General features: G+C 62.3%; 217 protein-coding genes and 2 riboswitches (2 of these 219 running past the window's edge). Of the genes, 117 read left to right on the top strand and 100 right to left on the bottom strand.

Annotation, left to right across the window (positions count from 1 at the left end; all coding sequences use genetic code 11):
- From petA to ACGYK2_RS10825, 3 genes are all read right to left on the bottom strand, one after another.
- A protein-coding gene (gene petA / locus ACGYK2_RS10835) for a ubiquinol-cytochrome c reductase iron-sulfur subunit (RefSeq protein WP_271688723.1) crosses the window boundary here: on the bottom strand, positions 1–254 show its 5' end (the start). Its footprint begins 307 nt before the window's first position; only the first 254 of its 561 coding nucleotides appear in the window; it begins with the start codon at positions 252–254; its stop codon lies off the left edge, out of view.
- A gap of 190 nt (positions 255–444) precedes the next feature.
- Positions 445–1,053, bottom strand: a complete 609-nt coding sequence (locus ACGYK2_RS10830; protein ID WP_271688722.1) for a glutathione S-transferase — start codon at positions 1,051–1,053, stop codon at positions 445–447.
- Between the two features lie 60 nt (positions 1,054–1,113).
- On the bottom strand, positions 1,114–1,728 hold the full coding sequence (locus ACGYK2_RS10825) for an FMN-binding negative transcriptional regulator (RefSeq protein ID WP_271688721.1): 615 nt from the start codon (positions 1,726–1,728) through the stop codon (positions 1,114–1,116).
- Positions 1,729–1,786: 58 nt separating this feature from the next.
- A riboswitch (FMN riboswitch) is annotated at positions 1,787–1,926 on the top strand.
- A gap of 77 nt (positions 1,927–2,003) precedes the next feature.
- Here ACGYK2_RS10825 and ACGYK2_RS10820 point away from each other — a divergent pair.
- The gene (locus tag ACGYK2_RS10820; protein ID WP_271688720.1) at positions 2,004–2,486 is read left to right on the top strand and encodes a 6,7-dimethyl-8-ribityllumazine synthase; all 483 of its coding nucleotides are present in this window, start codon (positions 2,004–2,006) and stop codon (positions 2,484–2,486) included.
- Here the strand turns inward: ACGYK2_RS10820 and ACGYK2_RS10815 are convergent.
- From ACGYK2_RS10815 to thiB, 3 genes are read right to left on the bottom strand one after another with little or no spacing between them, the layout of a single operon-like run.
- Positions 2,483–3,175, bottom strand: coding sequence for an ATP-binding cassette domain-containing protein (locus tag ACGYK2_RS10815; RefSeq protein ID WP_271688719.1), 693 nt, complete (start codon positions 3,173–3,175; stop codon positions 2,483–2,485). The genes ACGYK2_RS10820 and ACGYK2_RS10815 overlap by 4 nt on opposite strands.
- Positions 3,162–4,718, bottom strand: a complete 1,557-nt coding sequence (locus ACGYK2_RS10810; protein ID WP_276154361.1) for a thiamine/thiamine pyrophosphate ABC transporter permease ThiP — start codon at positions 4,716–4,718, stop codon at positions 3,162–3,164. The genes ACGYK2_RS10815 and ACGYK2_RS10810 overlap by 14 nt, the downstream gene beginning before the upstream one ends.
- Positions 4,694–5,671 (bottom strand): thiamine ABC transporter substrate binding subunit, encoded by a 978-nt coding sequence (gene thiB, locus ACGYK2_RS10805; protein ID WP_271688717.1) that lies wholly within the window; start codon positions 5,669–5,671, stop codon positions 4,694–4,696. The genes ACGYK2_RS10810 and thiB overlap by 25 nt, the downstream gene beginning before the upstream one ends.
- Positions 5,672–5,705: 34 nt before the next feature.
- Positions 5,706–5,807, bottom strand: a riboswitch (TPP riboswitch).
- Positions 5,808–5,899: 92 nt separating this feature from the next.
- On the opposite strand from thiB, the gene aroC reads away from it, so the two are divergent.
- The 3 genes from aroC to cobO all read left to right on the top strand — a co-directional run bounded on the left by aroC (position 5,900) and on the right by cobO (position 8,634).
- Positions 5,900–7,009 (top strand): chorismate synthase, encoded by a 1,110-nt coding sequence (gene aroC, locus ACGYK2_RS10800; RefSeq protein WP_271688716.1) that lies wholly within the window; start codon positions 5,900–5,902, stop codon positions 7,007–7,009.
- A gap of 10 nt (positions 7,010–7,019) precedes the next feature.
- Positions 7,020–7,958, top strand: coding sequence for a DMT family transporter (locus tag ACGYK2_RS10795; RefSeq protein WP_067265788.1), 939 nt, complete (start codon positions 7,020–7,022; stop codon positions 7,956–7,958).
- A gap of 70 nt (positions 7,959–8,028) precedes the next feature.
- Positions 8,029–8,634: a cob(I)yrinic acid a,c-diamide adenosyltransferase gene (cobO, locus tag ACGYK2_RS10790; protein WP_067265789.1), complete on the top strand. Its 606-nt coding sequence runs from the start codon at positions 8,029–8,031 to the stop codon at positions 8,632–8,634.
- 57 nt (positions 8,635–8,691) lie between these two features.
- On the opposite strand, the gene ACGYK2_RS10785 is transcribed toward cobO, so the two are convergent.
- Entirely contained in the window at positions 8,692–10,239 is a 1,548-nt protein-coding gene (locus ACGYK2_RS10785) for an alkaline phosphatase (RefSeq protein WP_271688714.1), read from the bottom strand.
- Positions 10,240–10,445: 206 nt separating this feature from the next.
- Here ACGYK2_RS10785 and pcaF point away from each other — a divergent pair, with 206 nt between their 5' ends.
- The 15 genes from pcaF to ACGYK2_RS10710 all read left to right on the top strand — a co-directional run bounded on the left by pcaF (position 10,446) and on the right by ACGYK2_RS10710 (position 23,079).
- On the top strand, positions 10,446–11,651 hold the full coding sequence (pcaF, locus tag ACGYK2_RS10780; RefSeq protein WP_271688713.1) for a 3-oxoadipyl-CoA thiolase: 1,206 nt from the start codon (positions 10,446–10,448) through the stop codon (positions 11,649–11,651).
- A gap of 28 nt (positions 11,652–11,679) precedes the next feature.
- Complete coding sequence (gene paaA / locus ACGYK2_RS10775; protein WP_271688712.1) at positions 11,680–12,672, top strand: 1,2-phenylacetyl-CoA epoxidase subunit PaaA; 993 nt, start codon at positions 11,680–11,682, stop codon at positions 12,670–12,672.
- Between the two features lie 5 nt (positions 12,673–12,677).
- Entirely contained in the window at positions 12,678–13,022 is a 345-nt protein-coding gene (gene paaB / locus ACGYK2_RS10770; protein WP_231886377.1) for a 1,2-phenylacetyl-CoA epoxidase subunit PaaB, read from the top strand.
- A gap of 32 nt (positions 13,023–13,054) precedes the next feature.
- Entirely contained in the window at positions 13,055–13,777 is a 723-nt protein-coding gene (paaC, locus tag ACGYK2_RS10765) for a 1,2-phenylacetyl-CoA epoxidase subunit PaaC (protein ID WP_331619011.1), read from the top strand.
- Positions 13,771–14,319, top strand: a complete 549-nt coding sequence (gene paaD, locus ACGYK2_RS10760) for a 1,2-phenylacetyl-CoA epoxidase subunit PaaD (protein WP_271688710.1) — start codon at positions 13,771–13,773, stop codon at positions 14,317–14,319. The genes paaC and paaD overlap by 7 nt, the downstream gene beginning before the upstream one ends.
- A gap of 7 nt (positions 14,320–14,326) precedes the next feature.
- The gene (locus ACGYK2_RS10755) at positions 14,327–15,391 is read left to right on the top strand and encodes a 2Fe-2S iron-sulfur cluster-binding protein (RefSeq protein WP_271688709.1); all 1,065 of its coding nucleotides are present in this window, start codon (positions 14,327–14,329) and stop codon (positions 15,389–15,391) included.
- Between the two features lie 10 nt (positions 15,392–15,401).
- Positions 15,402–17,426, top strand: a complete 2,025-nt coding sequence (gene paaZ / locus ACGYK2_RS10750) for a phenylacetic acid degradation bifunctional protein PaaZ (protein ID WP_271688708.1) — start codon at positions 15,402–15,404, stop codon at positions 17,424–17,426.
- Positions 17,416–18,195 (top strand): PaaX family transcriptional regulator C-terminal domain-containing protein, encoded by a 780-nt coding sequence (locus ACGYK2_RS10745; protein ID WP_271688707.1) that lies wholly within the window; start codon positions 17,416–17,418, stop codon positions 18,193–18,195. Before paaZ ends, ACGYK2_RS10745 begins: the two co-directional genes overlap by 11 nt.
- Positions 18,196–18,249: 54 nt before the next feature.
- Positions 18,250–18,864, top strand: a complete 615-nt coding sequence (locus ACGYK2_RS10740; protein WP_271688705.1) for a ribonuclease D — start codon at positions 18,250–18,252, stop codon at positions 18,862–18,864.
- Positions 18,861–19,829 carry an SIS domain-containing protein gene (locus ACGYK2_RS10735; protein WP_271688704.1) on the top strand — a complete coding sequence of 323 codons (969 nt, stop codon included), beginning with the start codon at positions 18,861–18,863 and terminating at the stop codon, positions 19,827–19,829. The genes ACGYK2_RS10740 and ACGYK2_RS10735 overlap by 4 nt, the downstream gene beginning before the upstream one ends.
- Positions 19,830–19,835: 6 nt before the next feature.
- Complete coding sequence (gene lptC / locus ACGYK2_RS10730; protein ID WP_271688703.1) at positions 19,836–20,444, top strand: LPS export ABC transporter periplasmic protein LptC; 609 nt, start codon at positions 19,836–19,838, stop codon at positions 20,442–20,444.
- 26 nt (positions 20,445–20,470) lie between these two features.
- A complete protein-coding gene (gene lptA, locus ACGYK2_RS10725; RefSeq protein ID WP_394374296.1) occupies positions 20,471–20,944 on the top strand; it encodes a lipopolysaccharide transport periplasmic protein LptA in 474 nt (157 codons plus the stop codon).
- Complete coding sequence (lptB, locus tag ACGYK2_RS10720; RefSeq protein WP_136720275.1) at positions 20,941–21,699, top strand: LPS export ABC transporter ATP-binding protein; 759 nt, start codon at positions 20,941–20,943, stop codon at positions 21,697–21,699. Before lptA ends, lptB begins: the two co-directional genes overlap by 4 nt.
- Before the next feature lie 308 nt (positions 21,700–22,007).
- Positions 22,008–22,574 (top strand): ribosome hibernation-promoting factor, HPF/YfiA family, encoded by a 567-nt coding sequence (gene hpf, locus ACGYK2_RS10715; RefSeq protein ID WP_067267651.1) that lies wholly within the window; start codon positions 22,008–22,010, stop codon positions 22,572–22,574.
- A 40-nt stretch (positions 22,575–22,614) separates the two neighbouring features.
- Positions 22,615–23,079 carry a PTS sugar transporter subunit IIA gene (locus tag ACGYK2_RS10710; RefSeq protein WP_067630567.1) on the top strand — a complete coding sequence of 155 codons (465 nt, stop codon included), beginning with the start codon at positions 22,615–22,617 and terminating at the stop codon, positions 23,077–23,079.
- A 37-nt stretch (positions 23,080–23,116) separates the two neighbouring features.
- Here the strand turns inward: ACGYK2_RS10710 and ACGYK2_RS10705 are convergent, their stop codons facing one another.
- The 7 genes from ACGYK2_RS10705 to ACGYK2_RS10675 all read right to left on the bottom strand — a co-directional run bounded on the left by ACGYK2_RS10705 (position 23,117) and on the right by ACGYK2_RS10675 (position 32,034).
- Positions 23,117–26,248 carry an efflux RND transporter permease subunit gene (locus ACGYK2_RS10705; RefSeq protein WP_209273844.1) on the bottom strand — a complete coding sequence of 1,044 codons (3,132 nt, stop codon included), beginning with the start codon at positions 26,246–26,248 and terminating at the stop codon, positions 23,117–23,119.
- Complete coding sequence (locus ACGYK2_RS10700) at positions 26,245–27,486, bottom strand: efflux RND transporter periplasmic adaptor subunit (protein ID WP_271688702.1); 1,242 nt, start codon at positions 27,484–27,486, stop codon at positions 26,245–26,247. Before ACGYK2_RS10700 ends, ACGYK2_RS10705 begins: the two co-directional genes overlap by 4 nt.
- A 42-nt stretch (positions 27,487–27,528) precedes the next feature.
- Positions 27,529–28,002, bottom strand: coding sequence for a GbsR/MarR family transcriptional regulator (locus ACGYK2_RS10695; protein ID WP_271688701.1), 474 nt, complete (start codon positions 28,000–28,002; stop codon positions 27,529–27,531).
- Between the two features lie 120 nt (positions 28,003–28,122).
- The gene (locus ACGYK2_RS10690; RefSeq protein WP_271688700.1) at positions 28,123–28,689 is read right to left on the bottom strand and encodes a membrane integrity-associated transporter subunit PqiC; all 567 of its coding nucleotides are present in this window, start codon (positions 28,687–28,689) and stop codon (positions 28,123–28,125) included.
- Between the two features lie 3 nt (positions 28,690–28,692).
- The gene (locus ACGYK2_RS10685; protein WP_271688699.1) at positions 28,693–30,777 is read right to left on the bottom strand and encodes an MlaD family protein; all 2,085 of its coding nucleotides are present in this window, start codon (positions 30,775–30,777) and stop codon (positions 28,693–28,695) included.
- On the bottom strand, positions 30,770–31,429 hold the full coding sequence (locus ACGYK2_RS10680; protein ID WP_271690018.1) for a paraquat-inducible protein A: 660 nt from the start codon (positions 31,427–31,429) through the stop codon (positions 30,770–30,772). The genes ACGYK2_RS10685 and ACGYK2_RS10680 overlap by 8 nt, the downstream gene beginning before the upstream one ends.
- Entirely contained in the window at positions 31,387–32,034 is a 648-nt protein-coding gene (locus ACGYK2_RS10675) for a paraquat-inducible protein A (RefSeq protein WP_067268191.1), read from the bottom strand. Before ACGYK2_RS10675 ends, ACGYK2_RS10680 begins: the two co-directional genes overlap by 43 nt.
- Positions 32,035–32,191: 157 nt before the next feature.
- Between ACGYK2_RS10675 and ACGYK2_RS10670 the strand changes: the two genes are divergently transcribed.
- A complete protein-coding gene (locus tag ACGYK2_RS10670) occupies positions 32,192–32,752 on the top strand; it encodes a type 1 glutamine amidotransferase domain-containing protein (RefSeq protein ID WP_067268192.1) in 561 nt (186 codons plus the stop codon).
- A 50-nt stretch (positions 32,753–32,802) separates the two neighbouring features.
- Here ACGYK2_RS10670 and ACGYK2_RS10665 read toward each other — a convergent pair whose 3' ends face one another.
- From ACGYK2_RS10665 to ACGYK2_RS10615, 11 genes are all read right to left on the bottom strand, one after another.
- Complete coding sequence (locus ACGYK2_RS10665; protein WP_271688698.1) at positions 32,803–33,906, bottom strand: CaiB/BaiF CoA-transferase family protein; 1,104 nt, start codon at positions 33,904–33,906, stop codon at positions 32,803–32,805.
- The gene (locus ACGYK2_RS10660; protein WP_271688697.1) at positions 33,903–34,874 is read right to left on the bottom strand and encodes a C45 family autoproteolytic acyltransferase/hydolase; all 972 of its coding nucleotides are present in this window, start codon (positions 34,872–34,874) and stop codon (positions 33,903–33,905) included. The genes ACGYK2_RS10665 and ACGYK2_RS10660 overlap by 4 nt, the downstream gene beginning before the upstream one ends.
- Positions 34,875–34,891: 17 nt before the next feature.
- Positions 34,892–36,349, bottom strand: a complete 1,458-nt coding sequence (locus tag ACGYK2_RS10655; protein WP_271688696.1) for a biotin carboxylase — start codon at positions 36,347–36,349, stop codon at positions 34,892–34,894.
- Between the two features lie 17 nt (positions 36,350–36,366).
- The gene (locus tag ACGYK2_RS10650; RefSeq protein ID WP_209216967.1) at positions 36,367–39,102 is read right to left on the bottom strand and encodes an aminotransferase class I/II-fold pyridoxal phosphate-dependent enzyme; all 2,736 of its coding nucleotides are present in this window, start codon (positions 39,100–39,102) and stop codon (positions 36,367–36,369) included.
- A gap of 66 nt (positions 39,103–39,168) precedes the next feature.
- Entirely contained in the window at positions 39,169–40,251 is a 1,083-nt protein-coding gene (locus ACGYK2_RS10645) for a carbon-nitrogen hydrolase family protein (RefSeq protein ID WP_136720276.1), read from the bottom strand.
- Between the two features lie 67 nt (positions 40,252–40,318).
- A complete protein-coding gene (locus ACGYK2_RS10640) occupies positions 40,319–40,750 on the bottom strand; it encodes a universal stress protein (RefSeq protein WP_067268202.1) in 432 nt (143 codons plus the stop codon).
- A gap of 12 nt (positions 40,751–40,762) precedes the next feature.
- Complete coding sequence (locus tag ACGYK2_RS10635; RefSeq protein WP_271688695.1) at positions 40,763–43,516, bottom strand: TRAP transporter permease; 2,754 nt, start codon at positions 43,514–43,516, stop codon at positions 40,763–40,765.
- 101 nt (positions 43,517–43,617) lie between these two features.
- Entirely contained in the window at positions 43,618–44,577 is a 960-nt protein-coding gene (locus ACGYK2_RS10630) for a TAXI family TRAP transporter solute-binding subunit (protein WP_271688694.1), read from the bottom strand.
- A gap of 222 nt (positions 44,578–44,799) precedes the next feature.
- Positions 44,800–46,401, bottom strand: a complete 1,602-nt coding sequence (locus tag ACGYK2_RS10625) for an ABC transporter ATP-binding protein (RefSeq protein ID WP_271688693.1) — start codon at positions 46,399–46,401, stop codon at positions 44,800–44,802.
- Positions 46,398–47,213, bottom strand: a complete 816-nt coding sequence (locus ACGYK2_RS10620; RefSeq protein WP_271688692.1) for an ABC transporter permease — start codon at positions 47,211–47,213, stop codon at positions 46,398–46,400. The genes ACGYK2_RS10625 and ACGYK2_RS10620 overlap by 4 nt, the downstream gene beginning before the upstream one ends.
- Positions 47,210–48,157, bottom strand: coding sequence for an ABC transporter permease (locus ACGYK2_RS10615; RefSeq protein ID WP_271690017.1), 948 nt, complete (start codon positions 48,155–48,157; stop codon positions 47,210–47,212). Before ACGYK2_RS10615 ends, ACGYK2_RS10620 begins: the two co-directional genes overlap by 4 nt.
- A 250-nt stretch (positions 48,158–48,407) precedes the next feature.
- Between ACGYK2_RS10615 and ACGYK2_RS10610 the strand changes: the two genes are divergently transcribed.
- Positions 48,408–48,845, top strand: a complete 438-nt coding sequence (locus ACGYK2_RS10610; RefSeq protein WP_271688691.1) for an HdeA/HdeB family chaperone — start codon at positions 48,408–48,410, stop codon at positions 48,843–48,845.
- 77 nt (positions 48,846–48,922) lie between these two features.
- Here ACGYK2_RS10610 and ACGYK2_RS10605 read toward each other — a convergent pair whose 3' ends face one another.
- Positions 48,923–50,407, bottom strand: a complete 1,485-nt coding sequence (locus ACGYK2_RS10605) for an ABC transporter substrate-binding protein (RefSeq protein WP_067268209.1) — start codon at positions 50,405–50,407, stop codon at positions 48,923–48,925.
- 159 nt (positions 50,408–50,566) lie between these two features.
- Here ACGYK2_RS10605 and ACGYK2_RS10600 point away from each other — a divergent pair, with 159 nt between their 5' ends.
- From ACGYK2_RS10600 to ACGYK2_RS10590, 3 genes are all read left to right on the top strand, one after another.
- Positions 50,567–51,829 carry an Hsp70 family protein gene (locus ACGYK2_RS10600; protein WP_271688690.1) on the top strand — a complete coding sequence of 421 codons (1,263 nt, stop codon included), beginning with the start codon at positions 50,567–50,569 and terminating at the stop codon, positions 51,827–51,829.
- 164 nt (positions 51,830–51,993) lie between these two features.
- Positions 51,994–52,839 (top strand): formate/nitrite transporter family protein, encoded by an 846-nt coding sequence (locus tag ACGYK2_RS10595; protein WP_271688689.1) that lies wholly within the window; start codon positions 51,994–51,996, stop codon positions 52,837–52,839.
- A 42-nt stretch (positions 52,840–52,881) separates the two neighbouring features.
- Positions 52,882–53,817, top strand: a complete 936-nt coding sequence (locus tag ACGYK2_RS10590) for a YihY/virulence factor BrkB family protein (RefSeq protein WP_394374293.1) — start codon at positions 52,882–52,884, stop codon at positions 53,815–53,817.
- A gap of 3 nt (positions 53,818–53,820) precedes the next feature.
- On the opposite strand, the gene ACGYK2_RS10585 is transcribed toward ACGYK2_RS10590, so the two are convergent.
- On the bottom strand, positions 53,821–54,549 hold the full coding sequence (locus ACGYK2_RS10585) for a Crp/Fnr family transcriptional regulator (RefSeq protein ID WP_271688688.1): 729 nt from the start codon (positions 54,547–54,549) through the stop codon (positions 53,821–53,823).
- A gap of 90 nt (positions 54,550–54,639) precedes the next feature.
- Here ACGYK2_RS10585 and ACGYK2_RS10580 point away from each other — a divergent pair, with 90 nt between their 5' ends.
- A complete protein-coding gene (locus ACGYK2_RS10580) occupies positions 54,640–55,011 on the top strand; it encodes a hypothetical protein (protein ID WP_271688687.1) in 372 nt (123 codons plus the stop codon).
- On the opposite strand, the gene ACGYK2_RS10575 is transcribed toward ACGYK2_RS10580, so the two are convergent.
- The 3 genes from ACGYK2_RS10575 to ACGYK2_RS10565 all read right to left on the bottom strand — a co-directional run bounded on the left by ACGYK2_RS10575 (position 54,962) and on the right by ACGYK2_RS10565 (position 56,534).
- Positions 54,962–55,312, bottom strand: coding sequence for a phage holin family protein (locus tag ACGYK2_RS10575; RefSeq protein WP_271688686.1), 351 nt, complete (start codon positions 55,310–55,312; stop codon positions 54,962–54,964). The two genes, ACGYK2_RS10580 and ACGYK2_RS10575, sit on opposite strands and share 50 nt — an antisense overlap.
- A complete protein-coding gene (locus ACGYK2_RS10570) occupies positions 55,313–55,618 on the bottom strand; it encodes a YqjD family protein (RefSeq protein WP_271688685.1) in 306 nt (101 codons plus the stop codon).
- A 106-nt stretch (positions 55,619–55,724) separates the two neighbouring features.
- Positions 55,725–56,534, bottom strand: a complete 810-nt coding sequence (locus tag ACGYK2_RS10565; protein WP_067264155.1) for a response regulator — start codon at positions 56,532–56,534, stop codon at positions 55,725–55,727.
- Positions 56,535–56,627: 93 nt separating this feature from the next.
- Between ACGYK2_RS10565 and ACGYK2_RS10560 the strand changes: the two genes are divergently transcribed.
- The 4 genes from ACGYK2_RS10560 (at position 56,628) to ACGYK2_RS10545 (ending at position 59,389) form a co-directional block, all read left to right on the top strand.
- Positions 56,628–56,798 (top strand): NepR family anti-sigma factor, encoded by a 171-nt coding sequence (locus tag ACGYK2_RS10560; protein ID WP_197470876.1) that lies wholly within the window; start codon positions 56,628–56,630, stop codon positions 56,796–56,798.
- Entirely contained in the window at positions 56,798–57,355 is a 558-nt protein-coding gene (locus tag ACGYK2_RS10555) for an RNA polymerase sigma factor (protein ID WP_067264157.1), read from the top strand. Before ACGYK2_RS10560 ends, ACGYK2_RS10555 begins: the two co-directional genes overlap by 1 nt.
- Before the next feature lie 2 nt (positions 57,356–57,357).
- Positions 57,358–59,082 (top strand): sensor histidine kinase, encoded by a 1,725-nt coding sequence (locus ACGYK2_RS10550; RefSeq protein ID WP_271688684.1) that lies wholly within the window; start codon positions 57,358–57,360, stop codon positions 59,080–59,082.
- Between the two features lie 139 nt (positions 59,083–59,221).
- Complete coding sequence (locus ACGYK2_RS10545; RefSeq protein ID WP_271688683.1) at positions 59,222–59,389, top strand: hypothetical protein; 168 nt, start codon at positions 59,222–59,224, stop codon at positions 59,387–59,389.
- Positions 59,390–59,459: 70 nt separating this feature from the next.
- Here the strand turns inward: ACGYK2_RS10545 and ACGYK2_RS10540 are convergent, their stop codons facing one another.
- Positions 59,460–60,011, bottom strand: a complete 552-nt coding sequence (locus ACGYK2_RS10540) for a cupin domain-containing protein (RefSeq protein ID WP_209216952.1) — start codon at positions 60,009–60,011, stop codon at positions 59,460–59,462.
- A 180-nt stretch (positions 60,012–60,191) separates the two neighbouring features.
- Here ACGYK2_RS10540 and gabT point away from each other — a divergent pair, with 180 nt between their 5' ends.
- The 4 genes from gabT (at position 60,192) to ACGYK2_RS10520 (ending at position 64,980) form a co-directional block, all read left to right on the top strand.
- Positions 60,192–61,592 (top strand): 4-aminobutyrate--2-oxoglutarate transaminase, encoded by a 1,401-nt coding sequence (gene gabT / locus ACGYK2_RS10535; protein WP_271688682.1) that lies wholly within the window; start codon positions 60,192–60,194, stop codon positions 61,590–61,592.
- Positions 61,593–61,824: 232 nt separating this feature from the next.
- Positions 61,825–62,814, top strand: a complete 990-nt coding sequence (locus ACGYK2_RS10530; RefSeq protein WP_271690014.1) for a P1 family peptidase — start codon at positions 61,825–61,827, stop codon at positions 62,812–62,814.
- The gene (locus ACGYK2_RS10525) at positions 62,807–63,616 is read left to right on the top strand and encodes an alpha/beta fold hydrolase (protein WP_271688681.1); all 810 of its coding nucleotides are present in this window, start codon (positions 62,807–62,809) and stop codon (positions 63,614–63,616) included. The genes ACGYK2_RS10530 and ACGYK2_RS10525 overlap by 8 nt, the downstream gene beginning before the upstream one ends.
- Positions 63,613–64,980 (top strand): tetratricopeptide repeat protein, encoded by a 1,368-nt coding sequence (locus ACGYK2_RS10520; RefSeq protein WP_271688680.1) that lies wholly within the window; start codon positions 63,613–63,615, stop codon positions 64,978–64,980. Before ACGYK2_RS10525 ends, ACGYK2_RS10520 begins: the two co-directional genes overlap by 4 nt.
- Positions 64,981–64,995: 15 nt before the next feature.
- Here ACGYK2_RS10520 and ACGYK2_RS10515 read toward each other — a convergent pair whose 3' ends face one another.
- The 5 genes from ACGYK2_RS10515 to hemC all read right to left on the bottom strand — a co-directional run bounded on the left by ACGYK2_RS10515 (position 64,996) and on the right by hemC (position 71,512).
- Positions 64,996–65,685: a fumarylacetoacetate hydrolase family protein gene (locus ACGYK2_RS10515; protein ID WP_067262780.1), complete on the bottom strand. Its 690-nt coding sequence runs from the start codon at positions 65,683–65,685 to the stop codon at positions 64,996–64,998.
- Positions 65,686–65,783: 98 nt separating this feature from the next.
- A complete protein-coding gene (locus ACGYK2_RS10510) occupies positions 65,784–67,493 on the bottom strand; it encodes a hydantoinase B/oxoprolinase family protein (protein ID WP_271688679.1) in 1,710 nt (569 codons plus the stop codon).
- Between the two features lie 4 nt (positions 67,494–67,497).
- Complete coding sequence (locus tag ACGYK2_RS10505) at positions 67,498–69,573, bottom strand: hydantoinase/oxoprolinase family protein (RefSeq protein WP_271688678.1); 2,076 nt, start codon at positions 69,571–69,573, stop codon at positions 67,498–67,500.
- Between the two features lie 62 nt (positions 69,574–69,635).
- Positions 69,636–70,568, bottom strand: coding sequence for a LysR family transcriptional regulator (locus tag ACGYK2_RS10500; RefSeq protein WP_271688677.1), 933 nt, complete (start codon positions 70,566–70,568; stop codon positions 69,636–69,638).
- Entirely contained in the window at positions 70,565–71,512 is a 948-nt protein-coding gene (hemC, locus tag ACGYK2_RS10495; protein ID WP_271688676.1) for a hydroxymethylbilane synthase, read from the bottom strand. Before hemC ends, ACGYK2_RS10500 begins: the two co-directional genes overlap by 4 nt.
- Before the next feature lie 84 nt (positions 71,513–71,596).
- Here hemC and hemE point away from each other — a divergent pair, with 84 nt between their 5' ends.
- Positions 71,597–72,637, top strand: coding sequence for a uroporphyrinogen decarboxylase (gene hemE, locus ACGYK2_RS10490; RefSeq protein ID WP_271688675.1), 1,041 nt, complete (start codon positions 71,597–71,599; stop codon positions 72,635–72,637).
- Positions 72,638–72,877: 240 nt separating this feature from the next.
- Here hemE and hemF read toward each other — a convergent pair whose 3' ends face one another.
- Positions 72,878–73,759: an oxygen-dependent coproporphyrinogen oxidase gene (hemF, locus tag ACGYK2_RS10485; protein ID WP_209216943.1), complete on the bottom strand. Its 882-nt coding sequence runs from the start codon at positions 73,757–73,759 to the stop codon at positions 72,878–72,880.
- 18 nt (positions 73,760–73,777) lie between these two features.
- Positions 73,778–74,308: an isopentenyl-diphosphate Delta-isomerase gene (idi, locus tag ACGYK2_RS10480; protein WP_271688674.1), complete on the bottom strand. Its 531-nt coding sequence runs from the start codon at positions 74,306–74,308 to the stop codon at positions 73,778–73,780.
- Between the two features lie 195 nt (positions 74,309–74,503).
- Here idi and ACGYK2_RS10475 point away from each other — a divergent pair, with 195 nt between their 5' ends.
- Positions 74,504–74,974 carry a cytochrome c family protein gene (locus tag ACGYK2_RS10475; RefSeq protein ID WP_271688673.1) on the top strand — a complete coding sequence of 157 codons (471 nt, stop codon included), beginning with the start codon at positions 74,504–74,506 and terminating at the stop codon, positions 74,972–74,974.
- 57 nt (positions 74,975–75,031) lie between these two features.
- Here the strand turns inward: ACGYK2_RS10475 and ACGYK2_RS10470 are convergent, their stop codons facing one another.
- From ACGYK2_RS10470 to ACGYK2_RS10440, 7 genes are read right to left on the bottom strand one after another with little or no spacing between them, the layout of a single operon-like run.
- Positions 75,032–76,177, bottom strand: a complete 1,146-nt coding sequence (locus ACGYK2_RS10470; RefSeq protein ID WP_271688672.1) for an iron-containing alcohol dehydrogenase — start codon at positions 76,175–76,177, stop codon at positions 75,032–75,034.
- Between the two features lie 3 nt (positions 76,178–76,180).
- Positions 76,181–77,554 (bottom strand): aldehyde dehydrogenase family protein, encoded by a 1,374-nt coding sequence (locus ACGYK2_RS10465; RefSeq protein WP_271688671.1) that lies wholly within the window; start codon positions 77,552–77,554, stop codon positions 76,181–76,183.
- A gap of 2 nt (positions 77,555–77,556) precedes the next feature.
- A complete protein-coding gene (locus ACGYK2_RS10460) occupies positions 77,557–78,921 on the bottom strand; it encodes a glutamine synthetase family protein (protein WP_271688670.1) in 1,365 nt (454 codons plus the stop codon).
- A gap of 59 nt (positions 78,922–78,980) precedes the next feature.
- Positions 78,981–80,018 (bottom strand): TRAP transporter substrate-binding protein, encoded by a 1,038-nt coding sequence (locus tag ACGYK2_RS10455; protein ID WP_136720278.1) that lies wholly within the window; start codon positions 80,016–80,018, stop codon positions 78,981–78,983.
- Between the two features lie 50 nt (positions 80,019–80,068).
- A complete protein-coding gene (locus ACGYK2_RS10450; protein WP_067268276.1) occupies positions 80,069–81,394 on the bottom strand; it encodes a TRAP transporter large permease subunit in 1,326 nt (441 codons plus the stop codon).
- A complete protein-coding gene (locus ACGYK2_RS10445; protein WP_271688669.1) occupies positions 81,394–81,960 on the bottom strand; it encodes a TRAP transporter small permease subunit in 567 nt (188 codons plus the stop codon). Before ACGYK2_RS10445 ends, ACGYK2_RS10450 begins: the two co-directional genes overlap by 1 nt.
- A complete protein-coding gene (locus ACGYK2_RS10440; RefSeq protein ID WP_271688668.1) occupies positions 81,957–82,724 on the bottom strand; it encodes an N-formylglutamate amidohydrolase in 768 nt (255 codons plus the stop codon). Before ACGYK2_RS10440 ends, ACGYK2_RS10445 begins: the two co-directional genes overlap by 4 nt.
- A 120-nt stretch (positions 82,725–82,844) precedes the next feature.
- On the opposite strand from ACGYK2_RS10440, the gene ACGYK2_RS10435 reads away from it, so the two are divergent.
- The 5 genes from ACGYK2_RS10435 to ACGYK2_RS10415 all read left to right on the top strand — a co-directional run bounded on the left by ACGYK2_RS10435 (position 82,845) and on the right by ACGYK2_RS10415 (position 87,814).
- Positions 82,845–83,717 carry a MurR/RpiR family transcriptional regulator gene (locus tag ACGYK2_RS10435; protein ID WP_067268280.1) on the top strand — a complete coding sequence of 291 codons (873 nt, stop codon included), beginning with the start codon at positions 82,845–82,847 and terminating at the stop codon, positions 83,715–83,717.
- Between the two features lie 134 nt (positions 83,718–83,851).
- Positions 83,852–84,904: a quinolinate synthase NadA gene (nadA, locus tag ACGYK2_RS10430; protein ID WP_271688667.1), complete on the top strand. Its 1,053-nt coding sequence runs from the start codon at positions 83,852–83,854 to the stop codon at positions 84,902–84,904.
- Positions 84,905–84,915: 11 nt separating this feature from the next.
- Entirely contained in the window at positions 84,916–86,472 is a 1,557-nt protein-coding gene (locus ACGYK2_RS10425) for an L-aspartate oxidase (protein ID WP_271688666.1), read from the top strand.
- 2 nt (positions 86,473–86,474) lie between these two features.
- On the top strand, positions 86,475–87,320 hold the full coding sequence (nadC, locus tag ACGYK2_RS10420) for a carboxylating nicotinate-nucleotide diphosphorylase (protein ID WP_271688665.1): 846 nt from the start codon (positions 86,475–86,477) through the stop codon (positions 87,318–87,320).
- A gap of 44 nt (positions 87,321–87,364) precedes the next feature.
- Entirely contained in the window at positions 87,365–87,814 is a 450-nt protein-coding gene (locus ACGYK2_RS10415; RefSeq protein ID WP_067268284.1) for a GNAT family N-acetyltransferase, read from the top strand.
- On the opposite strand, the gene ACGYK2_RS10410 is transcribed toward ACGYK2_RS10415, so the two are convergent.
- Together ACGYK2_RS10410 and ACGYK2_RS10405 are read right to left on the bottom strand one after the other, a co-directional pair.
- Positions 87,804–89,309: a heme biosynthesis protein HemY gene (locus ACGYK2_RS10410; protein ID WP_271688664.1), complete on the bottom strand. Its 1,506-nt coding sequence runs from the start codon at positions 89,307–89,309 to the stop codon at positions 87,804–87,806. The two genes, ACGYK2_RS10415 and ACGYK2_RS10410, sit on opposite strands and share 11 nt — an antisense overlap.
- A gap of 10 nt (positions 89,310–89,319) precedes the next feature.
- Positions 89,320–90,264, bottom strand: a complete 945-nt coding sequence (locus ACGYK2_RS10405; protein ID WP_276154357.1) for a hypothetical protein — start codon at positions 90,262–90,264, stop codon at positions 89,320–89,322.
- On the opposite strand from ACGYK2_RS10405, the gene ACGYK2_RS10400 reads away from it, so the two are divergent.
- Positions 90,233–90,796 carry a hypothetical protein gene (locus ACGYK2_RS10400; RefSeq protein WP_276154356.1) on the top strand — a complete coding sequence of 188 codons (564 nt, stop codon included), beginning with the start codon at positions 90,233–90,235 and terminating at the stop codon, positions 90,794–90,796. The two genes, ACGYK2_RS10405 and ACGYK2_RS10400, sit on opposite strands and share 32 nt — an antisense overlap.
- Before the next feature lie 127 nt (positions 90,797–90,923).
- On the opposite strand, the gene ACGYK2_RS10395 is transcribed toward ACGYK2_RS10400, so the two are convergent.
- Positions 90,924–91,622: a uroporphyrinogen-III synthase gene (locus ACGYK2_RS10395; protein ID WP_271688662.1), complete on the bottom strand. Its 699-nt coding sequence runs from the start codon at positions 91,620–91,622 to the stop codon at positions 90,924–90,926.
- Positions 91,623–91,697: 75 nt separating this feature from the next.
- On the opposite strand from ACGYK2_RS10395, the gene tsaD reads away from it, so the two are divergent.
- Genes tsaD through ACGYK2_RS10375 form a run of 4 tightly spaced genes read left to right on the top strand, consistent with a single transcriptional unit; the run spans position 91,698 to position 94,444 of the window.
- A complete protein-coding gene (gene tsaD, locus ACGYK2_RS10390) occupies positions 91,698–92,801 on the top strand; it encodes a tRNA (adenosine(37)-N6)-threonylcarbamoyltransferase complex transferase subunit TsaD (RefSeq protein ID WP_271688661.1) in 1,104 nt (367 codons plus the stop codon).
- Positions 92,798–93,751, top strand: coding sequence for an NAD(P)H-dependent glycerol-3-phosphate dehydrogenase (locus ACGYK2_RS10385; protein WP_271688660.1), 954 nt, complete (start codon positions 92,798–92,800; stop codon positions 93,749–93,751). Before tsaD ends, ACGYK2_RS10385 begins: the two co-directional genes overlap by 4 nt.
- A gap of 1 nt (position 93,752) precedes the next feature.
- On the top strand, positions 93,753–94,025 hold the full coding sequence (locus ACGYK2_RS10380) for a YciI family protein (RefSeq protein ID WP_271688659.1): 273 nt from the start codon (positions 93,753–93,755) through the stop codon (positions 94,023–94,025).
- Entirely contained in the window at positions 94,025–94,444 is a 420-nt protein-coding gene (locus tag ACGYK2_RS10375) for an EVE domain-containing protein (RefSeq protein ID WP_271688658.1), read from the top strand. Before ACGYK2_RS10380 ends, ACGYK2_RS10375 begins: the two co-directional genes overlap by 1 nt.
- Positions 94,445–94,695: 251 nt before the next feature.
- Here the strand turns inward: ACGYK2_RS10375 and ACGYK2_RS10370 are convergent, their stop codons facing one another.
- The 4 genes from ACGYK2_RS10370 to ACGYK2_RS10355 all read right to left on the bottom strand — a co-directional run bounded on the left by ACGYK2_RS10370 (position 94,696) and on the right by ACGYK2_RS10355 (position 98,106).
- On the bottom strand, positions 94,696–95,037 hold the full coding sequence (locus ACGYK2_RS10370; protein ID WP_209216928.1) for a DUF2853 family protein: 342 nt from the start codon (positions 95,035–95,037) through the stop codon (positions 94,696–94,698).
- A gap of 172 nt (positions 95,038–95,209) precedes the next feature.
- Positions 95,210–96,121 (bottom strand): PRC-barrel domain-containing protein, encoded by a 912-nt coding sequence (locus tag ACGYK2_RS10365; protein WP_276154355.1) that lies wholly within the window; start codon positions 96,119–96,121, stop codon positions 95,210–95,212.
- A gap of 206 nt (positions 96,122–96,327) precedes the next feature.
- A complete protein-coding gene (gene ahcY, locus ACGYK2_RS10360; protein ID WP_271688656.1) occupies positions 96,328–97,719 on the bottom strand; it encodes an adenosylhomocysteinase in 1,392 nt (463 codons plus the stop codon).
- 84 nt (positions 97,720–97,803) lie between these two features.
- The gene (locus ACGYK2_RS10355) at positions 97,804–98,106 is read right to left on the bottom strand and encodes an S-adenosyl-L-homocysteine hydrolase (RefSeq protein ID WP_271688655.1); all 303 of its coding nucleotides are present in this window, start codon (positions 98,104–98,106) and stop codon (positions 97,804–97,806) included.
- Between the two features lie 75 nt (positions 98,107–98,181).
- Here ACGYK2_RS10355 and ACGYK2_RS10350 point away from each other — a divergent pair, with 75 nt between their 5' ends.
- Both ACGYK2_RS10350 and ACGYK2_RS10345 read left to right on the top strand, forming a co-directional pair.
- Positions 98,182–98,778, top strand: coding sequence for an HD family hydrolase (locus ACGYK2_RS10350; protein ID WP_271688654.1), 597 nt, complete (start codon positions 98,182–98,184; stop codon positions 98,776–98,778).
- Complete coding sequence (locus ACGYK2_RS10345) at positions 98,775–99,254, top strand: GNAT family N-acetyltransferase (RefSeq protein ID WP_271688653.1); 480 nt, start codon at positions 98,775–98,777, stop codon at positions 99,252–99,254. The genes ACGYK2_RS10350 and ACGYK2_RS10345 overlap by 4 nt, the downstream gene beginning before the upstream one ends.
- Here ACGYK2_RS10345 and ACGYK2_RS10340 read toward each other — a convergent pair.
- Both ACGYK2_RS10340 and ACGYK2_RS10335 read right to left on the bottom strand, forming a co-directional pair.
- Positions 99,251–99,805 carry an ActR/PrrA/RegA family redox response regulator transcription factor gene (locus ACGYK2_RS10340; RefSeq protein WP_067268317.1) on the bottom strand — a complete coding sequence of 185 codons (555 nt, stop codon included), beginning with the start codon at positions 99,803–99,805 and terminating at the stop codon, positions 99,251–99,253. The two genes, ACGYK2_RS10345 and ACGYK2_RS10340, sit on opposite strands and share 4 nt — an antisense overlap.
- A gap of 46 nt (positions 99,806–99,851) precedes the next feature.
- Entirely contained in the window at positions 99,852–100,466 is a 615-nt protein-coding gene (locus ACGYK2_RS10335) for an SCO family protein (protein WP_271688652.1), read from the bottom strand.
- 99 nt (positions 100,467–100,565) lie between these two features.
- Here ACGYK2_RS10335 and regB point away from each other — a divergent pair, with 99 nt between their 5' ends.
- The 11 genes from regB (at position 100,566) to ACGYK2_RS10280 (ending at position 115,762) form a co-directional block, all read left to right on the top strand.
- On the top strand, positions 100,566–101,957 hold the full coding sequence (gene regB / locus ACGYK2_RS10330) for a sensor histidine kinase RegB (RefSeq protein ID WP_271688651.1): 1,392 nt from the start codon (positions 100,566–100,568) through the stop codon (positions 101,955–101,957).
- Positions 101,958–102,042: 85 nt separating this feature from the next.
- Positions 102,043–103,569, top strand: coding sequence for a PAS-domain containing protein (locus tag ACGYK2_RS10325; RefSeq protein ID WP_271688650.1), 1,527 nt, complete (start codon positions 102,043–102,045; stop codon positions 103,567–103,569).
- Positions 103,570–103,625: 56 nt separating this feature from the next.
- A complete protein-coding gene (gene tsaE, locus ACGYK2_RS10320; protein WP_271688649.1) occupies positions 103,626–104,099 on the top strand; it encodes a tRNA (adenosine(37)-N6)-threonylcarbamoyltransferase complex ATPase subunit type 1 TsaE in 474 nt (157 codons plus the stop codon).
- The gene (locus tag ACGYK2_RS10315; protein WP_271688648.1) at positions 104,096–105,109 is read left to right on the top strand and encodes an aminoglycoside phosphotransferase family protein; all 1,014 of its coding nucleotides are present in this window, start codon (positions 104,096–104,098) and stop codon (positions 105,107–105,109) included. Before tsaE ends, ACGYK2_RS10315 begins: the two co-directional genes overlap by 4 nt.
- Positions 105,082–105,774 (top strand): nucleotidyltransferase family protein, encoded by a 693-nt coding sequence (locus tag ACGYK2_RS10310; RefSeq protein WP_271688647.1) that lies wholly within the window; start codon positions 105,082–105,084, stop codon positions 105,772–105,774. The genes ACGYK2_RS10315 and ACGYK2_RS10310 overlap by 28 nt, the downstream gene beginning before the upstream one ends.
- A complete protein-coding gene (addB, locus tag ACGYK2_RS10305) occupies positions 105,767–108,724 on the top strand; it encodes a double-strand break repair protein AddB (RefSeq protein ID WP_271690013.1) in 2,958 nt (985 codons plus the stop codon). Before ACGYK2_RS10310 ends, addB begins: the two co-directional genes overlap by 8 nt.
- Positions 108,721–112,092 carry a double-strand break repair helicase AddA gene (gene addA / locus ACGYK2_RS10300; RefSeq protein ID WP_271688646.1) on the top strand — a complete coding sequence of 1,124 codons (3,372 nt, stop codon included), beginning with the start codon at positions 108,721–108,723 and terminating at the stop codon, positions 112,090–112,092. Before addB ends, addA begins: the two co-directional genes overlap by 4 nt.
- 36 nt (positions 112,093–112,128) lie before the next feature.
- Positions 112,129–112,449 carry a thioredoxin gene (gene trxA, locus ACGYK2_RS10295; RefSeq protein ID WP_007118424.1) on the top strand — a complete coding sequence of 107 codons (321 nt, stop codon included), beginning with the start codon at positions 112,129–112,131 and terminating at the stop codon, positions 112,447–112,449.
- Between the two features lie 198 nt (positions 112,450–112,647).
- A complete protein-coding gene (gene hslV / locus ACGYK2_RS10290; RefSeq protein ID WP_067623712.1) occupies positions 112,648–113,208 on the top strand; it encodes an ATP-dependent protease subunit HslV in 561 nt (186 codons plus the stop codon).
- Positions 113,205–114,506 carry an ATP-dependent protease ATPase subunit HslU gene (gene hslU / locus ACGYK2_RS10285; protein WP_271688645.1) on the top strand — a complete coding sequence of 434 codons (1,302 nt, stop codon included), beginning with the start codon at positions 113,205–113,207 and terminating at the stop codon, positions 114,504–114,506. The genes hslV and hslU overlap by 4 nt, the downstream gene beginning before the upstream one ends.
- Positions 114,507–114,544: 38 nt before the next feature.
- Positions 114,545–115,762, top strand: coding sequence for an MFS transporter (locus ACGYK2_RS10280; RefSeq protein WP_271688644.1), 1,218 nt, complete (start codon positions 114,545–114,547; stop codon positions 115,760–115,762).
- Here the strand turns inward: ACGYK2_RS10280 and ACGYK2_RS10275 are convergent.
- The 3 genes from ACGYK2_RS10275 to ACGYK2_RS10265 are packed head-to-tail and all read right to left on the bottom strand — an operon-like array spanning position 115,759 to position 118,033.
- Entirely contained in the window at positions 115,759–116,343 is a 585-nt protein-coding gene (locus ACGYK2_RS10275) for a Smr/MutS family protein (protein WP_271688643.1), read from the bottom strand. The two genes, ACGYK2_RS10280 and ACGYK2_RS10275, sit on opposite strands and share 4 nt — an antisense overlap.
- Positions 116,340–117,332: a murein transglycosylase A gene (locus tag ACGYK2_RS10270; RefSeq protein WP_271688642.1), complete on the bottom strand. Its 993-nt coding sequence runs from the start codon at positions 117,330–117,332 to the stop codon at positions 116,340–116,342. Before ACGYK2_RS10270 ends, ACGYK2_RS10275 begins: the two co-directional genes overlap by 4 nt.
- Before the next feature lie 41 nt (positions 117,333–117,373).
- Entirely contained in the window at positions 117,374–118,033 is a 660-nt protein-coding gene (locus ACGYK2_RS10265; RefSeq protein ID WP_271688641.1) for a Tim44/TimA family putative adaptor protein, read from the bottom strand.
- A gap of 104 nt (positions 118,034–118,137) precedes the next feature.
- Between ACGYK2_RS10265 and ACGYK2_RS10260 the strand changes: the two genes are divergently transcribed.
- Both ACGYK2_RS10260 and secB read left to right on the top strand, forming a co-directional pair.
- The gene (locus ACGYK2_RS10260) at positions 118,138–118,635 is read left to right on the top strand and encodes an FxsA family protein (RefSeq protein ID WP_271688640.1); all 498 of its coding nucleotides are present in this window, start codon (positions 118,138–118,140) and stop codon (positions 118,633–118,635) included.
- A 65-nt stretch (positions 118,636–118,700) separates the two neighbouring features.
- Positions 118,701–119,183 (top strand): protein-export chaperone SecB, encoded by a 483-nt coding sequence (gene secB, locus ACGYK2_RS10255; protein WP_067267736.1) that lies wholly within the window; start codon positions 118,701–118,703, stop codon positions 119,181–119,183.
- 3 nt (positions 119,184–119,186) lie between these two features.
- On the opposite strand, the gene dnaQ is transcribed toward secB, so the two are convergent.
- Genes dnaQ through ACGYK2_RS10235 form a run of 4 tightly spaced genes read right to left on the bottom strand, consistent with a single transcriptional unit; the run spans position 119,187 to position 121,888 of the window.
- A complete protein-coding gene (gene dnaQ, locus ACGYK2_RS10250; protein ID WP_271688639.1) occupies positions 119,187–119,876 on the bottom strand; it encodes a DNA polymerase III subunit epsilon in 690 nt (229 codons plus the stop codon).
- The gene (gene coaE / locus ACGYK2_RS10245; protein WP_271690012.1) at positions 119,869–120,462 is read right to left on the bottom strand and encodes a dephospho-CoA kinase; all 594 of its coding nucleotides are present in this window, start codon (positions 120,460–120,462) and stop codon (positions 119,869–119,871) included. The genes dnaQ and coaE overlap by 8 nt, the downstream gene beginning before the upstream one ends.
- Positions 120,459–121,292, bottom strand: coding sequence for a shikimate dehydrogenase (locus tag ACGYK2_RS10240; protein WP_271688638.1), 834 nt, complete (start codon positions 121,290–121,292; stop codon positions 120,459–120,461). The genes coaE and ACGYK2_RS10240 overlap by 4 nt, the downstream gene beginning before the upstream one ends.
- The gene (locus ACGYK2_RS10235; RefSeq protein ID WP_271688637.1) at positions 121,289–121,888 is read right to left on the bottom strand and encodes a nucleoside triphosphate pyrophosphatase; all 600 of its coding nucleotides are present in this window, start codon (positions 121,886–121,888) and stop codon (positions 121,289–121,291) included. Before ACGYK2_RS10235 ends, ACGYK2_RS10240 begins: the two co-directional genes overlap by 4 nt.
- A gap of 406 nt (positions 121,889–122,294) precedes the next feature.
- Between ACGYK2_RS10235 and ACGYK2_RS10230 the strand changes: the two genes are divergently transcribed.
- From ACGYK2_RS10230 to ACGYK2_RS10200, 7 genes are all read left to right on the top strand, one after another.
- Complete coding sequence (locus tag ACGYK2_RS10230) at positions 122,295–122,744, top strand: CopD family protein (RefSeq protein WP_067267858.1); 450 nt, start codon at positions 122,295–122,297, stop codon at positions 122,742–122,744.
- Positions 122,745–122,868: 124 nt separating this feature from the next.
- Positions 122,869–124,140, top strand: a complete 1,272-nt coding sequence (rho, locus tag ACGYK2_RS10225; RefSeq protein WP_067267859.1) for a transcription termination factor Rho — start codon at positions 122,869–122,871, stop codon at positions 124,138–124,140.
- A 32-nt stretch (positions 124,141–124,172) separates the two neighbouring features.
- Positions 124,173–125,459, top strand: coding sequence for a tRNA uridine-5-carboxymethylaminomethyl(34) synthesis GTPase MnmE (gene mnmE / locus ACGYK2_RS10220; protein ID WP_271688636.1), 1,287 nt, complete (start codon positions 124,173–124,175; stop codon positions 125,457–125,459).
- 13 nt (positions 125,460–125,472) lie between these two features.
- Positions 125,473–127,335 carry a tRNA uridine-5-carboxymethylaminomethyl(34) synthesis enzyme MnmG gene (gene mnmG / locus ACGYK2_RS10215; protein ID WP_271688635.1) on the top strand — a complete coding sequence of 621 codons (1,863 nt, stop codon included), beginning with the start codon at positions 125,473–125,475 and terminating at the stop codon, positions 127,333–127,335.
- Positions 127,332–127,937, top strand: a complete 606-nt coding sequence (gene rsmG / locus ACGYK2_RS10210; RefSeq protein ID WP_271688634.1) for a 16S rRNA (guanine(527)-N(7))-methyltransferase RsmG — start codon at positions 127,332–127,334, stop codon at positions 127,935–127,937. Before mnmG ends, rsmG begins: the two co-directional genes overlap by 4 nt.
- The gene (locus tag ACGYK2_RS10205; RefSeq protein ID WP_271688633.1) at positions 127,930–128,727 is read left to right on the top strand and encodes a ParA family protein; all 798 of its coding nucleotides are present in this window, start codon (positions 127,930–127,932) and stop codon (positions 128,725–128,727) included. Before rsmG ends, ACGYK2_RS10205 begins: the two co-directional genes overlap by 8 nt.
- Positions 128,728–128,739: 12 nt before the next feature.
- Positions 128,740–129,639 carry a ParB/RepB/Spo0J family partition protein gene (locus ACGYK2_RS10200; protein WP_067267864.1) on the top strand — a complete coding sequence of 300 codons (900 nt, stop codon included), beginning with the start codon at positions 128,740–128,742 and terminating at the stop codon, positions 129,637–129,639.
- On the opposite strand, the gene hemW is transcribed toward ACGYK2_RS10200, so the two are convergent.
- From hemW to rph, 3 genes are read right to left on the bottom strand one after another with little or no spacing between them, the layout of a single operon-like run.
- Positions 129,636–130,790 (bottom strand): radical SAM family heme chaperone HemW, encoded by a 1,155-nt coding sequence (gene hemW / locus ACGYK2_RS10195; protein WP_271688632.1) that lies wholly within the window; start codon positions 130,788–130,790, stop codon positions 129,636–129,638. The two genes, ACGYK2_RS10200 and hemW, sit on opposite strands and share 4 nt — an antisense overlap.
- Positions 130,783–131,394, bottom strand: coding sequence for an RdgB/HAM1 family non-canonical purine NTP pyrophosphatase (gene rdgB, locus ACGYK2_RS10190; protein ID WP_271688631.1), 612 nt, complete (start codon positions 131,392–131,394; stop codon positions 130,783–130,785). The genes hemW and rdgB overlap by 8 nt, the downstream gene beginning before the upstream one ends.
- Positions 131,391–132,104 (bottom strand): ribonuclease PH, encoded by a 714-nt coding sequence (rph, locus tag ACGYK2_RS10185; RefSeq protein ID WP_271688630.1) that lies wholly within the window; start codon positions 132,102–132,104, stop codon positions 131,391–131,393. The genes rdgB and rph overlap by 4 nt, the downstream gene beginning before the upstream one ends.
- A 110-nt stretch (positions 132,105–132,214) precedes the next feature.
- Between rph and hrcA the strand changes: the two genes are divergently transcribed.
- Together hrcA and ACGYK2_RS10175 are read left to right on the top strand one after the other, a co-directional pair.
- Positions 132,215–133,279 (top strand): heat-inducible transcriptional repressor HrcA, encoded by a 1,065-nt coding sequence (hrcA, locus tag ACGYK2_RS10180; RefSeq protein WP_271688629.1) that lies wholly within the window; start codon positions 132,215–132,217, stop codon positions 133,277–133,279.
- A 9-nt stretch (positions 133,280–133,288) separates the two neighbouring features.
- A complete protein-coding gene (locus tag ACGYK2_RS10175) occupies positions 133,289–133,852 on the top strand; it encodes a nucleotide exchange factor GrpE (RefSeq protein ID WP_067267873.1) in 564 nt (187 codons plus the stop codon).
- Between the two features lie 31 nt (positions 133,853–133,883).
- Here ACGYK2_RS10175 and mutS read toward each other — a convergent pair whose 3' ends face one another.
- Positions 133,884–136,505 carry a DNA mismatch repair protein MutS gene (gene mutS / locus ACGYK2_RS10170; RefSeq protein WP_394374295.1) on the bottom strand — a complete coding sequence of 874 codons (2,622 nt, stop codon included), beginning with the start codon at positions 136,503–136,505 and terminating at the stop codon, positions 133,884–133,886.
- 192 nt (positions 136,506–136,697) lie between these two features.
- Here mutS and ACGYK2_RS10165 point away from each other — a divergent pair, with 192 nt between their 5' ends.
- The gene (locus tag ACGYK2_RS10165) at positions 136,698–138,956 is read left to right on the top strand and encodes an NADP-dependent malic enzyme (RefSeq protein ID WP_271688628.1); all 2,259 of its coding nucleotides are present in this window, start codon (positions 136,698–136,700) and stop codon (positions 138,954–138,956) included.
- Complete coding sequence (locus tag ACGYK2_RS10160; protein ID WP_271688627.1) at positions 138,956–139,831, top strand: ribokinase; 876 nt, start codon at positions 138,956–138,958, stop codon at positions 139,829–139,831. The genes ACGYK2_RS10165 and ACGYK2_RS10160 overlap by 1 nt, the downstream gene beginning before the upstream one ends.
- A gap of 15 nt (positions 139,832–139,846) precedes the next feature.
- Here the strand turns inward: ACGYK2_RS10160 and msrA are convergent, their stop codons facing one another.
- Positions 139,847–140,512, bottom strand: a complete 666-nt coding sequence (gene msrA / locus ACGYK2_RS10155; RefSeq protein ID WP_271688626.1) for a peptide-methionine (S)-S-oxide reductase MsrA — start codon at positions 140,510–140,512, stop codon at positions 139,847–139,849.
- A 155-nt stretch (positions 140,513–140,667) separates the two neighbouring features.
- Here msrA and ACGYK2_RS10150 point away from each other — a divergent pair, with 155 nt between their 5' ends.
- Both ACGYK2_RS10150 and ACGYK2_RS10145 read left to right on the top strand, forming a co-directional pair.
- The gene (locus ACGYK2_RS10150; RefSeq protein ID WP_271688625.1) at positions 140,668–141,366 is read left to right on the top strand and encodes an HAD family hydrolase; all 699 of its coding nucleotides are present in this window, start codon (positions 140,668–140,670) and stop codon (positions 141,364–141,366) included.
- Between the two features lie 66 nt (positions 141,367–141,432).
- Positions 141,433–141,846, top strand: coding sequence for a hypothetical protein (locus ACGYK2_RS10145; protein WP_067267884.1), 414 nt, complete (start codon positions 141,433–141,435; stop codon positions 141,844–141,846).
- A gap of 141 nt (positions 141,847–141,987) precedes the next feature.
- Here the strand turns inward: ACGYK2_RS10145 and ACGYK2_RS10140 are convergent, their stop codons facing one another.
- On the bottom strand, positions 141,988–143,214 hold the full coding sequence (locus tag ACGYK2_RS10140) for an argininosuccinate synthase (RefSeq protein ID WP_067267886.1): 1,227 nt from the start codon (positions 143,212–143,214) through the stop codon (positions 141,988–141,990).
- 124 nt (positions 143,215–143,338) lie between these two features.
- On the opposite strand from ACGYK2_RS10140, the gene ilvA reads away from it, so the two are divergent.
- Positions 143,339–144,571: a threonine ammonia-lyase IlvA gene (gene ilvA / locus ACGYK2_RS10135; protein WP_197471019.1), complete on the top strand. Its 1,233-nt coding sequence runs from the start codon at positions 143,339–143,341 to the stop codon at positions 144,569–144,571.
- A 78-nt stretch (positions 144,572–144,649) separates the two neighbouring features.
- The gene (locus ACGYK2_RS10130; protein ID WP_271688624.1) at positions 144,650–145,903 is read left to right on the top strand and encodes a response regulator; all 1,254 of its coding nucleotides are present in this window, start codon (positions 144,650–144,652) and stop codon (positions 145,901–145,903) included.
- On the opposite strand, the gene ACGYK2_RS10125 is transcribed toward ACGYK2_RS10130, so the two are convergent.
- Positions 145,900–146,337 (bottom strand): NUDIX domain-containing protein, encoded by a 438-nt coding sequence (locus ACGYK2_RS10125; protein ID WP_271688622.1) that lies wholly within the window; start codon positions 146,335–146,337, stop codon positions 145,900–145,902. The two genes, ACGYK2_RS10130 and ACGYK2_RS10125, sit on opposite strands and share 4 nt — an antisense overlap.
- A 76-nt stretch (positions 146,338–146,413) precedes the next feature.
- Here ACGYK2_RS10125 and ACGYK2_RS10120 point away from each other — a divergent pair, with 76 nt between their 5' ends.
- From ACGYK2_RS10120 to ACGYK2_RS10090, 7 genes are all read left to right on the top strand, one after another.
- Positions 146,414–147,388: an Hsp33 family molecular chaperone HslO gene (locus tag ACGYK2_RS10120; protein ID WP_276154350.1), complete on the top strand. Its 975-nt coding sequence runs from the start codon at positions 146,414–146,416 to the stop codon at positions 147,386–147,388.
- Between the two features lies 1 nt (position 147,389).
- The gene (locus ACGYK2_RS10115; protein WP_271688620.1) at positions 147,390–147,986 is read left to right on the top strand and encodes a CoA pyrophosphatase; all 597 of its coding nucleotides are present in this window, start codon (positions 147,390–147,392) and stop codon (positions 147,984–147,986) included.
- On the top strand, positions 147,983–149,143 hold the full coding sequence (locus tag ACGYK2_RS10110) for a CCA tRNA nucleotidyltransferase (protein WP_271688619.1): 1,161 nt from the start codon (positions 147,983–147,985) through the stop codon (positions 149,141–149,143). Before ACGYK2_RS10115 ends, ACGYK2_RS10110 begins: the two co-directional genes overlap by 4 nt.
- Before the next feature lie 166 nt (positions 149,144–149,309).
- The gene (locus ACGYK2_RS10105) at positions 149,310–151,148 is read left to right on the top strand and encodes an ABC transporter ATP-binding protein (RefSeq protein WP_271688618.1); all 1,839 of its coding nucleotides are present in this window, start codon (positions 149,310–149,312) and stop codon (positions 151,146–151,148) included.
- A complete protein-coding gene (locus ACGYK2_RS10100) occupies positions 151,145–152,977 on the top strand; it encodes an ABC transporter ATP-binding protein (protein WP_271688617.1) in 1,833 nt (610 codons plus the stop codon). The genes ACGYK2_RS10105 and ACGYK2_RS10100 overlap by 4 nt, the downstream gene beginning before the upstream one ends.
- A gap of 37 nt (positions 152,978–153,014) precedes the next feature.
- On the top strand, positions 153,015–154,238 hold the full coding sequence (locus ACGYK2_RS10095) for a class I SAM-dependent RNA methyltransferase (protein WP_271688616.1): 1,224 nt from the start codon (positions 153,015–153,017) through the stop codon (positions 154,236–154,238).
- Positions 154,239–154,349: 111 nt separating this feature from the next.
- Entirely contained in the window at positions 154,350–154,847 is a 498-nt protein-coding gene (locus ACGYK2_RS10090; RefSeq protein ID WP_168612924.1) for a murein L,D-transpeptidase family protein, read from the top strand.
- A gap of 62 nt (positions 154,848–154,909) precedes the next feature.
- On the opposite strand, the gene ACGYK2_RS10085 is transcribed toward ACGYK2_RS10090, so the two are convergent.
- Positions 154,910–155,407 (bottom strand): CAP domain-containing protein, encoded by a 498-nt coding sequence (locus ACGYK2_RS10085; protein WP_271688615.1) that lies wholly within the window; start codon positions 155,405–155,407, stop codon positions 154,910–154,912.
- A 168-nt stretch (positions 155,408–155,575) separates the two neighbouring features.
- Between ACGYK2_RS10085 and ACGYK2_RS10080 the strand changes: the two genes are divergently transcribed.
- Both ACGYK2_RS10080 and ACGYK2_RS10075 read left to right on the top strand, forming a co-directional pair.
- Positions 155,576–156,187, top strand: coding sequence for a L,D-transpeptidase (locus ACGYK2_RS10080; protein WP_067261126.1), 612 nt, complete (start codon positions 155,576–155,578; stop codon positions 156,185–156,187).
- 141 nt (positions 156,188–156,328) lie between these two features.
- Entirely contained in the window at positions 156,329–156,511 is a 183-nt protein-coding gene (locus tag ACGYK2_RS10075; protein WP_067261136.1) for a hypothetical protein, read from the top strand.
- Positions 156,512–156,615: 104 nt separating this feature from the next.
- Here the strand turns inward: ACGYK2_RS10075 and hemH are convergent, their stop codons facing one another.
- The gene (gene hemH / locus ACGYK2_RS10070; RefSeq protein ID WP_271688614.1) at positions 156,616–157,692 is read right to left on the bottom strand and encodes a ferrochelatase; all 1,077 of its coding nucleotides are present in this window, start codon (positions 157,690–157,692) and stop codon (positions 156,616–156,618) included.
- 54 nt (positions 157,693–157,746) lie between these two features.
- The gene (locus ACGYK2_RS10065) at positions 157,747–158,565 is read right to left on the bottom strand and encodes a methyltransferase domain-containing protein (protein ID WP_271688613.1); all 819 of its coding nucleotides are present in this window, start codon (positions 158,563–158,565) and stop codon (positions 157,747–157,749) included.
- Between the two features lie 14 nt (positions 158,566–158,579).
- Here ACGYK2_RS10065 and ACGYK2_RS10060 point away from each other — a divergent pair, with 14 nt between their 5' ends.
- From ACGYK2_RS10060 to ACGYK2_RS10045, 4 genes are read left to right on the top strand one after another with little or no spacing between them, the layout of a single operon-like run.
- Positions 158,580–159,311 carry a ComF family protein gene (locus tag ACGYK2_RS10060; RefSeq protein WP_271688612.1) on the top strand — a complete coding sequence of 244 codons (732 nt, stop codon included), beginning with the start codon at positions 158,580–158,582 and terminating at the stop codon, positions 159,309–159,311.
- A gap of 37 nt (positions 159,312–159,348) precedes the next feature.
- Positions 159,349–159,609, top strand: coding sequence for a glutaredoxin 3 (gene grxC, locus ACGYK2_RS10055; protein ID WP_271688611.1), 261 nt, complete (start codon positions 159,349–159,351; stop codon positions 159,607–159,609).
- The gene (locus ACGYK2_RS10050; protein ID WP_271688610.1) at positions 159,606–160,436 is read left to right on the top strand and encodes a carbon-nitrogen hydrolase family protein; all 831 of its coding nucleotides are present in this window, start codon (positions 159,606–159,608) and stop codon (positions 160,434–160,436) included. Before grxC ends, ACGYK2_RS10050 begins: the two co-directional genes overlap by 4 nt.
- Positions 160,437–160,447: 11 nt before the next feature.
- The gene (locus tag ACGYK2_RS10045; protein ID WP_067265366.1) at positions 160,448–160,888 is read left to right on the top strand and encodes a MarR family winged helix-turn-helix transcriptional regulator; all 441 of its coding nucleotides are present in this window, start codon (positions 160,448–160,450) and stop codon (positions 160,886–160,888) included.
- Here ACGYK2_RS10045 and ubiG read toward each other — a convergent pair.
- Positions 160,863–161,633: a bifunctional 2-polyprenyl-6-hydroxyphenol methylase/3-demethylubiquinol 3-O-methyltransferase UbiG gene (ubiG, locus tag ACGYK2_RS10040; protein ID WP_271688609.1), complete on the bottom strand. Its 771-nt coding sequence runs from the start codon at positions 161,631–161,633 to the stop codon at positions 160,863–160,865. The two genes, ACGYK2_RS10045 and ubiG, sit on opposite strands and share 26 nt — an antisense overlap.
- Before the next feature lie 48 nt (positions 161,634–161,681).
- On the opposite strand from ubiG, the gene pip reads away from it, so the two are divergent.
- The 6 genes from pip (at position 161,682) to infB (ending at position 168,975) form a co-directional block, all read left to right on the top strand.
- Positions 161,682–162,653 (top strand): prolyl aminopeptidase, encoded by a 972-nt coding sequence (gene pip / locus ACGYK2_RS10035; protein ID WP_271688608.1) that lies wholly within the window; start codon positions 161,682–161,684, stop codon positions 162,651–162,653.
- Positions 162,650–163,513, top strand: coding sequence for an ABC transporter substrate-binding protein (locus ACGYK2_RS10030; protein ID WP_271688607.1), 864 nt, complete (start codon positions 162,650–162,652; stop codon positions 163,511–163,513). Before pip ends, ACGYK2_RS10030 begins: the two co-directional genes overlap by 4 nt.
- A 136-nt stretch (positions 163,514–163,649) precedes the next feature.
- Positions 163,650–164,228, top strand: coding sequence for a ribosome maturation factor RimP (gene rimP, locus ACGYK2_RS10025; protein WP_271688606.1), 579 nt, complete (start codon positions 163,650–163,652; stop codon positions 164,226–164,228).
- Complete coding sequence (gene nusA, locus ACGYK2_RS10020) at positions 164,228–165,856, top strand: transcription termination factor NusA (RefSeq protein WP_271688605.1); 1,629 nt, start codon at positions 164,228–164,230, stop codon at positions 165,854–165,856. Before rimP ends, nusA begins: the two co-directional genes overlap by 1 nt.
- A 20-nt stretch (positions 165,857–165,876) precedes the next feature.
- A complete protein-coding gene (locus ACGYK2_RS10015) occupies positions 165,877–166,497 on the top strand; it encodes an RNA-binding protein (protein ID WP_271688604.1) in 621 nt (206 codons plus the stop codon).
- Positions 166,498–166,506: 9 nt separating this feature from the next.
- Positions 166,507–168,975 (top strand): translation initiation factor IF-2, encoded by a 2,469-nt coding sequence (gene infB / locus ACGYK2_RS10010; RefSeq protein ID WP_271688603.1) that lies wholly within the window; start codon positions 166,507–166,509, stop codon positions 168,973–168,975.
- A gap of 9 nt (positions 168,976–168,984) precedes the next feature.
- On the opposite strand, the gene ACGYK2_RS10005 is transcribed toward infB, so the two are convergent.
- The 6 genes from ACGYK2_RS10005 to ACGYK2_RS09980 all read right to left on the bottom strand — a co-directional run bounded on the left by ACGYK2_RS10005 (position 168,985) and on the right by ACGYK2_RS09980 (position 173,508).
- On the bottom strand, positions 168,985–169,791 hold the full coding sequence (locus ACGYK2_RS10005; protein ID WP_271688602.1) for a metallophosphoesterase: 807 nt from the start codon (positions 169,789–169,791) through the stop codon (positions 168,985–168,987).
- A complete protein-coding gene (locus ACGYK2_RS10000; protein WP_271688601.1) occupies positions 169,788–170,705 on the bottom strand; it encodes a diacylglycerol kinase family protein in 918 nt (305 codons plus the stop codon). The genes ACGYK2_RS10005 and ACGYK2_RS10000 overlap by 4 nt, the downstream gene beginning before the upstream one ends.
- An 81-nt stretch (positions 170,706–170,786) precedes the next feature.
- Positions 170,787–170,909 carry a hypothetical protein gene (locus ACGYK2_RS09995; protein ID WP_271688600.1) on the bottom strand — a complete coding sequence of 41 codons (123 nt, stop codon included), beginning with the start codon at positions 170,907–170,909 and terminating at the stop codon, positions 170,787–170,789.
- A 117-nt stretch (positions 170,910–171,026) separates the two neighbouring features.
- Entirely contained in the window at positions 171,027–171,425 is a 399-nt protein-coding gene (gene mutT / locus ACGYK2_RS09990) for an 8-oxo-dGTP diphosphatase MutT (protein WP_067264286.1), read from the bottom strand.
- Positions 171,426–171,429: 4 nt separating this feature from the next.
- The gene (argJ, locus tag ACGYK2_RS09985; protein WP_271688599.1) at positions 171,430–172,656 is read right to left on the bottom strand and encodes a bifunctional glutamate N-acetyltransferase/amino-acid acetyltransferase ArgJ; all 1,227 of its coding nucleotides are present in this window, start codon (positions 172,654–172,656) and stop codon (positions 171,430–171,432) included.
- A 3-nt stretch (positions 172,657–172,659) separates the two neighbouring features.
- Positions 172,660–173,508 carry a peptidylprolyl isomerase gene (locus tag ACGYK2_RS09980; protein WP_271688598.1) on the bottom strand — a complete coding sequence of 283 codons (849 nt, stop codon included), beginning with the start codon at positions 173,506–173,508 and terminating at the stop codon, positions 172,660–172,662.
- Positions 173,509–173,681: 173 nt separating this feature from the next.
- Between ACGYK2_RS09980 and secA the strand changes: the two genes are divergently transcribed.
- The 3 genes from secA to ACGYK2_RS09965 all read left to right on the top strand — a co-directional run bounded on the left by secA (position 173,682) and on the right by ACGYK2_RS09965 (position 179,037).
- A complete protein-coding gene (gene secA, locus ACGYK2_RS09975) occupies positions 173,682–176,384 on the top strand; it encodes a preprotein translocase subunit SecA (RefSeq protein WP_271688597.1) in 2,703 nt (900 codons plus the stop codon).
- 102 nt (positions 176,385–176,486) lie between these two features.
- Positions 176,487–177,458 (top strand): hypothetical protein, encoded by a 972-nt coding sequence (locus ACGYK2_RS09970; protein WP_271688596.1) that lies wholly within the window; start codon positions 176,487–176,489, stop codon positions 177,456–177,458.
- Between the two features lie 19 nt (positions 177,459–177,477).
- Positions 177,478–179,037, top strand: a complete 1,560-nt coding sequence (locus tag ACGYK2_RS09965) for a phosphate ABC transporter substrate-binding/OmpA family protein (protein ID WP_271688595.1) — start codon at positions 177,478–177,480, stop codon at positions 179,035–179,037.
- Positions 179,038–179,047: 10 nt separating this feature from the next.
- Here the strand turns inward: ACGYK2_RS09965 and radC are convergent, their stop codons facing one another.
- From radC to dnaK, 3 genes are all read right to left on the bottom strand, one after another.
- Positions 179,048–179,809, bottom strand: a complete 762-nt coding sequence (gene radC, locus ACGYK2_RS09960; RefSeq protein ID WP_271688594.1) for a DNA repair protein RadC — start codon at positions 179,807–179,809, stop codon at positions 179,048–179,050.
- Positions 179,810–179,917: 108 nt separating this feature from the next.
- The gene (gene dnaJ / locus ACGYK2_RS09955) at positions 179,918–181,066 is read right to left on the bottom strand and encodes a molecular chaperone DnaJ (protein WP_067264268.1); all 1,149 of its coding nucleotides are present in this window, start codon (positions 181,064–181,066) and stop codon (positions 179,918–179,920) included.
- Positions 181,067–181,148: 82 nt separating this feature from the next.
- Positions 181,149–183,071, bottom strand: a complete 1,923-nt coding sequence (gene dnaK, locus ACGYK2_RS09950; protein ID WP_271688593.1) for a molecular chaperone DnaK — start codon at positions 183,069–183,071, stop codon at positions 181,149–181,151.
- 207 nt (positions 183,072–183,278) lie between these two features.
- Here dnaK and ACGYK2_RS09945 point away from each other — a divergent pair, with 207 nt between their 5' ends.
- Positions 183,279–183,881, top strand: a complete 603-nt coding sequence (locus ACGYK2_RS09945; RefSeq protein ID WP_271688592.1) for an alpha-ketoglutarate-dependent dioxygenase AlkB — start codon at positions 183,279–183,281, stop codon at positions 183,879–183,881.
- Positions 183,882–183,932: 51 nt separating this feature from the next.
- Here ACGYK2_RS09945 and ACGYK2_RS09940 read toward each other — a convergent pair whose 3' ends face one another.
- Together ACGYK2_RS09940 and ACGYK2_RS09935 are read right to left on the bottom strand one after the other, a co-directional pair.
- The gene (locus ACGYK2_RS09940; RefSeq protein WP_271688591.1) at positions 183,933–184,541 is read right to left on the bottom strand and encodes a COG3650 family protein; all 609 of its coding nucleotides are present in this window, start codon (positions 184,539–184,541) and stop codon (positions 183,933–183,935) included.
- The gene (locus tag ACGYK2_RS09935; protein WP_271688590.1) at positions 184,538–185,362 is read right to left on the bottom strand and encodes an ABC transporter permease; all 825 of its coding nucleotides are present in this window, start codon (positions 185,360–185,362) and stop codon (positions 184,538–184,540) included. The genes ACGYK2_RS09940 and ACGYK2_RS09935 overlap by 4 nt, the downstream gene beginning before the upstream one ends.
- A 116-nt stretch (positions 185,363–185,478) precedes the next feature.
- On the opposite strand from ACGYK2_RS09935, the gene cysQ reads away from it, so the two are divergent.
- From cysQ to ACGYK2_RS09885, 10 genes are all read left to right on the top strand, one after another.
- On the top strand, positions 185,479–186,276 hold the full coding sequence (gene cysQ, locus ACGYK2_RS09930; protein WP_394374292.1) for a 3'(2'),5'-bisphosphate nucleotidase CysQ: 798 nt from the start codon (positions 185,479–185,481) through the stop codon (positions 186,274–186,276).
- Positions 186,276–187,076, top strand: a complete 801-nt coding sequence (locus ACGYK2_RS09925) for a 3-deoxy-manno-octulosonate cytidylyltransferase (RefSeq protein ID WP_271688588.1) — start codon at positions 186,276–186,278, stop codon at positions 187,074–187,076. The genes cysQ and ACGYK2_RS09925 overlap by 1 nt, the downstream gene beginning before the upstream one ends.
- Positions 187,073–188,350, top strand: coding sequence for a glycosyltransferase family 2 protein (locus ACGYK2_RS09920; RefSeq protein WP_271688587.1), 1,278 nt, complete (start codon positions 187,073–187,075; stop codon positions 188,348–188,350). Before ACGYK2_RS09925 ends, ACGYK2_RS09920 begins: the two co-directional genes overlap by 4 nt.
- A 61-nt stretch (positions 188,351–188,411) precedes the next feature.
- Positions 188,412–189,305, top strand: coding sequence for a UTP--glucose-1-phosphate uridylyltransferase GalU (galU, locus tag ACGYK2_RS09915; protein ID WP_209216861.1), 894 nt, complete (start codon positions 188,412–188,414; stop codon positions 189,303–189,305).
- A 98-nt stretch (positions 189,306–189,403) separates the two neighbouring features.
- Positions 189,404–190,528, top strand: a complete 1,125-nt coding sequence (locus ACGYK2_RS09910) for a glycosyltransferase family 4 protein (protein WP_394374291.1) — start codon at positions 189,404–189,406, stop codon at positions 190,526–190,528.
- A 68-nt stretch (positions 190,529–190,596) separates the two neighbouring features.
- Entirely contained in the window at positions 190,597–191,583 is a 987-nt protein-coding gene (locus tag ACGYK2_RS09905; RefSeq protein WP_271688585.1) for a glycosyltransferase family 2 protein, read from the top strand.
- Complete coding sequence (locus ACGYK2_RS09900) at positions 191,580–193,277, top strand: beta-1,6-N-acetylglucosaminyltransferase (RefSeq protein WP_271688584.1); 1,698 nt, start codon at positions 191,580–191,582, stop codon at positions 193,275–193,277. Before ACGYK2_RS09905 ends, ACGYK2_RS09900 begins: the two co-directional genes overlap by 4 nt.
- A 3-nt stretch (positions 193,278–193,280) precedes the next feature.
- On the top strand, positions 193,281–194,708 hold the full coding sequence (locus tag ACGYK2_RS09895; protein ID WP_271688583.1) for a nodulation protein NodH: 1,428 nt from the start codon (positions 193,281–193,283) through the stop codon (positions 194,706–194,708).
- Positions 194,709–194,792: 84 nt separating this feature from the next.
- Positions 194,793–195,449 carry a YitT family protein gene (locus tag ACGYK2_RS09890; RefSeq protein ID WP_271688582.1) on the top strand — a complete coding sequence of 219 codons (657 nt, stop codon included), beginning with the start codon at positions 194,793–194,795 and terminating at the stop codon, positions 195,447–195,449.
- Positions 195,450–195,587: 138 nt separating this feature from the next.
- A complete protein-coding gene (locus tag ACGYK2_RS09885; RefSeq protein ID WP_271688581.1) occupies positions 195,588–197,777 on the top strand; it encodes an NADP-dependent isocitrate dehydrogenase in 2,190 nt (729 codons plus the stop codon).
- Positions 197,778–197,885: 108 nt separating this feature from the next.
- Here the strand turns inward: ACGYK2_RS09885 and gyrB are convergent, their stop codons facing one another.
- The 8 genes from gyrB to mutM form a co-directional block, all read right to left on the bottom strand.
- Positions 197,886–200,300: a DNA topoisomerase (ATP-hydrolyzing) subunit B gene (gene gyrB, locus ACGYK2_RS09880; protein WP_271688580.1), complete on the bottom strand. Its 2,415-nt coding sequence runs from the start codon at positions 200,298–200,300 to the stop codon at positions 197,886–197,888.
- A gap of 79 nt (positions 200,301–200,379) precedes the next feature.
- Positions 200,380–201,000 (bottom strand): LysE family translocator, encoded by a 621-nt coding sequence (locus ACGYK2_RS09875; RefSeq protein WP_271688579.1) that lies wholly within the window; start codon positions 200,998–201,000, stop codon positions 200,380–200,382.
- Positions 200,997–202,094, bottom strand: a complete 1,098-nt coding sequence (gene recF, locus ACGYK2_RS09870; RefSeq protein ID WP_271688578.1) for a DNA replication/repair protein RecF — start codon at positions 202,092–202,094, stop codon at positions 200,997–200,999. The genes ACGYK2_RS09875 and recF overlap by 4 nt, the downstream gene beginning before the upstream one ends.
- A gap of 59 nt (positions 202,095–202,153) precedes the next feature.
- A complete protein-coding gene (gene dnaN, locus ACGYK2_RS09865) occupies positions 202,154–203,272 on the bottom strand; it encodes a DNA polymerase III subunit beta (RefSeq protein ID WP_209216850.1) in 1,119 nt (372 codons plus the stop codon).
- 162 nt (positions 203,273–203,434) lie between these two features.
- Positions 203,435–204,796 carry a chromosomal replication initiator protein DnaA gene (dnaA, locus tag ACGYK2_RS09860; protein WP_136720544.1) on the bottom strand — a complete coding sequence of 454 codons (1,362 nt, stop codon included), beginning with the start codon at positions 204,794–204,796 and terminating at the stop codon, positions 203,435–203,437.
- A gap of 521 nt (positions 204,797–205,317) precedes the next feature.
- Complete coding sequence (gene rpsT, locus ACGYK2_RS09855) at positions 205,318–205,581, bottom strand: 30S ribosomal protein S20 (RefSeq protein ID WP_067261164.1); 264 nt, start codon at positions 205,579–205,581, stop codon at positions 205,318–205,320.
- A 175-nt stretch (positions 205,582–205,756) separates the two neighbouring features.
- The gene (locus ACGYK2_RS09850) at positions 205,757–206,533 is read right to left on the bottom strand and encodes an enoyl-CoA hydratase (RefSeq protein WP_067261165.1); all 777 of its coding nucleotides are present in this window, start codon (positions 206,531–206,533) and stop codon (positions 205,757–205,759) included.
- Between the two features lie 64 nt (positions 206,534–206,597).
- Positions 206,598–207,449 (bottom strand): bifunctional DNA-formamidopyrimidine glycosylase/DNA-(apurinic or apyrimidinic site) lyase, encoded by an 852-nt coding sequence (gene mutM, locus ACGYK2_RS09845; RefSeq protein WP_271688577.1) that lies wholly within the window; start codon positions 207,447–207,449, stop codon positions 206,598–206,600.
- Positions 207,450–207,549: 100 nt separating this feature from the next.
- On the opposite strand from mutM, the gene ubiE reads away from it, so the two are divergent.
- Both ubiE and ubiB read left to right on the top strand, forming a co-directional pair.
- The gene (ubiE, locus tag ACGYK2_RS09840; RefSeq protein ID WP_271688576.1) at positions 207,550–208,302 is read left to right on the top strand and encodes a bifunctional demethylmenaquinone methyltransferase/2-methoxy-6-polyprenyl-1,4-benzoquinol methylase UbiE; all 753 of its coding nucleotides are present in this window, start codon (positions 207,550–207,552) and stop codon (positions 208,300–208,302) included.
- Entirely contained in the window at positions 208,302–209,834 is a 1,533-nt protein-coding gene (gene ubiB / locus ACGYK2_RS09835) for a 2-polyprenylphenol 6-hydroxylase (RefSeq protein WP_271688575.1), read from the top strand. The genes ubiE and ubiB overlap by 1 nt, the downstream gene beginning before the upstream one ends.
- A gap of 28 nt (positions 209,835–209,862) precedes the next feature.
- On the opposite strand, the gene ACGYK2_RS09830 is transcribed toward ubiB, so the two are convergent.
- Positions 209,863–211,044 (bottom strand): acetyl-CoA C-acyltransferase family protein, encoded by a 1,182-nt coding sequence (locus tag ACGYK2_RS09830; protein ID WP_271688574.1) that lies wholly within the window; start codon positions 211,042–211,044, stop codon positions 209,863–209,865.
- Positions 211,045–211,159: 115 nt separating this feature from the next.
- On the opposite strand from ACGYK2_RS09830, the gene ACGYK2_RS09825 reads away from it, so the two are divergent.
- The 3 genes from ACGYK2_RS09825 to tdh all read left to right on the top strand — a co-directional run bounded on the left by ACGYK2_RS09825 (position 211,160) and on the right by tdh (position 214,045).
- Positions 211,160–211,726, top strand: a complete 567-nt coding sequence (locus ACGYK2_RS09825) for a helix-turn-helix domain-containing protein (RefSeq protein ID WP_067261174.1) — start codon at positions 211,160–211,162, stop codon at positions 211,724–211,726.
- Positions 211,727–211,820: 94 nt separating this feature from the next.
- Positions 211,821–213,005 carry a glycine C-acetyltransferase gene (locus tag ACGYK2_RS09820; RefSeq protein ID WP_271688573.1) on the top strand — a complete coding sequence of 395 codons (1,185 nt, stop codon included), beginning with the start codon at positions 211,821–211,823 and terminating at the stop codon, positions 213,003–213,005.
- Entirely contained in the window at positions 213,005–214,045 is a 1,041-nt protein-coding gene (gene tdh / locus ACGYK2_RS09815; protein WP_394374290.1) for an L-threonine 3-dehydrogenase, read from the top strand. The genes ACGYK2_RS09820 and tdh overlap by 1 nt, the downstream gene beginning before the upstream one ends.
- Before the next feature lie 5 nt (positions 214,046–214,050).
- Here the strand turns inward: tdh and ACGYK2_RS09810 are convergent, their stop codons facing one another.
- The 3 genes from ACGYK2_RS09810 to ACGYK2_RS09800 all read right to left on the bottom strand — a co-directional run bounded on the left by ACGYK2_RS09810 (position 214,051) and on the right by ACGYK2_RS09800 (position 217,770).
- Complete coding sequence (locus ACGYK2_RS09810; protein WP_271688571.1) at positions 214,051–214,779, bottom strand: metallophosphoesterase family protein; 729 nt, start codon at positions 214,777–214,779, stop codon at positions 214,051–214,053.
- A gap of 136 nt (positions 214,780–214,915) precedes the next feature.
- Positions 214,916–216,511, bottom strand: coding sequence for a phosphoglycerate dehydrogenase (serA, locus tag ACGYK2_RS09805; RefSeq protein WP_067263789.1), 1,596 nt, complete (start codon positions 216,509–216,511; stop codon positions 214,916–214,918).
- A 95-nt stretch (positions 216,512–216,606) separates the two neighbouring features.
- Complete coding sequence (locus ACGYK2_RS09800) at positions 216,607–217,770, bottom strand: phosphoserine transaminase (protein WP_271688570.1); 1,164 nt, start codon at positions 217,768–217,770, stop codon at positions 216,607–216,609.
- Between the two features lie 154 nt (positions 217,771–217,924).
- Here ACGYK2_RS09800 and serB point away from each other — a divergent pair, with 154 nt between their 5' ends.
- Positions 217,925–218,800, top strand: coding sequence for a phosphoserine phosphatase SerB (serB, locus tag ACGYK2_RS09795; RefSeq protein WP_271688569.1), 876 nt, complete (start codon positions 217,925–217,927; stop codon positions 218,798–218,800).
- Between the two features lie 54 nt (positions 218,801–218,854).
- Here the strand turns inward: serB and ACGYK2_RS09790 are convergent, their stop codons facing one another.
- The gene (locus ACGYK2_RS09790; protein WP_271688568.1) at positions 218,855–219,835 is read right to left on the bottom strand and encodes an asparaginase; all 981 of its coding nucleotides are present in this window, start codon (positions 219,833–219,835) and stop codon (positions 218,855–218,857) included.
- A 189-nt stretch (positions 219,836–220,024) separates the two neighbouring features.
- Between ACGYK2_RS09790 and ACGYK2_RS09785 the strand changes: the two genes are divergently transcribed.
- On the top strand, positions 220,025–220,546 hold the full coding sequence (locus ACGYK2_RS09785; protein ID WP_231886279.1) for an invasion associated locus B family protein: 522 nt from the start codon (positions 220,025–220,027) through the stop codon (positions 220,544–220,546).
- A 346-nt stretch (positions 220,547–220,892) separates the two neighbouring features.
- On the opposite strand, the gene ACGYK2_RS09780 is transcribed toward ACGYK2_RS09785, so the two are convergent.
- Genes ACGYK2_RS09780 through ectA form a run of 4 tightly spaced genes read right to left on the bottom strand, consistent with a single transcriptional unit; the run spans position 220,893 to position 224,611 of the window.
- Positions 220,893–222,329 carry an aspartate kinase gene (locus ACGYK2_RS09780; RefSeq protein WP_067261587.1) on the bottom strand — a complete coding sequence of 479 codons (1,437 nt, stop codon included), beginning with the start codon at positions 222,327–222,329 and terminating at the stop codon, positions 220,893–220,895.
- A gap of 5 nt (positions 222,330–222,334) precedes the next feature.
- Positions 222,335–222,727, bottom strand: coding sequence for an ectoine synthase (locus tag ACGYK2_RS09775; protein ID WP_067261585.1), 393 nt, complete (start codon positions 222,725–222,727; stop codon positions 222,335–222,337).
- A 5-nt stretch (positions 222,728–222,732) separates the two neighbouring features.
- Complete coding sequence (ectB, locus tag ACGYK2_RS09770; protein ID WP_276154347.1) at positions 222,733–224,025, bottom strand: diaminobutyrate--2-oxoglutarate transaminase; 1,293 nt, start codon at positions 224,023–224,025, stop codon at positions 222,733–222,735.
- A 52-nt stretch (positions 224,026–224,077) separates the two neighbouring features.
- Positions 224,078–224,611 carry a diaminobutyrate acetyltransferase gene (ectA, locus tag ACGYK2_RS09765; protein ID WP_067261582.1) on the bottom strand — a complete coding sequence of 178 codons (534 nt, stop codon included), beginning with the start codon at positions 224,609–224,611 and terminating at the stop codon, positions 224,078–224,080.
- A gap of 234 nt (positions 224,612–224,845) precedes the next feature.
- On the opposite strand from ectA, the gene ACGYK2_RS09760 reads away from it, so the two are divergent.
- Positions 224,846–225,346 carry a MarR family winged helix-turn-helix transcriptional regulator gene (locus ACGYK2_RS09760; RefSeq protein ID WP_271688566.1) on the top strand — a complete coding sequence of 167 codons (501 nt, stop codon included), beginning with the start codon at positions 224,846–224,848 and terminating at the stop codon, positions 225,344–225,346.
- Between the two features lie 90 nt (positions 225,347–225,436).
- Positions 225,437–225,670, top strand: partial view of a 23S rRNA (adenine(2503)-C(2))-methyltransferase RlmN gene (rlmN, locus tag ACGYK2_RS09755; RefSeq protein WP_271688565.1) — the beginning only. The gene runs 948 nt beyond the window's last position; the window shows 234 of its 1,182 coding nt (coding positions 1–234); its start codon is at positions 225,437–225,439; the stop codon falls past the right edge of the window.

Here is a 225,670-nt window from a genome sequence, read left to right as displayed (position 1 = left end):
GCCTCTTCGATCTCGGCCTCGGTGCGGCGGCGAATGAACACCGGCTTGCCCAGCCATTTCACGGTCAGCTGCGTCCCGACTTCGACGCCGGACACATCCACACGAATGGACGACAGCGCCTTTACGTCGGCAGAGGGGTTCATCTGGTTGACCAGCGGCCAGACGGCGGCACCAACGGCGACGGCACCTGTACCGGCTGTCGCGTAATACAGGAAATCCCTCCGGGTGCCTGCGTGTTCTTCTGCTTGGGACACGGGTTTACTCCAATTCTTGGCCGACTTTGGCCGACAGACATAGGGGTGGCGTCACCTTGCCACCTGACTTCTCGCCGCTATCTACCGGGATGGACCGCGCCCGTCCAGATGTCAAAGCCGCGCATCTTGGATCAACCGCGCCACAACGCGGCAAAAATACCGCGATTGTGGCAATATCATTACGGCACGCTTACTGCGGCGGCGCGGTATGGGTCATCGCGGGGCGCGAATCAAAGGCATCGAACCATGCCGCCAGATCGGGGTTTCCAGCCCGCCAATCCCGCGCAGCATGGCGGAAATCGATATATCCCAAGGCACAGCCAAGCGCGATTTGCCCCATGTCCAAGGGCCCAGCCAAATGTGCAGCCCATTGATTGTTAAGCGTCTTACAGGCCCGGTCGACCTTGCCCCACTGGCCTTCGACCCATTCCGACATGCGTTTATCTTCGGGGCGCAGCTTGCCCTCATAGACCATGGCGAGCGCAGCATCGAGCATGCCATCCGCCGTGGCCTCCAGCGTCAAAGTGTCCCACCTGCTTGTGCCTTGGGGGTAAAGCCCCGCCCCGGCGCGGTCATCCAAATAGGCGCAGATCACCCGGCTGTCGTAAAGCGTGCAGCCGTCCGGCCGCTCCAGCGCAGGCACTTTGGTCAGTGGATTGCGTGCGGCAAAGCCTTCGGCAGGGGCCAGCGGCGTGCCCGAAGTCGGCTCTAGCGCGACATCATCAAGCTGACCCGTTTCATGCAGCAACACCATGACCTTGCGGACATAGGGTGAGGTTGGAGAATAAAATAGTTTCACGTGAAGTCCCCCCTTGGTTGCCCGCACTATTCAACGGGGCCGCGCCAGACGCAACGGGGATCACACCCCGCGCATCAGGGCCGCCATCACCGCCGGATCCGTACCGAACCCATGCGCCGCCATCTGCTCCGCCGCCGCGAGACGCACGGCCGCATCCTTGTTCTGTCCCAGCTTCCACGTGCCGTCGACCCCGGTGACGCGGAGCTGGCAAGGCACGATCATCCGCAGCATCTTGTCCCGCGCCTCGGGGGTCATCTTGTCCATCTTCCACGGGGTCTTTGGGGCCAGCCGCGCCTCATAGATCGCCGATTGCCGGGCCAACAGATCGGGCAGTTCCTCTGCAGGGCGAAGCTCTAGCCTGCCGGTCAGATGCACGGCCACATAGTTCCATGTCGGCACCTGATCCTCGATCCCGTACCAATCGGGCGAGACATAGCTGTCGGCCCCCGTTACGGCCAAACGCACCGGCTGCGGGGTTTTCAGCGCCCGCGCGATGGGGTTGGGGCGCACCAGATGCAACTCGGCCAAATCCCCGGCGTCGTTCAGGATGAAAGGCACATGCGCCATCAACGGCCCCTCTGCCCCGTTGATCGCCAGAACGCCAAAGCCGGTGTCACGAGCAAAGACAAGGTTCCGGTCGCGGCCCTCTTTGCGGTAGATCGGATTGGGGTGCATGGTGCCTCCTATGCGTTTCTTTTGGTATTGCAGAGCCTTGCGCAACTTGGCAACCTGACATCATTCTCAGGGCGGGGCGGAATTCCCCACCGGCGGTAAGCGGTCCCCGCAAGCCCGCGAGCGGCCTTTTCGAAGGTGTCAGCAGATCTGGTGCGACTCCAGAGCCGACGGTCACAGTCCGGATGAAAGAGAATGCGAACAAAGACGGGGGCGAAGCCTCGGTCGTTGCGCGTGATCGCCTTGGGTGGACGTGTCTGAACCTAAAGGAGATCACCATGACACAAGAACGTTCCGCCCGTTTCGCCTTTGTGCGTGCAAGCTGGCATGCGGATATCGTCGACCGCGCCTATGACGGGTTTACCGAAGTTATTGACGCCGCGCAGGTGGACAGCTTTGCCGTTCCCGGTGCCTTTGAACTGCCGCTCATGGCGCAGCGTCTGGCCAAGACGGGCCGCTACGACGCCGTGATCTGCGCGGCCTTCGTGGTGGATGGCGGCATTTACCGGCATGACTTCGTAGCGCAGACGGTGATCGATGGGCTGATGCGCGTGGGGCTGGACTGCGACCTGCCGGTGCTGTCGGTCTCGCTCACGCCGCACCACTATCAGGAAACGGATCATCACAACGCGATCTACCGCGATCATTTCGTCACCAAGGGGCGCGAGGCTGCGCAGGCCGCCCTTGGCATGACCCAAGCGCTGGAGACGTTTTCTTCAAAAGAAAACGGCGCGGAAATTTCAAAAATTTCCGCCGCCTAGCCGAGATAGGCGCGCAGGGCCGGGGGCGGGTTGTCGAGCAATTCCGCCGCCGGTCCCGGCGCATGGGCGCGCCCGCCTTCGACAAAGATCACCTCATCCGCAATGCGGCGCACGTCATCGGGGGCATGGGTCACCATGATCAGCCCCGCGCCGGTCTCACGGGCGAGGTCTTGGACCAGATCCAGCATCTCGACCCGCAGCGCCGGGCCGAGCGCGGCGAAGGGTTCGTCCAACAGCACCCAAGGCCGCGCCTGCACCAGCACCCGCGCCAGCGCCACGCGGCTTTGCTGCCCGCCCGACAGCGCGCCCGGGCGTTTGGCGGCATGGGTGGCAAGCCCCACCCGCGCGAGGGCGGCATCGACCGCCTCCCGATCCGCTGCTTTCAGCCGCAAATCGGGGCGCAGGCCAAGGCCGACGTTCTGCCGCACGGTGAGATGCGGGAATAGGTTGTTGTCCTGAAACAGCATCGTCATGCCGCGCTGGCCGGGATGTTGATCCGTGATCTCCTCCCCCTCCCGCAACAACCGCCCCGCCGCCACCGGCACGAACCCACAGATTGCCGCCAGCAGGGTCGACTTGCCCGACCCGGAGGGGCCGATCACCGCGTAGTTGCGCCCCTGCGCCAGTGTCATATCGGCCGCGAGGGAGAACTCGCCCCGCTCAATGCGCATATCTTCAAGCGTCAGCATGCCAGCGCCCCCATTTGTCGCAGATGAAAAACACCGCCAGCGCCAAGACCAGCAAAAGCAGCGCTGCGCCCGCCGCGGCCTCCATCCGGTAGGCGCCCATCAGACGGTACATCTGCAAAGGCAGCGTCGCACGTTCCTGATCGGCGAAAAGCGCGATCACGCCGAGATCCCCCACCGAGAGCGCCCCCGTCAGCCCGGCGGCAAAACCAAGTTGCGGGCGCAGACGCGGCAGGACCAGCAGCCGCCACAGCGCCCAGCCTTTCATGCCGAGGGTCTGGGTCAGGGGGCCATAATCCTTCAAGGTCTCGCGCAGGCGCGGCACCAGAATGCGCAGCACGAAAGGCAGCGCCATCAGCGCGTTGACCAAGGCGGTGACCGGCAAGCTCAGCCGTGCCGGGTCCAGCACAGGGTTGATCAAGATGAACCACCCCGTGCCAATCATCAGCGGAGAGGCCGCAAGCCCCATCAGGCCAATCGCCTCCACCCCGCCGCGTCGCCGGGTGGCGATCCAGCCTGCCATCGGCAGCGCCAGCAGGGCCAGCACCGCCACGCTCAACCCCGCCACCAGAATGCTATTCCCGGAGGCCTGCCAGACCGAGGCAGGCAGTTGCGCGACCCCCGCCAGCCCGCGCAGCACCACGGCCCCCAGCGGCAGCAGCAAGAACAGCGCGGCGAGCGCGATCACCAGCCCGTCCAACGCTCGCTGCACGCCGCCCCGCGCATCCCAGCGGCGCAGGGGGCGGTCCAACCCGCCGCCCAAGCTGATCGGCGGGATCAGCCAAAGCGCTGCCACCGCCGCTGCGCCAGCCAGAACAAGCTGCACCACGGACAGAAGCGCGGCGCGCCCCAGATCAAAGTCAAACCGAAAGGCCTGATAGATCGCCAATTCAACCGTCGTCGCCCGCGGCCCACCGCCTAGCGTCAGCGCCACGGCGAAACTGGTCAGGCAAATCACAAAAATTAGCGCCGCCACACCGGGCAGCACCTGCCGCAGCATCGGCCATTCCAGCGCCAGAAACAGCGCCCGCGGCGTCATCTGGAGCTGCCCCGCGAGCCGAAACCGCTCGGACGGGATGCTCTGCCAGCCTTGCAGCAAAAGCCGCGTCGCAAGCGGCAGGTTGAAGAAGACATGCGCCAGAACCACGCCATGCAGCCCGTAGATTGACACCGGCGGCAGGCCAAGAGCCGCGCCAAACTGGTTCAGCACGCCCGAGCGGCCAAAGACGGTCAGCAGCCCCAGCACCGCCACGATCACCGGCAGAATGAAAGGCGCGCCCAGCAGCGTGATCAGCGCCCCACGCCCCCAGAACCGCCGCCGCGCCAAGGCCCGCGCCACCGGCACGGCCAGCAGCACCGAAAGCACCGCCGACCAGACCGCCTGCGTCGCGGTAAACCGCACCGCCGCCCAATCCGCCGGGCCAAGCCCTGCGCCCACATCGGCTGCCGCGAAAACGGCGACCAAAGCGGCAAGGATCAGCCCCGCCACCAGCGCGGCGGCGAAAAGCCCCGTCTTGCCGCTTAACGCGACAGCGCGGTCAGCCATTCGTCCAAAGCCTCCTCACGGAGCGCGGGGACCTCGCCGTTCGGTACCAACAGCGCCTTGCCGGGCTGGATCATGCCCTCGAACCCTGCGGGCAGACCGCCTTCGGGCGTCACGGCGGGATACATCCAGTTGGTCGTCGGCAGCACCGATTGCGCGGCATCAGAGACGAGGTATTGCAAGAACCGATCCGCCAGTTCCGGCTGATCCGACCCGGCGAGCTTCCCCGCCACTTCGATCTGCATGTAATGGCCCTCGTCGAACAGCGCCGCGGTCTTGCTGTCGTCCTCCTCCGCGATCAGGTGATAGGCCGGAGAGGTGGTGTAGCTCAGCACCATATCGGCTTCGCCTTCGAGGAAGAGTCCGTAGGCTTCGGACCACCCTTTGGTCACGGTCACGACGTTATCCGCCAGTCCTGCCCAAACCTCAGGTGCGTCGTCGCCGTATGCCGCTTTGACCCACATCAGCAGGCCCAAACCGGGCGTTGAGGAGCGCGGGTCTTGGATCACGATTTTCAGATCGCTTTCGGCCAGCGCTTTGAAATTACCGGGCGCGCCCAGATCGGTGCCGTGGACAAAGGCGAAGTAGCCCCAGTCATAGGGCACGAAGACCTCGTCTTCCCAAGTGATCGGCAGGTCATAGTCGGCCTGCAACCCGCTCGGCGCAAACAGATCGGTCTCTTTCGCGGCGGCGACAAGGCTGGTGTCCAGCCCCAGCACGATATCCGCGTCGGACCGTGCGCCTTCAAGCTTGAGCCGCGCCAGCAAGGCCGCACCGTCGCCCATGCCGACGAATTTCAGATCGCAGCCGCAGTGGGCCTCGAACCCCTCTTCGATGGCCGGGCCCGGCCCCCATTCGGTGACGAAACTGTCGTAGGTATAGACCGTCAGTTCAGGCGTCTCGGCCCATGCGGCCGATGCGCCCATGACGCCCGCAGCAAGTGTAAGATACTTCATCGCATCCTCCTTTTGCGGCGAAAGGTAAAAGGTGGATGTCTGTCCTGACCTTCCCTCCGCCGGTGTTAACCGGTTCAGGTTCAACGGGTCCGCACAGCATGCACATCTCAGCCCAAAGGCCCCCCGAGGTAGCGTCAGGGGTAGATCGGACCTGCACAATTGGCAAGGCAAATCCCCTTGAGGCAGGGCGCTGGCCCGGCTAAGGGTTTGACAACAGGAGGTCCGCCCATGTCGATCAACAGCTTTGGCCATCTTTACCGGGTCACTACATGGGGCGAGAGCCACGGGCCCGCCCTTGGGGCGACCATCGACGGCTGCCCCCCCGACGTGCCGATTGACGAGGGCATGATTCAACATTGGCTCGACAAGCGCAAACCGGGCCAGAACAAATACACCACTCAGCGGCGCGAAGCGGATGAAGTGCGGATCCTGTCGGGCACCTTCGAAGGGGTCACCACCGGCACGCCGATCCAGTTGATGATCGAGAACACCGATCAGCGTTCCAAAGACTACGGCGACATCAAGGACAAGTTCCGCCCCGGTCACGCCGACATCACCTATTTCCAAAAATACGGCATCCGCGACTATCGCGGGGGTGGCCGTTCCTCGGCCCGGGAAACCGCCGCGCGGGTGGCGGCGGGCGGTCTGGCGCGTGAGGCGATCAAGGCGCTGGCGCCGGAGCTTCAGATCACCGGCTACATGGTGCAGATGGGGCCGCATAAGATCGACCGCGATGCCTTTGACTGGGACCAGATCGACCAAAACCCCTTTTGGGTGCCGGATGCCAAAGCAGCGGCGGACTGGGCCGACTACCTCGACGGGCTGCGCAAATCGGGCAGCAGCGTCGGCGCGATCATCGAAGTGACGGCGCGCGGCGTGCCTGCGGGCCTCGGCGCGCCGGTCTATGGCAAGCTCGACACCGATCTGGCCGCCGCGATGATGAGCATCAATGCCGTCAAGGGCGTGGAGATCGGCGAGGGCATGTCGGCGGCGATGCTGACCGGCGAATTGAATGCCGATGAGATCACCATGGGACCCGATGGGCCGGAATATTCCTCGAACCACGCCGGCGGCATCTTGGGCGGGATCAGCACCGGGCAGGATGTGGTGCTGCGTTTCGCGGTGAAGCCGACCTCCAGCATCCTGACCACGCGGCGCACGATCACGAAACAGGGCGAAGAGACCGAGATCATCACCAAGGGCCGTCACGATCCCTGCGTCGGCATCCGCGCGGTGCCGGTGGGCGAGGCGATGATGGCCTGCGTGCTGCTGGATCACCTGCTGCTGCATCGCGGACAGATTGGCCAGAACCGCGGCATAATTGGCCCCGAGGCGTGAGGATCAAAGCATGAAAGTCGATGATTTCTCCGCCCGCCCCGCCCTTGGTGTCGGACTGAAAATCACGGCGATCCTGCTTTTCACCTGCATGTCCGCGATCATCAAATCGCTGGCCGACGAGGTTCCCGCCGGGGAGTCTGTCTTCTTCCGCTCCTTCTTTGCCATTCCAGTGATCCTGATCTGGCTGGCACAGCGCGGCAAATTGAAGAGCGGGCTAAAGACGCAAAACCCGATGGGCCATGTCTGGCGCGGGCTGTTCGGCACCACGGCGATGGGGCTGACCTTTACCGGCCTCGGCCTGCTGCCCCTGCCCGAGGTCACGGCCATCGGTTTTGCCACACCGATTTTCACCGTCATCCTCGCCGCCGTGTTGCTGGGCGAGAAAATCCGCCTGATCCGCGTGAGTGCTGTGGCGATCGGGTTGGTGGGGGTGATGATCATCCTCTGGCCGCGTTTCACCAGCATCGGCACGATGGAGCAGACAGCCACCATCGGCGCGTTGCTGATCCTGATGGCGACGATGGTGCGCAGCCTCGTGCAGATCCACATTCGCCAATTGGTACAGAACGAAGACACCGCCGCAATCGTCTTTTACTTCTCCTGCACTGCCTCCCTGCTGGCGCTTTGCACCCTGCCCTTCGGCTGGGTCATCCCCGATCTGCAAACCTTTGGCCTGCTGGTCCTCGCCGGGTTGATCGGCGGGGTGGCGCAAATCCTGATTACCTCGGCCTATCGCTTCGGCTCGGCCTCGATGCTGGCGCCCTATGACTACACCTCGATGCTTTTCGCCATTTTGCTGGGCTATGTCTTCTTTGCCGAACTGCCCACGATGATGATGCTGGCGGGCGCGGCGTTGGTGATCAGCGCGGGCGCGCTGGTGATCTGGCGCGAGCGGCAGTTGGGGATGGAGCGTGGCAAGGCGCGATCTGTCACCGATCCCAAAGCGTGATCGAATGCGGGCTTTCGCCCGGCCCGGCCTCTCCCTATGGTGCCCCGAAACCGGATAGAGGAGATGACCGATGAGCGACGCGGATCCGAAAGATCACAAGGAAAAGATGCAGCAGCGTCAGGCCGAACAGCGCGCCAAGGTGGCCGAGTTGCAAGACCCGGACAAGGGTCTGGTGCTGGTCCATACCGGCCCGGGCAAGGGCAAATCCTCTTCCGCCTTCGGCGTCGTGGTACGCGCGCTTGGCTGGAAGCAGCGCGTCGGCGTGGTGCAGTTCATCAAGGGCAAATGGAAAACCGGCGAACGATTGTTCTTTGAACGGTTGGACGAGGTGACATGGCACACGATGGGCGAAGGCTTCACTTGGGACACCCAAGACCGCAACCGCGACATCGCCGCCGCCGAGGCCGCATTCGGCAAGGCGCGCGAGATGATGGAGAGCGGCGACTATGACCTTGTGGTGATGGATGAGATCAACATCGCCATCCGCTACGAATACCTCAAAATCGAAGACGTGATCGCCGGGCTTGACGCCCGCGACAAGCGCACCGCCGTGGTGCTGACAGGCCGCGACGCCCGGCCCGAGCTTTGCGACTATGCCGATCTGGTAACTGAAATGTCCGAGGTTAAACACCCGTTCAAAGCGGGCATCAAAGCACAGCGCGGCGTCGACTACTGAAACGAAAAGGATCGCCCGCTTCCGGGCGATCCTCTGGCTGTGCCATGCAGAGGGCGCTTAGATCGCCGCGCCCTTGGGGTCGAGCGTAACCGAGTAGAGCTCGGTATCGGCGCGGTCCATCAGGCGCACTTTCATCTGCTGGGTCTTGGCGTCGATATCGACCAAGCCAAAGAATTGCAGACCGGCGGAGGGCGGCAGGTTCACCTGCCCTTCTTCGGGCGCTTTGACGTATTTCAACTCGGGGCCAAAGGTGCCGTCCAATTCGTTCGGGCCGAAGGTGCCGGCGTGCAGCGGGCCCGAGACAAACTCCCAGAACGGGTCAAAGTCCTGAAACTGCGCTTTGTCGGGGTTGTAGTAATGCGCGGCGGTGTAATGCACATCCGCCGTGAACCAGACCACGTTGTCGACCTGCGCGGTCTTGATGAAACGCAGCAGCCCCGCGATCTCTTGCTCGCGGCCCTTGGCGGCACCATTGTCGCCATTGGCGACCGCCTCGGCCCCGCCGCCGACGACCAGACCGATGGGCATGTCGCAGGCGATGATCTTCCATGTGGCCGCCGAATTGGTCAGCTCGCGCTTGAGCCATGCCATCTGCTCGGCCCCGAGGATATCGGTGGCCTGCGACATCTCGGTCTGCATGTTCTCGCTGTTCGGCCCCCGGTAGCTGCGCAGGTCGAGGAAGAAGACATCCAGCATCGGACCGTAGTTGATCTTGCGGTAGACCCGGCCCGGCTCGGCGGGGGTGATGCGCAGCGGGGTCATCTCATGGAAGGCCTGCGAAGCGCGGGCGGCGAGGACATGGATCGACTTCTCGCTATAGCGGTCGTCTTCCATCAGGCTGCGCGAGGAGGACCAGTTGTTCACGACTTCATGGTCGTCCCACTGCATGAAGGTCGGCACATGGGCGTTCATCTCGCGCACATGGGCGTCCATCAGGTTGTATTTCCACTGACCGCGGTATTCGTCCAGCGTCTCAGCCACCTTGCGTTTCTCGTCGATGATGGTGGTGTTCTTCCACATCGTGCCATCGTCAAGCTGGACCTCATCCTCAAGCGGGCCATCGGCATAGATGGTGTCACCGGAATGCAGGAAGAAGTCGGGGCGGTGTTTGGCCATGGTCGCATAGGTGCGCATGCCCTCATCGTCGATGCCCCAGCCCTGACCGGCGGTGTCACCGGACCAAGCAAAGCGCACGTCGCGGCGCGCGGTGGGCGCGGTGCGGAACTGGCCGATGATCGGCTCGGAGGTGGCGTTGATGTCGCTCAGATCGGCGGCGGTGAAGCGGTAAAAGATATCCTGATCCGAGGGCAGCCCTTCGACCAGACGTTTCACCGCCAGATCGTGGTTCGGCAGGGCGTTCATCGGCGCAAGCTGGCGCGCGTTGGCAAAGCTTTCGGTGGTGGAGATTTCGACCTTCACCCGCGCCGGGCGGTCGGTCCGGGTCCAGATCATGCCGGACTGCGTGTCGACATCGCCCGATTGCACCCCATGGGTAAACATCGGGCGCGAGGCCGCACGGCTAAGGCTGGGCATGGCAAGGCTTGCGGCAAAGGCGGTGGAGCCCGCCAGCACAGCGCGACGGGTCGGGCGGATCAGTTTGGTCATCGTGAGCTTCCTCTGAGGGTGGCGATGGCGGCACAGAACCCCCGATGCGTGACAGATGGCCGACAGCTGCGTGACTCTTTGGCAAAGCTTTGGTGACAGCGCGATGACGTGTTACCAAAATCCGTACCCTATTTTCTTTCCGTAACATTTTGATTGAACCGAATCGCCCCGATGTGTAGATTGCGGTGCAACAACAGGAGACCCCCATGCAGGCATTCATCTGCGACGCGCAGCGCACCCCCATTGGCCGTTACGGCGGCGCCCTCTCTTCGGTTCGCGCCGATGACTTGGCCGCCGTGCCGTTGAAGGCGCTGATGGAGCGGAACCCTTCCGTCGACTGGGCGCGGGTCGATGACGTGATCATGGGCTGCGCCAATCAGGCGGGCGAGGACAACCGCAACGTGGCACGCATGGCGTCGCTATTGGCCGGTCTGCCGGTCGATGTACCGGGTGCCACGATCAACCGTCTCTGCGCCAGCGGCATGGACGCCGTGGGCGCCGCCGCCCGGGCGATCCGCGCGGGCGATATGGACCTCGCCATCGCCGGCGGGATCGAAAGCATGTCGCGCGCGCCATTCGTGATGCCCAAGGCCGAAACCGCCTTTTCGCGCAGCAACGCCGTCTATGACACCACCATCGGCTGGCGCTTCGTAAACCCGAAGATGAAGGCGCAGTTCGGCGTGGATTCCATGCCCGAGACCGCCGACAACGTCGCCGCCGATTATGACGTGTCGCGTGAAGATCAGGACGCCTTCGCCGCGCGCAGCCAGGAACGCTATGCCGCCGCCGCCGAGAAAGGCATTTTTGCTGAGGAGATCGCCCCGGTCACCATTCCACAGCGCAAGGGCGAGGATATCGTCGTCGACAGCGACGAACACCCCCGCCCCGGCACCACGCTGGAAAAACTCGGCAAGCTGCGCGGCATCAACGGCGCGGATCTCACCGTTACTGCCGGCAATGCCTCGGGCGTGAACGACGGTGCTGCGGCAATGCTGCTGGCCTCTGAGGCGGGCGTGAAGGACCACGGTCTTGCCCCCATCGCCCGCGTCGTCGCCATGTCCGCGGCGGGCGTCGAGCCACGCGTTATGGGCATCGGCCCGATCCCTGCGGTGCGCAAGGTGCTGGACCGCGCGGGCCTCACGATCGAGCAGATGGATGTGATCGAGCTTAACGAAGCCTTCGCGAGCCAAGGCCTCGCCACGCTGCGCGCCCTTGGCGTGCCGGACGACGCACCCCATGTGAACGCCAACGGCGGCGCCATCGCAATCGGCCACCCCCTTGGCATGTCCGGCGCGCGTCTGGTGATGACGGCGGCGCTGCAGCTCAAGCGGACGGGCGGCAAATACGCGCTATGTACCATGTGTGTGGGCGTGGGTCAGGGCGTTGCCCTGATCCTCGAAAACGCAGGCTGACACTTCTTTCCTCGAAAGGAACGGACCGATGTATGCACAGATGATCAAATCCACTGGCAAGGGCGTCAAATCCCTCGACGAGATGGACCCCGACGAGCGCGCCTTTCAGGAACGCATCGACGCGGGCGGCAAGATCGAGCCCAAGGACTGGATGCCCGACGGCTATCGCAAGAACCTGATCCGCCAGATCGGACAGCATGCGCATTCCGAGATCGTGGGCCAGTTGCCGGAAGGCAACTGGATCACCCGCGCGCCGACGTTGGAGCGCAAGGCGATCCTTCTGGCCAAGGTGCAGGACGAGGCCGGCCACGGTCTCTACCTCTACTGCGCGGCGGAAACGCTGGGCGTGACCCGCGACCAGATGACCCGCGACCTCCTTTCCGGGAAGATGAAGTATTCCTCGATCTTCAACTATCCCACGCTGACATGGGCCGACATGGGCGCCGTGGGCTGGCTCGTCGATGGTGCCGCGATCATGAATCAGGTGCCGCTGCAGCGCACCTCCTACGGGCCCTACGCCCGTGCCATGGTCCGCATCTGCAAGGAAGAAAGCTTCCACCAGCGCCAAGGCTTCGACATCATGATGAAGATGGCCAATGGCACGCCCGCCCAGCGCAAGATGGCGCAGGACGCGCTCAACCGCTTCTGGTTCCCGGCGCTGATGATGTTCGGCCCCTCGGATAAGGATTCGGTCCATTCCGCGCAGTCAATGGCGTGGAAGATTAAGATGAACACCAATGACGAGCTGCGCCAAAAGTTCGTCGACGAGACGGTGCCGCAGGCCGAATACCTCGGCCTCACGATCCCCGACGAGACGCTTAAGTTCAACGAAGAGACCGGCCACTACGATTTTGCCGAACCGGACTGGGAAGAGTTCTTCCAGGTGCTCAAGGGCAACGGCCCCTGCAACACCGAACGGCTGGCGGCGCGCAACAAGGCTTGGGACGAGGGCCGCTGGGTGCGCGAGGGGCTTCTGGCCCACGCCGAGAAGAAGCGCAGCAGACAAATGGCAGCGGAGTAAGCGACATGAGCAGCCCTGAATCCAGCGAATACAAAGGCACCGAAGCCGCCCCCCACGGCGACGCACGGCCCACCGAATGGCCCCTATGGGAAATCTTCATCCGCGGCCAGCACGGGCTGAGCCACCGCCATGTCGGCAGCCTGCATGCGGCGGATGCGGAAATGGCGATCAAGAACGCCCGCGACGTCTATACCCGCCGCAACGAGGGCGTGAGCATCTGGGCGGTCGAAGCCAGCGCCATCGCCGCCTCCTCGCCCGAGGAGAAGGGCGCGCTCTATGAGCCGGCGAACGACAAGGTCTACCGCCACCCGACCTTCTACGACATTCCCGACGAAGTGGGGGCGATGTGAGCACCGATCCCAAGTTCGAATTCCTCTGCCGCATGGGTGACAACGCGCTGGTGCTCGGGCACCGCGTCTCGGAATGGTGCGGCGTGGCGCCGGTGCTGGAAGAGGACATCGCGCTGGCGAACGTAGCGCTCGACCTGATTGGCCAGACCCAGCTTTGGCTGGGACTCTCGGGCGAGGTCGAGGGCGCAGGCCGCGACGCCGACAAGCTCGCCTTTCACCGCGATGTCTGGGACTTTCGCAATGTCCTGCTGGTGGAACAGCCCAACGGCGATTTCGGCCAGACCATGATGCGGCAGTTCCTGTTCGACGCATGGCATTTGGCGCAGTTGACCGCGCTGATCGACTCTAGCGACAAAGAGATCGCCGCCATCGCCGAAAAATCGGCGAAAGAGGTGACCTATCATTTGGAGCGGTCCTCCGACACGGTGATCGGCCTTGGTGACGGGACCGAGGAAAGCCACCGCCGGATGCAGGCGGCTCTCGACCTGCTTTGGCCCTATGTGGGTGAGATGTTCATCAGCGATGATGTTGACGCCGCCATGGCCGAAGCCGGTATCGCCCCCGATCCGGCGAGCATGCGCAAAAGCTACGACCAACTGGTCGGCGACACGCTGGCGGCGGCGACCCTCAGTAAGCCCGAGGACGACTTTGCCCATAGGGGCGGGAAAAGCGGCGCGCGGCACAGCGAACATCTGGGCCATATGCTGACCCAGATGCAGTGGCTGCAACGCGCCTACCCGGACGCCACATGGTGAAACCCGCCCCCCACAGCCGGCCCGCCCCCGCGCCGGTGCCGGGGGTGGTGCGCGGGTCCCCCTCGCGCGGCCCCGCCCGCGGCGAGAAGCCGTCGGTCAAGACGGTCTGGGCGTGGCTCTCCGCGATCCCGGACCCCGAGATCCCGGCGATTTCGCTCACCGATCTGGGCATCATCCGCGATGTGGCATGGCAGGGCGACACGCTGGTCGTCACCATCACACCGACCTATTCGGGCTGCCCGGCTACCAGCATCATCAACCTCGACATCGAGACGGCGCTGCACGGCCACGGGATCGAAAAGCTGGAGTTGAAACGCCAGCTCTCCCCGCCTTGGACCACCGAATGGATGAGTGACACCGGCCGCGCCAAGCTTGAAGCCTACGGCATCGCGCCGCCCCGCCCCGCCGGCGGGCCGCAGCACTGCCCGCACTGCCAATCGAAAGCGGTGGAGCGGATCAGCCAGTTCGGCTCGACCCCCTGCAAGGCGCAATGGCGGTGCTTGGACTGCCTTGAACCCTTTGACTATTTCAAATGTATCTGAGGCCCCGATGAGCCAGTTCCACCCCCTCACCGTCACCGACATTCATCACACCATCCGCGATGCCGTGGTGCTGACGCTGAAGCCGGAAGACCCCGAAGCCTTCGCCTTCACCCAAGGCCAGTACCTGACCTTCAAGCAGGATTTCGACGGCACCGAGTTGCGCCGCAACTATTCGATCTGCGCCGGTCTCGACGACGGCGAGCTGAAGGTCGGCATCAAGCGCGTCGATGGCGGGGCCTTCTCGACCTATGCCAATACCGAGCTTAAGGTCGGCGACGTGCTGCACGCCATGCCGCCGCAGGGCAAGTTCTACACCCCGATCGAGCCGGAGGTGGCGAAGAACTACCTCGGTTTCGCGGGGGGCTCGGGCATTACCCCGGTGCTGTCGATCCTGAAAACCGTGCTGATACGCGAGCCGCAGTCGACCTTCACGCTGGTCTATGCCAACCGCGCGGTGAACACGATCATGTTCCGCGAGGAACTCGAAGACCTTAAGAACCGCTACATGGGCCGCCTGACGGTGATCCACATCCTCGAATCCGGGCAGGACATGGAGCTTTTCGAGGGCCGCGTTGACCAGGACAAATGCGATGCGCTGTTTAAGCATTGGATTCAGATCGACAACATCGACACCTCCTTCATCTGCGGGCCGGAACCGATGATGCTGGCCATCGCCGAGGCGCTGAAGACCAATGGGCTGACCGACGAGCAGATCAAGTTCGAACTCTTCAGCGAAAGCCAGCAGGGCCGTCTGGCGAAACAGGAAATGGCCAAGCGCAGCGAGGGCCAGAAGGGCACCGAGATCACCGTCATCATCGACGGCGCGCGGCGTAGCTTCACCATGCAGAAGGGGCAATCGGTGCTCGAAGCCGCGCTGGAGAACGGGCAGGAGGCGCCGTTTTCCTGCAAGGCCGGGGTCTGTTCGACCTGCATGGGCAAGGTGCTGGAAGGCGAGGTCGAGATGATCTCGAACCACGCGCTGGAGGATTACGAAGTCGAACGCGGCTACGTGCTGACCTGCCAGTCCTACCCGCTGAGCGACACGCTCGTCATCGACTACGACACCCACTGAAGGAGCCGACATGCGCGATATTCACAGTTACGCCGCCGGCGAATGGCTGGCCCCCGGGGCCGGCGCCCGCAGTATCGCCAGCGCCATCACCGGCGAGGTGATCGCGCAGGCCGGCAACGACGCGCTCGACGCGGGTGCCATGCTGGGCTTTGCCCGCGAACACGGCGGTCCCGCCCTGCGGGCCATGACCTTCCATGACCGCGCACGGATGCTGAAGGCGCTGGCGCTGCATCTGATGGAGCACAAGCAAGCGCTCTATGACCTGAGCTACGACACCGGGGCCACGCTCTCGGACCACAAGATCGACGTGGATGGCGGCATTGGCACGATGCTGGTCTTCGCCTCCAAGGGCCGGCGCGAGATGCCGGACGCCCATGTCTACCTCGACGGCGCGCCCGAACAACTGGGCCGCGAGGGGCAGTTCATGGGGCGGCATATCTGCACCCCGCTGCAGGGCGTGGCCGTGCATATCAACGCCTTCAACTTCCCGGTCTGGGGCATGTTGGAGAAACTGGCGCCGACGCTGCTCGCCGGCGTGCCGGCAATCGTGAAACCGGCCACCGCCACCTGCTATGTCACCGAGCATTGCGTGCGTCTGATGCTGGACAGCGGGCTGCTGCCGAAGGGTGCTTTGCAATTCGTGAGCGGCGGCTTGGGCGACATGCTCGATTTGCTCGGCTGTCAGGATGCCGTGGCCTTCACCGGCTCCGCCGACACCGCGCTGAAGCTGCGTGGCAATCCGAAGCTCATGGAAAACTCCGTGCGCTTCACCTCTGAACAAGACAGCCTGAATGCTTCCGTCCTCGGCCCCGATGCCGTGCCGGGGACGCCCGAATTCGACCTTTTCGTCAAGGAAGTGCAGCGCGAGATGACCGCCAAGGCGGGGCAGAAATGCACCGCCATCCGCCGTATCATGGTGCCGCAGGCGCAGGTCGACGTGGTGATCTCAGCCCTGTCCGAGCGCCTTGCAAAGACCACCATCGGCGATCCGCGGGCCGAGGACACGCGCATGGGCGCGCTGGTCTCGGGCAGTCAGAAACGCGATGTGTTGGAGAAGGTCGGGCTGCTGAGCGCCGAGGCCGAGCGCGTTTTCGGCGACCCCGACAACTTCACCGTGAAGGGCGCCGACCGCGACAAGGGCGCCTTCCTGCCGCCGATGCTGTTCCACTGCGCCGACCCCGACGCCGCCGAGCGCGTGCATGACACCGAGGCTTTCGGCCCGGTTTCCACCCTCATGCCCTACCGCGATCTCGCCCATGCGAGCGCGCTTCTGAACCGCGGCCAAGGCTCGCTCGTTGCCTCCCTCATCACCAACGACGGCGAAGTCGCGCGCGAGTTGACGATGGGCTCCGCGGCCTTCCACGGACGGCTCTACTTCAACAACCGCAAATCTATGGGCGAGGCCACCGGCCATGGCTCCCCGTTGCCGCATATGGTGCATGGCGGCCCGGGCCGCGCGGGCGGCGGCGAGGAGTTGGGCGGCGTGCGCGGCGTGATGCATTACATGCAGCGCACCGCCGTGCAGGGCAGCCCCGACATCCTCACCGCCATCGGCAAGCAATGGGTGCCCGGCGCGGAAGAGATCACCGACCGCGCACATCCCTTCACCCGTCGCTTCACCGAGCTTGATCTGGGCGAGACTTTCCATTCGCCCACCCGCGAGGTCACGCTCGAGGATATCGAGACCTTCGCCCATTTCACCGGCGATACCTTCTATGCCCACATGGATGACGAGGCCGCCGCCGCGAACCCCTTCTTCCCGGGGCGCGTGGCGCATGGCTATCTGCTGCTGAGTTTCGCCGCGGGGCTTTTCGTGCAGCCCGACCCCGGCCCCGTGCTGGCCAATACCGGCCTCGACAACCTACGCTTTCTTGAGCCTGTCTCGGCCGGGGACAGCATCAAGGTGCGGCTCTCGGTCAAGCACAAGACACCGCGCAACGAAGAATACGGCGAGGTGCGCTGGCATGTGACCCTCACCAACCAGCGTGAGGAAGCGGTCGCCGAATACGACCTGCTGACGATGAATGCCGTCTGACCACGCCCCCTCGGTCGTCGCGGCACTCGCTGGCCTTGGCGGTCAGCGGGTTTGGTCGCTGATGGTCAGCCTTTTCGGCGATCTGGCGCAGGGACAGGGTAATGCGATCGACGGACCGGTGCTGTCGCAGATCATGTCCGCGCTCGACGTGCGGCCCGAGGCGAGCCGCGTGGCGCTGCACCGGCTGCGCAATGACGGCTGGCTGCAGTCGCACAAGGTGGGGCGGATCAGCCAACACAGTCTGACCGCCCAAGGCCGCGCGGAAAGCGCCGCCGCCAGCCCGCGCATCTACGCCGCAGCGCCGGACCTGACCGAGCCTTGGCAAATGGTATTGACCGAAGAGAACGGACGCGAGACCGACAGTGCCCTGCGCGGCGCGGGTTTCATCGCCGCCCTGCCCCGCGCCTATGTCGGACGGGCCGAGAGCGTCGCGCCCGAAGGCTGCCTTGCCCTGCCCGGCGCGCCGCCGCCCGATTGGCTGCGGCGCGCGGTGGAACCCGCCGAGCTTGAAGCCGACTATGCCGCGCTTTTGGTCGCCCTTACCGGCTTGGATGCCGAACTTCCCGACCCAGAGCAATTCACAGCCCTAGACGTCGCCGTGCTGCGCTGTTTGATCGTACACAATTGGCGGCGATTGGTGCTGAAGCACCCCGCCCTGCCCGGTGGGCTGATCCGCCCCGAGTGGCCCGGCTACCAGTGTCATCTACTCGTCGACCGCCTGCTACATCGCTACCCGCGCCCCGCATTGCGGGATCTGGCCGCCGCCTGACGCAGCGCAAAGCCCTGCTTTCCCATGCCGGACAAGCAGGATATAGACGTGCTCATGACAAATTTCCTCTATCAGAACGACCTGCCGAATGACCTCGACCTTGGGCCGATGGTCGCGATTGATTGCGAAACGATGGGGCTGCATCCGCATCGCGACCGGCTCTGTGTCGTGCAGCTTTCGGGCGGCGATGGTCACGCGCATCTGGTGCAGGTCGCCAAGGGCCAGACCGAGGCGCCGAACCTCTGCGCGCTGCTGGAGAACCCTCATGTGCTGAAGCTGTTCCACTATGGCCGCTTCGACATTGCCGCAATGCTCAACACCTTTGGCGCCACCGCGACGCCGGTCTATTGCACCAAGATCGCCAGCCGACTGGTGCGCACCTATACCGACCGGCACGGGCTGGCGAAGCTTTGCCAAGAACTTCTGAGCGTCGATATTTCGAAACAGCAGCAATCCAGCGATTGGGGGGCCGAAGATCTGACCCAAGCGCAGATCGACTATGCCGCCTCTGACGTGCTTTACCTGCACCGGCTGCGCGATGAACTTAACAAACGCCTGATACGCGAAGGCCGGATGGACATGGCGCAGGCCTGTTTCGATTTCCTGCCCATGCGCGCCCGGCTGGATCTGGAGGGATGGCCGGACACGGACATCTTCGCACACGCATGAACACACCTTTCCTCGACACCGCCCGCCGGGTGATCCGCTGCGAAGCCGACGCGCTGACGCTCTTGGCCGACAACCTCGATGACCGCTTTCGCGCCGCGGTTGACCTGATGCGCACCTGCAAGGGCCGCGTGATCGTCACCGGCATCGGCAAATCGGGCCATATCGGCAATAAGATCGCGGCGACGCTGGCCTCCACCGGCACGCCCGCGCAATTCGTCCACCCGGCCGAAGCGAGCCACGGCGATCTAGGCATGATCACCGCCGCCGATGTGGTGCTGGCAATCTCCAACTCCGGCGAAGCGCCCGAGCTTGCGAACCTCATCGCCTATTCGCGCCGCTACGAGATCCCGCTTATTGGCCTCACCAGCCGCCCCGAAAGCAGCCTTGGCCGCCATAGCGACGTGGTGCTTGAACTGCCCCGCACGGCAGAGGCCTGCGGCACCGGCGTGGTGCCCACCACCTCGACCACGCTGACGCTGGCGATGGGCGATGCCGTGGCCGTGGCGTTGATGGAAAACCGCGCCTTCACCGCCGAGCATTTCCGCGACTTCCACCCCGGCGGCAAGCTGGGCGCAAGGCTGAGCCGCGTGGCCGATCTGATGCATGTGGGCGATAAGCTGCCGCTGGTCACCGCCGACGCCCCGATGCCCGAGGCGCTGAGCGAGATCAGCCGCAAGGGCTTTGGCGTGGTCTGCGTCACCGATGCGGAAGGCGCGCTGGCCGGGATCATCACCATGGGTGACCTCGCCCGGCATTTGGATGGCTTGATGACCATGACCGCCCGCGATGTCATGACCCCCTCGCCCGTGACCATCACCCCCGACGAATTGGCCGAAAAGGCCGTGGGCGTGATGAACAGCCGCAAAATCACCTGTCTTATCGTGACCGACCCCGCGCAGAACGACGGCAAATCGCCCATCGGCCTGCTGCATATCCACGACTGCCTGCGCGTCGGGCTGGGGTGACGCCGGATGAAGGGGGATCGCCACTCTCGTGTCGTGTCGTGGCTGAAAGTGCTCTTTCCGCTAATCGCGCTGGCGCTGCTATCGACCCTGTTCCTGCTGTCGCGGGCGATTGAACCGCAGGCCGTGATCCCTTTCGCGGACAAAGAGGTTCAGGAACGGCTGCGCGACCAGCAGATCACCGGCCCTTTCTATTCCGGCACCACCGCGGATGGCGATCTAATCTCTTTCTCTGCCGAAAAGCTGACCACCCCCGGCGGGGAGACCGGCACCAATGAGGCCGAAGACATCAAGGCGACGCTGGACCTAGAAGGCGGCTCCAAAATCACGCTGCACTCCAACAGCGGGCGGTTCGACACCGGCGCAGAGGCGGCGGAACTGGCGGGCAATGTGCGGGTTAGCACCTCAACCGGCTACGAAATCCTGTCCGAGCGGATGATCTCGAACCTCACCACGCTGGACCTGCAATCGCCCGGCCCGGTGCGCGCCACCAGCCCCGCGGGTGAGATCACCGCCGGCAGCATGGCCATCACCAACCGGCAGAACAGCGCCGGATCGCAATTGCTTTTCACAAAGGGTGTGAAACTGATATACACCCCGCAAGCAACGAAAGAGTAACTGCCTTGAGACACTTGTTTATTTTGATGCTGCCGCTGTTTTTCGCGCTGCAGGCCGCCCCTGTCTCTGCACAATCTGCCAATGTCGCCTTCGGCGCGCTTGAGCAAGACACCAGCCAACCCGTCGAAGTGACCGCCGATAACCTGTCGGTCGACAATGCCACGGGCACCGCCGTCTTCACGGGCAATGTATTGATTTCTCAAGGCGAAATGACCCTTTCTGCCGGTAAGGTTGAGGTCGTCTATCGCGCCTCGGATCAGGGCATTGCCAAGCTGGAGGCCACCGGCGGCGTGGTCTTGGTCGCGGGGGAGGACGCCGCTGAATCGCAGCGCGCCGATTACGACATCGACGCCGGCACCTTGGTGATGCGCGGCGATGTGCTGATGACCCAAGGCCCCAGTGCGCTGAGCGCGCAGGAAATGACGGTGAACCTGAACGACGGCACGGCGCAGATGTCGGGCGGCGTGAAGACCATTTTGCAGCCCGGCAGCGACAACTGATGCCGCCCGAGCTGAAAGTCGCCGGGGGCGATTCCGGCCTGCGCATTCAACATCTGCGCAAGTCTTACCGCAAGAAAGCGGTGATCCGCGACTTTTCGATGGCGCTTGACCGGGGGGAGGTCGTGGCGCTTTTGGGGCCGAACGGCTCAGGCAAGACGACGACATTCTACGCGGTGGCCGGTCTGGTCACGCCCGAGGGCGGGCGCGTCACGGTGGACGGCAAAGACGTGACCACCCTGCCGATGTACCGCCGCGCGCAGCTTGGCATCGGCTATCTGCCGCAGGAGATGAGCATTTTTCGCGGGCTGTCGGTGCAAGACAACATCAGCGCAATCCTCGATATCCGGGTCAAACACCGCCACCAGCGCCGCGAGCGGCTGGAAGAGTTGCTGACCGAATTTTCCATCGAACACCTGCGCCGCGCACCTGCCCTGGCGCTATCGGGCGGGGAACGACGCCGGGTGGAAATCGCCCGCTGTCTGGCCGCCAACCCGAACTATCTGCTGCTTGATGAACCCTTTGCCGGGGTCGATCCAATCTCGGTCGGGGACATCCGGCAACTGGTTGCCGACCTCAAGAAACGCGGCATCGGGGTGCTGATCACCGACCACAACGTGCGCGAAACCCTAGAGATCGTGGACCGCGCCTATATTCTGCATGAGGGCAAAGTTCTGATGTCCGGAACGCCCGAAGAAGTTGTGCAAAACGAGAATGTCCGCCGCGTCTACCTTGGCGATAATTTCCGTATTTCCTAAGACTTAGCGCGTTTTTCCGGGCCTGCCAGCCCTCGGCGAAGCCTTGCTCGCATGATGCGGAAAACCGCTCTGATTGTAGCGATAAAAGGATGGCGCGCGCATCGGCGCCATTGACTTTCAAACCGAAACGCGGCCTCATTGAGCTATGGTGACATCGCGTTCCTGTTTGATCCTGCATCGCCCTTCCCGCGAAGGAACGGTCAAAATCATCCTGGTCGCAGCGCCATTCCTCCATATCTGAAAGTTGTCGCGCTCCACGCATGTGGACCGTTTGGCAATGTTCGGAACAAGAAAGACAAGGAGACGATATGCGGTATCAGATCAGTGGCAAACAGATCGACATTGGCGACGCGCTTCGGACACATGTCCGGACCGAACTGGACGAGGCGGTCAGCAAATATGCCGAACGCCCGACAGATGCGATGGTGGTGTTTTCCAAAACGGGCCACGAATTTGCCTGCGAGGCGACCGTGCATCTTTCCACCGGTCTCAATGCGTCGGCCAAGGCCAAGGCGACAGAGATCTACGCCGCCTTCGACAGCTGCTGCGAAAAGATGGAGAAGCAGCTGCGCCGCTACAAGCGCCGCCTGAAGGACCATCACAAAGAACGTGCCGAACCGGTTGAACTTCTGGGGGCGTCCTCCTATATCCTCGCGTCAGACAGCGATTCAGATGCGCAGGAACCTGATACCCTCCAACCCATGATCATTGCAGAGATGCAGACGAAGGTGCCAACTTTGTCTGTCGGCGAAGCGGTGATGCAGATGGAATTGTCGGGCGATCCGGTGCTATTGTTTCGCAAGGAAGGCCAGGAAGGGATGAATGTCGTGTACCGCCGCGAAGACGGCAACATCGGCTGGATCGACCCTTCGTAACCCACGGCGGTAACTTCCGCCACAGAGCAGGGCGAGCGGAATGGATTTCGGCAAACTCCTCAAGCCAGAGGCCGTGAAGGTTTTGACTTCGGCTTCGAGCAAGAAGCGTCTGATGCAGGATATCGGCGAACTCGCCCAGCAAGCCTATGGGCTGCCGGCCGGCCAAGTGGTGGACGCGCTGATGACGCGCGAAACCCTCGGGCCGACCGGTGTCGGCCATGGCGTTGCCCTGCCCCACGCGCGGATGGACGGGATCGACAAGGTCGTCGGTGCCTTCGTCTTGCTGGACAAGCCGATTGATTTCTCCTCGGTCGACCGGCAACCGGTCGACGTGGCCTTTGCCCTCTTCGCCCCCGAAGATGCGGGGGTGGAGCACCTCAAAGCATTGGCACTGGTGGCCCGCACGCTGCGCGACACCAGCATCTGCACCAAGTTGCGGTCGAACCCCGACCCGGCCACGCTTTACACCATCCTGACCGAAGACAAGGCCGATAAGGCGGCTTGATTTTGGGGCGCATGATCTTGGGCCGCCTGACCTTACGCTAGACGGCGACCGGTTCCGGCTCTGGCGGGGTCGGCTTTGCGCGTTTCGCTTTCTTCTCTCCCAGCATCAACATCGCCGGGGTCACCACCAGCGTCAGCACCGTGGCAACCACCAGACCGCCCGCAATGGCCGAGCTTAGTTCGGTCCACCATTGGGTGGAAGGCGCGCCATAGACGATCTCGCGCGTGAAGAAGTTGATGTTGAGGCCGATCACCATGGGCATCAGACCAAGCGCCGTGGTGACCGACGTCAGCACCACGGGCCGCAAACGCTGCGCCCCGGTGCGCAGCGCAGCCTCTAGCGGCGACAGCCCCAGTTTCTTGAGATCGTTATAGGTATCAATCAGAACGATATTGTTGTTCACCACGATCCCCGCCAGCGCGATGACCCCGATGCCCCCCATGACCACCCCGAAGGGCCGTCCGGTAATCAGCAGGCCAAAGAGCACGCCGGCGATCGAAAAGACGATGGCCGACATGACGACGAAGGCTTGGTAAAAGCTGTTGAATTGGATCACGAGGATCACGAACATCAGGAAAATCGCGGTGATGAAGGCGCCGACGAGGAAGATCATCGATTCCTGCTGGTCCTCCGCCTCCCCGGCGAAAGAGGCTTCGACACCCGGCGGCAAGTCCATCGCGTCAATCGCGCTGCGCAGCGCGACGGTCTGGTCGTTCACCAAGACGCCCGGCGCGACATTGGCCTCGATCGTGACCACCCGCTCTTGATCCACCCGCGTGATCGTGCCGGTCCGCGGACTAGGCTCGAAAGTCACGAAGTTCGAGATCGGCACCAGCCCTGCGGAGGTCGGCACGCGCAGCGATTGCAACTCTTCCAGCGTACGCTCATCGGAGGGGAAGCGCACATTGATGTCGATGGAACCCTCGGCATCGTCAGGCCGGTAATCCGCCACGGTGATGCCCCGCGTCAGCAGTTGCACCGCTTGCCCCAGGGTCGAAATATCGGCCCCGAACCGCGCGGCCTCGGACCTGTTCACCGCGATGCGCCATTCCACCCCCGGCAGGGGGCGCGAGTCGGTCACATCGGTGAAACCGCCGATATCGGCCATCTTCTCGCGAATCTGATCCACCACCTGCTGCTGCACCTGCGGGTCATGCGCCTCGATCCGCAAGTTGACGGGTTTGCCCGCCGAGGGGCCGTTCGATGCGGTCTGCACCTGCACGTCGATCCCCGGAATGGCCGCCATCTCGGTCCGGATTTCCTCGCCAATGATGGCGGCGGGGCGGCGTTCGTCCCATTCGGTGAACTCAACCTGAATGGTGCCGATCAGATCGGCACTGTCGCGGTTGCTGCTGCCGGTGCGGGCATAGACGCTCGCGATCTCGTCATAGGCAAAGAGGCGCTGTTCGACCTGCCGCACCAGCGCATCTTGTTCGTAGATCGAGAAGTTGTCCCGCGCGCGCACCTGCACCTGCGCAAAATCAGGCTCTACATCGGGGAAAAAGGTGATCCCATTGCCGAATTGCGCATAGGCCGTAAAGCCGCCCATCAGCATGGAGATGGCAAGGATCAGGGTCATCCACGGGCGCAGGATGGCGAATTGCAGCAGTTTGACATAGCCGCCGGTAAAGCCCTTCAGGTCACGCGGGTCGCCCTGTTCGGCGGCATGGAGCGTCGCCTTATCCTTGGCCGATTGCGGGGGGCGCTTGCCGATAATCCCGCCGACGACGGGGATAAAGACCAGCGCCATGAAAAGCGATGCGGTCAGGGTCAGGATCACCGTGATGGGCAGGAATTTCATGAACTCCCCCACCGTGCCGGTCCAGAACAGCAGCGGGAAAAACACGCTGAGTGTTGTCGCCGTCGAGGCGATGATAGGCCATGCCATGCGCTTGGCGGCGTGGGCATAGGCGGCGCGGGGCGAATGCCCCTCTTGCAGGCGGCGGTCGGCCAGTTCGGTGGTCACGATAGCCCCGTCCACCAGCATCCCCACCACAAGGATCAGTGAAAACAGCACCACGAGGTTCATCGTGTAGCCCATAACCCAAAGCGCCGTGACCCCGGCCAAGAAGGCCCCCGGAATGGCCAAGCCCACCAGCAGGGCCGAGCGGACGCCCAAGGCCCAGACGATCACGATCATCACAAGGATCACCGCCGCGATAACATTGGCCTCAAGATCGCTGAGCATGTCTTGGACCTGCTCGGATTCGTCTTGGGTGTATTTGACGGTGATGCTGTCGGGCCATTCCGCGCGCATCTCGTCAATCAATTCGCGCACCGCCGCGACTGTCTCGATAATATTCGCGCCCGAGCGTTTCTTGATCTCAAGCGCCAGCGCGGGCTGGCCGTCGATACGGGCGAAGCCAGTCGGGTCTTTGAAGGTTCGACGGATCGTGGCGACATCGGCAAAGGTCACCACCGTATCGCCGCGCACCTTGATCGGCAGCGACATGACATCTTCGACATTCTCGATCAGCCCCGGCACCTTGAGCACCAGCCGCCCCGCGCCGCTTTCAATCGCCCCCGCCGCGATCAGGCGGTTGTTGCGGTTGATCTGGCTGATCAGCTCTTCGAAAGAGATGTTGTAGGTCTCAAAGACCGTGGGGTCGATCAGCACCTCCAAAAGCTCGGTCCGCTCCCCCCCGACATCGACTTCAAGCACGCCGGACAGCCCTTCGATCGCGTCCTTCAGCTCTTCGGAAATGGAGTTGAGCGTCCGTTCCGGCACCGGGCCAGAGAGGATCGCGGTCAGGATCGGGAAGAGCGCCGTGTTGATCTCGGTCACGACCGGATCGGTGGCGTCCTCGGGCAGGTCCGACTTGGCCCGGTCCACGCCCTCGCGCACCTTGTCGAGCGCCTCATCGGAATCGAACCCCGGCTCGAACTCCAATTGCACCGAGGCATGGCCCTCGGCCCCGTTCGAGGTGATCTGTTTCAACCCGGTGATGGCGCTGAGTTCGGTTTCAAGCGGCTCAACGAGCAGCCGCTCGCTGTCCTCGGGCGAGATGCCTTCGAGAGAGGTCGAGACATAGAGCGTCGGGATCGGAATCTCGGGCGAGCTTTCCTTGGGGATGCCGACATAGGCATAGGCCCCGACCGCCAAGATCATCACCAAGCTCAGGATCACCACGCGGGCGCGGCTGAAAGCGGCGTCGATCAGCGTGTTCATTCCACTTGCTCCGGCTGGGCGGCTTCGGCGCTGCCGGTGATCTGGCCATCGCCGCTCGGCTGGTCTTCCAACTCGTCAATCTCGGGCACACCCGCCGTGGGCTGTGCTTCCCCTTCGTTGTCGCCACCGGTTTCGGGCTGCGGATTGACCGTCTCCCCGTCGTTGACGAAACCCTGCCCGATGGTGATGATCTGGGCCTGATCCGGCAGGCCCGCGATCCAGATGCCATCGGTCTGCGCGCGCACGATGGCGATCTTGTTAAAGACAACCTTATCGTCATCGTTCACCGTTTTGACGCCCAAGGTGCCATTGGTGTCCAAGGATAGGATCGCCGGAGAGACGAAATGCGCGCGGGTCTCGCCCGTGGGGATGCGCACGCGGGCCGAAATGCCCGCGGGGATCGCACCATCAGCGTTTTCGACCCTGACTTCGGCGGTAAAGGTCCGGGTTTCGGCGCTGGCACTGCTTGAAACGAACTGCACCTTGCCCTGCGCCTCTGCCCCGGTGATGAAGACGACCTCGGCCGTTTGACCCTCTTTAATGTCTTTAAGCGACTGCTGGGGCACCTGCACTTGGATCGTCAGCGGCGTGTTGTCGACCAGACGCGCGATTTCCTCACCGGTCGACACGAACTCTCCCGCTGAAATATCGAGCATCTCTAGCCGGCCGGGAAAGGGGGCGCGGATTTCGGTGTTGTTCAGCGCCTCTTCGGCGGCGGTGACCGAGGCTTGGGCGGCGGCCAACGTCGCGCGCGCTTGGCTCACGCGGTCCACGGTCGACACGCCGCGGTCCAGCAGCGCTTGGGCGTTGTCGTATTCGCGCTGTGCGCGGCTCAACTCCTCACGCGCGCGGGCCAAATCGGAATCGCGCGCCGTGGTGCTGAGCCGCGCGATCAACGCGCCCGCTTCGACCGCATCGCCCTTGGCGACCAAAACCTCGGCGATCTCCCCACCCGCTTCGGCGCGGACCATCGTATCGCGGTCCGGCAGGGCCTGCCCTTCAGCTACGAAGACCTGCGTCACGCTGTCCGCCTGAGAGCCGCGCACGGCCACCGTCACCGCTTCGGGAGCAATGGGCGCAGGCGCGGCTTCCTCGGTCTCTTCGGAGGGGATGATATAGCCGCTGCCCATCCAAAGAGCGATCAACAGCGCGATCCCACCGGCGATGAACTTCGACCGTTTCGAGCCGGCATCGCTGTCGAATGAAAGCGTCTGGCGCTCTTGAGATGTGTCACTCATTGATCGAACTCCATCACCGCGACCCCGTGATCGGGCCGCGCGTCAATTCTTGGGCTTGCTCACCCGGGTTGCTACGTCATCAAGCGCGGCGCTGATCGTGTCATAGAAGGCCGCGAAAGTATCGAGCCTTTGGCGCACCCCTTCGGCCTCTTCGGGCAGCTTGCGGATCGTATCGTTAATCTCGGATTTGGCGTGGCGGGTCCCTGCCAGCGCGTATTTCGTCATGGCGGCATAGGCGTCATCGGCGAGTTGGAAGTAGTCCTGCCGGTCGCCGGTCTTGTTCACACGCCGGATCAACCCCCGCTCTTCGAGCAGACGGATAGAGGTGCTGATCGTGGCGCGGCTCACGGAAAGGCGGCGCGACAGCGCGCCGAAGGCAATCGGCTCGCCCTCGAAAACCAGCATTGCAAAGACCTGCCCCGCCATGCGCGGCAACCCTTCGCCCATGGCAACGACGCCCATGCGGGTGATGAAGTCATCGCGGACTTGGTCGATTTGGTCAGTGCTATCCATCATTCCCCGTCCACGGCAGGCGCGTTGACGGTAGATAGACAAGGCGGGGCACAAATCAAGACTATTCAGAATTTTCCGAACAGACGGAACAACGCGCGTCGCCGGTAGCCCCGGCGCTCGACCCTACTTCAACCCGTTCCGGGCGATATAGCGAGCCAGATCAAGGACGAGTTGCCCCCGCGCCGCGGCGATGGCGTTTGCGCCACCTTCGGGATTGAACGGCACGCTGAGGTCAAACAGGCCCGACCGCTCCCGCCGGTCATCGCGGACGGCCACGAAATACTGACCGGAGGCGCGGAACTCCCCCGATTCGGTGGCCACCAGTTCGGCAAAGCGCACTTCGAGGCTGGCATCGGGGAAGGCCTCGAACGGCCAAGGCTCAGACGCGATGCGCCGCCCCGTCATCCGCGCAAGGTTCTGGCTAAGCTCCAGCGCCACGGCCCGTTCGGGCGCATCGGCCCAAAGCACATCGGTCGAGCTGACCAGACGGCCATCGGCCAATTGCACCGAAATCTCTTCGGCGGCGGCGTAGGTCGGCAAAGACACGTCGCGCACTTCGACAGAGCTGAAGGCGATGGAGGTCTTCTCTGTCACCGCCGGGGCGCGGACGGGGAAACGTTCAGCCGTGCCGCCACAGGCCGCCAAGGCTGCCAGCAGGCCGAGGGTGATCAAGGGTCTTGCAAATGTCATGCGTTACCGTCCCAGCAATAGAGAATTGGGGTTACGTTCGATGGTCCGCGCCAAAGATGCAAGGGCATCGGCGGCTTTCTGGATGTCGCGCAGGGTGCGCTCGGCGCTGCGGCTGAGCTGTTCACCTTGGTTATAGCCTTCGATGGTGCGGCTGGCTTGGGCAAAAAGCGCGGTCAAACGCTCGACCACCTGCGGCAGGTCTTGGGCCGAGAGGGCGATATTGTCCGCGGCGTTGCGGGCCGAGGCCAAGGTGCGGTTCACATTCTCAACCGCGCCGCCTTCGCGCAGCTCTTCCAATGTGGCGTTCAATTCGTCCAAGGCGCGTTTCAATGCGCCCGGCAGGGCCACCGCATCTTCGGTACCGATCACCGCATCGGCGGATTCGGTGAGGTCGGTGAGTGCGACGACCAGTTCTTCGACCTCAAGCGTTTCGGCCTTGGCCGCCACCGCCTGAATGCGCGCCACCAACTCAGGCACGCCTTCGACCGAGGAGGACACCGCATTGGCCGCATCCGAAGCGCCCTCAAGCGCGTCGGAAAGCCGTTCGGCAATCCGCTCTTCCTCAAGCTGGGCCACCAATTCTTCGATCCGCACCAGCGTGCCGTTCAGGGCGACAGGCACGTTCTTGACCTCTTCGGAAGAGACCAGCCCGGTCAATTCACCCAAAAGGGTGCGCACGTCCTGCGGGGTTTCGCGCAGGTCTTCGTCCGACACGAAAGCCTCTGCCGAATTGAGGAAGGTGATCGCGCTGTTGAGCAATTCTTCGATCGGCAGGCTGTTGATGCGGGTAAAGACCCCTTCGACCGTGGCCGCGGCATCAGAGACATCGCTTTCCGTGGTCGGCATCAGCGCAAGGCCATTCTCCGTCTCGTTCAAGGATGCCTCGGGTGCGTCTTCGACGGCCACGAACTCAACCTTCAAACCACCCGTCAACAGGCTGGCCGAGGCCAGCCGCGCGCGCAGCCCGTCTTCCACACGTTCCTTCAGGAAGGCCAAAGCCGCTTCGGCGGTCACATCATCCTGCATCCCCAGATGCGCCGGTTGGATCGACAAGATGGCGTTCAGCCGGACGCGGCTGTCGCCGAACCGTTCGAAATCCACCAGCCCCGAGAGGGTCTCGACCTCGCCGATCTCCAGCCCGCTCATCTCAACCGGGGCGCCGACAATTAGACCCGAAATATTGTCGTCGAACACGACGCTCAGTTTCAGCGGATCGACTTCGGAGGCGTTAAAGACAGAGTTCCGCGCGGTTTCCTTGTCGGGGTAAATTTCAAACACCGTGCCGTCAGACACCTGCGCCCCGCCCGAGACGAAAGTGTCAAAGGTGATGCCGCCGCCGACGAGGGTCGCCAACGACGAAAAGTCGATCTCGGCCCCCGCGGGGCCAATGTTGACGCTAAAGCCCGATGCATCCCAAAAGCGGGTGGATTCATTGATCAACTGGCGGTGCTCTTCGAAAATCAGTGCCTCGACAATGGCGTAGTTGCCGCGCGGGGCGATCTTGGCATAGCCGACGCGGCCCACTTCGATGCCCTTGTAAAGGATCGGCGCATTGTCGGTCAGATGCCCGTTCGCGGTGGAGCGGAAGGCAATCTCAAGCCCGCCTTGGCCGCCGCGGATCAACGGCTCGGTCGACGATCCCTGAAAGCGCTCTGCCGCGGGGCCGACCTGTTGGTCCCACGACCCTTCGATATAGACACCGCTCAGCACCGTGCTGAGACCGGTGATGCCCTGTGCGGTGACTTCGGGCTGCACGACCCAGAAGACCGCGCCATTGTCGATATAAGGCGCCACGTCCTTGTCGACGCGAATATGCGCCGTCACTCGATCCAAACCCGAGGTGAAGCCGACCTTCTCGACCACCCCGACCGTCACATCGCGAAAGCGCAATTCGGTCTCTCCGGCAGAGATACCCGCGCCCTCTTCAAATTCCACGACGATCACCGGGCCGCGTTCGCTGTAAGAGCGATAGGCCACGAAAAGCGCCACGATCAAGGCGAGGATCGGGATGATCCAGATCACCGAGGCCCCGCTGAGAAACATCTTGCGAGTCGGGGAAATCGGTACGTCGGGAGGCGTCTTAGTCATTGGTTTTCAGGCCCTCGTCCTTGGTCTGAGCGTCCCAGATCATGCGGGTATCGAACGCTTGTGCCGCCAGCATGGTAAAGATCACGGAGAGGGCAAAAAAGATGCTCGCGGTACCGGGATTGATGGCGGCCAGTGTCTTGAGTTGCACCAGAGACGACAAAATCGCAACCACAAAGATATCGATCATCGACCAGCGTCCGATGTACTCAACCACTTCGTAAAGGTAATGCCGCTGGCGCTGCGAGGTGACCGAGCGCCGCTTGACGCTGATGGCAAGAAAGGCCACTGCCATGAATTTGGCCAACGGAATGGCGACAGAGGCGAAGAGGATGATCAGGGCGATCCCCCAGTTGCCATATTGCGCCAGTTCCACCGCGCCGCCGATGATCGTGCTTTCCTCGACCTGAAACAGCGTGCGGGTTTTAAGCATCGGATAGGTATTCGCGGGGATGTAGCACATCAGCCCCACCGTCCAGAATGCCCAGACACGCTGAAGGCTCATCCGATCGCGCGAGACCAGCTTGCTGCCACAACGGCTGCAAAGCTCCGTGCCCATCGGCGCGGGCTTGTTACAGCGGGTGCAGGCCACGATGCCCAACTCCCGTGCGCTCACGATGTCTTGGGATGTTCCAGAGAGTTCCATACGGACCATTTGCATAAGAATCTGTCCTGCGCGATGACGAGGATCACCAACGCGCCGAACATGTAAAACGCGGGGCCAAAGCCCACATCGGCCAGATCGGCCACTTTGACCAGCGCCACGGCACAGCCGATGGCAAAAACCTCGGCCATCGACCAAGGGCGCAGTTCCTCCGACAGGCGAAAGGCGGCGACGGCATGGCGCGCGGGCGGGCGATCCAGCACCACGGGGATCAGCACATAGAGCGTCAGCAGCACCCGCAAGAGCGGGATGAAAAAGATCAGCGCCGCCGTGGCCAGCGACAAGAGGATCATCGGCCCGCCGGAAAAGGCAAGTGCTGCATCCAGCACCGATACCGCGTTGCTGGCCCCCGCCGCGTCGATGGTGAGAAAAGGAAAGACCGCCGCCCCGATAATCAAGACCATGACCGCCACCGCCACGGCGATGATCTGCAACCCGGCGTTTCTGCGGGGCGTGATCAGGGCGGTATGGCACCGCTCACAACTCGCCCGCTCCCCGTGGGCGGGGCGGCGCAGCCGATAGACGGCGTCGCATTGCGGACAGACGATCAATTCGTCCATGGGCAATTCGGCAAGGGGGGTGTCGGGGCGATCCATTCTGAACGCATATATGATGCCGCCCTTTGGCGTATCAACAAATATTCACCGCCCTGTGGCGCATCTGCACCGGCGGATCATCGCCCTCGCGCGAATGTGAGGGGAACAGGCGGCCATGCAGACCGTTGGTCTAGCAGAAATGACAAAGGAGAAAGCAATGACCGATATCACCAATGCAAAGATCCTGATCCTCGCCACCAATGGCTTTGAGCAGTCCGAACTGGAAAAACCCCTGAACGATCTGCGCGACCGCGGCGCCACCGTCCATGTGGCCACTCCCGACGGCAATGAGATCAAGGGTTGGGATGAAGATGACTGGGGCAACACCGTGCCCGCAGACCTCGCCCTTCGGGACGTGAATGTCGACGACTACCAAGGCATCGTGCTGCCCGGTGGCCAGATAAACCCCGACCTGCTGCGCGCCAACGAAGACGCGGTGGCTCTGATCCGCAAGTTCCACGACAGCGGCAAAACCGTCGCCGCCATCTGCCACGCCCCGTGGCTGCTGATCGAGGCGGGCATCATCAAGGGCCGCAAGGCGACCTCCTTCTCCTCCATCGCGACGGATGTGAAGAATGCCGGTGCGCATTACGAAGACAGCGAAGTGGTGGCCGACCAAGGCATCGTGACCAGCCGCTCGCCCGAGGATCTCGACGCTTTCGTCGCCAAGATCGTCGAGGAAATCGAAGAGGGCAAACACGACCGAAAAGCGGCCTGAGCCTTGCCTCTGTGACGAGATTTACCCCCGGTCCTTTGACCGGGGGTTTTTCATGCGCGGTCGCGCGGCAGACCAAGCTCCGCCAGCACAGCATCGGTATCCGCGCCGATGGCCCGTGGGGGGCTGGGCATCTGTGGCGCGGCACCGTCAAACCGCGGCGCTTGGCCTGATTGCAACACGCCATCGACCCTCACCACATTGCCCCGCGCCGCCATCTGCGGATGATCCGGCGCTTCGGAAAAGCTGAGCACCGGGGCCACGCAGGCATCCGAGCCATCGAAATGCGCCGCCCAGTCGTCCCGGGCGCGGGTGGCAAAAATCGCGGTGAAATCGGCGATACGCGCCTCCCATGTCGTCCTGTCGTTCTGGCTCTCGGCAAGCGCCGCAGGCAGGCCCAACTTCTCTAACAAGATCGCGTAGAACTGCGGCTCCAATGCCCCGACCGAGATGAATTTCCCATCCGCACAGGTGTAGCAACGGTAAAACGGCGCGGCCCCGTCGAGCCAATTGGCGGCACGCTTTTCGGTCCACGCGCCTTGGGCCAGCATGCCATGGATCAGCCCCATCATCGCAGGCACCCCATCGACCATCGCGGCGTCGACGACTTGGCCCCTGCCGGTCACCCCGCGTTCGATGACGGCAGCAAGGATGCCGAACAGCAAGAACATCGTTCCGCCGCCGTAATCCGCCACCATGTTCAGGGGCGGCACCGGGGGCGCGTCGGCGTGGCCCATGGCATGAAGTGCCCCTGTTAGAGCCAGATAATTGATGTCATGCCCCGCCGTCTGCGCCCATGGGCCGGTCTGGCCCCAGCCGGTCATGCGGCCATAGATCAGAGCCTCAGGGCAGGCGTCAGGGCCAAGGCCCAAACGTTCCATCACGCCGGGGCGAAACCCTTCGATCAGCACATCGGCAGAAGCGATCAGCGCCTTTGCCGCGGCGATGCCTTCGGCGGTTTTCAGGTTCAACACCACCGACCGCTTGCCGCGCCGGTTGATGTCCGACGGGTCCGCCGGGGCGGCTTTGCGGTCAACCGTAATGACATCCGCACCCAGATCGGCCAGCAGTTGCCCCGCCAGCGGCGCGGGGCCAAGACCGGAAAACTCCACCACCCTAAGCGAGGACAGCGGCCCTTTGCGCGCCGCCCCGCTCATGCTGCCCCCGGCACCAAGACCTGCCGCGCCCCTTCGGTGAAATCCGACAGCGACAGCGCCCATGTCGTGCCGGGCCAGCGCAACTCCATCTCGCGTTTGCGCGGGCGGTAGACAGCGGTGTAAAGCGTGCCAAACCCGGCGTTGAAGGCCGTGGAATAAAGCGGCGGTTTGAGGAAGGCGCCGATGAACTTCTCCTCCGGATCGCGGTGCAGGCGCAGACGTTGTAACAGATAACGCTCCCGTTCGACCGTGGCGGTAAAGCGGGCGTGGCTGATCCACTCAACATTCTCTTGATGATTGGTGGCCACTGCGGCGCGGGTGATCACAGCCGGGCGATCAGGAGCCATCATCGCGGTCAGATAGCGCCGCTTCCGGTCGAGCACGGTGACGTTGTAGCTCATATGTGTGGGCACCCGCGCCAGCACCTCGCCCGCCTCCTGCGCGGTTTCGCAGGTCTGCAAGACATAGCGCAGGATCAGCGGCACGCCGAAGCCTTCGCCCACCACACGTCGCCCGCCAAAGGTCAGCGAGATCGACAGCCCCGCGTCATTCACCCCATCGACCAGCCCCCAGAGCCCGTCGGAAGTGCCCATCACCTGCCGCCCCTGCCAGTTCGTGCGCAGCACCATCGCGTCAAAGGCATTGGGGTTGTAGTCATAGTTGCGCACCATGACCGGCTCTTTCCCCGCCCAGATCGCCTGGGAACAGGCCGAGAGATAAGGCGGTGGGCAGTAAAAACTAAGGAAGCGCGCCGCGTGATCGCCGCCGCCTGCTAGACTGCAAAGCTGGTCATATAGCGGCAGCATCTCGGGCATATGCTGGGCCAGCGCACGGCGGCATTGGGCATAGGTCGGACGCGCGGCCTCCCCCTCCTTCAGCCACCATGCGTGATAATCAGGCCAATAGGCCGCGAAGAGTCCAGCCCATTTCGGGCCGGGCTGGTCTTCGGACAATGCGCGCCAGTACATCGCGGCCTTTCGTCTTGCTACAGGATCTTGAACGCCGGATCAGAAAGCTCTGGACCGGCCGAGGCGGTGGGCAAGGGTTTGCCATCCACGCTGCGTTTGATCCCATGAATCCACTTTTTCGCGCGTTCGTTCAACTGGAAAGACTTGGTCATCGACCGGCCCCGCGTCACGAGGATGCCGATATCCGCGCCCTCGTAGCGGTAATCGCCCGGTTGCAGGATGCGCAGAAAGAAGGCCTCGTTCTCGCTCTCGACCGCGCGGCGGTGATAGTCGAACCGGTCGAAATCGACACTGCCGTCTTCCCGCAGCTTGTAGATCCCGGTCTCGGGCGCTTCGGTGCAGATGTCGACACTGTCTTCGGTGTGTTTGATGACCATCTGGCTCCAGCCGTCGATATTGTCCGGATCGGCCCAGCGGGCGTTCAGCTCATCCACGTCGAGGGTGAACTTCTTGCGGCTGAACTCCAGCAAGTGGAACAAGAACAGCGGCGCGTCGGCATGGGCGAAGGCCGCGTGGTTGGTCATGGAACTCGCGCCGGTGATCCGCGGGTTCAACTCGCCCAGCCACAAGTCGCCGGTCTTCTTGTCGATCAGGAAGTCGAGCTCGAAATAGCCGCGATAGCCCTCTTTCCGCAACTGCTCGCCGAACTTGAAGGTCAGATCGCGGGCCTTCTCCCGCACCTTGGGCGGGAAGGCGGTGGCGAGGATCTCGTTGCCGCACCAGCCACCGCGGTAGGGGGTCAATTCCTTGAAGCCGACCAGTTCGGTCATCAGCGGGCCGACGATGGTGCCCTCCTTGGTGGCGCAAGCCTCGATCGCGGCACCGCGACAGTCGATCCGCTTCATGATCTTGATCTCGCCCTCGCCCACGATCTCGCTCTCGTGGCGGCGGAAATCGGCCTCGGTCTTGATGAAAAAGGTGGTATGCCCGCTGTCGCCATAGGCCGATTGCAGCACGAGGTCATGGCCCAGATCGGCCTTCTCGCAGATCTCGCGGAGGTGGTCGTAGCTTTTCACCTCGCTCAGCGTGTTGGGCACCGAAGGCACGCCGGCCTTGTTGCCGATGCGCACCGTCTCGATCTTGTTGTCCATCGATTGGCGCAGCTTGGCCTTGGGGAACCAGACCTCGGCCCCGAGCTCTTTGCTCAGGCGCTCGGTCTCTTCGTCGAACATCAGGAAGACGAACTTGGGCTTGCCCCCGCGGCGCTTGATGAAGTCGATGACCTCCTTGTGCTGCAGCAGGTAGTTGTTGATGTCCTCGATGCTCTGGAACTCCGCATGGGGCTGTTCCGAGGGGCAGAAGACGTTGGGATGCTTGCCGCCGTAGCAGTCGATGTAGCAGATGTATTTGAAGTTTTTCACCCATTCATCGAGGCCCAAAAGGTTAAAATTGGTGGCCGAGATGAAATAAACCGGATCTTCGTTTCGGTGAAAGAACCGGCGGATTTCGGAGATATTCTTAAGAATTTTTACCATGTCGTAGGTCCTTTTGGTCAAACGGGTGAAGAAGAAAGGTCTTTGCGGCGCACGCGTTTCAGCGCCTCCGCAGTAAAGACGCGCAGGCCCAGATCGGGCCGGTATCCGTGGATCTCGCTCACGTCGAGCGCGCGCATGAAGTCGAGAATTTCCTGACTGACGACCTGTCCGGGTACGAGGATCGGAAAGCCGGGCGGATAGGGGATGATGAAGCTGGCCGAGACCACCGTGTCGCCCGCGTCCATGACCTCTTGCAAGGATCCGTTCAGATCGAGGTAGTCACAGTTCTTCTCATCATAGGCGAGGAAGAAGGGCGTGCGAATGTCGCCTTCGGGCGTGTCTGCGGCGCGGAAGGCTTCGTGGAAGCAACTGAAATCCGGCAGCGGCGGGTAGTTCTCCATCAGATTGGTGACGCGCCGGTCGAATGACAGCCGCTCCATCCGGCTGGCATCGTCCAAAAGATCATCGAGAGATTTGGCAATCTCCACCAGCACTTCGATCAGATAGGCGACCGAAGAGCGCGTGGTGCCGATGTTGGTCATGAACAGCACGGTATTGCGCGAGGTCTTGTTGATCTGGATGCCGTATTTGTCCATCAGGATCTGGGTCTTGAAAGTATCGCCATCCCAGCCCGTGCCGCCGACGGCGAGGGTCACGCGGGTCGCGTCGAGCACGAATTCATCCTGCTCCCAGCAATCCCACATGTCGGTCCAGCCCTGCTCAACGTCATAGTAGCTGGTGACGCCGCTTTCGCGGTGCTGTTCGGGGATCATGTCCCCGGCGGAGAGCACTTTGAAATACTTGCGTAAGAGGGGGTGTTCGCTGATCGCGCGACGCATCGACATCGCCGCTTCGACCTGTCGCTGGACAAACTCGAACCCTTCGAGTTCGACCTGACGCCGCCCCACGTCGAGCGAGGCGATGATCTGATAGTTCGGCGAGGTCGAAGTGTGGGTCATATAGGCTTCGTGAAAACTCTGCTCGACCTCGCCTTTGAAGTCCTGATCGTTGACATGGATCATCGAGCCCTGCCGCAGTGAGGTCAGCGTCTTGTGGGTCGATTGCGTGGCATAGGCCCGCACCCGCGCCTGCGGCGGGGGGATCAGCCGGGTGTTGAGCAGGGTCTCATCATCCGCGTCCTTCAGGGTCTTTTGCTGCGCCTCATAGGCGGCGGCATGGGCCTCTGACTTGAACTTCGCCCGCAAGGTATTGGCCGCGTTCATCGCGGTGCGCTGGCGATATGTAGGACTAAACCGGGCAAAAGCGAACCATGCCTCGTCCCAAAGGAAGATGAGGTCGGGCTTGATCGCCAGACATTCCTCCATCACGCGCTCGACGTTATAGACCAGCCCATCGAAGGTGCAGTTCGTCAGCAGCAGCATCCGCACCCGGTCGAGTTTGCCCGCCGCCTTCAACTCCAAGAGCCGTTCCTTGATCTCGCGCAGCGGCACCGCGCCGTACATTGAGTATTCGTTGAGCGGATAGCTGTCGAGGTAGCTGACCTGCGCGCCCGCGAGCACCATGCCGTAGTGGTGGCTCTTGTGGCAGTCGCGGTCGACCAACACGATGTCGCCGGGCCGCACCAACGCCTGCACCACGATCTTGTTGCAGGTCGACGTGCCATTGGTGGCGAAAAACGTCTGTTTAGAGCCGAAGGCGCGGCTTGCCAGTTCCTGCGCCTCTTTGATCGGCCCATGCGGCTCTAGCAGGCTGTCGAGGCCGCCCGATGTCGCCGAGGTCTCTGCAAGGAAGATATTCGGGCCGTAAAACGCCCCCATGTCCTGAATCCAGTGGCTGCGGGTGATCGACTTGCCGCGGCTGATTGGCATGGCGTGGAAGACGCCGGTGGGCTGTTTGGAGTATTCCACCAGCGCGGTGAAGAAGGGCGACTTGTTGCGCGCCTGCACCCCGCGCAGGATGTTGAGGTGCAGCTCCATGAAGTCTTCCTGATTGTAGAAGACCCGCCGACAAATCCCCAGATCGAGCCCGGCGATATCCTCGACCGAGCGTTCGGTGACCAGATAGGCATCAAGCTCGGGCCGGACCTTGGCGATCATGCGGCAGAGCTCTGGGCCATAGCTCTCGGGCTGAAGTGCGTCGATCTCATCCTGCCCGCCCGCGCGAGCGAGGTAGCGGGTCAGGATCTGTTGATCGACTTTCGATTTCAGCGTGAGCCCGGGGCGGACGACGATGGCTTGGATATTGTGGTTGAACATCACCGCGATCAGCGCGTCTTCAAGGCTGGGCACCACGACGGCTTCGTAGATGAACGGGTCTTCGGTCCGGCGCATGCGGGTGACATTGCTGCGCAGCCAGCGTTCCTGCTGTTCATTCACATTGTCGACGATCAGCACTTCGAAATAGGGTTTCGCCAGCGCCCGCGCCTCGGGCGGCAACATCGCCTCGTCGTCATGCTCGTCTTGATCCAGACTGTCGCGTTCCAACGGGATGGTGCGGCGGCGATAGGCGCCGGTGGTTAGCGCCCGCGTCACCCGGTTCACGGCAAAGGCCAGATCTTCGAAATTGCCGTGGGCGAACTGGCGACGCATGTGGTCAAAAGCGGACATGCCCGGAAAGGCCCAATAGGGCTCGATCAGGGCCAGTGACTCAAACAGCGCCTCGATTTCCTTGCGCCCCTGTGCCGCGCTCTTGCCTTTCGGATCGCGCGACATGGCGGCGGCAGCGGCGCGCAGGGCGCTCCACCGATCCGACCGTAGTTGAATGGCCGAGGAATAGTCGTTCATAGAATGCATCAGTCGTCCTCTGCTGGAGGGCCGACCGATGCGTCAGGTAGCGCTTTGCGCGAACCTAACCCCGGCCTAGCCGCTGGTATTGTCGTTCTGCCCGGGCGTGTCGGGCGTTGTCTGTGGGTCGGGCGTGCCCGCAGCCGGGGCCACGGGCGCCGGTGTCTGGGCCACCTCGGGCGCCGTCCCGGCGGTGGGGCTGGCAAGCGGCTCAGGCGGGAAACCGTTCTTGCCCTTATAGGTCGGGATCTCTGCAGGCACCTGCTGGGCGGGCACATCGACATGCAGCCCCGCGCGGCTGCCCTGTTGCGGGATTTCAAGCGGGCCAAGGGTGTGCAGGAAGGCATCCGCGCCGCTGTCACGGTCATAGACCGGGAAGTCTGTCGGGCGGTCGCGGAAGGATTTGAGCAGTTGGCCCAAGCCCTTCATCCCCGTCTCACGCTGGCGGCGCACCATGTTGAGGTCGATCTCAATCGGGAACATGTCCTCTTGCCCTGCCGATTGGTGCAGCACCATCGAAGTCGGGTCGACCACGCAGGAACGGCCCACGCCACCGGCGCCAAGGCCGTTCACGTCGAAGATATAGCACTGGAACTGCGCCGCCGTGGCGCGCGCGATGGCAAGTTCCGCATCGCGGTCGGTGGTGCCGGTCAGCACCGGGTGCAGCAGCACCTCAACCCCTTGCGAGGTCAACTGCCGCGTCGTTTCGGGGAACCACATGTCATAGCAGATCGACAGGCCAAAGCGGCCCACATCCGGCACATCGAAAATACAGAATTCATTGCCCGCCGCGATCCCGGCCTCATAGGGCCGGAAGGGGAACATCTTGGCATAGCGGCGCACCACTTCGCCTTCGGGGTTGATGACGACCGAGGTGTTATACACACGGCCATCTTCGGGGTGTTTGAGGAACATCGAACCGGGGATTAGCCAGACCCGGTGCCGCCGCGCGGCGGCCTGAAACTGTTCGATCGTCTCATTCTCGGGCGGCAGGGCAAACCGGTCGAGCGGGCCGAAAGGCGCCAGTTCGGAGAACAGCACCATCTGCGTCCAAGGGAAACGCGCCATCAGAATGTCGAGCCGCTGGATCATGCCCTCGACATTGGGCTGCAAGGCATTGACGTACATCTGCACGCCGGCAATCGCGAAAGGGGTCATGCGTGAATACTCCGAACACCGCGGCGCAATGGACCATTTCCTTGCCTATCTCCGCGAAGCACCTGTCTTACGCCCTCACGACCAGAACGGAAACAGGGGAACGACGCACAATGCGGTCGGCGTTGGAACCGACGAGGAATTCGCGCAGGCTGTCGGGGTGCTCGGACCCCATGACCACCAGATCGGCGTTTGATTTCTTTATCGTTTTCAGCGCCTCGCGGTGAATCTTGCCGAATTTCAGGTGCTGCTTCACCTTTACGTCATCAGGCACCTCACGCTCGACCAACTGTTCAAGCGCCTTGGCCGCGCGGCCCGTGGCCTGTTTCTCGTAATCCGCGGGGAAGAACCCTTCGACCAGCGGCGTGCCCATATCCGGCACGACCGAGAGGATATGCAACGTGCCCTTGGAGAGGCGGATCATATCAATCGCCTGCGGCAGCGCCTTTTCCCATGATTTCGGGTCGCTCAGATCAACGGTCAGCAGAATGTTATCGAACATGATGCGCCCTCCTCAGGCTGTCGCGGGCTTACGGGGGGCCTGCGCGGCACGGCCCCGTTGCAAGAAGACCACCAGCGCCAGAAGTAGCAGGGCGGGGATGAACATCCAGTACTTGCTGGGTTGTGGCATCGGTTTCAGCACCCGCAGCACCTCTTGATCCCAATCGAGACCCGCGCCCTGCGCCGGGCTGTCATAGAGGACATCGTCGATGATCATCTTGTCGCCATCCTCGCGGAACATGAGACCCGCGGCCTCCAGCTTCTCGGCCCCAGTCTCACCTTCGCCGATGGGCAGCAGCGCCACGAACTCCAGCGGATCGCCCAGATCGTTCACGCCCGAGATGCGCAACCGCAGCCGTTCGCCCGCAGGGGTTTCTTCGGCGGCCTGAACGATCTCGGTCGGGGCTTCCTCGCTATAGGGGGGATAGATCATGTCCATCCAAAAGCCCGGGCGGAACAGGGTAAAGGCGATGAGCAGCAGCGCGATGGTTTCGTAGAAACGGTTGCGGGTCAGAAAGAAGCCTTGGGTCGCCGCCGCGAAAAGCAGCATGGCCACGGTGGCCACCACAAAGATGAACAGCCCCTGCCCCCATGTGACCCCGATCAGCAGCAATTCCGTGTTGAAGATAAACAGGAACGGCAACGCCGCGGTGCGCAGGGAGTAGAAGAAGGCGACCAGCCCGGTTCGGATCGGATCACCGCCCGAAACGGCGGCGGCAGCAAAACTCGCCAATCCCACCGGCGGGGTCACATCGGCCATGATGCCGAAGTAGAAGACGAAGAGATGCACCGCGATCAGCGGCACGATCAGCCCGTTCTGCTGGCCCAGCGTCACAATCACCGGCGCCAGCAGCGCCGAGACGACGATGTAGTTCGCCGTGGTGGGCAGGCCCATGCCAAGGATCAGCGACAGCACCGCCGTCAGGAACAGGATGGCAAGGATATTGCCGCCCGAGAGCACTTCGACCACATCCGCGAGCGCCGAGCCGACACCGGTTTGGCTGACCGCGCCGACGATGATGCCCGCTGTCGCCGTGGCGATGCCGATGCCGATCATGTTGCGCGCGCCGGTGACCAGACCGTCGATCAGGTCAAGGAACCCGGCTTTGAGATCGTTCAGGAACCGGCTTTCGCCCCGGAACATCGCCATGAGCGGGCGCTGCGTCAGCAGGATGAAGATCATATAGGCAGCCGCCCAAAAGGCCGACAGGCCGGGCGACAGGCGGTCGACCATCAGCGCCCAGACCAGCACCACAACCGGCAGGATGAAATGCAGACCGGACCGCGCAGTCGGCCCCGGCATCGGCAGGGTCGTCACCTCGGCGTTAGGGTCTTCCATTTCAAGCGGTTCTTCCTTGCTCGCCACATAAAGCAGGCCGACATAGACCGCCGTGAGGAAGACAAAGATGATATAGCCCGCCGTTTCGGGGAAGGCCGGGCGGATCCAGCCCATCAGGTAGTAAACCGCAAAGGACAGCGCGCAGATCGCGATGATCGCAAAGGCGATGCCGATAAGCTGCTGCACCAGCGGCTTGGGCGTATAGGCCCGCGGCAGGCCCTGCATCCCGGCCTTCATCGCCTCAAGATGCACGATGTAGACCAGCGCGATGTAAGAGATCACCGCAGGCAGGAAGGCGTGTTTGACCACGTCGAAATAGGGAATGCCGACATATTCGACCATCAGGAAGGCCGCAGCCCCCATGACGGGCGGCATGATCTGGCCGTTAACCGACGAAGCCACCTCGACCGCGCCTGCTTTTTCGGAGTTGAAGCCCACTTTCTTCATCAGCGGGATGGTGAAGGTGCCCGTGGTCACCACGTTGGCGATAGATGACCCCGAGATCAGGCCGGTCATCGCCGAGGCCACGACCGCCGCCTTGGCAGGGCCGCCGCGCATGTGGCCCATGAGGCTGAAGGCGACTTGAATGAAGTAGTTACCCGCCCCCGCACGGTCCAACAGCGAGCCGAAAAGCACGAAGAGGAAGACGAAGGAGGTCGACACGCCAAGCGCGATGCCAAAGACGCCTTCGGTCGTGATCCACTGGTGGTTCACGATCTCCGAAAGGCTGTTGCCCTTATGCGCGATGATGCTGGGCATATAGGGGCCGAGCACGGTGTAGAAGAGAAAAACGCTCGCCACGATCATCAGCGCAGGCCCAAGGGCGCGGCGGGTGGCTTCGAGCAGGATTAACAGGCCGGTCACCCCCGCGATATAATCCGGCAGGATCGGCGCGCCGACGCGGTTGGCGATGTCACGGTAAAAGATAAAGAGATACAGCGCACAAAAGGTGCCGACGATGGCCAAGGCCCATTCCCAGATCGGAATGCGGTTCTTGGGCGAGCCGAGGAGCACCGTGGCGACCACAAAGGCCGCCGGGATCGGGATCCACCAGACCGCGGTGGAATCCTTCGTACTGACCATAAAGAGGGCGGCAAGAACGATGGGAACGATGACGCCAAGCGCCACCTGAAAACTGGTGCGCGTGGCCGGAAACACCATGATGCCAAGGAATACAGCAAAGCCCAAGTGAATGGAGCGGGCCAGCGTATCGTTGAAAAGGCCGATGGGCGAGGCGATGTAGAGTTGGAACAGGGACCAAGCCAAGGCCACCAGCAGCAGCAAGGTGCCCATCAAACCGCTGACAGAACGCCCACCCGTATCAGAAGAAGCGACAAGTTCGTCCAGTTCCGCCTGGCTCAATCCGCCCCGGTCACCGGTCGCGGCGGTTTCAACAGCCGCCGCCTTTTGCTGGTCCTTCTCAGACATATCGTCCCCCTGTCGGCTCCACCTTGGGGCGGATGCGCATATTGTTTTTCGGGTCTCTGACGGCAGCGTACCGCCGCCAGAGCTATCATGTCACGGATAGATTACTCGAGCCAACCTTGCTCTTTGTAATACTTCTCGGCGCCGGGGTGCAGCGGCGCGGAAAGACCGCCCGAGATCATTTCCTCTTGGGTCAGGTTCTCAAAGGCAGGGTGCAGACGCTTGAAACGGTCGAAGTTGTCGAAAACCGCTTTGACCACCTGATAGACGACTTCGTCGTCAACATCGGCGGAGGTCACGAAGGTGGCTTTCACGCCGAAGGTTTTCACGTCTTCGTCGGTGCCCTTATACATGCCGCCCGGCACGGTGGCCTCGGCATAATAGGGGTTGTCGTCGATCAGACCTTGGATCGCATCACCGTCCACGGGGATCAGCTTGGCGTCGACGGTCGACACGGCTTCTTGGATCGAACCGTTGGGGTGACCCACGGTGTAGATGATCGCATCCACCTTGTTGTCGCCCAGAGCGGCGGCTTGCTCAGCCGGTTTCAGCTCGGACGCCAGTGCGAAATCGTCCAGCGTCCAGCCTTTGGCGTCCATCACGACTTCCATGGTGGCGCGCTGACCGGAACCGGGGTTGCCGATGTTGACGCGCTTGCCTTTGAGATCGTCGAAGGACTCGATGCCGCTGTCGGCACGGGCGATGACGTTGAAGGGCTCACCATGCACGGAGAAGACCGCGCGCAGCTTGTCGAACTTGTCACCCTCGAACTGGGAGGAGCCGTTGTAGGCGTGAAACTGCCAGTCGGACTGGGCCACACCCATGTCCATGTCGCCCGCTTTGATCGCGTTGATGTTGGCGATCGACCCACCGGTGGAGGGGGCGGTGCATTTCAGGTTGTGATCCGCGGTGCCGCGGTTCACCAGACGGCAGATCGACTGACCGACGACAAAGTAAACGCCCGTCTGACCACCGGTGCCGATGGTGATGAATTTTTCCTGCGCCATAGCCGCAGTGCCGGCCACCATGGCACCGGTCATCGCGAGCATTTTGAACATTTTCATAAGATGTCTCCCATTGTTATAATTGGCGGACCACCCTTTAGGCGGACACCATTGCATGCACAAGTAGAGCGCCGCAGCCTTCAGGCAATTGACTGGGCTAGGAAATTCTTCACACGCCATTCAGACCGCGAGCAGACATGCCCCTGTGGCGGGAATCCCCGATTTCACGTTAGGTCGGTTTTTCATCGCAATCAATGCGGCTGACACGAAGGGCCGCAAAGCCTACCCGACGGGCTGGGGCAAGTCGGGCAGAACCGGCGCGGCAGCGATCAGCGATTTGGTATAGGCGTGCTGCGGCGCGTCAAAGACCTGCGCGGTCTCTCCGGCCTCGACGATCTTGCCGGACTGCATCACCAGCACCCGGTCCGTCACCGTGCGCACCACCGAAAGGTCATGCGAGATGAAGAGATAGGTCAGGTCATAATGGCTGCAAAGATCGGCCAGCAGGTCGAGGATCTGCGCCCGGACCGAGACATCCAGCGCGCTGACGGCCTCATCGAACAGGATCAACTCGGGCCGGATGATCAGCGCCCGGGCAATGGCGATCCGCTGGCGCTGCCCGCCGGAGAATTCGTGAATGTATTTCCGTGCATCCGCCGGGCGCAGTCCCACGGCGGTCAGCGCTTCGTCAATCGCGCGGGAACGCTCGGCCCCCTGTGGCGGGTTGTCGAGCAGGTGAAACGGCTCGGTCACCAACCGATCAACGCGGTGGCGCGGATTGAAGCTGCCGAAAGGGTCTTGAAACACCACCTGCATCTTGCGGCGCACGGCGAGGTTCGGCTGCGTCCCGGTAAAGACCGGCTGGCCATCGACAGTGATACTGCCCTCTTGCACCGGCTCCAGCCCCAAAATCGCCCGGGTCAGGGTCGATTTCCCGCAACCGGATTCCCCGACCAGCCCCAAACGCTCCCCCCGGTTTAGGGTAAAGCTGAGGTTGTCCACCGCGCGGAACGTGCCGGGCGCGCCAAAGAGTGTCTTGCGCGGCAGATGGTAATCGCGGCATACGCCTTTGACCTCTAACAGAGGCTTAGGCGCGGGCGGCGCGGGCAGGTTCACCTCATGGCGTGAGGCGTCGAAAAGCATTTTGGTATAGGGGTGCTGCATGTTGTGCAGGAGGGCCCGCGTCTCCCCCTGTTCGACGATCTGCCCCTTGCGCATGACGATGATCCGGTCGGCCATATCCGCCACGACGGCAAGGTCGTGGGTGATCATCAACAGCCCCATGCCGTCTTCGCGCGCCAATCGGGTCAGCAGGGCGAGGATCTGCGCCTGTGTGGTGACATCCAGCGCGGTGGTCGGCTCGTCCGCGATCAGCAGACGGGGGCGCAGGGCGATGGCGATGGCGATCACCACCCGCTGGCGCTGCCCGCCGCTTAGCTCATGCGGATAGCGCGATAGGGGAAAGCGGTCTTGGGGCAAGCCCACGCGGGTCAGCGTATCGGCGGCTCGGGCCTCAGCCTCGGCCCGGGAGACGCTGGGTTCGTGCACCCGGATGGTCTCAGCCACTTGGCGACCGATGCTTTGCACCGGGTTGAGCGCGGTCATCGGCTCTTGGAACACCATGCCGATGTCATTGCCGCGCATATCGCAAAGCGCTGCCTCGTCCATCTGGGTCAGATCGTCCTCGCCCAGCATGATATGCCCGGTCGTCGTCGCGCCCTTGGGCAGCAGCTGCATCGCCGCCAGCGCGGTCATCGACTTGCCCGAGCCGCTTTCCCCGGTCACGGCCACGATCTCTCCCGGTGCGACGGAAAAGGTCACCCCGTCGAGGATGCGCAGCCCGTGGATAGAGAGCGAAAGGTTGGAGACAGAAAGAAGCGTCATGTGCGTGCCACCCTCAGGCGGGGATCAAGCAGGTCGCGCAGCCCGTCACCCATCAGGTTCAGCCCCAACACCGTCAGGATGATCGCGAACCCCGGCATCAGGGCCATATGCGGCGCGATGCTGACCATGGTCTGCGCATCGGCCAGCATCCGGCCCCAAGACGGCACCGGCGGCTGCGCGCCGAGGCCGACATAGCTCAGCCCCGCCTCGGCAAGGATGCCGAGAGAAAACTGGATGGTCCCCTGCACGATCAGCAGGTTGGCGACATTGGGCAGGATATGCTCGAACGAGATACGCGCCGCGGATTTGCCTGCCACCCGTGCCGCCATGATGAACTCCCGCTGCCACAGCGACAGCGCCGCGCCGCGGGTAATGCGGGCGAAAACGGGAATGTTGAAGATACCGATGGCAATGATCGCGTTGATCGCCCCGGCCCCGAAGACCGCCGTGATCAGAATGGCGATGACAATGGCCGGGAAGGCAAAGACCAGATCATTGCCGCGCATGATGACCTCATCCACAAGGCTGCCGCGCCGCGCCGCAGCCCAAAGCCCCAACGGCACACCCACGCCCATGCCAATGCCCACCGCCACCAGCGCCACGGCGATGGAGGTGCGCGCACCGACCATGATCATGCTCAGAATGTCGCGACCAAAGTGATCCGTCCCCATGGGATGCACCAACGACGGGCTGCGCAGCTTGTTCGCGATATCAAGCCCGGCATAGTCATAGGGCGTCCAGACAAAGGAAATCACCGCAGCCAGCAGAAAGACCGAAGTCAGCACGGCCCCAAGGATCAGGTTGCGGTTCATGTGCGGGCCCTCAACCGGGGATCGACGGCGGCATAGGCCACATCGACAAGGAAGTTCACCAAGATCACCGAAAAGACCAAGAGCATCACCACCGACTCGACCACGATCAAATCCCGCGCCGAGATCGACTGAAACACCAACCGCCCGAGCCCCGGCAGGTAAAAGACCTGCTCAATAATGATCGACCCGGCCAGCAGGAAAGAGAACTGCAAGCCGATGATGGTCAGCACCGGGATCAGCGCATTGCGCAGCCCGTGCCGCCAAAGCGCCTGCCGCGCCGTCAGCCCCTTGGCCCGCGCGGTGCGCATGAAATCTTCGCCCAGCACATCCAGCAGGGCCGAGCGCATGACCCGCGCAAGGATCGCCGCCTGCGGCAAGGCCAGCGCGATGGCGGGCAGGGTCAGCGCGTGCAGCCCGGCGAAAAGCCCCTTGTCCCAACCGACGAAACCGCCTGCCGAAAACCAGCGCAGATTGATCGAAAAGATCAGCACGAGGATCATGGCGAACCAGAAGTTCGGCACCGCCACGCCCAATTGCGTCGCCCCCATCACGCCCACATCCCCCGCCCGACCGCGGCGCGAGGCAGCATAGATGCCCGCCGGAAAGGCCACGATGACAGAGAGGAAAAGCGCATAAAGCGCCAAAGGCACAGAGACCCAAAGCCGGTCGCCAATCATCTCGGTCACCGGGGTGCGATAGGTGTAGGAGGTGCCGAAATCCCCCTGCAACATGCCACCGACCCATTCCAGATAACGCTCTGGCCGGGACTGATCGAGCCCCAGTTCACTGCGCAGCGCGGCCAGTGTTTCGGGCTGGGCATTCAAGCCCAGCATAAAGGACGCCGGATCGCCGGGGGCGACCTCGATCACTATGAAAATCACCAGCGACGCAACCGCGAGACTGATGAGCAAGGAGAGAAATCTTTTCAACGCATAGCGCAACATAGCGCGGAGGTTAGGCGGCACGCTCGGGAGGGTCCAGAGCCCGCGTGCAGTTTCCCCCGCAAGAAAGAAAAAAATGATCATTTTTTGGATGTTCGGCCAGCTGCGCCCCGAATGATCGCCGAAAGAATCCAGTCAAGGCATGCCCTTAGCCGCTTTGGGCGCGGTTTCGCGGGACTTATTGCTATGCGCTGGAACCATATCCGTTATGCGGTGTTGTCTTCGGGAGAACAGACAAAACTGGAGAATGGAAATGAAAACGACTTTGAAAACACTTGCGATCGCCGGCCTTCTGGGCACCGTTTCCGCACCCGCCTTCGCCGCTGCGCACATGGATATGGCAACCATGACCTGCGCGCAGTACCAAGAACTCAGCGATGACGACAAAATGAAAGTCGCTTCCATGGCAATCGCCGAGTTGGAAGATGGCGGCCACGGTGGCTCCATGATCACCGAAACCAAGAGCGACGGTTCCGAGCCGAGCGACATCTCCGCTGAAGAAGCGACAGATTCCGAAGAGACTGAAGATTCCCTGATCGACAACACCAAAGCTGTTGAAGATTCCGAAGAAGCTGACGAAATGGCAGACACGGACATGCAGCAGGAAATGGAAGACTTCATGGTCGTCTGCAACCAGAACCCCGATGCACTGGTAAGCGAAGCCGCTGCTGGCATGCGTGGCAAAGACTAATAGGTCTTCGCCTCTAATTACAAAGGGCGCGCCTCACGGCGCGCCCTTTTTTAGTGTCTCAACATGATCCTTTCAGATCACTCCGCCCAGCTGACACCAGTCAGATCGGTCGCCTGTGTCGGTGCGTTCACCCAAAGCCCCTCGACACCGGCCTTGGCAATCGTCGGGAAGGCGAGCTGGAACAGGTAACCGTTCACATAGTCTTCGGCGATGATGCGCTGCGCCTTGGCCAGCATCTCGCTCCGCGCGGCGGGGTCGGCCGTCTTGTTGAACTCGGTCATCAGAGACTGGAACTCGGCATTGTCATACTGGAAGTAATAGTCCGGGTTGGCATAGATGTTGATGTCCATCGGCTCTGTATGACTGACGATCGACAGGCCGAAATCTTTGCCTTTGAACACGGTTTCCAGCCACTGCGCCCATTCGACATTGGTGATCTGCGCCTTGATGCCAACCTCGGCCAACTGCGCGGCGATGATCTCACCCCCGCGGCGGGCGTAGGAGGGGGGCGGCAGGTGCAATGTCGTCTCGAACCCATCGGGGAAACCGGCCTCGGCCAGCAGCGCCTTCGATTTCTCGGGATCGTAGCTGCTCATCTCCGTCAGGTCGACGTAGTCTGGGTTATGCGGTGCGAAATGGGTGCCGATGGGCGTGCCATAGCCAAACATCGCGCCGTCGATGATCGCCTGCCGGTCGATGGCATGGGCAACGGCCTCACGCACTTTAACGTTATCGAAAGGTTCGCGCTGATTGTTGATCGACAGGATCGTTTCCCCCTCGGTCGAACCGATCAGAACCTGAAACCGCGGGTCGGCTTCGAACTGGGGGATATTCTCAGGCGCGGGGAAGCCAGTGAAAACATCGACATCCTCGGCCATGACGGAGGCGAAAGCCGCTGTCGGGTCCGAGATGAATTTGAACGTCGCGCTGGCCAGGGCGGGCGCTTCGCCCCAATAGTCTTCATTCCGGGTCAGGGTGATCTTGTCGCCTTGGTTCCAGTTCTCAAATTTGAAAGCGCCGGTGCCGATTGGGGTCTGTTTGATCGTCTCGACAGACTCTGGCGCCACGATCACCGCATCGCCCCAAGCGAGGTTGAACAGCATGTTGCCGTTCGGCTCGCTCAGTTTGACCTCAACGGTCTGCGGGTCGATGACATTCACCTCGGAAATCGCGGAATAAAGTGCCTTTTGCGCGTTGGCGCTGTCTTCGGCATTGATCCGGTCGAGGGTGAATTTCACATCCTCGGCATCCATCGTGGTGCCATCGTGAAAGGTAACCCCCTCACGCAGCTTGAAGGTATAGGTCAGCCCGTCTTCGGAAATCTCCCAAGATTCTGCCAGCCCCGGCACCACAGAGCCGTCGCCCATGAAGCGGGTCAGCCCTTCGAAAACATTGGTATATAGCACCGAGTCGATGGCGCCCGCAGCGGCGGAGGTCGGATCGAGGTGCGGCGGCTCAAGTTGCATGGCGACGGTGATGTCGTCCTTGGCAAGGGCCGTCGTGGCGGCAGCGACCAATGCGGCGCTGGCCACACCGGTCATCAAACGGTTCAAACGGTTCATGAAAGTCTCCCATATTGGTGTATTTTTTTGCGAGGCTAGCCAAAAGCCACGCGGCACGCCAGCCTTCGTTGCCAAGCGCGCGCGAGAAGGGTATCGCGGGTGCTTTGCACGGGCGCGCCGCGCATCGGGGCGACCGTGAAAAGGCATCAGGAGAACATCATGGCCACGCTGGGGATTGATTTCGGAACCTCCAACACCGCGGCGGGCATCGCCATCGGCGGCACCCCGCGACTGATCTCGCTGGAGGCCGAGGCACAGACCCTTCCGACGGCGGTCTTCTTTGATTTCGAGGCGCGGGAAATGCGGATCGGTGCCGCGGCATCCGACGCGCTGCTGGCCGGGGCCGAGGGCCGCTATATGCGCGGCTTGAAAAGCCTGCTTGGCACCCGGCTAATGCGCGAACGAAGGGTGCTCTTGGGCGAAAGACTCGACTTTATCGACATTGTTGCGCGGTTTCTGGCGCGGGTCAAAACGCAGGCCGAGGCCGCCACAGGACTGCACTTCGACAGGGCGCTCTCGGGGCGCCCCGTGCGCTTTCATTCCGCCGATGACGCCCGCGATGCCCAAGCCCTGACAGACCTGCGCGAGGCCTATGGCCGGGCGGGTATCGATCATGTGGACTTCATGAACGAACCCGAAGCCGCCGCGATTGCCAATCGCGCGGCCTTGCGTCCGGGGGATCTGGGGCTGGTTATCGATATCGGCGGCGGCACCTCGGATTTCACGCTTTTCCGCCAGCGCGGGAATGATGAGATCGACATTTTGGAAAGCCACGGCATTCGGCTGGGCGGGACCGATTTCGACCGGTCCCTGTCGATCGGGCGGGTGATGCCGCAGCTTGGCATGGGCAGCGAAATTCGCCACGCTTTCGGGGGTGACACCCATATCGCGCCCAATGCGATCTTTAACGATCTGGCCACTTGGGCGAAAATTCCGTTTCTCTATGGGCCGGAGACCCGTAAGGCGGCGGCGGAACTGCATAAGTTCGCCGAACATCCCAAACGTCTGGCTCGCTTGGTCAAAGTGCTTGATGAAGAGCTTGGTCATGACCTCGCCTTTGCTGTCGAAGCGGGGAAAATCCGTGCCAACGGGGCGGGCGACGCGGGGGATGCTGAACCGGTGATCGACGTGTCGATGCTCAAACCCCGCGCGACCTTGCCCCTACCCCGCGATTGGATGCGCAAGCGGCTGTCGAAGCTCGCCGTCCAAATGGGGGACGCGGCAGAGGCGACGGCGCAGAAGGCAGGCCTCGCGCCCGAGGCAGTGGACCGGCTGATCTTTGTCGGCGGGTCGAGCCTGATGGCGGTGGTCGAAGAGGAGATGCGGGCGCGGTTTCCACGGGCGGAACTGCATCGGGGGGCGGCGCTGACGGCGATTGTTGAGGGGTTGGCCTTGCGGGCCGGTGGGGATGAAGGCGGCTGATCCGGCTGGTTGAGAGTGCGGGATCGGTATTTGAGAAAGGATGAAGGTGAAGGGGGGCTCGAAAGGGCCGCTGGTGGTGCGGCGTGAGGCTGCGGTCTTTTTACTGTGCAGGAGGCCGCGGCGGGCTATGTTCATCATGTCCGTAGTTTTTAGGAAGAACGCGCATGGCCCCACTGATCCAGAAGAAACCCCCGACCTCTGCTGTGCAGGAGGAGGCGGAAGAACGCTCTGTCAGTGATGCGGCGGCGCTGTCGCCCAAGCTGATCTATGAGGTGATCCGCCGCGAGGGGCGCGATGAGTTGAACCGCACCAACCGTTCGCTGATCTGGTCGGGGATTTCCGCGGGGATGCTGATCAGTCTTTCGGTCTTGGGCGAGGCGATTTTCCGGACCTATCTGCCGGATGCGGAGTGGCGGTTTTTGCTAGAGAACCTTGGCTATTCCTTGGGTTTCATCGCTGTCATCATGGGCCGGATGCAGTTGTTTACCGAGAACACCATTACCACCGTCTTGCCGCTGATGCAGGAGCGCAGCTTGGGTGTTTTGTGCAGTCTGCTGCGGCTTTGGGGTGTTGTATTGGGGGCGAATGTCGTCGGGGCCTTTGCGGCGGCGGCGCTGTTTGTCTATACACCTGCTATTCCGGAAAACATTCTGCCCGCCATTATCAGCCTTTCGGAACATGCCACCGGGATGGGGGTGTCGGAGGCGTTCTGGCGGGGCATTCCGGCGGGCGTGATCGTGGCGCTGATCGTTTGGATGCTTCCGCAGGCGGATGAGACCGCTTTTTTCCTGATCCTGACCTTCACTTGGCTGATTGCGGCGGGGGATTTCACGCATATCGTCGCGGGTTCGGTCGAGATGGCCGCGCTGATCCTGCATGGCGGCTTGGGGGTCGGTCAGGCGATCTTTGGCTTCTTCCTGCCGGTGCTTGTGGGCAACATCATCGGCGGCACGGTGGTCTTCACCCTTGTTGCTTGGGGCCAGGTCCGCGACGATGTGGAGGACAGTTGAGGCAAAGCGGTCCCGATCAAGGTCGGGGCCGAATTGAGAGGAATGGCATTGGTGTTGCGCAGACCCCCGACCCGACCGGCGATCTATTGGGATGCTTTCAAAGCAAGCCTGAAACAGGCGGCGGAGGACAACCTTGCGCTGATCTCGGCCGGGGTGGCGTTTTTCGCTATGTTGTCGCTGTTTCCGGCGCTGGCCGCATTGATCGCGCTTTTGGGGCTGATTTCGGACCCTGTCGTCGTCGTCGCCCAATTGGAGGAAGTGCGCGGGCTGCTGCCGGATGATGTCTATGACATCATCAATACGCAGGTGACCGGCTTGGTCACCGCGCGGGCCGATACGCTGGGTTGGGCCGGTATCGTGTCATTGCTGGTGGCGCTTTGGTCCGCCCGGGCCGGGGTGGGGGCGATGGTGATCGGGTTGAACGCCGTTTACAATGAGCGCAACCGCAATGCCGCGAAACACTACCTTCATGCCCTGCTTCTGACGGTGAGCCTTGTGGCGGTGGGCATTGTGGCGCTGCTGGCGGTGGTGATCGCGCCGATCATTCTGGCCTTCATCCCGCTTGGCCCCTTTGGCAATGCGGTGGCCGACCTTTTGCGTTGGACCGTGGCGACGGTGGTTTTGTTTGCCGGGGTTGGGGTGCTCTACCGCTTTGGCCCGAACCGGCGGGCAGCGCGGCTGCCGTGGCTCAGCAGCGGGGCGATTTTGGCGGTGCTGTCTTGGGCGGTGCTTTCCATCGGTTTTTCCTATTATGTGGCCAATTTCGGCAATTACAATCAGGTCTACGGCTCGATCGGGGCGGTGATCGCGATGTTAATCTGGCTTTGGATCAGCAGCTTTCTGATCTTGTTTGGGGCCGCGTTGAACGCGCAGGTGGAGCGGCGGACGCGGCCTGACAGCACCGTCGGCCCGGCCAAACCGCGGGGTCAGCGCGGGGCGAAGGCGGCGGATACCTATATTGATCTGGCGCAGGACTGACGGTTAGAGCAGCGGGCGTTTTTGGCGGCTTTCCGGATCGGTCATCCCCTCTTTCGCCAAGGCGGCGAGATCGTTGATTTGCAGCACCCTGTCGGACCATGACAGCAATTGACGCTCCTTCAGGGCGCCGAGGGTCTTGTTGGTGTGCACCACCGAGAGGCCAAGCGCATCGGCCAGATCGCGTTGGGAATAGGGCAGCAGCATCTGGTTGTGGGTGACCATCCCGAGCGACTGGCCGCGTTCGAAAATCTTGACCATCGCCCAAGCGATGGCCTGCATCGCGGTGCGTTGGCCGATGGTGGCGAGGACTTCGCCCATGAAATGCTCTTCGATGGCGGCCAGCCAAGTGATGTCAAAAGCGCGTTCGGGGTGGGATTTGAAGAAGTTCCAGAACTCACTGCGGTTGAAAACGCAGAGCCGCATATGGGTCCGGGCTTCGACGGAGTGGCCCATCTCGCCCATGATGCCAGCCTGTAGTCCGATGAAATCGCCGGGGAAGACAAAGCTGATGACCTGCCGGCTGCCGTTCTCCAGCGTCTTGTCGCGGATGCCCATTCCGGTGAGCGCCGTGTAAAGCTGGGGCGAGTTCGACCCTTCCATCAGGATCGGCGTGCCCGGTTCGACGGTCAACTCACCCGACTTGAACTTCTCCATGAAGCTCACTTCTTCTTTCGACATCGGCAGGAAGGCATCCTTGCGCCGAAGGGGGCAATAGCGGCATTGTGTCGTCATTAGATAAAATTTGCCTTCATATGTCTTAGTTTAATGCGCGTGTTTTGCGCACCCCCTACACCGACGACTTTGCTTACCCGGGGGAAGACCATGTCGATCTTGATCTACGAACCGGACCCATTGGTCTGTTCAGACATAAATGAAACGCTTTCTGCCGCGTTTCCGCAATCTCAAATTGAAGTATTGGAAAGCTTTGATCTCAGCGCATTGGTGAACAACGTCAACGACACGGAATTCGCGGTCCTGTCGCTGCGGCGCGAACAGTTGCAGCAGCATCTGTCGGAACTGTCGAACTTGCAGGAGTGGTTTCCGATCATCTGCATCATGAACGATACGCCACGGCTGGCAAAGGTAGGCGAGCGGCTGAAATTCATCACCCGCCCGTTTTCCAGCAGCAACCTGCTGGCCGCGGTTAACGGCGCGCTTTCTGACCCGCGGTTATGCCAGCCAGAAATGCCATGACCAGGTTCTTCAGGCCATCATGATCGGAGGCGGCGGAGTCTTCTTGCCGGGACGGCTGCGCCGCGGCCTCACCATCTGACCCGGCGATGGCGAGCAAGAGAAAGCCCATCCCGAAATAGACCGCGCCGAGGATCAGCGCGGCGGTGAGCGTAGTGGTGACGGTGATGAGGTAGAGCCATGCCGCCAGCGTGAGAAACAGCAGGCCGATCAGCAAAAAAAGCACGGCCCCGGCGCTGAGCATGGCGGTACGCAGCGCCCGTCGCAGGGAGCCGCGCAGATGTTGCATCACCGAAGACAGCATTTAGCGGCGGGCCGTCACAAGACCGACGAGGAAACCGATGCCTGCGGCAATCCCCAAAGCGGTTCCGGGCTGGGCCTTGAGGAATTCCTCGGCCTGTTGCTGAACTTCCATCGCCTTGAGACGCCCCGTATCGGCGAAATCATTCGCCGCATCGCGGGCATTATCGCGCATCTCTTCCGACTTGGCCTTGCCATAGTCGCCCAGGGTTTCGGTCAGGGATGCGATGTCTTTTTTGAGAAGTGCGATCTGATCCGACAGATCGTCAATCGTCACCTCTTTTGCGGCAGCGGTTGTGGTCTTGGCCATGCGGACCTCCTGAATGTTTGAGTGATGTTAGGCGGCACGCGCTTTTAATGCAAAGGGTTCCCTGCGCGACGTTGCGCGCGGGGAACCCTGTTTTCGCGGCTCAGCTTCAGGCGTTGAGCGTTTCCGTGGAGGAAAAGAACATCGCTTGCGACACGGCCGAGACGACCTGATCCACCGAATAGGGTTTGGAAATCAGGAAGGCAGGCTCGGGCTTGTCGCCGGTCAGCAGACGCTCAGGGAAGGCGGTGATGAAGATCACCGGACGCATGCCCAGCTCGTTCAACAGGTCGTTCACTGCGTCGATGCCCGAAGAGTTGTCGGCCAGTTGAATGTCGGCGAGGATCAGGTCCGGCACATCGGCCTTGCCCAGTTTCACCGCCTCTTCGCGGGTGCGGGCGATGCCGGTCACGCGGTGGCCCATCTCGGCCACGATGGATTCAATGTCCATCGCGATGATGGCTTCGTCCTCGATGATCATCACCGAACCCGAGGTGCTGTCGGCCATTTCGCGATGGGCGATCTGGATCAACTCGCCCGCTTCGGCCTCATCCACACCGATGATCTTGGCGATTTCCCCGTGAGAGAAGCCTTCGATCGTGTGCAGCAAAAGCGCTTCACGGCTGTTGTTCGTAAGGCTGGAAAGATGGCGCTGTGCCTTGGCCCGCGGGCCGCTTTCGCCCTCTTCGACCGGGGCGCCGGCGCTGGCCCAAATTCCGTACAAGACCTTGAAAAGACCCGTCTTTGTGTCCACCCCATCGAGCACCGAGCGATCAACCAAGATGGCTTCCAGCGCCGCCGCAGCAAAGGTGTCGCCGCTGGTCTGGCTGCCTGTCATCGCCCGCGCGAACCGGCGAAGGTAGGGGATGTTGGCTCCCAGTTCATCGCTGATGCTGGTCTTTTGTGTCGCATCGTTCATCTAGTCGAATCCTTTTTACTTTTCTTGGAACCAAACACGTCGACATTGTGTTTGGTTCCAGTATGCATGCATAATTATTCAAACGAGACGACGATGCCAGAGGTGATGTTAGTGAATTCAGGAAACAAGGACGAGCGCGAGCGCGTCATCGATGACAACCTCAAACGGGTCTTCGATGAGACGCTCGAAGAAGGCATCCCTGATCGTTTCAAGGATCTGCTTCAGAAGTTGAAGGAACAGGATTCAGAAAAAGGAACGTCATGATGACCCGTCCCGATCCGCGCGACGAGCTGGTAGAACATCTGCCGGCCATGCGGGCCTTTGCCATCAGCCTGACACGCAATGGTGCCACGGCAGACGACATGGTGCAGGACACCTTGGTCAAGGCGTGGACCAACATCGAAAAGTTCCAAGAAGGCACGAATATGCGTGCTTGGCTCTTCACGATCCTGCGTAACACCTACTATTCCTCGCGCCGTAAGGCGAAGCGCGAAGTCTCGGACGTGGATGGCGTGCTGACCGATGGGCTGGCCGAAAAGCCCGCACACGACGGCCACATGCAGATGACCGACTTCCGCAAGGCACTGGCCCTTTTGAAGGATGAACAACGCGAAGCGCTGCTTCTTGTCGGGGCCTCCGGTTTCTCTTACGAAGAAGCTGCGGAAATGTGTGGGGTCGCTGTTGGCACCATCAAGAGCCGCACCAACCGGGCGCGTGCCCGCCTTGCCGAACTGCTGGGTCACCATGACGACGAGTCGCTTGAAATGACCGATGACGCAACAATGTCTGTCCTATCCGCATCTAAAGTTTCCTCTTTCTAAATATGACATCTGGCTTCTTCAGCGGTGATCTGATGCGTGGGCTGACGATCCGTATCCTGCTGTTCCTGTCTCTCGCGCTTTTGCCCATCGGGCTGATCGCGGTTGTACAGACACGGCAGATCGCGGATCAAAGTCGCCAAAGCGCGGAGCTATCGCTGATCGCCGTCACGGAACAAGCCTCCGCGGCGGAACGCCGGGTGATCCAAGAGGCCTTTGGCGCGGCAGAAGCGCTCACCGCCATCGTGCGGCTCAGGCGGGAAGATCCCGAGGAATGCACGGCTTTCCTTAGGGAATACAAACAGGCGTCAGACATCTATTCGCTTGTGGGTTTCATCGGGCTAGACGGACAAATGACCTGCTCCTCCACGGGGCAGGATCATGACTTTTCGCAGGATGAGAATTTCCAGACCCTGCTGGAAAACCCCGTCCGGCGCGCGATGCCAGTGTTGCAGGGGGCGGTCAGCAATCAAGTGGTCACGCTGATCAACGCGCCGGTCTACGAAGAGCGCGAGTTGATCGGCTTCATGGCACTTAGCATCCCCGAGGATGCGATCAACGCGATCCGCGAGCCCAAGAGCAAACACAGCAGCGTCGCGATGATGACCCTCAATAAGATGGGTCATATCCTTACCACCGAAAACGGGCTTGAGGTGGCCAAGACGGAATATCCCAGCGATGTCGCCCTTTCGTTGCTGACCACGAAAGAACCCAATGTCTTTCTTTCGCAAAATTCCGACGGCCAAGAACGCGCCTATGTGATCGTGCCGATCGTGCCCGGCACGGTCTTCGCGCTTAGCGTTTGGCCCAGCAACACCCCGTTTTTGGACACCGGCGTTTCGACCCGTCTGAGCGCGCTTTTGCCCATCGTCATGTGGCTGGCGAGCCTTATCGTGGCCTTCTGGGCGCTGAACCGTCTGGCGATCAACCATATCCGCAAACTCGGGCGGCAGATGCGGCGCTTCGCGCTGAACCGTACCCTGCCGCGGGGGACACTCGGCCCCTCGGTTCCCACTGAATTGGTCGAGATGGAGTCTGCTTTTGTCGGCATGGCGGAATCCATCTTGCGAGACGAGGCGACGTTGGAAGACAGCCTTCGGCAGAAAAACATCCTGCTGAAAGAGGTGCATCACCGGGTCAAAAACAACCTGCAACTGATCTCTTCGATCATGAACATGCAGATCCGGCAGGCCAAAAGCGAAGATGCGCGTTTCGTGCTGCGCCGGCTGCAAGACCGTATCCTCAGCCTCGCCACCGTGCATAAGAACCTGTATCAGAATGACGATCTGGTCCGCGTCAATGCCAGCGAGCTGCTGCGTGAGATTGTGGGCCAGATGCTCTCAGTCGGCTTGCCATCCGGCTCTGGCGTGAAGGTGGAACAGTCCTTCGAGCCGATCAAGATCGACGCCGACGATGCCGCGCCGCTGACCCTGCTGGTCTCTGAGGCGCTGACCAATGCGCTTAAATACGTCTCGACGGTCGAACATGGCAAAGGCTTCATTTCGCTTAAACTGATCCAAACCGGGCCAGAGCAGGCGATGCTCGAAGTGCGCAACACCATCGGCAACCCCGAAGAGGTGAAGTCCGGCACCGGGCTAGGCTCGCGTCTGATCCTCGCCTTTACCCGCCAGTTGAACGGCCAGGTCGAGGTCGAAACCAACGACGACATCTATCAGATCAGGGTGAACTTCCACGTCCCGACCGACAGTAAAATGATCTACGATTACTGAGGCGCCAAAGCCCCAATGGAATCTGGCCCGAAACGTGGCGGAGCGATCACAGACTCGTCATAGGCGAAAAATTTGTCGGAACCCTTTGGCCTGCGCGCGGTTGAGCACCTGAAACGCAGTGCTAAAAAGGAACACGGAGATGACCACGGAGCTTTTTCTCGGCGGTCTGACCATCCTGACCTTAGCGGCGGTCATCATCCTTGCCCTCACCACGGGCCGAAGGGAACTTCACCCGGATGAGGACCGCACCGGGCGCGAAAAACAGCAACCGGAGACCCAAAGGTCGAACTACCGGTCAGACTACTAAGACCTGACACCCCCTATCGACCGCCCCGAGCAGAATGCTCGGGGCGGTCGATATTTATGGGGCACCTTTTTTAGAAACTGGGCGGGGTACAGGCGCTGACGATCTCACAACTCTCGGACCCGGTGTTGCGGAACCGATGCGGCAGGCGGCTGTCGAACAGATATCCATCCCCGGCATGAAGCAGGCTGACCGCGCCATCCACCGTCACTTCGATGCTCCCGCGCACCACGACCCCCGCCTCTTCGCCCTCATGGCTCAGAAACTCAGGTCCGGTATCCGCGCCGGGCTCATAGGTTTCATGCAGCACCTGAAGCGCGTGATGTGCGGCACTGCCCAACTGGCGCAGGGATACGCCGCCTTGATGGCTCGGTGAAATCTCGGTCAACTCCTCCGCACGGTAGAAGACTTTGGCGCTGTCGTCTTCTTCCAAAATCGCGAAAAACTCGGCCATGCTGATGGGAATCGCGTCCAACAGACTTTTGAGCGACGCAACCGAGGGGCTGGTTCGGTTCTTCTCGATCAGCGATATCGTGCCATTGGTCAGCCCGGCCTTGGCCGCAAGCTCCCGTTGGGAGAGTCCGTGTTTCTTGCGGATCGCTCTGAGTTTATCGCCGACGTTCAATGGCTTGTCCTTTGTAGGCCCCCGCGCCGCCGCTACGGGGCACGGCCTTGGGTCAACCGGGGGTCACGGGAATTGTTAGATAGAGGCTGCGATCGCGATTGACAATTATATTAAACGGAATATGGATTTTTTAAACGACACGTCACTGCCCCCTCTCTTTCGCAATAAGGTATCTGTTCCATGTCCAGCACCGTCAAGAAATCACCCCGGAAATCCGCGGCCAAGGCCAAAGCCGCGCCGCAGATCTCCGTGGTCGAAACCAACCCCGCGACCCAGCCCGACGGTCAGACCAACGCCGACCTCATCGCGCGCCGCGATGCCGCCGTGCCGCGCGGTGTCGCCTCCGCCGCACCGATCTACGCGAAATATGCCGAGAACGCCGAGCTGTGGGACGTGGAAGGCAACCGCTACATCGACTTCGTCGGCGGCATCGGCGTGCTGAACACGGGGCACCGTCACCCCAAGGTGGTCGAGGCCGCCAAGGCGCAGGAAGATCACTACACCCACACCAGCTTTCAGGTCGTGCCCTACGGCCCTTACGTCGAACTGGCCGAGAAGCTGAACGCGCTCGCCCCCGGTGACGCGCCCAAGAAGACGCTGCTGGTCACCACCGGCGCCGAAGCCGTTGAGAACGCCGTGAAAATCGCCCGCGCTGCCACCGGCCGCCCGGGCATCATCGCCTTCACCGGCGGCTACCACGGCCGTACCCTGCTGACGCTTGGCATGACCGGCAAGGTCACGCCCTATAAGAAAGACGTCGGCCCCTTCCCCGCGGATGTCTTCCGCGCGCCTTTCCCCTCTGTCCGCGACGGGATCACCGTGCAGGATGCACTGACCGGGCTAAAAAACCTCTTCCTCACCGATGCCCAGCCCGAGCGTGTTGCCGCGATCATCATCGAGCCGGTGCTTGGCGAAGGCGGCTATACCCCCGTGCCCTTCGAGATGATGCAAGAGCTGCGCGCGATCTGTGACCAGCACGGCATTCTCTTGATCGCCGATGAGGTGCAGGCGGGCTTTGGCCGCACCGGCACATGGTTCGCGATCGAGCATTCCGGCGTGGTGCCAGACCTGATCACCGTGGCGAAATCCATGGCAGGTGGCTATCCGCTGGCCGGTGTCATTGGCCGCACCGATGTGATGGACGCTATGGACCCCGGCGGCTTGGGCGGCACCTATAGCGGCAACCCGGTGGCCTGCGCTGCGGCATTGGCAGCCATCGAGGTGATCGAAGACGAAGGTCTTCTGGCCCGCTCGACCGCGATGGGCGACACGCTCAAAGCCCGCTTTGCCGAGATTGGCGAGCGTTCCGCGCCCTTCCGGTTCTGGGACATCCGCGGCCTTGGCGCCATGGTCGCCGTTGAATTCGTGACCGACTTTGACAGCGCCACGCCCGACGCGGATTTCACCAAACGCGTCATCGCCCACGCGCTGAAGCGCGGCCTGCTGCTGCTGAGCTGTGGCATGTATGGCAACGCCGTGCGCGTGATGGTGCCGCTGACAGCCTCCGACGCCATCGTCGAAGAGGGGCTCGCCATCTTTGAAGAGGCCGTCGCCGCCGCTGTCGCCGAAGAGCAGAAGTAAACCAAACGGTCACACCGGATGGATCGGGCGCGCGGGGCAATCTGCGCGCCCATTTTTATGGCGTCCCTCCGGCGGGGGCATCCTGTCCCACCTCGGCCCTTGGCATCCGCCGGGGAAGCGCGCAAACTCCGCCCGAAATCAACGCCGGAGTGACGATGCCCTTGTTAGCCCCCTGCCCCATGCGCACCCTTGCGGGGATGTTTCACGTGAAGAGCCTGCCATGAGCGCACCGATGCGTCCCGGCCCGCGCAACCTGATCACCGATGTGACGGGGCTGAAGGTGGGCAATGCGCAGGATGCGCGGCTGAAATCCGGCAGCACCGTGCTGATCGGCGACGCGCCCTTCACCGCCTCTGTCCGCGTCATGGGCGGCGCGCCCGGCACGCGAGAGACAGACCTGCTGGCCCCCGACAAGACCGTCGCCGCGGTCGATGCGCTGGTGCTCTCGGGCGGCTCTGCTTATGGGCTGGATGCCTGTTCGGGGGTGGTGGATGCCCTACGCGCACAGGGCCGCGGCTTTCGCGTGGGGGACGCGCTGATCCCGCTGGTGCCCGGCGCGATCCTCTTCGATCTGCTGAACGGCGGCGATAAGGATTGGGCGCAGAACCCCTATGCCGTTCTTGGCCGCCAGGCCTTGGAGGCGGCGGGCGAAAATTTTCAAATCGGCTCTGTCGGCGCGGGCACCGGCGCGCTCAGCGCAATGGTCAAAGGGGGCCTCGGCTCCGCCAGTTTGCAATTGCCGGATGGCAGCACGGTCGGCGCGCTTGTCGGGGCCAATCCGGTGGGCGCCGTCACCACCCCCGGTGACCGCTATTTCCACGCTGCCCCCTTTGAGATCGACGGAGAGTTCGGCGGGCTGGGGCCGGACCCATCCGCCGGGTTGGGGCTGAGCTTCGAGAGCCGCAAGATGGCGGCCATGTCGGCCCGCGCCAATACCACCATCGCCATCGTCGCCACCGACGCCACGCTGACCAAGGCCGAATGCCAGCGCGTTGCCGTGGCGGCCCATGACGGCATCGCCCGCGCCGTGGTGCCTGCACATATGCCCAATGACGGCGATCTGGTCTTCTCCCTCTCGACGGCGGCGCGGCCTGCGGGGGATGTGGCGATGATCGGCCATGCCGCGGCGCTCTGCCTGTCGCGCGCCATCGCCCGCGCCATCTATGCGGCCACCCCCGCCGATGGGGATCTTTTGCCTTGTTGGAGCACGTTGAATGCCTGATCTGCCCCTCTCCGATATCTCACTTCATTACGAGGTCGACGGGCGCGGCCCGCCGCTTTTGATGCTGGCCGGGATGCTGAGCGACAGCGCGAGTTGGGGCGCTTTGGCCCCGCTGCTTTCCGATCACTTCACCCTGATCCGGCCCGACAACCGCAGCACCGGGCGCACGACCCCTTGGGATGCCGAAACCTCTGTCGCGCAGATGGCGCGGGATGCGCTGGCGCTGATGGATCACCTGGGGCATGACACCTTTCACGTCGTCGGCCATTCGATGGGCGGGCTGATGGCGATGGAGCTTTTTGGCCTCGCGCCGGGTCGCATCCAAGCGCTGAGCATTCTCGCCTCTGCCCCAGTTCGCGCCCCCCGGACCATGGCAGTCTTTGATGCGCTGCTCGCCGTGCGCCGCGCACCGGAAGGGGAGCAGCTTTGGCTGCGCGCGCTCTACCCTTGGATTTTTGCCCCCGGTTTCTTCACTGATCCTGACAATACCGAGGCCGCCCTCGCCGCAGCACTTGCCTATCCACATGCGCAGAGCGCGGATGCCATGGCCCATCAACTCGAAGCGTTGCGCGGTTTCCGCCCGACGGTACGGCCCTCGGACCTGACCTGCCCGACCCAAGTGCTCCACGGGGCCGAAGACCTGCTGATCCCCCGCGCCGCCGCCGAGCAGGCTTTTGCGGAGATCCCAAATGTGACCCAGACCACCCTGCCCGAGGCGGGCCATTCGATCCATTGGGACGCCGCCGAGGCCGTCGCCCAACATCTGCGCCAATTCCACGACACCGCCGGAGACCCGAGATGACACAAGACCTTTACGGATTGGAAACCTCTACCGACCGCCCGGAAACCTTGCAGGCGATCAATGACTTCATCCACGGCTTCCTGTCCTACCAACCCAAGGCCGCAGGCGTGATCGCCGCCGCCGATGCCGACCCCGATGGCCCGCTGGTCAATGCCTATGCGGCGCTCTTGTGGATGTTCCTCGAACACCCCATCGCCCCTGAGAAGGCCCGCCCCTATCTGGAGCGCGCCAAGGCAGCCCCCGGCGCCAATGCTCGCGAGCAGGAGGTCATCCGCGCAGTCGGGCACTGGATCGACGGCGATGTGCCCGCCCTCGTCGCCGCCTGTGACGCCATCACCGACCAATGGCCGCGCGATCTGGCGATGCTGAAACTGGCGCAATACCACCTGTTCAACACCGGCGATGCCGCTGGCATGTTGCGCCTCGCACTCAAATCCCTGCCCGAGGCCGAAGACATCGCCTATACCCACGGCATGATCGCCTTTGGTTATGAGCAATGTCACCTGCTCGACCGGGCCGAAGCTGCTGCCCGCCGGGCGATGGAATTGCGGCACGATGAGCCTTGGGCGCATCACGCGCTGGCCCATGTGATGCTAACGCAAGGCCGCGTCGCTGAAGGCGCGCGTTTCATGGAAAGCGTGGCCGAGACGTGGAGCGACCTGAACTCCTTCATGCGGAGCCACAATTGGTGGCATCTGGCGCTGTTCTACCTGTCGCAGGGCCGTCACGACGATGTGCGCGCCGCCTATGACCAGCATATCTGGGGGCTGGAAAAGGACTATTCCCAAGACCAAGTCGGCGCCGTGTCTCTGCTGGCGCGGATGGAATTCGCGGGTGTCGATGTGGGCGACCGTTGGGGCGATGTGGCCGACCATGTGGCGGCGCGGGGGGCGGATACCGTGAGTCCCTTCCTGACGCTGCAATACCTCTATGCCCTTTGCCGCACCGGGCGGCCCGAGGCGGCAGAGATGCTCAGCGCGATCAATGCCCGCGCGAGTGAGACTGCCGCCCATGACCACGCCGCATGGGCCGAGGTCGCACTGCCCGCCGCCCTTGGCATCGCCGCCCATGCCAAGGGGGAGTGGGCCACGGCGATCCGCGAGCTTGGCATGGCCCTGCCCCGCATGGCCGAATGTGGCGGCAGCCATGCGCAGCGTGACCTGTTCGAGCAAATCCACCTCGACGCGCTGGTGCGCGATGGCCGGGCCTCAGCCGCGCAGCAGGTGCTTGAGATGCGCCGGACCTATGACCCCGATGGCGTGCCGCTGAACCTGATGCTGGGCGAGGTCTATGAAAAGACCGGCCTGCCGGATCTGGCGGCCCAAGCCCGCGCGCGGGCCGAACGCACGCTGGCCGGGGCCTAAACCGGGCGACGCGCTTTAGGCGCGCGGGCCGACGGTGACTTCGAACTCGGAGATGCCGTCGACCCCCCCGGTGATCACATCGCCGGGCTGCACCGCCGCGACACCGGCAGGCGTGCCGGTCATGATGATGTCACCCGGTGCCAAGGTCACGGCCTGCGACAGGGTGGCCGTATGCTCCCGCACCGACCAGATCATCTGCGACAAATCGGCCTCCTGCTTCATCTCGCCGTTCACCGCGAGCCATAGGCGGCCCTTCTCGACCGAGGGGACATCGGCCATGGGCAGGATCGGCGCAATGGGCGCGGAGTTGTCAAAGGCCTTGGACCAGTCCCACGGGCGGCCCATCTTCTTGGCCTGCGCCTGAAGATCGCGGCGGGTGAAATCAATGCCCACCGAGGCGCCCCAAATGTGATCCATCACATCCGCTTCCGCGATATTCGCGCCGCCCTTGCCGATGGCGATGACAAGCTCCGCCTCGAAGTGGAAATCCTCCGTCAGCGGCGGATAGGGCACGGTGCAAGGCGTATCGAGCGTGGCATCGGCGGGTTTGGTGAAAAAGAACGGCGGGTCGCGCATGTCATTGCCCATCTCAAGCACATGCGCCTCATAGTTGCGGCCCACGCAAAAGACACGGCGCACCGGGAAACGGTCGCTGGTGCCTTGAACGGCAAGGCTGCTTTGCTTGGGGGGATCAATCACATACATCACGGGTGTTCCTTTTGGCATAATGCCGCCAAGGAACACCCGCGCTTTGTAACAGTCAATGACCCCTCGCGCTTATAAGCCTTTGAGCGGCCACTCTTTCACAGTTCGGCGCCTTTGCGGATGGCCTCTTGCACCTCGGCGATCTCCTCGGCGCTCAGCCCATAATCCGCCGCCGCCACCTCGGCGCTGATGTAGCCGCGCAGAAGGTCGCGTTTGACCTGCGCCTTGGGGCGTTCCTCGGCGGGGCCGTAGCCGGCGCCACCCGGAAAGGCCATCATCACCTTCGCCCCATGCGGCACGAACTGCTTGCCCTTGCCGCGCATCGGCGTGCCGTCGTCACGGGCGATGGTGGTGGGCGCACCGGGCTTGCCGCCCTGTCGCCCGCGCGCGGGGTGATCGACGCGGTCGAACATGGCCTGCATGTCGAACTCATGCCCCTCGCGCGCGCCGACCTCCATATATTGCCCCAGCCCGCCGCGCTGGCGCCCCGCGCCGCCGCTGTCGGGGCGCAACTCCTTGCGCCAGATCACCACGGGGCCGGCGTGTTCCGTGGCCTCTACCGGCATGGTCATCACGCCCGAGGGGAAGGCCGTGGCATTGAGCCCGTCGTGTTCGGGTCGCGCGCCCGAGCCGCCGGAGTTGAAGGTCAGCACCTCAGCCCGGCGCGCGCCCGCGGGCGCTTTCGCATCCGTGCGGGGGCGCAGGCTGACCTGGAAGTTACACAGACACCCCGCCCCTTCGGCCGGGACGAGGTTCGGCAGGATCTGATCCAGCGCCGCATAGACCGTATCGGGCACGAAGTGGCCCACGATATGCCGCAGCGCCACCGGCGCGGGGTGGACGGCGTTGACGATGGTATCCTCGGGCGCGGTGATCCGAAACGGCTCCAGCGAAGCGGCGTTGTTGGGGATTTCCGGCGCGATGGCGCATTTCAGCGCGTAGCAGGCATAGGCCTTGGTATAGACCAGTGGGCAGTTGATGCCCTTCTTGTCGATCCCGCTGGTGCCCGCGAAATCCGACAGGATGTGATCCTCTTCGATGCTCACCGTGACCTTCAGCGTGATCGGCGTGTCGAAGCCGTCGATCGTCATCTCGCCAGTCGCCCGCTGGCGCGGCAGTGCCGCGATCCGCTCCAAGGTGGCGCGGCGGGAATTGTCTAGGATGAAGCTCGCGATGCCGGTGAGATCGTCGAGGGCGAATTCCTCCATCATGTCGATGAGGCGGCGGTGGCCGATTTCGTTGCAGGTGGTCAGCGCGTAGATGTCGCCGATCAGCTGATCCGGCTCGCGCACATTGCCACGGATGATCCGCACCAGCGTCTCGTCGACCTTGCCCGCATCGGCGAACTTCATGATCGGCAGATAGAGCCCTTCCTCGTAGACGCTCGCCGCATCCGCGCCAAAGCCACGCCCGCCGATGTCGACGATATGCGCGGTGCAAGCGAAGAACCCCACCAGCTTACCGTGATGGAACGACGGCGTGACCATGGTGATGTCATGCAGATGGCCCGTCCCCTCCCAAGGGTCGTTGGTGATATAGACATCGCCTTCGAGGATGTTCTCCCGCCCGATCCGGCGGATGAAATGCGCCACCGCGTCGGCCATGGCGTTGACGTGGCCCGGCGTGCCGGTGACCGCCTGCGCCAGCATCTGACCGTCGGTGTCATAGACGCCCGCGGAAAGGTCCCCCGCCTCGCGCACCGAGGTCGAGAAGGCAGTGCGCACCAGTGCCTGCGCCTGTTCCTCGACCACCGAGATGAGGCGGTTCCACATGACTTGATAGGCGACGTTGGAATGTGTCTGTGCCATGGGCTTACCCTTTCACGGTGATGTCGATGCAGCCGTCGGGCTGGCAGATGGCGCGGCGCGAAGCGGGCAGGATGATCGTCGTCTCATCCTCGGTGATGGCGGCGGGGCCTTGGGCGGTCTGGCCCGGGGCCATCTGACCGCGCAGCACGACGTCGGCCTCGCAGTACTCAGAAAGCGCCGGGTCGAAAATGCGCCGTGTTAGAGCCACATCCGCCGCCGCACCCGGGGACTGCTCTGCGGTGCGCGCGACCTCTTCGGGCGGCGTGGTGGCATTGACAGACCAAACCGTGATCTCGATGTCCAAGCCCTCGACGGTGCGGCCGAAAAGCTTGGCGTAATCGGTCTCGAACAAAGCCTCGAAACGCGCGGCATCGGGGTTTAGCGCGTCCGCTTCGTCCAGCACGATGGGGATCTCCCAGCCCTGCCCGCTGTAGCGCATGTAGACCTTGTATTCCGACAGGATCTTGGCCCCGGCATCGCAGTTGCGCACAAAGCCGGTGGCCTCGTCGCGCAGTTCCGCCAGCAGCGTCTTGATGCGGGTCGCGTCGAAGTCCGACAGCTTCATGTAGACCGAGCGGTTGGCCTCGAAGCTGAAAGGCGCACGCAGGAAACCGATGGCCGAGCCGACCCCGGCCCCGGGCGGCACCAGCAGGCGCTCGACCCCCAGCTTCTCACACAGCCGCCCGGCATGCAGCGGGGCCGCGCCGCCGAAGGCGATCATCGTGTAGTCGCTTAGGTCCTCGCCGTTCTCCACCGCATGCACCCGCGCGGCATTGGCCATGTTCTCGTCCACCACCTCGGCCAGACCGAAGGCGGCAGTGGCGGCGTCCATGTCGAGTTCCTGACCGATCGCTTGGCTCAGCGCCGTCTCGGAATTGCCGGTCTCGAGCCGGATCGAACCGCCGGCGAAATTGTCGGGGTCGAGCTTGCCTAGTACGAGGTCGGCATCGGTCACTGCGGGCTTTGCCCCGCCGCGGCCATAGCAGGCCGGCCCCGGCTCGGAGCCCGCGCTTTCCGGCCCCACCCGGATTTGCCGCATGGCATCCACATGGGCAAGGCTGCCGCCGCCCGCGCCGATCTCCACCATGTCGATCACCGGGATCGAGATCGGCATGCCGGAGCCTTTCTTGAAGCGATAGGTCCGCGCCACCTCGAAGACCCGGCTGGTCTTGGGCGTCTGGTTCTTGATTAGGCAGATCTTGGCCGTGGTCCCGCCCATGTCGAAGCTCAGCACCTTGTCGAGCCCGTAGCGCGCGGCGATGTTGGCGGCGAAGACCGCCCCGCCCGCGGGGCCGGATTCCACCAGCCGCACCGGGAATTCGGCAGCGCTTTCAATCGAGATAATGCCGCCGCCCGAATGCATAAGGAAGATGTTGCAGGAGACGCCCTCTTCCTGCAGGCGCCCTTCGAGCCGTCCGAGGTAGCTCTTCATCAGCGGCTTGATATAGGCATTGGCGACCACGGTGTTGAACCGCTCATACTCGCGCATCTGCGGCGAGACCTCGGAGGAGATCGAGACCATGACGCCCGGCAGCTTCTCTTCCAACACCTCGCGGACCATGCGCTCATGCGCGTCGTTCAGATAGGAATGGATCAGCCCGACCGCGACGCTTTCATAACCCGCGTCGGCGATGCGGTCCGCCAGCGCCTCGACCTCGGCGCGGTCGAGCGGGTGCAGAACCGCCCCCGTGGCATCGACACGCTCTTCCACCGTGTAGCGCATCTGGCGCGGCAGCAGCGGTTCGGGAAGGTTGAGGTTCAGATCATACTGCTCGAACCGGCTTTCGGTGCGCATTTCGATCACGTCACGGAAGCCTTGGGTGGTGATCAGCGCGGTCTTGGCCCCGCGCCGTTCGATCAGCGCGTTGGTTGCCAGCGTGGTGCCGTGGATGATCTGCGTGAGATCGGCGGGCGTGATCCCGGCCTTGGTGCAGACCTGATGCATCCCGTCGATGATCGCGTTCTCGGGCGCGGCATAGGTGGTCAGCACCTTGGTTGAGAAACTCTCGCCGCCCTTTTCCAGCACCACGTCGGTGAAGGTGCCGCCGATGTCTACGCCCAGTCGGATGGTTGATGCCATGTCTCACTCCTGTTTGGGCGCAGGATAGGGGTGGGCACAGCATCGGTGCAAATTATTATATTCTATGGGTGTGAAAGGTTTTTTCGATCCTCGACATCGAAGCTTCGGGCGCAGTCGCGGGCCAGTTCAGCGGCGCGGGCGACATAGGCGGGCGTGCGATCCGCGTGATAACGCGCGGCGACTTGCAGCGGGCGCGGGTGCCACGCGGCGGGCAGAATCCGCAGCGCCCCATCGGCCAGCGCGCCTGCCACCATCACACGCGGCATCACCGCCACACCCATCCCGTCGAGCACCATGTTCATCGCCGCCGACAGGCTGCTGGAGGGCACCAAACGGGCCTTCGGCGCAGTCGTGCCGTCGAAATGGCCGATGAGATCGGAATGGGCCTGCGTATGCCGCGCATGGCCCAGCACCGGATGGCGCAGCATGGCGGCGAAGTCGGGTGCGGGGCCGATCTGGGCGGCCAATTCCGGCGCGGCGACCCAGATGTAGTCATAGGTCGCCAAGTCCAGCCGCCCGCTTGCCGGGGTCGAGAAGGGGGCGGTTTGCAGGGTCAGGTCGAGCGCATGAGCGGCAAGCTCCTGATCCAGATCGCGCGAGAGATCGACGGTAAGTTCGACAGTGAGATTGGGATAGGCATCGGCCAGCGCGCGCAGAAAGGGGCGCAGCCATGTGCTCGCGACCACTTCGGTCACGCCAAGGCGGAGGCTGTCGTCGATCAGATCGGGTCGCGCGGCGGTCTCGACAAGTGCTTCGGCTTCGCGCAGCACGCGGCGGGCTTGGGTCAGCAGGGCGCTGCCCTTTTCGGTGAGCCGGATCGACCCAGCATCGCGCTGCATCAGGGTGACGCCCAAGGTTGCCTCCAGCCCGGAAATCCGGGCCGAGATATTGGGCTGTGTCGTGTTCAGATGCGCGGCGGCGCGGCGGAAACTGCCAAGGTCTGCGACCCAGATCAGCGCTTCAAGCTGTTTCAGCGTGAAGAGATTGCCGATCATTCGCGCCAGTCAAAGAAACCCGGTCCGGCCTCGGCCAGAAGCTTGCGGGCCATCGCCTCACCCGCCGCGGCGCCGTCGGAAATGGCGCAGGTAACGTCATCGCCGATGGCATCGGACCCGTCGGGGCGCAGCACCTGCCCGCGCAGGCGCATCTCGCTGCCGTTGAGTTCGGCCAGACCGGCGATGGGCGTCTCGCAAGACCCATCGAGCGTGGCGAGGAACGCGCGTTCGGCGGCAAGCTGTTCGCCAGTCTTGCGGTCATGGATCGCCGAGAGCATCTCGGCGGCGCGGCTGTCATCCTCCCGCCGCTCAACCCCGATGGCCCCCTGCGCGATGGCGGGCAGCATGTCGTCGGGGTGCACGGCAGCCTGTGGCACGTCGTCCATTTGCAAGCGGTTCAGCCCGGCCATGGCGAGGAAGGTCGCTTCGGCCACACCGTCATCGAGTTTTTTCAAACGAGTCTGCAAGTTGCCACGAAACTCGACCACTTCCAGATCAGGCCGCCGCAGTTTCACTTGCGCCCGGCGGCGCAGGCTGGAGGTGCCCACCACCGCGCCTTCGGGCAACTCGGCGATGGATTTCAGATGCGGCGAGATGAAAGCGTCGCGGCAATCCTCGCGCGGCAGATAGGTGTCGATCAGCAGGCCTTGGGGTTGCAGCGTCGGCATGTCCTTCATCGAATGCACCGCGATGTCGATGGAGCCGTCGAGCAGCGCGGCCTCGATCTCGCGGGTGAACAGACCCTTGCCGCCGATCTCTTTCAGCGGGCGGTCGATGATCTTGTCGCCCGTGGTCTTGATCACGACGATGGTGAAAGCCTCGAACGGGAGATCGAAGGCGGCGGCGAGCCGGTCGCGCACCTCATTCGCCTGCGCGAGCGCCAAAAGCGATCCGCGTGTGCCGATGTTGAGAGGCCGGGCCGGGGTGGGAAGCTGATACGTCATGACGCATCCCTACCCCCGTCGACATGAACTGACAACTGCTGTACCTGCGCTACCTACGGGTTTGCCACAAATAGGAACGCCATAATGACTGCGAACAAGACCATCCTGCGCGCCCTTGCGGGCGAAACCCTGCCGACGCCGCCGATCTGGATGATGCGGCAAGCCGGGCGCTACCTGCCCGAGTACCGCGCGACCCGGGCCGAGGCAGGCGATTTCCTGTCGCTGTGCTACAACCCGGAACTGGCCGCCGAGGTGACGTTGCAACCGATCCGCCGCTATGGTTTCGACGCTTCGATCCTTTTCGCCGACATCCTGCTGGTGCCGCAGGCGCTTGGCGCCGATCTGTGGTTCGTCACTGGTGAGGGGCCGCGTCTGTCGACGATCACCACCAAGGCCGAGATGGAAGCGCTGAAACCAGCGGACGCCATTCACGACCACCTCGCCCCGATTTACGAGACCGTGCGCATCCTGTCGCGCGAACTGCCCGAAGAGACGACGCTCATCGGTTTCGCAGGCGCGCCTTGGACGGTGGCGACCTATATGATCGCGGGCAATAGCACGCCGGATCAGGGGCCAGCCCATGCGCTAAAGGACGAGAACCCCGAGGTGTTCGATGCGCTGATGGAGCGGATCACGCTGGCGACGATCGAATACCTCGACATGCAGATCAAGGCGGGAGCCGAGGTGGTAAAGCTCTTCGACAGCTGGGCCGGATCGCTGGAAGGCACGGATTTCGACCGCTATTCGACAGAGCCGCTGCGCCAGATCATCAGCGCGTTGAAGGCGCGTCATCCGGGCGTGCCCGTGATCGCCTTTCCGCGTGGAGCCGGGGCGCGCTTCGCCAATCTACATGCCGCCACCGGGGCGGACTGTATCGCCGTCGACGACGGCGTGAGTGCAGAGTGGGTGGCCGAACATGTGCAGCCGCATGGCTGTGTGCAGGGCAACCTGAAGTCCTCGCATATGGTGTCAGGTGGGGATGCGCTGGTGCAGGAGACCCGGGCGATTTGCGATGCGCTGTCGAAGGGGCCGCATATCTTTAATCTGGGGCATGGGATCACGCCGGATGCGGATCCGGAGAATGTGCAGTTGATGATTGATACGGTGCGCGGGACGCGGGGCTGAACACCCGCGCTAAGAGATGAGGGCCATCGCCTGCCCGCGGGTTGGCGATGTCACGTTGGTTCATACCACTTTATGGTTCAACCATGATGTGTGTCCGACACGGGGCGCCCAGACTAACCAAATCGCCTACCCGTCCGGGCGGGCAGGCGATGGCCCGGCGCCTGCGGCTTGATTCCGGGCCAAGGTGGTAACCGTCACCGCTCGGTCTCGCCGAGACTTGGTTCCGGGACTAAGTTCTGCTTACACCCACTTCGCCATCGGCGGCAGGCTCATCAGAACCGCATCCGGATCATGCCCCGTCTCCAGACCAAACTTCGTCCCCCGGTCATAGACAAGGTTATACTCAGCATAGATCCCCCGGTGGCGCAGTTGCACGTCCTTGTCGTCCATGTCCCACGGCATCTCGCGCCGTTTGTCGACCACGGGCACATAGGCGGGCAGGAACGCGCGACCCACATCCTGTGTCAGCGCGAAATCCGCCTCCCAGTCGCCGCTGTTGCGGTCATCGTAAAAGATGCCACCCACACCCCGCGCGCGTTTGCGATGGGGGATGTAGAAATACTCATCCGCCCAAGCCTTCAACTCATCATAGAGCGTGGCCCCATGCGGGTCGCAGGCGGCCTTCATCTCGGCATGGAAATGGTCGGTGTCCTCGTCATACTCGATACAAGGGTTCAAATCCGCACCGCCGCCGAACCACCATGCATGGGGGGTCCAGAACATGCGGGTGTTCATATGCACCGCCGGCACATGTGGGTTTTGCATATGCGCAACTAGGCTAATCCCAGAGGCCCAGAAACGCGGATCTTCGGCCATGCCGGGCAACCCCTTGCGCGCGGCCATGGCGGCCTGCGCCCGCTCGCCCAACTCGCCGTAGACGGTGGAGATATTCACGCCCACCTTCTCGAACACACGGCCCCCGCGCATGACGGACATCTCACCGCCACCAGCGTCCGACCCATCGGGGGCAGTGCGGGTGGTGTTGCTGACCACGAAACGCCCGGCCTCTTCCTCGCCCACATGACGCGCTTCGATGTCGTGAAACGCCTGAACGATGTCATCGCGAAGCTTGCGGAACCAATCCGCCGCGCGTGTCTTTTGGTCTTGCATGTCGTCGGTCATCTCTGGCCCGCCTTTCTGTTATTCCATCGCTCCGCCGCCAAGGATCAGACCTTCGTGTTCGGCCATGTAAATCCGCAGCCAAGGCGTATATGCATCGGGATGCTGCGCAAGGTCGGCATGTAGATCGCCGAGGGTGATCCAACGCGTCGCCATCACCTCATCAGGATTTTCCGTAATCGTCAGATCCGGCGCGGCATGGGCGAGATAGACCTCGACCACCTCATGCTCGATCAGCCCGCCGCCGACATCGGCACGGTATTCGACCCGGCCCCGATGCTGCAAGGCCAGCCCGGTGATCCCCAACTCTTCGTCCAAACGCCGCGCGGCGCAGTCCTCGGGCGGCTCATCCCAATGCGGATGCGTGCAGCAGGTGTTCGCCCAGAGACCGGGGGTGTGATATTTGCCAAGCGCGCGCTGCTGCATCAGCAGCTTGCCGTCGGAGATGACAAAGACCGAAACCGCCATATGCCGCAAACCGCGTTCATGCGCGGCGAGCTTTTCGACCGGTTGCAGGGTGCCGTCGACCCAGGCGGGGACCATGATCTCCATCAGATGCGGCTTACCGTTGTGTTCATCTCACCCTCGGCGCAGAAGAAATTCACCGGCAGTTATCGGGGGATTTCCCCCTAGTCTCAACCGCTAACCGGCCCGCCCTGCGCCCGTGCTACCTTTTGGCGCAGTGAACATCCTTTACCCCTTCGCCCCAAACGCTAGATTCAAGTCAGACTGACAAAGGAACTCACAATGAACATGCGTATCGCGTCGATCTTCGCCATCTGCCTTGGGGCCACGCCCCTTTGGGCGGAAAGCCATGCCTCCGGTGACGCCGAAGCCGGGGAAAAGGTCTTTCGTAAATGCAAAAGCTGCCACATGATCTCGGATGATGAGGGCAACGATATCCAAAAAGGGGGCCGTACGGGGCCGAACCTTTATGGGATCTACAACCGCGTGGCGGGTTCCGTCGAAGACTACCGCTATGGCGATTCCATCGTGGCTGCGGGCGAGGCCGGGCTGACATGGGACGAAGAGAGTTTCACAGGCTACGTCGCCGACCCCAAGGGGTTCCTGGCCGAGTATCTTGATACGAAACGGGCCAAGTCGAAAATGTCTTACCGTCTGAGAGACGAAGAAGACGCGAAAGACGTATGGGCCTATCTGGTCTCCGTCGGGCCGGAAGTGACCGAGACTGATGAAGCGGCAGAGGCGACCGAGTAATCTGCGCATTCAGCGCAATGCGAAAGGGGGGCCATTTGCCCCCCTTTTTGTTTCGGATCAGAAGCAGTCGCGCAGCAGCTGCGTGACATTCTCTTTGGTCAGTTCAATCGGGTTGCCGCCACAGCTTGGGTCTTGCAGGGCCGAGGCCACCAGTGCGTCGATGTCGGGGTCGGTCACGCCAAGGGCAGTCAGCGAGCTGGGAATGTTCAACTCTTCATTCAGCTTGCCGACGAAATCGTAGAACCCGTCAAAGCCGCCCACGATATCGAGATAGGCCGCCGCCTTGGCTAGACGCTCCTCGATTGCGGGGCGGTTCATGCGCAGAACCGGCTGCATGACAACGGCGTTGGTGGTGCCGTGATGCGTGTGATGCACCGCGCCAATCGGGTGGCTGATGGCATGGATGGCGCCCAGACCCTTTTGGAACGCTGTGGCGCCCATGGCGGCGGCGGACATCATATGGCCGCGCGCCTCAAGATCACTGCCATCGGCATAGGCGCGGGGCAGGTATTCCTTGACCAGACGCATCCCTTCCAGCGCCATGCCTTGGCTCATCGGGTGGTAATGCGGCGAGCAGAAGGCTTCGAGGCAGTGGGCGAAAGCATCCATCCCAGTGCCTGCGGTGATCATCGGCGGCATGCCGACGGTCAGTTCCGGGTCGCAAATCACGACGGCGGGGAGCATCTTGGGGTGGAAGATGATCTTTTTCTCATGGGTCTGGGAATTGGTGATGACGCTGGCGCGCCCCACTTCCGAGCCTGTGCCGGCGGTCGTCGGCACGGCCACGATGGGCGCGATGCCGTCGGCGTCGGCGCGGGTCCACCAATCGCCGATGTCTTCGAAATCCCACAGGGGGCGGGTTTGGCCCGCCATGAAGGCGATGACCTTGCCCAGATCGAGACCGGAGCCGCCGCCGAAGGCGATCACGCCGTCATGGCCGCCGTCGCGGTAGACCTTGATGCCCGCCTCGGCGTTCATCTCGGTCGGGTTCGGGTCAACGTCCGAGAACATCGCGCGGCCCAGACCTTCGGCCTCCATCAGGTCCAGTGTGGACTGGGTGATCGGCAGATAGGCCAGCCCCTTGTCGGTGACCAGCAGCGGCTTCTTGATGCCCGCAGCGGCGCAGGCCTCGGCAATCTCTTTAATCCGGCCTGCGCCGAAACGGATGGCGGTGGGGTAAGACCAATTGGCAGTCAGGGACATGTCTCAGGCTTTCTTGAGGTGGTAAGATTTAGGGCGTGTCAGCGCGTGATAGCCCAGTTCAGACAGGCCCGCGCCGCGCCCGGTTTGCTTGCAGCCGGTCCAGCACAGCGCCGGGTCCAGATAGTCGGCACGGTTCATGAAGACGGTGCCGGTTTCCAACCGCTGGCCGATGGCCTCGGCAGCCTCGGCATCGGCGGTAAAGATCGCGGCGGTCAGACCGAATTGGCTGTCGTTCATCAGCGCAATGGCCTCTTCATCGTCCTTGACCGGCATGATGCCGACAACGGGGCCAAAGCTTTCGTCACGCATGACGCGCATCTCATGGGTCACATCGGTCAGCACCTGCGGCGTCAGATAGGCACCGCCATCGTCGGCGGGCATTCTATCGATATGCGCCTTGGCACCTGCCGCCACGGCCTCATCAATCTGCGCGCGAACCTCGTTGGCGAAACGTACATTGGCCATCGGCCCAAGCGTCGTGGCCTGATCCAGCGGATTGCCGAGGTTGAGGTTATTCACCCATGCCACGGCCTTTTCGACAAAGGCGTCATAGAGGCTTTCGTGCACATAGATCCGCTCGATCCCACAGCAGCACTGGCCCGCGTTGAACATCGCCCCGTCCATCACGCCATCGACTGCCGCGTCGAGGTTGGCATCGGCCCGGACATAGGCAGGGTCTTTGCCGCCAAGCTCGGTGGCGACACCGGTGAAAGTGCCCGCCGCGGCGCGTTCCATCGCCCGACCGCCGCCGACAGAGCCGGTGAAGTTGACGAAATCAAAGGCGTTGTCGGCGATCAACGCCGAGGTGGTGTCATGGCTCAGCACGACGTTCTGGAACACATCCTCGGGCACGCCAGCGGCGCGGTAGGCATCGGCGAGGTGTTCACCGACCAGAATGGTCTGCGAGGCATGCTTCAGGATCACCGAATTGCCCGCGATCAGCGCAGGCGCGATGGTGTTGTTCGCGGTCATGTAAGGGTAGTTCCACGGCGCCACGACGAAAACCACGCCATGCGGCTCGCGCATGATCTTGCGCGAAAAGGCGTCGCTGTCTTCGATCACATTGGGTGCCAGCGCATCGGCGGCGATCTTGGCCATGTGGCTGGTGCGTTCCTGCAAGCCGCCGAACTCACCCCCGTAGCGCACTGGGCGGCCCATCTGGTGGGCCAGTTCCTCGGTCATCCGGTCGGTGGAATTCTCAATCTCTTTCAGCGCGGCCATCACCAGATCGACACGCTCCTGCAAGGGCCGCGCGGCCCATGCCTTTTGCGCGCGGCGCGCGCGGGCAACAGTGTCTTGCGCTGCTTCCGTGCTCAGGGTTTCGCGCTCCGCATAGACCGAACCGTCAATCGGAGAGATACATTTTACCGTCGTCATTCTCAGGCCCTTTCAAAGCCGCGGGCGATTTCCCAATCGGTCACCACCCGGTCATATTCTTCCTGCTCCCATTCCGCCGCGCGGGTGTAATGGGTCACTACATCTTCGCCCAAGACCTCGCGCAGGAACGTCGAGCCGCGCAGGGTCTCGGTTGCTGCCCGCAGGGTCTGGGGGATATCGACAGCGTCGGACTCGCCATAAGCATCGCCGCGTGTGGGCGGGGCAAGCTCCATCTTGTCTTCGATCCCTTTGATTCCGGCAGCCAGCATGACCGTCTGCGCCAGATAAGGGTTTAGGTCCGATCCGCCAATACGGCATTCGACCCGCACGCCCTTTGTCCCTGCCCCGCAAAGGCGGAACCCCGCGGTGCGGTTGTCGACGGACCAGACGGTCTTGGTCGGGGCGAAGGTGCCTTTGGCGAAGCGTTTGTAGCTGTTCACATAGGGGGCGAGGAAATAGGTATATTCCGGCGCATAGGCGATCAGACCGGCCATATAGTGGCGCATCAGATCGGACATGCCCAACGCGCCCTCGCTGTCAAAGAAAGCCGCTTCGCCGTCTTTCCACAGCGACTGATGGACGTGGCTGGAAGAGCCGACGCGGTCCTTATGCCACTTGGGCAGGAAGCTCGCCGCATGTCCCTGCTGCCAAGCGATTTCCTTCACCGCATGTTTGGCAATCGTGTGGTAATCGGCGCAATCAAGCGCCTGTGAATAGCGGATGTTGAGCTCTTCCTGACCGGCCTCGGCCTCGCCCTTGGAGTTCTCAATCGGCAGACCGGCGGCGAAGAGATGGTTGCGCAGCGGGCGCATGACGTTCTCTTCCTTGGTGGTCTGAAGGATGTTGTAGTCTTCGTTATAGCCGCTGATCGGCGTGAGGTCGCGGTAGCCGCCCTTGCGGATCGCGTCAAAGCTCTGCTCGAAAAGGAAGAACTCCAGCTCGGTCGCCATCATGGCATCGAAACCCAGTTCCTTCAGCCGCGCGATCTGTTTCTTGAGCATGGCGCGCGGGGAATGCGGCACCGGCTGGTGCGTATCGTGATCCAGCACGTCGCAAAGCACCATCACCGTTCCCTCCAGCCACGGCACCGGGCGGATCGTGTCGAGGTCGGGCTGCATCACATAGTCGCCGTAACCCGTCTCCCACGAGGTGGAGGCAAAGCCTTCGGGCGTGGCCATCTCAAGGTCGGTGGCCAGCAGGTAGTTGCAACAATGGGTTTCTTTATAAGAGGTCTCGACGAAGTTGACGGCATGGAAGCGCTTGCCCATCAACCGGCCTTGCATGTCCACAAGGCACGCAAGAACCGTATCGACGGATCCTTCTTTGACCAGTTTTTTCAGCGCGTCGAATGTCAGTGTGCCGGGCATGTTCTGTCCACTTCAGGGGGTAAGGCGGGGGCGCAGGCAGCGCGCCCCCGGTTGTCGGTTCAGCCGTTGGTGTAGGGCGGACCGGCTTTGTTGATGACTTCGTTATAGTCGCGGAAGATCTGCACGATCTTGGCGTGCACTTCGCCTTCCTCGGCGATCTCTGTCCAGAAGTCCTTGGCCGCGTTTTCAACCTCGGCCCATTCGTCGGCAGGCACGGTGCTGAGCTTGAGCTTGTCGCCCTGCGCGCGCAGACGCGCCTCGCCGCCCCAGTACCACTGGTTGCGGTAGGTGTGGCCCGCTTCGATCCCCGCCATGACCAACTGTTTGAGGTGATCCGGCAGATCGGCCCACTGCTGCTGGTTGACGAAGAACGACCCGATCCAAGCACCCGAGATGTTGTTGGTCAGGAAGTAGTCGGTCACATCGGCCCAGCCGACGGTGTAGTCCTCGGTGATGCCGGACCACGCCATGCCGTCGAGCTCGCCTGTTTGCACGGCGACTTCGGCGTCCTCGTAGGGAATGTTCACCGGCACCACGCCGAACTTCGACAGGAAGCGGCCCGCGGTGGGGAAGGTGTAGAGCTTCAGACCGTCCAGATCGGCGACCGATTTGATCTCTTTGGTGGTGTTGAAGTTACAGGGGTCTTGGCCCGCAGCCGACAGCCATTCAACGCCGACCTTGGCATATTCCTCTTTCCAGATTTCGGCCAAGCCGTACTGGTTGAACAGCACCGGCACGTCGAGAATGTGCTTGGTGGCGAAGGGGAAGTAGCCGCCGAATTGTTGCAACGGCGTGGGCGAGGCCATGGAGTCGTCATCGGAATGCACCATGTCGATGGTGCCGCGCTGCATGGCTTGGAACAGCTCACCGGTGGGGACGATCTGGTCGGCGTAGAACAGTTCGATCTCCATCTCGCCATTGGCGGCGGCATTGATGTAATCGACCGCCGGTTTGGTCACCTGCTCACCCAGAGCGGCGCCGGCATAGGTCTGCATGCGCCATTTGATCGGCGCTTGGGCATGCACGATGGAGGGCGCGGCGAGGGCCGCAGGGGCGGCGACGGCGGCCCCGGATAGAAACTTTCTGCGAGTGGTCATACGTCTCTCCTTTGTTGAAATATCAGGCCGTCTTTGCGCGGCTCTCATTGTTATTTGTCGTAGATGTAATCGGGCAGCCATGTCGCGATCTCCGGGAAGACCATGACGAGTATCAGCGCCAAGACCATCACCAGCACGAAGGGCGTGATCGAGGCGTAGATGTCGCGCAGCGTGATCTCTGGCGGGGCCATGGCGCGCATCAGGAACAGGTTATAGCCGAAGGGCGGCGTCATATAGGCGATCTGCGTGGTGATCGTGTAAAGGATACCATACCAGATCAGATCAAAGCCCAGCGCACCGACCAAGGGCACATAGAGCGGCGCCACGATGACCAGCATCGCCGTATCATCAAGGAAGGTGCCCATGATGATGAAGCTAAGCTGCATCATGATCAGGATCATCCAGGGGCTGAGGTTCATCTTTTCGGTGAACAGGCTCTCAATCGCTTTCACCGCGCCCAGCCCGTCAAAGACCGCGCCAAAGGCGAGGGCGGCGAGGATGATCCACATGAACATGCAGGTGATGCCCAAGGTGTTGCGCACGGAGTTCTCGAAAACCTCGCGGGTCATGCGGCCCTTGAGCACCGCTGCAAAAAACGCCGCCGCCGCCCCGATGGCCGAGCTTTCGACCAAGCTGGTCCAACCGTTGACGAAAGGCACCATCATCACCGCAAAGATCACCAGCGGCAGGATGCCCGCCCGCAGAAGGCGCAGTTTCTCGGCACGGGGAATGTCGCGATCCTCGGCTGAGAGGATGGGACCAAGTTCGGGATTCATCCGGCAGCGGATGACGATATAGGCGATGAACATCGCTGCCATCATCAACCCCGGGATGACCCCGGCAAGCCACAACTGCCCCACCGGCTGCCGCGCGATCATCGCGTAAAGCACCAGCACGACCGAGGGCGGCACGAGGATGCCAAGGCTCGACCCCGCCTGGATCACCCCCGTCACCATCCTTTTATCATAGCCACGTTTCAGCAGTTCCGGCAGCGCGATGGTCGAGCCGATCGCCATGCCCGCCACGCTGAGCCCATTCATCGCCGAGATCAGCACCATCAGGCCAATCGTGCCAATCGCCAGCCCGCCGCGCACCCCGCCCATCCAGACGTGGAACATGCGGTAAAGGTCATCGGCAATGCGGCTTTCGCTGAGGACATAGCCCATGAAGATGAACATCGGCAGCGTCAGCAGCGGATACCATTTCATCAGTTTCATCGCGGCGGCGAAACCGATGTCATAGCCGCCCTTGTCGCCCCAGAGCAGCAGCGCCGAGACCACGGCGATAAAGCCGATGGCGCCAAACACCCGCTGGCCGGTCAGTAGCATCAGCATCATTGACGAGAACATCAATGTCGCAATCATTTCATAGGACATCAGATGGCCTCACCCTTGAGCCGCAGCACGTCTTTCGCGAGCTCGGACAGACATTGCAGCAGCATCAGAAAGATACCGACGATCATCACGACCTTGATCGGCCAGAGATAGGGACGCCATGCGGAACTGGATTGCTCCATATGGCCAACCTCTTCACTACCGGTGATCAAGTCGCCGAAAAAGCTGAACGGCTCGGTCCCCCAGTAGCCCAGCGAATAGGCGGTAGAGCTTACCGCGCCATAGAGCAGCACGCAGAGATAGAAGATCAGGAAGAAGACGGTAAAGAGGTCAAACCACGCTTTGCGGCGCAGCGACCAATCGCCATAAAGGAGGTCCATCCGCACGTTCGACCCCAGTTGGATCGAATAGGGACCGCCCAGAATGTAATAGCCCACCATGACGAACTGCGCCATTTCCAGCGTCCAAAGCGAGGGGACGAAGAAGGCTTTGCTGACGGTGGACCACAACAGCACCCCCATCAGGACAAATATGCCATACATCATGATCCGCCCGATCCGCCGGTTCATCGCATCGATGCCCCGGATATAGCCCCGGATGAACCTCATGGTTTGACCTCCTTCATCTCGGGCCGAGCCATGGCGGCACGGAGCCAATTGCTGATCATCTCGGCCATCTGCCGCTGTTCGGCTTCGGTCGTGATGAGGTCATTACGGATCTCTAGCATGACATGGGGATGACCATGGGCCAGCCCATGTTCTTTCAGCGTATGGGTCACCCCGTCCTGCGGGCCGTAGGGCTCATTTCGTTCGACATTGAGATCCGTGAACTCCGACGCCACCGCGAGCATCGCATCGGCAAGGCGCGTGTCGCTGTCGTGGAGAATGCCGATCTCAACGTTGCGCGGTTTGCCGTGGTAGATCGGCGTGAAACTATGCACCGTGACGATCGCGGGCGCATCGACCCGTTTGATCGTCGCCGCCAAAGTCGCGCGGAACGGTTCGTAATAGCGCGTCACCCGCTCGGCTCGGCCCGCTTCATCAAGCGCGGCATTGCCGGGGATCGCGAAAATCTCGCTCTGCGCGGGCATCGCGCCGGGGGCTTCGGGCGGGCGGTTGCAGTCGTAAACCAGACGGGAAACCCGCCCTGCTACCAGCACTGCATCCAGATCTTGCGCCATCGTGCGGGCCACGCCCAAGGCGCCGGGGTCCCAAGCCACATGGCTTTCGCGGGCCGCGGCATCCAGCCCAAGGCCGTCGTAGTAGGCCGGTATCTCACGCGCCGCATGTTCGCAGACCAATACCAGCGGGGCCTTGGCCCCGGCATTGATCACCTCGACGACTTCATTCGAAAGATCTAACTGTTCTGACACCCTGTCCCCCTCAATTAGTTCAAACCTCATTCGGGCGGGGGGCTTCTGTCAACAGAATAATGTCAAATTTATTACAACGCCGTTCAGTTTGTGTTATTACTCGTCAAAAGAGGGGCATCCATGGCTGAACCGACGCTGACCATTTCCGACCGTATCCAGCAAGAGTTGGACCGGCTAACCCGTGCGGAACGGCAGCTCGCCCATTCGATTCTGGAAAACTACCCCGCCTCCGGCCTAGGCCCGCTGACGGCGCTGGCGAAGGATGCCAATGTCTCAACCCCCACCGTGGCGCGGATGGTGCAAAAGCTGGGGTTCAAGGGCTATCCCGAATTTCAGAACGAGCTGCGCGAAGAGCTAAAGGCCAAGGCCAAGAACCCCATCGCCAAACATGACAACTGGACCGAAGGCGCGCCCTCGGGCCATGTGTTGAACCGGTTCACCGATGCGGTGATCGACAACATCCGCCACACGTTGGGCCAGATCGAGCCTGCCACCTTCGACCGCGCCTGCGCCATGATCGCCGATACTGCGCATCCGCTCTATATCGTGGGCGGGCGCATCACCCATGTCATGGCCGAATATCTGTTCCTCCACGCCCAGATCATCCGCCCCCGAGTGACACATATCCAATCTACATCAAACGCTTGGCCGCATTACCTGCTGGACGTGGGGGAAGGCGATGTCTTCGTCATTTTCGACGTGCGCCGCTATGAGAACAACACGCTGAAACTGGCGGAGATGGCCCATGCGCGGGGTGCCAAGATCATCCTCTTCACCGACCAATGGCGCTCTCCGGTGCATAGCCTTGCCGATATCTGTTTCTCCAGCCGGATTGTCGCGCCCTCGGCTTGGGACAGCGCGGCGGCCACGCTGCTGCTGGTAGAGAGCGTGATCTCGGCCATGCAAGACATCAACTGGGCCGATACAAAGGACCGCGCCGAACGGCTGGAAGACATGTTCGACCAGACCCGTTTGTTCCGCAAATTCACCTAAGCCCCCAGCAAGCAACGCCTTGTCATAAAGGGTATTGGCTTGCCCAAACCCCGCCAGTCGTCTATGGCCAGCACGCCGGGTGTGGTGTCCAGCGCGGTGCCGTGACACGCGCCAAGGCCGGAGGGGGACCGACCATGCGTGATGAAATCTTTTCGCCCAGCGAACTTGAGCGCCATTATGACCTCGCGCCATCGCCAGCGCTGGCGGCTGAAATGGCCGATATCTACGCCCGGATGGACCGCGTGATCTCGCCCCCCGACTGGGCCATCCACGCGCCCTATGTCGCCGCGATCAACAAGCTCAAGAAAGAGCGCAACGCGGTCATCCTCGCGCATAATTACATGACGCCCGACATCTACCATGGCATCGCGGATTTCGTCGGCGACAGCCTGCAACTCGCCATCAAGGCGACCGAGGTTGAGGCCGATGTCATCGTGCAATGCGGCGTGCATTTCATGGCCGAGACCTCGAAAATCTTGAACCCCGCGAAAACCGTGCTGATCCCCGACATGGAAGCGGGTTGCTCGCTGGCCGAAAGCATCACCGCCGAGGGCGTGGCGCAGATGCGCGCGCAATATCCCGGCGCGCCGGTTGTCACTTACGTCAACACCACGGCCGAGGTGAAGGCGGCGTCGGACATCTGCTGCACCTCGTCGAACGCGGCGCAGATCGTGGCTGCGCTTGAGGCAGAGACGATCATCATGACGCCGGACAAATACCTTGCCCAGAACATCGCCAAACAGGTGCCGCAAAAGCGCATCGTCTGGTGGGACGGCGCCTGCATCGTGCACGAACGCTACACCGCAAAAGATATCGCCGACTACCGCGAGTGGAACCCCGACACCCGCATCATCGCGCATCCGGAATGCCCGCCCGACGTGGTGGCGGAGGCGGATTTCTCCGGCTCGACCAGCGGGATCCTCGACTATGTGCACCGCGAAAAACCCGCCAAGGCGATGTTGGTCACCGAATGCTCCATGGCTTCGAACATCGCCGATGAATTGCCCGAGGTCGATTTCGTCGGTCCCTGCAACATGTGCCCCTACATGAAGAAGATCACGCTGGAAAAGGTGCTCTGGTCGCTGCACACGATGTCCGGCGCCGTCGAGGTAGAGGCCGAGGTTGCCAGCAAGGCGCGGGTGGCCGTGCAACGGATGATCGACCTCTCCCGCGAACTCGGCCTCTGAAGGGCGCGCGCGTGGAGCAGATCACAACCGGCAGGATCATCATCGTTGGGGCCGGTCTGGGCGCGCTCTATGCCGCTCTTTGTCTTTCGCCGCGCCCGGTTTTGCTGATCTCGCCCGATCCTTTGGGGTCTGGGGCCAGTTCTGCTTGGGCGCAGGGCGGCGTGGCCGCCGCGATGGCGCAGGCCGACAGCCCCGAGGCCCATGCGCTCGACACCATCAAAGCGGGGGCGGGCACGGTCGAGCCGCGCGTCGCCGCCACCGTAACGGATGAGGCCCGGGCCCATATCCTCGCCCTGACGGATTTCGGCACCGCCTTCGACCGCAGCGCCGATGGCGGCTATGTCATGTCGCGCGAGGCCGCACATAGCTTTGCCCGCGTCGTGCGCGTGCAAGGCGATCAAGCGGGGGCCGAGATCATGCGCGCCCTGATCGAAAAGGTGCGCGAAACACCCTCGATCCAAGTGCTCGAAGGGGTGCTAGCCCGCGGTTTGGAAAGTGACGGCACCAAGGTCACCGGGGTCGAGGTCGAACTGGCCCGGCCCGAAGGCTCCGCCCCCGTGATGCTGCGCGGCGCGGGGGTCTTGCTGGCGGGCGGCGGCTCTGGCGGGCTTTATGCGCTGACCACCAACCCGGCCCGCATTCGCGGGCAGGTGATCGGCATGGCCGCCCGGGCGGGCGCGCTCATTGCCGATGCTGAGTTCGTACAATTCCACCCGACCGCCATCGACTGCGGCGAAGACCCCGCGCCCTTGGCGACCGAAGCACTGCGCGGGGCCGGGGCCCATCTGATCAACCGCGAAGGCGCGCGTTTTATGGAGGCGGTTCACCCCCTTGCCGAGCTTGCCCCGCGCGATGTCGTGGCCCGCGCGATCTTTGCCCAGACCCAAGCGGGGCTGCGCCCCATGCTCGACACCCGCGCGGCCTTGGGCGCGGCGGTGCTGACCGACTACCCCGCCGTCGCAGCCGCTTGCGCGCGCAATGGCATCGACCCGGTAACCCAGCCCATCCCCGTCGCCGCCGCGGCGCATTACCATATGGGCGGCGTCGCGACGGATGCGCATGGCCGCTCAAGCCTCACTAGGCTCTGGGTCTGCGGAGAGGCGTCTTCGACCGGGCTGCACGGCGCGAACCGTCTGGCCTCCAATGGGCTGCTCGAAGCGCTGGTCTTTGCCCGCCGCGCGGCGCAGGACATGCTTGAGGAATGCGAGGCGGGCGGTGATGATGTTGTGAAGCTGCCGGAGTTGTCTGCTGGCGAGACACCGAACGAGACCCTCGTCACCCGTCTGCGCCAAACCATGACCGCAGAGGTCGGCGTGCTGCGGGATGCGGCGGGCTTGCACCGCGCCTTGACGGCCATCGCCGAGATTGAAGCGGCGCAACCCGATTGTGCCCAGTTGCAAAACATGACCGCCACCGCGACGCTGATCGCCGCCGCCGCCCTCGCCCGGCGCGAAAGCCGGGGCGCGCATTGCCGCACGGACTATCCCGAAACACGCCCCGAAGCCGCCCGCAGCTTCATGACATTGGCCGAGGCCACCGCCTACCGCACCAACCCCGAGGACGCCTGAAGATGACCACCGCCCTGCCCGACCTGATCCTTGAGCCGCTGGTCCGCGCCGCCTTGATGGAAGACCTCGGCACCTATGGCGATGTCACGACCCGCAGCGTGATCCCCGAGGGCACGACCTATACCGCCCGGCTGCGCGCCCGCGCCGAGGGGGTCGTTTCTGGCATGCAGATCGCGCGGCTGGCCTTCCACCTTGTCGACCCGACGCTTGAGGTGCGCACGCTGAAGGAAGACGGCAGCAGGATCGCCAAAGGCGACACGCTGATGGAGATCGAAGGCTCCGCCGCCGCGATCCTCTCGGCGGAACGTGTGGCGCTGAATTTCGCCGGGCGGCTCTCGGGCATCGCCACCCTGACAGCGGCCTGCGTGGCCGAGACGAAGGGCACCGAGACCCGGATCACCTGCACCCGCAAAACCACGCCGGGGCTGCGCATGGTCGAGAAACAGGCGGTACTGCACGGCGGCGGGTTCAACCACCGCTTCTCCCTCTCCGACGCGATCCTGATCAAGGACAACCACATCGCCGCCGCCGGGGGCATCCGGCCTGTGTTGCAGGCGGTCAAGGCCAATGCCTCGCATATGATCCGGGTCGAGATCGAGGTCGACACGCTGGCGCAGCTTCAAGAGGTCTTGGACGAAGGCGGCGCGGATGTGGTGCTGTTGGATAATATGGGTACGCCGACGCTCTCGCAGGCGGTCGAGATGGCACAGGGGCGCATCGTGCTGGAGGCTTCGGGCAACATGACCCTGCCGCGCTTGGCCGAGGTCGCGGCGACGGGGGTGCACTATATCTCTATGGGCGCGCTCACACATTCTGCGACAACGCTGGACCTTGGGCTGGATTTCTGAACCAACTGGGGCAAAGATCGCGCAACCAGCGAAGGGAGCCCGCCATGTCCGACCTTACCATCCGAACCGTAAGAGACCATGACCGCGCCGATTGGGAGCGGCTTTATCAAGGCTATGCCGAATTCTATAAAGTCGAGCAGACGCCGGAGATGCGCGCGCGGGTCTGGTCTTGGCTGCATGATCCGCTGACCGAGGTCGAAGGGCTGGTCTGCGAAGATGCCGAAGGGCGGGTGATCGGACTGACCCATTTCCGGCATTTCGCCCGACCGCTTGCTGCGGCGACGGGCTGTTTCCTCGACGATCTTTTCGTGGCCCCCGAAGCCCGCGGCAGCGGGGCTGCCGATGCGCTGATCGGAGAGGTGAAAAAGATCGCCCAGAAACGCGGATGGAGCCTTGTCCGCTGGATCACGGCCGAGGATAACTACCGCGGCCGTGGTGTTTATGACAGGCTGGCCACCCGGACCAACTGGGTCACCTACGACATCAAGCTGTAGGGTCCGGCGCTTTCTTGGGCGTCTCGGGATCGGTCGGCTTTTCCGGTTCGGTCACCAGTTCCGCTTCTTCGATATCCTCCGTCCGCGTGGTCAACGCCCCCTCTGTCGGCGTCGTTTCCGGCGCGCCCACGATCAGAGGCAGCATTTGAACACCGCTCGGCATGGCAACTTCCGAGAGCGGCGGAGTTTTCCATTCCAGGGTGTCAAAGCTCTTGCAGTTTTCGCAGATCGGAACCCATTCGGCATGGATGTGGTGGCAGTTCTCGCAAATCCACTGCGGCCCGCGTGAGACGTTCAGCGCGCGTGTCAGCCAGCCTTTGACCACGGTGTCCGGCGCGCCCTCGCCCCGCTCGATCGCCGCCATCAGGGTGACGGACCGGGCCGAAGGATCGGTCTCAACCAGATTGCCAAGCGCCCGGCGCGCTTCGGGGAAGTCTTCGTTGGCGATGTGCAGTTCGGCCAGCAGCATCTTGGTCTCGGGATGGTCGGGCTGAGATTTGGTCAGCGCGCGGAACCTTTTGATCCGCTGGGGCGGTGTCTCATCCGGCTGAATCTCGGCAAAGGCGGCGGCAAGATCGGGGTGCGGCTGCACGCTCCACGCTTTTTGCAGCACTTTGGAAGCATTGCGGGGCTTGTCCTGCGCGATATAGCTGCGCGCGGCCATCACGGCGGCGGGCACCAGATCAGGCGACAGGCGGTTGGCTTCAATCGCGGCCTCGCGGGCCTCGACACTGTTGCCCTCGTCGATGACCTCGCGCGCCTCGGAGAGCGCCAGCACCGCATCGCGGCGTTTGTGCACATCGCGTGGCAGATGGCCGTTTTTGTACTTGGCCTGCAAGGTGCCGCGCGCACCGGTCCAGTCATGCTTTTCGGCCTGCAACTTCAGCAGCGTATCGCCGGTTTCTTCGTGTTTGGGCTTCAGCGCGAAGGCCTTCTCGGCCAGCTTCAGCGCTGTATCGGTATCCCCGTCAGCCAGCTTTTGCTTCATGATGCCACGCACGCCGACGAAACGGGTCTTTTCGTCTTCGACCAGCTTGCGGTAGGTCCGCTCGGCTTTGCGGCGGTCCCCCGCCAGCTCCGCCGCCTGCGCGGTCAGCAGATTGGTCAGTGCCGGGCGTTTGAGATAGCGGTCGGCCTTGGCCGCCTTGGCCATCGCGACCTGTCCCTCGCCGCTGGCCAACGCCATCAACCCGTCCGACAGCGCCTCATAGCCCTTACGCTCACGGTTGCGGTCAAAGTAGCGCGACAGCGCCGTCTCATCGCCATTCAGGAAATGCCAGACCGCCGAGAGCAGCGACACGATCTTGAGCAACACCCAAACCGCAAGCATCAGCAGCAAAACGGCGATCACCGATTGCAACGGTCCAAGGGTATATTCCGTGCCCGCCACGGTCAGTTGAATGCCGCCTTCGCTTTCCAACAGGAAACCCGCGCCCCAAGCCAGAGCGGCGACCAGCACGACGAAAAGAACGATTTTAATAAGAGACCAGAGCATTTTTCGTTCCTCAGTTGGCCGTCAGGCGTTGGGAGAGTTCATTGGCGGCGGTTTCAGCCGCCTGACGCCCGCGGGCATCGGCGAGCCATTCCGCCATCGCATCCTGCGCGGGGGCTGGCAGCGTGTCGATCTCGGCCAGCGCATCGGTCAAACGGCCATCGCGCACCGCCGCTTCCGCGCGAGACAAGACAGCATCGGCATCCGTCCCTTCGCGCGGCGCGACCGAGCGAGCACCCAGTTGACGTTTCAGGAAGTTGCCAAAGCCGCCTTCGCCCTCTTCCGGTACGGCGGCACGGGCGGTGGCCAGCGCCTCCCGCGCGGCATCGGGATAGCGCGCTTGGAGATTGGCGAGGGTGACGACACCGCCCGCGGCGCTTTCACGCAGGGTTTCGGGTATGTCCTCGACCCCGGCCTGCTGCAACTCGGCCAGCGGCGCTTCGAAGGGGCGACCGGCGCTGATCGCGGCATTCATCTGGGTCATCGCGGTCTGGGCACGGGCCGCTTCCGCTGCGGCGGCGGTTGCTTCTTCGGCGGTCTGGGCGTTGTCCAGCAGGCTCTCGATCTCGCTGCGCTGTTCGGCGACAGAGGCGCGCAGGGCTTCCATCTCACGCTCAAAAGCCGCGACCGCGACTTGATTGTCACCGCCGGTGGCGGGCTGCTTTTCAACCGTGGTGAGGCGGCTGTCGATCTCGGCCAATTGGCTTTGCAGCGCCGAGAGGGCCTCGCGGCTGGCGGTCAGTTCCTCGCGCAGCGCGTCGACCTGCGGCAGGCTTTCCGGAAGGGTGGCAGGCTCTTCAACGCGGGCTTCCAGTTCCGCGATGCGGGCCTGCTGCGCTTCCATCGCGCTCTGCAATTCTGCCGCGCTTTGTGCCCGGGTGCCCAAGACGTCATATTCCGATGCGGCAAAGCCGAGGCCCGCAGCGATGGCACCCCCGAGCAGCATAGGGAAGAACACGCTGCGCTTACGCTCTTTCGGGGCAGGCTCAGGGACCGAGGTCGATGCAGGTGAGGACGTCGGTTTGGACGTGGCAGCGCTTGGCTTTTCAGCCTTTTCCGGCGCGGGTTTGGATGAGCTACCGCTCGGCTTAGACGCGGCCGCCGAGGCGCGTGAGGGCGCGGGATCAGCGGCCGGTTTGTCCTTGGGTGCAGCGCTGGTGGCGCTTGTCTTGGGATCGTCCTTGGGCGAAGCCGTCTGGGGCTTCGTCTCTTTCGCCGGTGTGGCACTCTCGGGCTTGTCTTTAACGGGTGTGGCGCTTTCGGGCTTGGCCGGGGCTTTGTCGTCCGGTTTGGCCGCAGCGGCGGGCTTCGCTGTCGTTTTATCCGTTGTGGGCGTGGTGCTGGGTGTTTTTGATGGGTCGGCCTTGCCCGTTTCGGTTTTCGGCGCGTCGGGTTTTGCCGTCTCCGCCCCCTTACCATCGGTCTGGCTGGGCTTCGCGGCCTCGGCCCTCTCTGCCGTGGTCGCCTTGTCCGCCGCGGGAGGCGTCTGATCGGCTGTGGTCTTGTCCGCTTCGCTTTTGCTGACCGTCTTCTTGGGTTTTGCCACGCCTCACGCCTTTCGATTCTGAACCTGTCATTCACTCGCAATGGCGAGCTTACCCGGCATACCTATGCCCCTCAAGGCAAGGTGGTGCAGCGGAATAGTTTTTCAACGGCCTCTGCCATGGCCTCGCCGGTGGGTTCTGTGGCGACATCATGCGCGTAGAGCGGCATAGCTTCAAGCGCCTGAGCGGCGGCGCGGCTGATCGACATGGCGATGACCCGTTCCGTCGAAGCGGCCTCGCGGGCGAAATGCTGCGCGCTGCGCGGAGAAAACAGCGGCACGATGACAGGGTCAGGGCCCTTTAGAAGGGTCTGCGCGGCGGTGGAGAGCGGCAGAAGAGCCTGGTCATAGACCGTGGCGGTTTCCACCTTCAGACCTGCGTCGCTTAAAATTCCGGCAATATCTGCCCGCCGGTGCCGCCCGGCAAGGTGCAAGAGCGGGCCGATCTGGGGGCGTTCCGCCAAGGTCGCGATCAGCGCCTCGGCATCCAGCCCGACCATCTGCGCTTGCCAGCCCGCTTTGCCCGCCGCCGCCGTGGTCTGCGGGCCGACGCAATAGGCAGGCCGCCCCTCCCCCAAAGGCGCTTGGGCCACGGCATTGGCCGAGGTAAAGATCACCCCGGCATAGGGCGAAAGATCGACAGGCTCACCCGTCGCGGTAATCTCGATCAGCGGAGAGATCACGGCCCCGTCGCGCAGCGCAGGCGAAAGCCGATCCAGAAACTGCGCGGCACCGGGCTGGGGACGTGTCAGAAGCAATCTAGGCTGCGGCATCGCAAGGCTCCGGCATTGTTTGCGCGTGAGAGCGGTGTTACCTGCGGTACAGGTGCCTTGCAACGGAAAGCCCCCATGCCCTCTACCCAGTCTCAGACCCGCTTGATCCTTGGTTTGGAAAGCAGTTGCGACGATACCGCCGCCGCCGTGGTGCGCATGGAGGAGGACGGGCGCGGCAAGGTGCTGGCCTCGGTCGTGGCGGGCCAGACCGAGTTGCACGCCGACTTTGGCGGCGTTGTTCCTGAAATCGCCGCCCGCGCCCATGCCGAGAAATTGGACCACTGTGTCGAGGATGCCTTGGCCGAAGCCGGGATCGGCCTGCCGCAGATCGACGCCATCGCGGTTACCGCCGGGCCGGGGCTGATCGGCGGCGTGGTGTCGGGCGTGATGTGCGCTAAGGGGCTCTCGGCGGCGACGGGCAAACCGCTTTACGGGGTGAACCACCTCGCGGGTCACGCGCTGACCCCGCGGCTGACCGATGACGTGCCCTATCCCTATCTGATGCTGCTGGTCTCGGGCGGGCATTGTCAGTTTCTACTGGTACGCGGGCCCGAAAGCTTCGACCGTCTCGGCGGTACCATCGACGATGCCCCGGGAGAGGCATTTGACAAGGTCGCGCGGCTGTTGGGCCTGCCCCAGCCAGGCGGACCGTCGATCGAAAAATGCGCCCAAGAGGGCGATGCGAAACGCTTTGCTCTGCCGCGCCCCCTGCTGGATCGCGAGGGCTGCGACATGTCCTTCTCGGGTTTGAAAACCGCTGTGCTGCGCGCGCGCGACAAATGCGTGGCAAAGCGTGGCGGGCTGACGCGGCAGGATCAAGCGGACCTCGCGGCAGGGTTCCAAGCCGCCGTGGTCGATGTGCTGGCCCATAAAACGCGCCGCGCCTTTGCGGAGTATCCCGCGACAGGCGCGCGGAGCCTTTGCGTGGCGGGGGGCGTGGCGGCAAACAAGTCCATCCGTGCCGCGTTAGAGACTGTTGCAGCAGCGCAAGAGGCCGCCTTCGTGGCGCCGCCGCTGGCGCTTTGTACTGACAACGCCGCGATGATCGCCTTCGCGGCGGGAGAGCAGGCCGCCCTGCGGGATGCCGATGACCTGACCCTCGCTGCGCGGCCCCGCTGGCCGCTGGACACCGCGCGCCCGTCGATGCTGGGCAGCGGCAAGAAGGGGGCCAAGGCATGAGCGTCTCCGTCCTCGGCGCAGGGGCATTCGGCACGGCGCTGGCCATTTCGCTTGCGGGCAAAGGGCCGGTAACACTCTGGGCGCGTGACGCGAGGGATATGGCCGCGCGGCGCGAGAACGCCAAACGCCTGCCCGGCTGCCCTTTCCCCGAGACGCTCAGCGTGACCGAAAGTCTTGCCCAAGCGGCCGAGGCCGAGACCCTTTTGCTGGCCGTGCCCATGCAAAAGCTGCGCAGCGTGTTAAAGGAACATCGCGCAGCGCTTCACGGGAAACATTTGGTCGCCTGCTGCAAAGGCATCGAACTCAGCAGCGGCGTGGGGCCGGTCAGCGTGATCGAAAAAACCATTCCCGAAGCCACCGCCGCGATCCTGACAGGGCCCAGCTTTGCCGCCGATATCGCACGGGGCCTGCCCACCGCCCTGACCTTGGCCTGTGCAGACCCTGCGGCGGGCGAACAGCTGCAAGCGGAACTCACCACGGCGAACCTGCGGCTTTACCGCACCACGGATACCACCGGCGCGGAATTGGGCGGGGCGCTGAAAAATGTCGTCGCCATCGCCAGCGGGGCCGCGATAGGGGCCGGATTGGGCGAAAGCGCCCGCGCCGCGCTGATGACCCGCGGCTATGCGGAAATGCAACGCCTCGCCGCCCATCTACAGGCCGAGCCGACAACGCTGGCCGGGCTTTCGGGCTTTGGTGATCTCACGCTGACCTGCACCTCTGAGCAATCGCGCAACTACCGTTTGGGGCAATCGCTGGGCCAAGGCACCCCTTTTGACCCGTCGACCACGGTCGAAGGGGCCGCGACCGCCCGCGCCGTCGATGCGCTGGCGCGCGAAGCGGCGCTCGATATGCCGATCACCCGCGCGGTTGCCGGATTGCTCGACAACCAGTTAGATGTGGCTGGTGCCATGAAATCTTTGCTGACCCGCCCCCTAAAGGAAGAATGATATGCTTGTTGCCCTGATCGCCCATGACAAAGCCGATGGCCTGCCGATCCGTCAGGAAAACCGGCCCGACCATTTGGCCTATCTAAAGTCCAGTGATGCCGTGGCACAGGCTGGGCCGCTTTTGGATGCCGAAGGCGGCATGATCGGTTCGCTCATCATTCTGGACGTGCCCGATATGGCCGCAGCCGAGGATTGGGCCGCGAATGACCCCTACGCCAAGGCCGGCTTGTTCCAAAGCGTGACCCTGACCCATTGGAACCGGGTGATCGGCTGATGGCCTATTGGTTGTTCAAATCCGAACCCGCAACTTGGAGCTGGGCCGACCAAAAGGCCAAGGGCGACGCGGGCGAGGAATGGGACGGCGTGCGCAACTATCAGGCGCGCAATTTCATGCGTGAGATGAAGGTTGGCGACCTCGGGTTCTTTTACCACTCGCAGAAAGATCGTGAGATCGTCGGCATCGTCGAAGTCTGCGCCGAGGCTCATCCCGACAGCAGCACCGATGACCCGCGTTGGGAATGTGTGGACATCAAAGCGGTGCGGTCGTTCAACCAGCCGGTCAGTTTGGATACGATCAAAGCGGACCCAAGGCTGGAGGACATGGTTCTGGTGAAGAATTCGCGCCTATCCGTGCAGCCTGTGACCGATGCGGAATGGCAGCTTATCTGCGCCTTGGGCAAGACCGCGCCCTAATACCGGCGCGGCCACTGGAAAAACGAAAAAGGGTTCCGGCACCCCGCCAGAACCCTTCTCACCCCATGTGCTCCCATAACCACCACACATGTTCGTAACTCTTACCAGCCGCTCTGGCCGATATAAGAGAGATAGCAGAAACCGGGGATTTACTCAACTTTCGACTGTGTCAAAGCCCGCGCAAAAACGAAACGCGCGCTTAACCAAGCGCGCGTCTGAGGTAAGGTTTTAGTAGGGTTTCCCACCGCCCTTCAGGCGTAGACGGACTCTTTGCCGAAGTGTTTGACCAGCATGTAATAGACCACCGCGCGGTACTTGTTTCGCTCAGACCGGCCATAGGTCTCGATCACTTTTTGAATGCCGCCCATGAGATGCTCATCATCCGGCAGGCCGAGTTTCTTGATCAGGAAGTTGTCCTTTACGGTGTTCAACTCAGCCGTATCGCTGGAAGACACCGTCTGCGCGTCGGCGTTATAGATCGACGGACCGCAACCGATGGTCACCTTGGTCAAAAGGTCCATATCCGGCTCCATGCCGCATTTGTTCTTCAGGTCTTCGGCGTATTTGGCGATCCATTCGTCACGCTTGCCCATAAAATCTCTCCCAATAGTGTCTTCGGCCCGTCAGGGGTTCCTGAGGCCGGAGCCTAAGGCCATATCCCTGTATTGCAAAAGATTTATTTCGGGGGCGGTGGGCTGACCCCGGAGCCGCCAGAAAAAGAGGCGCCCGAATTGGGCGCCTCTCAGTCAGGATATCGGCTGTCGCTTAGGAGGCGTCGTCAAGGCGGACGTCGTCTTCCAGACCTTCGATGTTTTCTTCATCGACTTCCGGCTGGGCTTCCAGCTCGGCTTTGGTCCAAGAGCTCAGCTTCAGGTCGTTCTCGGCTGCCATGGAGATTTCCTCAAGCGGTACGGCGACGGTGTGTTCGCCAAGGCCGAGGAAGCCGCCCACGCCAACAACGGCGGCATAGCCATCGTCGGTCTTGATGACATAGTCGACGTCACCAATGCTGTCGCCATCGGCTTCGACGACGGTCAGGCCGACCAGATCACCCACGACCATGCCGGAGAATGCGTTGCTCATGCCGGTGTCGGTGCGTGTCACGTCTGTTTCCATGTCCGCTTCGGTGTTGGAAGCGACATTCTCATCCAGATCGGTTTCGGCTTCGCCTTCGATCTCGGCTGTGGTTTCATTGTCGAAATCGGCATCTTCGTCGGCGGCCAGATCGGTGTCAGTCTCGGTGGTGACGGTGCCGCTGGTGTCGGTGCTCAGGGTCGAATTCGACTCTGAATCGGCGTTTCCGGCCAGATCCGCTTCGGCATCGGTTGTCGGCGTCACGCCATCGGTCTCGGCGGTCAGTTCCGCTTCGTTGTCGACTTCGGTGTCACCTTCGAACTCTGCGCCCTGGGTCGGTGCGGTCAGCATTTCGTCGGTGGTGTTGGGGTCGTTCGTCCCCTCATAGTCGTCGGAATTCTCGCGCGACATTTCGGCGGTCTGCTCGGCCTGCTTTTCAACAGTGGCGGTCAGATCGTTGGCGGTGTTGGTAACGCTTTCGCTCGAAACTGTGGCTTCGGCATCTGCCGCGGCACCGGCTTCGGTGTCGGCGGTTTGTGCGAACGCGGTGCCCGCAGTCAGTGCAAGGGCGGCGACGGTGGACTTCAGGAATGTACGTTTCATCTTCGATACTCCTTTTGAATGGTCTGGGGATGAAACACCGCCCGATTGACTATGTTCCGCCCGTCCTCCGCCGCTGGCAGATATGTGCTTGAATCCGCCGATTGAGCTGATTTTCCTATATATCGTAGTCGCTTGATAGAAAAACGCCGCCCCGGTGATCTCCGGGACGGCGCTGAAACATGCTGAGAGAGGGAACTCTTCGCGGCTTAGTAGCGGTAATGCTCGGGCTTGAACGGCCCCTCGGGCGTCACGCCGATATAGGCAGCCTGCTCCGGGTTCAGCTTCGACAGTTTTACGCCGATCCGGTCGAGGTGCAGACGGGCCACTTTTTCATCCAGATGCTTGGGCAGAATGTAGACGTCATTCTCGTATTTGTCGGTGTTTTCCCACAGTTCGATCTGCGCCAGCACTTGGTTGGTGAAGGACGCGGACATGACGAAAGAGGGGTGGCCGGTGGCATTGCCAAGGTTCAGCAGACGGCCTTCGGAGAGCAGGATCAGACGATTGCCGTTCGGCATCTCAATCATGTCCACCTGTTCTTTGATGTTGGTCCACTTGTGGTTCTTCAGAGCGGCGACTTGGATTTCGTTGTCGAAGTGGCCGATGTTGCCGACGATCGCCATGTCCTTCATCTCACGCATATGCTCGATGCGGATCACGTCTTTGTTGCCAGTGGTGGTGATAAAGATATCGGCGGTGCCAACCACGTCTTCCAGCAGCACGACCTCAAAACCGTCCATCGCGGCTTGCAGCGCGCAGATCGGGTCGACTTCGGTGACCTTCACGCGGGCACCCGCACCCCGCAGAGACGCGGCGGAGCCTTTGCCCACGTCGCCATAGCCCATGACAACGGCGACCTTGCCCGCCATCATCGTATCGGTGGCGCGGCGGATACCGTCGACGAGGCTCTCTTTACAGCCGTATTTATTGTCGAACTTCGACTTGGTGACAGAGTCGTTCACATTGATCGCGGGGAAGGGCAGCTGGCCCTGTTTCACGAGATCATAGAGACGGTGCACGCCCGTCGTGGTCTCTTCGGACACGCCCTTGATCTGGTCGCGCATCTTGGTGAACCAGCCGGGGCTTTCGGCCATACGCTTCTTGATCTGGGCGAAGATCGCCTCTTCTTCTTCGGATTTCGGCACGGCGATCAGCTCGTCTTCGCCATTTTCCACGCGCGCGCCGAGAAGGATGTAGAGCGTCGCATCGCCGCCATCGTCGAGGATCAGGTTCGGCCCTTCGGGGAACATGAAGGATTTGTCGAGGTAATCCCAATGCTCGACCAGCGACTGGCCTTTGATGGCGAAGACCGGCACGCCCGCTTCGGCGATGGCCGCGGCCGCGTGGTCTTGGGTCGAGAAGATGTTGCATGATGCCCAACGCACATCGGCGCCAAGGGCGACCAGCGTTTCGATCAGAACGGCAGTCTGGATGGTCATATGCAAAGAGCCGACGATCCGCGCGCCTTTCAGCGGTTTGCTGTCACCGTATTCATCGCGCAGCGCCATCAGGCCCGGCATTTCGGTCTCGGCGATGTCCAGCTCTTTACGCCCGTAGGCCGCCAGATTGATATCCTTAACAATATAGTCGTGGGCCATGCGGCGCTCCTGTTTAAAGTGTTGCAGGGCGGTTAGCACCTTCGCCGCGAATTCTCAACGTGAATGGGGGAAAGCCGCGCCGGATCAGTCCAGAAGAGCGGCCAGTTGCTTATCGCCCGACCGGCCCGCCATCCAATCATCGCCCTGGGCCAGCACGCAGGCATTGCCATCGGCCAAAGTCTTAACCAAGGTCCATGTCCCCGACTGATCCGATGCCCAAAGCTGGCTGTTGCCTTCACGCTGACCCGGCACCGGCTCTTCGCCGTACCAATCGATCAGGGCAGACTTCATTTCCTTGGCGGGCATGCAGACTTCTTCTGCCTGTGCAACACCGGCGAGGGTGGTCAAGGTAACTGCAACTATCGTACCGGAAAAAACGGGTTTCATGATCATCTCCTTCGTGGGATGAACAGGTTTGACAGGGATTTGTTCCCAAGGCTCACGAGGTAAGGACTCCCGCGAATGGCGCAGAAACCACGCGCATGGCAAAGGATGCTGTCAGGTCGGCGACTTGACCTGCTCGACCCCACGCCGGTCGATGTCGAGATCGAAGACATCGCCCATGGTCTGGCCTTTGTCGCACGCTGGAACGGGCAGACACGGGGCGACTATGCCTATTCGGTGGCCGAACATTCGCTGCTGGTGGAAACGATTTTCGCCCGCATCGCCCCCCGTGCGCCTGCGAAATGGCGCCTCGCCGCGTTGCTGCATGATGCGCCGGAATATGTGATCGGCGACATGATCTCGCCCGTGAAGGCCGCGGTCGGGCCGGATTATCGTGCCTTGGATGAGCGGTTGACCACGGCGGTGCATGTCCGCTTTGGCCTTCCCGCCAGCCTGCCGGTGCGGGTCAAGCAGCAGATCAAAAAGGCCGACCGCATCAGCGCTTGGATGGAGGCCAGTCAGATCGCAGGCTTTTCCGAGGCCGAGGCGACCCGTTTCTTTGGCCGCCCTGATGCCGCGCTGATGGAAGGGCTGAACATCCTGCTGCGCCCGCCGGTCGAGGTACGGGCCGAGTTCACTGAACGCCACGAGGCGCTGCTGCGCGAAATGGCGTGATCCACATCCGCCGCGCCGGGGCGCTTGATACCCGCGCCCTGGCCGATTTGCTGAATGCGATCATCGCCGAGGGCGGCACCACCGCCATGGTCAGCCCCGTCAGCCCGCGTGAGTTGCAAGGCTGGATGGCCGCGCCCGACAGCGCGTGGCATCTGGCGGAAGACGGGCGCGGTGAGATCAAAGGCTTTCAATACATCGAACCCCACCCCGACCTGCCCGAAGGCGGTGTGGACGTCGCAACTTTCGTACGGTTGGGAGAGACGGGGTTCGGCATCGGCTCGGCCCTGTTCAAACAGACCAAAGAGGCCGCGCGTGACCTAGGCTATGCCCATATCCACGCCATCATCCGCGCCGACAATCAGGGCGGGCTGGCCTATTACCAAAGCCGCGGCTTCGAGGATTCCAGACGGCTGCCAAACTGCACATTGGCGGATGGCACCCGCGTTGATAAAATCTGGAAACGGTTCGAGCTTTAGCGCGGCGAGCGTTTTGCCAAGATGCGCTGCAAGGTCCGCCGGTGCATGTTCAGCCGCCGCGCGGTTTCCGAGACGTTGCGATCACAGAGTTCATAGACCCGCTGGATATGCTCCCACCGCACGCGATCCGCGCTCATCGGGTTTTCCGGCGGTTCGGGCAGGTCCCCTCCGGTGGCCAAAAGCGCATTCACGATGTCATTGGCGTCGGCGGGTTTCGACAGGTAATCCGTCGCCCCGGATTTCACCGCCGCCACCGCCGTGGCAATCGCACCATAGCCCGTCAGCACGACGACCCGCGCATCGGCGCGTTTGTCGCGCAGCACTTCGACCACGTCGAGCCCATTGCCATCCTGAAGCCGCAGATCGACCACGGCAAAGGCCGGGGGGCGCGCGGTGGCGATGGCTTTGCCAGCCGCGACGGACCCTGCGGTTTCCACCTCAAAGCCGCGTTTCTCCATCGCCTTGGCCAAGCGGCGCAGAAACGGCTCATCGTCATCGACCAAAAGCAAGCTGCGGTCCGCGCCTAAGTCAGAAATATCCTGCATCAACATCCCCTCTCAAAGGCTAATATGGGGCGGCCAAGGCGGCGGGTCAATTTCAGCGTTGATCCAGAAAACAACCGATGCTGTCGGCCATCTCTTCGGGCCGTACTTCACGGCGGAAAAAGTCGACGACGCCTTCTTCGGGCATGACCAGATAGCTGAAGGTCGAATGATCGACGAGGTATTCACCATTCTCGTCCGCCGGGTGGGCCTTGTAGTAGGTGCGGTAGGCTTGGCTGGCGGCTTTGATTTGCTCGGGCGAGCCGGTCAGCCCGACCATACGCGGGTGCATCACCTCGGCAAAATCACCGACCACTTCGGGCGTGTCGCGCGCAGGGTCAACGGTGATGAAGACCGGCGTGATGCTCTGGCCGCGCTCATCCAGAATTTCGGTCGCCGCGGCGTTGCGGTCCACGTCCAGCGGGCAGACATCGGGGCAGGAGGTATAGCCGAAATAGAGCAGGGCAGGCTCCTTGATCACATCGGCATCGGTCACGGTTTCGCCCGCACTGTTGACCAGTTCGAACGGCCCGCCAATATCGCCGCCCGCCACTTGGCTTGACCGGCAGGTGGCATAGGGATCGTCCTCGCCCCGCAGCACCACAAAAGCCGTCCCGGCCAGAAATACAGCCGCGACCCCTGCCGCGCCAAATGCAATCATTCGTTTCATGTCAGTCCTCCGCCGTGCTGGCCGGTCTTGATCGTGTTTCGCCGCAGACCTACGCTAGATGGCAGGTGATGCAAGACGCAATAAAGTGATGGGGCTAAGATGACGCAGGCAAATATCCGGCCCCTCGATGGGCGCACCCGTGCCAGTTGGATCCGCCTGCGCACGATGATCCTGCTGCGCTGGTTCGCCATCGCCGGACAGTTGACCGCCGTCACCGTGGCGCAATGGGCGTTTGGGCTGCAGCTGGCCTTTGGCCTGTGTTACCTGACAATCGGGGCCTCGGTGGTGGGCAACCTTGTCGCGGCCTTCGTCTTTCCGCAGAACAAACGCCTGTCGGAGCGCGAGAACCTCGCCATGGTGCTCTTCGACCTGCTGCAACTGACCGCGCTTTTGGCGCTGACGGGCGGGCTGCATAATCCCTTTGCACTTCTGCTGCTGGCCCCGGTGACGATCTCGGCCACCGCGCTCAGCCTGCGCTCGACACTGGTTCTGGGCGGCACCGCGATTATCGCGGCCTCGGTGCTGGCGCTGTGGCATCTGCCGTTGGTGACGCAATCAGGCGATGTGCTGCGACAGCCCGGCATCTTCGTCTTCGGGCATTGGGCGGCGCTGCTCATCGCCATCGTTTTTACCAGTGCCTATTCCCGGCGCGTCACGACCGAGGTCCACTCCATGGCCGACGCGCTCTCGGCCACGCAAATGGTACTGGCACGGGAGCAGAAGCTCTCGGACCTCAGCGGCGTCGTTGCCGCCGCCGCCCATGAATTGGGAACGCCGCTTGCCACGATCAAACTGGCCAGCACCGAACTTCTGGGCGATCTGGAAGACCGCCCCGATCTGGCCGAAGACGCCGCGCTGATCCGCGATCAGGCCGACCGCTGCCGGGATATCCTGCGCGACATGGGCCGCATCGGGAAAGACGATCTGCACATGCAGCGCGCGCAGCTGACCGCCGTGGTGAAAGAGGCCGCCGAGCCGCATCTGGAGCGCGGCAAGACGGTGATGTTTTCCGACAATCCGATGGCCCGAGACCCGGCCCGCGCCCCGACGATCCCGCGTAAGCCCGAGATCATCCACGGGCTGCGCAATCTGGTGCAGAACGCCGTGGATTTTGCCGAAACCACGGTTTGGATCGAAACCGAATGGTCCGCCGAGGATATCTCGGTGCGGATCATCGACAACGGGCCGGGCTTCCCGCCGCAGCATCTGGGCCGGATCGGCGACCCGTTTTTGCGCCGCCGAGGAGGTGCATCGAACGAGACGACGCGGCCCGAATATGAGGGCATGGGGCTGGGGCTGTTCATCGCCAAGACCTTCCTCGAACGCTCCGGCGCGCGGTTGCGCTTTGCCAATGGATCGGACAGCGGTTGGCTGCGCGGGCTGCCCCCCGCTGGCAGCGGCGCTGTGGTCGAAGTCGTCTGGCCACGCCGCCTGCTGGACCTTGGCCCCGATGACAGCGTGATGGGCGAGAACCAGCGTCTGACGGCCTGACGGCGGGATTGGCGCGTTTGTTAACCCACCGTTAACCATTGGGGCTCAAAATAGGGCGTCGCATTTGCCGAAAGGGGTCTCCGTCATGGCATTGCCGGATGTCATCATCGTGCTTGCCGCCGCCTCCGTCACCGCGCTGGCCGCTCTTTGGTGGCTCGGCTCGGCTGCGGGCCGACCGGCGGCGGCCCCCCCCGGCATCGATGATATGAGCCTGCTGTTCGAAGAGGGGCAGTTGGTTCATGGCTCCGACAACGCGCTGACCCGCTTTGCCCTCGCACCCGGCTACCACCATTGGGAGGATATTCGCGATGCGCTGCTGTCGCGGTTTCCCGAATTCCCCCGCACGCCCCGGCATGGGGCCACCGGCAAGCTGACCCTCAGGGCAGAGGATGGCGACAGCCCGTCGGAGCTGCGCATCACATGGCGCGACGCGCTCTGTTGGTTGCACCTGCCCCAGACCCGCGCGACCGAAGAGATCACGGAAGAGACGTTTCAGAAACTCGCCGCCCTGCGCCGGGCCAGCGAGACCAGCCCGAACCCAGCGTGGCAGACCGATGCCGCAGGCCGCATCATCTGGCACAACCGGGCCTACGGGGCCCTGAAACGCAAGGCTCCGGCCGATCCTGAATGCGGCGGCGCCGCATTGTTCAGCACGCCCTCGCCCGAACATCCCAACCGCGTATGCCTGCGCTGCGGCGACGGGGACAAACCAGATTGGTACGCGCTGACCACCACGACAGAGGACAATGTGCAGGTCTACCACGCCACCTGCATCAACGCCGTGGTCGCCGCCGAAGAGGCGCAGCGCAACTTCGTTCAAACCCTTGCCAAGACCTTTGCCCATCTGTCCATCGGGCTCGCGATTTTTGACCGCAACGGGCAGTTGGCCCTGTTCAACCCTGCCCTGGTTGACCTGACCGCCCTGCCCGCCCCCTTTCTCAGCGCCCGACCGACGATGGTGTCCTTTTTCGATCAGCTGCGCGAAAGCCGCCGCATGCCGGAGCCGAAGAATTACAAGAATTGGCGTCACGAAATTGCCGAAGTTATCGCCGCCGCAACCGATGGCCGCTATCAAGAGACTTGGTCGCTGGAGAACGGCCAGACCTACAGCATCCGGGGCCGGCCCCACCCCGATGGCGCCACCGCTTTCCTGATCGAAGACATCACCGCCGAAGTGACCCTAACCCGCAATTTCCGGGCCGAACTTGAACAAAGCCAAAGCCTGCTCGACACGCTCGAAGATGGTTTCGCCGTCTTCTCTGCCTCCGGCGTGCTGACCTTTTGCAACGCCGCCTATCGCGCCCGGTGGAAACAAGACCCGGACAAAAGCTTTGCCGAAATCACCGTCAACGATGCGATCCGTGTCTGGCAGGAAATGTCGGCGGCCAATCCGCTCTGGCCCGATGTTGTGGAATTCGTCATGGGCAGGGGCGACCGCGCGGGTTGGAACATGCCCATCTACCCGCATCAGGGCGCGCCGCTTTCTTGCGAGGTCTCGGCCATCGCATCGGGTGCCACGCTCATACGCTTTCGTCCGATCCCCGTCGGCGCGGACCGGTCGGAGCCTTCCAACGCTCCTTCGGCGGGCGACCGGCGGCAACCCTCCAACTAGGTCGCTCCCAGCCGCTTTAATCTTGCGGCTGCGCGTCGGGACGCTAAGCATGGGGCATGTCCGACGATACCCTTTCCCTCCTGCTCAGCGGCCCCGATGACACCGCTGAGCGCGCCCGGCAACTGGCCCGCCGCCTGTCTCCCGGCGATGTCATCCTGCTCAGCGGCGATGTCGGCGTGGGCAAGACCCATTTCGCCCGCGCGCTGATCACCGAATTGCTCGACCACCACGAGGATATCCCCTCGCCCACCTTCACCTTGGTGCAGACCTATGACACGGCAAGCAGCGCGATCTGGCACGCCGATCTCTACCGGCTGACCTCCACCCATGAGATTGAGGAGCTCGGGCTGATCGACGCCTTTCACGATGCAATCTGTCTTGTGGAATGGCCGGATCGGCTGGGCCCGCTCGCGCCCGCCGACGCGTTAGAGATCAGCCTTAGCCCCGGCACCGAAGAAGACAGCCGCAGGCTGACCGCAGAATGGTCCGGCGGCGATTGGGCCGAGAAGCTGGCGGCGTGGCGCAAATGACCGAACGCGCCGCATTGATCGAAGGTTTTTTGCAAACCGCGGGCTGGGCCGAAGCCTCCCGCAAGCTGCTGGCGGGCGATGCCTCCAACCGGCGCTATGACCGGTTGCGCAAAGCGGATGGCGCGCGCGCCATCCTGATGGACGCCCCACCGGAACGCGGAGAAGACGTGCGACCCTTCCGTCACGTCGCCGCGCATCTGGCAGGCTGTGGCCTCAGCGCGCCCGAGATTTACCATGCGGACAATGACAACGGTCTGCTGCTGATCGAAGACCTTGGCGATGACCTCTTTGCGCGGCTCATGGCGGCGGATCCGGCTCGGGAACTCCCCCTCTACCGCGCGGCTGCTGACGTTTCGGTCAAACTGCACGCCGCCCCCCTGCCGGAACTGCCGATTTGCGATGCCGATTGGCTGACTGATATGGCCTCCCCCGCCTTCGACTTTTACGCGCCCACAGGCGGGCAGAGCGCAAACGCCGCTTTCGCGCAGGCTTTCCGCCCCCTCGCCGCAGCGTTGGATAACAGCCCAAAAGTCGTGATCCTGCGCGACTACCATGCCGAGAACCTGCTCTGGCTGCCAGAGCGCGAAGGGGCGGCGCGGGTCGGTTTGCTGGATTTTCAAGACGCGCTGCTGGGCCACCCGGCCTATGATCTCGTCTCGATCCTGCAAGACGCACGCCGCGATGTGCCCCGGTCGGTAGAGGCGCAGATCATCGACGATTACCTTGCCCAAACCGGACAGGCGGAAACCCCCTTCCGCCGCGCCTATGCACTGCTTGGCGCCCAGCGTAATCTGCGCATTTTGGGGATCTTTGCGCGCCTCAGTCTGCGCGATGGCAAACCACATTACGTCGATCTGATCCCCCGCGTCTGGCAGCATTTGCAACATAACCTGCGCCATCCCGCGCTTGCCGATGTGGCGGAGGCAATCGCAGGCGTGCTGCCCCCGCCGACCCCCGAATTTCTGGAGCAACTGAAAAGCCAATGCGCGACAATCCCGACGCCATCATGATGTTCGCGGCCGGGTTCGGCACGCGTATGAAACATCTCACCCAGAACCAACCCAAGCCCATGGTGCCAGTCGCGGGCCGCCCCTTGATTGACCATGCGCTCGACCTTGCCCGCGGGATTACGCCTGCGCGGATCGTGGCGAACCTGCACTACCTGCCCGACCAGTTAGAGGCACATCTGAAAGCGCAGGATGTGCAAACGGTGATCGAAACGCCCCAGATCCTCGACACCGGCGGCGGGCTCCGCAACGCGCTGCCGCTGCTGGGGTCAGGGCCCGTTTTCACCATGAACAGTGACGCGATTTGGGCCGGGGCGAACCCGCTCGAAATGCTCCGCAATGCATGGGATCCGGCACGGATGGACGCGCTTTTGATGACCGTGCCGTTGGAAAACACCCTTGGCCATGGCGGCACGGGCGACTTTACCCGCACCGCGGATGGCCGCCTGCAACGGGGGCCGGGCGAGGTCTATGGCGGGGTGCAGATCATCAAGACCGACCTGCTGGCCGATATCGAAGCCGAGGCATTCTCGCTCAACCTGTTGTGGGACATGATGCTGGCACGCGGGACGCTGTTTGGCCTGCCCTATAGCGGGCGCTGGTGCGATGTGGGGCACCCGGGGGGTATTCCCCTTGCCGAAAGCCTCTTGGCAGGTGCCGATGTTTGAGCCGCAGGACAGCCCCCGCGTCTTTGGCCTTGCCCCCGGTGTCGACTTCCCGCGCGGATTGGTGCGCGGGCTGTGCGACCGGTTGGAGAATGGCCCGCCCGAGGCGATGGCCCGTGTCGAGTTGCTGGTGAACACCAACCGCATGGCACGTCGGCTGCGCCATGATTTCGACGCGGGTCCGGCAGGCTTCTTGCCGCGCATCCGGCTGATCACCGACCTCGATGCATTGGCCCCCGGCATCGCGCTCCCCGCTCCGACACCGCCGCTGCAACGGCGGCTGGAACTCATTCAACTCGTGTCGCGCCTGCTGGATGCCGCACCCGATCTCGCGCCGCGCGCCTCGCTCTATGCCCTGTCGGATAGTTTGGCGGGGCTGATCGACGAAATGCAGGGCGAAGGCGTCTCGCCCGAGACGGTGGCCGGGCTGGACGTTGGCAACCTCTCTGCCCATTGGGAGCGGGCGCAGCGGTTCCTCGCCATCGCGCATGACTATCTGGGCCAAACCACCACCCGCCCGGATGCCGAGGCACGGCGACGGCAGTTGGTCGCCCGGATCATCGCCCGCTGGCAGGACGCGCCACCGCAGCATCCGGTGATCCTCGCCGGGTCCACCGGCTCGCGCGGGACAACCGCGTTGTTGATGGAGGCCGTGGCCCGCCTGCCGCAAGGCGCGATCATCCTGCCGGGGTTCGATTTCGAGATGCCGACCGCCGTTTGGAATGAGTTGGATCAGGCGCTTCTGGCCGAGGATCACCCGCAATACCGCTTCCGCAAGCTGATGAATATGCTCGGCGTGGCGCGTGGCGCGGTCGCCCCGTGGTGCGAGATGCCCCCGGTATCGACCGCCCGCAACAAGCTGGTGTCGCTCTCGCTTCGGCCTGCGCCCGTCACCCATGCTTGGCTGAACGAAGGGCCGAAGCTGGAAGACCTGCAAGGTGCCACCGCCGACATTACCCTGATCGAAGCGCCCACCCCACGGGTCGAGGCTTTGGCCATCGCGCTGCGCCTGCGCCAAGCTGCCGAGGATGGTGTGAAGGCCGCCTTGATCACCCCCGACCGGATGCTCACCCGGCAGGTCACCGCAGCGCTCGACCGGTGGGGCATTCTGCCCGACGACAGCGCCGGGATGCCGCTGCAACTCTCCCCGCCGGGGCGGTTCTTGCGCCATGTGGCGGCGCTGTTTGTCCGAAAACTGGATGCCGAAGCGCTGCTGACCCTGTTGAAACACCCGCTGACCCACAGCGGCGCGGGGCGCAATTTCCACCAGCTCTATACCCAGCGCTTGGAGGCTGAGATCCGCCGCTACGGTCTGCCCTACCCCGACGCCGAAGGCTTGGCCGAGATTGCAGAGCGCGCCGCGAAGCGGATGGAAGACCCCAGCGGGTTCCGCGATTGGGTCGCTTGGCTGGGCGAGGTTTTCCCCGGCCATGACACTCCCGGAGAGCGGCCCCTGCCCGAATGCGTCGCCGCGCATCTGGCGCTGGCCGAAAGGATCGCCGCCGGGCAATCCGCCGATCCCGACCACCTGCTTTGGCAGCAAGGCGCGGGCATCGCGGCCGAGGCGGTGATGGCGAACCTCACGGAACATGCCCCCCACGGCGGGGCGATGAACGCCGCCGATTATGCCGATCTCTTGGGCGCGCTCTTGGCCCAAGAAGAGGTGCGCGAGGCCGATACCCCGCATCCCGATATCATGATCTGGGGCACGATGGAGGCACGGGTGCAGGGGGCCGAGCTGGTCATCCTTGGCGGTTTGAACGAAGGCACATGGCCCGAAGCGCCGCCGCCCGATCCGTGGCTCAACCGTCAAATGCGCGAGAAAGCCGGGCTGCTGCTCCCCGAACGGCGCATCGGCCTGTCGGCACATGACTATCAACAGGCCATCGCCAGCCCCGAGGTTTGGATCACCCGCGCGATCCGCTCGGACGAGGCCGAGATGGTGCCGTCACGCTGGCTGAACCGCTTGGGCAACCTGCTGGGCGGCTTGGGCGACACCGGCGGGCCGGAGGCGTGGAAGGCCATGCAGCAGCGCGGCAACCACTGGCTGGATCAGGTGCGCGCCTTGGAAGCGGTGGAGCGCACCGCCCCGGCCACGCGCCCCTCGCCCCGCCCACCGCGCGCGGCGCGCCCCCGCAAGCTGTCAGTGACCGAGATCAAGACGCTGATCCGCGATCCTTACGCGATCTATGCCAAACACAGCCTGAAACTGCGCCCGATCAACCCGCTGGTGCAATCGCCCGATGCGCCGGTGCGCGGCATCGTCCTGCACCGCATCATGGAAGATTTCGTCAAACTGGTGGCCCGCGATCCGGCACGGCTGACCCGCGACACGCTGATGCAAGTGGCCGCCGAGGTGCTGGAGGAAGAAGCCCCCTGGCCCGCCGCCCGCGCCATGTGGCTGGCCCGTATCGACCGGATCGCCGATTGGTTCATCGCCCGCGAAAGCCAACGCGCCGCATTCTCCAGCCCCGTCGCCTTCGAACAGGGCGCGCGGGGCAGCTACACCTTTGCCGACCTCGGCTTTACCCTCAGCGGCTTTGCCGACCGGATCGACCAGACCGATGACGGCGATGTGCTGATCTACGACTACAAAACCGGCACGCCGCCCGGCAAAAAAGAGCAGCGACTGTTCGACAAGCAACTCTTGATCGAAGCGGCGATGGTCGAACGGGGCGGTTTTCCCGAGGTGGGCGTGGCCCATGTGGCCCATGCCGCCTTTATCGGGTTGGGGTCAAAACCTGTCGAAGTTCCCGCCCCGCTGGACGAGGAGAACCCGCAAGAAGTGCTGGCCGGTCTGCACGCGCTGCTCTCGCGCTACCTCGATGAGGGGCAGGGCTTTACCGCGCGGCGGATGGTGCAAAGTGATGCCTTTGCCGGAAACTTTGACCAACTGGCGCGGTTCGGGGAATGGGATGGCACCAGCCCCGCCCGACCGGAGGATCTGGAATGATGCGTGATTTCAACGATGCCACCCGCGCCCAAATCGAAGCGGCGCGGCCCGATGCCTCCACTTGGCTGACGGCCAACGCGGGCTCGGGCAAGACCCGCGTGCTGACCGACCGCGTGGCGCGGCTGCTGCTCGACGACGTGGAGCCGCAGCACATCCTTTGCCTGACCTATACCAAAGCCGCTGCCTCGGAGATGCAGAACCGCCTGTTCAAACGCTTGGGCGAATGGGCCATGCTGAAAGACGCGGCACTGCGCAGCGCCTTGGCCGATCTTGGCGTTCAGGGCGAATTGACACCCGAGCAACTGCGCAATGCCCGCACCCTTTTTGCCCGCGCGATCGAGACGCCCGGCGGGCTGAAAATTCAGACCATCCACTCTTTCTGCGCGGCCCTTCTGCGCCGCTTCCCGCTGGAGGCACAGGTCAGCCCGCAATTCACCGAGATCGAAGACCGCGCCGCCGATCTGCTGCGGGCCGAGATCGTCGATGAGATGGCCGAAGGCGAAGACGCCCCGCTGGTCGCCGAGATTGCGCGGCACTACACGGGCGAAGATTTCGCCAGCCTCACCCGTAGCATCGTAGGCCAGCGCGATGCCTTCAGCACGCCCCGCTCTTGGCACGAGATCCTAGCGCTTTTCGCCCAGCCCGAAGACCTGACCGAAGACAAGATCGCGGCCTCGGTCTTCCTCGGCAGCGAAGCGGCGATGATGGCCGATATCATCCCCCATCTGCTGGCGAAAGGCGGCAATGACGGCAAGGCGGGCGCGGCGCTGCAAGAGATTGACCGCTATGATCTGTCCGCCTTGCCCCAGCTAGAAAACATCCTTCTGACCGGCAGCGGCGCCAAGGCGCCCTTCACCGCCAAGATCGGCAGTTTCCCGACCAAGCCCACGCAAAAGGTTATCGCCGACCAGATGCCGCAGCTTGAGCAGTTGATGCAGCGCGTCGAAGATGCCCGCGAAGCGCGGCTGGCGCTGAAGGCGGCGCGCAAATCCTATGTGCTCCACCGTTTCGCGGCCCGTTTTCTGGACCGCTACGCAGATGAGAAGCAAAAACGCGGCTGGCTCGACTTTGACGATCTGATCCTCAAAGCCCGCGCTTTGCTGACCGACAAGGCCGTGGCCGCTTGGGTGCTGTTCCGCATCGACGGCGGCATCGACCATATCCTTGTCGACGAGGCGCAGGACACCTCGCCCCGGCAATGGGACGTGATCGAACGGCTGACAGATGAATTTTACTCCGGCGCCGGGGCGCGTAACGAGGTGGATCGCACCCTCTTCGTCGTGGGCGACAAGAAGCAATCGATCTACTCTTTCCAAGGCGCGGACCCCGAAGAGCTGGACCGCAAAGGCACGACATTCGAACAGAAGATCGGTGAGGCCGGGCAGTTTTTCCAGCGCCGCAGTCTTGCCTATTCCTTCCGCTCCTCTTCGGCGATTTTGCAAGCGGTCGATGGGGTTTTCGACCCCGCGATCCAGACCGGCTTTACCAATGACGGCCATATGGCCTTCAAAGATCGCCTGCCCGGCCGCGTCGATCTCTGGCCCTTCATCGAAAAGGCAGGCCCTGACGAGGAAGGCGATTGGACCGATCCCGTCGACCGACGCAGCGCGCGGCATCACACGGTGCAACTGGCCGAACGCATCGCCCGGCGCATCAAGGAGCTGACGACCGAGGAGCATTACCTCCCCGATGACAGCAGGGGCGGCTTGGCGCGGCGGCGCATCCAACCGGGGGATTTCCTGATCCTCGTGCAGCGCCGCTCGGCCCTGTTTTCTGAGATCATCCGCGCTTGCAAGGCGGCGGAACTGCCCATCGCCGGGGCCGACAGGCTCAAGGTCGGGGCCGAACTGGCGGTGCGCGATCTGGCGGCGATCCTGTCCTTCCTTGCAACGCCGGACGACGACCTATCGCTTGCCACCGCGCTGAAATCGCCACTTTTCGGCTGGTCGGAACAAGAGCTTTTCACCCTCGCCCATTACCGTAAAGAGGATCACCTCTGGCAAGCCCTGCGCAACCAGACCGAGGCCCACGCCGCCACCCTCGCCATGCTGCGCGACCTGCGCGGGCGGGTCGATTACCTGCGCCCCTACGATCTGATCGAACGCATCCTCACCCGCCACGATGGGCGGCGCAAACTGCTCGCGCGGCTGGGGCCAGAGGCCGAGGATGGGATCAACGCGATGTTGAGCCAAGCGCTGTCTTACGAGCGCGGCACGGTGCCCAGCCTGACCGGGTTCCTGCAATGGATGCAGACCGATGATCTGGAAATCAAACGTCAGATCGACAGCGCGTCGAACCAGATCCGGGTGATGACGGTGCATGGTGCCAAGGGTCTGGAAGCGCCGATTGTGATCCTGCCTGACACCGGGCGGCGCGATGTGACGATCAAGGATGAGATCATCACCGTTGACGGCACCCCCGTCTGGAAAGCCCCGGCGGATGACATGCCCCAGCCCATGCGCGCCCGGCTGGACGAGATGAAAGAGGCCGCGCTGCAAGAACGGCTTCGCCTGTTCTATGTCGCCATGACGCGGGCCGAGAAATGGCTGATCGTGGCCGCGGCGGGGGAATTGTCGAAAGATGAATCCTCTTGGTATCAGATCACCGCAGCCGCTCTGGCCCGGCTCCGGGCCGAGCCTTTGGGCGACGATGGCACGCTGCGCTATCAACAGGGCGATTGGGATGCGCTCGACATCATAGAGACGCCTGAGAAAACCATCACAACGCCCAGGTTAGACCCTGTTTTCACCCGCTCCGCCCCCTCCCCCAAGGGAGAGGACAAGACCCTGTCGCCCTCGGATCTCGGCGGAGCCAAGGCGCTTGCTGGTGAGGCCGGGCTCGATATGGACGCTGCGTTGAGCTATGGCACGCTGGTTCATGAGTTGCTGGAACATCTGCCACTGATGGGCGCGGATGCCCGGGAAGTCTTTCTAGAGCGGTTGGCCCGCACACACCCCGCCGAGATGATCGCCCGCGCGGAAGATGAGGCGGAAGCGGTGCTGAACACCCCTGCCCTCGCCCCGCTGTTTGCCGAGACAACCCTCGCCGAAGTGCCCGTGACCGGCAGCCTCGGAGACCAGCGCCTGCATGGCACGATCGACCGTTTGGTGATTGCGGAGGATCGCATCCTTGCCGTCGATTTCAAGACCAACCGCGTGGTCCCCGGCACGGCTGAGGCCTGCCCCGACGGGCTGCTGCGCCAGATGGGGGCCTATGCTCATATGCTGCGCCAAATCTACCCGGATCGGCAGGTTGAGACGGCCATTCTATGGACCGCGACCCCCGCGCTTATGGTGTTACCCAACGATATCGTGACAAATGCCCTGCGTGCCCTGCCATATCTTGACGCCACTGCCGCGCATTCATAGGTTCAGGCCTCAACCCATTCCTGTCAGGAGAGCATCATGGCAACCGTCGCAGTCACCGACGACACTTTCGACGCCGAAGTCAAAAATTCGGACATTCCGGTTCTGGTCGATTTCTGGGCCGAATGGTGCGGCCCGTGCAAACAGATCGGCCCTTCGCTGGAAGAGCTGTCGGATGAAATGAACGGTCGCGTGAAGATCGTCAAAGTCAACGTCGACGAAAACCCGAACTCGCCCGCCCAAGTCGGCGTGCGCGGTATCCCGGCGCTGTTCATCTTCAAGGACGGGCAGGTCGTGTCCAACCTCGCCGGTGCGCGCCCCAAGGCGGCCCTGCAAAGCTGGATCGAAGAATCCATCTAAGGCCAACGCCTTAGGCATTGAGTTACGAAAACGGGCGTCCTTCGGGGCGCCCTTTTCATTGGGGCAAAGCCGCTGGCCACTTCACCGTAAGCGTGCCCCTGCCTCACAAGCGTCGCCCCTGCCCCCCGCGCAACCGGCGCTGCCCTTGTCCTGCCCTGCCACGGGGGCCATATAGAGCGCCAAGCGACAGGAGGCCCCATGGCACAGAACGACGATTTCCCCGGTTGGCACGGGACCACGATCATTGGCGTCAAAAAAGGCGGCGAAGTGGTGATTGCCGGTGACGGACAGGTCAGCCTTGGCCAGACCGTGATCAAAGGCACCGCGCGCAAGGTGCGCAAGCTCAGTCCCGGCGGCTATGACGTGGTGGCGGGGTTTGCGGGCTCCACCGCGGATGCCTTTACCCTGCTGGAACGACTTGAGGCCAAATTGGAAGCGACACCGGGTCAATTGGCCCGTGCCAGTGTCGAATTGGCCAAGGACTGGCGCACCGATAAATACCTGCAAAAGCTCGAAGCGATGCTGATCGTGACCGACGGCAAAGACCTGTTGGTCATCACCGGCGCGGGCGATGTGCTGGAGCCGGAGCATGAGGTCGCCGCCATTGGATCGGGTGGGAACTATGCCCTCGCCGCCGCGCGCGGCATGATGGACAGTGACCGGGACGCCGAAACCATTGCCCGTGATGCCATGGCGATCGCCGCCGACATCTGCGTCTACACCAACGGCAAACTCACCGTGGAGAAAATCACCGCATGACCGACCTGACCCCCCGCGAGATCGTGTCCGAACTGGACCGCTATATCATCGGCCAGAACGACGCCAAACGCGCCGTGGCCGTGGCCCTGCGCAACCGCTGGCGCCGCAAGCAATTGAGCGATGACCTGCGCGACGAAGTCTACCCGAAGAACATCCTGATGATCGGCCCCACCGGCGTCGGCAAGACCGAGATCAGCCGCCGCTTGGCGAAGCTCGCCCGCGCGCCCTTCATTAAAATTGAGGCGACGAAATTCACGGAAGTCGGCTATGTCGGCCGCGACGTGGAACAGATCATCCGTGATCTCGTGGACAGCTCCATCGCCATGACCCGCGAGTTCATGCGCGAAGACGTTAAAGCCAAGGCCGAACAGGCCGCCGAGGACCGTGTCATCGACGCCATCGCCGGCACCGATGCCCGCGACGGCACGCGCGAGATGTTCCGCAAGAAGCTCCGCGCAGGCGAACTCGATGACACGATGATCGAGCTTGAGGTCGCCGAGACCTCTAGCCCCTTCCCGATGATGGACATTCCCGGCCAGCAAGGCATGGGGATGATGAACCTCGGGGATATTTTCGGCAAAGCCATGGGCGGCCGCACCACCAAGAAACGCATGGCCGTGGCCGATAGCTATGAAGTGCTGGTGGGCGAAGAGGCAGACAAGCTGCTCGACGACGAAGCCGTGAACCGCGCCGCCATTGAAGCGGTCGAGCAGAACGGCATCGTCTTCCTTGATGAGATCGACAAGGTCTGCGCCCGTTCTGACGCGCGCGGTGGCGATGTTTCCCGCGAAGGGGTGCAGCGCGACCTGCTGCCGCTGATCGAAGGCACCGTCGTTTCGACGAAATATGGCCCGGTGAAGACCGACCATATCCTCTTCATCGCCTCGGGCGCGTTCCATATCGCCAAGCCTTCGGACCTTTTGCCCGAGTTGCAGGGCCGTCTGCCGATCCGCGTCGAACTGCGGGCGCTGACCGAGGATGATTTCGTCCGTATCCTGACCGAGACCGACAATGCGCTGACGCGGCAGTATACCGCCCTGATGGGGACCGAGGAACTGACCGTCACCTTCACCGAAGAGGGCATCGCGGCACTGGCCAAGATCGCGGCCGAGGTCAACACCTCGGTCGAGAACATCGGCGCGCGGCGGCTTTATACGGTGATGGAACGGGTCTTCGAAGAAGTCTCCTTCGACGCGCCTGATCGCTCGGGGCAAGAGATCACCGTCGATGCGGATTTCGTTGAAAAGAACCTTGGCGAATTGACCCGCTCCACCGATCTCAGCCGCTACGTTCTTTAGGGCTTTCCTTTCTTCCATGCCCCGGCGATGAAGGGGGCATGGAATACCTCGCATTTCTGCGGCGCAACTGGCTGTTTCTGCTGGCCGGTTTCCTGCTGACCTTCACCTCATCCTATGGACAAACCTATTTCATCTCGCTCTTTGCGGGGGCGGTGAAGGGCGACTTTGGCCTAAGCGACGGCCAATGGGGCGGCATCTATACCGTCGGCACGACGTTGTCGGCCATCAGCATGGTCTGGGCCGGGGTGCTGACGGACCGCTTTCGCGTACGGGTGCTGGCCCTTGGCGTGATGCTGGCGCTGGCGGGGGCCTGTCTGGCGATGGCGGCGGTGCCGAATTGGATTGCGCTGATCTTTGTCATCTACGCATTGCGGCTGACCGGGCAGGGGATGATGTCTCAGCTTGGGCAGGTCGCCATGGTGCGCTGGTTTGAGGCATCGCGCGGCAAGGCGCTTTCGCTGTCCTCAATGGGTTTCGCCGCTGGCCAGGCGTTCTTGCCGGTGATCTTCGTGGCCCTTTTCGCCAGCTTTCACTGGCGCAGCCTTTGGGTACTGGCCGCGGTGCTGGTGCTACTGACAATCCCGGTGATCCTGATGCTGCTGCGGCAAGAGCGCACCCCGCAAAGCATGGCCGATCAGGCGCAGCGCGCGGGTATGAAAGGGCGGCATTGGACCCGGGCCGAGATGTTCCGTTCGGGCCTGTTCTGGATGATTATCCCGCTGGCCATCGGCCCCGCGGCATGGGGCACGGCCCTGTTCTTTCAGCAGGTGCATCTGACCCAAGTGAAGGGATGGGCCTTGGTCGAATTCGTGGCTTTGATGCCGGTCTATACAATCTCGGCGGTGGCCTCGACCTTCCTCTCGGGCTGGGCGATCGACCGTTTCGGCGTCAGCCGCGTTGTGCCTGTGATGATGCTGCCCTTTGCCCTGTCATTCGCGGTGCTCGCCTATGCCGACACGCTGTGGATGGCCGGGATCGGCTTGCTGATTTTCGGCATGGGGCAGGGGATGCAATCCACCGCGCCGGCGGCCTTCTGGGCCGAGTATTTCGGCACCCGCCATGTGGGGTCGATTAAAGCGGTCGCCGCCGCGCTGATGGTCTTTGGCTCGGCCATCGGGCCGGGGGTGACGGGGCTGTTCATCGACTTGGGCGTCGATTTCCCGCAGCAGATGCTGCCCATCGCGCTTTATTATCTGATCGCCGCAGGCTTGGCCGCATGGGCGATTGCGCGCTACAAACCGCTGCTGTGCGGTTAACGGTTGCGCCGCAGGTAGACGTAATAGGCCCCGCCGCCGCCGTGGCTGACATGGGCCTGCGCGACCTGTAGCACGAGACTGCTGAGCGGTGGCATCGACAGCCACTGCGGCACCTGATGGCGCAGCACGCCATCGCGCACAGGGATCGGGCCACCGTCATCGCGCCGCTTGCCCTTACCGGTGATCACCAGCACCAGCCGTTTGCCCCGGGCATGGGCATCTATGATGAAACCATTGAGCGCCGGATGCGCCCGGTCGAGGGTCATGCCATGCAGGTCGATCCGGCCCTCGGGCCGCAGCTTGCCACGTTTGAGCTTTCCGTAAGCCTTGTGGTCCATCTGAACCGGCGCAGCTTTCATCTGTTCGGCCAACGTCGGGCGCAGGTCATTGCTGCGCTTTTTCATGTTGGGCTGCGGCTTGTTGCCCTGCAGGGCGATCTTGGCGCGCCGAACCTGCGGCGGGGCAGGGGCGGGGGCGTCGATCTCGGGCGTGAACAGCTTATTCAACTCCAGCTTCTCGGTCCGCTCGGTCACCCGGCGCCAAAGTTCGAGATCATCTTCGTTCAAGCGGCGCCGTTTCATATCGCGCTCTCCGGCAGGAAGGCATAGGCGCGCTGGATCGGCATCAAAACCACCATCCGCCCCGGATCGCGCAGACGACCCGCCGCGCGGCCCGCTTTGTCACCGGTGCCAAAAAACACATCCGCACGCTGCGCGCCCTTGATGGCCGAGCCTGTATCCTGCGCGACCATGAGACGGCGTAGAGGCTCCTTCCCGTCCTTCTCGATCCAGACCGGCGCGCCGAGCGGCACATGCGATGGGTCGACCGCGATGCTGCGCATGGCAGTGATGGACCGGTTCATCGCGCCCAGCGGCCCCTTGTCGGCGGGCACGCGGCTGACCTCGCGAAAGAATACGTAAGAGGGATTGTGATAGAGCAGTTCCCGGCCATCTTCGGGGTTGCGACGCACCCAGTTCTTGATGACATCGGCGCTGACCTGATGCGCCTCATAGACCCCGCGCCGCACTAATTCGACCCCGACCGAGCGGTAATCATGGCCATTCGCGCCGCGATAGCCCACCCGCAGATAGCTGCCATCGGGCAGGCGAATACGGCCAGAACCCTGAATTTGCAGAAAGAAAAGCTCTACCGGGTCATCGACCCAAGCGATCTCAAGCCCGCGGTCGCGCATCACGTCGCCATCTAGGATCTCGCGTCTGGTGAGCCAGGGGCGGATCTGCTCGGCCTCGGGGGGCATGGCGTAGATGGGATATTGAAACCGGGCAGAGGGGTAGAGATCGCCGTCCAATTCAGGTTCGAAATACCCGGTGAAAAGCGCGTCTTTGCCGTCTTCCATCAGAACGGGGCGAAAGAACAATTCGAAAAACTGCCGGGGGTCGGGGCCATCTTTGGCCAGCTTGCAGAGCGCGCGCCAATCGACATCTTTCATGTCGCCGCAGGTGCTAGTGAAAACCTCGAAGGCAGCGGCGTGGTCATCTTTGGCCCAGCCCTCAAGCTGGTCGAAATCCATGACAGTATAATGCACCTCTGCTGCGGACGGCGTGTTCATCGACACACCGCCCAACAGCGCAAGAGCGCCAAGCGCACGCGCTACCCGTCTGTGGAAACCAACAGCCAATTCGGATCGTCCGAGCCCATGACACGGGCGAAGACCCATGTATCTTTTTGGCGTTTGATTTCTTTGCTGCTGCCCTCGACAATCTCGCCCTCGCGGTTGCGAACCTCCGAGGTCAGCTCGCCGACGAAGCGGATGGTGAGTTCGGCTTCTTTCGTGGTCTCGTCCATCTTGGCGTCGATCAGTTCCATCTCGCGCACGCCGATGAAAGTCGCCTCGATCGTTAGACCTTGATCCTCCCGCGCGGCGACGCCGTCAACAAAGCTTTCATAGACGTCATCGGCCAGAAACGGCTGAATTTCCGCCAAATCGCCCCGCTCATAGCCCATGACGATCATCTCATAGGCGCCACGCGCGCCTTGCAGGAAATCGCTGACGCCAAAGGACGGCTCGACCCGCTTCATCTCGGCCAAGGCCTTGCCCGAGGGGCTGTCTTCGGGAACGTGGTCGGTGATATCGAGATCCGGGCCACCTTCGATCACTTCAAACGCGGGGCCGCTGCGGGCGCTTGGCGTTTGATCGGTCACCGGGGGCTTTTCAAAACCCTCACGCGTGCCGAGCACGTTTTTCAGCCGCAGGATCAGGAATACGGCGATACCGGCAAGCACCAGAAGCTGTATCAGGGGAGAATTCATCGAAACCTCATTCAGGGGTGGCATGGAAACATGCGAGTTAAGCTCTTATGTAGGTGTTCGACCGGGGCAAGTCCACTCTGCCCCCAGCGAAAGGACCCCGCCACATGTGGCTATTGATCGCATTTATCGCCGTGCCTCTGATCGAGATCACGCTTTTCATCCAAGTCGGTGGCGCCATCGGCCTTGGCTGGACGCTGGCCGTGGTGGTTTTGACCGCCATTTTGGGCACATGGTTGGTGCGGTCTCAGGGCGCGCTGGCGCTTGGGCAGTTGCGCAGTTCCTTCAATGACTTGCGCGACCCGACCGAGCCTTTGGTGCATGGCGCGATGATCCTGTTTTCCGGCGCGCTGTTGCTGACGCCGGGGTTCTTCACCGATGCTGTTGGCTTTGCCTTTCTGGTGCCGCGCTTTCGCGCCGCCGCCTATCGCGCGATCCGCGATCGGGTGAAGGTCCAAAGCTTTGGCACCCCCGGCGGCATGGGGCAGCGGCCCGGTCCGCAACGCCGCGGCGATCCGCGCGGTGATGTGATCGACGGGGATTTTCACGAAATTCCCGAACAGCCGCGCCAGACCAAGGGCCCCTCGGGCTGGACTAAGGATTGAGCGGCCCGTGCCGACCTGTTAAGTCCGGGTAGATTTAAGAAATTCACCACAACAGGACACAGAAAATGGCAGAAAACGAAACCGCACAACCCAAGCAACCGCAGATGCGCGTGCTGGGCCAGTTCATCCGCGACATGTCGTTCGAAAACATCATGGCGCAGAAGGGTGCCCCGGCGGATGTACAGCCCGACGTGCAGGTTCAGGTCAACCTCGACGCGAAAAAGCGTTCGGGCGAGAACCAGTATGAAACCGCGATCAAGCTGAACATCACCTCCAAAGCGAAAGACGGCGACGCGACGCTTTTCGTGCTGGAAATCGACTATGTCGGTATCTTCCAAGTCGAAAACGTGCCGGAAGAGCAGATGCACCCCTATCTGCTGATCGAATGCCCGCGCATGATCTTCCCCTTCCTGCGCCGCATCGTCAGCGACGTGACCCGTGACGGTGGCTTCCCGCCGCTGAACCTTGAAAACATCGACTTCCTTTCGCTGTACCGCAACGAAGTGGCACGCCGTCAGGCCGAAAACCCGCCAAAAGCCGACGCCTAAGCGTCAGCCAAGCTGTTTCCACAGCGCGTCGTCGCCCAGTTTGCCGACAAATTCGGCATGGGCGGCGGCTTCGGCCTCTGTCAGACGCGAGGGCAGGGGCGTGGGCCGCGGTTTCGGGGTCCAGCGCGTCTCCGGCTCGCCCGTCTTGCGCTCCGGCGCCGAGGACAGCGCGAAGTCCGGCTGCCGCCCCCCAATCAGTTCCAAATAGACTTCGGCCAAGATCTCACTGTCGAGCAAGGCGCCGTGCAGCGTCCGCGAGGTGTTATCAATCCCAAAGCGGCGACAGAGCGCATCAAGCGAAGCGGGTGAGCCCGGAAAGCGTTTGCGCGCGATCTCGAGCGTGTCGAGCGCTTGTTCCCACGGGATCTGCGGCAGGCCCATCCAGCGCAGTTCGGCGTTCAGGAATTTGATGTCGAAGGCGGCGTTGTGGATGATCAGCTTTGAATCGCCGATAAAGTCGAGAAACTGCCGCCCGATCTGCGCGAACTTGGGTTTGTCGCGCAAAAAGTCATCGCCCAGCCCGTGCACCTGAAAGGCTTCCTCGGGCATGGAGCGTTCGGGGTTGATGTATTGGTGATAGGTCTCGCCCGTGGCCATGTGATTCATCAGCTCGACCGCGCCGATCTCGACGATGCGGTCGCCGCTTTCGGGGTCAAAGCCGGTGGTTTCGGTATCGAGCACGATTTCACGCATGGCGCAGTCTTTCCCTGATGTCGCGGATCACCGCCCGCACCTGCGCGCGGGCATGGTCGAGCGTGTCGGTCACTATCACATAGTCCGAGCGGGCGCACTTCTCTTCGGCGGGCATTTGCTTGGCGCGGATGGCGTCGAATTGCACTTCCGTCATCGTGCCACGCGCCAGTACCCGGTCGCGCTGGACCTCTGCCGGGATCGTCACGCAGGCCACGGCGTCCATCGCAGCCTCGCCGCCGGTTTCGAACAGCAGCGGAATGTCCAGCACGGCAATGTCGCTATCCGCCTGCGCCAAAAACGTCGCCCGGTCTACGGCAACCAGTGGATGCACGATGGCTTCGATCCGGGGCAGGGCGGTCGAATCGGCGGCGATGATCTCTTTCAATGCGGCACGAGAGACGCCGCCGCCCTCGATCGCTTCCGGGAAAGCCGTCTGCATCGGCGCCACGGCGGCCCCGCCCGGGGCATAAAGCCGGTGCACCGCCGCGTCGGCATCCCAAACGGCGCAGCCTTCCTCGGCGAACATCTTTGCCGTGGTCGATTTACCCATGCCGATGGAGCCGGTGAGCCCGAGGTGAAACATCAGCGCAGCACCGCCGTTCGCGTGGCGCGGTCGACCTCGGGCCGCTGGCCGAACCAACGCTCGAACGCCGGGACCGCCTGATGCAACAACATGCCCAGCCCGTCGACCGTGACGCAGCCCATATCCTCAGCCGTCTCAAGCATATGGGTGCGCAGCGGAGCGTAAACGAGATCTGTCACCACCGTGCCGGGGCGCAGCCCATCCAGCGGCACCCGCAAGGCGCCTTTGCCGATCATGCCGAGTGATGTGGTGTTCACCAACAAACTGGCGTGATCGATCATATTGCCCGCTTGCACCCAATCGACGACTTTCACTCTGCCGCCGAAATCGCGCTGCAACTGCTCCGCCCGGACGCGGGTGCGGTTTGACAGGCAGATCTCAGGCACACCAGCATCCAAAAGCGCCGAGACAACCGCCCGCGCCGCGCCCCCCGCGCCCAAGACCGCCGCCGGTCCGGCCTTCGGATCCCACTCCGCCGCACCGGCTTTGAGGTTTTCGATGAAGCCGTAGCCATCCGTATTATCCGCGTGAATTTTGCCATCGGCGCGAAAGATCAACGTATTGGCCGCGCCGATCAGAGTGGCCCGGTCAGTGATGAGATCCGCGATCTCCATCACCGCTTCTTTATGGGGGATCGTCAGGTTCACCCCAACAAAGCCCATCTTGGGCAGCGTTCTCAGCACCTCTTCCAGATCATCGGGGGCGACATCAAGCGGCACATAATGCCCGGCGATGCCATAGGTCTCCAGCCAATGGCGATGCAACTGCGGGGATTTGGAATGCGCGATGGGCGATCCGATCACACCGGCGAGGGGGATTTTGGGCAGGCTCATGTCTTGAGGTCTCCGCGCAGCGTCAGGAAATTCAGCAGTTCAAGAAATGGCATACCGAGGACGTGAAAGTAATCCCCCTCAATCTGGGTGAAGAGCCGCACGCCTTCCTCTTCCAGCTTGTAGCAGCCCACCGCGTGGCGAATGCTCTCCCAGTTTCGCGCGACGTAGTCTTCTATATAAGCGTCGCTTGCGTCACGCATCCGCAGCCGCACCTGACCGACGTGCCGCCACAGGGGTTTACCGTCTTCATAAAGCACCGCGGCGGAGAGCAGGGAATGCCGATCCCCGCGCAGACGGTGAAGCTGCGCGATGGCTTCACCCTTATCACGCGGCTTGTGCAGCATCTCGCCGCGATGGTCCAACACCTGATCGCAGCCCAGAACCAACGCGCCAAAGTGCTTTTCGCTCACTTTACGGGCTTTCATCTCGGCCAAGGTATCGGCGATGTCGCGCGGCTTGGCCTCCTCGGCCCGCAGGGCGGCGGTTATCATCTCTTCGTCGATCTTGGCCGGGATCACCTCATGCGGGATCGCGGCCTGCGCCAAAAGCTGCGCCCGGATCTCCGAGCCGGAGGCGAGGATGATTTTCTGCGGCATGTGGATAACCCTGTGATGATCTGGCGCAAATCTTGAGGATTTGTTCTGCGAGATAAAAGTTGACAGCACAAGCCCGCAGATCTCGCCCTGAGTCGCGGTTTTTGTCGCCGATTCCCACCCCGATGAATAGGGATAAGCCGCTTGTGCGTATAACCACGAGACTTCACCGGTTATCCCCGCTTTGATACATTTTGTCCCCCGGAAAATACGCCAGCAAGATCTTGAGAAAGTTCGACATTCGCGAATCGGGGCCGGCTTATCCACAGGGGGCCGCGAAGTTTGTTCACCTGTTGATAAGCGGCGGTATAAATCATTAATCCACAGGATTCAGGCGCCCTACAATCAACTACATCTTTTCTCTTTTCTTATTTATTAAGAAAGAAGCACGCACACCGGAGCCTTCCCCATGTTCGATCTTCTCAGCCTCGCTTATCCATGGATCAAAGCGCTCCATATCGTGTCGGTCATCAGTTGGATGGCGGCGCTCTTCTACCTGCCGCGCCTCTTCGTGCATCATGTCGAACAGGCGGGTTCCGCCGGGCGGATGCACGAGACTTTCGCGATGATGGAATTCAAGCTCGCTCAGTTCATCATGCGGCCCGCGATGATGGCGACATGGGTTTTCGGCCTCGCCCTCGTTCTGACGCCCGGAATCGTGGATTGGACGATGATCTGGCCATGGACCAAGGGGGCCAGTGTCATCGCCATGACGGTTTTCCACGTTTGGCTGAAAAAACAGGTCAAATCCGTCGAAAGCGGTGACAGTACCGTCACGGGCCGTCAGTTCCGTCTTTTGAACGAAGTGCCGACGCTGCTGATGATCGTGATCGTCTTCTCAGTGGTCGTGAAATTCTGAGGCAATTGACTCAAGCCGCGCTGCCGCCTATATCTGCGCCACTGTCCCGTCCGGGGCGGTTTCTGCTTGCCACATTCAAATGATCGACCAGCCCGCATTCTGCTGCGGCTGAACAGGATGCTCCATGACAACCGAAACGCTGAACCTCGCTGATCTCAAGGCGCAGACGCCGAAAAACCTGCTCGCCATGGCCGAAGAGCTGGAGATCGAAAACGCCTCGACCATGCGTAAAGGCGAGATGATGTTCCAGATTCTCCGCGAACGTGCGGATGACGGTTGGGAGATCTCGGGCGACGGCGTGTTGGAAGTGCTGCAGGACGGATTCGGTTTTCTGCGCTCTCCCGAAGCGAACTACCTGCCGGGCCCCGATGACATCTACGTCTCGCCCGACATGATCCGCAAATGGTCGCTGCGCACCGGGGACACCATCGAGGGGCTGATCAAGGCGCCCGATGACACCGAACGCTATTTTGCGCTGACCGAGGTCACCAAGATCAACTTCGAGGCGCCCGAGAAGGCGCGCCACAAGGTCGCCTTCGAAAACCTCACCCCGCTTTACCCCGACGAGCGTCTGACGATGGAGGTTGATGACCCCACGATCAAGGACCGCTCGGCGCGGATCATCGATCTGGTGTCCCCCATCGGCAAGGGCCAGCGCTCGCTGATCGTCGCCCCGCCGCGCACCGGTAAGACCGTGCTGCTGCAGAACATCGCTAACAGCATCGAGAAAAACCACCCCGAGTGCTACCTGATCGTCCTGCTGATCGACGAACGGCCCGAGGAAGTCACCGACATGCAGCGGTCGGTGAAGGGGGAGGTTGTCTCCTCCACCTTCGATGAGCCGGCAACCCGTCACGTCGCCGTTTCCGAGATGGTCATCGAGAAAGCCAAGCGCCTTGTCGAGCACAAGCGCGACGTTGTCATCCTGCTCGATTCGATCACCCGTCTGGGCCGCGCCTTCAACACCGTGGTGCCGTCCTCGGGCAAGGTCCTGACCGGTGGTGTCGACGCCAACGCCCTGCAGCGCCCGAAGCGTTTCTTTGGTGCCGCGCGGAACATCGAAGAGGGCGGATCGCTCACCATCATCGCCACCGCGCTGATCGACACCGGCAGCCGCATGGACGAAGTGATCTTTGAAGAGTTCAAGGGCACCGGCAACTCCGAGATCGTTCTCGACCGCAAGATCGCAGACAAACGCGTCTTCCCGGCTATCGACATCCTCAAATCCGGCACCCGGAAAGAGGATCTTTTGGTCGACAAGGTGGACCTGCAAAAAACCTTCGTCCTGCGCCGCATTCTCAACCCGATGGGCACCACCGATGCCATCGAATTCCTGCTCGGCAAGCTCAAGCAAACCAAGTCGAACTCTGACTTCTTCGACTCCATGAACACCTGAGTTATTTCATAATAACAATAGGTTAGTGAAATATGGACACGATATTCGCCCAAGCGTCAGCGCCGGGCCGTGCCGGGGTTGCGGTGATCCGCATTTCCGGCCCACAGGCCTTCGCGATCGCGCAGGAGATTTCCGGCAAACGTCCTGAAGGACGCGAAAGCGTGTTGCGAAACCTCCGCGGCACTGGCGGAGAGGTTATCGACCAAGCCTTGCTCCTGAGCTTCCCCGGGCCAAATTCCTTCACCGGCGAAGATGTAGTTGAATTTCAACTCCATGGCTCCATCGCCGTGGTCCGGGCGATGCTTTCCCTGCTGTCGACCTTCCCCGAAACTCGGATGGCTGAAGCGGGGGAATTCACACGCCGTGCGTTAGAGAATGAAAAGCTGGATCTCGCGCAGGTTGAAGGGCTGGCAGATCTCATCGAAGCCGAAACAGAAGCACAGCGAAAGCAAGCGCTTCGCGTTTTATCGGGCCACCTCGGCGCACGCGTCGAAGATTGGCGGAAAGACTTGATACGCGCCGCCGCGCTTCTGGAGGCCACGATCGACTTCGCGGATGAAGAGGTACCCGTCGATGTCACCCCCGAGGTGGAGGCGCTGCTCTCGAAGGTCGGCAAGGAATTGCAAGCCGAAGCGGAAGGCACCTATGTCGCCGAACGGGTTCGAAACGGCTTCGAAGTCGCGATCATCGGTGCGCCAAATGCGGGTAAGTCAACGCTCTTAAATGCGCTAGCCGGACGTGACGCCGCGATCACCTCCGAAATCGCAGGCACCACCCGCGATGTCATCGAAGTTCGGATGGACCTTGACGGGTTGCCGGTCACCCTTTTGGATACGGCGGGTCTGCGTGAGAGCGAAGATAAAGTTGAAGCCATCGGGATCGAGCGCGCAATCGAACGCGCCGAGGCGGCGGATCTGCGGGTGTTTCTCGCGGCGCCAGGTGAGGCCTTGGTCCTTACGCCGGAGGAAGAGGATATCGTTCTTCAGCCCAAAGCAGATCTCGTTGGTATTGAAGAGAATGGTATCTCAGGGAAGACCGGGCAGGGTGTGTCAGAACTCATCCAACGCATTCAATCTACACTCTCGGAACGCAGTTCAAACATTGGACTGGCAACCCATGAGCGGCATCGCGTCGCTTTGCAGCAAGCCGTCTCGTGTTTGGCTGAAGTAAATGTTATCCTGACCCGAGGACCTGATTTCTATGATTTGGCCGCTGCGGACCTTAGGTTCGGGATTCGAACGCTGGAAACCCTTGTTGGCCGCATAGACGTCGAGAACCTGCTGGATGAGATTTTCACCAGCTTCTGCGTAGGTAAATGATGGAGTGTTTCACGTGAAACATTTTGATGTGATCGTGATCGGTGGCGGCCACGCGGGCGCGGAAGCGGCGCACGCTTCGGCACGGCTTGGCGCACAAACAGCGCTCGTCACGATGAGCCGCGATGGAATCGGCGTCATGTCCTGTAATCCGGCCATCGGCGGACTGGGGAAGGGCCATCTGGTACGAGAGATCGACGCGATGGACGGCGTGATGGGCCGCGTTGCCGATAGGGCCGGCATCCAATTCCGTCTGCTAAACCGTCGGAAAGGCCCCGCCGTTCAGGGCCCCCGTGCGCAGGCTGATCGGAAAATCTACCGGACAGAGATGCTCCGCGAAATCGACGCGCAAGCGAACCTCGACATCATTGAAGGAGAGGTTACCGACTTCGTGATGGCCGGCGAAGTCGTTGCCGGCGTAGTTTTGGCCGACGGAACGAACATCAAGGCGACATCCGTTGTTCTTACGACGGGGACGTTCCTCCGGGGGGTCATTCATATCGGCGATGTATCGCACGAAGGCGGCCGCATGGGGGACAAAGCGTCGGTCAAACTGGCCGAACGGATCGATTCCTTTAATCTCCCGATGGGCCGACTAAAGACGGGGACACCACCCCGGGTGGATGGCCGCACGATCAACTGGGATATACTGGAAGCCCAACCCGGGGACGATGACCCCGTCCTGTTTTCCTTCCTCTCCGACAAGGTTTCAGCCCCACAAGTCGCCTGCGGAATCACGCATACGAACGAGAAAACTCATCAGATCATCAGAGAAAATCTCGATAGGTCCGCAATGTATGGCGGGCATATCGATGGCGTAGGCCCGCGTTACTGCCCTTCGATCGAAGATAAGGTCGTCCGATTTGCCGAGAAAGAGTCGCATCAGGTCTTTCTAGAACCCGAAGGCGCGGATGATCATACCGTCTATCCAAACGGCATTTCGACCTCCCTCCCGGCGGATGTGCAGGAAGCCTATGTCCGGAGCATGGTTGGTCTCGAAAACGCAACTATTCTGCAACCCGGTTACGCCATCGAGTACGACTACGTCGATCCGCGCGTTCTTTCATCAACGCTTGCGGTCCGTACCGTACCCGGCCTCTATCTCGCCGGACAGATCAATGGTACGACGGGCTATGAGGAAGCGGCCGCGCAGGGACTGGTAGCAGGCTTGAATGCCGCTCTGCGCGCCCAAGGCCGGGATGCGGTGACATTTACCCGTTCCGAAAGCTATATTGGGGTTATGGTCGATGATCTGACGACCCGGGGCGTTACAGAACCCTACCGGATGTTCACATCTCGGGCCGAGTTCCGCCTGTCGCTTCGAGCGGACAATGCGGATCAGCGGCTAACTCCTTTGGCGATGCAATTAGGCTGTATCTCTGACGCGCGCCGAGATAGCTTCGAGAAGAAGGTTTCCTCCCTAGAGGAGACAAAAGCGATGCTAGAAGGTACGGAGTATACGCCGAAAGAGCTTGCGAACGCCGGTATCAAAGTCAACCAAGATGGTGCAAAGCGTAGCGGCTATCAGGTTCTCGCGTTTCCCGATGTAGAGTTTGAAGACTTGCTACCACTTGATCGCAGCCTGGAAGAAACTCCATTCGAAATGCGTCGACAGATTGAGCGGGACGCGCTCTACGCAACCTACATCGCTCGACAACAGAAAGAGATCGACGTGCTGAAGAAAGACGAGAACGTTCGTATACCGTCTGATTTTTCCTTCGATGATCTTGCAGGCCTTTCTAACGAGCTGAGGTCGAAGGTATCTTCCGCGCGTCCGGAAACAATGGCACAGGCGGCTCGCATTGATGGAATGACACCAGCTGCGCTGACTTTGATACTTGCTCGTGTGAAGCGCGGGGCCGGAAAGAAGTCAGCATGAGCACCGAAAATGACCTTGATGTTTCACGTGAAACATTTGAAAAGCTGAAAGCCTTTGCTGAACTGGTGAGGAAATGGAATCCGAAGATTAATTTGGTTTCTAAGGACAGCTTGAACGACCTTTGGTCTCGCCATATTCTGGATTCCGTCCAAATCTTTGAGCTTGTTCCAGGGCCAGGGAAGTGGGTAGACCTCGGTAGCGGCGGAGGTTTCCCGGGCATTGTTATTTCGATCCTCAATCAAGAAGAACGCAATTTCGATGTAGTCATGGTTGAAAGTGATCAAAGGAAATCAGCTTTCCTACGGACGGCTATTCGAGAACTTGATCTCGCGGCAAAGGTGAAAACCGAGAGAATCGAAGAACTCGAATGTCTCGAAGCAGACGTGCTATCTGCCCGCGCTTTAGCCGATCTGACGAAGTTGTTAGGGTTCGCCGAGTTGCATCTTAAACGCGGGGGCATTGCACTTTTCCCTAAAGGTCAAAGCTGGCAGCGTGAAGACCTAGAGGCGCGGCAGGACTGGAATTACGACCTAGAGACGGTAACCAGCAAGACCAATTCGGACGCTGCCATTCTAAAGATTAAGGATATCGCCCGTGTCTGACCTTTCTCGTCCAGCTGGACCGAAAATCATTGCCATTGCAAACCAGAAGGGCGGCGTTGGTAAAACGACGACGACGATCAATCTTGCCGCTGCGCTTGCGGAAGCTGGGAAGCGTATTCTGGTGGTTGATCTGGATCCGCAAGGCAATGCTTCTACGGGTCTTGGCATCGAAGTCGAAGATCGCGATTTTACGACATATGATCTCTTGCTGGACGATAGCCTTCCGCAGGATGTCATTCAGCACACCGAAACGGATGGGTTACTTATCGTTCCGGCGACGGTTGACCTCAGCTCAGCGGACATCGAACTCTTTTCGAATGAAAAGAGAAGTTTCCTTTTGCACGACGCACTCAGGCAGACGCAGATGGATCAGTTCAAGTTCGACTATATCTTGATCGATTGCCCGCCTTCACTCAACCTATTGACGGTGAATGCGATGATCGCGGCGCACTCTGTACTTGTGCCTTTGCAGAGCGAATTTTTTGCGTTGGAAGGGCTCTCTCAGCTTATGTTGACGATAAGAGAGGTCCGGCAAAGCGGGAATAAGGACCTGCGGATTGAGGGCGTTCTACTGACCATGTATGATCGCCGCAATAACCTGTCGCAACAGGTTGAGAATGACGCGCGAGCGAACCTTGGTGAACTGGTGTTCCAAACTGTAATTCCGCGCAATGTTCGGGTGAGCGAGGCGCCGAGCTTTGCCATGCCCGTTCTGAGTTATGATCCCACATCGAAAGGGGCCCAAGCCTACCGCGATTTAGCGGCGGAGCTAACAAGAAACAATGGTTAATAAGGTGGCAGTATGGCAGACAAACAAGAGCGTAAACGGGGCCTTGGCCGGGGGCTTTCGGCACTGATGGCGGATGTAGCGGAGACCGAGAGCGTGGCCGCCAAGGGGGCCGCGGCGGCGGAGCAGTTCGTTCCGATCGAGCGAATCAAACCGAACCCGGATCAGCCGCGTAAGCGTTTTGAGCAGGAGCACCTTGATGATCTTGCGGCCTCAATCAAAGAAAAGGGGGTCATTCAGCCCCTGATCGTCCGCGCTTTGGCTGATGGCAATTTCGAGATCGTCGCGGGTGAACGGCGCTGGCGGGCCTCGCAGATCGCGAAGGTGCATAGCCTGCCGGTGATCGTTCGCGAGTTTACCGATGTCGAAGTGCTTGAAGTCGCGATCATCGAGAACATCCAGCGGGCAGATCTGAACTCGGTCGAAGAAGCGGCGGGTTATCGGCAGTTGATGGATAAGTTCGGCCATACGCAGGAGAAGATGGCCGAAGCCCTCGGGAAAAGCCGAAGCCATATTGCGAACCTATTGCGTCTGCTGAACCTGCCGGATCCGGTGCAAGAGATGGTGCGCCAGAATGAGCTGAGCGCGGGCCATGCGCGGGCGCTGATTCCGGCGAAGGATCCGCTGAAACTGGCGCAGCAGGTCATCAAAGGCGGCCTTTCCGTCCGCGCGACCGAGGCTTTGGTCAAGAAAGATCAGGCCGGCGAGCGCGGTAATATGGTAAATAAAGAGCGTCTCTCGCAGCGCCCAGAGAAAGATGCCGATACGCAGGCGCTTGAAGGCGATCTGTCAGCCAACTTAGGCATGAAGGTTAGTTTGGACCATAAACCGGGTCAGGAAGCGGGTAAGGTGACGTTGCACTATACCACGCTTGACCAGTTGGATGAGATCTGCCGCCTGTTGGGCGGCTCTTAAGGCAGAAGCGTTTCGATCACGGCGTTAAGGACAATAACGCCTTGATCTGAAACGATTAACCTGTCTTTCTCGCGTGTTGCCATGCCGATGTCTTGCAGGTGATTGACGGCCTTTTCGTCGATCTCATGCCCGGCAATATCGGCGTAACGGCTAAGGTCAACGCCTTCTTTCAGGCGCAGGCCCATCAGGAGAAACTCAGTCGCCTGTTCGCTTCGGCTCAGGGCGGTCCGGGGTTTCTCCGTTTCGCCCTTTGCGACACCGTCGAGCCACCGCTGTGGATTGCTATAAGCAACTGTCGCGAATTTCTCTCCGCCCAGCGTCAACCGCCCATGAGCGCCGGGGCCGATGCCGATATAGTCCCCATAGCGCCAATAGATCATGTTGTGCCGCGACTGTGCGCCATCCCGGGCGTGGTTTGACACCTCGTAAGCAGGCATGCCCATGTCATTGCAGATGTCTTGGGTCAGGGTGAACATATCCGCGCCGAGATCTTCGTCGGGCAGGCCGCGAAGTTTTCCGCGGGCGTAACGGTCGCCAAAGGCGGTGCCTTGTTCGATGGTCAGCTGATAGAGCGAAATGTGGTCTATCGCGAGGGATAGAGCCTGTTTCAACTCTGCTTCCCATTCCACGGCGGATTGGTCTTGCCGCCCATAGATTAGATCGAAGCTCACGCGGTCAAAGGTATTACGGGCGATGTCGAAAGCAGTCATCGCTTCTTTCGCCGTATGCAGGCGGCCCAAACGTTTGAGATCCGGATCGTTCAGCGCCTGAATGCCCATGGAGACGCGCGACACCCCGGCCTGCCGATAGGCAGCGAAGCGGCCCGCTTCGACCGAGCCGGGATTGGCTTCGAGGGTGATTTCCAGATCGTTCGCCGTAGGCCAGTGGCGCCGGATGGCGCTGATGATGTCTGCGACGACATCGGGGTCCATCAAACTGGGCGTGCCGCCGCCGAAAAAGACCGCATTGAGCACGCGCCCCGGTGTCTCATCCGCAGCGCGCTGAAGCTCGGCGAGATAGGCATCGCGCCAAGCGGCTTGGTCGATCTGGCGGCTAACGTGGCTGTTAAAGTCGCAATAGGGACATTTCGCCTCGCAAAATGGCCAATGGATATAGAGGCCGAAGCCGCCCTGTTGCCAATCTTCAGCCAAAACAGCCCGCAATCAGTTTCGCAAAGGCATCCGCGCGGTGGCTGATGCTGTTTTTCTGCTCGGCGTCCATTTCGGCAAAGGTGACCTCATGGCCGTCAGGTTGGAACATCGGGTCATAGCCGTGACCCTGTTCGCCGCGCATCGGCCAAACCAAAGTGCCATTCACCTTGCCCGCGAAAACCTCGTCATGCCCGTCCGGCCATGCCAAGACCAGCGTCGCGCAAAACCGGGCGCGGCGAGGGTGGGGGGCGTTCTTTTCTTCCAGCAGATTGCGCGTCTTGGTCATGGCCATGACGAAGTCGCGGCCATTCTCCGTTTCGGCCCAATCGGCGGTATAGACGCCGGGCGCGTTGTCGAGCGCCTCGACTTCGATGCCGGAATCGTCGGCTAGCGCGGGCAGGCCGGTCGCCTTGGCGGCGGCATGCGCCTTGATCCGGGCGTTGCCGACGAATGTCGTCTCGGTCTCTTCCGGCTCGGGCAGGTTCATCTCTGCCGCGCCGACCACCTCAACCCCGTGGGGGGCGAAGAGCTGGCGCATCTCTGCCAGTTTGCCCGCGTTATGGGTGGCAATCAGAATGCGATTTTCGGTGAACTTGCGGGTCATGCGGTAACCGATTTTTGGATTGTGGCCAGTTCGCCGACGCCTTTTTCGGCCAGGTCCATCAGCTGGTTCATCTGGTCGCGGGTATAGGTTGAGCCTTCGGCGCTCATCTGCACTTCGATCAGCTTGCCGGATCCGGTCATGATGAAGTTGCCATCGACGCCCGCCTCGGAATCCTCGGGGTAGTCGAGATCGAGCACCGGCTGGCCTGCGTAGATGCCGCAGCTTACCGCCGCGACCGGATCGACCAGCGGGTCAGAGACGACATCGCCCGCTTTCATCAGCTTGTTCACAGCCAGACGCAGCGCGATCCAACCGCCGGTGATCGACGCGCAGCGGGTGCCGCCATCGGCTTGCAGCACATCGCAGTCGACGGTGATCTGACGCTCGCCCAAGGCGGAGCGGTCGACCCCGGCGCGCAGGGCGCGGCCGATCAGACGCTGGATCTCGACCGTGCGACCCCCTTGTTTGCCGGAGGCGGCTTCGCGACGCATCCGTGTGTTGGTGGCGCGGGGCAGCATGCCGTATTCGGCGGTGACCCAGCCCAGACCGGAGCCTTTAATGAACGGCGGCACGCGGTCTTCGATCGTTGCGGTGCAGAGCACATGGGTATCGCCCATCTTGATCAGGGCCGACCCTTCGGCATGTTTGGTGAAACCTGTCTCGATCGAGACGGCGCGCATTTCATCGAGTTTCCGGCCAGAGGGACGCATGACATATCCTTTTTGATGTTGCCCGGGGATACCGCCCCACAAGGCTTTGATGCAACCCCGATTGACGTTTGCCCGGCTTGTACCTTTATTAGACAAGAGAGCGAGCACCGATGAAAAACACGCCTGAATTGCTGAAAGACATGAACGACCGATCCCGCGAAGTGTTTCGCCGGGTGGTTGAAGGCTATCTGGAAAGTGGCGATCCGGTGGGGTCGCGCACCCTGACGCGGGACTTCAGCGAAAAGGTCTCGGCGGCGACAATCCGCAATGTAATGCAGGATCTCGAATATATGGGCCTGTTGGATAGCCCTCATGTTTCAGCCGGGCGCATTCCGACACAGCTAGGGCTCCGGATGTTCGTCGATGGGATGATCGAGATCGGCGATCCGACAGAGCTTGACCGGGAGAAGATCGACGCGACACTGGGGAATAATTCCTCTGATGTCGGCGGGCTGTTGGACCGGATCGGATCGGCCCTGTCGGGCGTCACGCATGGTGCGTCGCTCGTGTTGACGCCGAAGCATGAAGCGCCGATCAAACATATCGAATTCGTTTCTCTCTCGCCTGATAGAGCCTTGGTGGTGCTTGTTTTCTCCGACGGCCATGTGGAGAACCGGCTATTCACGCCGCCACCCGGGCAGACCCCCAGTTCGATGCGCGAGGCGGCGAATTTCCTGAATGCTTTCGTCGAAGGCAAAACCCTTAGCGAGTTGCAGCGCAGCATCAAGCAGGAGATCGCCAAACGCCGTCAGGAGATCGACGTGCTGGCACAGCAGCTTGTCGAGAGCGGTGCGGTGCTGTGGGACGCGGAAGGAGAGCATTCCGAGCGTCTGATCGTGCGCGGTCGGTCGAATCTGCTGGGCGGAGAGGCGGAGGCCGAAGACCTTGACCGTATCCGCAGCCTTTTCGATGATCTTGAGCGCAAGCGGGACATCGCCGAATTCCTCGAACTGGCCGAAGATGGGGACGGTGTGCGCATTTTTATCGGCTCGGAAAACAAACTTTTCTCACTTTCGGGTTCCTCTCTGGTCGTTTCCCCTTATATGAACGCTGATCGTAAGGTGATCGGCGCCGTGGGTGTCATTGGCCCGACACGCTTAAATTATGGACGTATCGTGCCGATTGTGAACTACACGGCACAACTGGTGGGAAAGCTGATTTCCGACCGGAACTAGAGGTGGAACATGGCAGAGCCGAAAGAAAACGACTTTTTGGACGAGATCGACAGCGCCGAAGCTGAAGAATACGCCGAAGACATGGCCGAGATCGACGAAGAAGCCCTTGCGGTTGAGGAACTGCGCGCCGAGCGTGACCAGTACCGCGACCGTTTCATGCGCGCGCTCGCCGATGCCGAGAATGCGCGCAAACGCTCCGACAAGGACCGTCGCGAGGCCGAGAACTATGGCGGCTCCAAGCTGGCCCGTGACATGCTGCCCGTTTATGACAACATGAAACGCGCGCTGGAAACCACCACCGATGAGCAGAAAGAGGCCTTTGGCCCGCTGCTGGAAGGTGTGGAACTGACGATGCGCGAGCTTCTGAACGTCTTCAAAAAGCACGGCATCGAAGTGATCGCGCCCGAGGTTGGCGACAAGTTCGACCCCAAGCATCACGAAGCGATGTTCGAAGCGCCCGTGCCCGGCACCGTGGCGGGCGAGATCATTCAGGTCGCCGCCGAAGGCTTTATGCTGCACGACCGTCTGCTGCGCCCGGCGCAGGTTGGGGTGTCTTCGACCCCGGCGAGCTAAGCGCGCAATCAGTCACTTTCGAAGGAGGCGGTCAGGATTTGGCCGCCTCTTTCAGTTTATAGATCAGCTCAAGCGCTTCACGTGGGGAGAGTTCATCGGGGATGATCTCTGCCAGCTTCTCTTCGACCGCCGAGGTTTTCGCGGGGGCCGGTTGCGGCGGCGGGCTGGCTGCGAAGAGCGGCAGATCGTCGATCAGCGTCTTTTGTGTAGCCCCGCCTTCGCGTTCGCCTTTCTCCAATGCCTCCAGCACCACGCGGGCGCGGGCGATCACCGGGGCGGGCAGGCCCGCCAACTGCGCCACCTGCACCCCATAAGAGCGGTCCGCCGCCCCCTTGCGCACCTCGTGCAGGAAGACGACCTCGCCCTCCCATTCCTTGACTGCTACCGTGGCATTGTCGACCCCCGGCAGCTTGCCGGCCAGCGCCGTCATCTCGTGATAATGGGTGGCGAAGAGCGCCCGGGTCCGGTTCACGTCATGCAGATGTTCCAGCGTGGCCCAAGCGATCGAGAGTCCGTCGTAGGTCGCGGTGCCGCGCCCGATCTCGTCGAGGATCACCAGCGCGCGGTCGTCGGCTTGGTTCAAGATCGCGGCGGTTTCGACCATTTCGACCATGAAGGTCGAGCGGCCCCGCGCCAGATCGTCTGAGGCACCGACGCGGCTGAAAAGCTGGCTAACAACGCCGATATGCGCCGAACTCGCAGGCACGAAACTGCCCATCTGCGCCATCAGGGCGATCAGCGCGTTCTGGCGCAGGAAGGTCGATTTACCCGCCATGTTCGGGCCAGTGAGGAGCCAGATGTTCGCGGCTTCACCTTCGGCACTCAAGTCACAGTCATTGGCGATGAAAGGCTCGCCCGATTGCTGGGTCAGAGCGCGTTCAACGACTGGATGCCGCCCCCCTTGGATGTCAAAGGCGCGGGACATATCCACGCGCGGGCGGGTCCAATTCTCGCTTCGGGCAAGGTCGGCCAGCCCTGTGACCAGATCGACTTCGGCCAACCCGGCAGAGGCTTGGCCGATCTCTGCCGCATGCTCCAGAATGGCACTCCGAAGGCTCTCATAGAGCCGCTTTTCGATCTCCTGTGCGTGGTTGCCCGCGTTGAGTATTTTCGTCTCCAACTCGGACAGTTCGACAGTGGTAAAGCGCACTTGGTTCGCCGTGGTCTGACGATGGATAAAGGTCTCTGACAGCGGCGGGTTCAGCATCTTCTCGGCATGGGTCGCGGTGCATTCGACGAAGTATCCCAGCACGTTGTTGTGCTTGATCTTCAGCGACGAAATCCCCGTGTCAGAGACAAATTGCTGCTGCATACCGGCAATCACGCTGCGGCCTTCGTCGCGCAGCTCGCGCGCGGCGTCGAGGTCGGCGTCATGGCCGGGGGCGATGAAACCGCCGTCGCGCACCATCAGCGGGGGCTCGGCCACCAAGGCGTGATCCAACAGGTCGATGAGGTCGCCATGACCCTGCAACCCTTCGGCGGCTTCGCGCAGCAGGTCGGGCAGATCCTGCTGCGTCAGGGTCTGGTGCAAAGCCTCAGCTTCGATCAAACCGTTGCGGATCGCGGCAAGGTCGCGGGGGCCGCCGCGGTCAAGCGACAGGCGCGATAGCGCGCGGTCGAGATCAGGCACATTGCGCAGACGCTGGCGGATGTCGTCCGCGAGCCGGGCGTTATCATAGGCAAAGCTCACCGCATCGGCGCGGGAGGTGACCACATCGACAACGCGCGAGGGGCTTGAGATCCGCCGCTCTAACAGCCGCGCGCCCCCGGCGGTGACGGTATTATCCATGATCGACAGCAAAGACCCGGCGCGGCCACCATTTAGGGAGTGGGTGAGTTCCAGATTGCGCCGGGTTGCCGCGTCAATCTGAACGGTGCGGGCCTCTGCCTCTTTCTGGGGCGGGCGGAGCAGGGGCAGCTTGCCGCGTTGAGTGATAGTGAGGTATTCTATTACCGCTCCCATAGCCGAGACTTCGGCGCGGGTGAAGCTGCCGAAAGCCTCTAGCGTTGCAATATCAAACAGGTCACAGACCCGCTTTTCCGCACTGGTGCTGTCAAAAGCCGAGCGGGCCAAACCCGTTAACGCGATACCGAAATCAGAGACGACTTCGTGCAATTCACTCTCTTTCACCTCAGAGACGATCAGTTCCGATGGCGACAGCCGCGCCAATTCCGGCCCCAGACGCACCTGCGCCAGCGGCATCACGTGAAACGCACCGGTCGAGATATCGACCCAAGCCATCGCACAAGCATCGCGCACCTCGGCAAAGGCCGCGAGGTAGTTGTGGCGCCGCGCTTCCAGCAGGCTTTCCTCGGTCAGCGTGCCGGGGGTGACCAGCCGCACCACGTCGCGTTTCACCACCGCTTTGTAGCCGCGTTTCTTGGCCTCCGCGGGGCTCTCCATCTGCTCGCAGACCGCCACGCGAAACCCCTTGCGGATCAGCGTCAGCAGGTAGCCTTCGGCGGCATGCACCGGCACGCCGCACATGGCGATATCCTTGCCCTGATGCTTGCCGCGTTTGGTGAGCGCGATGTCCAACGCCTCTGCCGCGGCGATGGCATCGTCAAAGAACATCTCGTAAAAATCGCCCATGCGGTAGAACAGCAACGCGTCCTGATGGTCCGCTTTAAGCTCGAGATATTGCGCCATCATTGGCGTTACTTTTTCTGTCTGCACGGCTGCCCCCTGTTGCCGCGCGGACCCTACAAAACCCCCCGGCGCAGCGAAAGGGGGTGCGGGGCCTTGGGCGGGCTTTGTCATGCGATTTGCACTGACGTGGGGCTTGCGTTGTGCTGAACTCGGATCGTGGCTAAGAAGATCCCAAAGCAGAAGAAGGGTAATGTCGTGACGAGAAAGAACCGTATCACCTCTGAAGAGGCGCTTGCCTTTCACCTCGAACCGACCCCCGGCAAGTTCGAGATCTCGGCCACGGTGCCGATGACCACACAGCGCGATCTGAGCCTTGCCTATTCCCCCGGTGTGGCCGTCCCTTGTGAGGCCATCGCCGAAAGCCCTGAGACAGCCTATGACTACACCAACAAGGGCAATCTGGTCGCCGTGATCTCGAACGGGACGGCGGTTTTGGGGCTTGGCAATCTCGGTGCGCTGGCCTCCAAACCGGTGATGGAAGGCAAGGCGGTTCTGTTCAAGCGCTTCGCGGATGTGAACTCGATCGATATCGAGCTTGATACCGAGGACACCGAGGCCTTCATCAACGCCTGCAAGCTGATGGGGCCGACCTTCGGCGGCATCAACCTCGAAGACATCAAGGCGCCCGAGTGTTTCATCATCGAGCAGCGCCTGAAGGAAGAGATGGACATTCCCGTCTTCCACGACGACCAGCACGGCACGGCGGTGATCTGTGCCGCCGGGCTGATCAACGCGTTGCACCTCTCGGGCAAGAAGATCGAGGACGTGCGCATCGTGCTCAACGGTGCGGGGGCTGCGGGCATCGCCTGTCTGGAACTGCTCAAGGCGATGGGCGCGAAACACGACAATTGCATCATGTGCGACACCAAGGGCGTGATCTACCAAGGCCGCACCGAGGGCATGAACCAGTGGAAATCGGCCCATGCCGCCAATACCGAGCTGCGCAGCTTGGAAGAGGCGATGAAGGGCGCGGATGTGTTCCTTGGCGTCTCGGTCAAGGGGGCGGTGACGCCTGCGATGGTCGCCTCCATGGCCGACAACCCGGTGATCTTCGCCATGGCCAACCCAGACCCGGAGATCACGCCCGAAGAGGCGCATGAGGTCCGCATGGACGCCATCGTCGCCACCGGGCGCTCGGACTACCCGAACCAGGTCAACAACGTGCTGGGCTTTCCCTATCTTTTCCGTGGCGCGCTCGACATCCATGCCCGGGCCATCAACGACGAGATGAAGATCGCCTGCGCCCATGCGCTGGCGCAACTGGCGCGCGAGGACGTGCCGGACGAGGTGGCGCTGGCCTATGGCCGCACGCTGAGCTTTGGCCGCGACTACATCATTCCCACGCCATTCGACCCACGCCTCATCCACCGCATTCCGCCCGCCGTGGCCAAGGCGGGCATGGACACCGGGGCCGCGCGGCGCCCGATCATCGACATGGACGCCTATGAGGTCGGGCTGAAGTCGCGGATGGACCCGACGGCGAGCATCCTGCGCGGCATCAACGCCCGCGCCCGGGCCAATCAGGCCCGGATGATCTTTGCCGAGGGGGACGATCCCAAGGTGCTGCGCGCGGCGGTCATGTACCAGCGCGCGGGCTTGGGCAAGGCGCTGGTCGTGGGCCGCGAGGACGACGTGCGCGCCAAGCTCGAAGAGGCGGGCATGGCCGACGCGGTGCGCGAGTTGGAGGTGGTGAACGCCGCCAACACCCAGCATCTGCCGACCTATAAAGACTTTCTTTACGGCCGGTTGCAGCGCAAGGGGTTCGACCGCAAGGACATCCACCGCCTCGCCTCGCGCGACCGCCATGTCTTTGCCGCACTGATGCTGGCGCATGGTCATGGCGACGGTCTGGTGACCGGGGCCACCCGCAAGTCGGCGCATGTCTTGGAGCGGCTCAACCACGTTTTTGATGCCAATGCCGAGGCCGGGGCCGCGGGCATCACGGCCCTGCTGCACAAGGGGCGCATCGTCTTTATCGCCGACACCTTGGTCCATGAATGGCCCGATGAGAACGATCTGGCGAATATCGCCGAAAGCGGCGCGCGCGTGGCGCGGCACCTGGGGCTTGAGCCTCGGGTCGCCTTCGTTAGCTTCTCGACCTTCGGCTATCCCGTGTCGGAACGCGCCGAAAAGATGCACCTTGCGCCAGAGGTGTTGGATCAGCGCGGGGTGGATTTCGAATATGAGGGCGAGATGACCGTCGACGTGGCGCTGAACGCGGCCAGTCAGGCGAATTACCCGTTCTCGCGGCTGACCGGCCCTGCGAACATCCTCGTGGTGCCAGCGCGACATTCGGCCAGCATCTCGGTCAAGCTAATGCAAGAGATGGCCGGAGCCACGGTGATCGGGCCGATCCTCACGGGCCTCGATAAGTCGATTCAGATCTGCTCTTCGACCTCGACGGCGAATGACATCCTTAACATGGCCATTCTCGCGGCCTGCAAGGTGGGCTGATGATCTGGAATCTCGGCTCTATCAACGCGGATAACTTTTATCTGCTGCCCCATCTGCCGGGACCGGGAGAGACTATTTCAGCCCGTGATTTTCGGCAGGGGCTGGGCGGGAAGGGGGCCAATATGTCGGTCGCCGCCGCCCGGGCCGGGACGCGGGTGATGCATGTCGGCGCGTTGGGCGCCGATGGCGGTTGGGCGCTGGAACGGCTTTTGGAATATGGGGTCGAAACGGCGCATATCACCTTGATGGAGGGCGTGACCGGTCACGCCAATATCGCCGTGGATCTGGAAGGGGAGAACAATATCGTCATCTTCCCCGGCACCAATCACGAGATCACCGATGAGATGATCGGTGCCGCACTGAGCGAGGCTTCCTCGGGCGATTGGCTGTTGATGCAGAACGAAACCAACGGGCAGCGGTTCGCGGCGCGAACGGCAAAGACCTTGGGCCTGCGACTGGCCTATGCCGCCGCCCCTTTCGATGCGGATGCGGTGACGGCGATCCTCGAACAGATCGATCTATTGGTGCTGAACGAGGTCGAAGCGGCGCAGTTGCGGGCCGCGACGGGGGGCGAGCTGCGGCAACTGCCGATTGACGACATCGTGGTGACGCTGGGGGCGGGGGGCTGTGAATGGGTCTCTAACAAGGCACATCTGGTCGAGAGCTTCCCCGCCTATCAAGTCGATGCGGTGGATACGACCGGCGCGGGCGATACTTTCACCGGCTATCTGCTGGCCGGGTTGGACCGGGGGATGACCATGCCGCAGGCGATTGATCTGGCCATGCGCGCCGGGGCCTTGATGGTCACGCGTCATGGCACGGCGGATGTGATCCCCGATCTGAAAGAGATCCGGGATCACGATTTTCGGAGCTAATCTACCGGGGCGCGGTTACTTCACGAAGGGGGCCGCGCTGCCCCAAAGCTGTTTCACGCGGACGTCACGGCCACAGCCCTTGCGGTAGCGTTTGTAGGCGACCGATTTTTTCACGGCCACGCCGACACTGCTGAACGCCAGCCGGTCGCTGCTTTTGTAGTAGTCCTGGTGATAATCATCAGCCGGGTAAAAGGGCGCATCGCCAAGGATCGGCGTCACGACCTTGGTCCCAAGGGCGGCCTGCGCTTCTGCCTTGGCAGCCTCTGCCGCGCTTTTCTGGGCGGGGCTGCCCGCGAAAATCGCGGTCCGGTAGCTTTCGCCCCGGTCACAGAATTGCCCGCCCGTATCTGTGGGGTCGATCGAGCGGAAGAAGAGATCAAGCAGTGTCTTGCGGCTGACCACATCCGGGTCGAATTGGATCTGCACCGCTTCGTAATGGCCGGTGTCGCCGCCGGTGACTTCTTTGTAGGTCGGGTTCTTGGTGCGGCCCCCGGCAAAGCCCGAGATGGCCTCTTTCACGCCTTTGACGGATTCAAAATCGGCTTCGACGCACCAGAAGCAGCCGCCCGCTACGGTCAGCACCTCGGTCTCCGCCGCCGCCGCAGGTCGGTTCTGCGCGGCGAGGCCCAGAGTGATCGCAAGGGTCAGTATGGCGGGTTTGAACATTGATTTTTGGAACATATCGGTCCTCCTCAGGCCTAGGCTTGCCGCTGGGGCGGAGATAGCGCAAGGCCGGGGCGGGGAAAGTCACGCTCTGGTGAAGGCAATTTACCACTTGGCGCACGGGCGCGTTCTTTCTAGCGTTCCGGGTTCAACGGCAATGGGAGAAGCCTTTCATGCGTATTGCGATGTGGTCAGGGCCACGCAATCTCAGCACTGCGATGATGTATAGTTTCGGAGCGCGTGCGGATTTCACCGCGATGGATGAGCCGTTCTACGCGGCCTATCTCAAGGCGACGGGGCTGGATCATCCGATGCGCGACGCGGTACTGGCGGCGCAGGAGCAAGACCCCGCACGGGTGCCTCTTGGCTTTGTCCAACACGGCACCCGGCATCTTTATATGAAACATATGGCGCAGCATATGATCGACAGTTTCCCGCTCGATTGGGCCGAGAATTGCATGAACATCCACCTGATCCGCCATCCCGCCCGGGTGATCGCAAGCTATGCGGAAAAGCGCGAAGCGCCCCGTTTGGCGGATATCGGATTTGACCGGCAAGTCATGCTCTTCGAACGGTTGGGCGGGCTGGTCATCGACAGCGGCGATATCCGCGCGGACCCAGAGGGGATGCTGCGCAGGCTTTGCGCCGCCATCGATCTGCCCTTCGATCCTGCGATGCTGCATTGGCCCGCCGGCCCGCGTGCGGAAGATGGCGTTTGGGCGCCGCATTGGTATGGGGCGATCCATCGCAGCACCGGTTTTGCCGGGCCGGAGGGGGAACTGCCCGAGCTTAAAGGAGCAGAGGCGGAAGTTCTGGAGGCGGCCATGCCCTACTATGAGCGGCTGTTTGCGGAACGTCTAAAAAATTCCTGAAGACCGCGAAACTATTTCGCGGGGCTGTCGTGACTACGGTGCTATTTCAAACGGAGGGAAAACCAGATGAAAAAATTTGCAAGCACCGCAATCGCCCTGTCCATGATCGCCGGTGGCGCATGGGCGGATGCCCATGCCATGGCCATGGTCGAAGCCTCGGGTCAGGATGTATCGAATGGCGTCGTCACTGCCGACAAGGTGATGGCGGGCGAGAATGGCTGGCTGGTTGTGCACCGCACCGACGCCGACATGAAGCCCGGCCCCGTGGTCGGCTACGCCCCGCTGCGCGCGGGCGAGAACATGGATGTGGTCGCGATCCTGCAAGAGGACGTGGCTTCGGGCGATATGCTGATGCTCATGGTGCATTCCGAAGATGGTGGCATGAAAACCGGCGTGTTCGAATACACGCTGGGCGCCAAGGAAGACGGGCCGATCAAACCGAATGGGGAGCTGGTGATGACGGTCGTCACTGCCGATTGATCCGGTAGGTGGCTAAGAGAAAGGCCCGGGCGGGAGCGTCCGGGCCTTTTGCGTTTTTATCTGGGGCTGGTCGCCGGGGGCGCTGCCCCCGGACCCCCGTGGTATTTAAGAAAGGATGAAGGGGGATTGGGGTCCCGTGCTTCAGCCTTTGCTGCGCTTGTCGCGGGCGGCGAGGAGTTTGAGGCGCAGGGCGTTCAGTTGGATGAAGCCTGCGGCGTCTTTCTGGTCGTAGGCGCCGGCGTCGTCTTCGAAGGTCACATGGGCCTCGGAATAGAGGCTGTGATCGGACCAGCGGCCAACGGTGCGGACATGGCCCTTGTAGAGCTTGAGGCGCACGGTGCCGGTGACATGGGTTTGGCTCGCGTCGATGGCGGCTTGCAGCATGGTCCGTTCGGGGCTGTACCAGAAGCCGTTGTAGATGAGCTCGGCGTATTTCGGCATCAGCTCGTCCTTGAGGTGCATGGCACCGCGGTCGAGGGTGATGGATTCGATGCCGCGGTGCGCTTCCAAGAGCAAAGTGCCGCCCGGGGTCTCGTAGATGCCGCGGGACTTCATGCCGACGAAGCGGCCTTCGACCAGATCGAGGCGGCCGCAGCCGTGTTTGCCGCCAAGTTCGTTCAGTTTGGTCAGGATCGTGGCGGGTGACATTGCTTCGCCGTTGATGCTGACCGCATCACCGCGCTCGAAGCCAATCTCGACGTATTCGGGCGTGTCGGGGGCGTCTTCGGGGTTCACGGTGCGCTGGTAGACGTAGTCGGGCGCGTCGACCGCCGGGTCTTCGAGCACTTTGCCTTCGGAAGAGGTGTGCAGCAGGTTGGCGTCGACCGAGAAGGGCGCTTCGCCGCGCTTGTCCTTGGCGATTGGGATCTGGTTCTGCTCGGCGAAGGCCAGAAGCTTGGTGCGGCTCGACAGGTCCCATTCGCGCCAGGGGGCGATGACCTTGATGTCGGGGTTCAGCGCATAGGCGGCGAGCTCAAACCGGACCTGATCGTTGCCCTTGCCGGTGGCGCCGTGGGCGACCGCATCGGCGCCGGTTTCTTCGGCGATCTCGACCAGACGCTTGGAGATCAGCGGGCGGGCGATGGAGGTGCCGAGGAGGTAGAGACCTTCGTAGACCGCATTGGCGCGGAACATTGGGAAGACGAAGTCGCGGACGAATTCCTCGCGCACGTCTTCGATGTAGATGTTCTCAGGCGCGATGCCCATCATCTCGGCCTTCTTGCGGGCCGGTTCCAGCTCTTCGCCTTGGCCGAGATCGGCGGTGAAGGTCACCACCTCGCAGCCATATTCGGTTTGCAGCCATTTGAGGATGATCGAGGTATCGAGGCCGCCGGAATAGGCAAGCACGACTTTCTTGGGCGCAGACATGACGGGTTTCCTTTCAAGTTCGCCCTGCGAGGTAGCGGTTTTCGCGGGCGCGGGCAAGATTGAAGCCCGCGTTGACCTATGCTGGCTGCGCGCCTATCGACGAATGGCAGCAAGGAGAGCACAGATGGCGGATGAATTTGCACGAAAAGCACAGGCGGCGGCAGAAGCGCTGCGGGCATTGTTCCCGGCGACACCGCTTTTGCGCAATGAGCATCTGTCGGAGCGCTTTGGCGCGGATATCTGGTTGAAGCGCGAGGATCTGAGCCCGGTGCGCTCCTACAAGTTGCGCGGGGCCTTCAATGCGATGCGCAAGGTGATCCCGGGGCAGGGGGTTTTCGTCTGTGCCTCTGCCGGGAACCATGCGCAGGGGGTGGCTTTTGCCTGTAGTCATTTCGGGGTGCGCGGCGTGATCTTCATGCCGGTGACGACGCCGCAGCAGAAGGTGCAGAAGACCCGCATGTTCGGCGGTGAGAATGTCGAGATCCGGTTGGTGGGGGATTATTTTGACGCCACGCTGGCCGCAGCGCAGGATTTCTGCCGGGAGGAGGGGGCGCATTTCCTGTCGCCTTTCGATGATGACGACGTGATCGAGGGGCAGGCGTCCGTCGCGGTGGAGATTGCCGCGCAGTTGGGCCGGGTGCCCGACCGGGTTATCTTGCCGGTGGGCGGCGGCGGGCTGTCTTCGGGGGTGGTAAGTTATTTTGGTGAGGCTTGCGATTATACATTCGTCGAACCCGCCGGTGCGCCGAGCCTTGCGCGGGCGTTGGAAGCCGGGGCGCCGGTTGATGTCTCTCCGATCGATAACTTTGTCGATGGTGCTGCGGTGGCCAAGATCGGTGCGCGGACTTTCGAGCGTTTGCGCGGGGTGAACCCGGCGGATGTGGTGCATCTGCCTGAGGACCGGATTTGCGTGACGATCAATGAGATGTTGAATGTCGAAGGCATCGTGTTGGAACCGGCAGGCGCGCTATCGATCGATGCGCTGGGCGAGGTGGCCGATCAGATCGCGGGCAAGACGGTGGTTTGCGTGGCCTCGGGGGGTAATTTCGATTTCGAGCGTTTGCCGGAGGTCAAAGAGCGGGCGCAGCGCTATTCGGGTGTGAAGAAATATTTCATCCTGCGCATGCCGCAGCGGCCCGGGGCGTTGAAGGAATTCCTGATGCTGCTGGGGCCGGAGGATGACATCTGCCGTTTCGAGTATTTGAAAAAATCGGCGCGGAACTTTGGTTCGGTCCTGATCGGGATCGAGACGCGGCGGCCGGAGAATTTCAAACCGTTTCTTGAGCAATTGGGGCAATCCGGCTTTACCTATACGGATATCACCAACGACGAAACCTTGGCGCAGTTCGTTCTGTAGCAGCGGAAGGCCGGAGGGATTCACCTTCTGGTAAGGATTGGCGGGTTAACTCGACAGGGTCTGTCAGGATCGTGTCGCATGAAATTGGATATCCCCAGCCTTTCCGAAGCAGTGGCGACGCCTGCTGTGGCGCCTTCGGTTTTGGTGGTCGAGGGGGATGAGACCCGGCGGGCCTGTCTTTCGACCGCGTTGAAAGGATGGGGATATGAGGTGGTTTCTGCCGCCTCGGAAGCCGAGGCGTTGGCCCTTTGCGCGCAGCGGTGGCCTGATATCGTGCTTTGCAGTTGGGCGATATCGGGGCTCGATTTTTGCCGGGCTTTTCGGGAGCTCTCGGAAGCGCGCAGTTATCTCATTCTGTTGGTCGATAGTCAGGAGGGGGTGGTGGACTGCGCTCTTGATGCGGGGGCTGATGATGTTTTGCTCCGGCGCGCCGGTCTGCCGGAGCTACGCGCGCGTCTTATGGCGGGGGCGCGTTTTCTGGCCATGCAGCGGGACCTGACGCAGAAAAATCAGCTGATTACCGAGACTTTGGATATTCTGCGGCAGGTGCATGCGCGGATCGACAAGGATTTGGTCGAGGCGAAGAAATTTCAGCAATCGCTGCTTCGCGAGCGTTATCGCGCCATGGAGGGGGGCAATCTGTCGATGATGCTGCGCTCTGCCGGGCATGTTGGCGGGGATTTGGTGGGGTACTTTCCGGTGCGGCCGGGGGTCGTGGGGCTGTTTGGCTTGGATGTGTCTGGGCATGGGATCAGTTCGGCCCTGATGACGGCACGGCTGGCGGGGTATCTGTCGGCGGCCACGCCGGATCAGAACCTTGCGCTCACGCTTTTGCCCGGGGGGACCTACGCGGCGCGACCACCGGGCGAAGTGATTGCGGAACTGAACGATCTTGTTCTTCATGAGATGGAGACGGAGCATTATTTCACCCTGATGCTCGCGATTGCGGATCTCACGTCTGGGGAGGTCACTGTCGCGCAGGCGGGGCATCCGCATCCCGCCTTGCTGCGCTCGGATGGGCGGGTCGAACAGTCGGGCACCGGGGGCTTCCCTGTCGGGCTGCTTTCTGGAGTCGGGTTCGAGGACTATAAGCTTCAGATGGCGCCGGGGGATCGTTTGTTGATCCTATCCGATGGGGTGACGGAATGCCCCGATCCGGGTGGGGAGATGTTGGGCGAAGAAGGGTTGGCCCGCATGTTGGGCGAATTGCGCCGGTTCAGCGGCCCGGCGCTGCTAAGTGCGCTGGTTTGGAAGCTGTCGGAATTCGCTGGTAGCCGCGATTTCCCCGATGATGTCTCGGGGATATTGCTTGAGTATCACGGCAACGCCTAGCCTAGGTGGCGTTGCAGAAACAAACGGTCGCCTTCATTGGCGAGGGTTGCCAGCGCTTCGCTGGCCGATAGCACCAGCGTGGCGTGATGCGGCTCTGTCGGGGCGGCGATCTGGCGCACGGGATGGGCGACATAGACGTGGCAGATCTTCTGCGCCCAGAGGTCGTAGTCCTTCATATAGGTAAAGCGGCGGAAGGCGCCCAACCGGCGCGGGCGGGCGATGCGCCAGCCGGTTTCCTCCAGCACCTCGCGGTGCAGCGCTTGAAGCGGGGATTCCCCCGCCTCGATACCGCCGCCGGGCAGTTGCACGTCGGTCTCCTCCGCCATTTCCAGCGTCATGAGAAAGCGGCGTTGCAGCGGCAGAATGGCATAGACGCCGGGGCGCGGCGTGTATCGTTGGCCGGGCTCTGGTGTCTCACCTGTACGTCGGATCATGTGCTGCCCCTTTTTCCATGGGTTGCTGCGCCTATATAGACGCGGTATGCCAAGCGGCCCCCGATAAGGAAACCCGATGACCCAAGGAACTAAAATCGCGTGGGACGATACCGTTCTGCCCTTTCAGCTTGATGATGTCGACATGCGCGGCCGCGTGGCGCGGCTTGATGGCGTGTTGGAAGGCATCCTGAAACAGCACGACTATCCGCCGCAGGTCGAAGCCCTCGTGGCCGAGATGGCGTTGCTGACAGCTTTGATCGGTCAGACGATCAAACTGCGCTGGAAGCTGTCGCTACAGGTGCAGTCCAAAGGCGCCGTTCGGATGATCGCGACCGATTACTATGGACCCGAAAGGGAAGGCGAGCCTGCGCGCATCCGCGCCTATGCCAGCTATGATGCGGACCGGCTGACCGATGACGCCCCGTTTGAGCAGGTCGGCGAAGGCTATTTCGCGATCATGATCGACCAAGGCCAAGGCATGACCCCCTATCAGGGCATCACGCCGCTGGCCGGTGGGTCTCTGGCCGCCTGTGCCGAAGCCTATTTCGCCCAGTCCGAACAGTTGCCGACCCGCTTTTCCCTGAGCTTTGGCAAATCGTCCGGCCCGGATGAGCCGGAGCATTGGCGCGCGGGTGGCATCATGTTGCAGCATATGCCCAAAGCCTCTCCGTTGGCGGCGTCGGGCGAGGGGAGCGGTGACATTCTCAAGGCCGATGACTTGGTCGAGGGCGATGAGGCCGAGGATTGGAACCGCGTGAACATCCTGCTCGGCACCGTTGAGGATTTGGAACTGATCGGCCCCAGCGTCCCGCCGACCGATCTGCTGCTGCGATTGTTTCACGAGGAACAACCGCGGGTCTATGACCCCCAGCCGGTGCGTTTCGGCTGTACCTGTTCCGAAGACCGCGTGCGGCAAAGCCTGTCAATCTACTCGGCCCGCGATATCGAAAAGATGACCACGGACGAAGGTCGGGTTACCGCCGATTGCCAGTTCTGCGGCGCTCATTACGACCTTGATCCGGCCACGGTCGGTTTCGACGCCAAGGCCTAAGGTGAGCGACCGGTTCCATTCTTTTCGCAAGGCGCTTGCCCAGACCGGGGTGGAATCCTCTGATTTCGATCTGAACCCAGAGGTTACCCTCCCCGAGGGGCGCGCCCTGCGTCCTGCGGGGGTGCTGGCCCCGGTGGTGGATACCGGTGCGCGGCTGGAGCTGATCTTGACCAAACGGTCTTCGGCGCTGAAACATCACCCTGGGCAGATCGCCTTTCCGGGGGGCAAGCAAGACGGCGGGGATGCGGATGTCATCGCCGCCGCCCTGCGCGAAGCCCGCGAAGAGATTGGCCTGCCGAGCGATATCGTGGATGTATTGGGCGCGCTTCCGGCTCATGAGACGGTCACCGGCTTTAGCGTGACGCCCGTGATCGGCTATGTGACGCGCGATTTCACCGTGGTGCCTGAGCCCGGTGAGGTCGAAGAGGTGTTTCGCGTGCCGCTCGACCATGTACTCGACCCCAGCAACTACCTTGTGCATTCCCGGCGTTGGCGCGGCCAGCGGCGGTATTATTACGCCGTTCCCTACGGCCCCTATTACATCTGGGGTGCGACCGCGCGTATGTTGCGGGCATGGGCGACACGAATGAACCAATGATTCCGACCGGCACGCGCTGGCTACATGACGAAGACGCACAGCGGGTTTGCCGCGTGGTGCAGGAGGGCGGGCATCCTATCTATTTCGTCGGCGGCTGCGTGCGCGATGCGCTGCTGGGACTGCCAGACAGCGACGTCGATCTCTCCACCGAAGCGACGCCTGAAACGGTGATGGCGCTGGCCAAGGCCGCCGGGGTCAAGGCCGTGCCGACTGGGATCGACCATGGCACGGTGACGCTGGTCTCGGGCGGCAAACCCTTTGAGATCACCACCTTTCGCCGCGATGTAGAGACCGATGGCCGCCGGGCTGTCGTCGCCTTTTCCACCGATATCGCTGATGACGCCCGCCGCCGGGATTTCACGATGAACGCGCTCTATGCCACGCCCGAGGGCCATGTGATCGATCCCTTGGGCGGGCTGCCCGACCTGCGCGCGCGCCGTTTGCGTTTCATCGAGGACGCAGGTCAGCGTATCCGCGAAGATTACCTGCGCACCCTGCGCTATTTCCGCTTCATGGCGTGGTATGGTAACCCTGAAGTGGGGCCAGAGCCGGAGGCGCTCGATGCCATCGCGTCGAATTTGGATGGGCTCGAGACGCTCTCGGCGGAACGTGTTGGGCAGGAGTTCAAAAAACTCCTCCGCGCGCCTGATCCTGCCCCCGCACTGGCTCTGATGCGGCAAACCGGTGCTTTGCCCGTGCTTTTGCCGGGGAGTGATGACCGGTGGATCTCCATGCTGGTCCATTTCGAACAGGGGCTTGGCCTTGGCCCCGATTGGCTGGTGCGTCTGGCCGCGCTGGGCGGCGAGGCTGTGGCAGACCGTCTGCGGCTGAGCAAAGCTGAGGCCAAACATCTCACCCAGCTGCAAGAGCAGGGTTTCGCAGGGCCACCATTGCCTGAGCTTGCCTATCGTCATGGGGCAGAGGTGGCCATTGGGGCGGCTCTGCTGCGGGGATGTATGGCGGAGAACATGCCCGAAACTGCCATGTTAGAGACGATAAAAAACGCAGCGGCGGCTCGGTTTCCAGTGGCGGCCAAAGACCTGATGCCCGCATTCAAAGGCCCAGCCTTGGGCCAAAAGCTTGCCCGGCTGGAACAGCTTTGGGTCAACTCCGGCTTCACCTTGACGCGAGCGGACCTATTGGCGCGCCGCAGCTAGGTCGACATCGCGGGGAAATTCGTCTATCCAAAGCGCATTACAAGGGAGATGGGCGAAATGTACCGCGGGATCTGGTTCAGCTAAGCTGGCATAACCATTGCCCCTTTGCGGCTCTGCTATTGGGCAGCGCCGAACATTTTGCACGTCTATTTTTCAAGGTCTCCCCATGTTTCGCTTTTTTGAAAACCTCGTCGATCCCTATGTCTCCTATCGCGAGAAGGATGTGCCGCCACAAGGGCTCTGGCCCTTTCTGCGGGACTATGCGCAGCCGTTCAAAAAGGTCTTTGCCCTCGCCGGGCTGATGGCGGTCCTTGTCGCCGCGATCGAGGTTGGGCTGATCTACTACATGGGCCGCATCGTCGATCTGCTGGGCAGCGATCCTGCGCAGATGTGGGCGGAACATGGGACCGAGCTGGTCCTCGTGGCGCTGGCCGTGCTGTTGCTGCGGCCCATGGTGCAGGCGGTCGATGTGATGCTTTTGAACAATGCGATCTTGCCGAACTTCGGCACGTTGATCCGTTGGCGGGCGCATCGCCATGTCTTGCGGCAATCGGTGGGCTGGTTTGAGAATGACTTTGCCGGGCGTATCGCCAACCGGATCATGCAGACCCCACCGGCAGCGGGGGAGGTCGTCTTTCAGGTCTTTGATGCGATCTCTTACTCGCTGGCCTATATGATCGGCGCGGCGATCCTGCTCTCTACCTCGGATATCCGTTTATTAGTGCCGCTTTTGGGGTGGTTCATCCTCTATGGCGGCTTGGTGGCTTGGACGATCAAACGGGTCGGCCCTGCGTCCAAAGCCGCGTCGGACGCGCGGTCGCAGGTGACGGGGCGCGTGGTGGATGCCTATACCAATATCCATTCGGTCAAGATGTTCGCGCATCATGATCTGGAGGTCGATTTCGCGGGCGAAGCCATCGAAGAGGCGCGGCGCACGTTTCAAGGTGAGATGCGTATTTTCACCATCATGGATGTGGTGCTCACCCTTCTCAACGGCATGTTGATCGTGGGCGTCGTCAGCTGGGCATTGTTGTTGTGGATGGGGGCCGAGGCAAGCGTCGGTGTCGTCGCCGCTGCCGCCGCGCTGGCGCTGCGGCTTAACTCCATGACCGGTTGGATCATGTGGGCGCTGTCGAGCTTTTTCCGCGAATTGGGTGTCGTCGCCGAAGGGATGGAGACCATTGCCCAGCCCCTCGCCCTCACCGACCGCCGCGATGCGCCGCCGCTGAAACTCACCGAAGGGCGGATTGAAATGGCGGGGCTGAGCCATCACTATGGGCGCGACAGCGGCGGGGTTCAGGACATCAATATCACCGTGCAGCCGGGCGAAAGGATTGGCCTTGTGGGCCGCTCGGGCGCGGGTAAATCGACCCTCGTGAAGCTGATACTGCGGTTCTACGACGCCGAAACGGGCGAAATTCGGATCGACGGGCAGGACATCGCACAGGTCCGGCAAGACAGTCTTAGGCGGCATATCGGTGTGGTGCAGCAGGATTCCTCGCTGCTGCATCGCTCGGTGCGCGAGAATATCCTTTATGGCCGTCCCGACGCCAGCGAGGCCGAGATGATCGCGGCGGCGAAACAGGCGCAGGCGCATGAGTTCATCCTCGATCTGACCGACCCTGAAGGGCGCTCGGGCTATGACGCGCGTGTGGGCGAGCGGGGCGTGAAGCTGTCCGGCGGGCAACGGCAGCGCATCACGCTGGCGCGGGTGATCCTCAAGGACGCGCCGATCTTGTTGCTGGATGAGGCGACAAGCGCGCTCGACAGTGAGGTGGAGGCCGTCATTCAGGAAACGCTCTATGGCATGATGGCGGGCAAGACCGTCATCGCCATCGCGCACAGGCTGTCGACGATTGCCGAGATGGACCGAATTCTGGTTCTGGATCAAGGTCGTATCGTCGAAGAGGGCAGCCATGAAGCGCTTTTGCAGAAAGCTGGCCTATATGCAGCTTTCTGGCACCGTCAGTCGGGCGGTTTTCTCGCATTGGATGAAAAGACGTGAGCATTTCGAACTGGATCAACCCGTTTCGCCCCGCCGACGGGCCGCCACCGCAGACCCTCTGGGCCTTCATCCGCTGGTGCCTTGCAGGCGCTTGGCCGGTGCTCTGGCTCGCCGCCTTTCTATCTGCCGCCGCTGGCGCGATGGAGGCGGGCACAGCGTGGATTTTGGGCAAGGTGATCGATGCCACGGTCAGCGCGGGGCCGGAGCGGTTTTTTGAGGGCAGCAGTCTGGTTCTGGTCTTGGGCGCGATTGCGTTTTTCCTTGTGGCGCGTCCCGTGCTGTTTGGCCTCTCCTCGGCCTCTAACGCGATCATGGTGCAGCCCAATGTGAACCCGCTGGTGCTGTCGCGGCTGCACCGTTGGACATTGGGGCAGAACGTCAATTTTTTTGACGAAGATTTCGCCGGGCGCATCGCGCAAAAGCAGATGCAGGCCGCGCGGGCGGTGACGGATGTGGCCGCCGAGGTGATCAACGTGGTGGCCTTTGCGCTTGCCTCTCTGGTGGGGTCGGTCGCCTTGCTTTTGGCGATCGACTGGCGTGTGGCGGTTGGGTTTTCCGTCTGGCTGGTGATGTATCTGGCGCTGATCAACTGGTTCTTGCCGCGCGTGCGCAAACGGGCCGCGGGGCGGGCCGGGGCGCGTGCGATGGTGTCGGGGCAGGTGGTCGATACGATCACCAACATCAAGACGGTGAAGCTTTTCGCCCATGCCGATCACGAAGACCGCGCGGCACTTTCCGCGATGCAGAGCTTTCGCGCCCGGGCGTTGGAGTTCGGCTATCTCGCCGCCGGGTTCCGTCTGGCGCTGATGAGCCTTGCGGGGCTTTTGCCGGTTCTGTTGCTGGGCGGGACGATCCTGCTGTGGCAGCGCGGATTGGCGAGCGAGGGCGATATCGTCGCCTCCGGCGCCATCGCGATCCGTATCGCGCAGATGACGGGCTGGGTCTCATTCACGCTGATGGCGATCTATTCGAATATTGGGGAGGTCGAAGACGGCATGCGCACCCTGACGCCGCGCGTGCGGCTGGATGATGAGCCTGATGCGCAGGAACTGGTCGTCGAGGCCGGAGAGATCGAGTTGCGCGATCTGGGCTTTGCCTATGGCCGTCAGACCGGGGGGATCGACCGGATATCGCTGACCATCCAACCGGGTGAGAAGCTGGGCATCGTCGGTGCTTCGGGGACGGGGAAATCGACCCTCGTGGCGCTGCTCTTGCGGCTCTATGAACCGGAGCAGGGCAAGATATTGATCGACGGGGTGGATACCACGACGGTGACCCAAGAGAGCCTGCGGCGCAATATCGGCATGGTCACGCAGGAGACGGCGATGTTCAACCGCTCCGCGCGGGACAACATCCTGTATGGCCGCCCCGATGCGACTGAGGCCGAGGTCATCGCCGCCGCCGAACGGGCCGAGGCGCATGAGTTCATTCAGCAGCTCGAAGATCACAAAGGTCGCCGCGGCTATGACGCGCATCTGGGGGAGCGTGGGGTGAAGCTTTCGGGCGGCCAGCGCCAGCGCATCGCCTTGGCCCGCGCCATCCTGAAAGACGCGCCGATACTGGTGTTGGACGAGGCGACGAGCGCCCTTGATAGCGAGGTGGAGGCCGCCATTCAGCAGACCCTAGACCGTGTGATGGAAGGCAAAACCGTGCTAGCCATTGCCCACCGTCTGTCGACCCTGACCGAGATGGACCGCATCATGGTGCTGGACGCGGGCCGCATTGCAGAGATTGGCAGCCATGCCGATTTGCTTGCCCAAGACGGGCTTTATGCGCGCTATTGGCATCGGCAGTCGGGCGGGTTTCTGGATGTGAAGGCGGCGGAATAGGCTTTCCCAGTCGCCTTAGCCGCGCTATGGGCAGGCTATGACAGAACATGAAATCTTGCGTCTCGGCCACCACGGCGATGGCATCGCCGAAGGTCCGATCTTTGCCCCGATGACCCTGCCGGGGGAAACCGTCACCGGCGTTGTCGACGGGCAGCAGCTTCGCGATGTGCGGATCGTCACCCCCTCCGACCAGCGGGTCGCACCGCCCTGTCGCCATTTCAAATCCTGCGGTGGCTGCCAGTTGCAGCATGCCACGGATGATTTCGTGGCGGCTTGGAAGGTCGATGTGGTGCGCAATGCGCTTTCGGCTCATGGGTTAGAGACAGAATTTCGCCCCATCCAAACCTCCCCCGCGCAATCGCGCCGCAGGGCGACCTTTGCCGCGCGGCGGACGAAAAAGGGCGCTATGGCGGGCTTTCATGGCCGCGCCTCTGACGTGCTGATCGAGGTGCCGGGCTGTCAGTTGGTCGATCCCGCCTTGCTGCCGGGGCTGAAGGTCGCCGAAGAACTGGCGCTGATCGGCACCAGCCGAAAGGCCGAATTGGCTGTCACGGTCACCCTGTCGGAAGAGGGGCTGGACGTCTCTGTCGCCAATGGCAAACCGCTCGACGGACCGCTGCGCCAGCAGTTGGCGCAGGCTTGTGAGGCTCTATCTCTGGCTCGGCTGACATGGGATGGCGAGGTGATCGCGATGCGCGCGCCGCCAGCGCAGCGCTTTGGCGATGCGCCGGTCACGCCGCCGCCGGGCGCCTTCTTGCAGGCCACCCGTCATGGCGAAGCGGCTTTGCTGGAGGCGGTCAGAGACGCCGTGGGTAAGGCCGAGGTCGTGGCCGATCTTTTCGCGGGCTGTGGCACCTTTGCCTTGCCCTTGGCGCAGCAGGCGCGGGTGCACGCGGTGGAAGGCGATGCCGAGATGATCGCCGCGCTGGAAGGGGGCTGGCGTCGGGCCAAGGGGGCAAAACCGCTCACCGCCGAGACGCGCGATCTGTTTCGCCGACCGCTCCTTCCGGATGAACTGGCTAAGATCGACGCCGTGGTGCTCGACCCGCCCCGCGCGGGGGCCGAAGCGCAGGTGGCCGAGATCATCCGCGCCGAGGTGCCGCGCGTGGCCTATGTCTCCTGCAATCCGGTGAGCTTTGCCCGCGATGTGCAGAACATGATCGCGGCAGGCTATCGGCTGGACTGGGTACAGGTGGTCGACCAGTTCCGCTGGTCGTCCCATGTGGAACTCGCCGCCTGTCTGACCCTGCCTAAAAGCTAATCCACGGCCCCATATGACGCCGCGGATCACTGCTTTTTGAGTGAAATTAATCCCTCTCTATGGTAACGCGGATAAAAAGGCCGGAATGGCCAGGGCGTTGAGGGCACAGTGATGAAACGCAGGACGATGATACTTGGCGGCACCGCTATGGTGGCGCTCGGCGCGTGCAGCAGCAGTAAGTTCAAACGTTACACGGGTCCTGAAGTGACCTATGTGGTTGTGAACAAAAGCCAACGCCGCATGATGCTGTTGCACCATAACCGCGTGCTCGAAGATTACCGGATCAAGCTAGGCTTCGCTCCGGTGGGTCACAAAGCCTTTGAGGGGGATGGCCGCACGCCCGAAGGGCTGTATCGAATCGACCGTCGCAACCCGAACAGTCGTTTCCATCTTTCTGTCGGGATCGATTACCCGAACGCGCGCGATATCGAAAACGCCCGCGCCATGGGCAAAAGCCCGGGGGGCGATATCTTTATCCACGGGCAGAAAGACCCGCGGAAGAAAGAAAAGCACGATTGGACTTGGGGCTGTATCGCGGTCACCAACAAGGAAATCGAAGATGTCTACGCGATGGTGCGGGACGGCACGCCGATCCTGATCACGCCCTAAGAACCGCTTGATACGACACCGGCCCCCGCAGGGGCCGGATCGGTCGGTTAATCAGACAAAGATCAGTTGCCGACGACCAGCGTCCACCAGATCTTGCCGCCGTTTTCCTGATGCCATGAGAAACCCATCTGGCGGCCATCGGGGGCCATCAAGATGCGGCGCGTGTCGGGTTGCTCCATCCATGCGGCGAGGGTCTCAAGCTCGGTCTCATAGGTTTCCGAGATCACCTCGCCGACCAGACCGCCAGTGTAGCCCACGCGCTGAATGCGATCGATGGGCGAGGACCCGTCAGAGCCGAAATGCCAGGGGCGGTTTTGCACCGCCATATCGCGCGAATGGGTGGCGGCAGCGGCGTTCAGCTTGGCATCTAGCGCGAGCGGCGTCACCCCGGCAGAGCTGCGCAGCGCATTGACGGAGTCGAGCATGCGGAATTGGATCGTACCCGCGTCGGAGCGGCTGATGCGGTAGGTGCCGCCGGCTTTGCCGCCGGTCGTGCTGGACGGGGTACAGGCAGATAGCGCAACCGTCAGCGCCAGTAGAATGGACAGGATACGGATCATATGAGCGCTCCACGCAATGAAGTTTTTTCTGCCTTACATCGGGGCGCGTTGCAGTTCAAACGCACATAGGCATGACTCTGCCGTGCGGCCCCGGTTTCAATTGAAACTGCGTCTTTCGAGCCATATAACTGGCAATAATTAGCATAATTTCAGTTTTGGAGACGCTCCATGTCCGCTCCCCGTTTTTCGATCAAGAGCCGCCGTGGCTTCCTTGCTGGCAGCGCCGCGATGCTCGCCACGCCCGCGCTGGCGCAAAGTACCTCTTCTTTCAACTCCACCGCCACGACCGAGACAGAGCGTGATCTGACCGAAGCGGTCAAGCGCAATGTCTCAAGTTTCCGGATGCTGGATTGGCGCCCCTATTTCAGCAACACGCGCAATGGCGCGGTGCTGGTCGATATCGACAGCCGGGCGGTGCACTACTGGTCTGAGGACCAGAGCGTTTACAAACTCTACCCCTCTTCGGTGCCGCTGACCGAAGACCTCACACGCCGTGGCCGAACCCGTGTCATCAAAAAGGTCGAGGGGCCAAGCTGGCGTCCCACGCCGTCGATGCTCAAGCGCAATCCCGAATGGCCGCCCTATGTCGGCCCCGGCCCGGACAACCCTCTGGGCACCCATGCGCTATACCTCAGCTGGACCTACTATCGTATCCACGGAACCCACGACACAAGAAAAATTGGACGTAAGTCTTCCAATGGTTGCATCGGGCTCTACAACGAACATATCGCCGAACTTTTTGCCCTGACAAAGGTTGGCACACAGGTGTTGCTTATTTGACGACATCCCCCTGATTCCTTGATGCAATAGCTGATTCCGGGTTTGCAAACTTTTGCCGATACTGTTTAGAACAGGATTACGAGGTAAGTCTTGGGTGCGTGTATGTATATGATACAGCACGCCTATTCTGGAGGTTATGTTATGAAGAAACTCGTTCTCGCCGCTGCTCTGTCCGCTGCTGCATCGACTGCTTTTGCTGGTTCGCTGGCCGAGCCGATCGTCGAAGCACCGGTCATCGTGGAAGAAACAACAGGTTCGTCCTCGGGCATCCTGGTTCCCCTGATCCTGCTGGCTCTGGTTGCCGCAGCTGTTGCTTCCGACTAATCGGAACTGACGATCAAACGGAAAAGGCGGTGCACTGCACCGCCTTTTTTGTTTTCTGCGCAAGGTTCTGAAAAAGGGGCCGCCGCAGCGACCCCAAGGCGGGCTTAGTCCAGCCAGCCGCCCAAGTTCTCGGTGATGATCGTGGTCAGCGTTTCGATATGCGCCGCATCGTCGTTCAGGCAGGGAATATAGGTGAAATCCTCGCCGCCTGCCTCTTCAAAGCTTTCTTTGATCTCTTCGTTGATCTCTTCGAGCGTTTCGATACAATCGGCCGAGAAAGCAGGCGCGCAGACGGCGATGCTTTTCTTGCCCGCCTTGGCCTGACGCGCGACTTCTTCGACGGTATAGGGTTGCAACCATTCCTCGGGGCCGAACTGCGACTGGAAGGTCGTGATGATCTCGCTGTCCTGCCAGCCCAGACGTTCCTTCAGCAGGCGCGTCGTTTTCTGACATTGGCAATGGTAGGGGTCACCCTCCATCAGATAGCGCTGCGGCAGACCGTGGTAGGAGCAGACCAGCAGATCGGGCTTCTTGTCCTTCGCGGCATAGGCACGTTCGACGGATTGGGCCAGCGCTTCGATATAGTCGGGGCGGTCGAAATAGGGGGCCACGGTGCGCGAGGCAGGTTGCCATTTCTCTTTGGCCAGCGCGGCAAAGAAAGCGTCATTCGCGGTTGCGGTCGTGGCCCCGGCATATTGCGGATAAAGCGGGAAGAACAGTATCTTCTGGCATCCGGCGGCGACCATCGCCTCGACTTTGGAGCGGGTCGACGGGTTGCCATAGCGCATGGCGTAATCGACCATCACGTCGGCCCCGTATCGTGCTTTGAGCGCCGCTTTGATTTTGGCGGTTTGCGATTTGGTGATCGTCGCCAGTGGGCTCTCGTTCTCGGCCTCATTCCAGATGGATTTATAGGCCGCGCCGCTGGCAAAGGGGCGTTTGGTCAGGATCACCGTTTGCAACAGCGGTTGCCATTTCCACGGGCTGTAGTCGATCACCCGGCGGTCCGAGAGGAACTCGCTTAGGTAACGGCGCATTGACCAATAGTCATAGCCATCCGGCGTGCCAAGGTTGGCGAGCAGAACACCAACCTTGGGACGCGGGACTTTTGGGTGATCGCCGGGGCCGTGTTCGGGCCGGGTGGCGTCGGCTTGGGCGGATTGGGGCTGGGCTGCCTGCATGGGGGTTTCCTCGCACATGTGATCCGCGCAGAGATAGCCGCTTTGCCGATTGGGTCAATCGGGGAGGGGTTCCTCGCGACTATTCAGCGCATCTGCCAGCCGTTGCTGCGCCGATCCGGGGCGGAGCGGCTTTTGCTGGCTTTCGTCCGGTGCCCATCCGGCAAGAAATATCATGTCGAAAGTCGCCACGATCCGGCCCGAGGCGGCGGTGAAATGCGTGGCGTAAAGCTCAGCCGCGCGTGTCAGCACGGCGCGGCCCGTGGGGCGGCGCAGGCGGGCTTGCAGGGCGTTGGTCTCTCCCATCTCGCGCAGGTCGCGCATCAGGGCCCATGCGTCATCATATTCCACGGTCAGCGGTTGGCTATCGGCCACGGGCAGGGCCAGCCCCGCGCGTTGCAGCAGCGCCCCGAGATCGCGCAGCTCTCCCATCGGGGCGATGCGGGGCGACAGGCCGCCGGTCACTTCGGCTTCGGCTTGACCAAGGCAGGCGCGCAGCTCATGCAGGGTTTGCCCGCCAAGCGCCACCGCCTGCAACAGCCCGTCAGGACGCAGCGCGCGGCGGCATTGGATCAACTGGCCAATGGGGTCATTCGCCCAATGCAGGCCCATGGCGTGGATCACCAGATCATGCGCCTGCGGTTCCAGTGACAGCACCTCGGCCTCGGGGACGATCTGGGCCTTGGGGAGCGCCTCCGCCCAGACTTGGGGGAAGCCGGTCACGATGGCCGGTGCGGTAAACGTTTTCTTAACCAAACTCAGCCGATCCTGAACCTCATCGGCGGCTGCCTGTTGCAGGAACATGCCCCGCGCCGTCGCGCGGGCGCGGTGCTGGGCGAGGGCCTTGGGGTCGGTCAGGTTGGGCTGTGCTGTCATGGGGAACACATAGAATGCCGCCACGGGGACTTCAAACAGCAGTGTCGCTTATCTACCCGCCGCGCTGTCTGGGCTGCGGCGGGCTTGTTGATGCGGATTTCGGGCTTTGCGGCGCTTGCTGGCGCGACACGGCCTTCATCGGCGGGACGGTTTGCGATGCCTGCGGCGTGCCCCTGCCGGGCGGCGGGGATGTGGGTTCACCCCATTGTGATGCCTGTCTTGCCACGCCGCGGCCTTGGGCGCAGGGACGCACGGCGCTCATCTACCGCGATATGGGGCGCAGGCTGGTTCTGGCGCTGAAACATAGCGACCGGCAAGAGATCGCCCGCCCCGCGGCCCGCTGGATGGCGCAGGCGGCCCAAGGCATCCTGCCGCAAGAGGCGCTGATCGCGCCGGTGCCGCTGCATTGGCTGCGCTTGCTAAAACGGCGGTACAATCAATCGGCTCTGCTGGCCAAAGCGCTGTCGGCGGAAACCGGGCACCGCTGGTGCCCCGATCTGTTGCAGCGGGTCCGGCATACGCCCTCGTTGGAGGGTTTGGGCCGTGCAGCCCGGTATCGCGTGTTGGAACAGGCGATCCGCGTGCATCCTCGGCGGCGGCACCGTATCATAACGCGACCGGTGATCTTGGTGGACGATGTCTTTACCTCCGGCGCCACATTGACCGCCTGCACGCAGGCCTGTCTGGCCGCCGGATCCGGCCCCGTTTTCGTGCTGGCACTGGCGCGCGTGGCCAAAGAGACCTAGATCACTGTGCAACGTTAACTGTTCAAAGGGTGATCCTATGCAACCTATCGAAATCTATACGTCGCCGCTCTGCGGTTTTTGCCATTCCGCCAAACGTCTGCTCACCCAGAAGGGCGCAGCTTTTGACGAAGTCGACGTGCTGTCGGAGCCTGAGCGCAAGAAAGAGATGATCCAGCGGGCAGGCGGTGCCCGCACCGTGCCGCAGATTTTCATCGGCGACGTGCATGTGGGCGGCTGTGATGAGCTTTACGCGCTGGACCGTGCTGGCAAACTCGACGCGCTGCTGCAAGACAGATGAAAATCGCGCTGCTGCAACTCAACGTCTCGGACGACCCCGCCGTCAACTTGATCGAGACCCGCGCCCTGCTGCGCGAGGCGGTGGAGGGCGGGGCCGAGTTTGTCCTGACCCCCGAGGTGACGAATTGCGTCAGCACCAGCCGCAGCCATCAACAGTCGGTGTTGGCCTATGAGGAAGACGACGCCACCCTCGCGGCCCTGCGCGAAGAGGCGGCGAAGGCGGGCATCTGGCTGCTGATCGGCTCGCTCGGTCTGAAAACGCGCGGGGGGGACGGGCGCTTTGCCAACCGGTCTTTCCTGATTTCCCCGCAGGGGGAGATCGTCGCGCGCTATGACAAGATCCATATGTTCGACGTGGATATCAACGAGACCGAAAGCTACCGCGAGTCCGCGGGCTATCGCCCCGGCGACAAAGCCGTGGTGGCCGAGACGCCTTTTGGCAAGATCGGCATGTCGATCTGCTATGACATGCGTTTTCCGGCGCTCTATCAAGCGTTGGCCGAGGCGGGCGCGCGCATCCTGACCATGCCAGCGGCCTTCTCTCCGGTCACCGGGGCCGCGCATTGGCACACTCTGCTGAGGGCGCGGGCGATCGAGAACGGCTGCTATGTGCTGGCCCCGGCCCAGACGGGCACCCATGCCAGCGCCGCGCATAAGACCCGCGACACCTATGGGCATTCACTGGTCGTGGCCCCTTGGGGGGAGGTGGTGTTGGATGCCGGGACAGCCCCCGGCGTTTACTTTTGTGACATGGAAATGGAAGAATGTGACAAGGCCCGCGCCAAAGTGCCCAGCCTTGCCAACCGCCGCCCCTTTGCCGCGCCCTGACCGGACCGAAAATGACCGACGATAAAAACACCCTTGCGATCATGTTGTTCGGAGAATTGCTGGCCGCCGACCAATCGGTGCGCAGTCGCCTGACACGGGTGTTGCCGCGGGGGATGGAGATCTCGCATTTCTCGGTGCTGAACTCGCTTTCGTGGCATGGCGGCGAACGCTCGCCCGCGCAACTGGCCGAGACCTTCAACGTCACGCGCGGGGCGATGACCAACACGCTGAGCAAACTCGAATGGGCCGGTTACGTTCATATCCGCCCCGATTGGGACGACGCGCGGCGCAAGATGGTCGCGATCAGCCCCGCCGGGCGGCAGGCGCGGGATGCGGCGGTGAATGCGATCACGCCGATGATCTCGAACGTGGTGGGGGAGCTTGGCGAAGAACAGGTCCGCGCCACGCTCCCGATCCTGCGCGCGCTCAGACGTCAGTTGAGCCAGGGTTGAGGCCCGGATTAAGGCTGGCGGTCACGTAGTTCACGCTCAGATCCCGATCCGATAGCCGCCACGACCACGCGACGGGGTTAAAGACGAAACCTTTGCGATCCACCGGCTCCAGCCCGGCGCGGCTCAGCAGGTCGAAAAGCTCATCGGGGGTGATGAACTTGTTCCAGTCATGGGTGCCCTTGGGCAGCCAGCGCATCACATGCTCGGCCCCGACAATCGCCATCATAAAGGACTTTGGATTGCGGTTCAGGGTCGAACAGATGTGCAGCCCGCCGGGTTTCAGCAGGCGGCGACAAGCGATCAGATAGTCGATGGGAGAGGCGACATGTTCGACCACCTCCATGTTCAGCACCACGTCGAATTTCTCACCGGCATCGGCCATGTCTTCGGCGGTGGTGTGGCGGTAGTCGATCTCTAGCCCCGATTGCTGCGCGTGAATCTGCGCCACGGGGATATTCCCCGCCGCCGCATCCGCGCCCACCACTTCGGCCCCAAGCCGCGCCATCGGTTCGGACAGCAACCCGCCGCCGCAGCCGATGTCGAGGATCCGCAGCCCCGCGAAAGGGGCAGAGCCCGTCAGGTCGCGGTCAAACTCCCCCGCGATCTGGCTGGTGATATAGTCCAACCGGCAGGGGTTCAGCATGTGCAGCGGCTTGAACTTGCCGTTCAGATCCCACCATTCGGCGGCCATGGCTTCGAATTTGGCGATCTCGGCGGGGTCGATGGTTGATTGATCCGCTTGCATTCTGATCTCCCTGTGCTCTTTTGGGTTCAATGACTATATAGGGCGGCAATGGACAAGTATCCCGACCAAAAACGCGGCGCGCCGCATCTTTATCCGCCGGTTGAGCCTTTCGACCAGCGGATGCTGTCCGTAGGGCAAGGGCATCAGGTCTATGTCGAGCAATGTGGCAACCCCGATGGCATCCCCGTTGTCGTGCTGCATGGCGGCCCCGGCGGTGGTTGCAGCCCGGCGATGCGGCGGTATTTCGACCCCAAGGTCTACCGTGTGGTGCTGTTCGATCAGCGCGGATGCGGGCGCTCCACCCCGCATGCGTCGGTCACGGACAACACGACATGGCATCTGGTCGCCGATATCGAGCTGATTCGCACCACGCTTGGCATCGACAAATGGATGGTTTTTGGCGGCTCTTGGGGCGCGACGCTTTCGCTGATCTATGCCCAAGCGCACCCCGAAGCGGTGCGCCATCTGATCCTGCGCGGCGTCTTTCTGATGACGCAGGCCGAGCTTGATTGGTTTTACGGCGGTGGGGCCGGGCGGTTCTGGCCCGAACTGTGGGCGCGTTTCGTGAACCTGATCCCCGAAGATGAGCGGGACGATCTGATCGCGGCTTATCACCGGCGGCTGTTCTCGGGCGATCTGCGGGTCGAGCAGGACTATGGCCGCGCATGGGCCGCTTGGGAGAACGCGCTGGCCTCGGTACATTCCGATGGGGTGTCGCATGGCGGGCCATCGGCCTATGCGCGGGCCTTTTCGCGGTTGGAGAACCATTATTTCACCAACAATGGCTTTTTGGAGTTCGACGGTCAGATCCTCGAACATATGGGGCGGATCGCGCATATCCCGGGGGTCATCGTGCAGGGGCGCTATGACATGATCTGCCCGCCTGCGGGGGCCTATGCGCTGGCCGAACGCTGGCCTAATGCCGACCTGCGGATGATCCGGGATGCGGGCCACGCCTTGTCGGAGCCGGGGATCAGTGCCGAATTGGTGCGCACGATGGATAGGATCGGGCAGCGATGAGCGGGCGCAACTCTTTGCTGGATCGCCGGGCGCTTTTCACCACCGGTGCGGCGGCGGCCCTGTTGGCCGCGACAGGTGCCAGCGCGGGGGAGCCGCCCCGGCGCGGGGGCCGTTTGCGGCTGGCGCTTTCGGGTGCTACGCGTGACGACACTTGGGTCAAAGGCGACGGGCTGTTCATGCAGGTCGCGCGGCAGGGGATGATTTTTGACACGCTGACCGAAGTCACAGGCAATGGCATCCTCAAGGGTGAGTTGGCGACTGGCTGGCAAGCCAGCGAAGGCGCGCGGCAGTGGCAATTCGATCTGCGCCCCGATGTGCGTTTTCACGACGGCAGTCCGCTGACCGCCCGCGATGTTGTGGCCAGTCTGCAATCCGTGCTGACCGGGGCCGAGGTCGCGGTTCAGGATGAACTGCAAGTGCAAGTCTCATTGGCAGCGGCGAATCCCGACCTGCCGCTGCTGCTCGCGCAATCGCGCTATGTGATCCGCCCCGCCCATGCCCCCGAGGCCGGGATCGGCACCGGGCTTTACCGTCTGCGGCGCTTTTCCGCCGGGCGTCAGGTTTTGGCCGAGCGGGTAGAGACGCATTACAAGGACGGCACCGCCGGGTGGTTCGATACGGTTGAGCTTGTGTCGATCCCCGCTCGTGACGTGCGGGCGCAGGCACTGAGCGAAGGGCTTGTTGATGCAGCGGATTTACCGGCGCGGCCCCGCTACCGCGACCGGGGGGATGTGACGCTTCAGGCCGATAGCACAGGCGGGGTCAGCGCATTGTCGGGCGATCTGCGCCAGCCGCCGAACCCCGGACGCCAAGCGCCGATGGACAACCTGCGCGCGCCAGAGCGGTGGTGGTTCGGCTGAGAGGGGTTGCAGTTTCGCCGCATTCGGCCTATATCCCCTTCAACAGCGGCGCTTTCGGGTCCACACCGAAGGCTCCACCGAATTCGTGAACGGGCCGCGCGCCCGTTTTTTTGTGCCCAGTGAAAATGGATGTCTCATGTCGAATGACCTGATCGCCAAAGCCGCCATCGACCGCCGCCTGGCCGAGATCATCACTCCGGTGATCGAGGATATGGGTTTTGAACTGGTGCGCGTGCGCCTGATGTCGGGCAAGTCCACCACCCTGCAAGTCATGGCCGACCGGCCCGAGGGCGGGATCGAAGTGGATGAATGCGCCAAGATCTCGCAGGCCATCGGCGCCGTGCTGGATGTCGAAGACCCGATCTTGGACGAATATTCGCTTGAGGTCTCGAGCCCCGGCATCGACCGCCCGCTGACGCGGCTTAAGGATTTCGACGCTTTCGAAGGCTATGAGGCCAAGATCGAGACGACCGAACTGATTGACGGCCGCCGCCGCTTCAAGGGTGAGTTGGCTGGCGTCGAGGCCGGCGAAGTGCTGATCAATGTCGAAGAAGGCACCATCGGGTTGCAGTTCGACTGGCTCAGCGATGCCAAGCTGGTGCTGACCGACGACCTGATCAAGGAAATGCTCCGCCAGCGCAAAGCGTCTGGTGCGATCGACGAAACCGATTTTGATGATATCGAGACTGAAGAGTCTGCTGAGGGAGACACCTAATGGCCATTACATCTGCAAACCAGCTTGAGCTGTTGCAAACCGCCGAGGCGGTGGCGCGCGAGAAGATGATCGACCCTGGTCTGGTCGTCGAAGCGATGGAAGAATCCCTCGCCCGTGCCGCCAAGTCTCGCTACGGCGCCGAGATGGACATCCGGGTGGACATCGACCGCAAGACCGGCAAGGCCACCTTCACCCGCGTCCGCACCGTGGTCGAGGATGATGAGCTTGAGAACTATCAGGCCGAGTTCACCGTAGAGCAGGCCAAGCAGTACATGGCCGACCCCAAGGTTGGCGACACTTTCGTCGAGGAAGTGCCTCCGGTTGAAATGGGCCGCATCGCGGCGCAGTCGGCCAAGCAGGTCATCTTGCAAAAGGTCCGCGAAGCTGAGCGTGACCGCCAGTACGAAGAATTCAAAGACCGCGCCGGGACCATCATCAACGGTCTGGTCAAGCGCGAGGAATATGGCAACGTCATCGTCGACGTGGGCGCTGGCGAAGCGATCCTGCGCCGGAACGAGAAGATTGGCCGCGAAAGCTATCGCCCGAACGACCGCATCCGCGTCTACATCAAAGACGTGCGCCGCGAGCAGCGCGGCCCGCAGATTTTCCTGAGCCGCACCGCGCCTGAATTCATGGCCGAGTTGTTCAAAATGGAAGTGCCGGAAATCTACGACGGCATCATCGAGATCAAAGCGGTTGCCCGCGACCCCGGCTCGCGCGCCAAGATCGCCGTTATCTCGCATGACGGTTCCATCGACCCAGTCGGTGCCTGCGTCGGTATGCGCGGCAGCCGCGTGCAGGCCGTGGTGAACGAGCTTCAGGGCGAGAAAATCGACATCATTCCGTGGAACGAAGACCAGCCCACCTTCCTTGTGAACGCGCTTCAGCCTGCTGAAGTGTCGAAAGTGGTTCTGGACGAAGAAGCCGGTAAGATCGAAGTCGTCGTGCCTGAAGAGCAACTGTCGCTCGCCATTGGCCGCCGTGGTCAGAACGTGCGTCTTGCTAGCCAGTTGACCGGTCTCGACATCGACATCATGACCGAAGAGCAGGAAAGCCAGCGCCGTCAGGCCGAGTTCGAACTGCGCACCAAGCTGTTCATGGACAACCTCGATCTCGACGAATTCTTCGCCCAGCTTCTGGTCTCCGAAGGTTTCACCAACCTCGAAGAAGTGGCCTACGTCGAAGTCGACGAGTTGCTGGTCATCGACGGTGTAGACGAAGACACGGCGGGTGAGTTGCAGGCCCGCGCCCGCGACGTGCTCGAAGCGCAGAACAAAGCGGCGCTCGATAACGCCCGCGCATTGGGTGTCGAAGACAGCCTGGTTGAATTTGAGGGGCTGACCCCCCAAATGATAGAAGCGCTGGCCAAGGACGACGTCAAAACGCTGGAAGATTTCGCCACCTGTGCCGATTGGGAACTGGCTGGCGGCTGGACCACGGTCAACGGCGAGCGTGTCAAAGACGACGGCGCGCTTGAGCCCTTCGATGTGAGCCTCGAAGATGCGCAGGCCATGATCATGACCGCCCGCGTCATGCTGGGCTGGGTCGACCCGACCGAGCTTGAGGGCGATGCGGAAGAAGACGACGTAGAAACAGACGGCGAAACCGCCGAGGAGGCCGAGGCCTAAGCGGGCCTCGGGGGTTGCACATGGGACGCGGTGGCGCCTCGAATGACCGCTCAGACGGTGCGGAACGCAAGTGCATCGCCACGGGCGAGGTGCAGCCGAAACACGGGTTGATCCGTTTCGTGGTCGGCCCGGACAATCAGGTTTACCCGGATATTCTAGGTAAACTGCCGGGCCGGGGCATCTATGTCGCGGCGGATCGTGCGGCGCTGGAATTGGCCATCAAGAAAAAGGCCTTTTCCCGCTCGGCGAAACAGCCGGTCACCCTGCCCGACGGGCTGGTCGACGAGGTCGAGCAGCAGTTGGCGCGGCGGGTGGTGGAGTTGATCTCGCTCCAGCGCAAGGCGGGCAAGGCGGTCGCCGGTTACGAAAAGGTCAAGGGTTGGTTGCAAACCGAAGAGGCCGAAGTATTGATACAGGCCGTAGACGGGTCAGGGCGCGGCAAGTCCAAGCTGAGCACCCCACACTATGGTCATTACATCGGTTGGTTGACAGCCGATGAATTGGGTTTGGCATTCGGTCGCCAAACTGTGATACATGGGGCGCTCGCCTCTGGTGGACTCACGCAACGTGTTGTAGAGGAAGCCGGTAGACTTAAAGGCGTGCGCGTAAACGAGGGTGGCAACGGCCATCCGAAAGGATAGACGAGCTTCATGAGCGATAGTGACGGCAAGAAAACATTGGGTCTGCGCGGTGGCGCACGTCCGGGGAACGTAAAGCAAAGCTTTAGCCACGGGCGTACCAAAAACGTTGTGGTCGAAACCAAGCGCAAGCGTGTTGTGGTGCCCAAACCGGGTGGCCAGAAATCAACAGGTCCGGGCGCCGGGCCGATTGGCGATCCCAAGAAGCGCCCCGCAGGCATCACCGATGCCGAGATGGAGCGCCGTCTGAAGGCCGTTCAGGCCGCCAAGGCCCGTGAGGCCGAGGAAGCCGCGCAGCGTGAAGCCGAGGAAAAAGCCCGCGCCGAAGAGCGTGAGCGTCGCCGGGCCGAGATTGAGGCCAAGGAACGCGAAGAGCGTGAGCGCGAAGAAAGCCTCAAAGCCAAGGCCGAAGAAGACGCCCGTCGCAAGGCAGAGGCCGAAGCGGCCGCTGCTGCGCCCACGCCCGAACCCGCCGCTGCACGCGAGCCGGGCAACAAACCTGCGCCCGCCGCGACACCGCGCAAAACCACGGACCGTGACCGCGACGACAGCAAGAAGCGCAATAAAGGTGGCGACAGCCGCCGCGCGGGCAAGCTGACCGTCAATCAGGCGCTTGCCGGTGGCGAAGGTGGTCGTCAGCGCTCCATGGCGCAGATGAAGCGCAAGCAAGAACGTGCGCGTCAAAAAGCGATGGGTGGTCAGGTCGAGCGTGAAAAGATCGTGCGCGACGTGCAACTGCCGCCCGCTATCGTGGTCTCTGAACTTGCCAACCGTATGGCAGAGAAGACCGGCGCGGTGGTCAAGGCGCTGATGCAAAACGGCCTGATGGTAACCCAGAACGAAACCATCGACGCCGATACAGCCGAGCTGATCATCGAGGAATTCGGCCACAAAGTGGTGCGCGTTTCCGACGCCGACGTCGAAGATGTCATCAAAGAGGTCGAGGACGATCCGAAGGACCTGCAATCGCGTCCCCCGGTCATCACGATCATGGGCCACGTCGACCACGGCAAAACCTCGCTTCTGGACGCGATCCGCAACGCCAAGGTTGTGGCGGGCGAAGCCGGTGGCATCACGCAGCACATCGGCGCCTATCAGGTGAAAACCGACAACGGCACCGTGCTGTCCTTCCTCGACACGCCGGGTCACGCGGCCTTCACCTCCATGCGTTCGCGCGGGGCTCAGGTGACGGATATCGTGGTTCTGGTGGTCGCGGCGGATGACGCCGTGATGCCGCAGACGATCGAAGCGATTGCCCACGCGAAAGCGGCCAAGGTGCCGATGATCGTGGCAATCAACAAGATCGACAAACCCGCCGCCAATGCCGACAAGGTCCGTACCGATCTGCTTCAGCACGAAGTCATCGTCGAGAAGATGTCGGGCGATGTGCAAGACGTCGAAGTTTCGGCAGCGACAGGCCAAGGTCTGGACGATCTGCTCGAAGCCATCGCGCTGCAGTCGGAAATCCTCGAACTCAAGGCGAACCCGAACCGGGCCGCCGTGGGTGCGGTGATCGAAGCGCAGCTTGACGTGGGCCGCGGCCCCGTGGCGACTGTGCTGGTTCAGAACGGCACGCTGCGTCAGGGCGATATCTTCGTCGTGGGTGAGCAGTACGGTAAGGTTCGTGCGCTGATCAACGACCAAGGCGAGCGCGTCAAAGAAGCCGGGCCTTCGGTGCCGGTTGAGGTGCTGGGCATCAACGGCACGCCCGAGGCCGGTGACGTGCTGAACGTGACCGAGACCGAAGCGCAGGCCCGTGAGATTGCCGAGTATCGTGCGCAGGCCGCCAAGGACAAACGCGCCGCTGCCGGTGCCGCCACGACGCTGGAACAGCTGATGGCCAACGCCAAGGCGGACGAGAACGTCAGCGAGCTGCCGATCTTGGTCAAAGCCGACGTTCAAGGCTCCGCTGAAGCGATCGTTCAGGCGATGGAGAAGATCGGCAACGACGAAGTCCGCGTTCGGGTTCTGCACTCCGGTGTGGGCGCGATCACCGAGACGGATGTCGGCCTTGCCGAAGCCTCCGGCGCGCCGATCATGGGCTTCAACGTGCGTGCCAATGCCTCAGCTCGGAACACGGCGAACCAGAAGGGTGTCGAAATCCGCTACTACTCGGTCATCTATGACCTTGTGGATGACGTGAAAGCGGCCGCAAGCGGCCTGCTGAGCGCCGAGATCAAAGAGAACTTCATTGGCTACGCCAATATCAAAGAAGTCTTCAAAGTCACTGGTGTGGGCAAAGTCGCAGGCTGTCTGGTTACCGAAGGCGTCGCCCGCCGCAGCGCCGGTGTGCGTTTGCTGCGCGACAACGTCGTGATCCACGAAGGCACGCTGAAAACGCTCAAGCGCTTCAAAGACGAAGTGCCCGAGGTTCAGTCCGGTCAGGAATGCGGCATGGCATTCGAGAACTACGAAGACATCCGCCCCGGCGATGTGATCGAGATTTTCGAGCGCGAAGAAGTGACGCGCACCTTGGCCTAAGCCAAGCGCTTACAAGATGAATTCTCCAGAGGCCCGGTCGAATTGCCGGGCCTCTGCTTTTGTGAAGGCCTTCTTGCTGTCATCGAAACTGATCCGCGCCAGATTGACGTGTAGGGGCGAGATATCGATCAGGTTGAAATCATTCGGCTCCCCCCGCTGGCGCGAAGACAGGCTGGTTCCCGCGTGCAGTTGGATTGCCAGATGACCGTCATGCTCAGGCGCTGGATGGGCAAAGGTGCCTGCGTGCCAAATATGTAGATGCCCCGAGAGGATCAAGTCGGCGCCGCAGTCCAAGAGCCGCTTCAGCGCGCGTTTCGCGCCGGGAATGGGCTTCTTGTGGGTCTCATTGGGGTGATCCAGCGGATGGTGGCAAACCGCAATGCGCAGGGTCTTTTCCCCCCCGCGTGACAGGGCGCGGCAGGCGCGGCCTAAACGGCGCAGGCCCAGTTTGCCGGTCTGCCATTTGAACCGATCAACGGTGTTGATCCCCACGGCGACAAAATCCGCCCCCTCATGCACTGGCGTAAGGTCGTGATCGATCCAACGCCGGTAATAGCGCCACGGGGCGAAAAACCGGGTAAAGGGGCGGTGCAGCGGAATATCGTGATTGCCCGGCACGCTCAGCACCGGTGCGTTGATCCGGTCGATAAAGGCCCGCGCGGCGCGATACTCTTTTTCCCGCGCCCGTTGAGTCAGGTCGCCCGAGATGATCACCAGATCGGGGTCATAGCCATTCACCGCCTCTAGGAGCGGCACCAGAAGGTCGGGGCGGTCCTTGCCGAAGTGCAGGTCGGATAGGTGGATCAAACGGCTCATCGCACGGTCTTCCCGGTCGTGGAGGGTATAAAGATATGAATGGGCGAACTGGCACGAGTGAGCCGATACGGGCCGCGCATTACCGCAATCTCTCCGTCCCGCGCGACATAGCGCTTGCGTTGCTTCATGCGTATCTCAATCTCGGACCCGCAGAGCATTTCGTAGTCCGTGTGGTGTTTCGCGCGACCTGTCGCCAACGCCACCGCATGGCGCAGCAGGCCGAAACGATAGGTGTCAGGGGCGACCAGCAGCACCATATCGCCGCGCGCGATGCAGTCCTGCCCATCAAGCCCCATTTGATCCAGTTGAAACGCGTTGTTCACCGCGAAAACCAGCGGGGTGCGCAACTGGCTCTCTTTCCCGTCGACCACGATAGTCAGTTTGAGCGAGGTGCGGAAATCCATCAAGGCTTTGATCACCGACCAATAGGCGGCGATCCGGCTGCGTCCCCAACGGCGGTAGATGCCTTCGCGTGTCTTGAGGATCGCGGGATAGGCGCCGATGCTGGCGTTGTTCAAAAAGGTCTCACCGTTGATCGTCGCCACATGCACCGGGCGACTGTCGCCAGCGGCGATGACGTCGACCGCCTCTTCAAGGTTCTCTGGAATACCCATCGACCGCGCGAAATAGTTGAAGGTGCCCTGCGGGATGATGCCGAGCGGACGGTCGTGGTCTACCATGGCCGAGGAAACGCCCGAGATCGTGCCATCCCCGCCCGCGACGGCAATGATCCCCTCGCCGCTAGACAGGGCTTCGCGCGCTGCGCTAGCAGGGTCGTTGCGTTTGTCGGTATGAATGAATTCTGCCGTGATCCCATGCCGCGCAAAGGCGGAGCGGATCGTGTTTTCGGCTTGGTCACCGTCTTGACGGCCTGAACCGCGGTTCAGAATGACGATAGCGCGCTTCGATGACATAAGTTCCCCTGCCAAATGCTCGGGGAAAAACGCGGTGGAACGCCTATTTGTTCACCTCAATAGGCGTTCCGATGAGATTTTTCAGACAGGCTTGCCTTCGAAAATCTTCCCGTCGACCTGAACGGCCATGCGACCGCCCGCCAACATTTTTACAAAGATACCCTGAACGTAAATGGAACTTCCGATTGCGATGGTTCTCAACATGTCGGCACCCTTTCATACAGATGTTACAACTCTGCCTCAGGATGGTGCGCATTCGGTTAAAAAATCCGCAACATGCTGAGCGATTGGCGATCACTAGTGCAATTCTGCCACTCTACGCTAGAGCCAATCACGCAATATTGATATAAGCGGCACGTCTGCCTCGGGCATCGGATAGGCGCGCATTTCGTTCGGGCGCACCCATTTCAGGGTCTGCCCCTCGCGGGAAACCGGTGTGCCGCCCCATTTGCGACAGGCGAACAGCGGCATCAGAAGGTGGAAATCACTGTAGCTGTGGCTGGCAAAGGTCAGCGGGGCAAGACAGGATTCCCATGTCTCGATCCCCAGTTCCTCATGCAACTCGCGGATCAGCGCCGCTTCTGGCGTCTCTCCGGGTTCGATCTTGCCGCCCGGAAACTCCCAAAGGCCCGCCATCGGCTTGCCTTCGGGGCGTTGGGTCAAAAGCACGCGGCCATCGATGTCGATCAAGGCCGCGGCGGAAACCAGCACTGTCTTCATCTGGTCAGGACCGATAATCGGCGTTGATGTCGATATAGCCGTGGGTCAGGTCACAGGTCCAAACCGTGCACTGCCCCTCGCCAAGGCCCAGATCGACGCCGATGGTGATGTTCTGACCCTTCATATGCGCGGCGGCATCCTCTTCGCAGTAGTCTGGGCTGCGCCATCCGTCGCGCGCGACTTCGATATCGCCGAAACGGATCGACAGACGATCACGGTCCGCCGCGGCCCCGGATTTCCCGATGGCCATGACGACGCGGCCCCAGTTGGGGTCTTCGCCCGCGATTGCGGTTTTGATCAGGGGGGAGTTGGCGATGGCCATGGCGTGGATTTTGGCTTCGTCATCGTTGGAGGCACCGGTTACGGCCACTTCGACGAATTTCTGCGCGCCTTCGCCGTCTTTGACGACCTGATGCGCGAGGTCCATCATCACGTCCCGCAGCGCCGCGTCGAAGGCTTCATTGCCCGATACATCGACACCGGAGGCGCCTGTTGCGGCCATGATCAGCGCGTCGGAGGTGGAGGTATCACTGTCGACAGTAATGCAGTTGAACGTTGTCTCGGTATGGGTCGAAAGGCGCTGTTGCAGCTCGTCCGTCGCCAGCACCGCATCGGTAAAGATATAGACCAGCATGGTGGCCATATCGGGCGCGATCATGCCCGACCCTTTGGCGATCCCCGCGATAGACACGGTTTTGCCCCCGATCTCAACCGTAGCGCTGGCCCCTTTGGGGAAAGTGTCCGTCGTCATGATGGCGCGCGCCGCGTCTTCGATGCCTGCGGGGTCAAGCTGGGCATGGAGATCACCCAGCACGGCGGTGATCCGTTCATGTGGGAGGGGTTCGCCGATGACACCGGTGGAGGAGGTGAAGACCCGCGCTTGCGGCACGCCGCAGGCCTCGGCAGCGGCGGCGGTGATCGCTTCGACCGCGTCGGTGCCGCCCCGCCCAGTAAAGGCATTGGCGTTGCCCGAGTTCACGACGATGGCGGCGCCTTCGTCCGAGGCGCCGCCGATTTTTGCCTGGCAATCCAGCACCGGGGCGGCGCGGGTGGCGGAACGTGTGAACGCCCCCGCCACGGCGCTGCCCGGCGCCAGTTTCGCCAACATCACATCGGTGCGCCCTTGATAGCGCACGCCTGCGGCGATGGTGGCGAAGGTCACGCCGTCGATAACCGGCAGTTCGGGAAAACGGGCCGGGGCGAGCGGCGAGACAGCCAGGGATTTAGCCATGAGTTAGTTCAGCCATTCGATGTTGTTGAGAACGGAAGGGTCGACGCCTTCGGCCGCGCTGCGGTCAACCTCGGCGGAGTCGGTCAGGCTTTCGATGGCCTCTTGCACGTTGGTCTGGCGGATTTGGGTTTCCAGCTCTTCACGCACGTCTTCCAGTGCGGGGGCTTCGGCGGTGCGCGTCTCGTTCAGCTTGATGACATGCCAGCCGAACTGGGTTTCCACCGGTTCCGACACGCTGCCGGCTTCCATGCCAGCGACGGCCTCTTCAAAGGCAGGAACCATCATGCCGGGGCCGAACCACCCCAAGGAGCCGCCACCGGGGCCGGAGGGGCCGGTCGATTTCTCTTTGGCGAGTTCGGCGAAATCCGCGCCGCCGTCGAGTTCTGCCTTGATCGCGTCGGCTTCTTCCTTGGTTTCGACAAGGATATGCGAAGCGTTGAACTCGGGTTCAGGCTCTGCATCGCTGTATTGCGCGTCATAAGCCGCTTGCAGTTCTTCGTCGCTGACATCTTCGGCCATGACGCCTTCGATCGCCTCACCCGCGGTGAGCGAGCGGGTCTCATTCTCGAGCGACAGGGTCACGCGCGGCGGCAATTCGCCGGTAAAGCTGTCGGCGAGGGCCGTCTGTTGCACAAGCTGGTCCAGAAGACCTTTGAACAGCACATCTTCGGGCAGTTGTTGGTACTGCTGGGGCAGGCTCGCGCGTGCGACAATCATATGCCCAAGCGTGATTTCGGTGTCGTTGACGGTGGCAACAACCGTGTCGAGACCCGGTTCGTCCTGGGCGGCCACAGGCAGCGCCACAGCGGCGGCAAGCGCCAAAGACGACAGAAATGTGAGGGGTTTTTGCATGGTTGGGTCCAATCGCTTCCTTCGTAGCAGGGCTGCTACATTGACAGTGTATGGCACGCCCCTTACATCGCCTTATGGCGCTGAGAGGCGCGGGCTCATCCACTATCTATGGGCTGCCATGGCGCTCGGCAACCAGATCGGCGCAAGACATCATAACTTCGGCGGGAGATTACATGCTGGGTATCGGAACAATCGCCAAAAAGGTCTTTGGCACGCCAAACGACCGGAAGATCAAGGCGACCCGGCCGCTTGTGGCTCGGATCAACGCGCTGGAGCCTGAGTTCGAAAAGCTGAGCGACGAAGAGATCAAGACGCGCACCGAGGAGTTGGCCAAACGGGCCGATGCGGGCGAAAGTCTTGACGATCTGCTGCCCGAAGCCTTTGCCAACTGCCGCGAAGCGGCCCGCCGCACCCTTGGCCTGCGTGCTTTCGACACCCAGCTTTTAGGCGGGATTTTCCTGCATCAGGGCAATATCGCCGAGCAAAAGACCGGTGAGGGCAAAACCCTGACCGCGACCTTCGCGGCCTACCTCAACGGGCTTACGCATAAAGGCGTGCATGTGGTGACGGTGAACGAATACCTTGCCAAACGTGACGCCGAATGGATGGGCAAGGTCTTTGGCGCGCTCGGTCTGACCACCGGCGTCGCCTATTCCGGCATGCCCGAAGACCAGAAGCGCGCGGCCTATGCCTGCGACATCACCTATGCCACCAACAACGAACTCGGCTTCGACTACCTGCGCGACAATATGAAGTCGAACCTGTCGGACATGCTGCAACGCGGCCATAACTTTGCCATCGTGGACGAGGTCGACAGTATCCTGATCGACGAAGCGCGGACGCCGCTGATCATCTCCGGCCCCTCGCAGGACCGCTCCGAGATGTACCAGATCATCGACGCGCTGATCCCGTCGCTCACCGAAGAGCATTTCGAGCTGGACGAGAAGACCCGCAACGTCACCTTCACCGACGAGGGCAATGAGTTCCTCGAAGAGCAGTTGCGCGCGCGGGAATTGATCGAAGAGGGGATGACCCTTTACGACCCCGAAAGCACGACAATCGTGCACCACGTCAACCAAGGTTTGCGCGCGCATAAGCTGTTCCAGCGCGACAAGGACTACATCGTGCGTGATGGCGCGGTGACGTTGATCGACGAATTTACGGGCCGCATGATGCCGGGCCGCCGCCTGTCGGACGGTCTGCACCAAGCGATTGAGGCCAAAGAAGGCGTCGACATCCAGCCCGAGAACGTGACCCTCGCAAGCGTCACTTTCCAGAACTACTTCCGCCTATACGACAAACTGGGCGGCATGACCGGCACGGCCCTGACCGAAGCCGAAGAATTCGCCGAGATCTATGGCCTCGGTGTGGTCGAAGTGCCGACCAACGTGCCAATCGCCCGTGTGGACGAAGACGACGCCGTCTATCGCACCGCGCGTGAGAAATACGAGGCGATGATCGAGCGGGTCAAAGAGGCCCACGCCAAGGGGCAGCCCTGCCTTGTCGGCACCACTTCGATCGAAAAGTCCGAACAGCTCAGCGCCATGCTGACCGCCGCCGGGATCGAGCACAATGTGCTCAACGCCCGCCAGCACGAGCAAGAGGCGCAGATCATCGCCGAAGCGGGCAAGTTGGGCGCGGTGACCATCGCCACCAACATGGCGGGCCGCGGCACCGATATTCAGTTGGGCGGCAACGTCGAATTGAAAGTGCTCGACGCGCTGGATGCCGATCCTGAGGCCGACCCGGCCAACATCCGCGCCCAGATCGAAGCGCAGCACGCCGAAGAGAAGCAGAAGGTGCTGGAGGCTGGTGGTCTCTACGTTCTGGCTTCTGAGCGTCACGAGAGCCGCCGCATCGACAACCAGTTGCGGGGCCGTTCGGGCCGTCAGGGTGATCCGGGCCGCACCTCTTTCTTCCTGTCGCTCGAAGATGACCTTATGCGCATCTTCGGTTCGGAACGGCTTGAGAAAGTGCTGACGACGCTGGGCCTGAAAGATGGCGAAGCCATCGTGCACCCATGGGTCAACAAATCGCTGGAGCGCGCGCAGGCCAAGGTCGAAGGCCGCAACTTCGACATCCGCAAGCAACTGCTGAAGTTCGATGACGTGATGAACGAGCAGCGCAAGGTGATCTTTGGCCAGCGCCGCGAGATCATGGAGGCGGACAACCTCAATGAGATCGTCACCGACATGCGCGAGCAGGTGATCGACGATCTGATCGACACCTATATGCCGCCCAAGACTTATGCCGATCAGTGGGACACCCAAGGTTTCTATGCCGCAGTGATCGAACAGTTGAACGTCGACGTGCCGATCATCGCATGGTGCGAAGAGGACGGCGTGGATGATGAGGTGATCCGCGAACGTCTGATGAAAGCCACGGATGAGCTAATGGCCAAGAAGGCCGAGGCCTTTGGCGAAGAGAACATGCGCAACATCGAGAAACAGTTGTTGTTGCAGGCCATCGACACCAAATGGCGCGACCACCTGCTGACGCTCGAACATCTGCGTTCGGTCGTAGGCTTCCGCAGCTACGCGCAGCGCGATCCGCTGAACGAGTATAAGAACGAAGCCTTCCAATTGTTCGAGACGATGCTCGACAGTCTGCGGCAGGACGTGACCCAAAAGCTGGGCCAGATCCAACCGATGAGCGAAGAGCAGCGCCGCGAGATGATGCAGGAAATGGCCGCCCGTCAGGCCGCGATGCAGGCTGCGGCGAGCGAAGCGGCAGATGAGGCCTCTGAACAGGCCGAGGCCGCAGCCCCCGGTTTTGACGAGAACGATCCGTCCACATGGGGCAACCCGGGCCGGAACGATCCCTGCCCCTGCGGCTCTGGCAAGAAGTTCAAACACTGCCACGGTCAGATCACTTGAGCGGCGTCACCTTTTCGCCCATAACTTGGCGTTTCAGGGCCATACCCCGGCCCTGATCCGCGCCCATAAAGTCTCTAACGAATCCGTTGGAGGAGACTTGTCATGTGGCGCACGAAAGAAATTCTGACAGCTGTCGGCACTCTGGCCTGTGCGGTGGGCATTGGCTATGTCATGCAAAGCTCCGACACCGCGCAGCAGCGCTATGGCGCGGCTGAGGCGCAGCGCCCGGTGGCCGACAATGGCGCGTTACTTGAGGTTGAAGGCATCACCCTGACCTCTGCCGCGCTCGACAGTCCCATCGCGCTGCCAACACTGGATGACCGCGTGATCAAGGCCGCAGCGCCCCAAAGCCTGCCGCCCGCCCCGGAAAGCCACGGCGCCGCGATCCCCGCGACCTGCGATATCATTGCCGAAGCGGATGCCGTCGCCGCCGCGATGGTGAAACTCACCCTCGATGCCGCCTGCCTGCCAAATGAGCGGCTGACCGTGCACCATAATGGGATGATCTTTACCGAAGTGACCGATGACCAAGGGCAGTTGTCCGTCACCGTCCCGGCCTTGGCGGAAGAGGCTGTTTTCATCCTCGCCTTCGGCAACGGTGATGGCGCGGTGGCGCAGACTTCGGTCCCTGAACTCTCTGATTTCAACCGCGTCGTGCTGCAATGGAAAGGCACGGCAGGGTTTGAGCTTCACGCCCGCGAGTTCGGCGCGGATTACGGTGAGGCGGGCCACGTCTGGTCCGGTGCGCCGCGCGATATGACCGCCGCGGTGCTGGGCGAAGGGGGCTACATGACCCGCAATGGCGACATTGAGGCTTCTGAGCCGCTGATGGCCGAAGTCTATAGTTTCCCGGTCGCCAAAGCGGGGCAGGAGGGCGATGTCGCGCTCAGCGTGGAGGCCGAGGTGAGCGAGGCGAACTGCGGACTTGAGATCGAAGCACAGGCGCTGGAACTGCGCGGCGATGATCCGGTGAAAACCCAGAACCTGACCCTCGCCGTGCCGGACTGTGACGCGGTCGGCAACTTTCTGGTGTTGAATAATTTGCTCCAAGACCTGAAAGTCGCGCAGAACTGACGCAACCGGGTAGGTCTAGATGAACGGGTTGAAACGTGCGGCGATCAGCGCCGCACTTTTGCTTTTTACGACGGGCGCATCCGCAGCGCAGGACATCGCACTGACCTCGCGCGATGGCAGTGTCGAACTCAGCGGCACCCTGCTGGGGTTCGACGGCGAATTCTACCGCGTCGAGACGGACTATGGCGAGTTGACCGTCGACAGCAGCGGCGTCTCTTGCGCCGGTCCGGGCTGCCCCAACCTTGCGGATTTCGTGGCCGAGGTGCGCTTCTCGGGCTCCGCCACCATGGGGGCGGTGCTGATGCCCGCGCTGATCGAAGCATTCGCCGCGCGCCAAGGCTATACCGTTAGCCGTGAAGAGGGGGACAGCGGGCACTTCGCGCTGCTGCTCTCGCGTGAGGATGACGGCAAGCTTGCCGCGCGGTTCGATTTCCGGGCAAGCAATACCAACGAAGGCTTTGCCGATCTGCTGGCGGATGAGGCTGATGTCGTCATGGCCCTGCGCGAGGTGCGCCGCGAAGAGCGGATCAATGCCCGTGAGGCGGGCTTGGGTGATCTGACCGGTGCCAATCGCAGCCGGGTTCTGGCGCTTGATGCGGTGGTGCCCGTGGTCGCCCCGTCCAACCCGGTGAGACAAATCTCGCCGCTGACCTTGGCGCGGGTGTTCTCGGGCGAGATCAAGAATTGGCAGCGCCTCGGCGGGCCGGACGCACCGATTGAGTTGCATTTGCCCACCGCCGACAGCGGGTTGAGCCAAGCCATCGTGGATCAGGTGCTCACCCCCGCCGGGCTGGAACTGAGCGCCGATGTCACCCGCCACGCCATGCCCGATGCGCTGGCCGAAGCGGTCGCGCGGGATGTTTTTGCCCTTGGCATCACCAGCTATGCCGAACAGGGTGAGACCGAGGTGCTGACCCTTGGCGGCAACTGCGGTTTTGCGCTGGATGCCGCACGGCGCATGATCAAAACCGAAGACTACCCGCTGACCGCGCCGATGTTCCTCTATTTCCCCGCCCGGCGCTTGCCGCTGATTACGCGGGAGTTTCTGGCCTTCACCCGTGGCCCTTCGGCCCAGATCGTGATCCGCCGGGCCGGTTTTGTGGATCAAACGCCCGAGGAAATCCCGGTTGAGGAACAGGGCAACCGCTTTGCCAACGCGATCATCACGGCGGGCGCGGAAACGCCGCTGGAAGAGTTGCAGCGCATGACAGCGACACTCGTGCCGATGGCGCGGCTCACCACCTCTTTCCGCTTCGAGGCCGGGTCGATCCGGCTTGATGCGCAGTCGCGATCCAACGTGCAGCAATTGGCGCGCGCCTTGGAGCAGGGGCAGTATGATGCGCGGCGGCTGATGTTCGTGGGCTTCAGCGATGGCGAGGGGGCCGCGCGGGCCAACCGCGAAATCGCCCTGCGCCGGGCCGAAGCGGTGCAGCGCGCGGTCAGCGCGGCTGCGGTCACGGCCAATCTGTCGCGCATCGATTTGCGGGTCGATGCCTTTGGCGAGGCGATGCCGATTGCCTGTGACGACAGCGAATGGGGCCGCCAGGCCAACCGGCGAGTCGAGGTTTGGGTCCGCTAGGCACACCCCGCTATAAATGCCCCTCACTGCGAAAGCTGAGCTCGCGCGATTTTCCGATGATCAGGTGATCATGCAGGGTTAGCCCCAAGGCGTCACAGGCGGCGGCGACCTGCCGGGTCATGTCAATGTCTGCGCGTGACGGGCTGGGATCGCCCGAGGGGTGATTGTGCACGAGGATGATCGCGCTGGCGTTCAACTCTAGCGCACGTTTGGCAACCTCGCGCGGGTAGACCGGCACATGGTCCACCGTGCCCTTCGCCTGTTCCTCATCGGCGATGAGGATGTTTTTCCGGTCGAGGTAGAGGACGCGAAACTGCTCCATCTCCAGATGGGCCATGGTGGTGTGGCAATAGTCCAGCAGCGCATCCCATGAGGAAACGACATGCCGTTGCAGCACCTTCGCCCGGGCCAGCCGCTGCGCTGCGGCCTCAATGATCTTAAGCTCCACAATCACCGCCTCTCCGACGCCTTTGACATCGCGCAGCCGGGCGGCGGGGGCGGTGATGACGCGGTTGAAATCGCCGAACCGGTCGAGCAGTTCGCGCGCCAGCGGTTTTACGTCCCGGCGCGGGATGGCGCGGAAGAGGACAAGCTCCAACATCTCGTAATCCGGCATGGCCGCCGCGCCCCCGTCAATGAAACGGCTGCGCAGGCGCTGGCGGTGATCCGCGATATAGGAGGGTTGCTTGCCCGTATTGGACGGCGGGCTGTGCGCTTCGTCCAGCAGATAGGGGAGGGGCTGATCAGCCAAGGTTCTCGGGGCACGGCTCATGCCCGGAGTGTCGCGCCAAAGTGGTTATTATTCGGTTAACGGACGGTTAAAACTTCGTTCACCACGCTGCCTAAAAAGGGGAGCCGCATCCACGGCTCCCCCCAATGGTTAACCCTTCATCGAATCCCAGAAGGATTTGACGGAAGAGAAGAAGTTGCTGCTCTCGGGGTTGTTGTTCTGGGCCTCGCCCTCGAACTCCCGCAGCAGTTCTTTCTGCCGGTTGGTCAGGTTCACCGGGGTCTCGACCGCCAGTTCGATGATCATGTCACCCACGCCACCGCCACGCAACGGCGGCATGCCTTTGCCGCGCAGACGCATCTGGCGGCCCGATTGGCTGCCCGCGGGGATCTGCACGCGGCCACGGCCCCCGTCGATGGTGGGCACTTCGATATTGCCACCCAGAGCGGCAGTGCTCATCGACACCGGAACACGGCAGAAGAGGTTCGGTCCGTCGCGTTCGAACAATTCGTGATCGGCCACCTCGATAAAGATGTAGAGATCACCCGACGGCCCGCCGCGCATGCCCGCTTCGCCTTCGCCAGCGAGACGGATGCGGGTGCCGGTTTCGACGCCCGCGGGGATGTTGACCGAGAGCGTGCGCTCTTTCTCAACCCGGCCCGCGCCGCGGCATTTCTTGCAAGGGTTCTTAACGATCTGCCCCATTCCGGAACAGGTCGGGCAGGTCCGCTCGACGGTAAAGAAACCTTGCTGCGCGCGCACCTTGCCCATGCCCGAACAGGTGGGGCAGGTCGAAGGTTCCGCGCCGCCTTCGGCACCGCTGCCGTCACAGGCGTCACATTGGACGGAGGCCGGGACGGTGATCGACTTTTGCATGCCCGAAAAGGCATCTTCGAGCGAGATGCGCAGGTTGTAGCGCAAATCGGCCCCGCGTGCGGCACGGCGTCCGCCGCCACCGCCACGTTGGCCCATGAAGTCGCCGAAGAGGTCGTCGAAGACGTCGGAAAAGGCCGAAGAGAAATCGCCCTGACCGCCGCCCATGCCGCCGCCGGGACGCCCGCCGCCCATGCCACCTTCAAAGGCGGCGTGGCCATAGCGATCATAGGCGGCTTTCTTGTCACCGTCTTTGAGCACGTCATAAGCCTCGCCCACTTCCTTGAACTGGGCTTCGGCTTGGGGGTTGTCTTTGTTGCGGTCGGGGTGGAGGTCCTTCACCTTGCGGCGATAGGCTTTCTTGATCTCGTCGGCAGAGGCCCCTTTGGCAACGCCAAGCACCTCGTAGTAGTCACGTTTTGCCATGGGTTATCATGCTCCTGCGCTGGAACGTGATAGGCCGGCCCGTCTGACGGACCGGCCCTTTCACAGGTTCCGTTTCACACGCTTACGCGCGCTTGTCGTCGTCCAGATCTTCGAACTCGGCATCCAGGATGTCGTCATCGCCACCTTGGGCTTGCTGAGCATCCGAAGGCTGCGCCGTGTCCTCGCTGCCGCCCTCTTCCTGAGCGGCCTTATAGATGGCTTCGCCCAGTTTCATGGCGGATTCGGTGACGTTCTGGATGCCGTTCTTGATCTTGTCGGCGTTGTCTGTTTCCAGCTCGTCTTTCAGCGCGGCAATGGCCAGTTCGATCGCTTCGACGGTGGTCGGGTCGACTTTATCGGAATGCTCTTCCAGCGACTTCTCGGTCGAGTGGATCAGCGATTCCGCCTGGTTCTTCGCTTCGATCAGCTCGCGACGGGACTTGTCCGCCTCGGCATTCTCTTCCGCGTCCTTGACCATCTGTTCGATGTCCGCATCCGACAGACCGCCCGAAGCTTGGATCGTGATCTTCTGCTCCTTACCGGTGCCTTTGTCGAGCGCGCCGACCGACACGATGCCGTTGGCGTCAATGTCGAAGGTCACTTCGATCTGCGGCATGCCGCGGGGCGCAGGCGGGATGTTCTCAAGGTTGAAGGCACCGAGCATCTTGTTGTCGGCAGCCATCTCACGCTCACCTTGGAAGACCCGGATGGTCACGGCGTTCTGGTTGTCTTCGGCGGTCGAGAAGACCTGAGACTTCTTCGTCGGGATCGTGGTGTTGCGGTCGATCAGACGGGTGAAGACACCACCGAGCGTCTCGATACCGAGGGACAGCGGAGTCACGTCGAGCAGGACCACGTCCTTCACGTCGCCTTGCAGAACACCGGCCTGAATGGCGGCACCAAGGGCCACGACTTCGTCCGGATTCACACCCTTGTGCGGCTCCTTGCCGAAGAATTTGGAGACCTCTTCGGCCACCTTCGGCATACGGGTCATACCACCCACGAGCACGACTTCGTCGATGTCGGACGCGGACAGGCCGGCATCCTTCAGCGCGGCGGCGCAGGGCTTCATCGAAGCTTTGATCAGGTCACCAACAAGGCTTTCCAGCTTGGCGCGGGTCAGCTTCATGACCATGTGCAGCGGCGAGCCATCCTTGCCCATCGAAATGAAGGGCTGGTTGATCTCGGTCTGGCTGGAAGAGGACAGTTCGATTTTCGCCTTCTCAGCAGCTTCCTTCAGACGCTGCAACGCCATCTTGTCTTGCGTCAGGTCAACGCCGTTGGCCTTTTTGAACTCTTCCGCAAGGTAGTTCACGATGCGCATGTCAAAGTCTTCACCGCCAAGGAAGGTGTCGCCGTTGGTGGATTTCACTTCGAACAGGCCGTCGTCGATCTCAAGAATGGTCACGTCGAATGTACCGCCGCCAAGGTCATAGACCGCGATGGTTTGCGTGTTCTCTTTGTCGAGGCCGTAGGCCAGCGCGGCGGCTGTCGGCTCGTTGATGATGCGCAGCACTTCGAGACCGGCGATCTTGCCGGCGTCTTTGGTGGCCTGACGTTGGGCGTCGTTAAAGTAGGCAGGCACGGTGATAACCGCCTGAGAGACTTCCTCACCCAGATAGCTTTCTGCGGTTTCTTTCATCTTGCCGAGGATGAAGGCCGAGATTTGGCTTGGGGAGTATTTCTCACCCTTGGCTTCGACCCATGCGTCGCCGTTGCCGCCGTCGATGACGTTGAACGGCATGTTTTTCTTGTCTTTGGCCAGATCCGCATCGTCGTTGCGGCGGCCGATCAGGCGCTTGACGCCAAAGACTGTGTTTTCGGGGTTGGTGACCGCCTGGCGTTTCGCCGGCTGGCCGACAAGGCGTTCATCGTCGGTGAAGGCGACGATCGACGGCGTGGTGCGCGCGCCTTCGGCGTTTTCGATCACACGCGGCTGGCTGCCATCCATGATGGCGATACAGCTGTTGGTGGTGCCAAGGTCAATACCGATTACTTTGGACATGTTTCGATCCCTCTTTGAATCTAAGGCGATGACACGAGGCGCGGACCCGTTTTGGCATCCTGCCCCGATCTGTTGACATCGAAGACCACGTGCCTTCGACGGTTCGGAGCGTATATAGGGAGGGTATTTGCACCCTGCAACCATTGGCTGGTCTGGATGGTCGCGATTCCGTGATGTTTTTGCTAAACGAGTGAGGAAGAACGAAAAATGACTGCTTTGCGCCTCCGGGGCTTTGATATTCACAAGGAATTTCTAGGAAGAGCGGCCCAGCAAGAGGTGCTGGAGGCGGTGCGCGGCGTGGTGCGTCAGGCGCCGTTCTTTCGCCCCGAAGTGCCGCGCGGCGGGCGCATGTCGGTCCGGATGAGCGCGGCAGGGCGCTATGGCTGGTTTTCGGATCGGCGTGGGTATCGTTACGTCACCGAACACCCCGACGGTGAGCCTTGGCCCGAGATCCCGGTGCCGATTATGGCGATTTGGGATCAGTTGACCGGGTTGGAGCGCCGCCCGGAATGCTGCCTGATCAACTACTACGATGCCGATGCGCGTATGGGGCTGCATCAGGACCGGGACGAGGCGGATTTTCAGTGGCCTGTGGTCTCGGTCTCTCTGGGGGATGATGGGTTGTTTCGGATCGGCAACCTAACCCGAGGCGGCAAGACGGAATCGATCTGGCTGCAGTCGGGCGATGTGGTGGTGATGGGCGGAGATGCGCGGCTGACCTATCACGGCGTGGACCGGATCAAACCCGGCACCTCGACATTGCTGCCCAAAGGCGGGCGGATCAACTTGACGCTGCGCGTGGTGGAGTAGCGTTTTCTTTGAAAGAGAACGGTGACGGACTTTTTTAAAAAGTCCGTCGCTTCAGTGGCTAAGCGAACAACACCCTGTCTGATGTTGCCAGCCATCATTTCCCTGCAAAAGGAAGTTGACAGCCAGCCCATAGGCGCGGTCCGACATGCCATCGCTACAGGCCCGCGCCGTGAGCGTAGCGATGGCCGCGCCCTGCGGCCCCTCGGCGATCATGTGAAAACTGTCGCGCCGCCCCTGCGCCGGGCCAGACTGCGTGATGCGGTAATCGCGTGCGCCGCCCGCCATGGCATCGTAGCTCAACGCCTCGCCAGTCACCTCAAAAGACCAAAACGGCTCTGTCCCGTCGCAATGGGCCACGGGTGGCATCGCTCCGGCCCACTGGCCCGCTTGCCGGATGAGGAAACGCAGAGAGACCCAGCCGCTCCCTTCGCCCGTGTTGACCAAGCCCCAGCCGTGATGGTCATCGGGGCGGATCACTTCGATGTTCTGGGTGTCAGGCGCGAAGCTACCGATGATCGGGGCGCTGGCACTCGGGGCTTCGCGAATGTTCAATACGTCATCCGCCGCGACACCGCTGACGTCATGCAGGGCGGGCCATGCATCCTGCGTCGCCCAGACAGGCAATGCCCAAAGGCAGAGGAAGAGCGCCAGAAGTCTCATCGCCGGGCGTTCCAACTGATCGACGCATGGCGGCGGGTATAGAATTCGCCCATCAGCCCGATCATCAAAAGCACCAGACCCACCCAAAGCGGATATTCCCAACTGGTGTAGCGCGGGTTGTAATTGATGAAGGCAAAGCCGCGCGCTTGGTCGATGCTGTGAAACAACGGGTTCCAGTCAAACATCGCCAGCATATAGCCGGGCAGGGAGTTGGCGAGGAACATCTTCCCCGAGGCGATCATATTGGCGCGCTGATAGACGGTTGAGAAAATCGTCACGAAGGACGGAAACCACGGTTTGATCGCCAGCATCACCAACCCGAGCGCGCAGCCGGTAAACCACGCGGTCAGCATCATCCCGAAAGCGGCAAAAGGCTGATCTATGGTGATCGGGGTGATTGCCACATGATAGATGAACAGGATCACGGAGAGCGACAGCACTTGGATATAGAGCGAGCCCACCGCCGCTGATGCGATGGCGATGATCGTGTTCATCGGGGCGTGCTGCATCATCGGGCTTGCCGGTCCCTCAGACCCCGCGACCGCGCCCAAAGCTTTCACATGGGTGAGGTAGAGGAAAATCCCCGACATCAGATAGATGAGGAAGTCACCCCGCACGGCGGAGCCGCGCATCCCGAGGATTGAAAACATCACATAGAAGGCCAGTACGAACATCACCGTTTGCAGCATGTTCATCGCGATGGCGATAAAGGCATTGTTGTGCTGTTTGCGCACGTTGCGCACCACGGAATGGTAGACCAGTTCCGCGATGGCGAGGGCAGAACCGATGCCGGATTTCGGCTTTCTGGAAGACTGGAACATGCGCGCGTCCTTGACGAAGCCCTAGCGTGGCACGGAATTCTTGCTGTTCCGTTAGCTCCGCAGCATAAGGGAAACAGTGAATTGAAGCAACGACAGCCCGCAGGGCCGGAGGCAAAATGGATTACGAGAAACTGGTCGCGGAAATGCGGCGGCTGGCATTGGAAGCCGGGGACAAGATCATGGAGATCTACGGTCAGGACGATTTCGAGGTGAAATCGAAATCCGACGACAGCCCCGTCACCGCCGCCGACGAAGCCGCCGATGCGATCATTTCCGAAGGGCTCCGCGCCGCTTTCCCCGATGTGATGTTGGTGACCGAAGAGCAGGCCGCGACCCATTCCGCCAAGGGCGATACCTTTCTCATCGTCGATCCGCTGGATGGCACCAAAGAGTTCGTCCACCGCCGCGGGGATTTCACGGTGAACATCGCGCTGGTCGAAGGCGGCGTGCCGACGCGCGGCGTGGTCTATGCCCCCGCCAAAGCCCGGATGTTCTTTACCCAAGCCGACGGCCAGTCGGTCGAAGAGGCCGGCGCATTCGACAAGGGGCAGGTGGGGGAGACCAAGGCGATTTCGGTCTCTAACCCCGACAATGCGGCCTTGATGGTCGTCGCCTCCAAATCTCACCGTGATCAGGCGACCGATGATTACATCGGTAAATACGCTGTGCGCGACATGACCTCGGCGGGGTCGTCGCTGAAATTCTGTCTCGTCGCGACGGGAGAGGCCGATCTCTACCCGCGTTTGGGCCGCACGATGGAGTGGGACACTGCCGCGGGCCATGCGGTGCTGAACGGGGCAGGCGGCGCGGTGGTGCGCTTTGACGATCTCACGCCCCTGACCTACGGCAAAGAAGATTTCGCCAACCCTTTCTTCATCGCCCATGCCCCGGGCGTTGAGTTGAAGGCGGGCTGATGTCAGCCCTGATCGTCATTCCCGCCCGCTATGCCTCAACCCGCTATCCCGGCAAGCCGCTGGTGGCCCTCACCGGGGCGTCGGGCCAGAAACAGACCCTGATCGAACGAAGTTGGCGGGCCGCCAGCGCGGTGTCGGGCGTCGACCGCGTGGTGGTGGCCACCGACGACGACCGCATTCGGGAGGCCGCCGAAGGCTTCGGTGCCGAGGTCGTGATGACCTCGGAAAGCTGCGCCAACGGCACCGAGCGCTGTGCCGAGGCCCATGCCGCATTGGGCGGGGGCTATGACATCGTGGTCAATCTACAAGGTGACGCCCCGCTGACGCCGCATTGGTTCGTCGAAGGGCTGGTGCAGGGGTTGACAGACAACCCCGAGGCCGAGATCGCCACCCCGGTTCTGCGCTGTGACGGGGCCACGTTGAACAGTCTTCTGGCCGACCGTAAGGCGGGCCGCGTGGGCGGCACCACAGCGGTTTTCGGCGCCGACAATCAGGCGCTCTACTTCTCGAAAGAGGTCGTTCCCTATACCGGAAAGCCCTACGCAGAGACGGATATGACCCCGGTCTTCCACCACGTCGGCGTCTATGCCTACCGCCCCGATGCACTGGCCCAATACCCAAGCTGGCCTGTCGGCCCCTTGGAGCAGTTGGAAGGGTTGGAGCAGTTGCGTTTTCTTGAAAATGGCCGCGCCGTGCTCTGTGCGGAGGTCGAGGCCAAGGGGCGCGAGTTTTGGGAATTGAACAACCCCGAAGACGTGCCAAAGCTCGAAGCCATGATGGCGAAAATGGGTCTGGAATGACCGCCACCCCCGTCAGTGCCACGCTTGAAAGCGGCGTGCCTGTCAGCATCGTGATCGTCAGCCGGAATCGGCCCGAAGCATTGCGGCGCTGCCTGACGGGGGTGGAACAGCTTCAATATACCCCTTTCGAGGTCATCATCGTGGCCGATCCCGCCGGGATTGCCGTGGCCCGCGCCATGCATTTCGCCGGGGCGTTGAAACTGGTCCCTTTCGACAGGCCGAATATCTCTGCCGCGCGCAACCTTGGGATTGCCGAGGTTGCGGGGGAGGTCGTGGCCTTTATCGACGATGATGCGGTGCCCGAGCCGCAATGGCTACGCCACCTGCTGGAGCCTGCGCAACTGCCCGAGGTCGCGGCGATGACCGGTTTCGTGCGAGGGCGAAACGGCATCTCTTTCCAATATCGCGCGCGTCGGTTGAGTGGTTTCGGAGAGCCGGAAACGCTCGATGTCGACCCTGAAACCCTCAGCATCCTGCACCCTCCGCCCGGGGGGGCAATCAAGACCGAAGGCACTAATATGGCCTTTCGGCGCGATGTCCTGGTGGAAATGGGCGGCTTTGACCCGGCCTTTCACTACTATCTTGATGAGACCGATCTGAATATGCGGCTGGCGCGGGCGGGCCATGCCACGGCAATCGTGCCACTGGCCGAGGTCCACCACGGTTTCGCCGCCAACGCCATGCGAAGCGCCAACCGCGTGCCGCGCGATCTTTTCGATATCGGGGCGAGCTGGGCCGTGTTTCATCGCAAACATCTGCCCGCGCAGGACCGTGCCGCTCATTGGGCGCATCTGCGCGCCCAAGAGCGCCGTCGTCTGCTGCGCCATCTGGTAAGCGGCGGGTTGGAGCCGCGTGATGTGCCAAGGCTGCTGCGCAGGTTGGACGAGGGGCACGCCGAAGGGGGGAAGCGCCCTATCGTCCGCGTTACCCTGCCGCAGACAGCCAGCAGCGCTTTCCGCCCCTTTCCCGCCCGCGCCCGGCGCAGCGTGGCCATGTGCACCCGGCCTATTAATCTGGCGCGAGACCGGGCAAAGGCTGCAAAACGGGCATTATCGGGTGAGATCGTGACCCTGATCAACCTTTCGCCGACGGCGCTTTATCACCGCGTTGCCTTTGATCCGGCCCACGCTATCTGGCTGCAAACAGGTGGAATATACGGAAAGTCCACACGGGATGACGCGGTTTTCCGCTTAACTCGGCGCTTCGACAGGCTGCAAAGGGAAGTTAAGCGAGTTGCCAGACAGCGCGGTTTCGGCGATGATCATCGCCGGTAGAAAGACGCAGGTAGATTGACCGTGGCGTTCTGTATATTTCGAATAAGTTGTAAGGATTAAAATGCGCAAGAAGGTTACAAAAGCGATTTTCCCCGTTGCAGGCATGGGGACACGCTTTCTGCCCGCCACCAAATCGGTGCCGAAAGAGATTATGACCCTCGTCGACCGGCCTTTGGTTCAATATGCAATCGATGAGGCGCGCGCCGCCGGGATCAAAGAGTTCATCTTCGTGACCTCGCGCGGCAAAGGCGCGCTGGAAGATTACTTCGATCACGCCCCGCAGCTTGAGCAGGAGTTGCGCAAAAAGGGCAAGACCGAGCTTCTGGAGACGCTGCAAAGCACCAATATGGACAGTGGCGCAATCGCCTATATTCGCCAGCACAAGGCGCTGGGCTTGGGCCATGCGGTCTGGTGCGCGCGCCGTTTGATCGGCAATGAGCCCTTTGCAGTGATGCTGCCGGATGACGTGATCGCGGCGGAAAAACCTTGTCTTCAACAGATGGTCGAGGCCTATGAGGAAACCGGCGGCAGCATGGTCGCCGCGATGGAGGTGGAACCTTCCCGCACGTCCTCTTACGGCATTCTCGATACCAGCGAAGAACGCGGTGATCGTGTGAAGGTCAATGGCATGGTTGAAAAGCCTGCCGTCGACGAAGCACCATCGAACCTCGCGGTGATCGGGCGCTATATTCTGGCGCCGACCGTTTTGAAGAACCTGAATAAGCTGAAATCCGGCTCGGGCGGTGAAATTCAATTGACCGATGCGATCGCGCAAGAGATCGAGCAAGACCGCGATGTCTATGGCTTCCGTTTCCGCGGGCAGCGTTTCGATTGCGGCTCTAAAGCGGGCTTTCTGCAAGCGACCGTGGCCTTCGGCCTTGCCCGTGAAGAATTGCGCGACGATCTTTCGGCCTATCTGCAAAGCATCTCGCAAGTCGACCGCGCGGCGCAGTAGGGGCGGGAAGCGGGCCTTTGCAAAAGCCTCAGTCTCCCCCCGCGCGGCTGTTGGACCTGACGCGCAGTTTGCGTCGGGTTGGGCGGGGCGCGACGGGGGTGGATCGGGTCGAACTGGCCTATCTCTCACATCTTTTGACAGAGGACGCGCCGCTTTTTGGAGTGGCGCGCACCGCTTTGGGCTATGCCCTGCTGGACCGCGATGGGATGCGGGGCTTTCAGGATCGGCTTGCGGGGCGCGTTCCTTGGGGGCGGGCGGATCTGCTTTCGTGTCTGCTGCGGGGGCGTACTGTGGCGCTCAGCCGGGCGGAAAGCGACTTGCGGCGTTTGGCGGTCGCGCGCTGCGTTCCGGCCCGGTTGCCCGCGATGCTTGCGCGGCATCTGCCGCCGGGTTTTGCCTATCTGAATGTCGGGCACAGCAATCTGACGGATCGGGTTTTGGGAGCCGTGAAACAGGCGCGGGGGCGAAGTGCCGTTCTGATCCATGACGTGATCCCATTGGAATATCCCGCCTACCAACGCCCCGGCACTGTCGCGCCGTTTCGGGCCAAGATCGACCGGGTGAGCGCGCAGGCCGATCTGGTGATTTACAACTCGCAAGACACGCGCCAGCGCAGCGAGGCGCAGATGCGCGGGCGGATTCCGCTTGCCGTCGTCGCGCATCTCGGCGTCGATCTGCCCGCGCCCGATGCTGGTGAGCTGCCTGCCGGGCTTCCGCCAGAGCGTCCCTATTTCGTCATTGTCGGCACGATCGAGCCGCGCAAGAACCACGGGTTTTTGCTGGACCTGTGGCAAAAGATGGGGCCTGATGCGCCGCTCTTGCTGATCTGCGGGGCGCGGGGGTGGAACAACAGCGCGGTTTTCGACCGGCTCGACCGGCTGCCAGAAAACGGCCCTGTGCAAGAGCTGGCGAACCTTAGCGACAAAGGATTGGCGGCCTTGGTGCAGGGGGCGGCGGGGATGCTTTTCCCCAGCCATGCAGAGGGGTTTGGCCTGCCCCCGGCAGAGGCGCTGAGCCTTGGAACGCGTGTTTTATGCAACGATTTACCGGTCTTGCATGAGGTCTTGGGTGACAAAGCCGTTTACGCGCCCCTGAGCGAACCCTATTCATGGATCAGAACAATCGAAGAATGGGCCGCATCTGTGCCAGACCCGCGCCCTGCGACGACTTTTATCGCGCCAACATGGGCCGAACACTTCAAGACCGTGTTAAAGTCGACGTGATAGCGCGGTAGAAGGGCGGTCAGACGCGATAGGTAAGGGGCGGTTTGGGCTTAATTCAGTCATATCGGTTGCGGCTGCAACGCAAGCGCTGGCGCATCCGCGCCTTCCGCAAGCGGCGCGAGTTGACCTCTGTGGCGAACCGGACGGCGCAGATCAAAGCCGACGATATTCTGCTGTTCTGCACGCAGCGCAACGAAGCGATCCGGCTGCCCTATTTCCTGAAATACTACCGCGAGATGGGCGTCGGGCATTTCTTCTTTGTCGATAATGACAGCGACGATGGTGCGCTCGACTATCTGGCCAAGCAACCCGATGTCTCGGTCTGGAGCGCCAAGGCCAGCTACAAGCGCGCGCGCTTCGGCGTAGACTGGTTAAACTGGCTGCAAATGAAATACGCCCATGGCCATTGGGCGTTGACGGTCGATCCCGATGAGTTTCTGGTCTACCCCTTTTGCGACACGCGTCCCCTGCGGGCGCTGACCGATTGGCTCGATGCGTCGTCGATCAAGAGCTTTTCGGCGATGCTGCTGGATATGTATCCCAAGGGGCGGCTTGACGAAGAACCTTACCACGCGGGTCAAAATCCAATCGATATTGCCGCATGGTTCGACAGTGGCAACTACACCATTTCGCGCAATCGGCGGTTTGGGAATCTCTGGATACAGGGCGGTCCACGGGCGCGGGTGTTTTTTCCCGACGCGCCTGCCAAGGCGCCCGCGCTGAACAAGGTGCCGCTGGTCAAATGGGATCGGCGCTATGCCTATGTCAGCTCGACCCATATGCTGCTGCCGCGCGGGCTTAATCAGGTCTATGACGAATGGGGCGGAGAGAAAGCCTCGGGCGTGCTGTTGCACGCCAAATTCCTCGACACCTTCGGGGCCAAGGCGGCGGAAGAGTTACAGCGTAGCGAGCATTACGCGGCTTCGGTGGAATACAAAGCCTATGCCGCACAGCTGAAGGACGACCCGCAGCTTTGGTGCAAATGGTCGGAACGCTATATCAATTGGCGACAGCTTGAGATTCTCGGCCTCATGTCCAAGGGGAACTGGGCATGAGCGTCGGGATCGTCATGTTGGTGCACAACGCTTTTGACCGGGCCGAGCAGGTTGCGCGGCATTGGGCGGCAGCGGGCTGTCCGGTGGTGATCCATATCGACAAGGCGGTGCCCCGGCGGGCGCATGATGCCTTCGTGGCGGCGCTGTCGGATCTCAAGGATGTCTGCTTTAGCCCGCGCAAACGTTGCGAATGGGGCACTTGGGGGATCGTTGCCGCCTCTCAGGGGGCGGCGGAGATGATGCTCTCGCGCTTTCCCAAGGTGCGCCATGTCTATCTGGCCTCCGGCTCTTGCTTGCCGCTGCGCCCGGTGCAGGAGTTGATCGACTATCTTGAGGACCGTCCCCAGACCGATTTCATCGAAAGCGCCACCACGGCAGATGTGCCTTGGACCGTGGGCGGGCTGGATGCAGAGCGGTTTACCCTGCGCTTCCCCTTCTCATGGCGGCGCAATCGCTATCTGTTCGACCGCGCGGTCGAGGTGCAGCGCCTGCTGCGGTTGAAACGCCGGATGCCGCGCGGGATCGTGCCGCATATGGGCTCGCAATGGTGGTGCCTGACCCGGCGCACCCTGTCGGCGATCTTGCAAGACCCCGACCGGCCCACCTACGACAAGTTCTTTCGCCATGTTTGGATCCCGGACGAAAGCTATTTCCAGACCCTTGCACGGCTCTATTCCAGCAAGATCGAAAGCCGGTCGCTGACCCTGTCTAAGTTCGATTTTCAGGGCAAACCGCATATCTTTTACGACGATCACCTCCAGCTTTTGCGCCGCTCGGATTGTTTCGTGGCACGCAAGATTTGGCCCCATGCGGACAGGCTCTATGATGCCTTCCTGACCGACCCTGCCGGTGCGATGAAAAAGACCGAGCCGAACCCCGGCAAGATCGACCGCATTTTTGCCAAGGCGGTGGAGCGGCGCACCCGGGGCCGCGCGGGGCTTTATATGCAAAGCCGTTTTCCAAACGAGGATTGGGAGAATGGCGTCACCGCCGCGCCCTATTCGATGTTTCAGGGCTTTACCGAGATTTTCGAGGATTTCGAACATTGGCTCAGCCGGGCCAGCGGGGCGCGCGTGCATGGGCATCTCTTTGCCCCCGACCGTGTGCATTTCGCGGGTGGGGAAACCACGCTGAACGGTGCCTTGTCGGACAACCCGGTGCTGCGCGATCACAATGCCAGTGCTTTCTTGACCAATCTGATTTGGAACACCCGGGGCGAGCGTCAGTGTTTTCAGTTCGGCCCGATGGACAATCAAGAGATCAACTGGCGTGTGGCCAAGGATCCGAATGCGCATATTTCGGTCATCACCGGCGCTTGGGCGGTGCCTCTGTTCCGCTCGAACCTCGATTTCGCCGATATCCGCCGTCTGGCCGCCAAGCTGCAAAAGACGGAAAGCACGCATTTGGATGTGTTGAATTCGCCCTATACCAAGGCGCGTGTGCGGGTCTGGACCATGGCCGATTTCATCGAAGCGCCGATGGAGCCTTTGCAAGATATCCTTGACGAAATTGGCCGCCCCCGTCTGCGCCGCCTGTCAGAGGCGCCGCGCATGGTTGACCTGAACGGCTTTGGCCAGTTCCTCCAGAATCTCAAGAACCAAGGCATGCACCCCTATCTGGTCGGCGATTTTTCGGTCGCCCAAGGGGGCAGCGCCGATGCCAAAACCTCCCCAAAACCCTATCTGGTGAAATAACCCATGCGCGACAAATTCGACAGTTTCGTGGTCTTTGCCGAGATGCGGACCGGGTCCAACTTCCTAGAGGCGAACCTGAACGCCTTTGCCGGGATCGCCTGTCATGGGGAGGCGTTTAATCCTTTCTTCATGGGGTATCCCAAAAGCGAGCCGATCCTTGGCGTTGATCAGGCCACGCGGGACGAAAACCCCAAAAAGCTGCTGGCGGCGATCCGGGGACAGCAGGATGCTTTGGGCGGCTTCCGCTATTTCCACGACCACGATCCGCGTGTTTTCGATGAGATCATCGAGGATCAGCGCTGCGCCAAGATCGTGCTCACGCGCAACCCGGTCGACAGCTATGTCAGTTGGAAGATCGCGCAGGCCACCGGGCAGTGGAAACTGACCGATATGAAGGCGCAGAAGGTGGCGCAGGCCGTCTTCGATGCCGATGAGTTCAGCGCCCATTTGGATGCCCTCCAGCAGTTCCAGATCACGCTGCTGAACCGTTTGCAAACTTCCGGCCAGACGGCATTTTATGTAGCTTACGAAGACCTGCAAAGCGTTGAGGTGATGAACGGGCTTGCACGCTATCTTGGCGTGGATGAGCAGTTGGAGGGGCTGGACAAGAACCTCAAGAAACAGAACCCCAGCCCGATCTCGGCCAAGGTCAGCAACTATGACGAGATGCTGGAGGCGCTGGCGCGGCTCGATCGTTTCGATCTGACCCGCACCCCCAATTTCGAGCCACGGCGCGGGCCGAACGTGCCCTCTTATGTGGCGGCGGCGACCAGCGGCTTGATCTATCTGCCGATTAAATCCGGCCCGCAGGATCAGGTGCTGGACTGGCTCGCCGCCCTCGATGGCGTCCCGCGTGAGGCGCTGCGCGATAAGATGTCGCAAAAAGAGCTGCGGCAGTGGAAACGCAAAATGCGCGGGCATCGCGGCTTTACCGTGCTGCGCCATCCCGCCCTGCGCGCGCATGATGCCTTTTGCCGCCATATCCTGACCACGGGGGAGGGCAGTTACCGCCAGCTGCGCAACACGCTGATGCGGCGCTACAAGGTGCCGCTGCCAAAGGATGGCCCCGACGACGAATATGACCGCGAGGCGCATCGCGCCGCTTTTGTCGCCTTCCTGAAGTTTCTCAAAGGCAATCTGGCCGGGCAAACCTCGATCCGGGTGGATGCTGCATGGTGTTCTCAGGCCCAAGCCATTGCGGGGTTCGGGGCGTTCTGCCTGCCCGACCGCATCCTCCGCGAAGAGGAGTTGGCCAGCGAACTCCCCGCTTTGGCTGCGGGCCAAGGCCATGCCACCGTCCCCGCCGTGCCCCAGATGGTGGAGCCCGGGCCCTTCACGCTCGGCGATATCTATGACGATGAGATTGAGGCGCTGACGGCAGAGGCCTATCAGAAGGATTATATGACCTTCGGCTTTTCCCGCTGGCGGTGAGGGGCGCAGGCTAGATTGACCTTGCCGGTTCTGACGTAAACTGGAACAACAGGGCATCTTGAGCATCCCGCCAAAGGTCGCGCCGTGAGTTTCCTTTCTGTCACCTCTGTTCCCCGGCTGCGGTGGAGTTCGCCCAAAGCCTTCACGCTCAGGCCGCCATTGGCCTCGATGGTGTTTCTGGTGCTGGGATTGGTGATGTTTGGCTTGGGCGAGGCGCTTTTGGTCACCGCGGGCGTCGGCGTCAGCCCTTGGACCGTCTTCGCCGAAGGGGTGACCCGCATCACGGGGTGGAGCCTCGGCTTTGCGACCTTCCTGATCAGCGCCGTGGTTCTTTTGCTCTGGATCCCGCTGATGCAGTCGCCCGGTATCGGCACCATTCTGAACGCGGTGATCGTGGCGCTGGTGCTGGAATATGCGCTGCCGATCTTGCCCCACTTCGACAGCTATCTGGCGAATGCCTTTCTGGCGCTGACCGGCGTCTTTGTGACCGGCTTTGGCGGTGCGATCTATCTTGTGGCAAACCTCGGCCCCGGGCCGCGGGACGGGTTGATGACGGGGCTGCAACGGGTCACTGGCAAACCCATCGCGCTGGTGCGTATGAGCATCGAGTTATCGGTCGTCGTGGTCGGCTGGGCCTTGGGCGGGACCTTGGGCCTCGGCACGCTGCTTTTCGCGGTGGGGATCGGTCCGGCCATGGCGATTGGGATGCAGATTTTGCAACTGCGCAGCGTGACCCGCTAAGCGGCGGCGCTGCAAAAGGCTGAAATCCGCTCCTTCAGCGCATTTTCCCAAACGACCCCACCGCATACTGCGGTATACCGTCGACCTTCGCCGCCTCTTCCGCTATCAGGGCAGCAAATGCAGCAATTTGGAGCAATCATGTCCGATATCATCTATACCAAAGTTGACGAAGCGCCGGAGCTGGCCTCTGCCTCGCTGTTGCCAATCATCAAAAAGTTCGCCGAAGCCGCCGGTGTGAGCGTCGGCACGAAAGACATCAGCCTCGCGGGCCGTATCCTTGCGACCTTCCCTGAGCATCTGAGCGAAGAACAGCGTCAGTCGGACGATCTGGCGGAATTGGGCCGTCTGGTGAAGACGCCCGAGGCCAATGTTATCAAACTGCCGAACATCTCTGCCTCCGTGCCGCAGCTTGTCGCCGCGATCAAAGAGCTTCAGACCCAAGGCTACGCGCTGCCCGACTACCCCGAAGAGCCGAGCACAGACGAAGAAAAAGCCGTGCGCGCCAAATATGACGGCATCAAAGGCTCCGCCGTGAACCCGGTTCTGCGCGAAGGCAACTCCGACCGCCGCGCGGCCAAGGCCGTGAAGAGTTTTGCCCAATCCAACCCGCACCGCATGGGGGACTGGGCCGCCGACAGCAAGACGCATGTCTCCTCCATGTCGGGCAATGATTTCTTCTCCAACGAAGTTTCGGCCACGCTCGACGCCGCGACTGGCGCCAAGATCGTGCTGGAAACCGCGGACGGGGAAAAGGTGCTGAAAGAGGGGCTTGAGTATCCCGCCGGCACCGTGGTCGACGCGACCTTCATGAGCGCGGCCGCGCTGAAGGACTTCCTCAACACCCAGATCGAGAAGACCAAAGAAGACGGCATTCTCTTCTCGCTGCACCTCAAGGCCACGATGATGAAGGTCTCCGACCCGATCCTCTTTGGTCACGCGGTCAAAGCCTACCTTGCGCCGGTATTTGAAAAGCATGGCGCAAAGCTGAAGGAACTGGGCGTGAACCCCAACTCCGGCCTTGGCGACCTGCTGGAGCGCGTGAAGGGCGAGAGCGAGATCATGGCCGACATTGACGCCTGTATGGAAGAGCGTCCGCCGATGTATATGGTCGATTCCGACAAGGGCATCACCAACCTGCATGTCTCTTCCGACGTGATCATCGACGCCTCCATGCCCGCGCTCATCCGCGCTGGCGGCAAGGGCTGGGGCCCCGACGGCGAGGAGCATGACGCCAACTGCGTGATCCCCGACAGCTCCTATGCGCCGATCTATGACGAGGCGATCAACTTCTTCAAAGAGAACGGCAAGCTCGACCCGGCGACCGCTGGCACCGTGCAGAACATCGGCCTGATGGCGCAGAAGGCCGAGGAATACGGCTCCCACCCGACCACGTTTGAGCTGGCCGAAGCGGGCACCGTCAAGATGATCCTCGATGACGGCACCGTGCTTCACCAGCATAAGGTCGACGCCGGTGACATCTGGCGCTCTTCCTCCGCGCGCAAGGCGCCGATCGAGGATTGGGTGAACCTTGCGATCTCGCGCCAGAAGGCCGAAGGCTGCCGCGCGATCTTCTGGCTGGACGCAAACCGCGCTCATGACGCCGAGCTGATCTCCTACGTCAAGCCCATCCTTGAGGCACAGGGCGTTGCCGACAAGTTCGAGATCATGGCCCCCCGCGAAGCCACCCGCGCCTCGCTGGAGACCATCACCAAGGGCGAGAACACCATCGCGATCACCGGCAACGTGCTGCGCGACTACCTGACCGACCTCTTCCCGATCTTGGAACTGGCGACCTCGGCCAAGATGCTGTCCATCGTGAAGCTGATGAACGGCGGCGGCTTGTTCGAGACCGGCGCGGGCGGCTCTGCCCCCAAACACGTTCAGCAGTTGATGGAGCAAAACCACCTGCGGTGGGACAGCCTCGGCGAATTCTGCGCCCTTGGCGAAAGCCTGAAGTTCCTCGCCGATGCCCGCGGCAACGACAAGGCGCGCGTGTTGGGCGATGCCGTGGAAACCGCGACGCAGGGCATCCTCGACCACGGTCGTTCCCCTTCGCGCAAGGTGGGTGAGCCCGACAACCGCGACAGCCACTATTGGTTCGCGCGCTACTGGGCCGAAGCCGTCGCCGCGCAGAGCGATGACGCGGAGCTCGCCGCAGAGTTCGCGCCCATCGCCAAGGAACTGGCTGCCAAAGAAGCCGACATCCTGTCCGAGCTTGCAGCGGTCCAAGGCACGGCTGTCGATCTGGGCGGCTACTACCACACCGACGCGGAGAAAACCGCCCGCGTGATGCGCCCCTCCGAGACGCTGAACGGTATCATCGGGTAACTCGCCTGATATAAAAAAATCCGCCGCGCCGCTGTTTAAGCGGCGCGGCGGATTATCGTTTTAAGACTTGGCAGCGGCGCTGGCGCTTTGCGCTCGCCTACAACCCCCTCAAAAATCCAAATTCTCCACGCTCAGCGCGTTCTGCTGGATGAACTCGCGGCGCGGCTCGACCACGTCGCCCATCAGCTTGGTGAAGAGATCGTCCGCCTCGGCCATATCCTCCACGCGGACCTGCAGCAGCGTGCGCGCGTCCGGATCGAGGGTGGTTTCCCACAGCTGGTCGGGGTTCATCTCGCCCAGACCTTTGTAGCGTTGCAGCGACAGGCCTTTCTCGCCCTCGGCAAGGATCGCGTTGAGCAGGTCCATGGGGCCATAGATCATCTGGCTGCGGTCCTTGCGGATCAGCTTGGCGGGTTGGTCGTAGACCTCTTGCAGATGCTGCGTGAAGCTGCCGGATTTCTTCGCCTCGCCTGAGCGCAGCATGCGGCCGTCGAGGGTGCGGACCTCCTCCACGCCGCGCAGGATGCGGGCGAGGCGGATGCCGTGGTCTTGGGTGATGCGCCCCTGCCAGCCGCGCTCGTATTCCAGCGCGATCAGGTTCAGACGGTCGGCGACCTTGTCGGCCACGCCCTGCAGGTCGCTGTCCACCGCGCCCTCGACAAAGGCGCCGGCGATGGCGGCCTGTTCGAGGATGTGGCGCGGGTAGTGGGTCGGGAAAGCCTCCAGCACGCGTTTTAGCTGGCGCGCCATGTCAACCACGCGGGTGAGGTCTTGGCCGGTGATTTCTTCGCCGTTGCCTTGGCGCAGCATGGCGCCGTCGACACCCTGCTGGATCAGGTAGTCCTCCATCGCGGCCTCATCCTTGAGGTAGACCTCGGACTTTCCGCGCGAGACTTTGTAGAGCGGCGGCTGCGCGATGTAGAGGTGGCCATTCTCGATAAGTTCGGGCATCTGGCGGTAGAAGAAGGTCAGCAAGAGTGTGCGGATATGCGCGCCGTCGACGTCGGCGTCGGTCATGATGACGATCTTGTGGTAGCGCAGCTTGTCGATGTTGAACTCGTCGCGCCCGATCCCGGTGCCGAGCGCCATGACGAGGTTGCCGATCTCTTGGCTGCCCAGCATCCGGTCGAAACGCGCGCGCTCCACGTTGAGGATCTTGCCCTTGAGCGGCAGGATCGCCTGCGTCTGCCGGTCGCGCCCGGTCTGGGCCGAGCCGCCCGCGCTGTCCCCCTCGACGAGGAAGACTTCGGTCTTGGCCGGGTCTTTCTCCGAGCAATCCTTGAGCTTGCCGGCGAGGAAGTTGACGTCCATCGCCGTCTTGCGCCGGGTCAACTCGCGCGCCTTGCGGGCCGCCTCGCGGGCCTGTGCGGCCTCCACGATTTTGCCGACGATCTGCTTGGCCTCGTTGGGGTTCTCCTCGAACCATTCGGCGAGACGCTCGTTCATCAGCCCTTCGACCGCCGGGCGCACCTCCGACGAGACCAGCTTGTCCTTGGTCTGTGATGAGAACTTCGGATCGGGCACTTTCACCGACAGCACGCAGGTCAGACCCTCGCGGGCGTCGTCGCCGGTAAAGCTGATCTTCTCCTTCTTGGCGATGCCGCTGGTCTGGGCATAGGCGTTAATCGTGCGCGTCAGCGCGCCGCGGAAGCCCGCCATATGGGTGCCGCCGTCGCGCTGCGGGATGTTGTTGGTGAAGGGCAGCACCGTCTCGTGGTAGCTGTCGTTCCACCACATGGCGACCTCGATGCCGATGTCGTCCCGCTCGCCGGTGATGAAAATCGGATCGTCCATGACCGCGTGTTTGTGCCGGTCGAGGTATTTGACGAATTCCTTCACGCCGCCTTCGTAGTAAAGCTCGGTCTGCAGCGGCTCGACGGGGCGTTCGTCTTTCAGGATGATGCGCACGCCGGAGTTCAGGAAGGCCAGTTCGCGCAGGCGCTTTTCCAGCGTCTCGAAGCTGTAGTCGATGTTCGAGAATGTCTCGGTCGAGGCCATGAAGCGCACTTCGGTGCCGGTGCGGTCGGTCTCGCCCACGACTTCGAGGTGTTTGGTGGTGAAGCCACCCTCAAAACGCGCGATATGTTCCTTGCCCTCGCGCCAGATGCGCAGTTCCAGCCAGTCCGACAGCGCGTTCACGACCGAGACGCCGACCCCGTGCAGACCGCCCGAGACCTTGTAGGAGTTGCTGTCGAACTTCCCGCCCGCGTGCAGCTGGGTCATGATGACCTCGGCCGCCGAGACGCCCTCTTCCTCATGGATGCCCACGGGGATGCCGCGGCCGTTGTCGCTGACCGATACGCTGGAATCCGCGTGGATCGTGACCGTCACCGCGTCGGCGTGACCGGCCAGCGCCTCGTCAATGCCGTTGTCCACGACCTCGTACACCATGTGGTGCAGGCCCGAGCCGTCATCGGTGTCCCCGATATACATGCCGGGGCGTTTGCGAACGGCCTCCAACCCTTTGAGAACCTTGATGGAATCGGCACCGTATTCCTGTGGTGTCAGATCAGTGTCGGACATGCGGAAAAAACCCTTATCGTTTGCCCGATTTATAGTGTTTTCGACCGGCATTGTCACGCGAATGACACAAGATTTTGTGTCAGGCGAAGGGGATGATCAGGCCCACGAAAACCAGCATCGCGCCGGAGATCAGATTGATCCGTCGCAGGGTGCGCCGAGCGGTCAGAAAGCCGCGCAGATGGCCCACTAGGAGTGCGATCACGAGGTTGCCGACGAGCGGCACGATGACCGAAGCGGCAAGGATCAGCCCGATGTCGGGGGCGGTGACCGCGCGCAGGTCGAAGAAGCCGGGCAGCACGCCCATGTAGAAGAGCAGCGCCTTGGGATTGCCGAGGATCGCCACCAGCCCCGCGATGAAACCGGGCCACATGCCGGGGCGGGTGAGGCGGCTATCGGTGTCGATCTTCGCGCCCGCCTGCCGGATCAGGCTCAACCCCATGGCGATGAACACCAGTGCAGCGGTCCAGCGCAGCACCTCCATAAGCGTGTCGAAGGCCGAGACGATCCAAGTAATCCCCAGCACCGCCACCAACGGCCAGAGCATGTCGCCGATCGCGACGCCAAGCGCCAGCGGCCACGCCGCCTGAAAACCGCCCGAGAGCGCCCGGGCCATCATCGCGAGCCAGACCGGGCCGGGGGTGAGGAAGAGGATCAGCAGCGCGCCGCAGTAAAGGAGCAGGTCGGTGGGCGAGAGCGTCATGGCTGACGCGCCACATTCGAGAGGCCGTCATCCTCGGTCACTTCCACATATTGCGCGCGGTCCCCGAGGCTGTCGAACAGCTCCGGCCCCGTGCCCGTCATCCAGGCCTGCGCGCCGAGTGCCGTGATCTCGTCGTAAAGCGCCGCGCGGCGCCCCGCGTCGAGATGCGCAGCCACCTCGTCCAGCAGCAGGATCGGCGGCGCGCCGAAATCGGCGGCGATGGCGCGGGCATTGGCGAGGATGAGCGAGACCAGCAGCGCCTTCTGCTCCCCGGTGGAGCAATCCCGCGCGGCGATGCCCTTGGCGGCATAGGTGCCCTCGAGGTCCGCGCGGTGCGGGCCGATCAGCGTGCGGCCGGCGGCGACATCGCGCATCCGGTTGTCCGACAGCGCCAGGCGCAGCCCCTCGGCACTGTCGGGCATGTCGTTTTGCAGCATCAGCGTGGCGATGGGGAAGGCGGTCTGCGCCTCCTCCTGCGCGCTCGCGAGGGCCGTGAGGGCCTGTTGCCGGTTGGCATGGATCTGCGCCCCGGTCTCGGCCATGCGATCTTCGAGGGCGGCGTACCACGCAGGCTCGCGCACCATGTCTTTGAGCAGGCGGTTGCGCTCGCGCATGGCCTTTTCATAGCTCAGCGACAGTTCAGCGTGATCGGGCAGCATCGACAGGGTCACCCGGTCAAGAAACCGCCGCCGCCCCTCGGCGCCTTCGATCCAAAGCCGGTCCATCGCGGGGATGAGCCAGAGCACGCGGGCAATGCGGCCAAGCGCTGTCTGGGCCGCGGCCTTGCCGTCGATCTTAGTCTGCCGGGCGGCGCCGCCTTCGGACCAGAACTCGACCTCGTGCAGCACGCTTGGCCCGTGCAAGACCCCCGTGATCTTCCAGCCCAAAGCCTCGGGACGGCGGGTCATGTCGAGCGCGCTGCTGCGCCGCAGCCCGCGTCCGGGCGACAGGAGCGAGATCGCCTCGATCACATTGGTCTTGCCCGCGCCGTTGGGGCCGTAGAGCGCCACGGGACGCGCGTCGACGTCGATCACCGCGCGTTTGTGCGAGCGGAAATGCGAGAGGCCGAGGTTGGAGAGATACAGCTGCGCCATTCAGACCCCGTTTTCTTGGAAAGAAAACGGCGCGGAAATTGTGAAAATTTCCGCCAGCGTCACACGCGCATCGGCATGACGACATAGACCGCCGAGGTATCGGTGCCCTCGCGCATCAGGGTCGGATCGCCCGAGGAGTTGAACAGGAAGACGGCGTTTTCGCGGTCCACCTGACTTGCGATCTCCAGCAGGTATTTCGCGTTGAAGCCGATTTCGAGGCGTTCGTCGCCATAGGCCACGGCCAGCTCTTCCTCCGCCGCACCGCTGTCCGGCGCGTTGACCGACAGCACCAGCCGGTCTTCGTCGAGTTGCAGTTTCACGGCGCGCGAACGCTCGGACGAGACGGTCGCCACACGGTCCACCGCGCGGGCAAAATCGGCGGCGTCGACTTCCATCTTTCGGGTGTTCCCCTGCGGGATCACGCGGGTGTAGTCGGGGAAGGTGCCGTCGATGACCTTCGAGGTCAGGGTGATGGCCGGGGTGGCGAAACGGATCTTGGTTTCCGAGACCGAGACGGCGATTTCCATCTCATCATCGTCGAGCAGTTTGCGCAGCTCGCCCACGGTCTTGCGGGGCACGATCACGCCGGGCATCTCAGACGCGCCCTCGGGCATCTCGGCGTCGATGCGTGCCAGGCGGTGACCGTCGGTCGCCACGCAGCGCAGGGCCTTGCCGCCCTCGGCATCCGCCACATGCAGGTAGACCCCGTTGAGGTAATAGCGCGTCTCCTCGGTGGAGATGGCGAATTTCGACTTGTCGAACAGGCGGCGCAGCACCGGGGCCGGGGCCGAGAAGTTCGAGGCGTACTCGGAGGACGCCATGACCGGGAAGTCCTCGCGCGGCAGCGTGGCCAGCGAGAAGTTAGAGCGGCCCGCTTCGACCGTCAGGCGGCCAGCGGCGGTGTCGGCGGTGAGGCTAATGAGCGCGCCGTCGGGCAGCTTGCGCACGATTTCATGCAGCAGCGTGGCCGAGACGGTTGTGGCACCTGCGCGTTCGACTTGCGCGGCGACCTTGTCGACCACTTCGATATCCAGATCGGTGGCGCGGAAGGAAACATCGCTGCCCTCGGCCTCAATCAGCACGTTGGCGAGGATCGGAATGGTGTTGCGGCGCTCGACCACGGATTGGGCTTGCGAAACGGCTTTGAGCAGTGCCGCGCGTTCGATGCTGAATTTCATATGCCTTCTCCCATACCGACTGCCGGGAGAGGCAAACTACCCGGTTCCCACGCTTACACAAGAACTTTTGTGGATTTGTTGAAGTGAATGCAAGAGGGGCGCAAGCTGCGCCCCCGATCGCTGTTTGACCGTGTCCTGAGGACAACCCTCAGGCCGCTATGCTTAGGATTCGAGCGCCCGGCGCAGCAGTTCCAGATCCTCGGCGATCTGACCGTCCGAGACCTTGAGTTCTTCGATGCGGCGCACCCCGTGCATGACGGTGGTGTGGTCGCGCCCGCCAAAGCGGCGGCCGATCTCGGGCAGGGAGCGGCTGGTCATTTGCTTGCACAGATACATCGCCACCTGCCGCGGGCGGGCGTAGCTGCGCAGGCGCTTGGGGCCGATCATGTCGCTCAGGCGGATGTTGTAATGGTCGGAAACCTTGCGCTGGATTTCCTCGACCGAAATCTTGCGCTCCGAGGCGCGCAGCACGTCGGCCAGACAATCTTGGGTCAGCCCCATGTCGATCTCGCGGCCCACCAGCGAGGCGAAGGCGAAGAGGCGGGTCAGCGCACCTTCGAGCACACGGACGTTCGAGGTGATGCGATGCGCGAGGAATTCCAACACGCCATCGGCGACTTCAAGGTCGGGATAGGTCTTGCGCTGCACGTCGACCTTGCTTTGCAGGATGCCGAGGCGCAACTCGTAGTCCGTGGGGTGCAGGTCGACGATCAAGCCGCATTGCAGGCGCGATTTCACGCGGTCTTCGAGATCCTTGATCTCACCCGGGGCGCGGTCGGCGGAGATGATGATCTGCTTATGCTGGTCCACAAGCGCGTTGAACGTGTGGAAGAACTCTTCCTGCGTGGAATCCTTGCCCGCGATGAACTGCACGTCATCAACCATCAGCACATCGACGGAGCGGAAGATTTCCTTGAAATCCATCATCTTGCGGTCGCGCAGGGCCTGCACGAAACGGTACATGAACTGTTCAGCCGAGAGGTAGAGCACGTTCATCTCGGGCTTGCGCTCATGCAGCTCGCGGGCAATCGCGTGCATCAGGTGGGTCTTACCAAGGCCGACGCCCCCATAAAGGAACAGCGGGTTGAAGGTCACGGGGCCGCCTTCGGCGACACGGCGGGCGGCGGCATGGGCCAGTTCGTTGGGCTTGCCGACGACGAAATTGTCAAAGCTGAAGCGCGGGTCGAGCGGGGCGGTGCTGAGCTGCGAATTGGCGGCAGGTTTCGCGGCAGCCGAGGTCTGACGTGCGGCCGGGGCGGGCTTTTCGGCGGCAGGGGTGGGCTGCTGATTCAGGGCAAAGTTCAGGCGCGTGGCATCGGTGCCGGTCGCGTTGATCTCATGCAGAATCAGGTCCGAGAAGTTCTGGCTGACGTAGTTGCCGAAGAAATTCGTCGGCACTTTGAGTGTCACGATTCCGTCTTCGACGGCGCCGGGCACAAGCGGTTCAATCCAGGTGGTGTAGTTGTTCTGCCCCACGGTCTTTAGAAGCCGCTCTTTGATCTCGCCCCAGTGATCTAATGTCATCGTGCCTTACGTCCCGCTTTGCTCTTCGCACAGAGGCCGAGTGGATCCCGGCCCTTAATATTGTTTCACCCGGCAACAGGTCATCCACCCGGTCCCACGCGGATGACCGACCTGTGTCCTTCGGACTTTTAAAGAATGGCCTGCCCATGAGCCTGCTGTGCCGTAAACCGGCGCAAGAGGCGCTGAACGAACCGTTCGTGTTCTCATCGACAGGGTAAACGTGCTGGCAGCAGCATTCACGATGGTGCGCGGGACCGTCTGTGAACGGTCACTTGCACCCCCCTGAATTTGGCATTCTGCCAGTTGGCTGACGCCGTGTTCAGGGCCTGTCCCCCCAAGCGAAATGAATCGCTGGACCTTTGGTAGCAAGTGTTTCCGGTTCGCTTCAACATATCTTCCATCTTGACTCAGAGATTGCCGGAAAAGAATCTCTGGCGTGTTTTTTTCGCTGCACCCGCACGAAAAAAGGCGCCGCAATGCGGCGCCTCTTGTGTTTCTAAGGGCTTGGCGATGAAGCCAAATTAGCCCAGTGCTTTGACCCGCGCGGACAGGCGCGACATTTTGCGCGACGCGGTATTCTTGTGGAAAACGCCTTTGGTGACGCCGCGCATCAGCTCGGGCTGGGCGGCTTTCAGAGCGGCGGTTGCGGCTTCTTTATCACCGGAGGTGATCGCCTCTTCGACCTTGCGCAGGTAGGTGCGGATGCGCGAACGGCGCGCTTTGTTGATCGCAAAACGCTTTTCGTTTTGACGGGCGCGCTTTGCGGATTGACGGGTGTTTGCCATGAGTATCAGCCTTCGGGTTCATATGTTGCGTAGCAATGCGTGACGCCAACCCGACCGGAAATCCGGACCCCCCTTTGGGGTAGGTGATTCTAGCCAGAGCGGGCTGCACGCGCATGTATTGGTGCCGCCTATAAGGCAGCGGGCGCGGCAATGCAAGCCGCGCCGGGGGCGACGCTTATTTGTCGCGGAATTGCGCTTCGCGCTTTTCAAGGAAGGCGGACATGCCTTCTTTCTGGTCTTCGGTGTTGAACAGCGAATGGAACATGCGGCGTTCGAACAGCAAGCCCTCGCTCAGCGGCACCTCATAGGCGCGGTTCACGCATTCCTTGACCACGGTGGCCGAGATCATGGATTTCTCGGCGATCTTGGCTGCGGCGCCCATCGCCTCTTCCATCAGCTTTTTCACCGGCACCACGCGCGACACGAGGCCCGAGCGTTCGGCTTCTTCGGCATCCATGAAGCGGCCCGTGAGGTTCATGTCCATCGCCTTGGACTTCCCCACCAGACGGGTCAGACGCTGGGTGCCGCCGATGCCCGCCACGACGCCGAGGTTGATCTCGGGCTGGCCGAACTTGGCGCTTTCCGAACAGATGATGAAGTCGCACATCATCGCCAACTCGCAGCCGCCGCCAAGCGCATAGCCGGATACGGCGGCGATGATCGGCTTGCGCACGCGCAGAATCTGATCGGTCTCGGGCGTGAAAAGATCCCCCATGAAGACGTCGACAAAGCTTTTCTCGCGCATCATCGCGATATCGGCCCCGGCGGCGAATGCCTTTTCCGAGCCGGTGATGACGATGCAGCGGACCTTGTCGTTTTCCTGCGCGCTTTTCAGCGCCTTGGCGAGTTCACCCAGCAGCGCCTCGTTGAGCGCGTTCAGCGCATCCGGGCGGTTCAGGGTGATCAGGGCCACATGGTTGTCCACGTCCACGGTGATCGTTTCGTAAGCCATCAAGAATGCTCTTTGTTGTTGCGCTCAGGGGAATGTGCATACCACGGCACCCCCATGTTTCAAGTTATCTTTGGCAACGCGGACAATAGAAGGAAGAGCGTCCGCTTTGCACGATGCGCGCGATTGCCCCGTCGCAGCCCGGTCTGCGGCAGGCTTGGCCCTCGCGGCCATAGACGTCGAAACTGTGTTGGAAATAGCCCAATTCGCCGTCGGCCTGCCGAAAATCCTTGAGCGATGATCCCCCCGCCGTGATCGCATCGGCCAGCACTTGGCGGATGATCGGCACCAGCCCGGCGACCCGCGTGGCCGAGATGCGCCCGGCCTTGCGGGCCGGGTGAATCCCCGCGCGGTAAAGCGCTTCGCAGACATAGATATTGCCCAAGCCCGCCACGATCCGTTGATCCAGCAGCGCCGATTTGATCGGCGTGTTGCGGCCTTTCAGCGCGGCGACCAGATGCGCTTCGTGAAAGTCGTTGCCCAAGGGTTCCGGCCCGAGCGAGGCCAGCAGCTTGTGTGTCTCGGCCCCGGCGGTGGGCATCAGATCCATCGCGCCGAAACGGCGCGGGTCGTTAAAGGTGATCCGCGCACCGTTACCCATATGCAACACGACATGGTCATGTTTCTCGGGTGCGGGGTGGTTGTGCTGAAATTGCCCCAAAGGGTCCCCCGAAACGAGCATTCGCCCGGACATGCCCAAATGCACCAGCAGCGATTCCCCGCTCGCCAGATCGGCGAGGATGTATTTCGACCGCCGCCGCAGCAGGCCGACGCGCTGTCCGGTCAGCCGCTCGGCCATCTGCTCGGGGAAGGGCCAGCGCAGGTCGGGGCGGTTCACCTCGGCGCGGGCGATCACTTGGCCCTCCATCGCGGGGGCCAGCCCCCGGCGGACGGTTTCGACCTCTGGCAGTTCCGGCATCTCGGTTTCCCCTCTGGCTTGCCTGTGACAAAAGGCACGCATTGTCCCTGCCCCCCGGCACCCTATAACAAGGGACAGAACCAGAGGATCGCAAGAGCAGATGACCCAGGACGCTGACAAAACAACCCATTTCGGTTTCGAGACCGTGCCCGAACATGAAAAGGCCGGGCGCGTGCAGGGTGTGTTCAACTCCGTCGCCAGCAAATACGACATCATGAACGATGTGATGAGTATGGGGATCCACCGCGTCTGGAAAGAAGCGATGATGGACTGGCTCGCCCCGCGCCCCGGGCAGAAACTGCTCGATGTGGCGGGGGGCACCGGCGATGTGTCTTTCAAATTCCTCAAACGTGCCGGACACGGCCATGCCACGGTGCTCGACCTGACCGAGCCGATGCTGGTCGAAGGCCGCCAGCGGGCCGAGGCGGACAGGCTGACCGGCAGCCTCGATTGGGTCGTGGGCGACGCGATGGCGCTGCCGTTCCCCGACAACACCTTTGACGTCTACACGATCAGCTTCGGCATCCGAAACGTCACCCGCCCCCAAGAGGCGCTGAACGAGGCGTACCGCGTGCTGCGCCCCGGTGGCCGTCTGATGGTGTTGGAGTTCAGCCAACTGCCCAATCCGGCGATGCAGAAGGCCTATGACCTCTACAGCTTCAATGTGATCCCGCGCATGGGCCAAGCCATCGCGGGCGACCGCGACAGCTATCAATATCTGGTCGAATCGATCCGCAATTTCCCTGATCAGGAGACTTTCCTGTCGATGCTGCGCGCGGCGGGCTTTGGTCAGGCCAAATATCGCAACCTCTCGATGGGAATCGCGGCGCTGCATTCGGGTTGGAAGCTCTGATGCGCGGTCCGCACAACATCTGGCGGTTGATCCGCACGGGCGCGACGTTGGAACGCGCCGGGGCGATGAATGTGGTGCTGGATGCTTTCGATGCCTCCCCGCCGCTGCGTTTTGTGGCCCGCGCGCTTGGCCTGCCGTTCAAATGGCTGGGCTACAAGGGCGACCCGACGATGCCACCGGCCACCCGCGCGCTTACGGCGCTTGGCCCGGCCTACATCAAATTTGGTCAGGTGCTGTCGACCCGCCCCGACGTGGTGGGCGACGATCTGGCGGTGCAATTGCGCGTGCTGCAAGACAAGTTGCCGCCCTTTGACATGGCGCTGGCCCGCAGCGCGGTCGAGCAGGAGTTGGGCGAGCCGGTCAGCGCGATCTTTTCCGATTTCAGCGAACCCGTCGCCGCGGCCTCCATCGCGCAGGTGCATCACGCGCGGCTGGCCGAGAGCGGCGAAGAGGTCGCCGTCAAAGTCCTGCGGCCCGGCATCGAAAAAGCCTTCCGCAAGGACATTGACGCCTTCTACCTCGCCGCCCGCATGGCCGAGATTTTCTCGCCCGGGTCGCGCCGCCTGCGCCCGATGGAGGTGATCGAACATTTCGATGGCGTCGTGCGGGGGGAGCTGGACCTGCGGCTCGAAAGCTCTGCCGCGTCGGAGTTCGCCGCCAACACCAAAGACGACGCCGGGTTTCAACTGCCCGAGATCAAATGGAATTATTCGGGCCGCCGCGTGATGACGCTGGGCTGGGCTGACGGGCTGCCGCTGGGCGACAATGCCGCGCTGGATGCGGCGGGGCACGACCGGGTGGCGCTGTCGGAACGGGTGCTGCAACTCTTCCTCCAGCACGCCCTGCGCGACGGTTATTTCCACGCCGACATGCACCAAGGTAACCTCAAGGTCGCGGCCAACGGCGATATCATCGCCTATGACTTCGGCATCATGGGCCATATCGACAGCTACACCCGCCGGGTCTATGCCGAGATTCTCTATGGTTTCATCCGCCGCGATTACCAGCGGGTCGCCAAGGTGCATTTCGAGGCGGGATATGTCCCCGCCGACAAGGACGTCGATGAATTCGCCCGCGCCCTGCGTGCGGTGGGCGAGCCGATTTTCGGCATGGACGCCACCCGCATCTCCATGGCGCGGCTGCTGACCTATCTGTTCGAGGTGACCGAGCGTTTCGGCATGGAAACCCGAACCGAGTTGATCTTGCTTCAACGCACCATGGTCGTGGTCGAGGGCGTCGCCCGCTCGCTCAACCCGCATATCAACATCTGGGAAGTCGCCAGCCCCATCGTGACCGACTATATCACCAAGTCGCTCGGTCCCCGGGCCATTGTCTCTGATCTGCGCGACACGGCGATGGTCATGGCCCGCTTTGGTCCGCGTCTGCCGGGACTGGTCGAGCAGGCGCTGAACCGTCAGACCGAAGAGCAGCCCGAGCGCCGCCCCCGTTTCTGGCGCTATATCGCGGCGACTGCGGTGATGTCCGGTGTGGCCGGGGCCACCACAATCGCCCTGATTGACGCACTGCTTTAGGGCAGGGTGCCGCGCGGCCCCCCGGCCTTCAGGCGATACGTTCGATGGCCATGGCGATGCCTTGCCCGCCGCCGATGCACATGGTGATCAACGCGCGTTTGCCGCCGATCCGCTCCAACTCATACAACGCCTTCACGGTGATGATCGCGCCCGTCGCGCCGACCGGGTGGCCAAGCGCGATGGCCCCGCCGTTGGGGTTCACCTTTGCCGGGTCAAAGCCCAGTTCCTTGCTCACAGCCAGCGCTTGGCTCGCGAAAGCCTCGTTGCTTTCGATCACGTCGAAGTCATCGGCCTTCAGCCCGGTGCGTTCCAGCAGGCGGCGCACGGCAGGGACCGGGCCGATGCCCATGACCTCGGGGCGCACGCCGGCGTGGGCGTAGCCGAGGATGCGGGCGCGGGGCGTCAGCCCGGCGGATTTCGCAGCCTCCGCGCGGGCCAAGACTAGCGCCGCAGCACCGTCGTTGATACCGCTGGCGTTGCCCGCCGTGACGCGGCCGTCTTTCTGGAAGACGGGACGCAGCCCGGCCAGCGCCTCGGCGGTCGTGGATTTGGGGTGTTCGTCGGTGTCGAAGGGCACCATGTCGCGCTTCACCTTCACATCGACCGGCACGATCTGGTCCTTGAAATGCCCCGCCGCGATGGCCGCCGCCGCGCGTTCTTGGCTTTGCAGGGCGAAGGCGTCCATTTCCTCGCGGGTGATCGTGTGTTCGTCCGCCACGTTCTCTGCCGTCACGCCCATATGCCCGGTGCCGAAGGGGCAGTTCAGCGTGCCCAGCAGCATATCGAGGCTGCGTGCATCGCCCATCTTCTGGCCCCAGCGGGCGTCGGGCAGCACATAGGGCGCGCGCGACATGCTTTCGGCACCCCCGGCCAGCGCGAAGTCTGCATCGCCCAGCATCAGGCTCTGGGTGGCCGAGACCAGCGCCTGTACGCCCGAGCCGCAAAGACGGTTCACGTTCATCGCTGGCACCTCGTCGGGCACGCCTGCGTCGCGCGCGGCGACGCGGCTGAGGTACATGTCGCGCGGCTCGGTGTTGATGACGGTGCCGAAGACGACATGACCGATCTGCGCCGGATCGACGCCCGCGCGCTGCATTGCTGCCGCCGCGACGGTGCTGCCCAGCTTGGTGGGCGGGGTGGCGGCAAGCGCGCCGCCGAAAGTGCCGATGGCGGTGCGTGCGCCGCTCAGGATGACGATATCGTCTGACATGAAACTCTCCTCTAATCGTTGGCGGCACTATGGGGGGCGGGCGCGGCAAAGTCAGGAGAAACGTCCCGTCATGCGACAGCTTGACAGGGGCGGGGCGCCGCGCGACATATCCGCCATGACGGACAACACCGACAAGATCCTGACACAGCTGCCCGCCCGCCTGAAAGAGGCGCGGCAGGGGCAGGGGTTATCGCTCGACGCCGTGGCGAAGCTCTCGGGCGTGTCGCGCTCCATGGTCAGCCAGATCGAGCGCGGCGAATCGAGCCCCACCATCGCGACGCTGTGGAATCTCACCCGCGCGCTTCAGGTGGACTTCGCCGGTCTTCTCGATGCCGCCCCCGGCGAGCCGCAGATCGAGGTGCTGCGGAGTGCCGCCGTGCCGACGATCAGCAATCTGGGCGACGGTTGCCGCATTCGCATTCTCTCCCCGCCCGAGGAAGCCGGGCATCACGAGGTCTATGAATTGCTCATCGCCGAGGGCGGCGTGCTCGACAGTGCGCCCCACACCCGCGGCGCGCGCGAGCATCTCAGTGTCTTCGAGGGCGCAGTGGAGGTCACCAGCGGCAGCGGGACCGAGCGGCTGCAGGCCGGCGACACCGCGCGCTATGCCGCCGACGTGCCCCATGCGATCCGCGCCACCGAAGGGCCGGTGCGCGCCTTTCTGGTGGTTCAAGACGCCTAATTTCCGCAATATCGGAAAAGTTCCGCCATTCCGGAAATCCTCTATTTCGGAATCGCCTCCGCTATGGTAGACGCCTCCTGAAAAGGAGAGCCTCATGACCCAAACGTTTCTGTCCCATGTCACCGACACCCTGTCCGAGATCGACGCCGAGGGCATGATGAAGCGCGAGCGGCTCATCACCACCCCGCAGGGCGGCGAAATAGCGGTGGGCGACCGCGAGGTCATCAACCTCTGCGCCAACAACTACCTCGGCCTCGCCGATCACCCCGAGCTCATTGCCGCCGCCAAGGAAGCGATGGACGAGAAGGGCTTTGGCATGGCCTCGGTCCGTTTCATCTGCGGCACGCAGGACATCCACCGCGAGTTGGAGCAGAAGCTGGCCAGCTTCCTGGGTCATGACGATTCGATCCTCTTCGCCGCCTGTTTCGACGCCAACGGCGGGCTCTTCGAGCCGCTGCTGGGGCCGGAGGACGCGGTGATCTCGGACGCGCTGAACCATGCCTCGATCATCGACGGCATCCGGCTCTGCAAAGCCAAACGCTACCGCTACGCCAACAGCGACATGGCGGATCTGGAGGCCAAGCTGAAACAGGGCCGCGAGGATGGCGCGCGCTTCATCATGATCGCCACCGACGGGGTCTTCTCGATGGACGGCTATCTGGCGAAACTGCCAGAGATTGTGGCGCTGGCCGAGAAATACGAGGCGCTGGTGATGGTCGACGATTGCCATTCCACCGGCTTCATGGGGCCAAAGGGCGCGGGCACCCCGGCGCATCACGGGGTCAAGGTGGACATTGTGACGGGCACGCTGGGCAAGGCGCTCGGCGGGGCCATCGGCGGCTATATCGCCGGGCCGCAGCCGGTGATCGACCTGCTGCGCCAGCGCGCGCGGCCCTATCTATTCTCGAACTCGCTGCCCTCGTCGATCGTGCGCGCCGGCATCCGCGCGCTGGACCTGGTCGAGGAAGGCGACGACCTGCGCGCGCGCCTTTTCGAGAACACCGAATACTGGCGCGCGGGGCTGGAGAACCTGGGTTTCGACCTGCTGCCCGGCGAACATCCCATCGTGCCGGTCATGCTGGGCGAAGCGCAGCTGGCGCAGGACATGGCGGCGAAGCTCTTTGAGGAAGGCGTCTATGTCTCGGGCTTCTTCTTCCCGGTGGTGCCGCGCGGTCAGGCGCGCATCCGCACCCAGATGAACGCGGCGCTGACCCGCGAACAGCTCGACCGCGCGCTGAAAGCCTTTGAGACGGCCGGCAAGGCCTGCGGGGTGATCTGATGGCCACGAACGAAATGAAGGCGCTGGCCAAGCTGCACCCCCGCGAGGGGCTGTGGATGACCCATGCGCCGGTGCCCGAGATCGGCCCCGAGGACGTGCTAATTAAGATCAACAAGACCGGGATCTGCGGCACCGATATCCATATCTGGAACTGGGACGCCTGGGCCGCCGGGACCGTGCCGGTAGGGCTGATCACCGGCCATGAATTCGCCGGCGAGATCGTGGAGCTGGGCCGCAACGTCGAAGGGCTGGAGATCGGCCAGCGCTGCTCGGGCGAGGGGCATTTGATCGGCAAGCAGTCGCGGCAGAGCCGGGCGGGCAAGTTCCACCTCGATCCCGCGACGCGGGGCATCGGGGTAAACGAACAGGGGGCCTTTGCCCAGTATCTCAAGCTGCCCGCTTTCAACGTGGTGCTGCTGCCGGACGAGATTTCCGACGACATCGGCGCGATCCTCGATCCTCTGGGCAATGCGGTGCACACGGCGCTGAGCTTTGATCTGGTGGGCGAGGACGTGCTGATCACCGGCGCGGGGCCGATCGGCATCATGGCCGCCGCGGTGGCGCGGCACGTCGGCGCGCGGCATGTGGTGATCACGGATGTGAACCCCGACCGTCTGGCGCTGGCGGAAAAGGTCGCCGACGTGGTGCCGGTAAACGTCGCCAAGGAGGATTTGGCCGATGTGATCCCGCGGCTGAAGATGAAACAGGGCTTCGATGTCGGGCTCGAAATGTCGGGCAACCAGCAGGCGCTGGACCAGATGGTGGAGGCGATGACCATGGGCGGGCGGATCGCCATGCTGGGCATCCCGCCGGGCAAGTCGCCGGTGGACTGGAGCCGCATCGTCTTTAAGGCGATCACCATCAAGGGCGTCTATGGCCGCGAAATTTTCGAGACCTGGTACAAGATGATCGCCACGCTGGAAAACGGGCTGGATGTCTCCGCCATCATCACCCACCGCTTCGGGGTGGATGACTTCGAGCAGGGCTTCGCCGCGATGAGATCGGGGCGGTCAGGCAAGGTGGTGCTGGACTGGACCTGAACCGCTCAGGGGCGCAGGCGATTGCGCCCCTGTTGCGTGAGGACCCAAACGTCCTCCCCTTCGAACACCGCTGCGCAGAGCGGTTTGCCATAGCCCGCCCCGGTGTCGAGGTTCACCCGATTGCCATAGTGCATGGCGCTGTCGACCGGCGTGTGGCCGTGGACGATCAGCTTGGGGTGGGGCGCGGTGTATTGGTGAAACTCTTTGCGGATCCACAGCAGATCATTCTCGCGCTGATCATCCAGCGGCACCTCGGGGCGGATGCCCGCATGAGCAAAAAAGAGGTCGGGCGTTTGATGTGACAGGGCGAGAGACTTGAGGAAATCCACATGACTCTGCGGCACCGCTGCGCGGGCTTTCTCATGCACCTCTGACATCCGGTCGCGCCCGCTGACCGACACGCCGTAGGACCCCAGCGTCGTGTCGCCGCCCAAACGCGGGTTCAGCCAGTTAAGCTCAACCAGCAGCAGCGGATCGTGGCGGGGGAAATCCTCCATGAACCAGCGGAACATGCGGTCGTGATTGCCCATCAGAAAGGTCCAATTGCGGCCCTCGGCCTTGCCTTGGGCCAGCCGCTCGATCACCGCTTTGCTGTCGGGGCCGCGGTCGGTGTAATCGCCCAGAAAGACGATCTGCGCCTCCGGCCCGCCGTCTTCTTCGATCAGGGTCAAAACGCGCTCAAGCTCGGCGGCGTAACCGTGGATGTCTCCGATGGCATAGATGGGGCTGGGCATGATCGTTCCTGTCCTTCTGCACCCCCTCGTGATGCCGCAAAGCGGCGGAGAAGGGAAGGCTTAGGCCCGACAATGCCCCCAAAAGCAAAAGCGCCCCACGAGGGGGCGCTTCCAGATTGTGCAGGTCGTGCGGGCCTTAGGCCACGTCGAATTGCAGCGGCTTGATTTGCCGGAACATGCCGGTGTCGCGCAGCTTGCCGATCACCGTCTCGGGCACCTGATCGTCGACATAGAGCAGGGCAATCGCCTCGCCCTTGGCGGTGTGGCGGCCAAGGGTGAAGTTGGCGATGTTCACGCCGTTCTCGCCCATGGTCTGGCCCAGCGTGCCGATGATGCCCGGCACGTCTTCGTTGGTGGTGTAGAGCATGTGCTCCCCGATCTCGGCGTCGATGGTGATGCCCTTGATCTGGATGAAGCGCGGTTTGCCGTCCGAGAAGACGGTGCCCGCGATGGAGCGCTCGCGCTTCTCGGTCACCACGGTCACCTTGACGTAGCCGTCGAAGACGCCGGACTTGTCCTGGTTGGTGGTGCTAATCTGGATGCCTTTCTCGCGGGCGACCACGGGGGCGGAGACCATGTTCACGTCCGGGTTGGCCCGCTTCATGATGCCCGCCACGACGCCGCAGTTCAGCGCCTTGAGGTTCATCTTGGCGACCGAACCGTCGTAGAGGATGTTGATCGCCTTGATCGGCTCATCTGTCATCTGGCCGATGAAGGCCCCGAGGTGGCCAGCGAGCTTGACCCACGGCCCCATGACCTTGGCTTCTTCGGCTGTGACCGAGGGCATGTTGAGCGCGTTGGTCACGGCGCCGGTCAGCAGGTAGTCGGACATCTGTTCGGCCACTTGCAGGGCCACGTTTTCCTGCGCTTCGGTGGTCGCGGCGCCGAGGTGCGGGGTGCAGACCACGTTGGGCAGGTTGAAGAGCGGGTTTTCCTTGGCCGGTTCCTCGGCGAAGACGTCAAACCCCGCGCCCGCCACATGGCCCGACTTCAGTAGGTCGGCCAGCGCTTCCTCGTCCACCAGACCGCCGCGGGCGCAGTTGATGATGCGCACGCCGGGCTTGGTTTTTTCGAGGTTCTCACGGCTCAGGATGTTCGCCGTCTGCTCGGTGAAGGGGACGTGCAGGGTGATGAAGTCGGCACGGGTCAGCAGCTCATCAAGCTCGACCTTCTCCACGCCCATCTTCTCAGCCTTTTCCTCGCCCAGGAAGGGGTCATAGGCCACGACCTTCATCTTCAGCCCGCGCGCGCGGTCGCAGACGATGCCGCCGATGTTGCCCGCACCGATCACGCCAAGGGTCTTGCCGGTCAGCTCGACCCCCATGAACTTGGACTTCTCCCATTTGCCCGCATGGGTGGAGGCGCTTGCCTCGGGGATCTGCCGCGCCACGGCGAACATCATCGCGATGGCATGTTCGGCGGTGGTGATCATGTTGCCGAAGGGCGTGTTCATCACGATCACCCCCTGTTTCGAGGCGGCTTCCTTGTCGATGTTGTCGGTGCCGATGCCCGCGCGGCCAATCACCTTGAGGTTCGGCGCATTGGCGAGGATCTTTTCCGTCACTTTGGTGGCCGAGCGAATGGCGAGGCCGTCATAGTTGCCGATGATCTCGGCCAGCTTGTCTTTGTCCTTGCCCAGATCGGGCTGGAAATCCACGTCGATGCCGCGGTCGCGGAAGATCTGAACGGCAGCTTCGGAGAGTTTGTCGGAGATGAGTACTTTGGGGGCCATTTGTCTGGTCCTTCATAAACGGGGTCAGCGGTGCGCAGAGACGCGCAGCCGACGAGAGGGGGGAGTAGGGTGCGCGATCCTCGCGCACCATCGCGTCACGCGTTGATTTCGGCTTCAAAAGCCCATGCAAGCCACGGCAGCATCGCCTCGATGTCCGCCGTCTCGACCGTGCCGCCGCACCAGATGCGCAGGCCCGGAGGGGCATCGCGGTAGGCGCCGATGTCCAGCGCTGCGCCCTCATCCGCCAGCCGCTTGGCCACGGCCTTGGCAAAGGCGGCGCCGTCTTCGATGCGGCCGTCGGTGAACTTCAAGCAGACCGAGGTGTTGGAGCGTGTCGCGGGATCGGTCGCGAGGAAGTCGATCCAGTCATGCGCCTCGACGAAATCGGCCACGGCCTTGGTGTTGGCATCGGCCCGCGCGATTAGGCCTTTCAGGCCGCCCACGGATTTGGCCCAGTCCAGCGCCAGCAGGTAATCCTCGACGCAGAGCATCGATGGCGTGTTGATCGTCTCGCCGCGGAAGATGCCCTCGTTCAGCTTGCCGCCCTTGGTCAGGCGGAAGATCTTGGGCAGCGGCCATGCGGGGGTGTAATTCTCCAGCCGCTCGACAGCACGCGGGCTGAGGATCAGCATGCCATGCGCCGCTTCGCCGCCCAGCACTTTCTGCCAAGAGAAGGTCGTCACATCGAGCTTGTCCCACGGCAGGTCCTGCGCGAAGGCGGCGGAGGTCGCGTCGCAGAGCGTGAGCCCCGCGCGGTCCGCCGGGATCACGTCGCCGGTGGGTACGCGCACGCCCGAGGTCGTGCCGTTCCAGGTAAAGCAGACGTCGTTGTCATAGTTCAGCGCGGCCATGTCGACGATCTCGCCATACTCAGCGGTGTGGACCTGCGCCTCGATCTTCAGTTGCTTGACCACGTCGGTGACCCAGCCCGCGCCAAAGCTTTCCCAAGCGACCATCTCGGCCGGGCGTTCGCCCAAAAGCGACCACATGGCCATCTCGAAAGCGCCAGTGTCGGAGGCGGGCACGATGCCGATGCGGTAGTCGGCGGGCACGCCGAGCACTTCGCGGGTGGTCTCGATCGCCTCTGCAAGCTTGGCCTTGCCGGGCGCGGCACGGTGGCTGCGGCCCAGCGGAGCATCGCCAAGCTTGGTCAGGTCGAATGTGGGGATTTTGGCGCAGGGGCCGGAGGAGAAACGCGGGTTTGCCGGTACGGCAACAGGTTTCGCTTCCGGGCGCGGTGCCGGTTGGTTCATAGCCATTGATGCTACCCTCTCAGATAATCGCCCTTCGTTGGGGAAGGGTGTCCCACTTGCCGGGATACGCGGGGAGGCCGGGCTGGCGCAAGTCGCAAAATGACGCTAGGACGCCGGTCATGTCGCTTTGCGCGGCGCGAATGATGCGGATCGGAAACTTATGTTCACGGCAATCTTGTTGATCTCCCCCACCAACCCCAGCCTCGACCCCGCGCTGGTGGAAAGCCTGCGCAATGCTTGGGGCGGGGGCGACGCGCTTTGGCTGGCCCCGGATGAGGCGGCGGAGTTCTCGTTGACCCAGATGCCGGAAAACCGTTGGGATGTCTGGGAAAGCTGCCAGTCTATGGGGGTCGATCTGGTGATCGTGCCGACAGAGGGCCGCCGCAAGAAGATGCTGCTGGCCGATATGGACAGCACGATGATCCAGCAAGAATGTATCGACGAATTGGCCGATGAAGCAGGCGTCGGGGAGCGCGTGAAAGAGATCACCGCCCGCGCCATGAACGGTGAGTTGGATTTCGACGGCGCCCTGCGCGAACGTGTCGGCCTGCTGAAAGGTTTGGAATCCAGCGTGATCGACAAGGTCTTGGCCGAGCGGATCACCCTGATGCCCGGCGGCGGTGCCTTGGTGGGCACGATGAAGGCCAACGGCGGCTATGCCGCTCTGGTCTCGGGCGGGTTCACCGCCTTCACAGCCAAAGTGGCCGAGATGCTGGGCTTTGATGAGAATCGCGCCAATACGCTGCTGGTTGAACAGGCCGCGCTGACGGGCGATGTGGGGCTTCCGATCCTCGGGCGTGAGGCCAAGGTCACCGCGCTGGAAGAGATCACGGCAAAGCTGGGCATCACCGAAGATCAGGTCATCGCCGTGGGTGACGGGGCCAATGATCTGGGCATGTTGGGGCGCGCGGGCATGGGCGTGGCGCTACATGCAAAGCCTTCTGTCGCGGCGGAATGTGACATCCGCATCAACTTTGGCGATCTGACCGCGCTGCTGTTCGTGCAGGGCTATGCGCGTAGCGAATTTGCGGGCTGAGCCTGCCCGCGTGGCGCTGCCGCTTCTTTTGAGCAAGGCGGCAGCGCGAGTGGCTTAAAGCAGCCCCGCCGCTGGTTTCAGCACACCGGTTTCAAGCCCGCGCCAGTTCTTGATCGGCGCGTTCATCCGCTTGAGCGCGGCAGGGTGGTTGGCGTCCAGCGCCCCCAGTTTGACCATCAGTGCGGTGATCGCGCATTCGGCGGCGCGGGTGGTGCCGCAGGCGGCTTTCAATGCGATGCCCAGCTTACGCTCGGGCCAGATGGCGATGAAGAACCCTTCGGCTCCGGTTTTCAACGCGACCTTGCCATCCATCGCCCGCATCAGTTCCGTGCAGGCGCGACCTTCGCCCGCGACGAGTTCGGGGTGCAGGCGCATGGCCTCGTGCAGGCGCGCCTCGGCAGAGCCTTCGGGGGCGGCGGCGAAATGGGCCATGGCGCGGGCCATGCCGTGCAGGGTGCAGGCGTAATTCGGGGCCGAGCAGCCGTCGATCCCATAGCCGGGGGAGGTTTCTTGAGTGACCGTCTCGAAAGCTTCAAGGCAGGCTTTTTGCACCGCGTGCTCTGGCTTTTCGTAATCCGCCCCGCCGCCCAGATGTTGGTTCAGCGTCAGGAAACCTGCGTGTTTGCCAGAGCAATTGTTGTGGATTTGGCAGGGTTTCTCATGGGCGCGGATCAGCCCCTCCATGGCGTCGCGGTCGGCGGGCTCCTGCGGGCCGCAGCGAAAGGCGTCGTCGTCCAGACCCAGCGTGTCGAGCCAGACGCCCACCCGGTCGGTGTGGATGGCGGCCCCTTGGTGCGAGGCGCAGGCTAGCGCCAGTTGCTCGGTGCTCAGCCCCGCCTTGTCCGCCGCGCCGGAATTGATCAGCGGCAGCGCTTGGATCATCTTGGAAGACGAGCGCGGCAGAATGACCTTTTCCGGGTCGCCCCAAGCCTCGACGATCTGGCCGCTGGCGTCGCAGATCACGGCGTGACCGGAATGCACGCTTTCCAGAAAGGGTCCGCGCCAGATTTCCGCAAATGGGGCTGCTTTGGTCATGAGGTTCATCCTGTTTCTGGGCGAAAACCTGCCAATCAGGGTTTCGTCGGTCGCGCGTTTGCCGTTATTGTGGTTGGTGTCGAACAGATAACAGACACCCGCAAGAGAGCAACCCGCCCGAGGTTGCCCGGTTGGGGTCTGTGGACGTGTTGAGGTCAAGGACGGCTGGAGGCTGGACAGATGGGAATTATGAAGACATGTGGTCTTGCACTTGGGGCGCTCGCCCTTGTGGCGAGCGGCGCAGTGGCGCAGGAGCAGAGCACCAACCGGGTGGCTGCCAAGACCGACTGGAGCGTCTTTGTAGAAGATAACCCGACGGAATGCTGGGGCGTCTCGACGCCGAAGGAAGTGGTCAACACGCGCGATGGGCGTGTGGTGGCGGTGAACCGGGGCCAGACATTGCTGATGGTATTCTACCGCCCTTCGGCAGAGGCCAAGGGTCAGGTTGCTTTCACCGGCGGCTATCCTTTCGCCTCGGGCTCGACCGTGACGATGAGCATTTCGGGCAATACCTATGAGCTGTTCACCGAAGGCGAATGGGCGTGGCCCGCGACAACAGCGGATGACGCCAAGATCATCGCCGCGATGAAACGCGGTGCGGATGCGACGCTGGTCGGTAAGTCTTCGCGCGGGACGCAGACCAAGGACACCTTCTCGCTTCTGGGCTTCACCGCTGCGGTTGAAGATGCGGAGAAGCGCTGCGGGGGGTGAGCCTCTGCGATTTGAGAGTTTGGGACGGCCTCGCGATTGCGGGGCCGTTTTTGTTTGGGGCGAACGTGCCACCCGGGCCCGGGACAAGCCGCAGGCGCCGGGCCATCGCCTGCCCGCCCGTCACGCCAGAGGCGTGCCAGACCATGCTGGGCGCACCTTCGGTGCGACCGGGTAGGCGATTTGGTGAGGCTGTGCGTGACTTCGCGTGCGCACATCATGGTTGAGGCATAAAGTGGTATCGAAAATATGTTGGTTCGCCGACCCGCGGGCAGGCGATGGCCCTCGCACGAAAAGCCGCGGCTTCCTTTCGGGAGCCGCGGCTAAGGATACGTCGTATATTCCGATGTCAGGCCGCGCGCGACAACGGCGCCGCGACCTCTTCCTCGATAAACGCACCGTGCAGCGCCTTGATCACCGGTTGCAGGCTCTCCCGCTCGACGATGAACTGCACGTCCACGTTGCGTGGCCCTTGGCTCGCGCCGATCGCCGTCTCGCCAGCCTCGGCGATGGCCACAAGGCCCCGTTGCAACACCGACAAGCCGTTCAGATCGCGCCCGATGACCGAGGCCATGGACAGCGTGCGAGTGGTGATCTCGGCGGTGGGGTAAATCTCGGCCAGATCCTTCTCCACCCGGCGCATCGTCTTCAGCGAAGCGTCCAGATAATGCGTGATCGTATTGGCGTTCGAGACCTTCGAGACGATCCGCACGTTGTGCCGCGTCAGTACGTCGAGGATCGCGGTGTCATAGCCTTTGACGCCGACCATGTCCTGCTCGAACAGCTCGAGCGTAACGATGTCGAGACCGGTCACGATCTCCACCGCGGGCGCCTCGGCCTGACGGTCGTCGATCAGCGTGCCTGGGTCTTCGGGCTCAAAGGCGTTGGTCACGCGCAGCGGCACATCGGCCTGACGCAGGGTCTTGGCCGCCTTGGGGTGGATCGCCTCCATCCCCATGTTCGACAACTGATCCGCCACGTCGTAATTGGTGCGGCCAATTTTCTTGACGGCATGCTCGCCGACCAGTTTCGGGTCGCAGGACGACAGGTGGAATTCCTTGTGAATGATCGCTTCGCGCGCGCCGGTGAGGGCGGCGAGCTTAGAGAAGGTCACCTCGGAATAGCCGCGGTCGAATTCGCGCATCAGACCTTCGGCGCATTGCGCATAGCCTGTCACGATGGGCATTTCCGTATGAGGGTCGATGCCCTCCATCGCCTGCGCGATGCGCTCGTCGAGGGTCACGTTGCCCTCGTCACGCCACCCCGAGAGGTCGACGAAACGGGCGTTTACGCCAGCGCGTTGCAGCAGGATTGTGGTGACGAATGCGGAATGCGCCTCGCCCAGACCGGACAGTAGCTCGCGAATTTGCAACATGTGCTCCGACAGGCGGAAGTGGCCATAGGCGCAAAGGCGTTGCAGGTCGATCAGGCAGTTGCGGGCACCATGGGTGCGCTCGGACACAAAGGCGTCCGCCTGTTCGATGTCGCCGGGATGCTCCAGCACTTCGCGGTGCACGCGCTGCATCTCGGCCGAGACGCGGGTCAGCGCCTCGTGCCAGCCGTGATCGTTGCTGGCATTGGCCAGATGGGCGTAAACGCCCGGCTCGCCGGATTTCTTGTGTTCCAGCAACAGGTTCGTGATCCCGCCAAAGGCGGAGACCACGAAGACGCGCCCATAGATGTCCGCGCCCTTACGGTCACCGACAAAGAGCGTATCTTTGAGTTGGTTCACGCGGGACATGGACGTCCCGCCGATTTTTTCGACAGTGTGGGACGGTTGAGTCATAAAACTTAAGCGACCTCCTCGGCAGGCGCATAGGAACCATCTTCGCGGTGCACTTCGTTGCCGGTGACCGGCGGGTTGAAGCAGCACGCCATGTGCAGTTCTTCCTCTGCGCGCAGGGTGTGTTTGTCGTTCAGGTTCAGGGCGTACATCACGCCGGGGGTGATCTCATGCGTCTCGCCGGTGGCAAGATCGGTGATCGAGCCTTTGCCCTTCATGCAATAGACGCTCTCGAAGTGATGCTTGTAGTGGAACGTGTGTTCCGACCCGGCCTCAAGCACGGTGATGTGGAAGGAAAACCCCATCCCGTCATCGGCCAGAAGCATCCGTGTGGAGGTCCATTTCGCATCCGCCACGTGACGGTCTGTGCCCTGAAGTTTGTTAAAATCGCGTACAATCATCGGTATTACTCCGCTGCCAGTTTCATATTGCCCGTCACATCGCGGGTCGCTTGAAGAAGGATATCAAAGCCTTCGCGCATAACCTTCTCCGGCGTGGTGAGCGGGGCAAGATATTTTACGATCTCGTCGTTCGCGCCCGATGTTTCGATCACGAGGCCCAATTCATAGGCGCGCGCGCAGATCGCACCGGCCAGTTCGCCCGAGCCGACATCGACGCCCTGCATCAGGCCGCGGCCTTTCAGTGTGGCGCCGTCGACCAGATCTGCCACATCCTTAAGCGCGGTGGTCAGCAGCACGGCCTTCTCGGCCAGCGACTTTTCGAAGGTGTCATCGGACCAGAACTTCTCAATCGCGACGCGGGCGGTGACGAAGGCATGGGTGTTGCCGCGGAAGGTGCCGTTGTGCTCGGCGGGCTTCCAGATGTCATGCTCCGGCGCGATCAGCAGGGCTGCGAAGGGCAGGCCAAAGCCGGAAAGCGATTTCGCTTGGGTGATCATGTCAGGCTTGATGCCGGATGCCTCAAACGAAAAGAAGCTCCCCGAACGGCCACAGCCCGCCTGAATGTCGTCAACGATCAGCAGCGCGCCATGCTTGCGGGCGATCTTTTCGATGCCCTGCATCCATGCGTCGGAGGCCGCGTTCAACCCGCCTTCGCCTTGGATCGGCTCAAAGATAAAGGCCGCGGGCGCGTCGATGCCCGACGAGGGGTTCGACAGCATCGCGTCGATCATCTCAAGCGTGTCCACGTTTTCGCCCAATGCGCCTTCGAAAGGCATATGGGTGACGTCGGCCAGCGAGCCGCCGCCCGCACCGCCGCGCTTGCCTTTGTTGCCAGTCAGCGCCAGCGCGCCCATGGTCATGCCGTGAAAACCGTTGGTGAAGGAGATCACGTTGGTGCGGCCTGTTACCTTGCGCGCCAGCTTGATCGCGGCTTCAACGGCGTTGGTGCCGGTCGGGCCGGTCATCATGACCTTATAGTCCATGCCGCGCGGCTTGAGGATTTTCTCCTCATAGGCTTCGAGGAAGGCCGCCTTAGTCTCGCTATGAAAGTCGAGGCCGTGGGCGATGCCATCCGCGGTGATATGCTCCACCAGCGCCTGCTTCATGTCCGGGTCATTATGCCCGTAGTTTAGCGAGGAGCAGCCGGCGAGGAAGTCGATGTAGCGGTTGCCTTCGCCATCGAACATTTCCGAGCCGCTGGCGCGGGTGAAAACGGCGTTCATACCGCGGCAGTAGGAGCGGGCTTCGCTCTCGCGGCGGGTAAAGATGGTCGTGTTCTGTGCCATGTCCTTAGGCATAAGAATTCCTTTCTCTTCTAGAGAGTCTATCGTGTGAATTGTCAGCTGCGGTTTACGCGGCGCGTTTCAGCGCGGCGGCCTCGGGCAGCGTGATCGTCACCATATGTTCGGTGTCATGCGCGCCCTCGAAATGGGCGTCTTTGGTAAAGTGGGGCGCATCGGACAGATCGCCGCCGATGTGGTTCGCAAAGCTGCGGAACAGCCCCCAAGAGGCGTCGTTGTCCCGGGTGATCGTGGTTTTGAGGGTCTTGGCGTCCTCGGTCTCATCCCGGTTCACCAGTTCCATCAGCATGGTTTTCCCCAGACCAAGGCCGCGGGCTTTGGGGCTGACGGCGACCTGCCAGACAAAGAAAGCATCTTGGGCAGGGATCATGTGGCCGGAGATCCAGCCCACGATATCACCGTCCAACTCGGCCACCACGCAGGTGTCGCGGAAGTGGTCGGCTTGGATCAGGTTCGCATAGAGCGAGTTTTCGTCGAGCGGCTTACAGTCGCGAATCAACCGCCAGATGGCGGCTCCGTCCTCGGCATTGGGCTTGCGCAGCTTGGGTGTGCGGGCTTTTTTCATGTCGAGTTTATTCTGCATCCGTTCGTAGCTCCCTGATTGTTTCGATAGGCTAAATAAGTCATGCGCGGTAATACTTCAACAATCAAAGCAAATTACTTCAAAATGCGCTTATAGCGTGCTTTAAGCGCCATAGAACTGTGCATATTTGTTTCGTTTTCCGAACGAAATTAGGCGGCTTCGCTTAGCTATACTAAGCGATCAGGCAGGTTTTGAGCGATTGCTGAGAATGCCGCCAATGTGCAATGATGCACCATGACGCAGAAACATCCCGACCGGGTCGACGAAAGTCTGATCGCCTTGCGCCGCATTTTGCGGGCCACCGAACTCTATGCACGCGATCTGGCGCAGGCCGCGGGGGTGACCCCTGCGCAACTGCGCGTCTTGCAGATCGTGGGAGAGAAGAAAGACCCGACCGCCAAGACCCTCGCCAACCAGATGGGGGTGAGCCAAGCCACCGTGACCGCCTTGGTCGACAAGCTGGTAGCGCGCAGCTTGGTCTCGCGCCAGCCTTCGGCGCAGGACCGTCGCCAGACCAACATCACCCTGACCACCCAAGGCGAGGATGTCTTGGAAGAAGCCCCCGATGCGCTGCAACAGCGCTACGTCCGGGCCTTTGCGGATCTCGCCGATTGGGAGCAGGCGCAGCTGGTGTCGTCGTTGGAGCGTGTGGCGGCGATGTTGAACGTGGACAGTCTGGATGCCGCGCCGGTTCTCGCGACGGGGGAATTGCGGACAAGCAAGAAGACCTATTGAGCGCGGGTTCAGGGCCTCGGCGGCCAAACCCTTTTGCAAATCGCGCCTTTTCTTATATAGAGACCCATCCCTAGCCAGTGAGTCTTTGAAATGTCCGCTTCCGCGCCCATCACCCAAGACGTGATGACCCTTCCCCGTAAGCTGCCCGAAGGGCCGATCAACCTTGTCGGCCTGACCCGCGACGCCATGCGCGACGCGCTGATCGCCCATGGCACGCCCGAGAAACAAGCGAAGATGCGTGTGGGGCAGATTTGGCAGTGGATCTACCAGTGGGGCGTTCGGGATTTCGACGCGATGACCAACCTCGCCAAGGGCTACCGCGCT

The sequence above is a fragment of the Sulfitobacter sp. 1A10359 genome (genome assembly GCF_043558145.1).
In the GTDB taxonomy this organism is placed as follows: domain Bacteria; phylum Pseudomonadota; class Alphaproteobacteria; order Rhodobacterales; family Rhodobacteraceae; genus Sulfitobacter; species Sulfitobacter faviae.
This window is presented reverse-complemented; position numbering and strand designations above follow the sequence as displayed.

Coding starts and splice junctions, on each gene's coding strand:
- ACGYK2_RS10505 (WP_271688678.1), bottom strand. CDS start 69,573: ATGGCATCAACCATCCGACTGGGCGTAGACATCGGCGGCACCTTCACC.
- secB (WP_067267736.1), top strand. CDS start 118,701: ATGGCAGAAAACGAAACCGCACAACCCAAGCAACCGCAGATGCGCGTG.
- nadC (WP_271688665.1), top strand. CDS start 86,475: ATGACCACCGCCCTGCCCGACCTGATCCTTGAGCCGCTGGTCCGCGCC.
- ACGYK2_RS10000 (WP_271688601.1), bottom strand. CDS start 170,705: ATGTCATCGAAGCGCGCTATCGTCATTCTGAACCGCGGTTCAGGCCGT.
- ACGYK2_RS10625 (WP_271688693.1), bottom strand. CDS start 46,401: ATGACGCTTCTTTCTGTCTCCAACCTTTCGCTCTCTATCCACGGGCTG.
- ACGYK2_RS10810 (WP_276154361.1), bottom strand. CDS start 4,718: ATGGCTGACCGCGCTGTCGCGTTAAGCGGCAAGACGGGGCTTTTCGCC.
- ahcY (WP_271688656.1), bottom strand. CDS start 97,719: ATGGCCCACGACTATATTGTTAAGGATATCAATCTGGCGGCCTACGGG.
- ACGYK2_RS10415 (WP_067268284.1), top strand. CDS start 87,365: ATGTCCGACCTTACCATCCGAACCGTAAGAGACCATGACCGCGCCGAT.
- ACGYK2_RS10645 (WP_136720276.1), bottom strand. CDS start 40,251: ATGACCCCTTTCGCGATTGCCGGCGTGCAGATGTACGTCAATGCCTTG.
- ACGYK2_RS10755 (WP_271688709.1), top strand. CDS start 14,327: ATGAGCCAGTTCCACCCCCTCACCGTCACCGACATTCATCACACCATC.
- ACGYK2_RS09900 (WP_271688584.1), top strand. CDS start 191,580: ATGAGCGTCGGGATCGTCATGTTGGTGCACAACGCTTTTGACCGGGCC.
- ACGYK2_RS10785 (WP_271688714.1), bottom strand. CDS start 10,239: ATGACCAAACTGATCCGCCCGACCCGTCGCGCTGTGCTGGCGGGCTCC.
- tsaE (WP_271688649.1), top strand. CDS start 103,626: ATGTCCGACGATACCCTTTCCCTCCTGCTCAGCGGCCCCGATGACACC.
- ACGYK2_RS10455 (WP_136720278.1), bottom strand. CDS start 80,018: ATGACCACTCGCAGAAAGTTTCTATCCGGGGCCGCCGTCGCCGCCCCT.
- ACGYK2_RS10825 (WP_271688721.1), bottom strand. CDS start 1,728: ATGCACCCCAATCCGATCTACCGCAAAGAGGGCCGCGACCGGAACCTT.
- ACGYK2_RS10235 (WP_271688637.1), bottom strand. CDS start 121,888: ATGCCGCAGAAAATCATCCTCGCCTCCGGCTCGGAGATCCGGGCGCAG.
- ACGYK2_RS10450 (WP_067268276.1), bottom strand. CDS start 81,394: ATGTCCTATGAAATGATTGCGACATTGATGTTCTCGTCAATGATGCTG.
- mnmE (WP_271688636.1), top strand. CDS start 124,173: ATGGACACGATATTCGCCCAAGCGTCAGCGCCGGGCCGTGCCGGGGTT.
- ACGYK2_RS10555 (WP_067264157.1), top strand. CDS start 56,798: ATGACCCGTCCCGATCCGCGCGACGAGCTGGTAGAACATCTGCCGGCC.
- ACGYK2_RS09875 (WP_271688579.1), bottom strand. CDS start 201,000: ATGACGCTCTCGCCCACCGACCTGCTCCTTTACTGCGGCGCGCTGCTG.
- ACGYK2_RS10230 (WP_067267858.1), top strand. CDS start 122,295: ATGTTCGATCTTCTCAGCCTCGCTTATCCATGGATCAAAGCGCTCCAT.
- ACGYK2_RS10270 (WP_271688642.1), bottom strand. CDS start 117,332: ATGAACACGCCGTCCGCAGCAGAGGTGCATTATACTGTCATGGATTTC.
- ACGYK2_RS10395 (WP_271688662.1), bottom strand. CDS start 91,622: ATGCCGCAGCCTAGATTGCTTCTGACACGTCCCCAGCCCGGTGCCGCG.
- ACGYK2_RS10680 (WP_271690018.1), bottom strand. CDS start 31,429: ATGGTCCGTATGGAACTCTCTGGAACATCCCAAGACATCGTGAGCGCA.
- ACGYK2_RS10085 (WP_271688615.1), bottom strand. CDS start 155,407: ATGATCCGTATCCTGTCCATTCTACTGGCGCTGACGGTTGCGCTATCT.
- ACGYK2_RS09790 (WP_271688568.1), bottom strand. CDS start 219,835: ATGACCAAAGCAGCCCCATTTGCGGAAATCTGGCGCGGACCCTTTCTG.
- ACGYK2_RS10120 (WP_276154350.1), top strand. CDS start 146,414: ATGACCCAAGGAACTAAAATCGCGTGGGACGATACCGTTCTGCCCTTT.
- ectA (WP_067261582.1), bottom strand. CDS start 224,611: ATGCAGAATAAACTCGACATGAAAAAAGCCCGCACACCCAAGCTGCGC.
- ACGYK2_RS10275 (WP_271688643.1), bottom strand. CDS start 116,343: ATGAAACGGCGCCGCTTGAACGAAGATGATCTCGAACTTTGGCGCCGG.
- dnaK (WP_271688593.1), bottom strand. CDS start 183,071: ATGTCCAAAGTAATCGGTATTGACCTTGGCACCACCAACAGCTGTATC.
- cobO (WP_067265789.1), top strand. CDS start 8,029: ATGAGCGACGCGGATCCGAAAGATCACAAGGAAAAGATGCAGCAGCGT.
- rpsT (WP_067261164.1), bottom strand. CDS start 205,581: ATGGCAAACACCCGTCAATCCGCAAAGCGCGCCCGTCAAAACGAAAAG.
- idi (WP_271688674.1), bottom strand. CDS start 74,308: ATGGAGATCATGGTCCCCGCCTGGGTCGACGGCACCCTGCAACCGGTC.
- ACGYK2_RS09850 (WP_067261165.1), bottom strand. CDS start 206,533: ATGGCTTACGAAACGATCACCGTGGACGTGGACAACCATGTGGCCCTG.
- rdgB (WP_271688631.1), bottom strand. CDS start 131,394: ATGACCCGCAAGTTCACCGAAAATCGCATTCTGATTGCCACCCATAAC.
- ACGYK2_RS10700 (WP_271688702.1), bottom strand. CDS start 27,486: ATGAGTGACACATCTCAAGAGCGCCAGACGCTTTCATTCGACAGCGAT.
- paaC (WP_331619011.1), top strand. CDS start 13,055: ATGGGTGACAACGCGCTGGTGCTCGGGCACCGCGTCTCGGAATGGTGC.
- ACGYK2_RS09970 (WP_271688596.1), top strand. CDS start 176,487: ATGTGGCGCACGAAAGAAATTCTGACAGCTGTCGGCACTCTGGCCTGT.
- ACGYK2_RS09935 (WP_271688590.1), bottom strand. CDS start 185,362: ATGTTCCAGTCTTCCAGAAAGCCGAAATCCGGCATCGGTTCTGCCCTC.
- ACGYK2_RS10705 (WP_209273844.1), bottom strand. CDS start 26,248: ATGAACACGCTGATCGACGCCGCTTTCAGCCGCGCCCGCGTGGTGATC.
- ACGYK2_RS10470 (WP_271688672.1), bottom strand. CDS start 76,177: ATGTCCCTGACTGCCAATTGGTCTTACCCCACCGCCATCCGTTTCGGC.
- ACGYK2_RS10460 (WP_271688670.1), bottom strand. CDS start 78,921: ATGCCCGGCACACTGACATTCGACGCGCTGAAAAAACTGGTCAAAGAA.
- ACGYK2_RS10605 (WP_067268209.1), bottom strand. CDS start 50,407: ATGAACCGTTTGAACCGTTTGATGACCGGTGTGGCCAGCGCCGCATTG.
- ACGYK2_RS10385 (WP_271688660.1), top strand. CDS start 92,798: ATGAGCGTCTCCGTCCTCGGCGCAGGGGCATTCGGCACGGCGCTGGCC.
- ACGYK2_RS10525 (WP_271688681.1), top strand. CDS start 62,807: ATGCCTGATCTGCCCCTCTCCGATATCTCACTTCATTACGAGGTCGAC.
- msrA (WP_271688626.1), bottom strand. CDS start 140,512: ATGTTCCAAAAATCAATGTTCAAACCCGCCATACTGACCCTTGCGATC.
- ACGYK2_RS10710 (WP_067630567.1), top strand. CDS start 22,615: ATGGATTTCGGCAAACTCCTCAAGCCAGAGGCCGTGAAGGTTTTGACT.
- nusA (WP_271688605.1), top strand. CDS start 164,228: ATGGCCATTACATCTGCAAACCAGCTTGAGCTGTTGCAAACCGCCGAG.
- ACGYK2_RS09885 (WP_271688581.1), top strand. CDS start 195,588: ATGTCCGATATCATCTATACCAAAGTTGACGAAGCGCCGGAGCTGGCC.
- paaZ (WP_271688708.1), top strand. CDS start 15,402: ATGCGCGATATTCACAGTTACGCCGCCGGCGAATGGCTGGCCCCCGGG.
- hemE (WP_271688675.1), top strand. CDS start 71,597: ATGACTGCGAACAAGACCATCCTGCGCGCCCTTGCGGGCGAAACCCTG.
- ACGYK2_RS10545 (WP_271688683.1), top strand. CDS start 59,222: ATGACCACGGAGCTTTTTCTCGGCGGTCTGACCATCCTGACCTTAGCG.
- ACGYK2_RS10650 (WP_209216967.1), bottom strand. CDS start 39,102: ATGCATTCTATGAACGACTATTCCTCGGCCATTCAACTACGGTCGGAT.
- ACGYK2_RS10580 (WP_271688687.1), top strand. CDS start 54,640: ATGTCGATCTTGATCTACGAACCGGACCCATTGGTCTGTTCAGACATA.
- ACGYK2_RS10475 (WP_271688673.1), top strand. CDS start 74,504: ATGAACATGCGTATCGCGTCGATCTTCGCCATCTGCCTTGGGGCCACG.
- ectB (WP_276154347.1), bottom strand. CDS start 224,025: ATGCCTAAGGACATGGCACAGAACACGACCATCTTTACCCGCCGCGAG.
- ACGYK2_RS10090 (WP_168612924.1), top strand. CDS start 154,350: ATGAAACGCAGGACGATGATACTTGGCGGCACCGCTATGGTGGCGCTC.
- serB (WP_271688569.1), top strand. CDS start 217,925: ATGTTCACGGCAATCTTGTTGATCTCCCCCACCAACCCCAGCCTCGAC.
- ACGYK2_RS10145 (WP_067267884.1), top strand. CDS start 141,433: ATGAAAAAATTTGCAAGCACCGCAATCGCCCTGTCCATGATCGCCGGT.
- ACGYK2_RS10310 (WP_271688647.1), top strand. CDS start 105,082: ATGCGCGACAATCCCGACGCCATCATGATGTTCGCGGCCGGGTTCGGC.
- ACGYK2_RS10675 (WP_067268191.1), bottom strand. CDS start 32,034: ATGGATCGCCCCGACACCCCCCTTGCCGAATTGCCCATGGACGAATTG.
- ACGYK2_RS10570 (WP_271688685.1), bottom strand. CDS start 55,618: ATGGCCAAGACCACAACCGCTGCCGCAAAAGAGGTGACGATTGACGAT.
- ACGYK2_RS10445 (WP_271688669.1), bottom strand. CDS start 81,960: ATGAGGTTCATCCGGGGCTATATCCGGGGCATCGATGCGATGAACCGG.
- ACGYK2_RS09810 (WP_271688571.1), bottom strand. CDS start 214,779: ATGCCCAGCCCCATCTATGCCATCGGAGACATCCACGGTTACGCCGCC.
- gyrB (WP_271688580.1), bottom strand. CDS start 200,300: ATGTCCGACACTGATCTGACACCACAGGAATACGGTGCCGATTCCATC.
- tdh (WP_394374290.1), top strand. CDS start 213,005: ATGGCCACGAACGAAATGAAGGCGCTGGCCAAGCTGCACCCCCGCGAG.
- ACGYK2_RS10240 (WP_271688638.1), bottom strand. CDS start 121,292: ATGAGCCTGCCCAAAATCCCCCTCGCCGGTGTGATCGGATCGCCCATC.
- ACGYK2_RS10340 (WP_067268317.1), bottom strand. CDS start 99,805: ATGTTGATGCAGGATATTTCTGACTTAGGCGCGGACCGCAGCTTGCTT.
- hemH (WP_271688614.1), bottom strand. CDS start 157,692: ATGCAGGCAGCCCAGCCCCAATCCGCCCAAGCCGACGCCACCCGGCCC.
- ubiB (WP_271688575.1), top strand. CDS start 208,302: ATGCGCGGTCCGCACAACATCTGGCGGTTGATCCGCACGGGCGCGACG.
- ACGYK2_RS10465 (WP_271688671.1), bottom strand. CDS start 77,554: ATGACGACGGTAAAATGTATCTCTCCGATTGACGGTTCGGTCTATGCG.
- ACGYK2_RS10200 (WP_067267864.1), top strand. CDS start 128,740: ATGGCAGACAAACAAGAGCGTAAACGGGGCCTTGGCCGGGGGCTTTCG.
- lptC (WP_271688703.1), top strand. CDS start 19,836: ATGAAGGGGGATCGCCACTCTCGTGTCGTGTCGTGGCTGAAAGTGCTC.
- ACGYK2_RS10615 (WP_271690017.1), bottom strand. CDS start 48,157: ATGTTGCGCTATGCGTTGAAAAGATTTCTCTCCTTGCTCATCAGTCTC.
- ACGYK2_RS10575 (WP_271688686.1), bottom strand. CDS start 55,312: ATGCTGTCTTCGGTGATGCAACATCTGCGCGGCTCCCTGCGACGGGCG.
- hslV (WP_067623712.1), top strand. CDS start 112,648: ATGGCACAGAACGACGATTTCCCCGGTTGGCACGGGACCACGATCATT.
- ACGYK2_RS09785 (WP_231886279.1), top strand. CDS start 220,025: ATGAAGACATGTGGTCTTGCACTTGGGGCGCTCGCCCTTGTGGCGAGC.
- hrcA (WP_271688629.1), top strand. CDS start 132,215: ATGAAAAACACGCCTGAATTGCTGAAAGACATGAACGACCGATCCCGC.
- ACGYK2_RS09780 (WP_067261587.1), bottom strand. CDS start 222,329: ATGACTCAACCGTCCCACACTGTCGAAAAAATCGGCGGGACGTCCATG.
- ACGYK2_RS10065 (WP_271688613.1), bottom strand. CDS start 158,565: ATGACAGCACAGCCCAACCTGACCGACCCCAAGGCCCTCGCCCAGCAC.
- ACGYK2_RS10635 (WP_271688695.1), bottom strand. CDS start 43,516: ATGTCTGAGAAGGACCAGCAAAAGGCGGCGGCTGTTGAAACCGCCGCG.
- ACGYK2_RS09920 (WP_271688587.1), top strand. CDS start 187,073: ATGACCGCCACCCCCGTCAGTGCCACGCTTGAAAGCGGCGTGCCTGTC.
- ACGYK2_RS10095 (WP_271688616.1), top strand. CDS start 153,015: ATGACAGAACATGAAATCTTGCGTCTCGGCCACCACGGCGATGGCATC.
- ACGYK2_RS10160 (WP_271688627.1), top strand. CDS start 138,956: ATGATCTGGAATCTCGGCTCTATCAACGCGGATAACTTTTATCTGCTG.
- ACGYK2_RS09980 (WP_271688598.1), bottom strand. CDS start 173,508: ATGCAAAAACCCCTCACATTTCTGTCGTCTTTGGCGCTTGCCGCCGCT.
- ACGYK2_RS10050 (WP_271688610.1), top strand. CDS start 159,606: ATGAAAATCGCGCTGCTGCAACTCAACGTCTCGGACGACCCCGCCGTC.
- ACGYK2_RS09945 (WP_271688592.1), top strand. CDS start 183,279: ATGACTGCTTTGCGCCTCCGGGGCTTTGATATTCACAAGGAATTTCTA.
- ACGYK2_RS10105 (WP_271688618.1), top strand. CDS start 149,310: ATGTTTCGCTTTTTTGAAAACCTCGTCGATCCCTATGTCTCCTATCGC.
- hemF (WP_209216943.1), bottom strand. CDS start 73,759: ATGACCGACGACATGCAAGACCAAAAGACACGCGCGGCGGATTGGTTC.
- ACGYK2_RS10140 (WP_067267886.1), bottom strand. CDS start 143,214: ATGTCTGCGCCCAAGAAAGTCGTGCTTGCCTATTCCGGCGGCCTCGAT.
- ACGYK2_RS10315 (WP_271688648.1), top strand. CDS start 104,096: ATGACCGAACGCGCCGCATTGATCGAAGGTTTTTTGCAAACCGCGGGC.
- ACGYK2_RS10630 (WP_271688694.1), bottom strand. CDS start 44,577: ATGAAAATGTTCAAAATGCTCGCGATGACCGGTGCCATGGTGGCCGGC.
- lptA (WP_394374296.1), top strand. CDS start 20,471: ATGCTGCCGCTGTTTTTCGCGCTGCAGGCCGCCCCTGTCTCTGCACAA.
- dnaQ (WP_271688639.1), bottom strand. CDS start 119,876: ATGCGTGAAATCGTGCTCGATACCGAAACCACCGGCTTTGACCCCGAA.
- ACGYK2_RS10515 (WP_067262780.1), bottom strand. CDS start 65,685: ATGTATGTGATTGATCCCCCCAAGCAAAGCAGCCTTGCCGTTCAAGGC.
- ACGYK2_RS10130 (WP_271688624.1), top strand. CDS start 144,650: ATGAAATTGGATATCCCCAGCCTTTCCGAAGCAGTGGCGACGCCTGCT.
- ACGYK2_RS10620 (WP_271688692.1), bottom strand. CDS start 47,213: ATGAACCGCAACCTGATCCTTGGGGCCGTGCTGACTTCGGTCTTTCTG.
- ACGYK2_RS10335 (WP_271688652.1), bottom strand. CDS start 100,466: ATGAAACGAATGATTGCATTTGGCGCGGCAGGGGTCGCGGCTGTATTT.
- ACGYK2_RS10435 (WP_067268280.1), top strand. CDS start 82,845: ATGGCTGAACCGACGCTGACCATTTCCGACCGTATCCAGCAAGAGTTG.
- ACGYK2_RS10080 (WP_067261126.1), top strand. CDS start 155,576: ATGTCCGCTCCCCGTTTTTCGATCAAGAGCCGCCGTGGCTTCCTTGCT.
- ACGYK2_RS10260 (WP_271688640.1), top strand. CDS start 118,138: ATGTGGCTATTGATCGCATTTATCGCCGTGCCTCTGATCGAGATCACG.
- ACGYK2_RS10005 (WP_271688602.1), bottom strand. CDS start 169,791: ATGAGCCGTTTGATCCACCTATCCGACCTGCACTTCGGCAAGGACCGC.
- paaA (WP_271688712.1), top strand. CDS start 11,680: ATGTATGCACAGATGATCAAATCCACTGGCAAGGGCGTCAAATCCCTC.
- ACGYK2_RS10670 (WP_067268192.1), top strand. CDS start 32,192: ATGACCGATATCACCAATGCAAAGATCCTGATCCTCGCCACCAATGGC.
- hemC (WP_271688676.1), bottom strand. CDS start 71,512: ATGACGTATCAGCTTCCCACCCCGGCCCGGCCTCTCAACATCGGCACA.
- ACGYK2_RS10015 (WP_271688604.1), top strand. CDS start 165,877: ATGGGACGCGGTGGCGCCTCGAATGACCGCTCAGACGGTGCGGAACGC.
- paaD (WP_271688710.1), top strand. CDS start 13,771: ATGGTGAAACCCGCCCCCCACAGCCGGCCCGCCCCCGCGCCGGTGCCG.
- ACGYK2_RS10265 (WP_271688641.1), bottom strand. CDS start 118,033: ATGAATTCTCCCCTGATACAGCTTCTGGTGCTTGCCGGTATCGCCGTA.
- gabT (WP_271688682.1), top strand. CDS start 60,192: ATGTCCAGCACCGTCAAGAAATCACCCCGGAAATCCGCGGCCAAGGCC.
- ACGYK2_RS09995 (WP_271688600.1), bottom strand. CDS start 170,909: ATGTTGAGAACCATCGCAATCGGAAGTTCCATTTACGTTCAGGGTATC.
- rsmG (WP_271688634.1), top strand. CDS start 127,332: ATGAGCACCGAAAATGACCTTGATGTTTCACGTGAAACATTTGAAAAG.
- ubiG (WP_271688609.1), bottom strand. CDS start 161,633: ATGCAAGCGGATCAATCAACCATCGACCCCGCCGAGATCGCCAAATTC.
- ACGYK2_RS10510 (WP_271688679.1), bottom strand. CDS start 67,493: ATGGCACAGACACATTCCAACGTCGCCTATCAAGTCATGTGGAACCGC.
- ACGYK2_RS10325 (WP_271688650.1), top strand. CDS start 102,043: ATGGCATTGCCGGATGTCATCATCGTGCTTGCCGCCGCCTCCGTCACC.
- ACGYK2_RS10745 (WP_271688707.1), top strand. CDS start 17,416: ATGCCGTCTGACCACGCCCCCTCGGTCGTCGCGGCACTCGCTGGCCTT.
- ACGYK2_RS10660 (WP_271688697.1), bottom strand. CDS start 34,874: ATGTACTGGCGCGCATTGTCCGAAGACCAGCCCGGCCCGAAATGGGCT.
- addB (WP_271690013.1), top strand. CDS start 105,767: ATGTTTGAGCCGCAGGACAGCCCCCGCGTCTTTGGCCTTGCCCCCGGT.
- cysQ (WP_394374292.1), top strand. CDS start 185,479: ATGGATTACGAGAAACTGGTCGCGGAAATGCGGCGGCTGGCATTGGAA.
- galU (WP_209216861.1), top strand. CDS start 188,412: ATGCGCAAGAAGGTTACAAAAGCGATTTTCCCCGTTGCAGGCATGGGG.
- ACGYK2_RS10595 (WP_271688689.1), top strand. CDS start 51,994: ATGGCCCCACTGATCCAGAAGAAACCCCCGACCTCTGCTGTGCAGGAG.
- ACGYK2_RS10600 (WP_271688690.1), top strand. CDS start 50,567: ATGGCCACGCTGGGGATTGATTTCGGAACCTCCAACACCGCGGCGGGC.
- ACGYK2_RS10820 (WP_271688720.1), top strand. CDS start 2,004: ATGACACAAGAACGTTCCGCCCGTTTCGCCTTTGTGCGTGCAAGCTGG.
- ACGYK2_RS10150 (WP_271688625.1), top strand. CDS start 140,668: ATGCGTATTGCGATGTGGTCAGGGCCACGCAATCTCAGCACTGCGATG.
- ACGYK2_RS10030 (WP_271688607.1), top strand. CDS start 162,650: ATGAGCGGGCGCAACTCTTTGCTGGATCGCCGGGCGCTTTTCACCACC.
- ACGYK2_RS10530 (WP_271690014.1), top strand. CDS start 61,825: ATGCGTCCCGGCCCGCGCAACCTGATCACCGATGTGACGGGGCTGAAG.
- pip (WP_271688608.1), top strand. CDS start 161,682: ATGGACAAGTATCCCGACCAAAAACGCGGCGCGCCGCATCTTTATCCG.
- dnaJ (WP_067264268.1), bottom strand. CDS start 181,066: ATGGCAAAACGTGACTACTACGAGGTGCTTGGCGTTGCCAAAGGGGCC.
- addA (WP_271688646.1), top strand. CDS start 108,721: ATGATGCGTGATTTCAACGATGCCACCCGCGCCCAAATCGAAGCGGCG.
- ACGYK2_RS10400 (WP_276154356.1), top strand. CDS start 90,233: ATGGCACCCCCGAGCAGCATAGGGAAGAACACGCTGCGCTTACGCTCT.
- ACGYK2_RS10375 (WP_271688658.1), top strand. CDS start 94,025: ATGGCCTATTGGTTGTTCAAATCCGAACCCGCAACTTGGAGCTGGGCC.
- ACGYK2_RS09940 (WP_271688591.1), bottom strand. CDS start 184,541: ATGAGACTTCTGGCGCTCTTCCTCTGCCTTTGGGCATTGCCTGTCTGG.
- ACGYK2_RS09830 (WP_271688574.1), bottom strand. CDS start 211,044: ATGTCAGACGATATCGTCATCCTGAGCGGCGCACGCACCGCCATCGGC.
- nadA (WP_271688667.1), top strand. CDS start 83,852: ATGCGTGATGAAATCTTTTCGCCCAGCGAACTTGAGCGCCATTATGAC.
- ubiE (WP_271688576.1), top strand. CDS start 207,550: ATGACCCAGGACGCTGACAAAACAACCCATTTCGGTTTCGAGACCGTG.
- ACGYK2_RS10520 (WP_271688680.1), top strand. CDS start 63,613: ATGACACAAGACCTTTACGGATTGGAAACCTCTACCGACCGCCCGGAA.
- mutT (WP_067264286.1), bottom strand. CDS start 171,425: ATGAAGACAGTGCTGGTTTCCGCCGCGGCCTTGATCGACATCGATGGC.
- ACGYK2_RS10565 (WP_067264155.1), bottom strand. CDS start 56,534: ATGAACGATGCGACACAAAAGACCAGCATCAGCGATGAACTGGGAGCC.
- secA (WP_271688597.1), top strand. CDS start 173,682: ATGCTGGGTATCGGAACAATCGCCAAAAAGGTCTTTGGCACGCCAAAC.
- ACGYK2_RS10690 (WP_271688700.1), bottom strand. CDS start 28,689: ATGACATTTGCAAGACCCTTGATCACCCTCGGCCTGCTGGCAGCCTTG.
- trxA (WP_007118424.1), top strand. CDS start 112,129: ATGGCAACCGTCGCAGTCACCGACGACACTTTCGACGCCGAAGTCAAA.
- dnaA (WP_136720544.1), bottom strand. CDS start 204,796: ATGACATTAGATCACTGGGGCGAGATCAAAGAGCGGCTTCTAAAGACC.
- radC (WP_271688594.1), bottom strand. CDS start 179,809: ATGAGCCGTGCCCCGAGAACCTTGGCTGATCAGCCCCTCCCCTATCTG.
- ACGYK2_RS10640 (WP_067268202.1), bottom strand. CDS start 40,750: ATGTTCGATAACATTCTGCTGACCGTTGATCTGAGCGACCCGAAATCA.
- ACGYK2_RS09895 (WP_271688583.1), top strand. CDS start 193,281: ATGCGCGACAAATTCGACAGTTTCGTGGTCTTTGCCGAGATGCGGACC.
- ilvA (WP_197471019.1), top strand. CDS start 143,339: ATGGCGGATGAATTTGCACGAAAAGCACAGGCGGCGGCAGAAGCGCTG.
- ACGYK2_RS10060 (WP_271688612.1), top strand. CDS start 158,580: ATGCCGCCACGGGGACTTCAAACAGCAGTGTCGCTTATCTACCCGCCG.
- serA (WP_067263789.1), bottom strand. CDS start 216,511: ATGGCCCCCAAAGTACTCATCTCCGACAAACTCTCCGAAGCTGCCGTT.
- ACGYK2_RS09825 (WP_067261174.1), top strand. CDS start 211,160: ATGACGGACAACACCGACAAGATCCTGACACAGCTGCCCGCCCGCCTG.
- ACGYK2_RS10350 (WP_271688654.1), top strand. CDS start 98,182: ATGGCGCAGAAACCACGCGCATGGCAAAGGATGCTGTCAGGTCGGCGA.
- ACGYK2_RS10665 (WP_271688698.1), bottom strand. CDS start 33,906: ATGAGCGGGGCGGCGCGCAAAGGGCCGCTGTCCTCGCTTAGGGTGGTG.
- ACGYK2_RS09925 (WP_271688588.1), top strand. CDS start 186,276: ATGTCAGCCCTGATCGTCATTCCCGCCCGCTATGCCTCAACCCGCTAT.
- argJ (WP_271688599.1), bottom strand. CDS start 172,656: ATGGCTAAATCCCTGGCTGTCTCGCCGCTCGCCCCGGCCCGTTTTCCC.
- ACGYK2_RS09760 (WP_271688566.1), top strand. CDS start 224,846: ATGACGCAGAAACATCCCGACCGGGTCGACGAAAGTCTGATCGCCTTG.
- ACGYK2_RS10685 (WP_271688699.1), bottom strand. CDS start 30,777: ATGACTAAGACGCCTCCCGACGTACCGATTTCCCCGACTCGCAAGATG.
- aroC (WP_271688716.1), top strand. CDS start 5,900: ATGTCGATCAACAGCTTTGGCCATCTTTACCGGGTCACTACATGGGGC.
- ACGYK2_RS09775 (WP_067261585.1), bottom strand. CDS start 222,727: ATGATTGTACGCGATTTTAACAAACTTCAGGGCACAGACCGTCACGTG.
- hpf (WP_067267651.1), top strand. CDS start 22,008: ATGCGGTATCAGATCAGTGGCAAACAGATCGACATTGGCGACGCGCTT.
- ACGYK2_RS10585 (WP_271688688.1), bottom strand. CDS start 54,549: ATGACGACACAATGCCGCTATTGCCCCCTTCGGCGCAAGGATGCCTTC.
- rph (WP_271688630.1), bottom strand. CDS start 132,104: ATGCGTCCCTCTGGCCGGAAACTCGATGAAATGCGCGCCGTCTCGATC.
- ACGYK2_RS09800 (WP_271688570.1), bottom strand. CDS start 217,770: ATGGCTATGAACCAACCGGCACCGCGCCCGGAAGCGAAACCTGTTGCC.
- pcaF (WP_271688713.1), top strand. CDS start 10,446: ATGCAGGCATTCATCTGCGACGCGCAGCGCACCCCCATTGGCCGTTAC.
- ACGYK2_RS10610 (WP_271688691.1), top strand. CDS start 48,408: ATGAAAACGACTTTGAAAACACTTGCGATCGCCGGCCTTCTGGGCACC.
- rho (WP_067267859.1), top strand. CDS start 122,869: ATGACAACCGAAACGCTGAACCTCGCTGATCTCAAGGCGCAGACGCCG.
- ACGYK2_RS10695 (WP_271688701.1), bottom strand. CDS start 28,002: ATGATGGATAGCACTGACCAAATCGACCAAGTCCGCGATGACTTCATC.
- ACGYK2_RS10110 (WP_271688619.1), top strand. CDS start 147,983: ATGATTCCGACCGGCACGCGCTGGCTACATGACGAAGACGCACAGCGG.
- mutS (WP_394374295.1), bottom strand. CDS start 136,505: ATGATGGCGCAATATCTCGAGCTTAAAGCGGACCATCAGGACGCGTTG.
- infB (WP_271688603.1), top strand. CDS start 166,507: ATGAGCGATAGTGACGGCAAGAAAACATTGGGTCTGCGCGGTGGCGCA.
- thiB (WP_271688717.1), bottom strand. CDS start 5,671: ATGAAGTATCTTACACTTGCTGCGGGCGTCATGGGCGCATCGGCCGCA.
- ACGYK2_RS10550 (WP_271688684.1), top strand. CDS start 57,358: ATGACATCTGGCTTCTTCAGCGGTGATCTGATGCGTGGGCTGACGATC.
- ACGYK2_RS10795 (WP_067265788.1), top strand. CDS start 7,020: ATGAAAGTCGATGATTTCTCCGCCCGCCCCGCCCTTGGTGTCGGACTG.
- recF (WP_271688578.1), bottom strand. CDS start 202,094: ATGGCGCAGCTGTATCTCTCCAACCTCGGCCTCTCGCATTTCCGCTCG.
- paaB (WP_231886377.1), top strand. CDS start 12,678: ATGAGCAGCCCTGAATCCAGCGAATACAAAGGCACCGAAGCCGCCCCC.
- grxC (WP_271688611.1), top strand. CDS start 159,349: ATGCAACCTATCGAAATCTATACGTCGCCGCTCTGCGGTTTTTGCCAT.
- ACGYK2_RS10815 (WP_271688719.1), bottom strand. CDS start 3,175: ATGCTGACGCTTGAAGATATGCGCATTGAGCGGGGCGAGTTCTCCCTC.
- ACGYK2_RS10075 (WP_067261136.1), top strand. CDS start 156,329: ATGAAGAAACTCGTTCTCGCCGCTGCTCTGTCCGCTGCTGCATCGACT.
- ACGYK2_RS09820 (WP_271688573.1), top strand. CDS start 211,821: ATGACCCAAACGTTTCTGTCCCATGTCACCGACACCCTGTCCGAGATC.
- ACGYK2_RS10125 (WP_271688622.1), bottom strand. CDS start 146,337: ATGATCCGACGTACAGGTGAGACACCAGAGCCCGGCCAACGATACACG.
- ACGYK2_RS10590 (WP_394374293.1), top strand. CDS start 52,882: ATGGCATTGGTGTTGCGCAGACCCCCGACCCGACCGGCGATCTATTGG.
- ACGYK2_RS10655 (WP_271688696.1), bottom strand. CDS start 36,349: ATGGTAAAAATTCTTAAGAATATCTCCGAAATCCGCCGGTTCTTTCAC.
- ACGYK2_RS10175 (WP_067267873.1), top strand. CDS start 133,289: ATGGCAGAGCCGAAAGAAAACGACTTTTTGGACGAGATCGACAGCGCC.
- ACGYK2_RS10380 (WP_271688659.1), top strand. CDS start 93,753: ATGCTTGTTGCCCTGATCGCCCATGACAAAGCCGATGGCCTGCCGATC.
- regB (WP_271688651.1), top strand. CDS start 100,566: ATGACGCAGGCAAATATCCGGCCCCTCGATGGGCGCACCCGTGCCAGT.
- tsaD (WP_271688661.1), top strand. CDS start 91,698: ATGCCCTCTACCCAGTCTCAGACCCGCTTGATCCTTGGTTTGGAAAGC.
- ACGYK2_RS10735 (WP_271688704.1), top strand. CDS start 18,861: ATGAACACACCTTTCCTCGACACCGCCCGCCGGGTGATCCGCTGCGAA.
- ACGYK2_RS10370 (WP_209216928.1), bottom strand. CDS start 95,037: ATGGGCAAGCGTGACGAATGGATCGCCAAATACGCCGAAGACCTGAAG.
- ACGYK2_RS10500 (WP_271688677.1), bottom strand. CDS start 70,568: ATGATCGGCAATCTCTTCACGCTGAAACAGCTTGAAGCGCTGATCTGG.
- hslU (WP_271688645.1), top strand. CDS start 113,205: ATGACCGACCTGACCCCCCGCGAGATCGTGTCCGAACTGGACCGCTAT.
- ACGYK2_RS10740 (WP_271688705.1), top strand. CDS start 18,250: ATGACAAATTTCCTCTATCAGAACGACCTGCCGAATGACCTCGACCTT.
- ACGYK2_RS10560 (WP_197470876.1), top strand. CDS start 56,628: ATGCCAGAGGTGATGTTAGTGAATTCAGGAAACAAGGACGAGCGCGAG.
- mutM (WP_271688577.1), bottom strand. CDS start 207,449: ATGCCGGAACTGCCAGAGGTCGAAACCGTCCGCCGGGGGCTGGCCCCC.
- ACGYK2_RS10410 (WP_271688664.1), bottom strand. CDS start 89,309: ATGCTCTGGTCTCTTATTAAAATCGTTCTTTTCGTCGTGCTGGTCGCC.
- dnaN (WP_209216850.1), bottom strand. CDS start 203,272: ATGAAATTCAGCATCGAACGCGCGGCACTGCTCAAAGCCGTTTCGCAA.
- ACGYK2_RS10355 (WP_271688655.1), bottom strand. CDS start 98,106: ATGAAACCCGTTTTTTCCGGTACGATAGTTGCAGTTACCTTGACCACC.
- ACGYK2_RS09965 (WP_271688595.1), top strand. CDS start 177,478: ATGAACGGGTTGAAACGTGCGGCGATCAGCGCCGCACTTTTGCTTTTT.
- ACGYK2_RS10365 (WP_276154355.1), bottom strand. CDS start 96,121: ATGAAACGTACATTCCTGAAGTCCACCGTCGCCGCCCTTGCACTGACT.
- rimP (WP_271688606.1), top strand. CDS start 163,650: ATGTCGAATGACCTGATCGCCAAAGCCGCCATCGACCGCCGCCTGGCC.
- ACGYK2_RS10280 (WP_271688644.1), top strand. CDS start 114,545: ATGGAATACCTCGCATTTCTGCGGCGCAACTGGCTGTTTCTGCTGGCC.
- ACGYK2_RS10045 (WP_067265366.1), top strand. CDS start 160,448: ATGACCGACGATAAAAACACCCTTGCGATCATGTTGTTCGGAGAATTG.